This is a genomic window from Streptomyces sp. PR69, from assembly GCF_026420845.1.
Taxonomy (GTDB): domain Bacteria; phylum Actinomycetota; class Actinomycetes; order Streptomycetales; family Streptomycetaceae; genus Streptomyces.
Genome location: NZ_JAOWCB010000007.1, coordinates 56,000 through 264,953, shown reverse-complemented (window position 1 = coordinate 264,953; position 208,954 = coordinate 56,000). Strand labels below are relative to the sequence as shown.

Sequence of the window (208,954 nt, the reverse complement as noted above, 5' to 3'; positions counted from 1 at the left end):
CGCCCGTGGCTACGGGGTGGTCTTGACGACGATCTTGCCGTCGACGATGTTCTGCTTCGCCGTGGCCACGGCCTCGGTGACCTCGGTCATCTTGGTGTACGCCGGGTTGGACTCGGCCAGGCCGACGCCGTCCTTGTCCAGGCCGTAGCGGATCTCGCTGGACTGCGGGTCGCCATCCTTGACCGACTTGATCAGGTTGAAGACCGCGTCGGAGACGTCCTTGGTGACCGACGTCAGGATGTGCTCCTTGTAGGCGGCCAGACCCTTCTGGTTGTACTGGTCCGAGTCGACGCCGATCGCCCACTTGTCGGCCTTGGCGGCGGCCTCGATCGCGCCGGAGCCGGCCAGACCGGCGGCCGCGTAGATCACGTCGGCGCCCTTGTCGAGCTGGCCCTGAGCCGCGGCCTTGCCGAGGTCCGGCTTGGAGAAGCCGTCGAAGTTCGGCGGCTGGGTCAGGTACTGCGACAGCACCTCGACGGACGAGTCGGTGTCCTTGACGCCCTGCTCGAAGCCCGCCTGGAACTTCTTGATCAGCGGGGTCTCGACACCGCCGATGAAGCCGACGGTCTTGGACTTGGAGACCTTGGCGGCGGCGACGCCGGCGAGGTACGAGCCCTCCTCCTCGTTGAAGACCAGGTTGGCGATGTTCTTGCCCTGGACGGAGGAGTCGTCGATGAGACCGAAGGTGGTGTCCGGGAACTGCGGCGCGACCTTCTTGATGGCCGGCGCGTAGGCGAAGCCGACGCCGATCACCGGGTTGTTGCCGGCACGGGCCAGCGAGGTGAGGCGCTGCACCTTGTCGGCGTCCGCCTCGCCGTCGGAGGGCTCGGCCTCCGTGCCCTTGATGTCGAGTTCCTTCTCGGCCTTCGACAGACCGGCGTAGGCGGCGTCGTTGAACGACTGGTCGCCGCGACCGCCGATGTCATACGCGATGGCCGCCTTGATCTCACCCGAGTCGGAGGCGGCGTCCGACGAGGTTTTGCCACATGCGGTGGCGGAGAGTGCGAGTGCCGCGGACGCGATGCCCACGGTGGCGAACCTGGTGATCCGGCGCACTGGGAGGCTCCTTCAACCTGACCGAAAGCGCCTCTTCCGGCGCTGGTTTTGCGGCGATCGTAACGCGCGTAGATGCCGGTTAAAGATGCGTTCATCAGTCGTTATCGGATCGTCGCGAAGCGGGGGCGGAGCGGGCGCAGCGTAGCCGCGGCGCTGCCGTATGTATATGGGTGGGGGGTGGCGAGCGGCCGGGGAGGCCCGGCAGAGCGGTTCTTTTCAGCCAGGTTACTGCGGGGGCGGTCTCCGAAACTGGAGGCTCCGCCCCCAGACCCCCTCCTGGGGCGGCGGAGCCAGGGCCCCGCGCGCCTTGTGGGCCCGAACCGGGGCCCGAAGCCAGGGCCCGAGGTGGCGCCCCCGCCGAGGTGGTGTGGCCGGTCAGCCTTGGCGGCTTCGCGGGTGGCGGCACGTTCGGCCGGGGGCCCAAAGGCCCGGGTGGCCTCCGCCACCCTGACCGGGTCGCGGCGGCGCGGAGCTTTGGCTGGGCCGGCCGACCGCAGGTCTCCGGACCGCCGCGGTCCGGATGGCGACACCAATCGCCGGGGCCCGAACCGGGGCCCGAACCGAGGGCGCGGCAGCTTCGCGCCGCTGCCCCCTGTACGGCCTTCGGCCGTGTCCTCAATCTCCCCCAGCTACCGCTGGGGGAGATTGAGGCGCGGGGGTTCGGGGGCGGAGCCCCCGGAAACAGGGCTAGGCGGGCGGCGTGGGGAGCAGCGCCGTCGCCGTGAAGAGTTCGACGCCGACCTCGATCGCCTTCTCGTCCACGTCGAAGTCCCCCCGGTGCAGATCGCGGCCCACCGGATCGCCCGGGGTGCGAACCCCGAGGCGGGCCATCGCGCCGGGGACGTGCTCCAGGTACCAGGAGAAGTCCTCGCCGCCGAGGCTCTGCTCGGTGTCCTCGACCGCGTACACCCCGCGGCGGGCGATCTGGGCGTCACGCAGCAGCTCGGTGATCGCCGCGTCGTTGATCACCGGCGGCACCCCGCGGACATAGTTGATCTGGGACTTGGCGCGGTGCAGCGCGGCGATCTCGTCGATCGCGGCGTGGACGAGGTCCGGCGCGGAGCGCCAGCCGGCCAGGTCGAGGCAGCGGATGGTGCCGGAGAGCTCGGCGTGCTGCGGGATGACGTTGGGGGCGTGGCCCGCTTCGATGCGGCCCCAGGTCAGTGCGAGGCCGGAGCGGGTGTCGACGCGGCGGGCGAGCAGCGCGGGGACCTCGGTGACGACCTTGGCCGCGGCGGTGACCAGGTCGGTGGTCAGATGCGGGCGGGCGGTGTGGCCGCCGGGCCCGTCGAGCGAGACCTCCAGCCGGTCGCAGGCTGAGGTGATGGGCCCGGTGCGCAGGCCGATCTTTCCGGCGTCGACCTTGGGGTCGCAGTGCACCGCGACGATCCGGCCGACGCCGTCCAGCACCCCGGCCGCCACGGCGTCGGCCGCGCCGCCCGGCAGCACCTCTTCGGCCGGCTGGAACAGCAGCCGCACCGGCTGCGGCAGCAGCCCCTCCCGGTGGAGGCCGGCGAGGACGAGCCCGGCGCCCAGGACCGCCGTGGTGTGCACGTCGTGGCCGCAGGCATGGGCCCGGTCGGGCACGGTGGAGCGGTAGGGGACGCCGACCTTGGTGTCGGGGATCGGCAGCGCGTCGATGTCGGCGCGGATCGCCAGCATGGGCGGTCCCGCCGGGTCGGGGTGGCCGATGTCGCAGATGAGTCCGGTCCCTGCCGGTAGCACACGCGGCTTGAGGCCCGCCTGCTCCAGGCGTGCCTTGATCGCGGCGGTGGTGCGGAACTCCTGATTGCCGAGTTCCGGGTGCATATGCAAGTCCCGGCGGAACGCGATCAGTTCGACGCGCAGGGACTCGGGCAGCGTGCCGGGCAGGGCGGCTTGTCCGGGCAGCAGCCCGGCTTCTTGGGACTCGAGGGACATCAACTGGTTCACCCAGTGAAGCGTAGGCCCTTCGAGGGGCCAACTAACGTACGATCAACAAAACTTCAGCCTCATAGGGGAAAGAAAATCGCCCCCACCAGGCATGCTCAAGGGTTGGAGTGGGTAAGCTCACGCGACCGGTGCGGGCAGGTGCTGCACATCGCGCGCGGTCCCCGTCACACCGGCCAGAAAACCCTGCGCCCGCGGGCTCGCGTTCTCCTTGAGCCACTCCGGTGCGATGTCGCAGACCGCCACCTTGATGCCGGTGCCCGCGAGGGCCAGCGGCAGGGTGTGCACCACCGTCGAGGGAAAGCTGAGGACGGTGCCGCCGATCGGGCCGCGCCGGGCGATCAGCTCCAGCGGGAGATCGGGGCGCACGACCTCAAGGCCCGTCTCCGTGGCCAGCCGGTGCAGCTTGTCGGCGCTTTCACGGCGGTGCGCGAAGTAGCGGGTGGCCCCATAGGCGCTGGCCAGTGCCTGTACGGCCGCCAGATACTGCTCCAGGTCCACCACCCCGGTCTCCACCAGCGAGGTGCCCACGAGGTCCGCGCCGCGGGTGAGCTTCGGCGGGCCGTACCGGAAACGGGTCCAGGCGAAGTCGTTGGACGTGACCGTGAGCCCGGGCCGCGGCTCGACGGGCATCGAGGTGAAGACCTCGACCGAACGGTTCGGGGAGGGGCTCAGCCGGCGGCGGGCCAGCAGGGTCACCGGCGCGAGCACCAGTTCACGCGGGCCCCGGCGGCCGCCGCGCCGGTGCCAGCGCACCAGCCGCTCACCCCGCGCGGTCTGGGCGACGAACTCCATCGTCGCCGTGCCGTCGTCCACGACGGTCAGATTCTTGCGGCCCACCAGCGTCAGCAGCATCTGCACATACCGGGAGAACGGGTCCCCGACGACGACGCGCTCGCTGCACCGCAGCAGCGGCACCAGCTGGCGCACCGTCCGCAGCAGGGCGCCGACGCCCCCGCGCGCCTCCTGCCAGCGGACCGTGATCCCCTCCTCGCGGGCCAGCTCCGCCATCCGGCGCAGCTGGCCCCGTGACATGGGGTCGGTGGGCGACAGCACGACCACCGTCAGCGCGGCGGCCCTGCCCGGGCCCGTGCGGACCGCGGGCTGGGCGGGCATGCCCGGCAGCGGCTCCTGCGGGGCGGCATGGGCCCACTCCAGGACGTTCAGCAGCTGGACGGGACTCTCGACGAAGGCGAGGTTCACCGGGATTCACCTCGGGTTGGTGGTCGCGGGCTGGGCCTGGGGTCCGGGCCTGGGGTCTGGGGTCTGGGGTCTGGGGTCCGGGCCTGGGGTCTGGGGCTGGGGTCGCCCCCGGGAGGGCGCGGGAAGCGGCCGAACCGCTGGACCGGGCGCATGCGCTCGGCGGAGGCGATGCTGTGCGGGGGCCGCCCGTGTGCCGTACGGCCGCTCCGGGCGGCGTGTCCGGAGGACCGGGCCCGCCGCCGGAACGACGGCTCGGGAGGCGTCTCGCAGCGACGGGGGCATCCGGCAAAGGCGCACCCGCCAGGCAGCCGCGGGCCCCGGCGCCCGTGGCTCCGCGGCGGCGGGGCTGCGTGGAGCGGACGCCGCCGCCCGCGGCGGGACAGGGCGTGCGACGCCGCCGCCCGCGCGGGACAGGGCCGTACGGCGCGGCCGTCGCCCGGCCTCGTACCCCGCCCTCGTGCACCGCGTGCTGGAACGGCCGGGCGGGGAGGCAGTGGGCGCGCCGCGGCCGTCCGCCGGGACCGAACCGGACGGGACCAGACCCAGCCGCCCCGCCCGACCGCCCGACCGCACGGTCCGGCAGACGGAACCGGGCGTCGGGCCGGGCGGACGGCGGAGCGGGCTCATACGGCGTCGGCGTCGGTGTCGGCGGACCGGGCGTCAGACCGCGGCCGGCGCGGCCTCTGCCGCGGCCTCCGCTTCGGCGACGACGCCCGCGACGCGGCGGAGCTTCTTCATCGGCGCGAGCTCGCTCTCGTACACCTTCTTCACACCGTCGCCGAGCGCGGCCTCGATCGTGCGGATGTCGCGGACGAGCCGCGACAGGCCCTGCGGCTCGACGGAGGCGGCCTGGTCGGAGCCCCACATCGCACGGTCGAGGGTGATGTGGCGCTCGACGAACGCGGCGCCCAGCGCGACCGCGGCGAGGCTGGTCTGCAGACCGGTCTCGTGGCCGGAGTAGCCGATCGGGACGTTCGGGTACTCCTGCATCAGCGTGTTGATCACGCGCAGGTTGAGCTCCTCGGCCTTGGCCGGGTAGGTGGAGGTGGCGTGGCAGAGCAGGATGTTGTCGCTGCCGAGCACCTCGACGGCGTGGCGGATCTGCTTCGGCGTCGACATGCCGGTGGAGAGGATGACCGTCTTGCCGGTGGCGCGCAGGGCGCGCAGCAGCTCGTCGTCGGTGAGCGACGCGGAGGCCACCTTGTGGGCGGGGACGTCGAACTTCTCCAGGAACGCGACGGCCTCGGTGTCCCACGGGGAGGCGAACCAGTCGATGCCCCGCTTCTTGCAGTGCTCGTCGATCTGGCGGTACTCGTCCTCGCCGAACTCGACCCGGTGACGGTAGTCGATGTACGTCATCCGGCCCCAGGGGGTGTCGCGCTCGATGTCCCACTGGTCGCGCGGGGTGCAGATCTCCGGGGTGCGCTTCTGGAACTTGACCGCGTCGCAGCCGGCCTCGGCGGCCGCGTCGATCAGCTTGAAGGCGTTGTCGAGGTCGCCGTTGTGGTTGATGCCGATCTCACCGGTGACATACACGGGGTGGCCGGGGCCGGCGGTCTTGGCGCCGAGGGTGCGCAGTCGCGACGTGCTCATCGGGGGTTGTTCCTTACTTCTCAGAAGTGGCAGGGGACTTACGGGGCGTGGGTGTGCTGTGGCCGTCAGGGGTGTTGAGAGTCGGGCCGAGGAGCCAGGAGGCGATCTCGCGGATCGCGCCCTCGCCGCCGGGGGCCGTGGTGACGGCGCGCGCCGCGGCGCGTACGGATGCGTGCGCGCTGGCGACGGCCACCGGCCAGCCGACGAGGCTGAAGCAGGGGAGGTCGTTGACGTCGTTGCCGGCGTAGAGCACCCGCTCGGGCGCGATGCCGGTCTGGTCGCACCACTGCTTGAGGGCGAGGTCCTTGCGGTCGACGCCGTGCAGCACGGGGATGCGGAGCTTGCGGGCGCGGGCGGCGACGACGGGGTTCTGCTCGGTGGAGAGGATCAGCAGTTCAAGGCCGGCGCCGCGCAGATGGGCGATGCCCAGCCCGTCACCGCGGTGGACGGCGACGAACTCGCGCCCTTCGGCGTCAATGAGCACCCGGTCGTCGGTCTGGGTGCCGTCGAAGTCGAGGACGACGGCGTCCACGTCGTCGCGGGTGGGCAGTGCGGGCGCGTCGAGCAGCGGGGCGAGCGCCCGGGCGCGGGCGAGGTCGTGCGGGTCGTCGACCTCCAGGACCCGTGCGGGGTCGGTGCGTACGAGGGCGGTGCGGCCGAAGAAACGGTGGCCGGCCTCGCGGAAGCCCGCGGCCTTCATGGCGTATGCGGCGCCGGTCTCCAGGAAGTCCTGGGGCCGGTCCTGCCGCCGCGGCCGGCAGGCGGCGTCGTGATTGACACCCGTGCCGGACTCCCGCGGCGCCCCGGCCGTGCCCTCGCCTGCGGTCTCGCCTTTCCTTTCGCGCGTCTCCTCGCGCCAGACGAAGCCGTGGAAGGGCGCCACCGTCACCGCGCTGTCGGCGCCGTCCTCCAAGACCGCGGCGGCGACGCCCTGGACGTCGTCGCGGGTGAGGAACGGGCTGGTGCACTGTACGAGGAGCACGACGTCCGCCGGTGCGCCGTCGTGCATCGCCTCGTGCGCGTCCATGGCGTGCAGCACGGCGGACTCGCTGGTGGCGGTGTCGCCCGCGATCTCCGCGGGGCGCAGCACCACTTCGGCGCCCGCGGCGCGCGCGGCGGCCGCGATGGCGTCGTCGTCGGTGGAGACGACGACGTCGGTGACGAGGGGCGCGGCGAGGCAGGCGCGCACGGCGCGCGCCACGAGCGGCACGCCCGCGACGGGCGCGAGGTTCTTCGCCGGCACGCCCTTGGAGCCGCCGCGGGCGGGGATCACAGCGAGTACGGTCATCGGGGCTCCAGAGGGTCCGGTCGATCCGGTCGATCCGGTCGGTCCAGTCGGTGTGGCTTCACTGCGGGGAGGGCGCGTCACAGCTCGCCCATCCGGCGGATGACGGGCGCGACGCGCTGCACGCCGTGCCGGTACGCGCCGCGGGCCGCCGCCCGCACGGCGTCGCGCAGGACCCTCCGTACGCCGCTGACCTCGGCCTTGGGGGCCGCTCCGGCCAGCGGTGCGCCGTCGGGGGCCAGGTGGTGGCGGGCCAGCAGTCCGGGGAGATAGCCGGGGGCGGTGGCCGGGGTGTAGTACGGGGCGAGCGGCGGGAGCGCGGGCCGCTGGAGCAGCTCGGCGACGCGCTTGCGGGCGGCGTCGAAGGCCGTGTCGTACGAGCCGTCCGCGGCGACACCCTGGCGGGCCAGCCACTCGGGGTCCGGGGCGGGCCGGTGACCCGCGTCGAGCTGGTCGAAGGAGGCGAGCAGCCCGGAGCCGAGGAAGTGGTGGTTGCCGAGGGCTTCGCGGACGCCGAGGTCGGTGAGGACCGCGGTGGGGATGTTGCGGTGGAGGGATTCCAGGGCGGCGGTCGAGGAGACGGTCACCAGCAGATCGGTGCGGTCCAGGACCTCGCCCATATGCCCGTACACCAGGCGGAAGTTGGCCGGCAGCCCGCCCGGCAGCCTCTCGGCGAGCCGCTGGTACGGGAGCTCCTCGATATGGGTGGTGTGCTCCCCGGGCTTGGAACGCAGCTTGAGCAGCACCTCGCGCCCGGGGTGGAGACGGGCGTGCTCGACGAGGCGGCGCAGCAGATAGGTGCGGTCGGCGCGGGTCGCGGGCACGGAGGGCTGGGTGGCGAAGACGAGCGTGTCGCGGCCTTCGCGCCGCTCGTAAGGCGCGCCGCCGAGGAAGGGCAGCGCGGCCTCGGTGACCGAGGAGGCGTCGGCGCCGACTCCCTCGTACACGGCGCGGAAGCGATCGGCGTCATGGCGGGAGTTGGCGAGGACGACGTCCGCGCCATGGCGCAGCAGCAGTCCGTCGGCGAGCTTTTCGTAGACGACGCCGACATAGCCCGTGACGACGACGGGGCGGTGCGCGAGCTTCAGCGCCGCGAGTCCGTGCAGCATGGCCTGGACGGCGCCGCCGACCAGCGCGAGGACGATGACGTCGTACCGCCGGTCCGTGTCCGCGGCGTCCCCGACCGCGCGCAGAAACTCGTTCCCGGTGACCTCGCGGAGCGCGTCCGCGTCCACTCCGACCTCGGCGAGCTGGCGGGGCGTGGGGGTGGCCCGGCCGCGCAGCAGGAAACCGTCAAGTTCCGGTGCGGCTGCCTCTTCGGCCGCCTCGTCGGCTGCGTCTGCGGCTTCGGCTGCGGCGTGCGGGGCGATGCGACGCGCCGTCAGGGCGCCCCATTTCCACCGGGTGTCGGAGTCGGCGAGCACGGCGATCCGCAGGGCCTCGCCGGCACTCGCCTCGCTGGTACTTGTTGGCACGCCGAGGACGTTAGGAAGGCTTTGGGAGTGACGGCCCAACTCGACCGCAACAACGGGTTAACAGGATGCCTACGAATGGGGAAAACGCTTGAGAACCAAGCGGGTTAACTGTTCCGACATTCTTCGTTCACCTGATATCCGCCCTGAGGTCAGGGCGAATGCCGGAGCGGGATCTAGCCTCGCGCAGGTGGTCAAGCTCTCGGTCATCGTGCCGTTCTACAACGTGCAGGCATTTGCTGCCGACACCCTCAAAAGCCTCCAGGTGAATGCTCGCGAGGACTTCGAGTTCCTGCTGGTCGACGACTGTTCGACAGATGGCACGCCGGAGATCCTCAAGCGGGCGGAGCGTGAGATTCCGGGTGCCCGGCTGATCAGACACGAGCAGAACGCCGGGCTGGCCACCGCGCGCAACACCGGCCTGGACGCGGCGGACGGCGAGTATCTGGCCTTCCTGGACGGCGACGACTGGCTGGCCCCCGGCCACTTCGCCCGGCTGCTGTCCGCCATGGAGGAGCTGGGCTGCGACTTCGTACGCACCGACCATGTGCAGTGCACGGGCCGGAAGCGCACCGTCAACCGGGCGCCGATCGGGCGGCGCGGCGAGGTGCTGCGACCGCGGGACGCAATCCTGCCCGCCGACCGGTCGACGGGCGTCGACTATCCGTACGCCTGGGCCGGGATGTACCACCGGCGGCTTGTGGACCGCGGGCTGCTGCACTTCACCCACGGGCTGCGCACCGCGGAGGACCGCCCCTGGATCTGGCGGCTGCACCGTGAGGCGGAGTCATTCGCCGTGATCAGTCACCTGGGAATCTTCTACCGGCGCGGTGTCGCCTCCTCGCTCACCCAGATCGGCGATATCCGGCAGCTCGATTTCATCCGGGCATTCGACCAGGTGATCGAGGAGACAGCGAAAGATCCGGAGGCGGAACGGCTGCTGCCGAAGGCGGTGCGCACATATTGTGCGGTCATTTCCCATCACTTGGGTTCGATTGAGAGGTTCGAGGCGCCCGTGGCGCGGAAATTGCGTGCGATGAGCGCGGCGGCGCTGCGGCGCATGCCGCAGGACGTGCTGAACGAAGCGCTGGACTCCATGGACGCGGAGCGGGCGACGCGGCTGCGCAGAGCGCGGCGGCGGCCGGCCGTCCTGTCCGCTTCCGCGCCTGCGTCCACGCCTGCGTCTGCATCTGCTTCTGCGGAGGCGGCGGCCTGATGCCCACGACGCCCCAGACCACTCAGATCTTCTTTGCCTCGTCGCTGTACGGTGCGGCGACGCTGGCCGCCGCGATCGACAGCGGGTGCTTCGCGCCCGCGGACCGGCGGATGCTGCTGGTCGCCAACAACGCGACGACGCCGGAGACCACGCCGCCGCTGAACCGGATGGACGGCTTCGAGCGGCTGCGCGGCCGCTTCGACGACGTGCGGTCCTGGAACGAGGCGATCGCGCCGTTCCATCCGGCGGGCTGGTCGCCGCGCCAGGACGACATCCCGATGTGGGAGCGGTATCTGCGGATGCTGTGGGACCTGGGGGACGACCTCATCGAACTGGCCGTGGAGTCCATCCAGGTGGTCCCGGCGCTCGCCGTCGCGCAGCTCTTCCCGGACGCCAAGCTGGATGTGTACGCGGACGGGCTGATGAGCTACGGCCCCACCCGGAACAAGATCGACCCGCTGGTGGGCGAGCGGGTGCGCAGGCTCTTCCACCTGGATCTGGTGCCCGGGCTGCGGCCGCTGCTGCTGGCGGAGTTCGGGGCGGAGCCGCGGCTGGTGCCGACGGAGGCGTTCGTCAAGGTGATCGCCGAGCTGTCGGACGGGGTGTCGGCGGCCGTGCCTGCGTCGACGGCGGCAGCCGGGGACGGCGAGGGGCCTGTGCTGCTGCTCGGCCAGTATCTGGCGGCGCTGGGCATCCTCACCGCCGAGGAGGAAGAGGCGCTGCACCTGCGGATGGTGCGGGGCGCGGTGGCGCTGGGACAGCGGCGCATCGTCTTCAAACCGCATCCGACGGCGCCGGCGTCCTGGACCCGGTCCCTGGAGCGCGAGGCCCAGCGCCTGGACGCGGATCTGACGGTCGACGACCGTCCGCTCCTGGCGGAGGTGCTGTACCGGCAGCTCAAGCCCTCCCTGGTGGTCGGCTGCTTCTCGACGGGCCTGCTGACGGCGAGCACCTTCTTCGGAATCCCCGTGGCACGGGTCGGCACGGAGCCGCTCCTGGACCGGCTGACCCCGTATCAGAACAGCAACCGGGTGCCGCTGACGCTGGTGGACGCACTGGTGCCGGACCTTGAGGCGGGCGAGACGGGCCCGCCGAAGGAGGCGGACGAGACGCTGACGGGGCTGGTCAGCGCGGTGGGCTTCGCGATGCAGCCGCAGATCCGGCCCGATCTGCGAGGCGCGGCGGAGTCGTATCTTGCGGGCAGCCTGAGCGCCTCGACGCAGCGGTACTTCAAGCGACGCCGGCTGACGGTGCTCGGCTTGCCGGGCGGGCTGCCGGTGCCGCGCCACGCGGCCCTGCGGAGGGTAGCGCGCCGGGCCCGCAGCCTGAAGCGCAGGAGGGGCTGAAAATGAAGCCCGCCCGCCGATTGAGGACACGGCCGAAGGCCGTACATGAGGTCAGTTACGGGAAGGGGCGGGTAGGGGAAAGCCCCGCCGGCGCTTGAGACGCGGGGCCCCGGGCGGAGCCCTAGGCGCCGAGGGGGTGGTCCGGGGCGAGCACCGCGGCCAGGCGCTGGGCGACGACGGACGCCGTGTTCCCCGCCGGCGCGTCGGGACCTGCGGTCGTCGCGACGGCGATCGCGACGCCCCGCGACGGCAGATACGACTGCTGCGCCGCAAAGCCGTTGAACACGGGATTCTGTACGACCCAGGAGTTCAGGATCACATTGCCCAGCCCGTAGTGCCGCTCCTCGGTCTGCGCCCGGCACACGGTCTCCGGGCAGCGGTCGGTCGGCCCGCCGAGGCCCACGGTGCCGGGGTTGAGCATCGTCCGGTACGAGGCGGGCGACAGCAGCTCCCCAGAGCCGATCGCCTCGGCCGACCGCGCCAGATCACAGATGTCGGTGGTCATCACGGACCCCCGGGCGATGCTCCAGGAAGGATTCCAGTAGGTGGACTCCTCGTAGATCCCGCGCTCGCCGCTGAAGGCGTGGAGCACCGGCTCGGGGATCGCCGGAGTGGTGTCGCTCCGCGTCTCGCGCAGCCCGAACGGCCCGAGTACGCGCTGGCGCAGCAGGGTGGCGAGATCGGTTCCGGTGATCTTCTCCAGTGCCCGGCCGAGCAGCTGGAAGTTGGCGTGCGAGTAGCTCCAGTTGGTCCCCGGCTCATACCAGAGCGGCTTGGCGGTGGAGATCGCGACGACCTCCCGGCCCGTCCACTGGCGGAACGGGTCGGCGTGCAGGGCGTCGAGGAAGGCGGGGTCGGTGACATAGTCCGCCAGGCCCGAGGTGGTGCTGCCCAGCATCCGCAGCGTGATCTTGTCGCCGTGCGGCAGCTTGGGGAACCAGCGGGAGACCGGGTCGTCCAGCCCGACCCGGCCCTCCTGGACCAGCTGGAGCAGCGTGTGCGTCAGATAGGAGATGGCCACCCCGCCGTTGCGGAAGTGCATCCGGGTGTCCGCGGGGACGCCCGTCATCGAGTGCCCCAGGGCCGCGGTCACCATCTCTTTCCCGCGGACGGTGACGCGGAGGAGTACGGAGTTGAGGTCGAGCTCCCGCTTGACCTGCCTGGCGACGTCCACCAGCCGCCCGCCGCGGCCGTCCTGGCCGGAGGCGGCACAGCCGGAGTGGGCGGAGGCCGGGGAGGGAGCGAGCGGGGAGACGGGGGTGACGCCCGCCAGCAGCAGGGCGGAGACGACTGCCGGCAGAGAGAATCTGCGCATGAGGGGACCCTCGCCCCGCGACCCGGCCGCGCCTGCGGGCCCGCCGGGTGTGTCGCCGCTTCGTCACCCGATGTGGCCCGGCCCGCTAACCGGTATGGCGGCACGCGGTTGGCAGCGCTCAGAGGGGCGCGGCACAGTACGCTGCGGACTGCCGCCAGAGCCGCATAGCAGTCAGAGCCGTCAGAGCTGTCAGAACACCTCCCTCGGCTCATACGTCCCCCACACCTCCCGCAGCGCCCCGCACACCTCCCCCACCGTGGCGCGGGCGGCCAGGGCCTGCTTCATCGGGTAGAGGACGTTGGCGTCGCCGCGGGCGGCGGTGCGCAGGGCGGCGAGGGCCGCGTCGACGGCGGGCCGGTCGCGGGCGGCGCGCAGGCGGGTGAGGCGGGCGGACTGCTGGGCCTCGATCGCGGGGTCCACGCGCAGTGGTTCGTACGGCTCCTCCTCGGCGAGGGCGAAGCGGTTGACGCCCACGACGACGCGCCGGCCGCTGTCCGTCTCCTGGGCGATGCGGTAGGCGTTCCGCTCGATCTCGCCCTTCTGGAAGCCGTGCTCGATCGCGGCCACCGCACCGCCCAGCTCCTCGACCTTCTCCATCAGCTCCAGCGCGGCCCGCTCCACGTCGTCCGTCAGGCTCTCGACCGCGTACGAACCGGCGAAGGGGTCCACGGTCGCCGTCACATCCGTCTCGTACGCCAGGACCTGCTGGGTGCGCAGGGCGAGACGGGCGGACTTGTCCGTCGGGAGGGCGATGGCCTCGTCGAAGGAGTTGGTGTGCAGCGACTGGGTGCCGCCCAGCACCGCGGCGAGGGCCTGGACCGCCACCCGGACCAGGTTCACCTCGGGCTGCTGGGCGGTCAGCTGCACCCCGGCGGTCTGGGTGTGGAAGCGCAGCATCAGCGACTTGGGGTCGCGCGCCCCGAACTTCTCGCGCATCAGCCGTGCCCAGATGCGGCGCGCCGCGCGGAACTTGGCGATCTCCTCCAGCAGCGTCGTGCGCGCCACAAAGAAGAAGGAGAGCCGGGGCGCGAAGTCGTCGACGTCCATGCCCGCGGCGAGGGCGGTGCGGACGTACTCGACGCCGTCCGCGAGGGTGAAGGCGATCTCCTGCGCGGGCGAGGCCCCGGCCTCCGCCATGTGGTAGCCGGAGATCGAGATGGTGTTCCAGCGGGGCATCTCGGCCCGGCAGTAGCGGAAGGTGTCGGCGACCAGCCGCAGGGACGGCTTGGGCGGGAAGATATAGGTGCCGCGGGCGATGTACTCCTTGAGCACATCGTTCTGGATGGTGCCCGTCAGTCTGTCCGCCGGCACGCCCTGCTCCTCGGCCACCAGCTGATACAGCAGGAGCAGCACCGCGGCCGGGGCGTTGATGGTCATCGAGGTGGAGACCCGGTCCAGCGGGATGCCGTCGAACAGCACCCGCATGTCGTCGACCGAGTCGACGGCCACGCCGACCTTGCCCACCTCGCCGTGCGCGATCGGCGCATCCGAGTCATGGCCCATCTGGGTGGGCAGGTCGAAGGCGACGGACAGCCCCGTGGTGCCGTGGGCGATCAGATCGCGATAGCGGGCATTGGACTCCACGGCGGTGCCGAAGCCCGCGTACTGACGCATCGTCCAGGGCCGCCCGGTGTACATCGTCGGGTAGACGCCGCGGGTGAAGGGGTACGCGCCGGGCTCGCCCAGCCGCTGCGCCGGGTCCCAGTCCCGCAGCGCCTCGGGGCCGTACACCGGTTCGATGGGCAGTCCCGATTCGGACTCGATGGCCATGTTCACGCCTCCCGCTCGCGGTCTGACGTCCGAGTGCGCCCTGTCCTCATCATGCGCGGGATTGCGCAACCGAGCAGGCCGGGAAACTGTCTCTTGAAGCACAGGAGATTCAGGGGGGCCACATGCTTCGTTCATCGTCCGCGATACGTACAAGATCCATCCGGGGAGCGGCCGCGGCGGCCGTGGTGCTCGCGGTGACCGCGGGCTGCACGGCCCAGGCGGTGGACCGCGGGGCGGGGGCCGGAAAGCCGGGGGACGCCTCGCCCGGCGAGCTGTCCGCGAGCCCGGTCGCGGTGGGGCAGGGGACGGCTTCCGCCTCGCCGTCGCCGTCGCAGTCGCCGTCGCTGTCCGCCTCGCCGTCGGAGAAGCCGTCACCGTCGGAGAAGCCGTCAGAGAAGCCGTCTAAGTCGCCTTCGCCGTCGGCTTCGGCGGAGTCGAGCGAGAGCGCCTCGCCCTCGCCCTCGCCCGAGATCCTGATGCAGCGGGGCGCCAAGGGGGACCGGGTGCGGGAGCTCCAGGCGCGGCTGGCGCAGATCGGCTGGTTCGACGCCGCGCCGACCGGCGTCTACGGGCCGGTGACGGCCAAGGCCGTCCAGGGCTTCCAGACCAAGCGCGGCCTTCCGGCGACCGGCGCGACTGACGCCGTGACCTGGCAGCGGCTGCTGGGGATGACGACCAAGCCCACGCGCGAGGAACTGCTCGGCAAGGCGGTGCGGAAGCCGGCCGCGAAGCCGGACCCGCGCTGTATGAAGGGGCGGGTGCTGTGCATCAGCAAGACCACCCGCACACTCTCCTGGATGATCGACGGCCGGGTGCTGTCGACGATGGACGTCCGCTTCGGCTCCCAGTACACCCCCACCCGCGAGGGCACATTCGATGTGTACTGGAAGTCCCGCGACCATGTGTCGACGCTCTATGACACCCCGATGCCGTACGCGATGTTCTTCAGCGGCGGCCAGGCCGTGCACTACTCGGCGGATTTCGCGGCCCGCGGCTACAACGGCGCGTCCCACGGCTGTGTCAATGTCCGGGACAAGAAAAAGATCGCCGCGCTCTTCGACCAGGTGCGCAACGGCGACAAGGTCGTCATCTACTGGTGATGGTGAGCGGCCGAGCGCGGCGACAGCTGCGACGGCTGGAAAGGGGCGCGGGCGGGACCGGGGGAACGTGTCCCGCCCGCGCCAAATGCGCTGAGCCGTAGGTACGGGGGGAACCCCGGCTCATGCGCCGCCGATGACCAGTCGGCTCACTCATTACTGCGCCGTGGTGCCGAAAAACGTCACACCTTCAGCCAACTTTTTTGAAAGTGCAGGTCAGAAGGGGTGCACAGGTGGTCTGCCGCAGCTCGGCCGACCGCTGGACGGGGGCGGTGTCCCCGTCCGCCGGGGCCGCGCCCCAGGAGTACGAGGAGCGGCTCGCGCCGCGGCCGTCGTCCTTCCGGCTGTTGTCGCCGTCGCCTGCGCCGCCGCCCGGGCGGCCGTTGCCGTTGCCTTCGCGGTCCCGGTCGCCGGCACCGCTCTTTTCGCCGTCGCCGTCGCCGCCGCCGTCGCCTTCACCGTCAGCGTGGCCGTTCAGCAGCCGGTCACAGAACCGCTTCACCTGCTCAGGGCCCTTGGCCTCGGACTCCAGCCGTCGCCGGGCGTCCGGGGCAAGAGCGTCCCGGCGGTAGTCCTTGCAGGCCGCGAGCGACTTCCGACGCCACTCGTCGAAGCCCTCGCCGTCCTTCCGCCCTTCCGACGCGTCGGGCACGGCGGTCGTGCCGGAGTCCGGCTCTCCGCCGGCGCCGCCGCCCGTGCCGTCGTCCTCGGCGTCCGGGCTGCGGCCCGTGCCGCCGGTCGACGTCGGCAGCCCGGGCGGAGCGGTGGGCACCAGGGGGTTCGGGGACGGCCCGTCTGTGCCGCCCGCGGACGACGGCGACTCGGTGCCCAGCGGCTGCGGGCTGGAGACGGCCGGCGAGGAAGCGGCCGGGGGCCGGGGATCGCCGCCGTGGAAGGGGGTGGGCAGCACGCCCGCACCGGTCGCCACGGCCACCCCGCCCAGCGCGCAGCCGGCGACGGCCGCGGCCACGGCGAGGCGCACCGGGCGGCCGAAGACGGAGCCGTGCCGGGGCCGGTCCGGCCCGGAGAACGGCGGCCGGGACGGCTGGCCCGCCCGTGCCCCTCGCCCGATCCGCACGGGGCCGCGGCCGCCCCTGCCGAAGCGGCCCGGGACGCCGGAAGCGCCCGGCGCGGCCGAGGTTGGCGCGAGGTGCGCGGAGGGGTCCGCGGCCTCGGCCCGCGCCTTGCGGAAGGCCGCCAGCGCGGCCGCTTCACCCGGCAGTTCGCCCTCGTCTTCGGGCAGGTCACAGCGGGCCATGCCATGCAGCAACGTTGTCAGACGGGCAGCCTGGTCACGGGCGTGTTCATCGGGGGCCTCGACCGATTCGCCGCGCAGCAGCCTCTCTGCCGCGCTCTTGTCAAGCCACTCGTACCGCTCGTCGGCCATCACATGTCCTTCTGCGTCCGCAGGCGTGATTGCGTCACACCCGCGGGTGCCGTCGCGCCCGGTCGGGGCCCACGCTGCGGCGGTACGGCGTCGAGATCCGCGCCGTGGTGGTGGGCGGAGCCCGCGCCCGTACTTACCTGGTCGGCGCCGATCAGCTCGGCGAGCCGTTTGAGGCCGCGGTGCGCCGCGGTGCGCACGGCCCCGGGCCGCTTGCCCAGCGTCTGGGCGGCGCTCTTCGCATCGAGGCCGACCACGACGCGGAGGACGACGGCCTCCGCCTGGTCCTGCGGCAGCTGGGCGATCAGGGCCAGGGTGCTGTCGGTGGCGAGCGCCTCCATGGCCTCGTCCGCGGTGTCCGACTCGGCGGGCCTGCCGGTCAGCTCGGTCTCATCGCCGCCGACGGCGGGCCGCCGCCCGCGCATCCGGATGTGGTCGAGGGCGCGGTTGCGGGCGATGCGGGCCGCCCAGCCGCGGAAGCGGTCGGCGTCGCCGCTGAAGCGGTCGAGGTCGCGGGCGATCTGCAGCCATGCCTCAGAGGCCACGTCCTCCGCGTCGGCCTCGCCGACCAGCGTCCGGACATACCCGAGCAGCCGCGGATGCACGGCCCGGTACACCGTACGGAAGGCGGTCTCGTCACCGTCCTGTGCCGCGAGCACAGCGACGGTCAGCTCCGCGTCGTCCCCCAGCACTACCTCAACCTGTCCTGAAACCTGCAGCTGGTCACCACTGCCGTGCTGCCGCGCCGTCCTGCGCGGTTCAGCACGCTACGTCCTGTCCGGCCCTCACGTCCATGCCTCGTACAAATCGCAACAACCCGCCGGCCTGACGCCGGGTGTGACAGAAAACGCACTCCCGGCGCTGAGAGAGATGCGGGGCGGCACTGCGGCCCCGCCGAAAGACGGCCGGGGCCTCTCCTGTGGGGGGTGGCGGCCCCGGTCGTCCTTCGGCTCCCTCTCGGGCGCTGGCAGGATACGCGCCCATGGTGCCGAGCCCTGCGCGTCCCCCGGTTCCACCGCACGGCACACGCGTCAGCGTCCGCGGCGGACGATGCGCCGGCGGCCGATGGGCCGACGCCGCGGCGGAGGGCCGGTCCAGGCGGCCCGATCCGCTGAGCGGGGCCCTCCTCCTGCTCAGCGCCCTGGTCGCGGTCAGCGCGCACGTCTGGACCTTCCACGCGTGGTGGCTGCCGCTGATCGCCGTCGCCGTCGGGGTGCTGCTGTTCGCCATCGGCTACGGGACCAAGGCGGGCGGGCGGCTGCAGCGGCTGGCGCTGGGGACCGGCCGCCGTCTCGGATTGCTGATCGCGGCCGGATGGCTGATCGCGGCGGCGACCGTCACGACCCCCTGGGTGCCCCTGGAGCGCGTCGAGCTGCGCGGCGGGGAGACGCTCCGGGGGTACGTCATGCAGGCCGAACCCGGTTTCCTCAAACTGCTCACCGAACAGCACCGGGAGCTCCGCATTCTGACGGACCAGGAGGTCACCTCACGGAAGGAGATCTCGGGGCACTGAGCGCGCTCACCCCGCGGGCGGGCATTCGGCCCGTCAGTTCCGGACGCGGGCCCTGCGGGACGCCGCGGCGGCGAGGACGCGGCGGCCCTCCGCGGACAGGTCCAGCACCCGGCGCAGGGCGCCCGTGCCCGGGGTGCGGTCCAGGGTCTCCAGGATCTGCTGCTGGCGGCGCAGTTCACCCTTGACGAGAGGACCGAGGCCGTCCGCCTCGGCGTCTTCCGCCGAGGCGCGGCAGCCGGCGAGCCAGTCGGAGTCCGCGGCCGGGTCGACGCCGTCGAGTCCGCGGTGGATCCGGAGCGCGGCGGCCGAACAGCCGTCGGCCCACTCCCGCAGCTGCTCGCCCGTCCAGACGGCGGGCGCGGCGCCCAGCATCCGCCGTACGCCCACGGCCTCGTCGTCCTGGGCGTCGACGCCGTCGAGCGCCGTACGGACCTCGGCGAGGCGTGCGCCCCACGCCTCCTCGCCCTCCGCGACCCCCGCCCACAGCGGACGCAGCGGCTCACCGCCCTCCTCGTCGGGCACGAGCAGCGGCAGACAGCGGTCGAGGCAGGCGAGCCCGCTCGCCGCCAACCCTCGCTCATCCGCCTGTGCGATCAGTTCCGTCAGGCTCTTCGGGGCCATGGGGACGCCTTCCATCGCGGACGCGGTAGTTCCTCTTCCTGGGCCTTACAGCGTCCCGTGGCTTGATTGCGTCACACGCACACCTTTTCGCCACACATCTGTTACATTCTTATCACGCAAACTCGGCCTGCTCAGCGCCCAGTTGAGGCGCACGGCCCTGAGCCGGTGTGAGCCCGCACTCCCCCGGCGGGCTCACACCGTGGCCGGATTATTCGCCACCTGGGGGCCGCAGAGCGCCTTGGAGTGCTGCATGGCGGTGAGCCTGCGGACGAAGAGGATGGCGAGCACGGCGGCGACGATGTCGAGCAGACAGCTCACCGCGGTCAGTCCCGCCGCGTGCCGGATCTCCTCAGCCGTCTCGGCCCGGTCGTACATACGGCTTGCGTACCGGTCGAAGACGAGGTTGACGACCCATGCCGTCCACCAGAGGTTCAGCGACGTATGCGGCTGAGAGCGATCAGAGGCAAGGGCGTCGGGCCGGCTCGCCCTCCACGTCTCGACGGCGACTCCGCGTGGCAGCCAGAGATTGGCGATGGGGATGAACTACGCCCCGATCGCCCAGCCCGGGCCCCGGGTCATCAGGCCGGGCGCGAAGACGCCCGCGTTCTTGCGCACGCGGAAGAACCAGATGATGAACAGCACCACGGTCGCCAGGTAGGCCAGCCCCTGGAAGACGGAGGTGACCGCCATCATCAGATCCGCCAGCTCGGCGTCCTGCTCGCTGAAGACGGCGGCGTCCCCGTCCGTCATGATCCCGGCGAGCCGCCACATATTGACGGAGGCCGCCAGAGCGCAGACGTCCGCGGCGATGACTGCCGACAGCAGCGCCACCACGGCACGCGACAGCCCGATCGGCGAGCGCAGCCCCGCCCACATCGGCGCGGGCGGCTGCGGCGGCGGCACGGGAGCGGCGGGCGCGCATGCGTCGCAGCGCCCGCCCTCCTTCGCCGTCGCGTTCGCCGCATCAGCCGTACTGGCCGTATTCGACTGGCATTCGGGGCAGAGCATGCCGGACAGACCCCCCAGGTGCAGATTCGGTGAAGGCCCGCGGACTCTACGTGGACACGACAGTGATCGTCCATCCACTTCTGATAACGAATCCGCAGCTCAGCCCGCTACTCCGCCACCTTCTCCGCGAGTGCGCGGAAGTCGTTCCAGTCCCGCTCCGGGGTGCGCGGATCCCAGATCTTCTGGGCCGTGGCCGCCAGGGGCAGTGCGATGGCGCGGGCGATCTGGTCCTGAGTCTGGGAGCCGGCCAGATCGCACCAGATCGCGAACCGGCCGCCGAGGATCTGGTCCGCGTACTCCTTCGGCACCGCGTCCGAGCCGCGCAGCACCAGCGGGTTCCACTCCTCGTAGATCCGCTTGCCGGTCGGGTAGGTGAAGTCGTTGGGCTCGCCGAGCACGTAGTAGAGGTACTCGTCGTTGACGTTGACCACCTTGCGGCCCTCGCGCAGATACTCCGCCGGCTGGCGCGCGCCGTACTCCTTGCCCGTCCAGTACTCGACCTCGATGGTCTTGTCGCCGGTGACCGCGCCGTCGCGGAAGAAGCCGTCGTTCCACGCCTTGGGCTGCTTGCCGGCCTCGCGGACGACGGCGGCGCGGTCGTTCAGCCAGCCCGTCGCCAGGTCCTTGACCTTCGCGCCGGAGCCGTACCGCTGCTGGGCGGCCTGCGCGAGCTGCGGGTAGGAGGCCTCGGGGCTGCTGACGGTCAGCGCCTGGTACTCGTCCGCGCCGATGTGGAAGTACCCGCCCGGGAACAGCTCCGCGTACTCGCGCAGCAGATCGTCCACGATCCGCGCCGACTCCGGCTTGGAGATGTCGATCGCCCCCTGCCGCGGGGTGCCGGCCGCGCTGCGCAGCTGGAGCGAGGGGTGTGCCTTGAGCACCGCGCCCAGATGGCCGGGGGAGTCGATCTCCGGGATGACGGTGATGTGCAGGGATTCGGCCAGTGCCAGGATGCGGCGGACCTCGTCCTTGGTCAGATGCTGCGCGGAGACGACCTCGGGGTGGGAGTCTGAGGCGATGCGGAAGCCCTGGTCGTCGGAGAAGTGCAGGCCGAGCTGGTTGAGCTTGAGATCGGCCATCTCGCGCAGCCGGTCCTCGATCCAGTCCGCGGTGAAGTGCTTGCGCGCGATGTCGACCATCAGTCCGCGCTGCGGCCGGTCGGGGCGGTCCCGTATGGTGCCCTCCGGCATGATGCCGCCGCTGCGCACGGCCTGCTTCAGCGTGCGGGTGCCATAGAAGACACCGGCCTCGTCCTGGCCGGTGACGGTGACCTTCCCCTCACGGGTGGCCAGGGTGTACGACTCCGGGCCCGCTCCCTGCTCCGCGCCGGAGGCGAGCGCCAGCTGCACATCGCCGGGCCCGGCGGGCGCGGCGCCCCGGTACGCGATCTTCAGTTCGCCGGCTATCAGCCGCGCCTCGTCGGCGAGCGCCGCCTCGCTGCCCGGGGCGACGACCACGGCGCTGTCCGCGGTCCGGCTCCAGCCGGGCCCGCGGGCGGGCTCGTGCTCGCGCACCGCCGGAATGACATCGGGGGCGGCGGAGAGGGCGTAGGTGGGCGACGGGGCTGGAGGGGACGGGGAGGCGGAAGGGGCGTCAGGAGTCGAAGGGGCCGATGGGCGGGCCTTGGCGTCGGCCTGGCCGCCGGTTCCGTCTTCCGCTCCGTCGCCGTTCGCGCCCTGCCCGGAACAGCCGGTCAGCACCAGCGCGCCCGCGGTGACCGCCGCGGCGGCCGCGCCCGCCGCACGGGCCCCGCGCCGTGCGCGCCGTGCGTGCCGTGCGCTCCGGGAGCCCGGCGGCCGCTCAGCTTGCGTACCGTGCGCATCCCTCGACCGCCACGAGTGCCGTATCACTCGAACACCTCCATACTCTGCCCAAATCCGCCAAACCCCCTAAAGCCGATGAAGCACCCCTCTCCATCGTCCACGACATAACTCGGAACTCTCCCATCCGGGTGAAAATCGCGCATCCGTCGGACAGCTTGCGTTACGCCTGGATAACGTTGCGAACCGCTCCCCCGCTGCCTCCCTCTTCTCTGTCGACCCGCCGCCCCTCCTTTTTCTTCGAGGAGCCCCCGCTGTCCAGCGAAGCCCACGAAGGCCCCCCGAAGCGATCGCCGACCATACCGGGCCAACGCTGCGCCAAAGCCGGCCTGCGGCTTTTCAACGCCGCCTCCGCCGAGGAGGCCGAGGAGCTGCTCCTCTACTGCTGCGGCAGTCTGCGCTGGGCGCAGCGCGTGGCGGCGCACCGGCCCTACCCCGATCTGGACGCCCTGCTCGCCGCGGCCGACGAGGCGAGCTATGACCTGTCCCCCGCCGATGTGGCCGAGGCCCTGGCCTGCGAGTCCTCCGCCGGGCTGCACCCGGACGCGCCGCCCGCCGCCCACACCGCGCTGGCCGCCGCCCATGCCGCGTACGAGAGTAGATTCGGCCACGCCTTTGTGATCTGCCTGGAAGGCCATGCCCCCGAGGATTACCTGAACCTGGTGCTCACGGGCATCCGCCGGCGGCTGGCCAACGACCCGGACGAGGAGCGCGCCGAGGCGGCCGAGGAACTGCGCGGGACCGCCCGCTCCCGGCTGGCGTATGAGCTGACCCACCCGGAGCTGACCGCACCCGCCGACAGCCCGTCCGCCGACAGCGCCTCCCCGGGCGAGGCGACCGCCGACGGCGCGCCCGCCCGGCAGCCCGTCCGCCGATAGCCCGTCCGTGGCTGTTTGATTGCCGGTTTGATCACACCTGCGGACCCCGCGCGAGCGAACCGACAACTCGTCGCTACGATGGCCAGGGCCGGTGGACCGTACCCGGCCGGGCCCGACCGACATCCCAAGCCGGCAGGCCCCAATCCCGCTCCCGGAGGGTTCATCCGTGCCGGCTGGAACGCTGTACCGCGGCCGGGAAGGAATGTGGTCCTGGGTGGCTCACCGAGTCACCGGCGTCCTCATTTTCTTCTTCCTGTTCGTCCATGTGCTCGACACCGCTCTCGTCCGTGTCTCCCCCGAGGCCTACGACCGGGTTGTCGCCACGTACAAGACGCCGATCGTCGCACTGCTCGAATACGGCCTGGTGGCCGCGATTCTCTTCCACGCGCTGAACGGCCTGCGAGTGATCGCCGTGGACTTCTGGTCCAAGGGCCCGCGCTACCAGAAGCAGATGCTGTGGACCGTGATGGGCATCTGGCTCGTCCTGATGGCGGGCGCCCTGTACCCGGTCCTCGGGCACGCCGCACGTGAAGTATTCGGGAGCTGAGGCCGCATATGTCTGCTGACACCTCTACCGCTTCTTCCGCCGTGGGTTCCGTGGAGGGCGTGTCCCTCTACGACGTGGACAACCCCGCGCCCGTCATCGAGGCGCCGCGCAAGCGCACCGCCAAGACCCCGCGCTCCACGCGCGGCAACTTCGAGATGGCCGCCTGGCTGTTTATGCGGCTGTCCGGCATCGTGCTGGTGGTCCTGGTCATCGGCCATCTGGTGATCCAGCTGGTGCTGGACGGCGGCGTGAGCAAGATCGGCTTCGCCTTTGTGGCCGGCCGCTGGGCGTCCCCGTTCTGGCAGGTCTGGGACCTGCTGATGCTGTGGCTGGCGATGCTGCACGGCGCGAACGGCCTCCGCACGGTCATCAACGACTACGCGGAGCGGCCGAACACCCGCCTGTGGCTCAAGGGCCTGCTGTACACCGCCACGGTGTTCACCATCCTTCTGGGCACGCTGGTGATCTTCACCTTCGACCCGAACATCCGCTAGGCACGGGGCTGAGGTAATCCACGTCATGAAGATCCACAAGTACGACACCGTCATCGTCGGCGCGGGCGGCGCCGGGATGCGCGCCGCGATCGAGGCGACGAAGCGCAGCCGCACCGCCGTGCTGACCAAGCTCTACCCCACCCGCTCCCACACGGGCGCCGCGCAGGGCGGCATGGCCGCCGCGCTGGCCAATGTGGAGGAGGACAACTGGGAGTGGCACACCTTCGACACGGTCAAGGGCGGTGACTACCTGGTCGACCAGGACGCCGCCGAGATCCTGGCGAAGGAGGCCATCGACGCCGTCCTCGACCTGGAGAAGATGGGCCTGCCGTTCAACCGCACCCCGAACGGCACCATCGACCAGCGCCGCTTCGGCGGCCACAGCCGCAACCACGGCGAGGCCCCGGTCCGCCGGTCCTGCTACGCCGCGGACCGCACCGGCCATATGATCCTCCAGACGCTGTACCAGAACTGCGTCAAGGAGGGCGTGGAGTTCTTCAACGAGTTCTACGTCCTGGACCAGCTGATCACCGAGGTCGACGGAGTCAAGAGGTCCGCCGGCGTCGTGGCGTACGAGCTGGCCACCGGCGAGATCCATGTCTTCCAGGCGAAGGCGGTCATCTACGCCTCCGGCGGCACCGGCAAGTTCTTCAAGGTGACGTCCAACGCCCACACCCTCACCGGTGACGGCCAGGCCGCCTGCTACCGGCGCGGCCTGCCGCTGGAGGACATGGAGTTCTTCCAGTTCCACCCGACGGGCATCTGGCGCATGGGCATCCTGCTCACCGAGGGCGCCCGCGGCGAGGGCGGCATCCTGCGCAACAAGGACGGCGAGCGCTTCATGGAGAAGTACGCGCCCGTCATGAAGGACCTCGCCTCGCGCGACGTCGTCTCCCGCTCCATCTACACGGAGATCCGCGAGGGCCGCGGCTGCGGCCCCGAGGGCGACCACGTCTATCTGGACCTGACCCATCTGCCGCCGGAGCAGCTGGACGCCAAGCTCCCGGACATCACGGAGTTCGCGCGCACCTACCTGGGCATCGAGCCGTACACGGACCCGATCCCGATCCAGCCGACCGCGCACTACGCGATGGGCGGCATCCCGACCAACGTCGAGGGCGAGGTGCTGGCCGACAACACCACCGTCGTGCCGGGCCTGTACGCCGCCGGCGAGGTCGCCTGTGTCTCGGTGCACGGCGCCAACCGCCTGGGCACCAACTCGCTGCTCGACATCAACGTCTTCGGCCGCCGCGCGGGCATCGCCGCCGCCGAGTACGCGGCGAAGAACGACTACGTCGAGCTGCCCGAGGACCCGGAGTCGCTCGTCGCCGAGCAGGTCGAGCGGCTGCGCACCTCCACCGGCAGTGAGCGGGTCGCGGACATCCGCCGCGAGCTGCAGGAGACCATGGACGCCAACGTCATGGTGTTCCGCACCGAGCAGACGATCAAGACCGCGGTCGAGAAGATCGGCGAGCTGCGCGAGCGGTACAGGAACGTCGCCATCCAGGACAAGGGCAAGCGTTTCAACACGGACCTGCTGGAGGCCATCGAGCTGGGCAACCTGCTCGACCTGGCCGAGGTGATGGCCGTCTCCGCCCTCGCCCGCAAGGAGTCGCGCGGCGGCCATTACCGCGAGGACTACCCGAACCGCGACGACGTCAACTTCATGCGCCACACCATGGCGTACCGCGAGGTCGGCGACGACGGCTCCGAGACCGTCCGTCTCGACTACAAGCCGGTCGTCCAGACCCGCTACCAGCCGATGGAGCGTAAGTACTGATGGCTACCCCGACCCTGGACAAGGTGGAGGCGGAGAGCGCCGCCTCCCCGTACATCACGGCCACCTTCCGGATCCGCCGCTTCAACCCCGAGGAGGGCGAGCACGCGGTCTGGGAGGACTTCAAGGTCGAGATCGACCCGAAGGAGCGGGTGCTTGACGCGCTCCACAAGATCAAGTGGGACCACGACGGCTCGCTGACCTTCCGGCGCTCCTGCGCGCACGGCATCTGCGGCTCCGACGCGATGCGGATCAACGGCAGGAACAGGCTCGCCTGCAAGACGCTGATCAAGGACATCAACCCGGAGAAGCCCATCACGGTCGAGCCCATCAAGGGGCTGACGGTCCTCAAGGACCTGGTCGTGGACATGGAGCCGTTCTTCCAGGCGTACCGCGACGTGATGCCGTTCCTGGTGACGTCCGGCAACGAGCCGACGCGCGAGCGGCTGCAGTCCGCCGAGGACCGCGAGCGCTTCGACGACACCACCAAGTGCATCCTGTGCGCCGCCTGCACCTCCTCGTGCCCGGTGTTCTGGAACGACGGCCAGTACTTCGGCCCGGCGGCGATCGTCAACGCGCACCGCTTCATCTTCGACTCGCGTGACGAGGCCGGGGAGCAGCGTCTTGAGATCCTCAACGACAAGGACGGCGTGTGGCGTTGCCGCACGACCTTCAACTGCACGGACGCCTGCCCGCGCGGCATCGAGGTCACCAAGGCGATCCAGGAGGTCAAGCGCGCGCTGATCACGCGCCGCTACTGACCCGCTGAAGGGTTTCCGGGTTTGCGCCAGGGCCCGCTTCTGTACGCTCAACCGTACGGAAGCGGGCCTTTGGCCATGGTGAGAGGGACGGGGAAGCATGAGTGAGCCGAATCCGTACGCGGGCGGCGGCCAGAGCGGCAGTGAGAGCGGCGGCCAGGGCGACTACCAGTGGGGGCCGACCGAGCCGCCCGGCACCACGCCGTACGGCTATGGCTACCCGGCCGGCGCCGCGCCCGGCTACGGCTATCCCCCGCAGGCGGACGGCTATCCCGCCCCCGCAGGCGGCGCGGGCGCGCCGCTGCTCGCCCTCGGGGACATCACGGTGATGGGCGACTCGATCGTGACTCCCGCCGGGACGATGCCCCTCAAGGGCGCGGTGTGGAACGCGACGGACATGTCCCGCACGGAGGAGAAGATCCCCACGCATGCGATCGTGCTGGCGGTGGTCTTCTTCGTCTTCTGCTTCCTGGGGCTGCTGTTCCTGCTGATGAAGGAGAAGCAGACCACCGGCTTTATCCAGATCACGGTCACCAGCGGCGGAAAGCACCACTCGACGGTGATCCCCGCGCAGGGCCCGCAGACGTTTCCCTGGGTGATGGGCCAGCTCAACTACGCGCGCTCGCTCAGCGCCATGTGAACCCGGGCAGGCACGCCGCTCCCGCAGGCGGTGTTCCCAAGCGTCACCCGGCGGCTCCGAGCCGCCGGGTGACGCTTTTTCATGCCCTTCTTCCTTCCCCCGGGCAGCTCGGCTTGAACATGTTCAAAAAGAGGTCTACAGTCCATGACAACAGCTTTTGAACACGTTCAAAGGAGCGTGGGGCAATGGACCTCACTGTCGTCGCATACGTCGTCTACCTGCTGATCAGCGTGGCGCTCACCATCTGGGTGGCCCGTACGCTCAGCCGCAACGGAAAGATATTCCTCGCGGATGTGCTGCACGGGAACGAGAAGCTCGCCGACGCCGTCAACCACCTTCTGGTGGTCGGCTTCTATCTGGTCAACCTGGGCTTCGTCGCGCTGTATCTGAAGTCGGCGGACGGCGTCGGCGACGCACGGGGGCTGTTCGAGGCGCTGTCGGTGAAGATCGGCGTCGTCCTGCTCGTGCTCGGCGTGATGCACCTCGGCAATGTGTACGTGCTGAACAAGATCCGCCGCCGCGGGGTGATGGAGCGCGAGCAGACGCCGCCGGTGCCGCCCCAGGGCTGGACCGCGCCCGCCATGAGGGCCTGAAGCCAGATGACCGCCGTGGGCAACACCGCCGTGGGCACGACCGCCGTGGGCACGACCGCGGTCCGCAGGCTCACCGTGCTGTACGACGCACAGTGCCCGCTCTGCGTCCATCTGCGGCACTGGCTGCTGCGGCAGCGGCAGCTCGTCCCGCTCGATCTCGTGCCCGCCGCGTCGGAGGAGGCCGTACGGCGCTTCCCGCGGCTCGACCACCGCGGCACGCTCGACGAGATCACCGTGGTCGGGGACGCCGGCCAGGTCTACCGGGGCGCCGCCGCCTGGGTCGTCTGTCTGTGGGCGCTGGCCGAGTACCGGCCCCGGGCCCACTGGCTGGCCACCCCGGCCGGCGCGCCCTTCGCCCGAGCGGCCGTGGTCGCGGCCGCCAAGTACCGCGAGATCACGGCGCCGCCGTGTGCAGGGCGATGCGAGCCTCCCGCGCCGCGCGGTTAGGCTCGGTTGCCGTGACGACGCACGACAAGCCGCCCGCCGCCAAGGCCGCCGCCCAGGCCCCGAAGGCGCCCAAGAGCGAGCAGACCCGCACGCTCATCCTCGAAACCGCGCTCCGGCTCTTCCAGGAGCGCGGTTACGACAAGACGACGATGCGGGCCATCGCCCAGGAGGCGGGCGTCTCCGTCGGCAACGCGTACTACTACTTCTCGTCCAAGGAACACCTGGTCCAGGGGTTCTACGACCGGATCGCCCAGGAACACCAGGCGGCCGTCGCCGGCATCCTGGACGGCCGCGAGAAGGACCTCACGGCCCGCATCCGCGGGGTCCTGCTCGCCTGGCTCGACATCGCCGAGCCCTACCACGAGTTCGCCGCCCAGTTCTTCAAGAACGCGGCCGACCCGGACAGTCCGCTGAGCCCCTTCTCCCCGGAGTCGGAAGGGCCGCGGCAGGCGGCGATCGATGTGCACCGCCGGGTACTGGCCGGGGCCGATGTGAAGGTCGCCGCCGAACTGTCCGAGGCGCTGCCCCAGCTGCTGTGGCTCCAGCAGATGGGGCTGGTGCTGTTCTGGGTGTACGACCGCTCCGAGGGGTGCGCCAACAGCCGCCGGCTGGTCGAGCGGCTGGCCCCCGTCACCGCGCGCGCCATCTCCCTCTCCCGGTTCAGGGTCCTGCGCCCCCTGGTCAAGGAGACGCACGACCTCCTCCAGGACTTTATGCCGACGGCGGCGGGGATGGCCGCGTCCGGCAAACCCCGGCGGTCCCCGTCGACGCCGCCGGCTTCCCCGGACAGCCCGCCCTCTAGGAGCGACGGCTCCTAGAGCCGTCGCTGCCCGAGCGGTGGGTGCCAGGTTCTCGGCCCGGCACAGGGTCCTAACCTGTATGGCATTCCGAAAAGTTGAGCGTGCGATGCGTACGCGGCTTGTGTACAGCAGAAAGAACGGGGGGCGGACGCCGATGGGTGCGCGACGGCGGCTGAGGTCGAGCACGGTGGTGCTCGGCGGGATGGGGGGGCTCGCGGCGACGATCACCTCCTGCGGCTCCGAGCCGGACAAGCGGTGCGTCGATCCGCTGACGCGGGAGAAGCTGCCCGACTACCGGTGCGAGAGCAGCAGGAGCAGTGGCAGCGGGAGCAGTGGGAGCGGCAGCGGATCGAGCGGTTCCGGGGGCGGCTCGTACTACTACGGCGGATCGGTCCGGGACGGCAAGGTCGAAGGCGGCAGCTTCAGCAAGTCCGCCGTCGACCGCGGCGGTTTCGGCTGCTCCCGCAACGGCGGCGGCTGAGGGGGACCGGCCGTGCGACGCCATACGATCACCCCGCGGCCCGGCTGGCAGGAGACCGTCGAGGAGCAGGGATGCGTCTACCCCCTGACCCGCCACCCGGACGGTTCGCTGCGCCCGTACTGGGACGAGAGCGCCTACTACTCCTTCACCCTCGCCGAAGTCGAGGCGCTGGAGGAGGTCGTCGAGGAACTGCACACCATGTGCCTGGCCGCCGCCGCGCACATCGTGGAGCACGACCGCTTCGCCGAGCTGGGCATCACCGACCCGCGGCTCGCCGCGCTGGTCGCCGAGTCCTGGCGGCGGCGCGCCGAACTGCCGTCGGTGTACGGGCGGTTCGACCTGCGGTACGACGGCGACGGGCCCGCCACGATGCTGGAGTACAACGCCGACACCCCGACCTCCCTGGTGGAGGCCGCCAGCCCGCAGTGGTTCTGGATGGAGGAACGCTTCCCCGGCGCCGACCAGTGGAACTCCCTCCACGAACGCCTCGTCGCCGCCTGGAAGCGCCAGTCGGCGCTGCTGCCGCCCGGTCCCGTGCACTTCGTCCACACCGAGGGGGACGAGACAGGCGAGGATCTGATGACCGTCGCCTATCTGCGGGAGACCGCCCAGCAGGCGGGCCTGGAGACGGAGGCCCTGTCCGTCGAACAGATCGGCTGGGACCGGCTGTCGGGCCGCTTCGTCGACGACCGGCTCCGCTTCATCCGCAGCTGCTTCAAGCTGTACCCGTGGGAGTGGCTGGTCGCCGACGACTTCGGCCCGCACGTCCTCGACACCCTCGACAACGGCGGCGGCACGGGCTCCACCTGCTGGATCGAGCCCGCCTGGAAGATGCTCCTGTCCAACAAGGCGCTGCTCGCGATCCTCTGGGAGCTGTTCCCGGGCCACCCCAACCTGCTGCCCGCCTACCTCGACGGCCCCCGCGAACTGGCCTTCGGCCCCGGCTATGTGGCCAAGCCGCTGCTCGGCCGCGAGGGCGAGGGCGTCACGGTCCATGAACCGGGCGGCCCCGCTCCCGCTCCCGCCGCCGTGCGCGACCCGGCCTGCTGCTACCAGGAGCTGGCGCCGCTGCCCGACTTCTCCGGGAACCGGGTGGTGCTCGGGGCGTGGGTGGTGGAGGGCGAGGCGGCGGGGCTGGGGATCCGGGAGTCGGCGGGGCTGGTGACGGACGGGTACGCGCGGTTCCTGCCGCATGTGATCCTCCCGGACCGAACCAGCCCCGCCGGAGATTGAGGCCCGGGGGTCCGGGGGCGGAGCCCCCGGACAACAGGCCCCGGCCCGTCAGCCCTCCGTCAGCACTCCCCGCAGCTGGTCCAGCCCCCAGTCCAGGTCCTCCTTGCTGATCACCAGCGGCGGGGCGATGCGGATCGTCGAGCCGTGCGTGTCCTTCACCAGCACGCCGCGGTCCAGCAGCTTCTCGGAGATCTCGCGGCCCGTGCCGTGTGAGGGCGCGATGTCGACGCCCGCCCACAGCCCGCGCCCGCGGACCGCCTCCACCGCGCCGCCGCCCGCCAGGAGGCCCAGCTCGTGGTGGAGGTGCTCGCCCAGTTCCGCGGCGCGCTGCTGGTACTCGCCGGTGCGGAGCATGGCGATCACCTCCAGCGCGACGGCGCACGCCAGCGGGTTGCCGCCGAAGGTCGAGCCGTGCTCGCCGGGGCGGTGCACACCGAGCACCGCGGCGGAGGAGACCACCGCGGACACCGGCACCACACCGCCGCCCAGCGCCTTGCCCAGCAGATACATGTCCGGCACGACGCCCTCGTGCTCACAGGCGAAGGTGCGGCCGGTGCGCCCCAGGCCGGACTGGATCTCGTCGGCGATGAACAGCACATCGCGCTCGCGGGTCAGCTCCCGCACCCGCCGCAGATAGCCGGGCGGCGGCACCAGCACCCCCGCCTCGCCCTGGATGGGCTCCAGCAGCACGGCCACGGTGTTGTCGGTCAGCGCAGCCTCCATCGCCGCCGTGTCGCCGTACGGGACGATCTCAAAGCCCGGCGTGTACGGGCCGTAGTCGGCGCGCGCCTCGGGGTCCGTGGAGAAACTGATGATCGTCGTGGTGCGGCCGTGGAAGTTGTCCGCCGCGACCACGATCTTCGCCATGTTGTCGGGGACGCCCTTGACCCGGTATCCCCACTTCCGCGCGGTCTTCACGGCGGTCTCCACCGCCTCCGCGCCCGTGTTCATCGGCAGCACCATCTCCATGTCGCACAGCTCGGCCAGCTGCGCGCAGAAGTCGCCGAACCGGTCGTGGTGGAAAGCGCGAGAGGTGAGGGTGACCCTCTCCAGCTGCGCCTTGGCCGCGTCGATCAGCCGGCGGTTCCCGTGGCCGAAGTTGAGCGCCGAGTACCCGGCGAGCATGTCGAGGAAACGGCGGCCCTCCACATCGGTCAGCCACGCGCCGTCCGCCGTGGCGACAACGACGGGCAGCGGATGATAGTTGTGCGCGCTGTGCGCCTCGGCGGCAGCGATGGCACTCTGCGTTGTCTGCGTGGTCTGCGTGGTCGACACGGGTGCTCCGTTCGGTAGTGCAGCTTGAGACAAGCCATACGGCGAGGGGCGGAAGCCGCCCATGTTTCTATCGTCGCTCGCAGTGTGGACGAAGAAACCTTGCCGGCGGCACGCCTGCTAGTGCCGCGCCGGAGAACCTTTGCCCCGCCTCCTGCCGAATCCCGCCCGGCGTGCGGCATCGCGCCCGCCGGTTGCGGAGGCGTCACCAGACGCCGTCGCCCCGGCCGCTGCCCGGCTGCCGGAGCCCTGGCTCCCCGCCGCGGCGGCGCCCGTCGCCGCTTCGGCCGCGCCGCCGCTTCGGCGTCGTCGGCCGGACCGCCTGCCGGGCTTGGCGCCGGTCTTCCGGTCTGTGCGGGCTGCCGCCGGCGCCGCCGGCTGGGGGACCTCGATCGTGACGGCCACGCCGGAAGGCTCGCGGGCGCCGGTGATGGTGGCCAGTTCCGCATCGCTCGACATGACGCGGGCGGTCCGGGGGCGGACGCCGGCGTCCGACATGAGGCGGGTGACGTCCCGTTTCTGGGCGGGCAGGACCAGCGTGACCACACGGCCGAAGCCGCCGGCGCGGGCCGTGCGGCCGCCCCGGTGGAGGTAGTCCTTGTGGTCGGCGGGGGGATCGACGTTGACGACGAGGTCGAGGTCGTCGACGTGTATGCCCCGGGCCGCGACGTTCGTCGCCACCAGGGCGGTGACCCGGCCGTTCTTGAACTGTTCGAGGGTGCGGTTCCGCTGTGGCTGGGAGCGGCCTCCGTGCAGCGCCGCGGCGTGAACGCCGACGGCCAGGAGCCGCTTGGCGAGCCGGTCGGCGGACCTCTTGGTGTCGAGGAAGAAGATGACCCGGCCGTCCCGGGCCGCGATGCGTGTGGTGACGGCCTTCTTCTCGGTCTCGTCCTGGATGTGGAGCACGTGGTGCTCCATGGTGGTCACCGCACCCGCGGTCGGGTCCACGGAGTGCACCACGGGGTCGGTCAGGAACCGCTGCACCAGCTGGTCGATGTTGCGGTCCAGGGTGGCGGAGAAGAGCATGCGCTGTCCGTCGGGCCGGACTTGCCTGATCAGCTTGGTGATCTGCGGCAGGAAGCCCATGTCGGTCATCTGGTCGGCTTCGTCCAGCACGGTGATGCGTACGTCGTCGAGCACGCAGTCCCCGCGTTCCACGAGGTCGTTGAGCCTGCCGGGGCTCGCCACGACGACCTCCGCGCCGCGCCGGAGCGCACCGGCCTGCTTGGCGATGGACAGCCCGCCGACCACGGTGGCCAGCCGGAGGTTCACCGCCGTCGCGTAGGGGGTCAGCGCGTCCGACACCTGCTGGGCGAGTTCACGGGTGGGCACCAGCACAAGGGCGAGGGGCGCCTTGGGCTCCGCACGCAGTCCTGCCGTGCGGGCCAGCATCGCCAGCCCGAACGCCAGGGTCTTGCCGGAGCCGGTGCGTCCCCGCCCCAGCAGATCGCGGCCGGCGAGTGAGTTGGGCAGCGTGGCGGCCTGGATGGGGAAGGGGGTGGTCACGCCCTGCGCGGCGAGGGTCTTCAGCAGTCCCGCGGGCATGTCAAGACCGGCGAAGTCCTCGACGGCGGGAAGTGCGGGTGTCGTGCTTTCCGGCAGCCGGAATTCCTTCGGCGGCGACGCGGACGGTCGGGGCGACGAGGCCCGCCGGTTCGGCTTCTGGGGCCTGCGGGACATGCGGTTGTCTGCCTTCCTGAAAACAGCGCAAACCGGGGTTCGCACCATGACGGTGCAAACCCCGGTCAGTGGATATGCGTCCGGCGATCAGGCGGGGACGATGTTCTCCGCCTGCGGACCCTTCTGGCCCTGCGTGACGTCGAAGGAGACCCGCTGGCCCTCCTGGAGCTCACGGAAGCCCTGGGTCGCAATGTTCGAGTAGTGGGCGAAGACGTCGGCGCCGCCGCCGTCCTGCTCGATGAAGCCGAAACCCTTTTCGGCGTTGAACCACTTAACGGTTCCCTGTGCCATGACATTCTCCTTCTGTAGGCAGAGGCCCCATCCGGAGATGCCGGAAAACAAAACGTGCGCCCGAAGGAGAAACATTCCCGTCAGGCGCACATAGGTTCATGGGTACCACAACTGCAACGCCTAGACCGTAACACATCTCGCGGCCCGTGTGCGGATCGTCCAGGCGCGCGCGGCGTTCCGCAGAGCTTCCGGCGATCGTGACGCCGTGATCGAGGCGGCGTGATCGAGGCGGCGACGTTGCCTGATGTGGCGCTAGGCTGTGCCGCGCGCACGGCGACTGGCGTACGGGGAATCGACCCCGAGGAAACCGCGCGCGGATGAACGAACGAGGTGCCGCCCCGCCTGGGCACCCCGGGACGCGACCGAGCTGTTCGAGCACACGGACCGACCCCGGAGGACACCGACGCCATGGCCCTTCCCCTCGCGCACCCCGCCCTCGCCGCCGCCGACCCGGAGCTCGCGGGCCTCGTCGCCGCTGAGGAGCGGCTCCAGGCCGACACCCTCCGGCTGATCCCCAGCGAGAACTACGTCTCCCGGGCCGTGCTCGAAGCCTCCGGCACAGTGCTGCAGAACAAGTACAGCGAGGGCTATCCGGGCCGCCGCTACTACGAGGGCCAGCAGAACATCGACCAGGTCGAGCGGCTCGCCGTCGCCCGCGCCACGGCGCTCTTCGGCGTCGACCACGCCAACGTCCAGCCCTACTCCGGCTCCCCGGCCAACCTCGCCGTCTATCTCGCCTTCGCCGAGCCCGGCGACGCCGTGATGGGCATGGCCCTGCCGATGGGCGGCCATCTCACCCACGGCTGGGGCGTCTCCGCCACCGGAGCGTGGTTCCGCGGCGTGCAGTACGGCGTACGCCAGGACACCGGGCTGATCGACCTCGACCAGGTGCGCGACCTCGCCCTCAAGGAGCGCCCCAAGCTGATCTTCTGCGGCGGCACCGCGCTGCCCCGCACGATCGACTTCGCCGCCTTCGCCGAGATCGCCCGCGAGGCGGGCGCGGTGCTCGTCGCCGACATCGCCCATATCGCGGGCCTGATCGCGGGCGGCGCCCACCCCTCGCCGGCGCCGCACGCCGACGTCGTCTCCACGACCACCCACAAGACCCTGCGCGGGCCGCGCGGCGCGATGCTCATGTGCCGCGAGGAACACGCCAAGGCCGTGGACAAGGCCGTCTTCCCCGGCCTCCAGGGCGGCCCGCACAACCAGACCACCGCCGCCATCGCCGTCGCCCTCCACGAGGCGGCCCAGCCGTCGTTCCGCGACTACGCCCACGCCGTCGTGGCCAACGCCCGCGCACTGGCCGAGCAGCTCGCCGCCCGCGGCTTCGACCTGGTCTCCGGCGGCACCGACAACCATCTGATCCTGATCGACCTGACCGGGAAGGACGTCCCGGGCAAGGCCGCGGCCAAGGCGCTCGACCGTGCCGGGATCGTCGTCAACTACAACACCGTCCCGTACGACCCCCGCAAGCCCTTCGACCCCTCCGGCATCCGCATCGGCACGCCCTCGCTGACCTCCCGCGGCCTGGGCGTCGCGCAGATGCCCGCGGTCGCCGACTGGATCGGCCGCGGCGTGGCGGCGGCGCGGGCGGGCGACGAGGGCGCGCTGACGGCGATCCGCGCGGAGGTCGCGGAGCTGATGGCGGCGTTCCCGGCCCCGGGGCTGTAACTCCGGGGGCTCCGCGGGCGGACCCCCCGGGGCGGCGGCCCACCGGCGTCCGGGACGCCCCCCGCACCTGAGAGAATGTGCGCATGGCCTCACCCCGACCCCGCGCGCTCTCCGGTATCCAGCCCACCGCAGGCTCGTTCCACCTCGGGAACTACCTCGGAGCGATCCGCCAGTATGTGGCGCTGCAAGAGACGCATGACGCCTTCTACATGGTCGTCGACCTGCATGCGATCACGGTGCCGCAGGACCCCGCCGAGCTGCGGGCGAACACCCGGCTGGCCGCGGCCCAGCTGCTGGCCGCCGGGCTCGACCCCGAGCGCTGCACGCTGTTCATCCAGAGCCATGTCCCCGAGCACGCCCAGCTCGGCTGGATCATGAACTGCCTCACCGGCTTCGGCGAGGCGTCCCGGATGACGCAGTTCAAGGACAAGTCCGCCAGGCAGGGCGCCGACCGCGCCACCGTCGGGCTGTTCACCTATCCGATCCTGCAGGTCGCGGACATTCTGCTGTACCAGGCCAACGCCGTCCCGGTCGGCGAGGACCAGCGCCAGCACATCGAGCTGACCCGTGATCTCGCCGAGCGCTTCAACGCCCGCTTCGGCGAGACGTTCACCGTGCCCGAGCCGCATATCGTCCGCGAGGTCGCCAAGATCTACGACCTCCAGGACCCGACGATCAAGATGAGCAAGTCGGCCTCCACCCCCAAGGGCCTGATCAATCTGCTCGACGAGCCGAAGACCACGGCCAAGAAGGTCAAGAGCGCGGTCACCGACACCGACACCGTGATCCGCTACGACGCCGAGGAGAAGCCGGGCGTCAGCAACCTCCTCACGATCTACTCCACCCTCACCGGCACGGCCGTCGCCGATCTGGAGAAGAAGTACGAGGGCAAGGGCTACGGCGCGCTGAAGACCGACCTCGCGGAGGTCATGGTGGAGTTCGTCACGCCGTTCCGGGCCCGTACGCAGGAGTATCTGGACGACCCGGAGACACTGGACTCCATCCTCGCCAAGGGCGCGGAGAAGGCCAGGGCCGTTGCCGCGGAGACGCTGGCCGCCGCCTACGACAAGGTGGGCTTCCTGCCGGCGAAGCACTGACGAAGCACCGGCAGGGCGCTGACGGTGGCCCGCGGGGCACCGTCAGGACACTGCCCAAGGGCTGCACTGGCCACAGCGGGCGTGCAGCCGCCACACTGGCGGCTGCATGCCGACACGAGTGATGAGGAGATGGACGTGGGGACCGTAACGCTCGGCGTTTCGATCGCGGTCCCGGAGCCGTACGGCAGCCTGCTCCAGGAGCGGCGCGCGGCCTTCGGGGACCCCGCCGCGCACGGCATCCCCACGCATGTCACCCTCCTGCCGCCCACCGAGGCCGACGCCGCCGCGCTGCCCGCGGTCGAGACGCATCTGGCGGCGGTCGCCGCCGCCGTCCGGCCCTTCCCGATGCGGCTGTCCGGCACCGGCACCTTCCGCCCCATCTCTCCCGTCGTCTTCGTCCAGGTCGTCGAGGGCGGGGCGGCCTGCTCCTGGCTGCAGAAGCGGGTGCGGGACCCGGAGGGGCCGCTGGTGCGCGAGCTGCAGTTCCCGTACCACCCGCATGTGACCGTGGCGCACGGCATCTCCGAGGAGGCGATGGACCGGGCGTACGAGGAGCTGGCCGAGTACCGGGCGTCCTGGACGTGCGCCTCCTTCTCGCTGTACGAGCAGGGCGCGGACGGCGTATGGCGCAAGCTCAACACCTACGCCTTCGGCGGCGGGGTCGCCACGGTCCCGGCGCAGGGCTCGCCGGTGGACGAGACGGCCACCACACTCTGACACGCGCCCGTCCCCGGGGTGCCAAGCCCGCCCGTCTGGTACGCGTACACCATGGACTGGCTGACCAAGCTCCCCGTCATCGGCCCCTGGGCCGCCCGGCTGATGCGCACGCACGCCTGGCGCTCGTACGAGACGCTCGACCGGGTGCACTGGACGCGCCTCGCCGCGGCGATCACCTTCCTCAGCTTTCTGGCCCTGTTCCCGCTGATCACGCTTGCCGCGGCAGTCGCCGCAGCGCTGCTCAGCGACGAGACGCTGACCAGGATGGAGAACGAGCTGGCCGACCAGGTGCCCGGCATCTCCGACCAGGTCGACATCGGCTCCCTCGTCGACAACGCGGCTGCGGTCGGTCTGGTCGCCGGCGCGCTGCTGCTGTTCACCGGCATCGGCTGGGTCGGCGCGATGCGGGACTGTCTGCGGGCCGTATGGGGGAGGGACGACGAGGACGAGGGCAATCCCTTCGTACGGAAGGGGAAGGACGTCGGCGTCCTGGCGGGCCTCGGCGGCGCGGCGCTGGTCACGGTCGGCGTCTCCACGGCCGGGGTCACCGCCATCTCCTGGACGGCGGACCGGCTCGGCATCGAGCGGGCCGGCGCCGGGGGCGTACTGCTCCAGATCGCGGCGCTCGCCGTCGCCGTGCTCGCCGGCTTCCTGCTGCTGCTCTATCTGCTGACGCTGCTGCCCGGGGTGCATCCGCCGCGCCGCCGTCTGCTCGTCGCCGCGCTGATCGGCGCGGTCGGCTTCGAGGCGCTCAAGCTGCTGCTCGGCGGCTATATGACGCAGGTCGCGGGGAAGAGCATGTACGGGGCCTTCGGCGTGCCGGTGGCCCTGCTGCTGTGGATCAACTTCAGCGCGAAGCTGCTGCTGTACTGCGCGGCGTGGACGGCGACGGACGGCGAATCGCCGGAGGCGGTCCCGGAGCCGGCCCCAGAGCCCGAGCCGGTCCCGGAGCCGGAGCCCAAGCCGGGCCCCGAGCCGAAGGCGGCGCCCCGCCCCGGCCTCAGGGGCGAGGGTTCCGGCGGCGCACCCGGTCCGGCAGCGGCCAGCGGCGATTGACCAGGAAGACCCCGGCGGCCACCACGACAAGCGCCCCGCCCGTGACGGCGAGCGCGATGCCGATGCCGCTGGATTCCGAGGCCCCCGCGGCGTCGGCCTGCGCGGGCGCGCTGGCCTGGCCGTCCTTGCCGCCGTCCTCGCCCGCGCCGACGGGCTCCGTGCTGGGGCCCGTGTCCGCGGACTTGGGCGGGACCAGCTCGCCGACCGGGGTCACCTTCCCGGCCGAGGCGAAGCCCCAGTCGAACAGCCTGGCGGCCTCCTTGTAGACCGCGGAGCTCTCCCCGGAGTCCGGATTCATGACGGTGACCAGCAGCACCCTGCCGTTCCGCTCGGCCACCCCGGTGAAGGTCGAGCCCGCGTGCGTGGTGGTGCCGTTCTTCACGCCCGCGATGCCCTTGTACGGGGTGACGCCGTACGCCCCCGTCATCAGCCGGTTGGTGTTCTGGATCTCGAACGTCTCCCGCTCCTTGCCCTTCTCCTGCTTGCCGGGGAACTTCGCGGTGACGGTGGAGCAGTACTCGCGGAAGTCCTTCTTCTGCAGGCCGCTGCGGGCGATGAGCGTGAGGTCGTACGCGGACGAGACCTGGCCCTCGGCGTCATACCCGTCCGGGGACACCACGCGGGTGTCCAGTGCCTGGAGCTCCTCGGCGTGCTTCTGCATGTCCTTGACGGTCTTCTCGACGCCGCCGTTCATCGAGGACAGCACATGCACCGCGTCGTTGCCTGAGCGCAGGAACACCCCAAGCCACAGGTCATGGACGGTGTATGTGTGATCCTCCTTGACCCCGACCAGACTGCTGCCCTCGCCGATGCCCTTGAGGTCGTCGGGGGTCACCTTGTGCACGGTGTCCTTCGGCATCCGGGGCAGCAGCGTGTCCGCGAACAGCATCTTCATCGTGGACGCCGGGGGGAGCCGCCAGTGGGCGTTGTGCGAGGCGAGCACATCGCCGCTCTCCGCGTCCGCGACGATCCACGACCGCCCGCTGAGCTTCTTGGGCAGCACCGGCGCGCCGGGGCCGAGGTTCACCTGGGTGCCGGGTTTGCCCAGCAGCGCACCGCCGACCGTGGACATCGAGACGGGCGGCTTGGGCTGCTTCTTCTCGTCTGCCTTGCCGTCGTTCCTGGCCGCGGCGGCGGGACCGGCGGCGAGAAGCGGAACCATTGCGGCGGCGGCGACCGTCAAGACGGTCTTCTTCAAAGCAGACACGGTCGAGAACGTACATGGCTGCGAAATACATATGGACATCGGCATGCGGAATCGGCCCCTCCGACGCCGGGACAGACCACCCCGGAAAACCCGGTCGGACGACGCCCGCGATACTGACCTCATGAAGCTCAGCCGTCCCGTGTCCTGGTTCCTGCTCGCGTTCGGGGTCTGGAGCTGGTTCATCTGGATCACTTTCGTCAAAAACCTGTGGCAGGACGCCAGTGGGCTGGCCTTCGATGACGCGGGCGACCCGACCGGCTACTTCTGGGTCCATCTGGCGCTCGCCGTGACGTCCTTTGCCTTGGGGACGGCGATCGGCGTGATCGGGTTGCGCGGCATCAGGGCACTGCGGCGAACGCCGCAGCAAGTCAAATGACCCATATGAGTCAGGTACGAGTCAGATATGGGTCAGAGATGAGTCAGGCGAGTCGATGAGGGGGAACGGTTCGTGGTCGTGGTCGCCGTGCTCATGGCAGTGACGGTCGTCGCCCTGCTGGCCGGGGTGCACTGGTACGTCTGGCGACGCCTGATCCGCGACACGACCCGCCCCCGCGGGCTCGCGCGCCGCGCGGGCACGGTCGCGGTGTGCGTGCTCCCCCTGCTCTCGCTCGGCGCCCTGCTCTCCCGCCGCGCAGGCGCCCCCTTCTGGCTTGAACAGCTCCTCGCATGGCCGGGCTACCTCTGGCTCGCGGTCCTCCTTTATCTGACTCTTGCCCTCTTGGCGGGGGAGGCGATACGTCCTCTGCTGCACCGATTCCTGCGCGCCCGCACGGCACGCGGTGCGGCCGCGTCTGACGGGGCGACGGAGCGGCCGGTGGCGGCTGCGGTGACGCACGCCGCAGCCGACGGGGCCGCGAACGCGCCGACCTCGCCGGTCACACTGCCACGCGGGCCCCAGTCCGACACCCCGTCAGACGACCCCGCCGCGCGAGGCACGGCCGTTACCCCGCCCGCCGCAGGCGCGCGGGGTGCGGGCGGGACGTCCGCCTCCGGGGCGGCTGCCCCGGCCGCCGGGGGCGGCGCGGAGCCCATGCCGGGGCCCCGGTCCCGCGCCGGAGGCGGGGAGCCTGCCGGTCCCGCTGCCGTGACGGCAGCCCTCGACGGGTCGGGTGCGCACGGCACGCCCGGAGGCGCGGCGCGCCCGGCCACGGGGGCCGGGGAGCCCGCGCAAGGGGCCCCCGACCGCGCCGGAGGCGGCATGTCGCGGCGGGTGTTCGCGGCACGCATCGTCGGCGGCGGTGCGGCCGCCGTGGCGCTCGGGACCGTGGGGTACGGGACGTACGGCGTGCTGCGCGGCCCGCGCGTCAAGCGGGTGACCGTGCCGCTGGCCAAACTCCCGCGGTCCGCCCATGGATTCCGCATCGCCGTCGTCAGCGACGTCCACCTCGGGCCCGTCCTCGGCCGCGCCCACACCCAGCGCATCGTGGACGCCGTCAACGCGGCCTCGCCCGATCTGATCGCGGTCGTCGGCGATCTCGTCGACGGGTCCGTCGAGGACCTCGGCCCCGCGGCCGAGCCGCTCGCCCGGCTTGAGTCGCGGCACGGCGCGTTCTTCGTCACCGGCAATCACGAGTACTTCTCCGGCGCCGACCAGTGGATCGACCATGTGCGCGAACTCGGTCTGCGGCCGCTGCAGAACGAACGCGCCGAGATCACCGGATTCGACCTCGCGGGCGTCAACGACGTCGCGGGGGAGAGCGAGGGCGAAGGCCCCGACTTCGCCAAGGCCCTCGGCGACCGCGACCCCGCCCGCGCCTCCGTGCTCCTCGCCCATCAGCCTGTCGTCATCCACGACGCCGTCGAGCACGGAGTGGACCTCCAGCTCTCCGGCCATACCCACGGCGGCCAGCTGTGGCCCGGCAACTACCTCGCGGAGCTGGCCAACCCCACCCTCGCGGGGCTCGAACGCTACGGCGACACCCAGCTGTACGTGACCCGCGGCGCGGGGGCGTGGGGGCCGCCGGTGCGGGTGGGCGCGGCGTCCGACGTCACGGTCGTCACCCTCGCCTCCCGCCAGGCGTAACCCCGGTCCACCCGAACCAGGGCCTCCGCGCCACCCCCGCTGCGGGGGCTCCGCCCCCGTACCCCCGCGCCTCAAGCGCCGCGGGGCTGGGATGCGAAACCGGTGACCGTGCTCGCGGGCGGCGGCGCGCCGCCTGACGCAGCGGGGCGGGCCGGGGCTCGCGATGAGCCCCGGCCCGCCCCGGTGGGCGCACCCGGCGTCACGCCAGGCGTCGTCTGCCGCGCCTTACTTCGGCAGCCAGGCCTTCCATGTGTCCTCGTTGTCCGCGATCCACTTCTTCGCGGCGTCCTCGCTGGACATCTTGTCCTGGGCGACGTACTTGGCGACCAGGTTCTGGTCCTCGGTGGACCAGTTGAAGTTCTTCAGGAACTTCGCGGCGTCGCCGTCCTCCTTGGCGAAGTCCGCGTTCATCCACTTCTTCAGCGGAACCTCGGGGTAGGCGCATGCGACCTTGTTCTCGTCGGCGTCGCAGCCCTCCTTGTACTCGGGCAGCTTGACCTCGACGAGGTCGATGGTGGCGTTCATCCACTGCGGGGTCCACCAGTAGGTCAGGAACGGCTTCTTCGCCTTGTAGAGCTGCTCCAGCTGCGCCAGGTGCGTGGCCTCCGCGCCCGCCTCGATCGGCTGGTAGTTCAGCTTCAGGTTCTTGATCAGGGCGTTGTCGTGGGAGACGTACGACGGGTCGCCCTTGATGAACTGGCCCTTGTCGCCGCTCTCCGGGGTCTTGAACAGGTCGGCGTACTTGTTCAGGTTCTTGTAGTCGGTGACGTCGGGGTTCTCGTCGGCCACGTACTTGGGCACGAACCAGCCGATGTGGCCGACCACGCCGAGGTCGCCCGCGGCGACGACGGTCTTGTTGCCGTCGACATAGCGCTTGACCTCCTCCGGGTGGCCCCAGTCCTCCAGGATGGCGTCGATCTTGCCCTGGCTCATCGCGTCCCAGGCCGGGGTCTCGTCCATCTGCTTGGTTTCGACCTTGTAGCCGAGCTCGCTCTCCAGCAGCTCCTTGGCCACGGCCGTGTTGACCTCCGCGCCGACCCAGGACGGCGTATGGAGTCTGACGGTCTTGTCGTCCCCGCCCTTGCCGCCGGTCTCGGCGGCGCTGCACGCGCTCAGGGCGACGAGGGAGAGCACACCGGTGGCGGCGACCGCGGTACGGCGGATCAGGCGCTTGTTCATCTTGCTCATGAGGGGAATCCTTTTTCTTGCGGGGTGTAACGGGGGGTGGCGTTACGGGGGCTAGGGGTTGGGGCCAGGGGTTGGGGCTACGTGCCGGACGCTCCGGAGGCGGAGGACGCCGCGGCGCGGGTCGTCGGCTGGGTCAGCTTGTCGAGCATCAGTCCGAGGCAGACGATCGCGACGCCCGCGATCAGGCCGCTGCCCAGTTCGCTGCCCTTCAGTCCTTCGACCACGTCGAAGCCGAGGCCGCCGCCGCCCACGAGGCCGCCGATGACGACCACCGCGAGCACCAGCACCACGCCCTGGTTGACCGCGACCAGCAGCGCGGGGCGCGCCAGCGGCCACTGGACCTGGACGATCTGCTGCCAGGTGCGGGCGCCGAGCGAGCGGGAGGCCTCCAGGGTCGCCGGGGAGGCGGTCTTCAGGCCCTGTGCGGTGATGCGGACCACCGCGGGCAGCGCGTAGATCGCCGCCGCCGCGATGGCCGCGGCCCGGCCGGCGTTGAACAGCTGGACCACCGGGATCAGATAGATGAACTGCGGCATCGTCTGCATGGTGTCCAGCACCGGCCGCAGCAGCCGCTCAACGACCGCGACGCGCGCGGCCAGGATGCCGATCGCGAAGCCCAGCAGCAGGGTGATCGCCAGCGCCACGACGACCTGCGACAGGGTGTGCATCGACTTGTCCCAGACGCCGAGCACGCCGACGAGGCCCAGCGACACACCGGCGGTGACCGCGCCGCGCCAGGTGCCGACCAGCAGTGCGGCGGCCGCGGCCAGCAGCACCATGGCCCACCACGGCACGGCGAGCATGCCCTCGCGCACGGGGTTGAGCACCCAGGTGGTGAAGTTGCCGGCCCACTCGCTGGTGCCGCCGAGGACGGGCACATCGGTGTAGAACGCTCCGACGACCCAGTCCATGAAGCGGTTCAGCGGCTGGGCGAAGTCGACCGTCCACGCCTCGGGCCACTCGCGCTGGAGCAGCTGCCCGGCGACGATCGCGGCGACGGCCCCGCCGCCCGCGATGAGCGCGGTCTTGCGCCCGTCGCCGGGGGCCGGGACCTGCTGGCCGGGCTGCGCTTCGGACCTGATGCCGGCGGCCGCCGTCACCCGGTCCAGCCACACGGCGATCAGCACGATCGCGACGCCCGCGGCCAGGCCCATGCCGAAGTTCTTCCGGGACAGAGCCGTGAAGACGTTCTCGCCCAGACCGCCCGCGCCCACGACGGAGGCGATGACCACCATGGACAGCGCCATCATGATCGTCTGGTTGAGGCCGAGCAGCATCTCCTTGCGGGCCAGCGGCAGCCGCGCGGTGCGCAGCCGCTGGAGCCTGCCCGCGCCCAGCGAGGTGACGGCCTCCATGACCGTCGGGTCCGCGCCGCGCAGGCCCAGCGAGGTGAGCCGCACCATCGGCGGGACCGCGTAGATCACGGTGGTGAGCAGCGCGGACGGCGTGCCGGTGCCGAAGATCAGTACGAACGGCAGCAGATACGCGAACGCGGGCAGCACCTGCATGGTGTCCAGCACCGGCCGCAGCGCCGACTGCACCCGGTCGCTCAGCCCGGCCGCGAGGCCGAGGACCACACCGAGCAGCGCGGACGCGGCGACGGCCACGATCATTAGCGCGAGCGTCTCCATCGCCGGGTCCCACAGGCCCATCAGCCCGATCGCGCCGAGCGAGCCGACGGTGACGCCGACGACGCGCAGGCCCCGGCGGCCGGCCCCGGCCGCGTACCAGGCGCCGACGGCGGCGAGGGGCAGCACCCCTGCCCAGCCGAGCGAGGTCAGCAGCGAGTAGACCCCGTCCACCGAGTCGGTGGCGAAGTTGGAGATATGCAGCAGGAAGTAGAGGAACAGCGGGTGGGAGTCACGGTTGGCGATCACCCAGTCCGCGACCGAGTCGAGCGGTGCGACGAGGTCGACGGTCCAGCCGTCGTGCCAGCCGCCGCCCCAGATCAGCGCGCTGACGGGCAGCACGACCGCCAGGCCGAGCAGCGTCAGCCAGGTGACGGACGACCGGCCGCCGCCCAGGGCGGCGGTGAACCGCGAGAGCACACCCGCGCCCGCCCCCTCGGCGCCGGCGGCTCCGGCAGCCCCCCTGTCCTTGACGAGCTTGTCCTCGACGAGCGTGTCGGTCATGCCGGTACCACGTCTTCCTCGGGGGTGGGCTGCTCGGGCATCTCCGGCAGGTCGACCCCGGCGACGACGGCGAGCAGCGCGGCCTGGTCGACGATGCCGAGCAGCCGTCCGCCGTCCATGACCCGCGCGGGCGCGCCGGTGCGGGCGACGATCTCGACGGCCTCGCACACCTTGGCGTCGGCGGAGACCTCCGCGCCCCGGCCGGCCTCGTCGCCGCGGGCGGGGCGCACCGCCCGGCGCACCTTCATGACCTGCTCGCGCGGCACATCGCGGACGAAGTCGCGTACGTAGTCGTCGGCGGGCGAGCCCACGATCTCCTCGGGGGTGCCGAGCTGCACGATCCGGCCGTCGCGCATCAGCGCGATGCGGTCGCCCAGCTTGAGCGCCTCGCTCAGATCGTGGGTGATGAAGACCATCGTGCGGCCCTCCTCGCGGTGCAGCCGTACGACCTCCTCCTGCATATCGCGGCGGATCAGCGGGTCGAGCGCGCTGAACGGCTCGTCGAAGAGGAGCACCTCGGGGTCGACGGCGAGCGCGCGGGCGAGGCCGACGCGCTGCTGCTGGCCGCCGGAGAGCTGGCCGGGGCGGCGCTGCTCCAGGCCCTCCAGGCCGACCTTGGCGATCACCTCGGCGGCGCGGGCGCGGCGCTCGGCCTTGCCCATGCCCTGGATCTCCAGGCCGTACGCGACGTTGTCGATCACGGTGCGGTGCGGCAGAAGCCCGAAGTGCTGGAAGACCATGGAGGCGCGGTGGCGGCGCAGTTCGCGCAGCCGGGCGGCGTCCATGGACAGCACGTCCTCGCCGTCGATGGACAGTTCGCCGGAGGTCGGCTCGATCAGCCGGGTCAGACAGCGTACGAGCGTGGACTTGCCGGAGCCGGACAGGCCCATGACGACGAAGACCTCGCCCTTGCGGACGTCGAAGGAGACGTCCCGCACGGCGGCGGTGCAGCCGGTGCGCTCGCGCAGCTCGGCCGGGCTCAGCGCGCCCAGGGAGGCGTCGCCGGGCACCCGGTCGGCCTTGGGTCCGAAGACCTTCCACAGGTTGCGCACGGAGAACACGGCGGGCGCGCTCGCAGCGCTCCCCTTCGCGAGGTCCCCCGTGGCGAGGTCCCCCGTGGCCGGGGTGCTGGCGGGGGTGCTGGCGGCGTCGGCCGCAGTCTGGGTGTTCTGGGTCATCGGGTCTCGCCCCTCGTATCGGCGGCATGGGCTTCGGTGAGCAGCTCCGCGCACTTCTCGCCGACCATCAGCACGCCGATCATCGGGTTGACGGCGGTCATGGTCGGGAACACGGACGCGTCGGCGATGCGGATGCCGTCCAGACCCCGGATCTTCAACTCCGGGTCGACGACGGCGAGTTCGTCATCCGAAGCGCCCATCTTGCAGGTACCCGCCGGGTGGTACACGGTGTGCGCCACCTTGCGCGCGTACTCGCTCAGCTCCTCGTCGCCGACGACGTCCGGGCCGGGGCAGACCTCGCGCTTGAGCCAGCCGGCCAGCGGCTCGGTCTTGGCGATCTCACGGGCGATGCGGATGCCGTCGACCAGGGTGCGGCCGTCGTAGTCCTCCTCGTCCGTGAAGTAGCGGAAGTCCAGGGCCGGCTTGACCTCGGGGTCGGCGCTGGTCAGGTAGAGGCGGCCGCGGCTGCGCGGCTTGGGGATGTTCGGCGTCATCGACACGCCGTGCTCGGGCCGTTCGTAGCCCAGGCGCTCGGGGTTGTCGGTGAACGGGATCTGGTAGAAGTGGAACATCAGGTCCGGGCCCCGGGATTCGGGGTCGCGCCGCACGAACAGACCGGCGTCGCTGTCCATCGCCGAGTTCTCGGGGATCGGGCCGTTCGTCTCCCACACGATCACCGACTCGGGGTGGTCGAGCAGGTTCTCGCCGACGCCCTTCAGATCGTGCACCACGGGGATGCCGAGCTTCTGAAGGTCCTCGCGCGGGCCGATGCCGGAGTGCATCAGCAGCCGCGGGGTGTCCACCGCGCCCGCGCAGACGAGCACCTCACGGCGGGCCTCGACGAGCTGCTCCTCGCCGTCCTTGGTGCGGATGTGCACGCCCTTCGCGCGCGTGCCGTCCAGCTCCAGCTTGTACGCCCAGGTCTCCAGCGCGATATGCAGGTTCGGGCGGTCCAGGAACGGGTGCAGATACGCCACCGAGGCGGAGGAGCGCTTGTTGTTCTCCGGGTGGTAGGCGAGGTCGAAGAAGCCGACGCCCTCGTGGAACGGCTTCTTGTTGAAGCCCTCGACGCGCGGCACGTCCAGCGCGGACTGGGCGGCGTCGACGAAGTCGCGGGCGATGGCGTTCCGGTCGGCCTCGTCGACCGCGACGATGTTGTTGCGCAGCTTGCCGAAGTACGGGGCCATCGACGCGGCGTCCCAGCCGTCCGCCCCGGCCTCGGCCCACTCGTCCCAGTCGGACGGCAGCGGCTGGAAGGCGATGAGGGTGTTGTGCGAGGAGCACCCGCCCAGGACGCGCGCGCGGCTGTGCCGGATGTGGGAGTTGCCGCGCGGCTGCTCGGTGGTCGGGTAGTCGTAGTCCAGTTCGCCGCCGAGCAGCCCCATCCAGCGGCGCAGGGTCAGCACGTCGTCGCGGTCGACGTCGCTCGGGCCGCCTTCGATGACGGCGACGGTGACGTCGGGGTCCTCGGTGAGACGGGAGGCGATCACCGAGCCGGCGGTGCCGCCGCCGACGATGACGTAGTCGTACATGGGCATGTGGTGCTCCTGGTGGTGCTCGAAGTCTGCGGGGTCGCTGTGCGGTGCGGGCCGGGCCAGCTGTTTCGGCCGTTGCGGCTGTTGCGGCTGTTGCGGCCGGCCCGGCGGTGCGGTCAGCCGGCGAACCAGCGCACGGGGCGCGGCGCGAGGTTCTGGTAGACGTGCTTGGCCTCGCGGTACTCGTCGAGTCCGGCGGGCCCCAGCTCGCGTCCGATGCCGGACTTGCCGAAGCCGCCCCACTCCGCCTGCGGGAGGTACGGGTGGAAGTCGTTGATCCACACGGTGCCGTGGCGCAGCCGCCCGGCGACGCGGCGGGCGCGTCCGGCGTCGGCGGTCCACACCGCGCCGGCCAGGCCGTACTCGGTGTCGTTGGCGAGGGCGACGGCCTCGTCCTCCGTACGGAAGGTCTCGACGGTCAGCACCGGGCCGAAGATCTCCTCACGGATGACGCGCATGGTGCGGTGGCACTGGTCGAGGACGGTGGGCCGGTAGAAGTAGCCGTCCCCGTACTCCTCGCCCTTGGGCCGCTCGCCGCCCGCGCGCAGCACCGCGCCCTCGGCGAGGGCGGAGGCCACATAGTCCTCGGTCTTGGCGAGCTGCTGGGCGGAGACCAGCGGGCCGCACTCCACGCCGTGGTCGGTGCCGCGGCCGATGCGGATCTTCTCGGCGCGGCGGGCGATCTCGGCGACGAAGCGCTCGCGCAGCGACTCCTCGACGATGAGGCGGGAGCCTGCGGAGCAGACCTGGCCGCTGTGGATGAAGGCGGCGTTCAGCGCCTGGTCGACGGCGGTGTCAAAGCCCTCGTCGGTCTCGCAGGCGTCGGCGAAGACGACGTTGGGGTTCTTGCCGCCGAGTTCGAGGGCGACCTTCTTGACGCTGTCGACGGCGGCGCGCATCACATGCTGGCCGCTGGTCAGCCCGCCGGTGAAGGAGATCAGGTCCACGTCGGGGTGGTCGGCGAGACGTGCGCCGACGGGGTCGCCCGCGCCGGTGACGATGTTGGCGACGCCCGCGGGCAGTCCGGCCTCGACGAGCAGCTCGATCAGCGCGACGGTGCTCAGCGGGGTGATCTCGCTGGGCTTGATCACAAAGGTGTTGCCCGCGGCCAGGGCCGGGGCGATCTTCCAGCTGGCCTGGAGCAGTGGGTAGTTCCAGGGCGTGATCATGCCGCAGACGCCGACGGGTTCGTGCACGACGACGCTGTGGATCTCGTCGGACCCGGCGTCGACGACCCGGCCGCCGCTTTCGTTCATGACGAGGTCGGCGAAGTAGCGGAAGGCGTCGGTCACGCAGTCGACGTCGACACGGCCCTCTTCGAGGGTCTTGCCCGCGTCACGGCTCTCCAGCAGTCCGATCTTCTCGCGGTCGCGCTGCAGCAGCTCGGCGACCCGGCGCAGCAGCGCGGCCCGCTCCGCGACGGGCGTCCGCGGCCACTCGCCCGCGTCGAACGCGGCCCGTGCGGCGGCCACGGCGGCGTCGGCATCCTCTCGTCCGCCTTCCGCCACGACGGCGAAGACGGTCGCGTCAGCGGGATCGAGGATCTCGCGCGTGGCGCCGGAGGCGGCTTCACGCCACTCTCCGGCCACGTGGATGGTCTTTTGTGCTGACACGTCGCGTTTTGCCTTCCAATTCCGATTTGTACCGCGCTGAGACAAGTCCAGCGACTGGCCCGCCTGCCCGGGGGGCCGGAAAGCATGCGCGATTCGCGTTCGAAAGTGTTCGGCGTCACTTATTCGACGCCTACGGGTGACCTAATGTCGCGGACAGTGGCATTCCGCACGCAGAGCGTCCGACGAACACGGCTCCCCCTCCCAGGTCCCCCGGATCAGCCGGGGAGACTTCAGCAGCCACTGCGCGACTTCGAGCAGCGGGAGCGGTCTGCCGGCGAAGTCGGGGTGAGTCGAGGTGCCGAGCGCCGTCAGCTGTCGGACGGGCGCAGGCCCAGGCGCGGGTGAAGGGTGAGGCACAGGCCGGCGACGGACTGGTAGGGGGCGGTGGGCCAGGGTCATGGCGGTGGCGCCGTGCCCGCCCAGGCCGATAAGAGCACCATCTGCGCACGCCGCCAGGTCACCACCGACCCCGAGCCCCGGCGCACGATCCGCAGCAGGCGCCGCCCCTCGTCGTCATCGATCTCCCGTACCCGCACCCGTTCGGCCATCCGCACAGTTTCCCGGAGCTTTCCGCCCCGTGGTCGTGTCCGGAGTGTTCGGCCCCTTCCACTCGCGGAGACGTGGCGCGGGCACTGGCTACTGTTGGGGGCATGTCTGAGACTTCCGGCCAGCTTTCCCTGGGCATCGATGCCATATCCCGACCGCAGCCCTCCGCTGCCGTGCCGGGACTGCAGTACATCGCCGACTGGCTCACCCCCGACGCCTGCCAGGACCTGCTCTCGGACATCGACGCCGCGGAGTGGTCGGCACAGTTGAAGCGGCGCGTGCAGCACTACGGCCACCGGTACGACTACGGCCGCCGCAGCGTGGCAGGCGACCGGCGGGAAGCCGCGCCGCCGCTTCCGGCATGGGCCCACCAGACGGCCGCCCGCCTCGCGCGTGAAGGCCTGATGAACCAGGAGGCGGAGCAGGTGATCGTCAACGAGTACCAGCCGGGTCAGGGGATCAGCGCCCACATCGACTGCCTGCCCTGCTTCGGTCCGGTCATCACCGCAATCTCACTGGGCTCCGGCTGCCTCATGGACTTCACCCATCCCGAGGACGGCACGAAGCTGGCCGTGCCACTCGCCCCCGGCAGCCTGCTGGTCATGACCGGCCCGGCCCGCTACACCTGGCGCCATGCCATCGCCGCACGCAAGAGCGATCCCGGAACCACCGGCCGTGTCCCACGCAGCCGACGCGTGTCAGTGACCTTCCGCACCCTGCTCCATCCCGACCAGTAGCCCCCACCGAACCAGCACCACACCATCTACACCCATGCCCAGCAGGGCGAACGTTGCCTGATGCGGCACTAGCTTGTAGTGCATGACTCATGCTGTGTAAGGTACTGGCTCATGGAAGAGACATCCACCCCCCGCGCCCAGTGGCTGCGAGGGGTGCTGGACATGTGCCTGCTGGCCCTGATGGCGGAGTCCCCGGTCTACGGCTACGAACTGACCGTCAGGCTCGCCGAGGCCGGCCTGGAGGTCGCGGACGGATCGATCTATCCGGCACTGGCGCGCTTGCGCAAGCGCGAGCTGGTCGAGGTCGAGCGCCGCAGCGGGGACGGCGGACCCGCCCGTACCTACTACCGCCCCAGCGAAGCAGGCATGCAGGCGCTTCGGTCGTGGAGCCGCGACTGGAACGAACTCGCCACGAGCATCGGCTCCATCATCAACCAGAACGCAAGGAAAGAACCATGACGCTGACCGCCGAGAACGCGACCCACCAGGCCAGGCAGACCTGGCACCGCCTCGGAGTCGACAAGGCCGCGGCCGAGGAGATGGCGGAGGAGCTGAGCGCGGACCTGGTCGCCGCCGACCTCGACGGACGGTCGGTCGCCGACTACATCGGCGGTGACATCGAGGCGCTGGCCACCTCCTGGGCGATGGAACGCGGTCTGCTGCCCGTGCAGCACCAGCGCCTGAAGGAGACCGCGGCCGCGGCGGCCAAGGGCGCCGCCCTGCCCGCCCTGCTCGCCGTCTTCCTCTGCTGGGTGTCCTGGTCCCATCTCCTGGACCCCTGTACCGGCTCGGGGACAGGGCCCGACGGAGAGGTCCTCGGCTGCCGCGCCACCCTCGACGCCTGGTGGATGTGGGCGGGCTGGGCACTGTGCGCTGCCGCCGCCTACTGGCTGGTCCTGCGCAGTGTGTCACGCCGTCTTGAGCACCACCTGGCGGCCGGACGTGACGCCACCCGGCGGGCGCTCGTCAAGACGCTGCCGCTCATCGTGGTGGCAGCCGCACTGGCCGGGGGCGGCATCGGGCTCCTCGGCGCCGCCGTCCTCGGGGAACTCGGCATCGTCGCCTTCCCCATGGCACTCGCGGCCATGCCCGCCACGGTCGCGGCCGGCACCGCCTGGATCCGGCACCGCACCTGCCCGCCGGCGGACACGCTCAGCTGAACCCACGCCGCGGACGCGGGGCAGGTGACGCCCCGGCCGGGGCGTCACCTGCCCCGCACGTCAGGGGCCTCGGCCCGACGTACGGCTGAGCGCGTTGGACTACCGCTGTACACCCCCGGGAGCTCAGCCTTCCGGGGTGTCGTCAACGCGGCAGATGACGACGTTGGCTTCCTCCGCCAGCTGCTTGGCCAGCTGTTCTTCGAGTTCGTCCAGTTCCGCGCGTCGCGCGGTGATCCGTTCCAGCAGCTCGGGATCCATGGAACAGCACCTGCCGTGGGGCCGCCAGACGGCACCCGGCCGAGGGGCCCGTACGGGCAACGCCGGTGACCGGATCGTCACCGTCGCCGGCCCGCTTCCCTCCCGGAAGGCGGCGGGCTGAGTGCGGCCGGTTATCGTGTCGCCTCGATGACCTGAGGGCGGTAGAGGGGCGCGTTGTGTCGGCGGAAGAGGGGCAGCTGGTCGCCGGGCGGTACCGGCTGCTGGAGCGCATAGGCCGCGGCGGCATGGGCACCGTTTGGCGTGCCGAGGACGAGCTGCTCGGGCGGCAGGTCGCCGTGAAGCGGCTGCACGCCTCGCCGCATCTGGCCGACGACGAGCTGGCCACCCTGTACGAACGCACCCGCCGCGAGGCGCGCAGCGCCGCCCGCATCAGCCACCCCAATGTCGTCGTGGTCCACGACGTGGTCGACGACGACGGACGCCCCTGCGTCGTCATGGAGTATGTGCCGTCGCTCACACTCAGCGATGTGATCAAGGAGCATGGGCCGGTGACGCCCCGGGAGGCGGCACGCATCGGCCGGGGCATGGTCGCGGCCCTGCGGGCGGCCCATGCGGCCGGGGTGCTGCACCGGGACGTCAAACCGGGAAACGTCCTGCTCGGCGACGACGGCCGGGTGGTGCTGACGGACTTCGGCATCGCCGTGGCCACCGGCACCTCCACCCTGACCAAGACGGGCGAGATGGTCGGGTCCATCGACTATGTGGCCCCGGAGCGGGTCAGGGGCGGAAAGCCGGGGCCCGCGTCCGACCTGTGGGCGCTGGGCGCGACGCTCTACCAGGCGGTGGAGGGCACACCGCCGTTCCGCAGGGCCACCCCGCTGGAGACGGCGTACGCGATAGCCGCCGACGAGCTGACGCCGCCGCGGCGGGCCGGGGCGCTCGCCCCGCTGATAGAGGCGCTGCTGGCGAAGGACCCGGAGCAGCGGCCCTCGGCGGAGGCCGCGGAGCGGGCGCTGCGGCAGTCGGCGACGACCACGACGGCGACAGCGGCGGCGACAGCGGCGGCGACGCAGACGGCGACAGGCGGCAGGGCGGGGAACGGACCCGCCGGGGATGCGGGCGATGCCCCCGCCCGCGCCCGCGTCGCCACCGCCGTGCTGCCCGCCGAGGCCGCGGCCGCTCCCCCGGACGACGACGGCCCGCACCGCCGTACACGCCGCCCACACCGCCCCCGCCGCGCGCGCCGCATGGCCGTCTGGGCGGCCGCCCTGGCAGTCCTCGCAGGCGCGGCCCTCGCCGGGACGCTGGCCCTGCGCATCGGCGACGACGGCGACGGCGCGAAGCAGTCGGCCGCCGGAAAGCAGACCGGACAGCCGACAGCCTCCGCGTCACCGAGCGCCACCCCGCCGTCCACCCCCGAGGGCTACCACCTCGTCGAGGAGAAGGAGCTGGGCGTCTCCTTCCCCGTGCCGGACGGCTGGACCCGCACGCTGCCCTCCGGCGCGGAGGAACGGAACGAGATCGCCTACGTCTCCCCCAGCGGACTGGTGGGCATACGGATCTCGGTCCGCGACTTCGCCAGCCCCGACCCCCTCCAGCACTGGAAGGACGACGAGGCCGCGTCCGTGCAGGAAGGCAAGCTGCCCGACTACCGGAAGCTGCGGATGCAGAGCACGAGCTTCCGGAAGCTGCCGGCCGCGATCTGGGAGTTCACCTGGCAGGGCTCGGCACGCGAATGGCGCGCCTGTGCCCTCGCGTTCGGCCGCTCGGGCGGAAAGGAGCACGTCATCTATCTCTCCGCCCCCAAGGCGGAGTGGCAGCGGCACAAGCACGTCTTCGACGACGTCAAGGACGGCTACCGGCTGCCCGGGCAGGACGGCTGACTCAGCGAGCCGCAGCCGCCATCTGTTCGCACATCTCAGCGCACCGCCTGAGCTGCTCCGCGCAGGCTCTCATCTGTGAGTCGTCGCCGAATCGCGCACACGCGTCGGCGGCCGCGCGGCACGCCTCCGCGTTCATCGCGCACATCTGGCCTGCCATGCGTGACTGCCGCATACACATGTCCGCGCACATGGCAGACATGTCCGCGGCGTCCATGAGCGTCATCATCATGGGGCGCTCCACCATGTTCCCGCCCTTGTCCAGGGCGTGTTGCATGGTCTGCCCGCACGCGGTGTGCGCCGCGAGGCACATGTCGATGCACTGCCGCATCTGCTGGGACGTCTCTGCCGTCTGCGTCACGGGGAGCCTCCGATTCCGGTCGTGGGATGGGCACGCCCTCCAGCCGACACGCACACCGCGTTGATCGCCTCTCGGGTGCGGCGGACAGGTGACAGTCCGCCGCACCCGCGATCACTCGCCGCGCGGTCATTCAGGCGGAACCGGACGCCCCCGCCTCGCCTCCTCCGCACGGGCCCTGCGTTCCCGCTGGAGCGACTCACGGCGGGCCATTTCCTGTTTCAGCAGCTCGTGCATCTCCAGCGCCTCCTCGCTCGGCGGCTCCATCTCATGCTCCTCACGCCACTCGCCGGCCTCCTTGAGCTGCTGGACGTGCGGCCCGATCGGCGGGTCGGGGTCCCAGTCGGAGGGGCGGGGCGGCTCGGGGCCGTCCGGGCCGATGCGGACCATGCGTTCGATGCGCACGACGCGGAAGCGACGGCCCGCCGCGACGATGCCCGCACCCCGCTTGGCGTCGAGCCGTTCCGCCGCCTGCCGGTAGACCTCCCGCTCCTCCTCGCTCCACCCCTCCTGTACGGGCCCGAAGACCCTGAAGTACATCGCCAGCGTCTCGCGCGCGTCCTGCGGCGTGCTGCTCGGACCGCTGTGCGGCCGCCACCGGCCGTCGACCTTCTCAGCGATCCCGAAGGCGACCGGCAACAGCACCGCGCCGGGATGCGTGTACCGCGCCCGCTTGGAGTCCTCACACATCTCCTTGGGCACCGGCCCGCCCGCCTTGGTCACGAACTGCGACAGGTCAAACCTCAGCAGCCCCTCCGACACCCCCGTCCCCGTGTACGGGTCGATGACGAAGCCCGTGACCGGATCGGGCAGCCGGTCGGCATCGCCCGGGTCCGCCGGGTCCGGGTCCGAAGGACGCGGCGGCTCCGGCCCGTCCGGCCCCATCCGGACGAACGGCTCCGCCCGCACCACCCGGTAGCGCCGCCCCAGCACCTTCATCTCGTCGAGCCGCACCCAGTCGAGCTTCTCCGCCGCGGCGGTCAGCTTCTTCCGCTGAAGCGACGTCTTGCCGTCCATCGCGGCGATCTGCCGGAAGCGCGCGGCGAGCGAGTCCCGCGCGCCCTGCGGCGTCTCGCCGCCCACCCCGAGGATCTCCCAGCCGCCCATGTCCCGTTCCCGCGTATAGAAGTACGTCGGCAGTCCGGACCCCATGAGCTGCGGATAGTCCTTCCGCGCCCGCCACGCCTCCTCCTCCGCGAACGCCGCGATCGGCCCTGGCCGGCGGACCATCCTGATCGTCCGATAGGCGGGCAGTCCCTCACCGTAGTCGTTCATGTACTGAGTGTGCGCGTCCGGGCCCGCCGCAACTCCTCCTCATGAAAGACCAATGCCCGGCACATCCTCGCCAGCTGCTGCACCCGCCGCTCGGGCCCGATCCCCGCGGTCGGCCCGGCCCGCAGCTTGCGCTGCGCCTCCTCGACGGACGCGAGAGCGAGACACCGCCCCTGCTCCCCCGCGGGCAGACTCCGCGCAAGCTCCTCGACCCGCGGCACGAGCAGCCCCACGTGCACCCGCAGCAGCCGCACCAGCTCGCGGGCCTCGTCCGCGGACAGAGCGTCGCCGTCCAGGGCGCGGCGCGCGGTGTCCAGAATCTCCGTTCTGGGTAAGGGACTTCGTTCGTATGAGGTTTGTGGGATCACACCTCGAATGTGGCCTGCCTGTGGCTAGCCTCGCCAGAGTCACACGGTGTACGGACCTGATGTACGGGTCGTCACCGCTTACGTACGACCCTGCGAGGGAGTGTCGACGTGACCGACCACGACAGCACCGAATACGACGACAACGTGCCCGTAAGCATGCGCATTCTGAGCACCCAGGTGCGCGCGCTCCGCGAAGAAGCCGAGCTCACCCAGCGGGGCCTGGCGGACGCGGCGGGCTTCTCCGAGTCCCAGATCGGGAGCGTGGAGCAGGGGCGGCGCCCGCTGAAGATGGACCTGGCGGTGCAGCTGGAGAAGGTGTTCAAGATCCCGAGGGTGTTCACCTCGGTGGTGGAGGAGCAGCTGAAGGAGCCGCATCCGTCGTGGTTCCAGCCGTTCGCGGACGCTGAAGCGGAAGCGGTGGCGTTGTCCACGTACGGCACTCAGCTCATCCATGGGCTGCTCCAGACCGAGGCGTACGCCCGTGCCGTACACGTCGAGTACCGCCCCGCTCTGGACGATGAAGAGATCGAGCGCCGCCTGGCCGCACGACTTGCGCGGCAGAAGCTCCTCACCCGCACACCTCCGGCTCACCTGAGCTTCGTTCTCGAAGAGGCCGTCCTGCGCCGCCCTATCGGCGGCTACGAGGTCCGGCGCAAGCAGCTCGACCACCTACTGGAGGTCGGGCAGGAGCGCCACATCGAGATTCAGGTGATGCCGATCGAGCGCGTGAACCACGCAGGGCTTGAGGGGCCGTTCACCCTGGTCGAGCCACCGGGCAAGAACATGTGCGTCTACCTGGAAGTGCAGGGCACAGGCCGGTTGATCACCAACTCACAGGCGGTGAATCGGCACTGCAGGCGCTATGGAATCCTCCAGAGCCAGGCCCTTTCCCCCAAGGAATCGGCGGAGTTCATCGAGCAGTTGGCGACGGGAGAGAGATGAACGACCTGACATGGTTCAAGTCGAGCTACAGCGGTGGTGACGGCGGCGAGTGCCTCGAAGTCGCCTACGACTGGCGCAAGTCCAGCTACAGCGGCGGGGGCGGCGGCGAGTGCGTCGAGGTCGCCGCCCACCCCACCACCATCCACATACGCGACTCCAAGCGCAGCCCCGCCACCGGCCCCGTCCTCGACGTCGCCCCCACCCCTTGGGCGGCCTTCGTCGCCTACGCGGCCGCCCAGCCCATATAGCCGACGCCCATCAAGACCACCGGGACGGCACGCGCCCGGCTGCGGACCCTCGCAGCCCGGGCGCGCCGCCCGAGACGCTACGGACTCCGTAGGCATTGACCCGAGGGCCCCCAGGGTTTTCCACGGGCGGGAACCTGGCGGCGAATTCCGAGATCTCCGCAACTGAGATCGCGACCTCGCTCCCACATCCCACCGAACGGAAAACATTCATGGGAAAGCACCGCAAGCCTTCGGATTCGCGCACCGCGCGCCGGATGGGCCTGGGCGTCGCCACCGCGACCCTCGGGATCACCGGCCTCGGCCTGAGCGCCACGACCGCGCAGGCGGCGACCTCCGCCCCTGCCGCCAGTTCCTCCGATCCCACCGTGGACGAATTCTTCCAGAGGTCCTACGAGAAATGCCTCGACGATCAGCGCTCCAGTGGCCTGGCCTTCGAGGAGCAGCTCGACGCGTGCACAGGCAAGCTCCGGGAAGGCCCGGGCGCCCCCCGACGCCGACCACCCCGGCGCGAACTTCGACCGTGCGACGTACGAGGAAACCGCACAGCTGCCCAATGACCAGTTCATCGAGCGCCGGAACAAGGTGCTGGACGCGGCCCCCGATGGGGAATTGCAGCGGAGTTTCTACTCCAACGGCTGCACCGCCATCCCGGCGGACACCATCTCGCAGCAGACCATGGACGCGTGCATTCAGCACGACTTCCGCTACACGGTCGGCCCGAACGTCGACCAGGACGACCCCGAGGCGGCAGACAGGGAAAGGAAGGAAGCCGGCAAGCAGCTCGGCGACAACATCGGAGGCCGAGCAGGGGACCTGTTCAATGCGGGCACCCAAGTGGCGGGCAGTTACTTCTTCCAGCCCACCGACACCGGAGAGCAGAACGCCAGCGAGCTGCTGCCCTGAATAACGCCGGAAAACTCCCGGTAAGAGCATGACTGCCGGCCGTTGCCGCCGGGCACTCCGCCCGCCGCAACGGCCGGCAGCCCCGGGGCAACGCCCGTGTCTATGCCGCTCGCTGATCCGGCCCGCCGCCCGCCGCGTCGATGAGCGCCTGGAACAGCCGCCGGGGGTCCTCGGCCAGCCGGTTGCAGACATAGAGCCACCATTCGGTGCCGAAGACGACGTACTCGCGCGTCGGGTGGCCGCGCTCCGCCATCGCCGCGAGGCGGTCGGGGCCGAGGCCGAGCAGGGTCTCGAACTCCCACGGCGCGTCCTCGCGCCCCGCCCCGCCGAGCAGCGCGTCGATCCGGTGGATCAGCTCCCAGTCGTGGGTGGCGTACGAGCACGCATGGCCCGAGTCGGCAAGCTGCTGCGCGTAGCGCATATACGCGGCGGGGAGCGCGGCGTCCTCGCGGGCCAGGGCCGCTGTCTCCGGTTCCAGGAACGCGCCCTTGACCAGGCGGATGCGGCCCGGCAGGGCGAGCAGCGCCGGGAGGTCGTCGGCCGTGCGGTGCAGTCGCGCCTGGACGGTGATGCCGACGTGGTCGAATCGCTCGCACAGCTTGCGGTGCACGGCCAGCACCGCGTCCGTGCGGTCCGAGCCCTCCGCGGAGATGACCATCTCGCGGCCGGTGCCGGCGGTGGCGCGGGCGATGCGGGTGGCGTTCTCCAGGGCCAGATCCGCATCGACCGCCAGACCGATATGTGAGAGGTCGAGCGAGACCGAGCAGTCGGCGGGCAGCCGATGCGCGGCCTCGACGAAGACGTCCGTCTCCGCGACGGCGCGCTCCGGGTCGCGGCAGCTCTCGCCCATGTATTCCGCGTTCGCGCGGTGTCCTCCGGCGATGACGCCGGCGACGCGGTCCAGCGCGTCGTCCAGGCTCTGCCCTGCCACATAGCGGCGGGCCACCCGCCGGACCACAGGGCCGAGGAGGGGGTCCTCCGGCACCTGCCACTTCAGCTTCTCGTCGAGGGCGAGGGCGCGCAGCACCTGTGCCGCGCCCGCCTCCGCGCCCGCGGCGGCTGCGTCGCCGGAGTGGTGATCGTCAGCGTTCATGGCCGCCAGCGTTGCAGCATCGTCCCTGGCCGGACAGTGGCGGAAACGCCTACCATGCGGAAATTCCTGCCACTCGACCACGAGGTTCCGATGCTCCGCGACATCGCCGTTCTCGCCCTCGACGGCGGGCACGCGTTCGAGCTGGGGGTGTTCTGCGAGGTCTTCGGGACGGACCGCACCGACGACGGGCTCCCCGGCTACGACTTCGCCGTCGTCTCCGCCACGGGGCCGGGCACCGTGCGCACCAGGCACGGCTTCGGCGTCGAGGCGCTGTACGGGCTTGAGCGGCTGGAGTCGGCCGACCTGATCGGCGTACCGGCGGCCGATCCGGGCGTCCGGCACCCGGAGGAGCTGTTCGCCGCACTGCGGGCGGCGGCGGCACGCGGCGCCCGCGTACTGAGCATCTGTACGGGCGCGTTTCTGCTGGGCGAGGCCGGGCTGCTGGACGGCCGCCGGTGCACCACCCACTGGCGCTACACCGAGGAACTCGCCCGCCGCCATCCGCGCGCCCGCGTCGAGTCGGACGTCCTCTATGTGGACGAGGACCCGGTCATCACGGGCGCGGGCACGGCCGCGGGCATCGACGCCTGCCTCCACCTCGTACGCAAGGAACAGGGCAGCGCCGTCGCCGGGGACATCGCCCGGCGTATGGTCACCTCCCCGCACCGCGACGGCGGCCAGGCCCAGTATGTGAAGCGGCCGGAAGGCCGGGTCGGCCACCGGCAGTCGAACGGCGACTCGCTGACACCGCTGCTCGCGTGGCTGGAGGGGCGGCTCCACACCGAGCTGACGGTGGACCAGATGGCCCGCCGGGCCCATATGTCGCCCCGTACCTTCGCCCGCCGCTTCCGGCAGGAGGTCGGGGCTTCTCCTCTCCAGTGGCTCACCGGCCAGCGCGTACTGCTGGCGCAGCACCTGCTGGAGACCACCGACGAACCGGTCACCGCCGTCGCCCAGCGCTCCGGCTTCGGCACGGCGGACACTCTCCGCCACCACTTCACCCGACGGCTCGGCACCACCCCACACGCCTACCGCCGCGCGTTCCGCGGCCCGGGCGCCGCTGGTTGAGGATCATCCCCATGGCTCCCACGCGCTGGTGTCGAACGAGAAGCCGAACGGCTCGGGCAGTGTGACCGTGCCCCCGAACTTCCACTCCTCGACGGCCTCATAGCGCCCCGCCCGGCGGTCCGGACCGGCGTAGAGCGTCACACCGGGGTTCTTCGGATCGCGGTCGATCAGCAGGCAGTGGGGGATGCTCTGCTGCGCGTACGCCGTCTGCGTGGCCTTCTGCCCCGTGTTGTGGGGCGAGGTGACTTCCACGACGAAGTCGAGCTGATGCGAGAACAGATGCCTCGACTTCGCCGCACGCGCCTCGGCCACTATGCCGGCTTCCAAGACGACGAGGTCAGGGGTGCGGCCCTCACCGATCTGGACCAGACTCAGGTCTGCCGTTTCACCCCTCGCCAGGGGAAGGCGGGGTTCCCCGACCTGGCGAGGGTCAGGCCCTCCTGAATGTCGGCCACGATGGCGATGTGATCAAACGAGGGTCCCGGCGACACGATGATCTCTCCCACCCAGCGGCTTCGGCCCGCGCGCCATCCTCCGGCAGCCGCAGGTACGCGTGCAGTTCGTCCCGCACCCACATCGCATACGGCGTATCGGGCAGCGTGTAGTGGAAGACCGCCTCTACGGACATCGAGTCACCACTCCCTCCGTACAGAGCACTGTGGGGCACTACACAGCGTAGTGCTCGACAGTGACAAGCCCAGCCCGCGCTCAGACTCCCGGACACGCAGAACCGCGCCCGGGTACCTTGAAACAGACGACGAAAGGGAATCCGTGACCGCCATGACCACGAACCCCGCCGACTCCGGCCCCCCTCAGCTCCCGCCCATGCGCACCATCGGAGAACTCCGGGCCGCCCTCACCATGGGCTACGGCTTCCCCGGCGACGCCGACGACTTCGAGGCCGAGCTGGCCCGCGCCCTCAACCACGCGGACCCGGCCGACCTCTCGGGCATCGTCCGCCTCGTCGAGGAGTTCCGCGGCCGGATCACGGCCCGCCAGGACCCTGGGTTCGACTCCGCCGTCGCCGCCGCCGTCGCCGAGATCGAGGCGGCGCGGAAGGCCACGCGTTGAGCTCCGAGCCCCCTCGCGTGGTCGCCGAGATCACCAGCGAGGCCCGGAGCCGGTGTGAAGCCATCGGCGGCGGCGCGCTTGAGGCAGTCGAAGCCCTCCGTGCCGAACTGGAGAAGAGTCCCGAACTCGGGCGCCGCGCCACGAGCGCCGCAGGCCGTATGAAGCTGTACACCACCCGCCTCGAAGGGAACGCAGAGCGGTCGGCCCTCACCGTCACCTACGTCTACGACGCCCCACCGCCCGAGCCCGGCATTGTCCGCATCGCCCTCGTCAGCCCGGTGCGGTTCGCCGGCGGAGACGGCGATTTCTGACTCCGTAGCGCACCCGTACCTCCGGTGACTGGAAGGTCAGAGGTTGTTGCGGCGGACCGTCAGATAAGGGTCGTCCGACAGCGCCCGGCGGCCGCCCACCAGTGCGCCCGCGGCCAGGCCCAGGATGGGCAGGATGAGGACGGCCAGGGCCCACCAGGGGGCCGGAATGGTGTCCGCGGCGCGGATGGTCAGGCCCAGTGCGCCGCTGAGCGGGGAGGCCAGCAGGGCCGCCGTCGCACCGCCGGCGACGAGGCCGATCGCGCCCGCCGCCAGGCCCGTGCGCACGGCCTCGCCGACCAGCAGGGAGCGCAGCGAGGCCAGGGACTCGCCGAGGACTCGCAGGACGGCGAACTGGGCGAGTCGGGCGCGCACGCTGTCCATGGCGCGGGTCGCGCCCAGCAGCAGGGAGACGGCCGCGAGCAGGGCGGCGAGCGCCAGGGTGAGCCACTGGACCGCGCCGAAGATGCCGGGGAGATTGCCGATGCGGTCGGAGACCGGGGAGGCGGAGACGCCGAGGTTCTGGAGTTCGGAGGTGACCGCGGCGACGGTGCGCTGGTGCCGCGTCACCACGACGGCGCTCTGTGCGCCTTGTTCGTCCATGAACTGCTGAGGTGACTGGCCGGCGCGCGCGGCCGCGAGGCGCAGGCCGGTGCCGGGCGAGACATAGGCCGCGCCGGGGCCGTCCGGCTGCCAGGAGGGGTCGTAGGCGGCGACGACCGTGAGCCGGATGTCCTCGGTGGTGCCGGTGCTCGGGCCGGTGCCGACGGTGTGCGAGAAGGTGACCGTCTTGCCGACGAAGGGGGCGAGGTCGGTGCCTTCGGCCTTCGCGGGGACGATGATCTGGCCGTCCGCCAGCTGGTCCTTGGGGGCGCTGCCCTTGACCACGGGCATGGTGGAGCCGGGGACATAGCCGTTCGCGCCCAGTACGTATGTGCCGCCGGTCTCCTCTGCTGCGTACACGGAGGCGGCGAAGTCCGGGACGACGGTCACCACGCCGTCGAGCTTCCCTGCCTCGTCGAGGATGTCGGCCGTCAGCGGGCGGGCGGAGGACGCGTCGCCGCCGGAGCCCGGCGCGGAGAGCTCTATCTGGGTCAGTCCGCCGCTGGAGAGGACGTCGCGTTCGACCGCTTCCGACGCGCCGCTGGTGACGCCGACGCAGACGGCGAGCAGCCCGGAAAGGACCGCGACGGCGGGCAGCGCCCGGCGCAGGGAGTTGCCGTCGCGCCGCCAGGTCAGGCCGGACCAGCCGCCGGGGCGGCGCGGGGCCTCGGGCCGGGGGGTGGTCGTGCTCATGCGGTGCCTCCTGCGAGGGGCCTGCCGGTTGCGGCGTCGGATGCGTCAAAGATGTCGGAGAGCCGTCCGCCGTCGAGACGGGAGGTGCGGTCGCAGCGGGCGGCGACGGCCGCGTCATGGGTGACGACGAGCACGCCCGCGCCGTTCGCGGCGCACTGCCTGAGGGCGTCGACCACGAGCGAGGCGTTCTCCTCGTCGAGGCCGGAGGTGGGTTCGTCGGCGAGGAGCAGCGCGGGCTGGTGCACGGCGGCGCGGGCGATCGCGACACGCTGCCGCTGGCCGCCGGAGAGCTCCTGGACCGGGCGGGCGGCCAGGTCGGCCATGCCGAGCCGGGCCAGCGCGTCGCGCGCGGCGCTCTCGTGGCGGGCGAGCTTCGGCCCGAAGGCGGCGGCGACGTTCTCCCAGGTGTTGAGGAACGGCAGCAGGCCGAGGTCCTGAAGGACGGTGCCGATGCGGTGGCGGCGTACGGCGTCGGGGTCGTCGACGGCCTGCCCGGCGACGGTCACCGTGCCGGACGTGGGGGCGAGGATCAGCCCGGCCAGCGCGAGCAGGGTGCTCTTTCCGCAGCCGGAGGGGCCCTGCACGGCATGGGTGAGGCCCGCGGGCAGCGTGAGGCCGAGGTCCGCGACGACGTCCGCGGAGGTGCCGGGATAGCGGTAGGAGACCGCGTCGAGAGCGAGGGCTGCGGGGGGTGCTGACACGGTTGTCACTCCTGGATGGCCTGGGTGGGGACGAGCGGAAGCACCGTGCGAGGCGGCTGTGGGCTGGGGCGAGCGCCGCCGTTCGGCCGCCGCCGGGTGCGGGCAGCGGCAGCCGGGCGGCGGGATCACGGCAGGGACGGGATCACAGCAGAGAGTAGGCGGCGTTCGTGGCCTCGATGTCGGCAGGGCCGCCCGGGGCGCGTGCGTAGAGCGCGGCCGCCCCCTTGGCCTCGTACGTCGTCAGCAGTGCCGGGAAGCGCGCCATGACCGGCTGCGGGATGGGGGCGCCTGCGTGCACGGCGGCCCAGTAGGCGTCGGCGGCGCGCACCACGTCACCGGATTCGAGCGCCTCGACGGCGAGCTGCGGCAGATCGTGCCCGGCGGCGAGCCGCGCGGCCTGCTCGGTGCAGCCCGCCTCGCCGAGGAGCCGCAGGGCCTGGAGCCACTGGGGGTCCAGCGGCCTGCCCTTGGGGGCGGGGGCCAGTTCGGTGGCGGGGCAGTCGAGCTCCAGCTCGATCCTGGCGCGCATCACATCGGCCCAGGCGGCCGGCTTGGCGCTGTCGAAGGCGGCGGGCACGGCGTGGTCGCGCACCGCCGCCTCGCCCTTCGCCGCCTGCGGCCCGCAGGAGAGGGCGAGCCGGTCGCAGACGAGGGCGACCATGACGGCGTCGCCCGCGGGCAGCTCGCGTTCCTCGCTCAGCCGGCGGACTTCGGCGGTCAGCCAGTCCGGGGCGCGGTCCTGCATGCCGGTGATGGCGAGGGCGCGGGCGGCTTCGTAGGTGGCGCGGAGAGTGCCGAGCTGGCTGGGGGTCTCCACGACGAGGCCCTTGGCGTCGAAGTCGGGCCTGGCCTTGCCGGTCGTGGGGGCCGGGGCGTCGGGCAGGGCGCGGTGGGCCAGCCAGCGGGTCTGCGGGTTGGCCGAGCCGAGTCCGGCCCGCAGGCACTTCTCGGCGTGCTCCGGCTGTCCGGGCTGTTCAGGCTGTCCGGGCTGTCCGGGCTGTCCGGGCTGTCCGGGCTGTCCGGGCTTTTCGGCGGAGGGGGCGAGCAGCCGCAGGGCGGCGAGCTGGGCGGCGTCGGTCTCCGAGCAGGATTCGGCGGTCGCCTCCGTGCGCCAGCCGCTGAGCGGGGCCGGGGCCTTGACCGTACGGCCGTACTGGGCGAGGGCGTCCGATGCGTCCAGGACCGGTATCGGGGTGGCCAGCTTCGCCGTGTCGGCCGCGAGGCGGTCCACCGCGGAGGCCGGGACGGAGTCCTTCTCGCCGAGGCAGGACAGGGCGGTGAGGAAGGCGGCGCGGGTCGCCACGGAGGTCTCGGCGTCGTCGCCGGGGCCGCCTTCGGTGACGTACGCACGCGCTTCGCGCAGCGCGTCCGGTCCCCAGCTCAGCCGGTCGAGGATGGTGCGGGCCCCGGGCGAGCGGACCGCGGGCTCAGCGCCGCCGGCGGCCAGGCAGAGGTAGTAGGCGCGCCAGGCGGGCGACTCGGCGGCGTCCGAGGTGAGCAGGGCGGTGAACGCGTCGGTGTCGAGCTCCGGCACACGCGTGTCACCGTCACCGCCGGCGCGCATCTCCTGACGGCCGTACGCGGTGCTGTGCAGGCGCGGGCGGACGCCGTGCGCCTCGCTCCGCGGACGGACGAGGTCGTTGTCGCCGCGCAGCCGGTCGAGGGCCTGGGGCAGGCCCTGCCCCGGGACGTCCGGGGTGTGGTCGTCCTTGCCGGGGAGCAGCTGCCCGATGTGCAGGGGGAGCGTGAGGACGAGGGCGAGCACCAGCGTGCCCGCCCCGGCGATCCACGCGAGTCGCTTCCTCGTCATCGTGTCTCACAGAGGGGTGTGCGGGAGGGGCGGAGAGGGGTGTTGACGGCGTCGGGGCCGCCGCCGCGCGATGGCGACGGCGGCGGCCCCGGCGCATCCTGTCAGGTGCAGGCCGAGGACCAGGCCTTGGACCCGGACTTGAACGCGTACGCGTCCGAGCAGGTGGTGATGGAGGTGTTCAGCGCGCCGCTCGGGTCGGCGATGCCGCTGATGTCAGAGATCCACGTGTTGGTGTTCGTCCACGTGATCTTGGCGGTTTCCTTGCTGGTCTGCGTGGCGCTCGGCGACACGGAGATGGTCGCGCCCCAGCCGTTGGCGGTGACGGTCGCCGTGTTGCGGATGGTGCTGACCTTGTAGCCCTTGCCGCTCTTCAGCGCCTTGGAGGAGGTCGCGAACGAGCACTTGTCGCTGTAGAAGTTGCAGTTCCAGGCGTTCGCCTGAAGGACGGCGCCGGTGCCCGGAATCGACTTCTTGGCGCTGTCGCTGATGGCGTGGGCCTGGCCCGCGCCGCCGAGCAGCAGCAGCGCACCGGCCGCGAGCGCGGTGAACTTGCGCACCTTGCTTCCCTTCGAGTAGACGGGTGGTCTGCCCCGGCGTCCGACGTCCCGGGCCCACTTGCACTGGGCCCGGGGACGGGCGTCGGGGCGCTTCGCCATCTGATCAAGGCGGCCGCGGCCTGCGGCACCCCCGGAACGGGTGGAGGCACTCCCCCCGACCCGGGGGAATGCCGACCATCAAGCCAAAACGGACCCCGATATGACTCCTGGGTATGCTCCTTGCTGACCAGCCAGATAAAGACACACTAAACATCGGGGGATTTGGTGCACGTCGGCATATTTGGTCAGCACGCCCTGGCCGTGCGGCATATTGAGCGCCTGTGCCGCGACGTCCCTGGCGTACTGACCGTGACCTCAGGTGAATTGGACACAGCGGCGATTTCGGCAGCGCATCGCAGGCGTCCGCTCGCGGTCGCGATTGTGGATGTGGGCACTTCCATCGATGTGACCGAGAAGCTGCTTGCTGACTTCGACGCTCCGTCCAGGCCACCGGTGCTGGCTCTGCTGGACGCACAGGCCACAGCCGAGGAATCCCTCCGGCTCGCCGACCGCGGGGCGCGCGGGGTGCTTCTGCACACGGACCTCGACGAGCGTCTCGGGGTGGCGCTGCACGCCGTGCGCCATGGTCTGAGCGTGCAGTCCGAGAGGCTGCGCGGCCGCCGCCCGGCTGCCGCGCCGCCACCCGGCAGGTCCGGCGCCCGCCATGCGCTGGACCGGCTCTCCCCACGCGAACTGGCCGTGCTCGAACGGGCCGCGGACGGGCTGACCAACCAGCAGATCGCCTCGTCGCTCCATGTCAGCTCCGACACGGTGAAGGGCTATATGAGCCAGGTGCTGCGCAAGCTGTCCGCCGAACGGCGCATGCAGGCCGTGGCGGTGTACTGGACCGCCCAGGGCATCGCCAGCTGACGCTGCCCTGACCCTGCCGCCCTGGACAGCGCTGTGGGGCGCTGCTCGATGCAGCGCCCCACAGATGCCCGACGTCGTACGGCTTTCTACGAGTCAGGCTCAGATCAGGCCGAGTCCGCGGACCGCCTCGCGCTCCTCCGTCAGCTCCTGCACCGACGCGTCGATGCGGGTACGGGAGAAGTCGTTGATGTCCAGGCCCTGGACGATCTCGTACTTGCCGTCCTTGCAGATGACCGGGAAGGAGGAGATCAGGCCCTCGGGAACGCCGTACGAGCCGTCCGAGGGGATGCCCATGGAGGTCCAGTCGCCCTCGGCGGTGCCGTTGACCCAGGTGTGGATGTGGTCAATCGCGGCGTTCGCGGCGGAGGCGGCGGAGGACGCGCCGCGGGCCTCGATGATCGCCGCGCCGCGCTTGGCGACGGTCGGGATGAAGGTGTCGGCGAGCCATGCCTCGTCGTTCACGACCTCGGCGGCGTTCTTGCCCGCGATCTCCGCGTGGAAGATGTCCGGGTACTGGGTCGCCGAGTGGTTGCCCCAGATGGTCAGGCGCTTGATGTCGGAGACGGCCGCGCCGGTCTTGGCGGCGAGCTGCGAGATCGCGCGGTTGTGGTCGAGGCGGGTCATCGCGGTGAAGCGCTCGGCCGGCACGTCCGGGGCGGCGGCCTGGGCGATCAGGGCGTTGGTGTTGGCCGGGTTGCCGACGACCAGGACCTTGACGTCGTCCGCGGCGTGGTCGTTGATGGCCTTGCCCTGCGGCTTGAAGATGCCGCCGTTGGCCTCCAGCAGGTCGCCGCGCTCCATGCCCTTGGTGCGCGGGCGGGCGCCGACGAGCAGGGCGACGTTCGTGCCGTCGAAGGCGACGTTCGGGTCGTCGGTGATCTCGATGCCGCGCAGCAGCGGGAACGCGCAGTCGTCGAGCTCCATGGCGGTGCCCTCGGCGGCCTTGAGCGCCGGGGTGATCTCCAGCAGGCGGAGGCTGACCGGCACATCCGGGCCGAGCAGGTGGCCGGAGGCGATGCGGAAGAGCAGCGCGTAGCCGATCTGGCCGGCCGCGCCGGTCACGGTGACGTTGACGGGAGTGCGGGTCATGGCGATCTCCGTAAGACAGCTGGCGGTGGGGGCCGGGTGCCCCTCGTGCTGAACACCCCTCCCGCCGCCGGTCCAGCCGTCGGCCCGCCGCCTTGTGAGCCGCCGCGCGCCCGCGCCTGAATCTTGACGTGAAGAGATATCCAGCGGTCAGGCTATCCGACCCGGGCCCGACCCAATCGGTTGCCCCTTGTGGCGCGGCTCACTGCGCGGCTCACTGCGCGGCTCACTGCGCGGCTCACGGGGAGGGGGCGGCAGAGGGGGCGGCGGGCGGGGAGACGGACGCGGAAACGGGCGGCGTGCAGCCGGATGTGCCGCTCGCGAGCGTGGCGCAGGCGCGTGCCGTGGCGGGGTCGCCCGCGGCGGTCATCAGGGTGTACGTGTCGGTGTCGGGGGCCTGACCGGGGGGCGCTGGTTCGTCCGCCGCGACCCGGCTGCTCTGGGCCGCCGCGCCGTCGATCGCGATCCGTACCGTGTCGCCGGGCGCCGCGCCCGAGATACGGGCCCAGGCAGCCTTGCACGCCGTACTGTAGCGCAGTTCGACGAGCGTCGCCGTGCCCAGAGTCGTACGGGAGACGGTCCTGGCGAACTGGCCGCCGCAGCCCATCGCCTCCGGGTCCTGGCCCGTGCAGTCCGCGCCGCCGCACTTGACGCCCGGCGGGAGCGCGGAGGCGTCGGGGGACGGGGAGGCGGACCCTGTCCCGCCGGGGCCGTCGTCGCCGTAACCGCCGAGGTCGACGAGGAGGACCGCGCCTGCGGTGGCCAGCAGCGCGCCCACCGTCCCGGCGAGGAACAGGCCGACTTTTCGCCTGCCGCTGTGCGCGCCGTAGGTGCTGCCGCCGGCCGCCGGGGCGGGACCGCGGCCGCCGCGCGGCCCGGGGGCGTACGGGGTGCGGGGGCGCGCGCCTCCCCCGGCCGGGCGGGCGGCTCCCCCGGCCGGGCGGGCGGCTCCACGGGGGCCCGGCGGCGGGCTCGTCGGGGGCCCGAACTCCCCGAGCGCCGCCCGCGCCTGCGCGATGCGCATCTGCTCCATCGTCATGTCGTGGCGCATCTCCGCGCGGCTCCACGCCCGCTCGGCGAACTCCCACATGGTGATCAGATGCGCCGGCTCCGCGCCGGTCGCCTCCGCCAGCGCGAGCGCCGCCCCGCGGGGCGCGAGCTGCCGCCCGTCCAGATACTTCTCCCACGACGTCCTGCTGTACCCGGTGCGATCCGCGACGGCGGCGACGCTCAGCCCGCTGCGGTCGACCAGCCTGCGCAGCTGACCGACGAACTCCTGGACCTGCGGGTCGAGATCCCCCGGCAGCTCCCTCCAACGAGGCATGCGCTCCCCCTTGTCGCCCGGGTAGATGCCCGGAAGCGTTTCACCGCACTACCCGGTGGGATGCCCGGTTTCAGGGTGGCAGTTCCGGACATGGGAGTGAACAGGAGCGTACGCCTCAATCCACGCGCCCCTTGTGCGCCCCGAACGGCCCGCGGGGACGCCCCCGCACAACGACGGCGGCCCGCGCCGTGAGTGACACGGCACGGGCCGGGAGACACGAGCGAGTGAGTCACTCCCGGTAGTTCAGACCGTCGCCTACCAGGAACGGGGGATAGCCGAACCGCTCCCCGAGCGCGGCGAACGCGTCGCGGCTCGTCTTGTCGACCTCGACGAAGTACGCCTTCATCGCACGCAGGAACAGCCGGTAGCCGAGATCGGCGCAGGCCTGGGCGACCACCTGCTCCAGCGCGGGGACGAGACCGGCCGCCGGAGTCCCGTACGAGGCGGTCGTCGCCGTACGGCTCAGGTCGTCCGCCACCGGACGGATCACCTGAAGCACAGCCTGCCGCAGCCCCTCGTCCACCACCGGCTGCGGTGACGGGGGCGCAAACGCCGGGTGGTCCTGCCGTACGCGGGCGAGCCACGCTTCCTCAAGCTTCCGCAGCCAGGTACGCGCGTCGAAGCCGTACTCGGCCGGATCGAAGCATCCGCGCGTGGCGCCGAGCCATACCGTACGGATCGTCTCGTCTGGAAGGGGCGACTCCACCAGACGGCGGACGTCCTGCCCGAGCTGCCGGGCCTTCGACCGGTCGAACTCCTCTGCCGCCGCTTCCGGGAGCGTGAGCCACCATGCGGCCGGTCCGCCCTCGGGGAGGTGACGCTCGGCGTCCTCCGGCGAGAGTGCGTCCGGGATGTCCCACTTCGAGGTCACCCAGGTCAGCCCGATGTCCTCCACGTAGATGTCTTCGAGGTATTCGTGCTGCGCTTCGGCTTCTACCTCGTCCTCGCCTGTCACGGTCAGCGGCCCTCCAGGTAGGCGGCGTAGGCAACGAGGTCTGCGCCATCTGCGCGTCGGTCTTGTGTACATGGTCCGCCAGGGTGTGGGCTCCGCTGATGCCCTCGTCGGCGACGATGTTGGTGCAGTTGTGGACGAGGACGTCCTGCGGACGCGCCCCTTCGGTGCTCACGTAGAACGTGTGCAGCTCGTCGACCGTCAGGTCGAACACCTCACGCGGCGACAGCCCGCCCCGGTCCCGCAGGCCCGTCACGGCGTGGAGCGTGCCGTCCGGGGTGCGCAGCCGGTCGCCCACGCGCAGGTCGGCGACCTGGGTCCAGCCCCGGCCTGCCACGAAAAAGCGGTGGCCGACCGTGCTCGTCAGGGAGCCGTCCGCGAGGGTGATGTCCGCCAGCCGCCGGGTCAGGTGCCGGAAGGTGTCCGTCACCGGCTGCGCCCCCGAGCGCCCGGTCTCCAAGTCCGCGGCGAGCAGCAGATCCCCGGTCCGCACATCGCGGATCGCCTTGTGCGAACCGTCCGCCATCAGCACCCGGGTACTGCCCGGGAAGCTGTTGACCTTGCAGGCGGTGACCACGTCCTCGTACGCATTGACCGTGCCCTCGAGCTTGGCGAGGGTTGCCGGGTCGATGTCCAGGGCCTTCAGCGCCTTGAACGAGTCCAGGACGCCGACTCCGGTATGCATCGCCGCGTCCAGCGCGCGGATCGCCTCGGCGACCTTGCCGAACGCCTTGCCGGGGACGAAGTTGCTCGCGGCCCAGGCGCAGCCGCTGGCGCTGCCGTGCCAGCAGTCGACGAAGTCCTGGACCAGGACCGCCTTCAGGACCTTGTAGACGACGGTCTGCTCCACGAGGTCCCACTTGCTGAAGTACTGGGTGACCTCCTTCGTCAGGCCCTTGAAGGTCTCGGTGCCGAGCAGCAGCGTGTCCGAGGAGGGGCAGCCGGAGGTCGTGGCCGGGACGTCGGGGTTGGTGCACAGGTAGAAGTCGACCGTGGCGCTGAACGTCACCTTGAAGGTGACGGTGCAGCCCTGGAAGCCGATCTCCAGGACGCAGTCGTTCAGCTGCTTGGCGTCGGTCACCTCGACGCTGTTCTCGTCGACGACGTAGAACGTGCCGCCGATCCCCGTGCCCGCGCCGCTCGCGACCTGCTGGTTGGCCTTCTTCCGCTCGGCAGCCTCGGCGGCCCGCTGGGCCTCCTCGGCATACCTCTGGGCGTCCTTCGCTGCCTTCTCGGCTTCGGTGGCGGCCGCGTCCGCGCGCTGGGCGGCGGCGCGGGCGTCCTCGGCGGCCTGCTCTGCCGCCGCGGCGGCGTCACGTGCGGCCTGGGCGTCCCTCGAAGGCCGTGCAGAGCTACCTGTACGACTCCTCCGGCCGTCTGCGTCAGGTGTGGAACCCGCAGGTCAGCCCCGCGCTGAAGACGGAGTACGAATACGACACCGCGGGCCGGGTCACCAAGCTGACCCCGTCCGGTGAGCTGGCGTGGACGTTCACGTACGGCAAGGCGGGCAACGCCGCCACCGCCGGTGACGGCATGCTTCTGAAGGCCACCCGGCCCGGACTCAAGCAGGGCACCGCCGGCACCATCGAGGGCGAGGCAGCGACCAGCGTCGTCTACGACGTGCCGCTGACCGGCACCACCGCCCCGTACACGATGGGCGCAGGCGATGTGAAGGCGTGGGGTCAGCTGGATGCGCCGACGGACGCGACGGCGGTCTTCCCCGCTGACGCCGTCCCGGCCTCGCATTCCGGAAGCGCACTCACCGCCGCCGACTATAAGCGCGCCGACGTGCACTACCTCGCTGTCTCCGGCCGCGAGGTCAATACCGCGACACCCGGCGGGCACATCTCCACTACCGAGTACGACCGCTTCGGCAACACCGTCCGCGAGCTCTCAGCCGCCAACAGGGCTGTTGCTCTCGGCCTGACCGCGAGCGACCAGGCAACCCAGGCCGACCTGGGCATCGCCCAGCTCACCACCGCCGAGCGCGCCGACCTTCTCACCACCCGGTCCGTCTACAACAGCACCGGTACGCGCGAGCTGGAAGAGTTCGGCCCGCTGCGCCGGATCGACCTCACCGCAGACCTGAAATCCGGCACCACCACCCTGGTCACGGCCGGCACATCGGTGACCGCCCGCACCTGGACGGTCAACGAGTACGACGCAGGCCGTCCCACCGACGGCACCGCCAAGGTCAAGGACCAGATCACCAAGGTCGCCGCGGGCGCCGAAGTACGTGAGCACCCCGGCATCCTGAGGAAACGCCAACGCCTACGACTACGTCTATGCCGACCCGGTCAATCAGTACGACCTCGACGGACGTATCTGCTGGTCTTGTGGCTTCAAGAAGGCCCGCAAGTGGGCCTGGAGGAACAAGTGGGAAATCGGTCTCACCGCGGCCGGATTCATTCCCGGTGTCGGGGCAGCAGCCTGGGCGTACCGGGCCTACCGGGTCTACAGCGCGGTCAACAAGACGCGGAGTATGCGCGCGGCCTTCTATGTCACGCGGAGCCGTAGGACGGCATATGGAGTGGGCCGGACGTTCCACCGCGGCTCGTTCAAGAATTCCGCACGGTCGTTTGTCTATCACTACGCGAAGCACGGGAGGAAATACGGGTCGGCGCGCAATTACCACCGTTCCGCCTACCGCCACCTACAAACCGTCCGCGGAACCAAGCGAAACCACAGGGGAAGTCCCGGCGGTAAGCTCAACCCGAGGCGGACCCGTTGGCAGACGTTCTGGTAGGGGATGTCATGTGGCGTAGGAAGAAGGGTTCCGCGCTGGAGGACGCCCTCCCGCGCGGATCGTGGTTCGACGGATTCCCTGAGCTCAGGGGGCGTGACGGGCTTGGTGACCTAGTCATCGAGGTCGACCAGCTGGAAGCCGTTCTGACGGGAATCCTCGGGCTCGACGACCGTCAGTTGGCCGTCGCCACGCGCGCTGTTGACACTCAGTTTGCCGAGGTGGACGCCGAACTCCGGAAGGCTGGCTCCGCCGCTGCTGTCGATGAGCTGCGCGCGTACGTGCAACGGCTCAGGGACGCGTATGAGGAGTATGTGGCGGAGCGAACGCCGGGCGACTGAGCTGACAGGCCGAGTGCAAGGGCGGCGCTGCCGCCCTTGCACTCGGTGTGATCTGCGCACAGCGTGCGCGGTCCGGCAGGCGCGGTCCGGATCGTCGTCCTCGACGGCGGCCGGATCGTGGAGTCGGGGACGTTCGACTCGCTGCTACAGCCCGGCCGTAGGATCGTCCGCAGCCACGGTCCGCAGGGGTATCTGCCCCTGCTCGTCGAGCTGGGCGAGTTCGTGCTCGTAGTCGACGGTGATGGACCCGTAGTAGTTGACCCCCGAGCTGCGAGCCGGGGAGATGTGCGCCAGCACCTCGTCGTCGACCTCGCGGCCCGCGCCGCGCAGTTCACCGACGGCCAGGCCCAGATACTCGGTGTGCCAGCAGGTATCCGGAGCAAACGGGTAGAAGGGTGCTTTTTATGCAAGTAGAACGCTTACGGTCGCGTCCGCAAGGGCGTTCAGCAGCGGTTATGACTGGTGATCTATCAATAGTGAGCAACTGCAGAGGTAGCTTGGCCGTCGTGTAGGACATGACCGCACCGACACCTTCCCCCGTCCCGCAGCCACCGGCTCTTCGACGCGGTCCGGGATCCTGCCACCGGTGCGCCCCACTTGGGCGACGCCAAGTTTGAAAACGCGACTTTCACAGACACCGCCCAGTTCACCGGTGCAAGGTTCACACGCTGGGCGCGGTTCGACCAGGCAACCTTCAACGGCGAGATCGCCAGCTTCAGCAAGGCGACCTTCATGGGCGATGCGCTCTTCCGCGGGGCGCGATTCACCAGGTCGGGAAACTGCACCTGGCACTTCGACAGGGCGAAGTTCGAGACCGCCCGAGCTCTGGGTCCGATGGCCTGCAGCGGGCGGCTGAGTCTGGACCACGCCGAGTTCGCCGACCCGGTGACGGTGGAGGCAGCAGCCGAGCGAATGTCCTGGGAACAGCGGGGCGCCGGGACGGGTGTGGTCGTCGTCGAACTGGCCCCACACGTCCTCGATGAACCACCGCAGCGTCCGGTCGGCGCCGTTGATCAGCGGCACCATCCGCTCGCGCGGGCCCGAGCCACGGTCGCCTTTGCCGTGGCGGACGTGGAGCTTGTCGAAGCGGCCCAGGTTTCACTTGATGTCGGACAGGTCGAGCTTGCATGCCTCACTCACCCGCAGGCCGACCTGGGACATCAGCTTGGAGGCGGTGTAGTTCCGGGCGGTCGGGGCGAACTTGCGGCAGGTGGCCAGCTCGCCACCCCAGCCGGTGAACAGCGTCGCGACCTCCGGCTCGGTCGGCGGGATCCGCAGTGCCGCGTCCTTGGCCCCGCGCGGCCGGTTCATCTCGTCGATCGGGCACTCGATGACCCGGCCGGTCATGCGGTGGAGCTCGACCTTGTGCCGCAGTTCCAGGAACATGAAGTACGTGGTCAGCGCCTGCGACCGGGCCAGCCGTGTCCCGCTGGGTGAGTTCCGCAGCACCTTCCCGAAGTACGCGTCGGCGTCGGCGGACTCCACGTCCCACAGCGGTCGGCAGAACCAGGTCCGGATCTGTTCCAGGTGCCCGACGTCGCCGCGGATGGTGCCGTCCGCCAGGCCCGCCGAGGCCCGCGCGAGGACGAACCCGGACAGCACGTCGGTCTCGAACTGCTCCAGCTCTTCCACCGATGCGGGCGCCCAGTGCTCGCGCAGGTCCCGTACGACTGCCAGCACTGCCAACCCGAGCCTCCTCGCCTTCAGCCCGACTGCGGATCGGTCGGACGAGGTCCGAACGCTTCAAGAATCCCGAAGCTACGTCACAGGGCCAGAGAGCACCCGAAGGAGGAAGAGCCCCCCTGGCCATGGGGCCAGATACTCAGCGGGGCTCGGAGGAACTCACGGGATGTCGCACACAAGATCCGTCACGCGCGCGGCGATCACAATAGGCAGAAGGCAACTCGCTGAAGCAAGGGATTACTTGGGAGGCGGCCCGCGGTGTCAGGGGATGCACACCTGCTCCGCGCCGTCCGCCGGATGCAGGCAGGCGCGCGCTCCGTCGGGGGATTCCACCGCTGTCATCGGGGTCACGAGATAGCGCGCCGCGTCCCGCTCGTCCCTGGCGCGCACCTCCTTGGGGGTGGCGCCCGGCACGGTCAGCAGGACCCGGTCTCCCACCTCCAGCCAGGTGGCGCGCACCCACACCGTGCGGCAGTCCAGGGCGAAGCGGAGCTCGATCCGCTGGCCGTCCCTGCCGCGGGCCGTGGCGAGGTTCTCCCGCTTTCCGGGCGCGCCGCACCGCATCGGCAGCGGCGCCTTGCCCTCGCACTCCTCGGCCACACAGCCCGGACCGGCGGGGGCCGCGATGGGCCCCGGGGAGTTCTCCGCCTCCGCGCTGTCGCTGCCTTCCCCGGCCAGGCCGAACGGCACGGCGACGGCGGCGGCCAGCCCCAGTGCCGCGGCCGCCACGGTCAGCCGCACCCGGCCGCGTCGGCGGGGGCGTTCGCCGGCGAGGGAGCCGGCGGTGTCGTCGGAGGCGGCGAGGCCCTGCTGGGACGGACGCTCGGCGGGCGCGGCAGCGGACGGCGCGGGCGACTCGGGGGCGGAGGCTGGGCGGGCGCGGCCGCTCCAGGCGGCGTCGGCCAGCTCCCACAGGGCGAGCAGCCGCCCGGCCGGGACCTTGGCGACCGCGCACAGCGCCTCGACCGCCTGCCGCGGCACCGGCTTTCTGCCGTTGACGTAGCGCTCCCAGGAGGACTTGCTGTACGGGGTGCGCGCGGCCAGTTCGGCAAGGCTCAGCCCCGCCGCCTCCCGCAGCGCCCGCAGTTCGGCGGCGAGCTGTTCGCACTCCGCGGCCGGCGGGAGGTCCCCGCTGCCGCGGCTATCGCGCACGGCGTAGCTCTCCCAGGGTGTCGGGGCCGACGATGCCGTCCTGGACCAGGTTCCGGGCCGCCTGGAAGCGCTTCGCGGCGATCTCGGTACGGGGGCCGAACAGACCGTCGATCTCGCCCGGGTCAAACCCGTGCAGCTTCAGCAGGCACTGGGCCTCGACGACGTCCCATCCGCTGCCGTTGAGGGCGATGTCACTGTTGTGGACCAGGCTGTAGCCCGCGTACAGCTTGCCGTCCTTCTCGCCCTTCTCGCACTCGAACGTCTCCCCCTGGCGGTATACGAACAGCTCCCGCTGTGTGCTTCCCCCCTCGCCGCCTCCGGCCTCCTCCTCACTCGCCGACGCCGTGAGGAGCCCGCCCATGAAGGCGAGGGCCGCCACGGCGACGGCGGCGACAAGAGCGCGCGCCAGGGGGACGGTCCGCCTGCCTCGGGTGTCGCGCCCGCCGCCCGGCTGCGGCGGTCCGGGCTCCCGGAGCTCCACGGAGCCGGTCTCGGCCCTGACTTCCGAGATTCCGGAGAAGCCCGCCGCGTGCGCGGCGGATTCCGCCTCGGGGCCGGCCGCGGAGCCCGTTGCAGAGGCCGTCGCGAAGTCCGCAGAGGAGCCCGTGAAGGAGTCCGTTGCGGAGTCCGTTGCGGAGGGGCGCGGGGCGTCGCGGAGGGGGGCCGGCCGGGGGCCGGTCTCCGGTCCGCCCGCCGCCGGGGGCGTCGTCCTCGACGCCTTCGCCTGCTCCGCCACCTCGTGCAGCACGAGCAGCCTGGTCGGCTCCGTGCCGCAGATCCGCGCCAGCTCCTCGACGGCGCCGCGCGGGACCGGCTTCTTCCCGTTGAGATAGCGCTCCCATGACGAGCGGCTGTAGCTGGTCTTGCCCGCGAGAGCGGCGAGGCTCAGACCGCTGTGATCTTTCAACCTGCGTAACTGGACGATCAACTGCCGCTCACGGTCGTCGAGTGCCGCCGGCAGTTCCTTCCACCGGGCCATATGAGATCCCCCCTCTCTCGCTGTGTCTCCCCTAATCAGATCGCCCTCCGGGTGGGAGGTTCCACCCCCTTCTCGGCCATGGCGAGTTCCGGACAGCCGCCGTCGTCCCACAACAGCCTTCTGAGAGGCCACGTCCCAGCAGGTCAGAGCCTGGGACGTCCCACAGAGGCCCATTCGGCCGACTTCCCTGGACCGTGGAGGAGTTGGCGCAGGAAAGTCGTACCCGAACCGACGCCGGGCACGGGCCCGGCTCATTCGCACGGGGAACAACCAGGGGGAAGAATAGTGATGAACGTACGCAGGCATCTCGCGCTGGCGACGGCCGCCGCCGCTCTCGGCGGCGGTCTCGCCCTCGCCCCGGCAGCACAGGCGACCACGGCACAGGCGACCACGGCACAGGCGGCTCAGGAGAGCGGGGCCGCGGCCTACTCGTGCCACATGAAGAAGAAGAACGGCCGTTGGTACGCGGGCCACTACAGCGGCAACACCGTCGTCCCCGCGGCCAACAAGGTGACCTCGGCGGGCATCGAGGCGCAGTGCATCCTCAAGCACGTCTGGAAGAAGAGCATCGCGGTGGACGGCTACTTCGGCCCCAAGTCGAAGGCGGCGTTCAAGCCCGTGCAGCGGAGCGCGAATTCCGTCTGCAACGCGAAGCTCAAGGTCGACGGGCTGCCCGGACCCAAGTCGTGGCCGTACCTGCGGCACACCGGCTGCCCCTGATCCGCCAGGACGCGGCGGCCCGGCCTCTACGGGGGGAGGTCGGGCCGCCGTCGCCGTTTCAGCCGAGCGAGGCGGCCGTCTTCTTCCGCAGACGCGCGTCGAGCGCGTCCAGGAACTGCTCCGTCGTGAGCCACGGCTGGTCGGGGCCGATCAGGACCGCCAGATCCTTGGTCATCTGCCCGTTCTCGACGGTCTCGACGCACACCTGCTCCAGCGTCCGCGCGAAGTGCGTGACATCCAAAGTGCCGTCCAGCTCTCCCCGGTGGGCGAGGCCGCGGGTCCAGGCGAAGATCGATGCGATGGGGTTGGTCGACGTCGGCTTGCCCTGCTGACGCCTGCGGTAGTGACGGGTGACGGTGCCGTGTGCGGCCTCCGCCTCGACCGTCCTGCCGTCGGGCGACATCAGGACCGACGTCATCAGCCCGAGGGAGCCGAAGCCCTGGGCCACGATGTCGGACTGGACGTCGCCGTCGTAGTTCTTGCACGCCCAGACATAGCCGCCCTCCCACTTGAGCGCGGAGGCCACCATGTCGTCGATCAGCCGGTGCTCGTAGGTCAGCCCCTTGGCGTCGAAATCGGCCTTGAACTCGGTGTCGAAGACCTCCTGGAAGAGATCCTTGAAGCGGCCGTCGTACTTCTTCAGGATCGTGTTCTTGGTGGACATGTACACCGGGTACCCCCGCGCCAGGCCGTAGCGGAACGATGCGCGGGCGAAGTCGCGGATCGACGCGTCGAGGTTGTACATGGACAGCGCGACGCCCGCGCCGGGAAACTCGTACACCTCCAGCTCCACCGGTTCCGAGCCGTCCTTCGGGGTGAAGGTCATGGTGAGGGTGCCCTCTCCGGGGACCTTCAGATCCGTGGCGCGGTACTGGTCGCCGAAGGCATGGCGGCCGACGACGATCGGCTTGGTCCAGCCGGGGACGAGCCGCGGGACGTTCTCCATGATGATCGGCTCGCGGAAGATCACTCCGCCGAGGATATTGCGGATGGTGCCGTTGGGAGAGCGGTACATCGCCTTGAGGCCGAACTCCTCGACCCGCGCCTCGTCCGGTGTGATCGTGGCGCACTTGACCCCGACCCCGTGCTTTCTGATGGCGTGCGCGGCGTCGATCGTCACCTGGTCGTTGGTGGCGTCGCGGTGCTCGATGCCGAGGTCGTAGTACTCCAGCTCGACGTCGAGGTACGGCAGGATCAGCCTGTCCTTGATGAACTGCCAGATGATGCGGGTCATTTCGTCGCCGTCGAGCTCGACGACGGGGTTGGCTACCTTGATCTTGGGCATCAGGCGGTACGTCCCTCTCGCACGACTCGGCGATTTATCTCGTCGTCAAGATACTCGCCGCCGTGATGCCGTGTGGGTACTGCCGCGCCGATGCTGATGCGGCCGGGCGGTGGGGTACCGCGGGGGCGGGCTTCGCGCGGGCTACCGGACCGTGAAGTGGACCGCGTCCTCCAGGAAGGGGACGTCCAGCCAGGGCTTCGGCTGGGTCACCAGGGCGAGCAGCACGATCACCGTGCCCAGCAGGCCGTACGTCACCATGTCGGTGAACCGCGACCGCACGGCCAGCATGCCCACGGAGGGCACGACACGGCGCATGACAGCCCCGGCGAGCAGCGCGACGCCGACCAGGATCGTGCCGATGCGGAACGAGTCGGCGAAGGCGTCAATGCCGACGATCAGCAGTCCGGCCCCGGCGAGCAGCAGCACGGTGAGCAGCGGCCACTGCCGCGCGGGCGCGGGCGCGTCCCCCGGCGCGGCGCGGCCGCCGCCCTCGGGGCGTGCGGTGTCGGTGGTGACGGCGGGGAACCTCCGGGAGCCCTTCTTGACGGGGCCGTCGGCCGCGTCGGACGCGCCCGCGGACGCGCCGCTCGGCGGGTCTCCGTCGGGCTCCGGCCCGTCCGCCGCGGCTGCCGCGCTCCCCTCAGACGGATTGGACGGGGTCGGTCCGTCGCCCTTGCCCCGCGCCGCCTCCCGAGCGGACGCGATCGGACCACCCCCGTTGAGCTGCGCCGCACCCGCGGAGTCCGCCGCGGCTGCCGTGCTCCGCTCGGACGGCCCGCCACCGCCGGGTGACGCATCGGCCGGGCCCGCAGGGCGAGCGGCCGCCCCGGCGGGCGGGGGCGATGTCGGCGATGGGTCGCCGGAAGGCTCCGGCGCGTCGTCGGACGGGTCGCTGTTCGCAGTTACGCCCATGGGCCCGGCCCTCCGTTTCAGCCCGCGGCGGCGACGGCGCGCTCCGCCGCCTCGACGACGTTCACCAGCAGCATGGCGCGGGTCATCGGGCCGACGCCGCCCGGGTTGGGGGCGACCCAGCCGGCCACCTCCGCGACGCCCGGATGGACATCGCCGACGATCTTGCCGCTCTCGTCGCGGCTGACGCCGACGTCGAGGATCGCCGCGCCCGGCTTGACGTCCTCCGGCTTGATCAGATGCGGCACGCCCGCGGCGGCGACGATGATGTCCGCCTGCCGCAGCTGCGCGGCGAGGTCGCGGGTACCCGTGTGGCACTGGGTGACGGTCGCGTTCTCGGACCGGCGTGTCAGCAGCAGCGGCATCGGGCGGCCGATGGTGACGCCGCGGCCCACGACCACCACATGCGCACCGGCGATCTCCACGCCGTGGCGGCGCAGCAGATGCACGATGCCGGCCGGGGTGCACGGCAGCGGACCGGTCTCGTTCAGCACGAGCCGGCCGAGGTTCATCGGGTGCAGCCCGTCCGCGTCCTTGGCCGGGTCCATCAGCTCCAGCACCCGGTTGGCGTTGATGCCCTTGGGGAGCGGGAGTTGCACGATGTAGCCGGTGCAGGCGGGGTCCTCGTTGAGCTCCCGGACGACCGCCTCGATCTCTTCCTGCGTGGCGGTGGCGGGCAGTTCACGCTGGATGGACGCGATGCCCACCTGCGCGCAGTCGCGGTGCTTGCCCGCGACGTACTTCTGGCTGCCGACGTCGTCCCCGACGAGCAGGGTCCCCAGCCCGGGCGTCACACCCTTGGCCTTGAGGGCCGCCACGCGGGCGGTCAGGTCGGACTTGATCGCGGCTGCGGTGGCCTTGCCATCGAGAATCTGGGCGGTCATGGGCCCCATCCTCCCGGATGACCCGGCCTCTGTTCCAATCGCATCCTGTCGCTCCCCATCGCATCCCGTCCGCATCCGATCGCACCGGTTCACGGGATGCGCACACTCCAGCGGCCCCGGTCACGCAGGGTTGCACTTGCACAACACCTGTGCATTCCGACTGGACAAAAAGTCGACGTTACGACCACGATGAGCCGCGCAGTGCCGCGGCAGTGCTGGGGGGCAGATCGCGAAGGTTGTGCACGTTCCTCCGCGCGGACCGCGTCGTCCCCGCACTTTCAACGGAGGAAACCCGCCATGAGTTTCGGCGACCCGAACAACCCCTACGGCCAGCCCCAGCCCCAGGGCCAGCCCGGCTACGGCTACCCGCAGGCCCCGCCGATCCAGCCGGGCTACGGCTACCCGGCCGGCCCGACCGAGATGCCGGGCATCACCAAGGCGGCACGCATCTTCCTGTATGTGATCTTCGCCTGCCAGCTGGTCGTCGCAGCCATGTACGCCTACTACTTGTCGCAGTTCGACAAGGTCGCGGACGAGTCCTTCAGCGGCACCGAGGCCGAAGCGTTCGCGGACTTGGGCAAGGGTGTCATCGGGTTCTTCATGGTGCTCGCCCTGGTGTTCGCCGCGCTGGGGCTCGCGCTGGCACTGAAGTACACCAACGGAGGCAACAGCGTCCGCGTCTGCTCCATTGTGTACGGGGCGTTCGCCGTTATCAGCGGCATCTTCACCATCCCGGTCGGCTTGATCACCCTTGTCGTGGCGATCCTGCTGATCATCTTTGCCTCCAAGAGCGCATCGGCAGAGTGGTTCAAGCGCCCGCGCCACTGACAAGACTCCGGCAAGAGCGAAACCAACACGAGGCCCTTGACTGTCATCGGCGAGATGCCATGGCAGCCAAGGGCCTCGCGCCTGCCTTCTGAGGGGAAGACAGGCCACCACCAGGACACATGCTGGCCGGAATTTACAGTTGATCTTGCATGTATGTCACAGGTAACGTCATCCACGGATTGAGCGTTGACCGTGCTCGGCACACCGGGGTGCCTCTGAAGGGCCGGACGGAAAGCCGACCGTATCCGTTCCGCGTGCATCTGGGGAAGCGATCGAGATCGCATCCCCCAGTGGCGAGATCATGACCATGAAGCTGCCCAGCACCACCAATGTACAGGGCAGCCGCTCTTCCGCCGGCACAGTCATTTACCGGGGTGCCGCGCCGTCGACCGATGTCGCGGTTCAGCACACATCAGACGGGGGCGTTCGCAGTCTTGTGACGCTCCAGAACCAGAGTGCAAGCACAACACAGCGCTTCTCGTTGAAGCTGCCGAACCAGACGGAACTGGTCGAAGCGTTTACCCCAGATGGGGCGCAGGACGGCTACTACATTGTCAGGTCCACCCATTCGGACAAGCTCGAATTCAATGAGCGCCAAGATGCCAACGAGGTGAGTTCTGAGGATCGGCCGGAAGAGCTGACTGAAATACTCGGACGCATCGACGCTCCCTGGGCAAAAGACGCCGAGGGGCATTCCGTGCCGACCGACTACCGATTGAGCGGAAACGAACTCGTACAAGAGATCCACCCCACAGCAAGCACGGCATTCCCAGTGGTTGCAGACCCAAAGATCAGCTTCGGGTGGGGCATCTACGTAAAGTACAACAAGGCAGAGACTAAAGCGGTTGCCAAATACAGCAAGGCTAGCGAACTGACGAGGGCAGCCTGCTTGAAAGTTCCCAAAAAGGTTCGCGGGATTCCCACTCGCACCATTTGCATGGGAACCATGGGGTCGGTGGCGAAGAGCTTCCAGAACACCTTCAAGTCTGCCGCAAAGTCCAACCGCTGCGTGCAGTTCAGGTACACATTCACCGGCGCGTTGACTGAGTGGAAGGGTGTGAGCTGCTAGCTTCTGCCTTGATCGGTCGGCTGACCTGGTCACGGCCGCGCACACCGTGCTCGCCATCCTGATCGCCGTCTTCGTCGGCAAGTCGGACGGCGCCGCCTGGTTCAGCCGCCCGCGCGCCTGAGCGTTTACCGTTCACTGTTCATCCGGGTTTCACCGGGTGTTCCGTGCTCCACGAGGGCCGTGAGCCCGCCTCTCCGGCGGGGTCACGGCCTTCGGCCGTTCTCCTGGCGTATTCACGACGCTTGTGCCGGAACGATGTCGTCGATCTCCGCCCGTCCCTACCCTGGCGCTGACTCCATCGGGGGGGAAGGGACGGGACATGTACAGCATCATCGTCGTGCCCGGCGACCGCGCCCACGACGACCGGCAGATCCGGCTCGCCCCGGGCGAGCAGCTCCGTTTCGGCCGAGCCGAGGGAGCCGGCCGCTCCGAGGGGGAGCGCCGAGCCGAGGGGGCCGGCCAGGCTGAGGGAGCCGACGGGGCAGAGGGAGAGCGCCGGCTGGCCATCAGCCATCCAGGAGTGTCGCGCGCCGCGGGCGAGATCACGGCGTCCGGCGCCTTCTGGTCGCTGAGCAACCTCAGCAGCGCCGCAACCTATGTCGTCGAGAACCCCGAGGGCGCGGGCGAGCACATCAAGATCTCCCCAGGCAGGATCGGCGCGCCCGTGCCGTTCGAGTTCTCCCGCGTCGTCCTGCCGGCCGGCGATGAGCTGCTGAGCTTTGACGTCTGGGCGCCGCGCCATGACTACGCCGACACCGCCGGCGTCCCCGCCTGTGACGGCGAGCCGACGACGCTCCCCTTCCCGCTCGACCGCACCAAGCGCTACTTCCACGTGCTGACGGCCCTGTGCGAACCCCGCCTGCGCGGCGCTCCGCACGCGCCGCTGCCCACCTGCGAACAGCTCGTCGAGCGTCTGCGGCCGCAGTGGCCCGCGGCCAACCGCGCCTCCGTGCAGTGGAACATCGACTACCTCGCGGTCAAACTGCGCCTCAAGCCGGGCCCGGAGACGGCGGACCCCGGCCCGCGCCTCCACGGCAAGCGCGAGTCGATCGTCTCGCTCGCGCTCCGTTTCGATCTGGTCCAGGAGGACGATCTCGGCGCGCTGGCCGGGCGATGAGCGAGGCACAGCCGTATACGGTGCCGGTGCCGAAGGGGTTCCGGGCGGGCTGCTGGGAGGTGCGCGAGCCCCTGGCCTCCGGTGCCTTCGGCAGCGTGTACGGGGCCCGGCGCACCAGCCGGGACGCGCGGCTGCCGCAGACGGCCGCGCTGAAGTTCCTGCCGACGGGCACCCGCACCCCGCGCCAGCTGCGGCATCTGCGGGAGCTGGCGGACCGCGAGGTGGAGCTGTTGCGCAGGCTGCGCAGTCCGCGGCTGATCCGGATGTACGAGGTGCTGACGGCCGACTGCCCGGACCGGCCGGACCTCGACGGCGCCACCGTCCTCGTACTGGAGCGAGCGGAAGGGTCGCTTGAGGCTCTGCTGAACGCGTCCCCGCAGCCGCCGGCCTCCGGTCCGGCCCTGCTGGCCCAGGTGTGCGAGGGACTGCGCCAGCTGCACCACGCCGGCTGGGTGCACGGCGACCTCAAGCCCGCCAATGTCCTGCTGATGAAGGACGGGACGGCCCGGCTCGGCGACTTCAATCTGGCGGCGGAGCTGGAGGGGACGCATGCGTACGCGCCCGCCTTCTCCACCCCCGACTACACCCCGCCCGAGCTGCTGTGGTCGGAGATCGGCGAGCGCGGCCAGCGGATCCGCCCGACCGCCGACGTATGGGCCTTCGGCGTGCTGGCGCATCTGGTGCTGACCGGTTCGCTGCCGCTGCCCGGAGCGACGGTCGCCGCCCGCCGCGACGCGGCCGTACGCTACGCGCGCGGCGAGGAGGAACTGCGGCTGTCACCCGCGCTTCCCGACGCCTGGCGGGACATCGTCGCCGGCTGCCTGGCCCGTACGCACGGGGAGCGCGCGGCAGCCGGGGACACGGCCGCCCTCCTGCAGCGCGTGGAGCGGGCCGCGGGCGCCTCCCGCTCGGCCCGCCTGCCCCGGCTGCCCCGGCTGCGCCCCCGCAGACGGCGGCGGGCCGCCCTGACAGCCGGCCTGGCCGCGGCGGTCGTCGGGGCGGCGGCGACCTATGTGCTGTGGGACGACGGCGTGTCGTACGGCTACCACCGCTGCCCCCGGGGGACGGTGTGCTTCTTCAGCGAGCCCAACGGCATGGGCGAGCTGTGCAGCTGGGCGGACGACGACCCGGACTGGCTGGCGGGCGAGGAGACCTGCCCATGGACGCGGGACCGCCCGGTGAGGTCGGTCTTCAACAACGACCAGGAGTCGAAGGAGCGCCACGACGTGGCGTATTACCGGGGCCGTGACTTCCGGCCCGCCGGCTTCGACCTGACCCGGGAGACCCGCCGCACCGGCTGCACCAGCGTCAACCAACAGGGCAACCTGGCGGGCACATACGCGCCGCTGTCGCACAAGTGGGTTGAGCACTGCTGAGCTGCGGCGGGTGAACCGCCGCCGTCGAACCACGCCTCCGGAGGGAACCTCGGATGTCCGAGGTATCCGCCGCCTCCTCCCGCCACGAAGGTAATGACTGCGCCGCCCGCACCGGCGACGCAGGCCACAGGGGGTAGCACCGCCATGAGGCGATACTTCACTTCTTCGTGCACGACCGCGGCGGTCATCGCACTCGCGACGGTCGGCTGTACCGGCGACAACGTCGAGCGGAACGGTTCTGCGGAACCCCGCAAGGCCGTTGGAGCGGTCCGTGATCAGGGGAGGGAGCTGACCGACGCCGAGCGGGCGCGCCTGGGACACGCGGAGGCCCTCCTCGTCAAACGCTGCATGGAGGGCCAGGGCTTCCGCTACTGGGTGAGAGCGTGGCGCGGCGAAGGGGAGGCCCTCCGCCATGGCTATGTGCTCACCGACGTCACCTGGGCGCGCAAGCACGGCTACGGGGGCCGGATCGAGAAGGAGTTGATGAAGGAGAAACTCTCCAATCCGAACATCGCCTACCGCAATCAGCTGACCGAGGAGGACCGCGCACGCTACGTGACCGCACTCGGCCGCAGCGACGAGCTGGAGATGCACGTCACCCTGCCCGGCGGCCAGACCGTCGGCAGCACCATCGGGGGCTGCCAGGCCGAGGCACAGCGCCGCCTTTACGGCGATCCGCGCACATGGTTCCGCGTCACCAGGGTCACGGACAACCTCACTCCGCTCTATGTACCTGACATCGAGCGCGATCCCCGCTTCCGCTCGGCCCAGCGCGCATGGTCTGCCTGTATGCACGAGGCGGGTCACCGATACGCGTCTCCCGGTGAGCTTCGGTCGGATCTGCCGCGGCTCAGCGAAGGAGTGAGCCCGGAGACCGCGCACACGATCGAAGTGCGCCTCGCGGTCCGCGAGGCGGAGTGCGCTGCTCGCACCTCCCTGGGGAAGACAGCGCGCTCGCTGGAGCGCGAGTACAGCCGCGAGGTCCGACGGCGGTACCGCGACGAGATCGACACGCGCCGCCGCATGGAACTCGCCGCCCTTGCCCGCGCGGCGGAGATCACCTCGTCCTGAGAGCCTTCGCGGCTCTCTCACACCGTTCCATCAGAAACCAGAAGGAGAACACCCATGCGCAAGATCCGCATTGCTGCCGCCGCACTGGCCCTGGCGGGGGCAAGTTCGGTGATCCCTATCAGCGCAGCCCAGGCGTCGCCGTCGGCAACCGCGGCGAACGCGTGCGAGAACATCCGCGACAACAACTGGGGGGACGGCAACTTCCGTGCCTACAGGTATACGTACTGCTCCGGCTGGATGGGCACAACCCCGAGTTGGGACTCCCACTGGGGCAACAACTCCGGCCCGTTCCGCGGCAACGAGGACGATGCGGCGACATCGTTGGTGAACACTGGCGCCGATGACCCGAACGGGCTGGTCGCTGTCAGGTTCTGGTCCAAGAAGGACTACAAAGGCGGTTACCTCTGCATCCGTCAGAACGACTACGTCGACAATCTGGCCCGGGACATCAACGGCAATGTCCAGCGCATGACCAACGGCTCAAAGGCCAACAACAACATCACCTCTCACGAGTGGGTGACGAACGGGGCCTGCCACGGCCACTGGGCCTGGTAGCGGACTCGGCAGCCGAGAGCCGGAGCGCCATCCGCACCCGCCCCGGGCCCGCGGCCTTCACGGTCCGCGGGCCCGGGGCGCGCCTCAGTCGCGTCAGTGGAAGAAGTGGCGCGTCCCCGTGAAGTACATCGTCACGCCCGCCTTCTTCGCCGCCTCCACCACCTGCTCGTCCCGCACCGAGCCGCCCGGCTGGACCACCGCCCTGACGCCCGCCGCGGTGAGGATCTCCAGGCCGTCGGGGAAGGGGAAGAAGGCGTCGGAGGCCGCGTACGAGCCCCGGGCGCGCTCCTCGCCCGCGCGCTCGACCGCGAGCTTCGCGGAGTCGACGCGGTTGACCTGGCCCATGCCGACGCCGACCGACGCGCCGTCCTTGGCGAGCAGGATGGCGTTGGACTTGACCGCGCGGCAGGCGCGCCAGGCGAAGGCCAGCTCCCTCAGCTCGTCGGCCGCGAGCGCCTCGCCCGTCGCGAGCGTCCAGTTCGCCGGGTCGTCGCCGTCCGCCTGGAGGCGGTCGGCGACCTGGAGCAGCGCGCCGCCGTCGATCGCCTTGATCTCGACGGGGTCGGCGGGGGCGTCCGGGCAGCGCAGCACCCGGATGTTCTTCTTGCGGGCCAGCACCTCGACCGCGCCGTCCTCGTAGCCCGGGGCCACGATCACCTCGGTGAAGATCTCGGCGACCTGTTCGGCCATCTCCCTGGAGACCGGGCGGTTGACGGCGATCACGCCGCCGAACGCGGAGAGCGGGTCGCAGGCGTGCGCCTTGCGGTGCGCCTCGGCGACGTCCGCGCCGACCGCGATCCCGCACGGGTTGGCGTGCTTGATGATCGCCACGCACGGTTCGTCGTGGTCGTACGCGGCACGGCGCGCGGCGTCGGTGTCCGTGTAGTTGTTGTACGACATCTCCTTGCCGTGCAGCTGCTCGGCCTGGGCGAGGCCGCCGCCGCGACCGCCACCGCGCCCGCCGGCGTACAGCGCCGCGCCCTGGTGCGGATTCTCGCCGTACCGCAGCACGGCGGAGCGCTCGTACGTCGCGCCGAGGAAGTCGGGGAAGCCGCTGTCGTCGGCGGCCGCGTAGTCGTCGGCAAACCAGCCTGCCACCGCCACGTCGTACGCGGCGGTGTGCTGGAACGCTTCGGCGGCGAGGCGCTTGCGCGCCGCCAGGTCGAAGCCGCCCGACCGCGCGGCCTGCAGAACGTCCGCGTACCGCGCCGGGCTGGTCACCACGGCCACGGACGGGTGGTTCTTGGCCGCGGCGCGGACCATCGAAGGGCCGCCGATGTCGATCTGCTCGACACACTCGTCGGGCGTCGCGCCGGAGGCGACGGTCTCGCGGAACGGATAGAGGTTCACGACCACCAGCTCGAAGGGCACCACGCCCAGCTCGGCGAGCTGCCGCTGATGGTCCTCAAGCCGCAGGTCGGCGAGGATGCCGGCGTGCACGCGCGGGTGGAGGGTCTTGACCCGGCCGTCCAGGCACTCGGGGAAGCCGGTCAGGTCCTCGACCCTGGACACCGGGACGCCGGCCGCGGCGATCTTCGCCGCGGTGGAGCCGGTGGAGACCAGTTCCACGCCGGCTTCGTGCAGCCCGCGCGCAAGCTCCTCAAGACCGGTCTTGTCATAGACGCTGATCAACGCTCGACGGATGGGCTTATTCACCGACATGAACCTTTCGTCCCTCAATGCGGTAGCCGTGCCGGGCCAGACGCCGCACGACATCGACGAGCAGCCTTCGCTCGACTTCCTTGATCCGCTCATGGAGAGCGGCGGCACCGTCCGGGGTGTCCTCTTCCGTCACCTCGACCGCGCCCTGCGCGATGATCGGACCGGTGTCGACGCCGTCGTCGACGAAGTGGACGGTGCACCCGGTGATCTTCGCGCCGTAGGCGAGCGCGTCGCGCACGCCGTGCGCACCGGGGAAGCTGGGCAGCAGGGCGGGGTGCGTATTGATGATCCGCCCGCCGAACCTCGCGAGGAACTCCTTCCCCACGATCTTCATAAAGCCGGCCGACACGACGAGATCGGGGTCGTACGCCGCCGTCGCTTCGGTGAGCGCGTGGTCCCACGCCTCACGCGTGGGGTGGTCCTTGACCTTGCACACGAACGTGGGAAGCCCCGCGCGCTCGGCACGCTCCAGTCCGGCGATGCCGTCGCGGTCGGCGCCGACCGCGACGACGCGTGCGCCGAACCCCTCCGGGTCGGCGTCGACGGCATCCAGCAGGGCCTGCAGATTGCTGCCGGAGCCGGAGACCAGGACGACAAGGCGTACGGGCCGGCCGGGGCGGGCGAGGGGAGGCGGGGAGGCCACGGCGGGTCTCTTTCTCACGGGCTGCTGTTCTGACGGGCGGCGCCGACGGAATGGGCCGGCTTTGTATGGTCGTACGAACGAATCATGCCCTTCGATACGGGGAACCCTACGAAGGAGCCGACCGTCAGCAACGATACCGGCACCGAGAACGGCCCCCACGGCACGGGGGCGTGGCCGGGAGGTAGCGTCTGGGGACAGCACCCGTCCGCTGACGGGCACGACGAGGGGAAGACGTTCACCAGATGCCGGACCGACGCCGCCGTATGGGCCACCTCCTGTTGCCGCGGGAACGCCAGTCCACGGACGACAACAACCCCTTCGCCCCGCCGCCGGAGGGCAGGCCGGACCAGCCCTGGCAGCCGCGCCGCCCCGAGAACGGCAATGGCGGCGAAGGGGACGACCGCGAGGGCGCACAGGGCGAGGGCGCCGACTCCTCCGGCGGGACCGGCGGCTCTGGCAGCTCCAGCGGCTCCTCCTGGGGCGGCCAGTGGAGCAGCCGCCAGCCGGGCCGCTCCTCCGGCGGCGGCTTCGGCGGCCGCCCAGGCGGCCAGCAGGGCCAGGGCCCCGGAGGCCCGGGAGGTCTGCGCTGGGACCCGACGGACCCGGTGCAGCGCCGGGCGCGCTATGCGCTGCTGTCGGGCATGTGGGCGTTCTTCTTCGCGCTCTTCGACTTCCCGGAGATCGCGCTGCTGCTGGGCTCGCTCGCCCTGTACTGGGCGATCAGCTCCCTGCGCGCCAAGCCGCAGTCCCGCACCCCCGCCCCGGCCGCTCCGCAACCGCCCGCCTCCCAGGAGACGCAGTCCGGCGGCGGCCCCGCCAGGCCCTTGATCACCGCGGCGGTCAGCGGCCTGGTCATGGCCTCGATCGCCCTGATGTTCGTCGCCGCGAACTTCACCGCGCAGCTCGTCTACCGCGACTACTACACCTGCGTCTCGGACGCCCTGACCAAGGACGGCCAGCTCGCCTGCAACGAACTCCTCCCGGAGCCTCTGCGCGGTGTGATCGGCGTCAAGGAGTAGCGCGCGCGCAGAGCCCGCGCAGAGCCCGCGCGCAAAGCGCCGGGGGCGCCGCGCAGCTGTGCTGCACGACGCCCCCGGGGAGCCTGGTGAGTCCGGCCGGCGCCGCCCCGCGGCGCCGGCCCGGCCGTCTCAGCTCACGATCTTGCTGTTCCAGTGCTTGACCGGGGCGTCGAAACCGCCGCCCGTGCCGGAGTCCCACAGCGTGCACGGAGCCTTGAAGTCGCCGCCGAGCGGAACATGCTGCCTCTCCCCCGCCTGCGGCGCGGAAATGGCGAGCGGGACAGTGCGACATCGGTGACCAGCTCGGCGAGCCTGGCGATGACCAGGTCACGGTCCGTGCGGGGAATGACCTCGGTGATGGCCACGGTCCGCACGGCGGGCTGGAGAAGGTCCGCGCTGCCGTGGAAGCTGATCCCGCTCTCGCGGCAGGCGTCGCTTACCTGTTGGCGTGGATCTCCAGGAGGACGTGGTCGCGGCCCTGGGGGTCGGCTGCCTCGCCCACCGGCGTCCAGGTGTTCTTGTCGACGTCGAAGGAAACCTCACGCTCGTCGACGCTCATGTCCACGCGGGTCGCGTAGTCGTTGCCCTTGACCCCGTACACCTGATCCAGTTCCAGCTGGAGGTACCCGCCCTTGCCGGTCACCTCGAAGCAGTACTGGCCCTTGGAGCGGCTGTAGACCTCGATCGGGTTGGTCGCGGTCGCGCAGTCGGCGAGCGTGATGCGGCCGTCGCCGCGGACCAGGCGGATTCCGCGCTCTTCGAGGATCTTGTCGGCCTGAGGGTAGGCGAAGTCCTCGACGGCGAAGGGCGGCAGCTCGGCCGCCGCGGCGGGGGCCGCCGGAGCGTGGCCGTCCCGGGAGTCGGCGACGGCGGTTGCGGCGAAGGCGACGGTCCCCAGGACGGCGCCTGTGGCGAGAAGGGCAGAAGTAAGCTTCACAGTCACTCGATTGCTTCCTGTGCGTATGGTCAGTACGGCTGGGAGAAATCGGGTGAGGCCCCGTCACCATCTCGAACAGCGAACATCCCTCGACGGTCGCAGCAGCAGTCTGCGATCCATCCCCCGCTTCCCCCGTTGCAGCTTGAATACTCATATCATCCTCCCGGCTGCCGCCCTCGCGGGAGGTGCGGTGCCAGGCCATGGCCGGGCGGCCAGTTGACGCCGTCCGAACACGGGCAGGCCGGATGGCCGCGGCGACCGGGCGGTGTGCCGGTCGGCCGGGAGCATGTGCCATCGTGCGCGGTTTCGGCATCAGTTGCCGCAGTTGGGCCCCGACCCGGCCCGACAGCCATCGAGGGGATACGACCATCAGCGGAAAGAAAACGAGACGAGCGGTGCGAGCGCGCCCAGGCCGAAGCCGCGGCGGCGAAGGCCAAGGAAGCCGCGCGGCGAGCCGCCGAGGAGAGCGCCGCCCCAAAGACACGACAAGCGGGCTGCGCGGGCGGCAGTCCGTGCCGCTGACGCTGCCAGCGGCGCCGACGACGCGGCCAAGCACGCCGGAAAAGCCGGCGACTGGGCCAAGAAGGCGACCGCGCACGCGGAGGCCGTGCTGAAGGCGGCAGGTGTCGCCACCTCCGCGGCCCAGCAGGCCGACAGCGTGGAGAAGCTCGCGGCGGTACGGGCCGCGCCCGCGACCAGCCGTCGCACCTCCGCCGCATGAAAGCACCGCGTGCACGGCGGATTCGAGGGCGCTTACGGGAACGTCTGGAAGAACGCCGGGCATGTGAATGTCTCACGGGAAGGATATGTGACCCACTGATGTCGTACGGTCCGACCGATGTGGTCGTCCGGGTCAGCTTGAACCCGGCGAGCGCGCGCACCGCTGCCGAAGCGATGCGGGCGACGCTGGATCTGGTGACGGAACTGAAACCGGCTTCGGTGGAGTTCGAGTCCGCGGATCCGGACGGACTGCGCACCGGCTTTCTCGCTGGACTGCTCCTGGTGTGCCCCAGGGCCGAAGAGGCCGATCCCGAGCGGTCACTGCGCACCTCGGTCGGACCGCTCATCAGCCGGCTGGGCTTCGACGAGGCCCGGTTCACCGTCGATGACACACTCCTTTCGGGCTGGGTGGACGTTCCCGACCGGCTGTGGCAGCAGGGACGCACCGTATGCGGTGCGTACGCGCTGTACGCGCGAGTCGGCGCCGACCCGTTCGAGGAGCCGGACGACGAGGACGACGAGGACGACGAGGACGACGAGATCGGCGAGGGCGGCGAGGGCTACCTGGATCTGACTCCCTCAGTGCCGCACTCCCCGCTGTCCGAGGAGGACGTCGCGGACCTGATGGACGAGGGTGCCGACCTGGCGTCGGTCTACGTCGGCGTCGAAGCCCGGCTGGCCGGGCTTGGGCAGCCGGAGGGCAAGCGACGCGTGGCAGATCTGGCGGAGCGTATCCGCGAGGCGTGCCCGGGGGCGCGCGTGACGGTCGAACTGCTCGATCAGCTGCCCGACAGCGACGGTATGACCGTGCTGGGTGCGCTGATCGGTCCTACGGGGCTGGACCCCGACGACCTCGACGACGCCCTGGTGCGGGTCCGCGCGTCATTGCCGGAGTACGACCGGGGCGCCGCGTCCACGGTTGAGGACGGCCCCGGCTCATGCCGGGTGACGACCTGGCTGAGCCCGACCGCCCCCCTCGGCGGCGGCTCGGTTCAGCTGCGGCTGACGGTCGCCACGAAGGCGACGCTGATCCAGCTCACCCACGAGAACCGCACCTGACACAGCGGCCCCCACCGGAGAGGGGTGCGGGGCTTGGCCCCGCACCCCCAAGGACCCCAGGAGCGAAGCCCCGCCGGGCCCTCCCCACACCCCCGCCCTCGAACGGGCCTGTGAAAAGCCCGCACTGGAGGAGAGCTGGGGACCCACCCCCCCCCGGGGGGGCCTGGGGGAGCCCACCCCCAAACGGGCCTGGGCGGAGCCCCACCACCGCGAGGGGCCCGGGGATGGTGTGCCGCCGAGTGGTTTAGCCGGTCAGCCTTGGCGGCTTCGCAGGCGGCGGCAGGTTCGGCCGGGGACCGGGGGACCCGGGCAGCCTCCGCCACCCTGACCGGCTCACGCGGCGGCGCGGAGCTGCGGCCGGGCCAGCCGATCACAGGCCATCCGGACCGGCACGGTCCGGATGGCTACACCACTCGACGGGACACCACCCTGGGGCGGAAGCCCACCCCCCGGAGGGGGTCTGGACGGAAGCCCGGCCCCCCCCGAACGGGACCTGCACGGAAGCCCGGCCACCCCGAACGGGCCTGGGCAGAAGCCCGGCCCCCGAACGGGGTCTGGGGGCGAAGCCCCCAGTTACGGGAAGTGGGGGTCCCCCCACGCCCCAGGGCGTAGGGGGAGGGGTTGGGGAGAGTCGCCCCCTGAAGAGCCCGAGGGCTCCGTGCGCGGTTCGCCCAGGTCCCCCCGGTCCGCCCACGGGTCCGCCGGCAGGAAGTCGTACGTCTCCGAGAGGGCTGCCCCCGAGGGCGCAGAGGCCCCCGAAGGCTCCGCGGACTCGGGGGCCTCAAAGGGCTCGACGGGCTCAACGGGCCCCGAGGGTTCCGCGCGCTGCTCAGCCGTCTCCTCGGGACCCTGCTCCCTGCCCACCGACGCCCCACGCACCCCACTACTCCCCCGGCGTGCCTCCCGCAACGCGCGCCACCGCCGCCACCCCCATACCCCCAGCGCCCCCGCCACCCCGATCCCCCCGCACCACGCCAGCGCCGCCGCGCCCGTCAGCCACCACACGGGGCCGAAGGCCGCCAGTCGGCCGGTACCGAGGGGTCCGCCGGACGCCGCGGCGAGGAAGGCGGTCAGCAGGGCGCAGCCGGCCGCGCCGAGGAGGGCGGTGAGCGCGGTGTCCCGCCACCCGGCGGGGGGCGGCCCGGCGGGCCCCCGGCCCCGTACCGTCAGCCACGCCACCACTCCACCCGCCGCCACCGGCACGACAGTCGCGGCCCACGTCAGCGGCGTCGCCCCGCCGCCCGTCTCCGGCGCCGCCGCGAGCCACGGGAAATACGGGACGGCGACGGAGGCGTCGGCGACGGTCCCGCCCGCGCGGGTCCCGCCCGCGCCAAACGGCGTCACCGCCGCACCGGCGCCCACCCCGAAGCCGGGCCCCAGCCCGTACGCCGCCCCCCACACCGCCGCGTTCGGCGTCAGCGCCAGCATCAGCAGCACTACCGCGGCGCGCCCCGACCACACCTCCGACAGCCGGAACAGCGACTCCTGCGCCATGCCCCAGTGCCACCCCAGTGAGGTGACGGCGAGCACCGCACCGCCGATGACCAGGGTGAGGGCGCCCGCGCAGGCCGCCCGCAGCGCCACGACCGCGCGGGTGCGGGCGAGCGCGACCCGTACCCGCTCCGGCGTCCATCCCGGCAGCGGCCCCAGCGGCCGCCCCCGGGCCGTCCAGATCCCCGCGGCCGCCGACGCCGCTGCGAGCGGCGGCAGATGCAGTACGGCGCTGAGGACGTCGCCGCCCAGCGGCCCGCCCGCCGCGTACGCCGTCGCCGCCGCGCCGACGGTCAGATATCCCGCCGTCACCGCGCACCACACGTCCAGGCCGTTGCGCAGCCCGTCCCGCTGGCCGCGCTCCGCGGAGTCCCGCGCCGCGCGGTGCACCAGCCAGACGGGCAGCGCGACGAGCAGCAGCGGCACGACGCCCACGGGGGCGGGCTGGCCGGAGAGCGTGTCGGTCCGTACGAGCTCCACGCCATGGGCCAGCAGCCAGAGGGACGCGGCGACGTGGAACGCCCCGCCCGGCCCGCTGTCGGGGTACGGGGAGCTGATCCACGCCATCACCACCAGCACGGTCAGGGCCCCGAGGCCCAGCCCCGCCGCCGTCACCCCGCGTACGGACGCCGCGGCCGCCACGACGGCCCGTCCGCCGTACGCCACGCTCTCCGTCTCGGCCGGCTGCGTCACGTCGGACGCGTCGGTCACGTCGGTCACGTCGGTCGCCTGAGTCACGCGGCCATGCTGCCAACGACACGCGCTTTCGCCCTGTAACAGGCGAATGACCGTTGTGTCGCTCAAGATACGTTTATGTACTTTTACTCAGAGTGCAGAGCGGTGGTGTCCTGGCCATGACCCGGAGCAGCACCCTCCTGGCCGCGTCTGCGGAGCCCACCGCGGAAGCAGCGCCAGAAGGTTCACCGGCGCCCGAGACAGAGCCGGAGGAAGAACAGGTACAGGTACAGGTACAGGTACAGGACCAGGTCCAGGATCAGGTCCAGGACCAGAAGCCGGGCCGGGAAGCGGATCCGGCTGACGATCAGGAAGCGGCGCACGGGCGGACACCGCCGCCCACCCCCGCCGAGGCGTTCGACGCGCTCTACGCCGACGCCGCCCCCGCCCTGGTGCGCCAGGCCTATCTGCTCACCGGCCGCCGCAGGCTCTCCCAGGAGGCGGTCGAACGCGCCTTCCACCACGCCTGGCAGCACTGGCCCGAGGTGGCATGCGACCGGGACCCCGCGGGCTGGGTACGGGCCGTCGCGTACGACTACGCCCTCTCCCCCTGGCACCGGCTGCGCCGCGCCCACCGGCACCGCGACACCCCGCCGGTCGAACGCGACCGCCGCGCCCTGCTCGACGCGCTGCTCGCGCTGCCGCCGCCGTACCGCCGGACCCTGCTGCTCTACGACGGCCTGGGCATTGACCTGCCCGAGACGGCCGCCGAGACGGAGGCGTCCACTCCGGCCGCCGCGCACCGGCTGCTGCACGCCCGTGAGGCCGTTGCCGCGCGCCTGCCCGAGCTGGCCGACGCCGGGGTGCTCCAGGAGCGGCTGACGGCCCTCACCGGTTCCGGGCCCGCCATGGTGCTGTCGCCCGCGCGCGCCGTCCGCACCGGCGGCGAACGCCGGGCCAGACTGTGGACACGGGCGGCGGTCGCGGCCATGACGCTGCTGATCGGGGTCACGGCCGCCACAGCGGTCACCGCCCCGAGAGAGTACCGGGCCCCCGTGGCTCCGGGGCATCAGGTCGGCGGGGTGCCTCCGGCCGCCGGCCCAGAGCAGCTGAGCGAGGAGGCCGAGGCACTGCGCGACTGGCTCCGCTCCGGGCCCGCCGCCGGCCCTGACCGTCTGCTTCCGCAGCCCCGCTGAGCGGTGATGCCGGCGATCCTGCGACGCAAGGCGACGCAGGTGACGCACATGACGCACATGACGCGAATGGGCCCGCACCCCCATCCGGAGGGGTGCGGGCCCATTCAGGCATGTTCACACTGACGTACGCGTATCACACTGACGTACGCCTACGTCAGCCGGCGAGGATCTCCCGCGCCAGCTTGGCCGTCTCGGTCGGAGTCTTGCCGACCCTGACGCCCGCGGCCTCAAGGGCCTCCTTCTTCGCCTGGGCGGTGCCGGAGGAGCCGGAGACGATGGCGCCCGCGTGGCCCATGGTCTTGCCCTCCGGCGCGGTGAAGCCCGCGACATAGCCGACGACCGGCTTGGTGACGTTGGCCTTGATGAAGTCCGCCGCACGCTCCTCGGCGTCGCCGCCGATCTCGCCGATCATCACGATCAGGTCGGTGTCGGGGTCCTCCTGGAAGGCCTTCAGCGCGTCGATGTGCGTGGTGCCGATGATCGGGTCGCCGCCGATGCCGACGCAGGACGAGAAGCCGATGTCACGCAGCTCGTACATCATCTGGTAGGTCAGCGTGCCGGACTTGGAGACCAGTCCGATGCGGCCCGGCTTGGTGATGTCCGCCGGGATGATGCCCGCGTTCGACTGACCGGGGGTGATCAGGCCCGGGCAGTTCGGGCCGATGATCCGGGTCTTGTTGCCCTTGGCGCCCGCGTACGCCCAGAACTGCGCGGTGTCGTGGACGGCGACGCCCTCCGTGATGACGACCGCGAGGCCGATCTCGGCGTCGATCGCCTCGATGACCGCGTCCTTGGTGAACTTCTCCGGGACGAAGATGACCGTGACGTCCGCGCCGGTCTGCTCCATCGCCTCCTTGACGGACCCGAAGACCGGGACCTCGGCGCCGTCGAACGCGACCGTCGTGCCCGCCTTGCGCGGGTTGACGCCGCCGACGATGTTGGTGCCGGAAGCCAGCATGCGCTTGGTGTGCTTCTGACCCTCGGAGCCGGTCATGCCCTGGACGATGACCTTGGATTCCTTGGTGAGGAAGATAGCCATGGTTGTGGTGTCCCTCGTCCCTTACTTCGCAGCAGCCAGCTCGGCGGCCTTGTCGGCCGCGCCGTCCATGGTGTCCACACGCTGCACGAGCGGGTGGTTGCGGTCGTCGAGGATCTTGCGACCCAGCTCCGCGTTGTTGCCGTCCAGACGCACGACGAGCGGCTTGGCAACGGCCTCGCCCTTGGACTCCAGGAGCTCCAGGGCCTGCACAATGCCGTTGGCGACCGCGTCGCACGCGGTGATGCCGCCGAAGACGTTGACGAAGACGGACCTGACGTCCGGGTCGCCCAGGATGATCTCCAGACCGTTCGCCATCACCTCGGCCGAGGCGCCGCCGCCGATGTCGAGGAAGTTGGCGGGCTTGACGCCGGAGTGCTTCTCACCGGCGTACGCGACGACGTCGAGGGTCGACATGACCAGACCCGCGCCGTTGCCGATGATGCCGACCTCGCCGTCCAGCTTGACGTAGTTGAGACCCTTGGCCTTGGCGGCAGCCTCGAGCGGGTTGGCTGCGGCCTTGTCCTCGAGCTCCGCGTGCTCCGGCTGGCGGAACTCGGCGTTGGCGTCCAGCGACACCTTGCCGTCCAGCGCCAGGATGTCGCCATTGGCGACCTTGGCGAGCGGGTTGACCTCGACGAGCAGGGCGTCCTCGGCGACGAAGGTCTTCCACAGGGAGACCAGCACCTCGGCGATCTTGTCGGCGACATCGGCCGGGAACTTCGCGGCCGCGACGATCTCGCGGGCCTTCTCCGGGGTCACGCCCTCGTTCGCGTCGACCGGGATCTTGGCCAGGGCCTCGGGCTTGGTGGCCGCGACCTCTTCGATGTCCATGCCGCCCTCGACGGAGGCCATCGCCAGGAAGGTGCGGTTGGTGCGGTCGAGGAGGTAGGAGACGTAGTACTCCTCGGCGATCTCCGGCGCCAGCTCGGCGAGCATCACCTTGTGGACCGTGTGGCCCTTGATGTCCATGCCGAGGATGTCGCCGGCCTTCGCGACCGCGTCGTCCTCGTCGGACGCCACCTTGACGCCGCCGGCCTTGCCCCGGCCGCCGACCTTGACCTGCGCCTTGACGACCGACTTGCCGCCGAGACGCTTGGTCACCTCGCGCGCCGCCTCAGGCGTGTCGATGACTTCACCGGCCAGCACCGGTACACCGTGCTTGGCGAAGAGGTCCCTCGCCTGGTACTCGAACAGGTCCACGCGCGTCCGTCCCTTTTCTGATGATCGCGGTTCGTTGTCTGCGTGGGCGTGCCGCGAAGGGCAACGTGACTCCGCTGTCACATAGGGGGGCGTACACGGTGTCCGTGGACGCGGCATGTCCGTCTCGCAGGTTATCCCCGTGGGAGCTGGCTCCCTAAATCGCAGATCACACCGGCGCGGTGATACCGGTCACAGAATCGCGTGCGGGGACCGCAGCCGGAGAGGCGTTTCGGACGGAGAAGCGTTTCGGACGGAGTCGCCGGGATGGCCGGAGGGTGGCCCCGCCGCCGCGGGGCCACCCTGGATTCGGCTCCGTCCCCAAACGGAGCCGGGCGGAACGGCTCAGACCGCGTAGTGGGCTGTGACCTCGTAGTGACCCGGGACCTCGTAGTGACCCGGGACGTCGTAGTGGCCCGGGACGTCGTACGCGCCGGCCATCGAGGTCAGCCCGTCGGCGAGCTGGTCAGCGTAGGCGGGGGTGACCGCCTCGGCCACGCCCTGGGCGCCGCCGACCGCGTTCTGGGCGAGCGGCTGGGCGCCGTCCGCCACCGTGCCCGCGAAGCCCTGGGCGAAGGACTGAGCCTGGGCGCCCACGCCCTGCGCGAAGCCGCCCGCGCTGCCGCCGACGCCCTGCGCCAGCGGCTGGACCTGGGAGACGGCGGTGTCGACCACCGGCCGCGCGGCGCCGACGACTCCGTTGACGCACGGGACGGCCTCGGATGCGACCCCGCCCGCGAACGGCGTCACACCGCCTGCCATGCCCTGCCCCAGCGCTTCGGCGTCTCCGGCCGCCTGCCCGGCCGTCGGCTCCGCCGCGTCGACGGCCGCCACGACGATCAGCGGCAGCACGGCCTCGGACGTCTCCTCGACCGCCGCGCCCGCGCTGTGCTCCAGCTCGGGCGCGAAAGCGGACAGCGGTCCGAAGAGATAGTCGATCTCACCCTGGGCCGCGCCCTGGGCATCCGCCTGGGCGCCCCGAGCGCCGTCCTGCGCGCCCTCGGCATCCGGGACATGGCTGTGGACGCCGCCGTAGACGTCCCCGGGAACGCCGCCGGGAACGTCGCCCCGGAGGTCTTCCGCGGTGTCGGTGACCTCGTCGGCCGCCTTGGCCGCCTGGGCCGCCTTCCCGGCGGCGTGCGCGGCGGCGCTCTCGGCTTCCTGCGTGACGTTCTGCTCGACGGACACCGTGACGCCGACGGGCGCGTCCGGCGCCGTCACCGGTATGGACACGGGCAGCTCGGCAGCGCCTGCGGACGCCGTGCCGACCGCCCACACACCGGTGGCCGTCGCGGCGACGGCTATGGAGCGGCGAATGTTCTTGTGCATGCTTGCGTCGGTTCCTTCGAATTCGATGAGACTGACCGGCGTCGTACGACCGGTCGGCGGGCAGACCTGTCCCGCCCCCGCGCGGCAGGTCCGTAAGCGGGGGAACGGTCCGCCCTAGCCAGGGAATTCGAGGATGTCGCGCGGCCTCTCGCGGACCGGCCATACGCCGTCCGCCAGGCCCGCGCCGCGCGCGAGGGCCTGCTCCGATGCGGGGACACGGGCCGCGGCGCCGCACGGGTCTCCCGTACGCGGCGAGTGCGGCTCGCCCGACTCCGGCGCCGCGCCGCCCATGCCCTGCGGACCATGAGGCGTCCGCGGCCCTCTCTGGAAGCCCCCAGGCTCCACACGGTGATCGTCAACGGGCCGGCAGACAGCGGAACGGGAAGACGTGCGGAACTCGCCTCGCCGGAGGAGCTGTTCGCCGACGACTCGCGTCCCGGCTCGCGTCCCGGCCCCCGTCCCCGTCTCCGTTCTGGTCGCCCCAGCGGCCGCCGTCTGCCGGTCGGCTGCGGGCTGCGCCGCACGGCCCCGGTCGTCCGCCCCGCCGGAAGCGTGCGCGGACGACGGCGGTACGGGAGGCGCCGGTACGCCGGGCACATCCGGTACGCCCGGCGAGTCCGGCACCTCCGGAGCCGCAGGAAGCGCCGGTGTCTGGATCACCTCGGGTATTCGGAACGCCTCAGGTGAACCTGGCAGTCCGGGCCGGTCGGACGGTCCGGGCGGCCCAGACAGACCAGGCAGTTCAGGCAGTCCAGGCGTCACAAGCGGCTCAACAGGCTCAAGGGGCCCAACAGGCTCAGGCGGCTCGGGTGAGCGAGGTGACTCAGCCGGCATCGGCGCAGCCGTCTCCCGGCCCGCGCCCAGCGGCTCCTCGACCGCCACGGCCCCTGCGGCGGATTCCTCCACCGCGGGCACGGGCGAGGGCGCCGCATGGGCCTTACCGCCCAAGAGAAGGCCGAGCGCCAGCAGTCCGCCGAGGAACAGCGCGGCGCGCAGCAGCCGCACCCCTGTCGCCCCCGGGCGCGATACGCCCGGGGCAGCGGCAGAAGGAGTGACGGCGTCGGTCACGGAGCGGGGAGCCTTCCCATGGTGAGGTGGCGGAAGCAAGCCTTCCGCCGGATCGGGGACGATGCTTGCACGCCCATCCCAGGGGGACGCAAGTCCTCGGTTACCGATGCGGTGCCATGTCCGGTATGGGCAGGGGGCGTTTCTCGATCGCCGCCGCCATCACCTCCGGGAACAGATCCGGCGTACAGGCGAACGCGGGCGCGCCCAGCGCGGCGAGCGCCGCCGCGTGCTCGCGGTCGTATGCCGGCGTGCCTTCGTCGGAGAGTGCGAGCAGCGCGACGAACTGCACCCCCGAGGCCTTCATCGCCGCGACCCGCTTCAGCATCTCGTCCCGAATCCCCCCTTCGTACAGATCGCTGATGAGAACGACGACGGTGTCGGCGGGGCGGGTGATCTGCGACTGGCAGTACGCCAAGGCCCTGTTGATGTCGGTGCCGCCGCCGAGCTGTGTGCCGAAGAGGACGTCGACCGGGTCGTCCAGCTGGTCGGTGAGGTCGACGACGGAGGTGTCGAAGACGACCAGCCGGGTGCTGATGGACCGCATGGAGGAAAGGACCGCGCCGAACACCGAGGCGTAGACGACGGAGGCGGCCATCGACCCGGACTGGTCGATGCAGAGCACCACTTCCTTCTTCACCGACTGCGACGCCCGCCCGTATCCGATGAGGCGCTCCGGCACGACCGTGTGGAACTCGGGCAGATAGTTCTTGAGGTTGGCCCTGATGGTGCGGTGCCAGTCGATGTCCCGGTGCCGGGGCCGGCTGACCCTGGCCGAGCGGTCCAGCGCCCCCGTGAGCGTGGAGCGGGTGCGTGTGGCGAGCTTCTTCTCCAGTTGGTCGACGACCTTGCGCACCACCGCCCTTGCGGTCTCCTTCGTCGTCTCCGGCATGGCCTTGTTGAGGGAGAGCAGCGTGCCGACCAGATACACATCGGCCTCGACGGCCTCCAGCATCTCCGGCTCCAGAAGCAGTGTGGACAGTCCGAGCCGGTCGATCGCGTCCCGCTGCATCACCTGGACGACAGAGCTGGGGAAATAGCTGCGGATGTCCCCCAGCCAGCGGGCCACGGAGGGCGCGGACGCCCCCAGCCCCGCGGAGCGGTCACGCCCACGGCCGCGGCCACGGCTGTCCGCCGCTCCGCCGTAGAGCGCGGTGAGCGCACCGTCCATGGCCGCGTCCCTGCCGGTGAGCGCGCAGTTCGTGCCGTCGGCGCCGCCGCCCCCGAGGACGAGCCGCCAGCGCCGCAGCCGCTCGTCTCCGCCCGCTTCCGCGGCCCCCTCCGCGACCGCCTCCTTGGCTGCTTCCGCGGCTGCTTCCGTTGCTGTCTTGTCCGCTGTGGTCATCGAGTCACCCCCGCAAGGTCGTCAGGTCGTGTTCGTGCGGGCCCTCGGCCCCCGCGGTCCCGAGCAGCAGACGCACCACCGGCAGGACCGCGTCCGCCCGTGTCCCGTCGAGACCGTGGCCGAAGCCGGGCGTGAGGGCCCCGGAGCGCGGCGCGGCCCCTCCCCCGGCCGCGCCAGGGGCGCCGCGCCGCACCAGCTCGCCCAGCGTGCGGCGCACCCCGGGCTCGTATGCCGAGAAGGTGCGGCGCAGCAGCGGAAGCACATCCGTGAACGCCTCCGCGGGCACCCCGGTGAGCCAGGCGTCGACCAGCCCCAGCAGCCGCTCGTCATGGATCAGGAGCATGCCGCCGCCGGAGGCTCCGCCGACGAAGCCCTCGATCCAGGCGGCCGCGTCGGCGGGCGGTGTTCCGGCGGAGAGGGCGAGCGCCATCAGCCGCGCTGCCTCGTCGTCCTCCAGTCGCCGGTCGTCGAGCAGCAGCCGTACGGCGCGGCCGCGGAGGACTCCGGGCGCCGTGTCGCGGTCGGCGAGGCGGCGGAGCACCGAGGTCCAGCGGACGGGCAGCTCCCCGGCGTCCGGCAGCAGCCCGATCGCGCCGTGCACGGCGTCCAGATGGGTGCGCATCGCGGCCGCGCCGTCCGCGTCGAGCCCCGCGCACGCGGGCGGCAGGCCGACGCATATCCGCTCGGCGAGCCCGGTGGCGACCTCCCCGAGCGCGGCGGTGTCCGTGGACCGCACATCCCCGTACCGCAGCGAGCGGACCAGCGCGGGCAGCGCCTGGGCGAGATGGCCGACGTCCGCGTCGAGGGCGGCGCGGTCGGCGAGAGCCCGCATCACCACGGGCAGCGCGTCCGGCAGCCCGGCCAACAGACACTGCTCGGCGAGGGCAGTGACATCGGCGAGCGCGGCCGCCTCCACGGCCTGTGACTCCGCCTTGGCGGTGGCCGCGGAGAGCACGGTGGTGCCCCAGACCCCGGCCTCCGCGACCCGCACGGCCAGCTCCGGATCCCAGCGCAGCCGCCAGGTCTCCCGGAAGGTGCCCGTGCCCTGCCGCCCGGCGGACGGCTCGCCCCAGCGGATGCCGAGCAGTCGCAGCCGGTGCAGCAGCCGGCTCTTGGCGGCGTCGGTCTCCTTGCGCAGATCGAGCTCCGCCTCGCGTTCCAGCGCCTCGGGTTTGAGGCGCAGGCTGCGCTGCTGCCGGGCCAGATCGCGCTGGAGCGGGACGGCGGGGGCTGTGTCAGGGACCTCCCCGAGCACGTCTCCGACGACGAGCCGGTCCCGGACGAGGTCGAGCGGCACATCGGAGCCTTCGCACATCACGGCTCTTATGGCGTCGGTCGTCTCGGTCAGACCGGCGAGGGGGCGTCCGCGCATGGCGGCGAGCGTCCCCGCGAGGCGCACCGCCTCGATGACATGGGCGGAGGAGACCATGTGGTCCTCGTCGCGGAGCAGTCCGGCGACCTTGGTCATCCAGCGTTCGACGGGCAGGTCGGGGGCGTTGAACAGATGCGCGTACCAGCCGGGCGAGTCGATGCCCGCGCCGTAGCCGGTGTGCCGGGAGAGGCGGCGGTGGGTCCAGGGCACCCAGGTCATCTCGGCCTTGACCTTGGGGAGTCCCTTGAGGAGCGCCCGGTCGGCGGCCATCGTGGTCTTCCGGGCGAGCGCGGGCACATGCCAGGCCCCGCAGACCACGGCGACGGCGTCCCCGAACTCCTTGCGCGCCGCCCGGAGTTTGAGCCGCATATGCGCCTCGCGTACGAGGTCGCTCTGCTGCCCGCCGTGGCCGTATGTCTCGCGCAGCGCGGCCATCGCCTCGGCGACGGCGGCGAACGGGGCGTGGGAGTCGTCGTCCTCGCGCGCCGTGCGGTGCTCGACGACGTCCTCCCACCAGCGCTCCGGGTCGTCGTATCCGGCGGCCTGGGCGAGCGCGCCGATGGGGTCCACCCGCATGGCCTGCGCGGCGCCGTGGATGTCCGTCTCCTCTCCGCCGCCTTCAGGTGCGGCGTCCCTCGCGGCGTCCTTCTTCGCGGCGTCCTCCTCCGCGGCCTGCTGCGATTCCTCTGCGGCGCCTTCCTGCTCCCCCGGCTCCTCCGGCTCCCCTGTGGTCTCCTCCTGCCGCATCGCCAGCGAGTGAGCCGCCGGGAGGTCGATGAACCGCACCGGGACGTCGTGCGCCAGCGCCCACCGGATCGCCGTCCACTCCGGCGAGAACTCGGCGAACGGCCAGAACGCCGCCCGCCCCGGGTCGTCGGCCGCATGGGCGAGCAGCGCGACCGGCGGCCGCATGCCGTCGTCGGCGGCCAGCGGCAGCAGTCCGTCCGCCTCGGGCGGGCCCTCGATCAGAACGGCCGTGGGCGAGGCCGTGTCCAGTGCGGCCCGGACCGCCCGCGCCGAGCCGGGCCCGTGGTGGCGGACGCCGAGGAGCAGCGGATGTGTCATGCGCTCACCTCGCGGCAGGCGCGGTAGAAGTCCTTCCAGCCGTCCCGCTCACGCACGACGGTCTCCAGATACTCCTGCCAGATCACCCGGTCCGCGGCCGGGTCGCGCACCACCGCGCCGAGGATGCCCGCGGCCACGTCGGCGGGCCTCAGCACTCCGTCGCCGAAGTGCGCCGCGAGAGCGAGACCGCCGGTGACCACGGAGATCGCCTCGGCCGTGGACAGCGTGCCCGACGGGGACTTGACCTTGGTGCGGCCGTCGGCGGAGACGCCGTCGCGCAGCTCGCGGAAGACGGTGACGACGCGCCGGATCTCCTCAAGCCCCTCGGGCGCGGCCGGCAGGTCGAGCGAACGCCCTATCTGGTCCACGCGCCGTGACACGATGTCGACTTCGTCGTCGACCGTGGCGGGCAGCGGCAGCACGACCGTGTTGAAGCGGCGGCGCAGCGCGCTGGAGAGGTCGTTGACCCCGCGGTCTCGGTCATTGGCGGTGGCGATGAGGTTGAAGCCGCGCACCGCCTGCACTTCCTCTCCCAGCTCCGGCACCGGGAGGGTCTTCTCGGACAGGATCGTGATCAGGGTGTCCTGGACGTCGGCGGGGATGCGGGTGAGCTCCTCGACGCGCGCGGTCATGCCTTCGGCCATGGCGCGCATGACCGGGCTGGGCACGAGGGCGTCGCGGCTGGGGCCGTGCGCGAGCAGCTGCGCATAGTTCCAGCCGTAGCGGATGGCCTCTTCCGGGGTGCCGGCGGTGCCCTGCACAAGCAAGGTCGAGTCGCCGCTGACGGCCGCCGCGAGATGCTCGGACACCCATGTCTTCGCGGTGCCGGGGACGCCGAGCAGCAGCAGGGCCCGGTCGGTGGCGAGTGTCGTGACGGCGACCTCCACGATCCGCCGCGGCCCCACGTACTTGGGCGTGATCACGGTGCCGTCCGGAAGGGCGCCGCCGAGGAGATAGGTGGCGACGGCCCACGGCGACAGCCGCCAGCCGACCGGACGCGGCCGGTCGTCGGCCGCTGCGAGGGCCGCCAGCTCATGTGCGAACGCCTGCTCCGCATGGGGCCGCAGCGCCTCCGCGCCGGACGCGTCCGATGCGCCGGACGCCGCGTCACAAGCACCTTCGGGCGTGGTTTCAGGCATGGTTTCAGACATGGCTTTGGACACAGACATGGATCCCCCTCAAGATCGCTCGGCCCCGTTCGGCCGATGCGTTCTCCACGGTGCACCACGCCACTGACAATCGATCGCTGACGAACCGTCGCCGCAGGTCAGAGCCGATTGTCAGTGGTCGGCCCTACCGTCGTCGACATGAATCAGCAGGGGGTGCGCTGGACGTCGGAACAGGTGCTGGCACTGGCTCCTGACGACGCTTCACGCAGAGCGGGAAACAGGCTGAGCGTGCCGGGCCCGTGGTCGGATGCGGGCTGCAGCGGCTCGGGGGCGGTGTGGGGCCTGTGCAAGGGCAGCGGCAGCAGGCCGTATCAGACCGTCGTGGACACCGCGGGCGGCCCGTCCTACAAGTGCAGTTGTCCGAGCCGTAAGTTCCCGTGCAAGCACGCGCTGGGGCTGCTGCTGCTCTGGGCGTCGGACGACACCGCGGTCCGGGACTCGACCGCGCCGGAGTGGGCCGAGCAGTGGCTGGAGGGCCGCAGACAGCGTGCCGCCGACCGGGACGGCAAGAGTGGGGGCGGCGGCGGGAAGCCAGCCGATCCGGAGGCGTCCCGGCGGCGCGCGGAGCGCCGGGCGGAGCGGATCACGGCGGGCGCGGGCGAGCTGGAGCAGCGGCTCGCGGATCTGCTGCGCTCCGGGCTGGCCACGGCGGAGCAGTCGGGTTACGGGCTGTGGGAGGAGACCGCGGCCCGCATGGTGGACGCCCAGGCGCCCGGGCTGGCGGCGCGGGTCCGGGAGTTGGGGGCGATTCCCGGCTCGGGTGCGGGCTGGCCGGTGCGGCTGCTGGAGGAGTGCGCGCTGCTGCATCTGCTGAATACGGCCTGGCTGGGCCTCGACCGGCTGCCCGAGCCGCTGGCGGCGGTGGTCCGGTCCCGGGTGGGGCTGTCCACGCCCGCTGTGGGCGAGCCGGTGCGGGACCGCTGGCTGATCCTCGCGCAGTACGACTCGGCGGAGGGCAGGATCACCACGCGCCGCATCTGGCTGCACGGCCGGGAGTCGGGCCGGACGGCGCTGCTGCTGTCCTTCGGGGCCGCGGGCCGGGCGCCGCAGCTGGCGCTGCCCGTGGGTCTGACGGTGCAGGCCGTGCTGACTCCGTACGGCGGTGCCGGGCAGCTGCGGGCTGAGCTGACCGAGCTGGCCGGCGCCCCCGTGCAGGACGGCGGACGGCCGCCGGGAGCGCCGGTCGCCGCAGCGGTCGAGGCGTACGGACGGGCGCTGCGGGACGACCCGTGGCTGGAGTCCTGGCCGGTGACGCTGGGCGATGTCATACCGGCCCCCGCGGACGAGGGGTGGCAGCTCGCCGACGCGGACGGCGCGCTGGCGCTGCCGGTCGCCCCCGACGCGCTGTCCCGTCCCGGCCTGCTGCGTCTCGCCGCGGTGTCCGGCGGCCGGCCGGTGACCGTGTTCGGCGAGGCGGGCCATCGGGGCTTCTCCCCGATCGCCGTCTGGTCCGAGGACACATCAGGGACGATTCCGCTGATCTGAAGGCGCGGCGACCCGACCGAAGCAGAAGAGCTGAACGCACAAGAAACGCAGAAGAGCAGAAGAGCAGAAGAAAGGGTGGCAGCATGGCCGACACCTCGCTCTGGGAGGATCTCGTCACCTCGGCCCTCCTCGGCACCGACCGCCGTGCGGTGCCGGCCGCGGCCGTCGAGCCCGCCAAGGACGCGCCGGTCGCGCTGCTGGACGCGGCGGCTCTGCAGACCGTGCGGCGCAGGGCGGGGCTGCTGCCCGCGCCCGCGGCGCCCCTGCCCGAGCGCGCCCCTCATGACCCGCGGCCGCCGTTGCCCGCGGCAGCTCGCCGCCGCCTGGCCCAGCTGCTTGCGGACCGCGCGCCCTCGGGCGGCGGCAGGCGCGGCGTCGCGCCCGATCTCACCGAGCTGCTCCCGCAGTGGCTGACCACCGCCAACGCGCAGGGGTATCAGGCCCCGGCGGAGCTGCTGCCCGCTCTGCTGGACGCGGCGCGGGCGCGCACGGACCTGCGGCCGCAGTCGCTCGCCTTCGCCGGGCCGCGCGCGCTGTGGCTCGCCGGGCTCAACGCGGAGTGGAGATTCGCGCTGCGCAGCGCGGGCAGCGGCTCGGCACTGCTCGATGTGACCGACGCGGATGCGGTGCGAAAGCCGTGGGAGGAGGGCCTGTTCGCCGAGCGGGTCGCTCTGCTCGCGGCGGTCCGGGACCAGGACGCGGGTGCGGCGCGGGAGCTGCTGGCTTCGACGTGGACCACCGAGCGGGCCGAGGACCGGCTGATGTTCCTCGACTCGCTCCGTACGGGGCTGTGTCAGGCGGATGAGCCGTTCCTGGAGCAGGCCCTGTCCGACCGGAGCCGGAACGTCAGGGCCCTGGCCGCCGAGCTGCTGTCCGCACTGCCGGGCTCAGCGCTCGCCGGTCGCATGGCACAGCGGGCGGCCTCCTGCATCAGCCTGTGCCACGACGGCCGGGACGGGCAGGCGGCGATAGCGGTGGAGGCTCCGCACGAGTGTGACGCGGACATGCAGCGCGACGGCATGACCGTGAAGCCGCCCTCGGGGCGCGGCGAGCGCTCCTGGTGGCTGGGGCAGCTCGTGGAAGCCGCGCCGCTGTCGGTCTGGCGGGAGCGGTTGGGCGGGCGTTCGGCCGCGGAGACGGTGGCCCTGCCCGTGGCGGACGGCTGGCGGGACGAGCTGCACGCCGCGTGGTGCCGGGCGGCCGTGCGGCAGGGGGACGCCGAGTGGTCCCGGGCGCTGCTGGGCGCGCCCGGTTCTCCGCCGGCGGACGGCCCCGGCACGATATCCCTGGCCGAGCGGGCGAAGCTGCTGGTGGCGCTGGCGGAAGAGGAGCGGGCGGAGTGGGTCGCGCGGTTCGTGGCGGCGCACGGCCTGTCGGAGGCGTTCCAGCTGCTCGGGGTGTGCGCGGTGCCGTGGGCGGAGCCGCTGGGCCGGGCGGTGGTCGACGCGCTGGACATCGCACGCGACGCCGGGAGCTATCCGTGGAGCTTCAGCGGTGTGATGGGCTTGGCCGAGCGCTGTCTGGACCCCTCCGCGGCCGTCCGCCTGGAGCCGCTGGCGGCCACACCGGACGAACCGGAAGGAGCGTCCCCGGGCGCGGGCGGCTACTGGGCGGAGGCCTTCCAGCGGCTGGTGTCCACCCTGCGCCTGCGGGCGGCCATCCACACCGAACTAACGGGCCCGCCGCCCGGGCCCGCCCCCGCCTGACTGCTGCGTGTGGTCTTTCCCCTGACCTCCCCCTACGCCCTGGGGCGTGTGGACCCCTTCCCGTGACGGGGGCTCCGCCCCAGACCCCGGTACGGCCTTCGGACGTGTCCTCAAGCTCCCGCAGCCACCTCCCGCAGACTTCGTCCGGGGGTACCCCCACGGAGGTGCCCCCAGGGGTGCCCCCGGACGGAGTCTGGGGGAGTTTGAGGAGCGGGGGTCCGGGGGCGGAGCCCCCAAACATGGCCTACGCCTCAGCCGGATGGCGCACGTTCGCGTTGACCCAGTCAACGATGGACGCCGTGGTCGCACCAGGAGTGAAGATCTCCGCCACACCGAGTCGCTTCAGCGGGGGAATGTCCGCCTCGGGGATGATCCCCCCGCCGAAGACCTTGATGTCCTCCGCGTCCCGGTCCTTCAGCAGCTCGATCACCTTCGCGAAGAGCGTGTTGTGCGCGCCGGAGAGGATGGACAGGCCGATCGCGTCCGCGTCCTCCTGGATCGCCGTGTCCACGATCTGCTCGGGCGTCTGGTGCAGCCCGGTGTAGATGACCTCCATGCCCGCGTCGCGCAGCGCCCGCGCGATCACCTTCGCCCCGCGGTCATGGCCGTCGAGGCCCGGCTTGGCCACCACCACGCGGATCGGACCGCTCACACCCATCACTGCCTCCACAAACCCGGCTGCCGTGCCCCCTCAAGGGGCGCCGAAGTGAACGAACGTTTATCTCCAGCATCCCGCAACCCGCAGTTTCGCGGTGAACGGGGAGGGGGAAATCACACGTGGGACATGTTCGCTATGCGTCGTACCCGCACCAGAGGGCTCACAAGCCGTCGCGGGCACGACTGCGAGGGGAGCCGCTACAGGGTCGTCGCGCCACCGCGCCGTCAGCCGCCCGGCACGGCGGCGCGACCCGACCCACCTCGGTTTGCGCACCGTCACCGCCCCGGCGCCGCCCGCCGTCCAGGCCGCACAGGACGGCGGGCGGCGCCGGGGACCAGGCAGCGCATCCGCCGGCCATGAGTGGCAGCACCCCATGAGGGGCGCACGGGGGAAGGAGCCTGCTCTCGCGTGCCGTAGGGGAGGTAGGCCATGAGGGTCCCCACCAGGGTCCTGCCCTTGCTGCCGCCGATGCCACGGTGTCTGCATCCTGTACGGCATCTGCGGCTGTCGGCCGCACTGCTCCGCGCCACCGCCTTGGAGCTGACCGTCCTCGCCGGCCATCTGCTGCTCTATCCCACGGGCCTGACGCCGGAGCGCCCCGGCCCGGAGCCTGCCTCCGGGCCTGCGGGTCCGACGGGTCCCACGGGCCGACGCCCCGAGGGCACGGCCGCTCTGCCCGTCGACGCGGGGCAGCGCCCGCCTGTCGTTCTGCTCCATGGCTTCGTGGACAACCGCTCGGTGTTCGTGCTGCTGCGCCGCTTTCTGGCCCGCGACGGCGGCCGCCGGGTCAGCTGTTTCACCTACTCCCCGCTCACCTGCGACATCCGGACCGCCGCCGCGTCGCTCGGCCGCCATATAGAGGACATATGCGCCCGCACGGGCCACCGTGAGGTCGATGTCGTGGGGCACAGCCTCGGCGGCCTCGTCGCCCGCTACTACGTGCAGCGGCTGGCCGGCGACAGCCGCGTACGCACGCTCGTCACCCTCGGCACCCCGCATGCGGGTACACCTGTCGCCCTGCTCGCGGGCGCACACCCCCTTGCGCGTCAGATGCGCCCCGGATCGCCGGTGATCGAGGAGCTGCGGCAGCCCGCTCCGGGCTGCCGCACCAGATGTGTGAGCTTCTGGAGCGATCTCGACCAGCTGATGATGCCGATGGAGACGGCCTGCATCGACCACCCCGACCTGATCGCGGAGAACGTGCCCGTGAGCGGAATCGGCCATCTTGCGCTGCCGGTGCACCCCGCCGTCGCCGCCGGCGTCCGCCAGGCGCTGGAGACGAGCGAACCAGCGGTGATCAGCGCATCCGGCGCGGTCTCCGTGGCCTGACGCCGCGGAGCACATCCAGAGCCTCAGGTCGAACGAATTTCGAACGTACCGCCAAAGCTGCGTCCACTGACTGCCGAAAGGCCGCCGAATGCCCGTTTCCTGATTCCCTTGAAGCAGCCGGAGATTGTCGCCGTCGCATACCGCCGGGTACAGTCGCGGCCACCGCGTCGCCTCCGGGACCGTCGTTCACTGGCCCCGGACCCAGGCGCCCCAGGTCCTGCTGCCGAGGCGAGAGAGAAGTTGGTGAACGACCAGCACGCCCACGCCGGGTACGTCGGATACGACGGCCACGCTGCCGGCAGCTTTGACGCCGACCCGCTCTTCGGCTCCCTGCCCGGCAGCTACGAGGCCGGCCAGAGCGGCCAGTACGACGCCTCGCAGTGGAACGCCGGAACGGCCGACTACGGTTACGGCTACGACGCGGGCTACGCCGGAGCACAGGGCGAGCAGCACCAGCAGCAGTACGAGACCGCCGCCTATCCGGCGCCCGCCACCGCCTCTTACGACACGGCCGGTTACGACACCACCGGCCAGTGGGACGCCACCGCCTGGAACCAGGCCTCGAGCCAGACGGGCCAGTACGAGAACGTCGCCGCATCGTTCGGATACGGCGGATACGACGGGTACGAGGCGACGGCCACGGGTCAGTGGGTGACGCCGCCGTACGACACCACCGGCCAGTGGGATGCGACCGCCTGGAACGCGGACGGGACCGCCGCGGAGCCTTTCGTACCGCAGCAGTTCACGCCGGAGCAGGAGTTCGGGCAGGAGCAGGAGTCCGGGGAGCGGGACTTCACTCAGCCGTTCACCCAGGATTACGCCTACGAGACGCCGTCCGGCGACCAAGGCAACGGCGGGCACGGCTTCGACGGCGACAGCGAGGACGGCGGTGTGGCGGCCGGGAGCGGCGCCGACGCCGATGGCGATGGTCCGGACGGCGAGCCTGAGACGCTCACCCCCGCCGCTCCGGTCACCCCGCGCCCCGTCCGCCGCTCCGGCGGGGGCGGCAGAGGCCGCCGCCGCACCCCCGCGAAACGCTCCGCCCTGCTCACCGTGGCCGTCCCCTCGGCCTGTGTGATGGGCGTCGCCGGCATCGCGGCCGCATCCGTCAACAGCCTCGGCTCGGGCGGCGACGGGGACGGCAAGGACAGCACGTCCAATGTCGCGGCCGCCGCCGAAGAGGCCGCGGCCAAGTCCATCGCGGCCAACAGCAAGATTGATACGCAGCTCGCGGCCCTCAGCGCCGACGCCCGCGACTTCGGCGACCGCGCCTCCCGCACCCAGGAGCGCATCGACCTCAAGGCACGCCAGGAGGCGGAGCGCAAGAAGCGCGAGGAAGAGGCCAAGCGGCGGGAGGCGCTGCGCCCCAAGTTCATGCTGCCGGTCAAACAGCACGGCCTCAGCGCCTACTACGGCCAGGCGGGCATCAACTGGATGTCCGTGCACACCGGCATCGACTTCCCGGTGGCCTACGGCACGCCTGTCATGGCCGCTACCGACGGCACCGTGCGCACCCAGTGGAACAGCGCCTACGGCAACATGGCCATCGTCACCGCTCCCGACGGCACCGAGACCTGGTACTGCCACCTCAGCAGCACCAAGATCCGCTCCGGCTCGGTCAAGGCCGGCGATGTCATTGCGTACGCGGGCAACTCGGGCAACTCGACCGGGCCGCACCTCCACTTCGAGGTCCGGCCCGGAGGCGGCTCCGCCGTCGACCCGCTGACCTGGCTGCGCGGCAAGGGCCTTGACCCGACGTAGACCTCAACGACCAAGGTCCCCTCCGGTCACGGAGGGGACCTTTTCTCACACTTGTCACAGCTTCACGACGTCACAGCTTCACGACGTCACAGCTTCACGACGTCACAGCTTCTCGACCGGTGCGTACCTCAGCAGCAGCCGCTTCGGCTTGGCGTCGCCGAAGTCGATCGTCGCCTGTGCGTCGCCGCCGGAGCCCTTCACCTCGATCACCGTACCCAGACCGAACTGGTCATGGGTGACCCGGTCGCCCACCGACAGCGCGATCACCGGCTTCTCGCCTGCGCGCCGCGTGGCAAAGCCCGGCGCTCCGCGGCCCCCACGCGAGCCTGAAGCGGCGCTCAGCGAGGAAGCGATCCCCGCGGTCGGGCCCGCGGGAGCGGCCGCGGGGCCGGTCCGCTTCCACTCCAGATGCTGCCCGGGGATCTCCTCAAGGAATCGGGAGGGCGGGTTGTACGACGGCTGGCCCCAGGCGCTGCGCATCGTCGAACGGGTCAGATACAGGCGCTCACGGGCGCGGGTGATGCCCACATAGGCCAGCCGCCGCTCCTCCTCCAGTTCCTTGGTCTGCCCAAGCGCCCGCATATGCGGGAAGACGCCGTCCTCCAGGCCCGTGAGGAAGACGACCGGAAACTCCAGACCCTTGGCCGTGTGCAGCGTCATCAGCGTGATGACGCCGGAGCCCTCCGTGTCCTCGTCGGGGATCTGGTCGGAGTCCGCGACCAGCGCCACCTGCTCCAGGAACTCGGCGAGGGTCCCGGCTCCCTCCGCCTCACCCCGCTCCTGCTCGAACTCCAGGGCCACGGCGGCCAGTTCCTGGAGGTTCTCGACCCGGGTCTCGTCCTGCGGGTCGGTGGAGGCCTGGAGCTCGGCGAGATAGCCCGTGCGCTCCAGGACGGCCTCCAGGATGGTGGCGGGGCCCGCGCCGGACTCCACGACGGTGCGCAGCTCGTCCATGAGGGCGTTGAAGCGCTTGACGGCGTTGGCGGAGCGGGCCGCCATGCCGTACGCCTCGTCCACGCGGCGCAGCGCCTGCGGGAAGCTGGTCTTCTCGCGCAGCGCCAGCGCCTCGATCATCGCCTCGGCGCGCTCGCCGATGCCCCGCTTGGGAACGTTGAGGATGCGGCGCAGCGGGACGCTGTCCTCGGGGTTGGCCAGGACGCGCAGATACGCGAGGACGTCCCGGACCTCCTTGCGCTCGTAGAAGCGCACTCCGCCGACGACCTTGTAGGGCAGGCCGACACGGATGAAAACCTCTTCGAAGACACGGGACTGGGCGTTGGTGCGGTAGAAGACGGCGACGTCGCCGGCCTTCGCCTCGCCCGCGTCCGTCAGCCGGTCGATCTCGTCGGCGACGAACTGCGCCTCGTCGTGCTCGGTGTCGGCGACATAACCGGTGATCTGCGCGCCGGCGCCCGCGTTGGTCCACAGGTTCTTCGGGCGGCGGCTCTCGTTGCGCTCGATGACGGCGTTGGCGGCGGAGAGGATGGTCTGCGTCGAGCGGTAGTTCTGCTCCAGCAGGATGGTGGTGGCGTCCGGGTAGTCCTCCTCGAACTGGAGGATGTTGCGGATGGTCGCGCCGCGGAAGGCGTAGATCGACTGGTCGGCGTCGCCCACCACGCACAGCTCGGCGGGCGGCAGGTCCTCGTACCCCTCCCCCACCAGTTCGCGCACGAGCGTGTACTGGGCGTGATTGGTGTCCTGGTACTCGTCGACCAGGACATGGCGGAAGCGCCGGCGGTAGTGCTCGGCGACATCCGGGAACGCCTGGAGGAGATGGACGGCGGTCATGATGATGTCGTCGAAGTCCAGGGCGTTGGCCTCGCGCAGCCGCGCCTGGTACATCCGGTACGCCTCGGCCAGGGTCTTCTCGAACCTGTCAGCAGCCTGATCGGCGAAGGTCTCCTCGTCGATCAGCTCGTTCTTCAGATTCGAGATCTTGGCGCTGAAGGACTTGGGCGGGAACCTCTTGGGGTCGAGGTCCAGGTCCCGGCAGACCAGCGCCATGAGCCGCTTGGAGTCCGCGGCGTCGTAGATCGAGAACGACGAGGTGAAGCCGAGTTTCTTGGACTCGCGGCGCAGGATGCGCACGCATGCGCTGTGGAAGGTGGAGACCCACATCGCGCCCGCCCGCGGGCCGACGAGCTGCTCGACGCGCTCCTTCATCTCCCCGGCGGCCTTGTTGGTGAAGGTGATCGCCAGGATCTGCCCGGGGTGCACATGCCGGGTGGCCAGCAGATGCGCGATGCGGTGGGTGAGCACCCGCGTCTTGCCGGAGCCCGCGCCGGCCACGATGAGCAGCGGCGAGCCGGAGTGCACCACGGCGGCGCGCTGCTGCTCGTTGAGCCCCTCCAGCAGGGCGGCGGGGTCCACGACAGGGCGGGGCGCGCCGTCGCGGTAGTACGCGTCCCGCGCGGGGGGCACGTCGTAGGCGCCCTGGAAGAGGTCGTCCGGAACCGGCTCCGGGGCCCTGTCCTCGGGCGGCGGCGGGTGCTCGTCCTCGGGGGGCCGGAGGTCCGCCAGGAAGCTGTCGTCAAAGAGGCTGCTCATCGCTCTCAAAGTCTAGGCGTCCGCTCTGACACTCCGGGGCCGCATTGAGTCAGACCCCGGGCGGGCCGGAGCCAGCCGTGGGCGGCGGGCTTGCGCGTACCGTGCGCGACGGAACGACGACATCCGGTCAGTGACCGGCGGCGACGCCGTCAGCCCTACCGGCGGTAAACGGCCAGATCTCGCTGAGGTCACGAAAATGTATCGGACATTTCGAACATCAACCTTCACAGCAACCACACGGGTTGGCTAGCGTGCTCGACCAAGCGAGCCCGCACCGCCATGGCGAACCACGCCAACCGGGTCGCCCACGCCGAATCCGGGCTTTCCGCAGGGAAGTTCGGAACCGGGGAACCACCCAGCACAATCGGGGTGAATCGGACTCTCGCCGGTCCGTAGGGCAGCCTTCCGTCCCCGCCCGAACCCGTCAGCTAACCCGGTAGGCGGTTCACGGAAGAAGGAGATGTCGGCCTTGGCGTCGCATCGCAAGCCCCGCGGCCGTACCGCGATATCCACCCCCGCCGTCGGGTTCACCACCGCAGCCCTCGCCGGCGTCACCCTGCTGTCCTCCCAGAACGCGAGCGCCTCACCCGCCGCGCCCGCCGAGCCGAAGCCGTCCATAGAGGACGTGCAGAAGAAGGTCGACGACCTGTACCGGCAGGCCGGGACCGCCACTCAGAAGTACAACCGGGCCAAGGAGGCCACCGCCGAGCAACGGCGGGAGGTCGGCAAGCTGCTCGACGAAGCGGCGGAGCGCACCGAGGCGCTGAACGAGTCACGGCGCGCGCTGGGCGGCTACGCCGCCGCGCAGTACCGCTCGGGGGCGGTCGCTCCGACCGCCGCGCTGGTCTTCGCTGACAGCCCGCAGTCGTACTTCGACCAGACGCAGCTGATGGAGCGGCTGAGCGACCGGCAGCGCAGCGCGGTCTCCGCCTATGAGACCGAGCGTGCCGCGGCCGCGAAGCAGCGCGCCGAGGCGGCGAAGAGCCTGGAGGCGCTCACCGCGTCACAGGAGACGCTGCGCGCCGGGAAGCAGGAGGTCCAGGCGAAGCTGCGCGAGGCGCGCGAGCTGCTGTCGAAGCTGACGGCTGAGGAGAAGGCGCGACTCGCGGAGATCGAGCGCAGGAAGGCGGAGGAGGCGCGCCGCAAGGCCGAGGCGCAGGCCAGGGCGGAAGCGGAGGCGGCAGCCGCCGCGGAGGCCGACAGGGAGCGCAGGCGCGCGCAGGAGCAGCAGGCACAACAGGAGCAGCAGGGACAGCAGGGACAGCAGGGGCAGAGCCAGGGCTCCGGGACGGGAAGCGGAACTGAGTCCGGGTCGGGCACGGCGTCCGGCGGCGACACGGACGCGGGCTACGCGGCCAAGGCCGGCAAAGTCCTGGACTTCGCCCGCGCCCAGCTCGGCAAGCCATACGTCTGGGGCGCGAGCGGCCCGTCGTCCTATGACTGCTCAGGGCTGACCCAGGCCGCCTGGCGGGCCGCCGGGGTCTCCCTTCCGCGCACCACCTGGGACCAGGTGAAGGCCGGCAAGAGGGTCGCGACGGAAGATCTGCTCCCGGGCGACCTGGTCTTCTTCTACGACGACATCAGCCATGTCGGCATCTACATCGGCGACGGCATGATGATCCACGCGCCCAAGCCCGGTGCGAACGTGCGCGAGGAGTCGATCTACTACATGCCCATCTACGGCAGCGTGCGCCCCGCGTGACGGAGACCGGGCGCCCGCGTGACAGACGCCAGGCGCCCCGTGTGACAGAGGTCAGGTCCAGAGCGTGGCGATGAAGACATTGGCCGTCGTCAGCGCGCCCACCGCGCCGAACAGCGGCTTGTCGATCCTCTCCTCGTCCCGCTTGACGTACACCAGGCCCAGGATGACGACCAGGACCGCCAGCTTGATGCCGACCTTGAGGTTGTTCACCGTCTGATCGTCGGCCTGATTGAGACCGACCAGCGCCACCCCGGTGATCAGCATGGTCAGCGCGCCGTGCAGCATCGCCGGGGTGAAGCGCGCCGTGCCCGCGCTCATCGCCTTCATCTGGGTCAGAAAGCCGCCGAGCAGTGAGGCGATGCCGATGATGTGCAGGGCGACGAAGACATTGATGAGTACGTCCATGAAGCGGAGCCTAGCCCGGCCCATACCACCACTCTCCGGGCGGGTCGAGCGCTTTCCCGGGCATTGGTCAGCCCACAGCGGCAAAGGGCCCCGCCCCACGATCCACCCGATCCCAATGCGCACGCCCCTGTCCACCTTCGGGCAATAGCGGTCCATACGCTGCTCGGCCGTGACCGCCAGGTCTAGCGTCCTGCGGCAGGTGGCCGACTCCCACCACCCGCCGGGCCGCCCCGGCGGACGTCGGCCGCCCCGCCGAAGACCCGGCGGCGGCCCGCTCCCCCTGTGCGGACCCGCCGCCGGGTCCGCAGGGAAAACGGAAGGACGTGGACGCCGTCGTGGCAGCGCACCGGAAACCCAAGCAGAACCCCCTGGCCTGGCCCGCCGCCCGTACCGCCGCCACACTCGCCCTCGCCTCGGCGGCGACGGCGACCGCTTTCGAGGGCGGCGCCCACGCCGAGCAGGCCCTCACGCCCGCGCAGATCAAGGCCAAGGTCGACCAGCTCTACCAGGAGGCGGAGGCTGCGGCCGAGAAGCACAACGGCGCGAAGGAAGCGACCGCCAAAGCGCGCAGGGAGCTGGATCAGCTGCGCGACGAGGCGGCGCGGAAAACCGAGAAGCTCAATGCCTCGCGCAACAGGCTGGGGTCGTTCGCCACCGCCCAGTACCGCGCGGCCGGCATGGACCCGGGCATGCAGCTCGCGCTCACCTCGGACCCCGACGAGTATCTGGAGCGCGCCGAACTCGCGGGCCGCGTCGGCGAGCTGCAGGCCGGGGCGATCGCCGGGGTGCACCGGCAGCTCATGGAGATCGGGCAGCTCAAGGCGCGCGCGGAAGAGCGGGTGGAGACACTCAAGGCCCGGCAGTCGGACCTCGCCCGCCACAAGGCGACCGCCCAGGAGAAGCTCACGGCCGCCCAGCGGCTGATGGACCGGCTGACCGCCCGCCAGCGCGCCGCGTACGAAGGCACAGCGGCCGGCGAGAGCAGCGGCGACGCCCGGGCTGCGACGCCGCGCGCCTCCGGGGCGCGCGCCGCCGAGCAGACCGGGCCGGCTGCCGCGCCGGCGCCCGCGCGGACATCCGCCCAGACACCGGCCGCCGCCCCCGCGAAGGCCGCCGACTCCCGTGCCGCACAGGCCGTCTCCTTCGCCTACGGGGCGCTCGGCAAGCCGTATGTGTGGGGCGCGACCGGACCGGCGTCGTTCGACTGCTCAGGGCTCACCCAGGCGGCATGGCGCTCCGCCGGGGTCTCTCTGCCCCGCACCACCTACACCCAGATCAATGCGGGCCGGCGGGTCACCCGCTCCCAACTCGCCCCGGGCGACCTGGTCTTCTTCTACTCCGGCGTCAGCCATGTCGGCATCTACATCGGCAACGGCCAGATGATCCATGCGCCCAAGCCGGGCGACACGGTGCGGATCGCGCCGATCGACCAGATGCCCTTCGCGGGCGCGACGCGGCCCGCGTAGCCGGCCCGCGTAGCTGGCCGGCGCAGCCGGGCCCGTGCAGCCCGCCCTGCGGCCGGATGCCCAGATCGTCAGACCAGCCGGCGGGCGGTCGCCCAGCGCGTCAGCTCATGGCGGTTCGACAGCTGGAGCTTGCGCAATACCGCGGAGACATGCGACTCGACCGTCTTCACCGAGATGAACAGCTGCTTGGCGATCTCCTTGTAGGCATAGCCGCGTGCGATCAGCCGCAGTACCTCGCGCTCTCGCTGGGTCAGCCGGTCCAGATCCTCGTCCACGGGCGGCGCGTCCGTGGAGGCGAACGCGTCCAGGACGAACCCGGCGAGCCGCGGCGAGAACACGGCATCGCCCTCCTGCACCCGGAAGATCGAATCGACCAGGTCCGTGCCTGTGATCGTCTTGGTGACATAGCCGCGGGCGCCGCCGCGGATCACGCCGATGACGTCCTCCGCGGCATCGGAGACGGACAGCGCGAGAAAGCGCACCGGATTCCCGGCGGCCGCCATCAGCGGGGCACAGCGGCGCAGCACCTCGACCCCGCCGCCGCCCGGCAGATGGACGTCGAGCAGCACGACCTCGGGGCGGGTCGCCGTGATGACGGTGACCGCCTGGTCGACGTCGGCGGCCTCGCCGACCACCTCCACTCCGGTGCGCTCCGTCTGACCGATCTCGGCCTGCACTCCGGTGCGGAACATCCGGTGGTCGTCGACGAGCACCACCCGCACCCGCCGCTCGACGGCCGTCTCCTCGGCAGTGGTCTCCTCGGTCATTCCTCGCTCGCCGCCCTCTCCATCTCAAGCTCCACTTCCGTGCCCTCCCCGGGCGCGGAACGCAGCCGCGCCGTGCCGCCGTTGCGCTGCATCCGGCCGATGATCGATTCTCGGACGCCCATGCGGTCGCCGGGCACCGCGTCAAGGTCGAAGCCCGGACCCCGGTCCCGTACGGACACAAAGACCGTACGCCCCTCGACCTCCGCGTAGACCTGGACGGGGCCGCCTCCGCCACCGTACTTGGCGGCGTTCACCATCGCCTCGCGCGCGGCCTGCATCTGGGCGCCGAGTCCCTCGTCGAGGGGGCAGTCGCCGACCACGACGACCTCAAGCGGAACGCCGTGCTTGTCCTCGACCTCGGCGGCGGACTTTCTGACGGCCTCGGCGACGGAGTCCGGCTCTTCGTCCTCCTCCTTGCCGGTGCCCTCCGGCTTGTAGAGCCAGTTGCGCAGCTCGCGCTCCTGGGCGCGGGCGAGCCTGCGGACCTCCGAGCCGTCATGGGCGTTGCGCTGTATGAGAGTGAGGGTGTGCAGCACGGAGTCATGGACATGGGCCGCGACCTCGGCGCGCTCCTGGGCGCGGATGCGCATCGTGCGCTCCTCGGAGAGGTCCTGGGTCATCCGCACCAGCCAGGGCCCGGCGAGCAGGGCGACTCCGGCGATGACGGCTATGGCGCCGGTGAGCACATTGCCCAGCTGTGCGGCGGAGCCGCGGACCACGACGAAAACGGTCAGCCCCAGGCCGACGAGGGCGACTCCGGCGACCGCCCGGCCGATCTGGAGCAGCCCGCGGCGGCGGCTGTCCGTGGGCAGATCGGCCCAGCGGGCGCGGCGGGCGTTGTCCACCTGCCGCCAGACCAGCACGACGCCCGCGCCGACGAGCAGGATCGGCCAGATATAGCGGCCGGTGCTGCCGCCCATGTCGACGCTGCCGACGAAGATCGCGGAACCGATGAGCAGAGCGACCAGCGCCACGATCTGACCCTTGTCAGGCTTGCGCAGTCTGCGGCGGCCGCCGGGGGTGATCTCGAAGACGGAGCGGGGCTCGGCGGTCCTGCCGCCGACGCCGAGCGGCACGACGATCCAGAAGACCGCGTACAGCAGCACTCCGAGGCCGTCGGCGAGGAAGAGCGCGAGGAAGACGAGCCGCACCCAGACGACGGGGAGGCCCAGATGCCCGGCCAGACCGCGGGCCACGCCGCCGAGCATCCGCCCGTCAGCGCTGCGGTACAGCTTGCGCGCCGGCTGCTCCTCCGGGGCAGGGGCGCGGGAGGCAGCGGCGGCTCGGGGCGTGACGGCGGGCATGCTCCGATGGTCACACGTCCGGGCGGGCGCCGGTATCAGGGGCGTCCCCTGACCCGACCCTGAAACCGCCCCGGCGGACCCCGGCGCGGACCCCCGATGCGGGCCAGGGGCCGATATCAGGGATCGGCCAGGGTCGGGCCCGGTGCCGCCCGGCTGGGCGGCCCGTCACCATGGACGTATGAACCAGCCGACCATGCCGCCCCACGGCCACCGTGCCTCCCGCCCGCACGGGGCAGCCGCAGGCCCGGATGCCCATGCGGACTCCGCGGAGGACGCGGCGGCCTCGGCGCTTCCCGCAGCGGGGCCGCTGCGGCGGTCCGCGGAGCACAAGGCGCTCGCGGGGGTGTGCGGCGGCCTCGGCCGGTACTGCGACATCGATCCGGTGATATTCCGCATCGTCGTCGGGGTGCTCTCCGTCACCGGCGGCATCGGCCTCGTCTTCTACGGCTTCGCCTGGCTGCTGATCCCGTTGGAGGGAGAAGAGGAGAACGAGGCGCGCCGGCTGCTGTCGGGCCGGGTCACCGGAGCATCGCTGGCCGCGGTGCTGCTCGCGCTCGTCGGCTGCGGGCTGCTGCTGTCGATGCTGCACAACGACAACATGCTGTCGTTCGCCGTGCTGCTGTCCATCGCCGTCGGCTGGGCCGCCTACTGGTCCCACCGCCGCAGAGTCAGCGCGCCGGACGGCGTGCCGCTCGACCCCGCCGCCGCGCAGGCCGCGGCCGAGGCCCCGCCCGAGGCCACGGCGCCGCCGGTCCCCGAGAGCCCCTCCTGGTGGCGTGACCCGATCGTGAAGGACGGCAGCACGGGCCCGGTTCCCACCGGCTATCTGTGGGGCCCGGAGAGCGTGGCCGCCGCCGACGGCGGCCCTCCGCTCTTCCGCAGCGGCCGCGATGTGTGGGCAGCGCCCCGCCCACCGCGTGGCCCGCGCGGCATCGGCGGCGTCACCTTCCTGCTCGCGCTGGTCGCGGGCGGGCTGGGCACAGGGCTGTCCTGGGACGGGAATCCGCTCGGCACCAGTCTGCAGATCGGTCTCGTCTGCGCGCTCGCGGTGTTCGGGCTCGGGCTGCTCGTCAGCGCGCTGATAGGCCGCACAGGCTTTGGCACCGTCCTGCTCACCATGGTCACGGCGGTGCTGCTGGCGGGTGCGGCTGCCCTGCCCAAGGAGATCAGCACGCACTGGGTCCGCACCGAGTGGCGGCCGGACACGGTCTCCGCCGTGCAGTCGCAGTATGAGCTGGGCACCGGCGTCGGCACGCTCGATCTTTCCGCCCTCTCCATCCCGGCGGGCCGCACGGTCTCGACGTCGGCGGAGGTCGGGGCGGGGCAGCTGAGAGTTGTGCTGCCCGAGGACGCTCCGGTGACGCTGGACGTCGAGGCGGGCCTCGGCGATGTTCAACTGCCGGGGGACGCGGCGGACGACATAGACGTCGAGCCCGGGCTGGAGCGGGAGCACCGGCTCCCCGCCCCGGACGGGGCAGAGCCGTCCGGGACGCTGGAGCTGCGCCTCGACGTGGGCATCGGACAGGTGGAGGTCACCCGTGCAGCACGCTGATTCACATCCCGAGCCGATGCCGGTCCCGCAGGGGTACGACCGCGACAGCGGCGGCCGGTTCCGGCATCCGCTCCGGCCCGCCAGGCTGATCGCGGGGCTCGCCGCGCTCACCGCCGCGCTGCTGTACGCGGGCGATGCGGCGGACGCATGGCACACCCCCTGGTTCGCGGTGTTCCCCATCGTCTTCGGCGGACTGTTCCTGGCTGGGGCTGCGGCCTGGGTGCACTACCGCATACGTCGCCGTTCCGCCCAGAGCGCGTCCACCGAGAACATGGGCGCCCCGGCGAGCACCAGCGGCAGCCAGGCCATCAGATAGGCGAGATCGTTGCCGTAGTAGTACGGATCGGTCGCCCAGCTGACGGTCAGCCACAGGCTCAGCGAGATCAGCGCGCCGCCGACGGCGGCCAGACGGGCGATGATCCCGAAGAGCGTGCCGATGCCCACCATGAGTTCCCCGCAGGCGATGGCATAGCCGAAGCCCACAGGGCTCTCCAGGGCGATGTCCACCAGCCACGGCACGGCGGAGGTATCGCGCACGGAGCGCATGATCTCCCCGATCGAGCCGGTGCCGCTGGCCGACATAAAGCTGCTGTCGGTGATTTTGTCGAGCCCGGCGTAGATGAAGGTCACGCCGAGGAAGACGCGCAGGGGCAGCAGGGCGTACCGGCTGGCCAGCGCCTTCCAGCCGCCCTGTCTGCCCCCGTCCGCCATGCCGTATGTCGTAGTCATCCGCTGCATTGGTGTCATCGTCAGTCCCACCTGTCCACCTTGTCCCACCTGCCACGCCTACGGTTGACCTATCAACTGACCATACGTATGCGGGCCCATGGCGGCTCACCGCACATACCGCCGAATGCCACAGGATGCCGCCCCATACCGCCGGAAACCGCCCACAGCCGTGCTCAGGGAGGTCGCAACACTCGGAGTCGCCGCTTCACCGGGCGGCGGCCTCGCCGAACGGCGGCCGCACCGGACGGCGACCTCGCCGAATGCGCCGCCTCAGTCGGCGTGCCGGCTCAGCAGATCGGGCTCTTCCCTGCTGACCTGCCGCCACAGGGGCTGATAACTGATCCAGGCGACCAGATCGCTCCCCAGCCGCTCACGGGTTGCCGCAGCGTCACGGGCTCCGATGAGGACGGGCTTGCCCGCCGCCCGTGCCAGCAGCTGGATGCGGCAGCAGCGCTCCATGGAGATAAACCACCAGGCCGCCGCGTCGACCGAGTCGCCGACGGTGAGCAGGCCGTGATTGCGCAGGATGACGGCCTTGCGTGGGCCGAGGGCGGCGGCGATCCGGCGTCCCTCAGCCTCGTCGACGGCCACCCCGGTGTAGGAGTCGACCAGGGCATGGTCTTCATAGAAGGCGCATGCCTCCTGACTGATCGGGTCGATCAGCTCGCCGAGCGCGGCCAGCGCCCGCCCGTACATCGAATGGGTGTGCGCCACGGCCACGACGTCGGGGCGGGCGAGATGGACCGCCGCGTGGACGGCGAAGGCGGCCTGGTTGACATGGTGACGCCCGGCGACGACCTGCCCCGCGCTGTTGACCAGCAGCAGCTCTCCCGCGGTGATCTGCGCGAACGGCACCCCGAAGGGGTTGACCCAGAAGCAGTCGGCGAACTCCGGGTCCCGTGCGGTGATATGGCCCGAGACCCCCTCCTCGTATCCAAAGCGGCCGAAGAGCCGCAGGGCGGCCGCGAGCCGCTCCTTGCGACCGGCACGCTCGTCGTCCGGAGAGTCATGCTCAGGCGGCATCGCGAAGTCGAGCTGCTCGACGGGAACGGGCGGGGGCGGGGACGGAGGGGGCGGGGACGGAGGGGGCGGCGACGGGGGCAGCGGTGGGGGCAGCGGTGGGGGCGTCTCGCTCATGGGCCGGAAGGTAGCTCCGGCTGGGGCAACTGGCCATAGACAGCGCGACGCCGCCGTCCCCATACGGAGGACGGCGGCGTCGGTGTGCCCGTCGTGTCTGCCGCGTCTGTGGCGCCCGTCAGGGCACCACAGGGCTCACTCCCACTCGATGGTGCCCGGCGGCTTGCTCGTCACATCCAGGACGACGCGGTTGACGTCCGCGACCTCGTTGGTGATGCGGGTGGAGATCCGCGCCAGGACGTCGTACGGCATCCGCGTCCAGTCGGCGGTCATCGCGTCCTCGGACGAGACGGGCCGGAGCACGACCGGGTGACCGTAGGTACGGCCGTCGCCCTGGACGCCCACACTGCGCACATCGGCGAGCAGCACGACCGGGCACTGCCAGATCTCCCGGTCGAGTCCGGCGGCGGTGAGCTCCTCACGGGCGATGGCGTCGGCCTCCCGCAGCAGGTCCAGCCGCTCGCGCGTGACCTCGCCGACGATGCGGATGCCCAGCCCCGGCCCCGGGAAGGGCTGGCGCTGCACGATCTCCTCCGGCAGACCGAGCTCCTGCCCGACCATGCGAACCTCGTCCTTGAACAGCTTGCGCAGCGGCTCGACCAGCTCAAACTCCAGGTCCTCGGGCAGGCCGCCCACATTGTGATGGGACTTGATGTTGGCGGTGCCGGTGCCGCCGCCGGACTCGACCACGTCGGGGTACAGGGTGCCCTGGACGAGGAAGGCGACGTCCTCGCCGGCCTGGGCTTCCGCGACGATCTCGGCCTGCGCCTGCTCGAAGACCCGGATGAACTCCCGGCCGATGATCTTCCGCTTCTCCTCCGGGTCGGAGACCCCGGCGAGCGCCTTGAGGAAACGCTCCTGCGCGTCGACGACCTTGAGCTGTACGCCCGTCGCGGCGACGAAGTCCTTCTCGACCTGCTCGGTCTCGCCCTTGCGCATCAGCCCGTGATCGACGTACACGCAGGTCAGCTGGGAGCCGATGGCCTTCTGGACGAGCGCGGCGGCGACGGCCGAGTCGACGCCTCCGGACAGTCCGCAGATCGCCCGTTTGTCACCGACCTGCTCGCGGATCGCCGCGATCTGCTCCTCGATGACATTGCCGGTGGTCCAGGTCGGCTTGATGCCCGCGCCCCGGTAGAGGAAGTGCTCCAGCACCTGCTGACCGTAGGTGGAGTGCATCACCTCGGGGTGGTGCTGGACGCCGTACAGCCGCTTCTCGTCGTTCTCGAAGGCCGCGACCGGCACGACGTCCGTGGAAGCGGTGACGGTGAAGCCCTCGGGCGCCGCGGAGCAGGCGTCGCCGTGGGACATCCACACCGACTGCTCGTCCGGGGTGCCCTCGAAGAGCGTGGAACCGGAGTGGCTGACGTACAGCGGGGTGCGGCCGTACTCACGCGCTCCCGTGTTGTCGACGGTGCCGCCGAGCGTGGTGGCCATCAGCTGGAAGCCGTAGCACATGCCGAAAACCGGGATGCCGGCCTCGAAGAGCTCCCGGTCCAGCCGGGGCGCACCCTCCGCGTACACGGACGAGGGCCCGCCGGAGAGGATGATCGCCCTGGGTTTCCTGGCCAGCATCTCCGCCACGGGCATCGTGGACGGGACGATCTCGCTGTAGACCCGTGCCTCACGGACACGACGGGCGATGAGCTGGGCGTACTGCGCGCCGAAGTCCACGACGAGGACGACGTCCGGGCTGGGTGCGGGCGCGGCAGCAGGGGGCGCTGAGGACACTACGGCGGCCTTCCGGCGGTGGTGGGAGAAGGGGTTCTGGAGGGGTTCTCTTTGTCGATTCTACCGGCGCGGCCGGTCCTCTCTTCGTCTCACCATCCGAACCCGGCTTGCCCGGCGCACGCCCGCAGGAGCCATACTGTCCGCATGCGCACGCAGCAGACCTTCCTCTTTACCTATGGCAACCGGCCCGCCGGCTGCCATGGTCGTGTCTGCTTGAGCAACTGACAAGCGACTTCCCAGGCGCCCCGGGCCGACAAGGCCCGGGGCGCCTGCCGTTTCCGGGCCGTGTGGCTCCGGGGCCCCGGCACAGCAGAGCACTGCAGACAGGAGCCCCGATCATGACCCCGATCACAGCCGATGCGACGACCGCCGCAGTCGCAGCCGCCGCCACAGTCGCAGCGACCGCCACAGCTGCCGCGACCGACACCGGCGCGCGCACCGACGAAGCCGCGACCGTGATCACCGGTGCGCGGGAGCGCATCGACGCGCTCGACGACCGGATCATCGGCCTGATCCAGGAACGCATGGCCGTCTCAGCCGTCATCCAGGACGCCCGCATCTCCTCCGGCGGCCGGCGGGTGAACCTGGCGCGGGAGATGGAGGTCCTCGCCCACTACCGCGACGCCCTGGGCAAGCCGGGCACCTCGCTGGCGATGACCCTGCTGGAGCTGTGCCGGGGCCGCATCTGAGTTCGGGCACATCCTCACTCGTCCGAAGCGTGACCGCGGGCCGCGGGCCGTCGTTGTCCGGTTGTCCGTGCCAGCCAGGGGCGGGCCTCGAAGGAAACCACGCGTGGCTCCGCTGGAGCGTGTGACGTGTCGCAGGCACGTCGTGGGACCTCGCCCCAGCGCGCGTGACCGGTCGGCAGGGGACAGCAGCCCGGTCACTCCAAAGAGCGGTCGGCTCCGGGGACGCCCGGAGCCGACCGCGACGACCCGGAAATGCAGCGTCACTCATCCGTCGGCACGTCTCCTGCCGCGCCCGCCGCACGCCTCGCACCTCCTTCTCGAACCCCTCCTCGAACCTCCTCCAGACTCTTGAGGCCGAGCCCGCCCGCACACCGTCCGTGCTCCGGCGGCCGCCTCTCCCCCACGCGGCGCAACCCCCCGGCGTCGCATCTCGGCACCCGCGCTGCCCTGACGCCGGTGCCGACCGCCAAGGGCCCCGCGGAAGAATCCGCGGGGCCCTTGCCGTGTGTGCAGCCGCCTCGTCAAGCGGTCTTCCCTGAGTTACGCGGTCTGCCCTGAGTTACGCGGCCTGCCCGGCCTTGCGGCGACGGGCCGCCAGGAACAGCACCACGCCCGCGGCGAGCACGGCCGGTGAAAGTGATCCAGAACACATAAAGATTCTGTGAGTTCCCTGCAACCAACCCCACCCGCCACAGGTCATGCATGCGGAACCAAGAGCCTCGCCCGTGACATCACCGGGGGAGGCCCACCACCTCGTGCCTCCCGATGGGCGGCACGCCGGACTTCACCGAGGTCACATTGAAGCTTCGCCGCGCTATGGCTGTCGCCGCCGCGACCGCTGTCATAGCCCCTGCCGCGTTCCTGGCTGCTCCGGCCGCATACGCGACTGACGGCAACAACGGCACCACCACCTCCGATTCGACGTCCAAGACGCCGGCGGAGGGGACCAACCCGTCCACGGAGAACGACACGGAGACCCCGGCCGAGACCGAGAAGTCCGAGAAGTCCGAAGAGTCCTCCGAGGGCGACGCGAAGACGGAAACGGGTACGGAGACGGGCGGCGAGTCCCAGAACGACACGCCCGCCTCCGAGGCCGAGGGCGAGAAGAAGCCCGAGGGTGAGGGCGAGGGCGAGAAGAAGGAGGACGACAAGACCTCCGAGACGTCCGAGGGCGAGGGCGACGCCAAGCCCGAGGACGAGGAGGGCGAAGAGGAGCCCCCGCCCTACTGCTGGGAGCTGGACGAGAACTTCGAGCAGGACGCTCTGAGCGCCGATGTGTCCGGGCTGCCCGGGAAGATCGTCGCAGGCAGCGGCTGGCACAACTTCAGCCTCACCATCACGAACCAGTCGAAGGTCACCCTCCGCGAGGTCGCCTTCTACGCCGAGGTCGACAACTGGGAGGTCGACGACGAGGCGAAGTCGCTTCGCAAGTTCGTCGACCTGGAGTTCCGCGACCCCGCCACCAACGAGTGGATCAACATCGACGAGGCCGTCGAGTACAGCTTCTACTTCTGGGGCGTCGAGGGCATGAAGGCCGGCGAGTTCGTCAAGGCCGATCTGCGGGTGAAGATCACCAAGGACGCACCGCTGGGTGACGGCTACTCCTTCGGCGCAGGCGGCTACCTGGGCGATGTGAACGGCCAGGACTGCATCGCCGAGGACCACGAAGGCGACTCCGCCTTCTTCGAGGTCCTGAAGCCGGGCAGCAGCAACGAGAACCCGGGCGAGGCCAAGCCGGGCACGGACAACGGCAAGCCGAACCCGAAGCCGGGTCCGGACACCAAGCCGCAGGGTGAGGTCAAGCAGTACCCGGTCACCGGCAGCCTCGCGGAGACCGGTTCGAACTCCATGCTGCCGACCATCGGCATCGCCGGTGGCATCGCCGTCGTCGCCGGCGCGGGCGTCGTCTTCGCGCTGAAGCGTCGCGGCAACGGCGCGACCGCGTAAGCAGGCAGCCGCGTAGGCGGCTGAGGCACACCGCCGCATAGACGGGGAAGGCGCTGCACTCGGAGGGGGGTGCAGCGCCTTTCCGTTGCCACAACGCCCGTTCTGCTACGGCTTCGGCGGGACCGCCGGCACCCCCAGGAACGGCAGCTTCAGCGCGCCGAACGCCCCCGCCGGGACCGTGGGCGACACCGGGGCCACGGGCGCGAGCCGCCGGTACGGCTCGCCCTGCGCCGGACGCGGGTCCGGTTCGCCCTTGTTGGGCCAGAAGGACATGGCGCGCTCGGCCTGCGCCGTGATCGTCAGGGACGGGTTGACGCCCAGGTTCGCCGAGACGGCCGCGCCGTCGACCACGGAAACGCCGGGATGGCCGTACAGCCGGTGGTAGGGATCGATCACCCCGTCCTCAGCCGACGCGCCGATGACACAGCCGCCGAGGAAGTGCGCGGTCAGCGGGGTGCCCATCAGCTCCCCGACGTTCGAGCCGGCGAAGCCGTTGATCTCCTGGGCGAGCAGAGTGGCCGCGCGGGTGCCCTCGGCGATCTGCTTGGGGTTGGGGGCGCCATGGCCCTGGCGGGCGGTCAGCAGACCCTTTCCGGGGCCGCGCGGCCTGCGGTAGGTGGTCAGGGAGTTGTCCACGGACTGCATCACCAGACCGATGATCGACCGCTCCGACCAGCGCCTGTTGGACAGGGAGCGGGCCATCAGCCAGGGATGCCGGACCGCGTTGCGCAGCCAGCCCCGCACCCGGCGCTCCGCGTACGGCACCTGGAGGATGGACAGCAGGCCCATCGCGTTGGAGCCCTTGCCGTAGCGGACCGGTTCGATGTGGGTGTCGGCGTCCGGGTGGATGGACGAGGTGATCGCCACGCCCCGGGTGAAGTCCGCCTTCCGTGCGCCGTGCCTCGCCCGGTAGCGGCGGTCGGTGGTCTGGGAGCCGACCAGCGCCTCGGAGTTGGTGCGGGTCAGCTCGCCAAGCCGGGCCGGGATACGCGGCAGCAGCCCGCGGTCGCGCATCGTGTGGAGCAGGGTCTGGGTGCCGTACGTCCCCGCCGCCACGACCACGTACCGCGCCCGCAGCACGCTGCGCCGTCCCTTGCGCCGTGCGTCCGTGGGCACTGTGGTGACCTTGTGGCCGCCCTGCCCGTCCTCGGCGATCGCGACGACCGTCGTCATGGGGTGGATGACCGCGCCGGCCTGTTCGGCGAGGTGGAGATAGTTCTCGTTGAGGGTGTTCTTCGCGCCGTGGCGGCAGCCGGTCATGCACTCGCCGCACTCGGTGCACGCCCTGCGGGCCGGTCCCGCACCGCCGAAGTACGGATCGTCCACGGCCCCGCCCGGCCGCGTCTTCGCCGTGCCGTCCGCGTCCTCGCCATCGCCGAAAAAGACGCCGACCGGGGCCATATGGAAGGTGTCGCCGACGCCCATCGCCTGTGCGGTCGCCTTGAGATGCACATCCGAGGGGGTCATGGTCGGGTTGAGCCGCACCCCCAGCATCCGCTTCGCCTGGTCGTAGTACGGGGCGAGTTCGTCCTGCCAGTCGGTGATGGACGCCCACTGGCGGTCCTGGAAGAAGGCCGGGGGCGGCACATACAGGGTGTTGGCGTAGTTGAGGGAGCCGCCGCCGACGCCCGCGCCCGCCAGCACCATCACATTGCCCAGCAGATGGACGCGCTGGATGCCGAACAGCCCGAGCGCCGGGGCCCAGAGGTAGTTCCGCAGGTCCCAGGAGTTCCTGGGGAGGGTCTCCCGGGTGAAGCGGCGGCCGGCCTCCAGGACGCCGACCCGGTATCCCTTCTCCGTCAGCCGCAGCGCCGAGACAGAGCCGCCGAAGCCCGAGCCGACGACGATGACGTCGTAGTCGTATGCGTCGTTCACCTTGTGCACCGGACTCCTCTCAACGCGGCCTCAACGCGGCCTCAGCGCAGTCTCAGCGCCTTCATGACCTTCAGGGAGGCGCTCATGAACGCCGCGTACTTCTCGTCGTCCATGCCGAAGGACGGCGCCAGCGGCAGCAGCCGCTGCTGGGCGACGGTCTGGGCCTCGGTGTACTTCAGGATGCCCTCGGAGCCATGACGCCGGCTCAGTCCGGAGTCCTTCATGCCGCCCATCGGCGACTGCACACTGCCGTACGCGGGCGCATAGCCCTCGTTGATGTTGACGGTGCCGGTGCGCAGCCTGGCGGCGATTGCGTGGCCGCGCCTGCCGTCCCGGGTCCACACGCTGGAGTTCAGCCCGTACGGGGTGGCGTTGGCGAGCCGGACGGCCTCGTCCTCGTCGGTGAAGCGGTAGACGGAGACGACCGGGCCGAAGGTCTCCTCGGTGCAGACGGCCATCGGGGCCTCGACTCCGTCGAGGATCGTCGGTTCGTAGAAGAGCGGGCCGATGTCGGGCCGGGCGCGGCCGCCTGCGATGAGCCGGGCGCCCTTGGCGACGGCCTCCTCGACATGGCGGGTGACCGTCTCCAGCTGCCGCTCGCTGACCAGGGAGCCCATGTCGGCTCCGTAGGCGAGGGCGCTGCCGAGGCGCATCGCCTTCGTACGGGCCGCGAACCGTTCGATGAAGTCGTCGGCGATCGACTCGTGGACGTAGAGCCGTTCGATGGAGATGCACAGCTGGCCGGCGGAGGAGAAGCAGGCGCGCACCGCGCCGGCCGCGGCCTTCTCCACATCCGCGTCGTGCAGGACCAGCATCGCGTTCTTGCCGCCCAGTTCGAGGGAGACGCCGATGAGCCGGGCGGCGGCGCCCTGGGCGACCTCGCGGCCGGTGCGGGTGGAGCCGGTGAAGGAGACGTAGTCGGCGTGCCGGACGACTTCGGGGCCGACGACCGGTCCGTCTCCGAGCACCACCTGGAAGACCTCGGCGGGCAGTCCGGCCTCGATGAGCAGATCGCGCGCCCACAGCGCGGTGAGGGCGGTCTCGGTGTCCGGCTTCATCACCACCGCGTTGCCGGCGGCGAAGGCGGGCAGCGCATCGCCGACGGACAGCTCCAGCGGGTAGTTCCAGGGGGCGATCTGGCCGACGACGCCGCGCGGATGGCGCAGTTCCGCGGTCTTGGTCAGGACGGGGACGACGCCCGTGTGCCGCTTGCGCCGCAGATACGCGGGGGCCGTACGGCCGTAGTGGCGGGCCGCCACGGCGACGGCCTGGACCTCCTCATGGGCGTGCAGGCGGGCCTTGCCCGTCTCCAGCTGTATCAGGTCGAGCACCTCGGCCTGCCGCTGGAGCACCAGATCGTGGAAACGGAGCAGCACCGCGGCGCGGGCGCGCACGGAGGTCGCCGCCCAGACCGGCTGGGCGGCGCGGGCCCGTTCGAAGGCGGCGGCGACGTCCTCGGGTGTCGACTCGGGCAGCTCGGCCAGCTGCTCGCCGGTGAAGGGCGTGTGGTTGGCGGTGCGGCCGGAGCCGACGACGCCTCGGGTCAGCTGGGCGACCACCTCCGGGGTGACGACATCGGCCGCGGTGCGCACACCGGCCGGAGCTGCGGCTGTCGGATTGCCGCCAGAAGAAGAGGGGGAGGGGGAGGAGGCGGCGGCGAGTGCCTGCGAGTCCGTCATGGGGCCGAGAGTATGCGCCATCCGGAACTTTGGGTACCCGCCGGTAACACCTTTTCACACCCTGCTCACCAGGCCGCTGCGACCACGCCAGCGATCGCTGGCACAAATGCCCTGATCAGCGGCTTGTCATGGGGTTGCGGCCGACTGGAGCGGTCACAGCCCCTGAATGTCCAGATGCTTCACGACCCGGTCGAACAGCAGATCGCCCTCCGCGGCCGCCCAGCCCTCCGCGGGGCCCGACACCCGCAGCCGCCAGTAGACCTGGTCGGCCCCCTTGCCGGTGGCGACCACGCGCTCCTGCCAGCGGTAGCGGATCGGATCATCGCTTGAGGACCTGGAGGGCACATAGTCGACGACGGTGTCGAACGCCTTCTTGCCCTGCTGCGTCGAGGCGGTCGAGGTGACCTCCTGGTCCTTGATCTCGTCGCCGTCCTTGCCGCCCTTCTCGTAATGCTCCTTCCACACATCGGCCTCCGGCGGCAGCTCGTCCTCCTCCTCAGCGGTCTCGACGCGCTCCAGATAGACGGTGAACACCCCGCTGGGGTCCCAGTAGGTGACGCTGCGTCCGTTGTCGCCCTCGACCCTCTCGTATTCGGACGGCACGGCGATATTCGCCTCGACCACTTCCCGGTCCGTGCGCGCCTCCCAGCCCTGCGGCAGTTCGTCGCCGCCGAACGGATCCAGAAGTACGAAGAGGAGCGCGAGCGCCACGGCCGCCGCCCCGCCCAGCAGCCCGAACTGCGCCGGGCGGTTCTTGTGCAGCACCGGGGGCACCCAGCGGCTGCCGCCCGAGGCCGCGCTCGCGCCGCCCGCGTGCGAGGCCAGCGCCGTCATATCGAGGGCGGGGTGCGCTGGGCGCACGATCGACTCCAGCGTCTGCCGGACCTCGGCCGCGTCCGGCCGCATCGCCGGGTCCTTGCGCAGCAGCCGTATCACCAGCGAACCGAACGCCCCACTGCCGCGGGCGGGCATCTGCGGCTCGGCGGAGATCACGGCCTGCAGCGTCGCGGGGGTGTTGGAGCGGCGGTACGGGGACATGCCCTCGACGGCCGCATACAGCACGACGCCCAGCGACCACAGGTCCGACTCTGGCCCGGGGTGCTGGCCCAGCACCCGCTCGGGCGCGATGAATTCCGGGGAGCCGACGAACGCGCCGGTCTCCGTCAGCCCCTGCTCGCCCTCCACCTGGGCGATCCCGAAGTCGGTGAGCACCACCCGGTCGCCGCGGCCCAGCAGGACGTTGTCCGGTTTGACGTCGCGGTGCAGCACGCCGACCTCGTGCGCGGCGGTGAGCGCGCCGAGGACGGCGAGGCCTATGCGGGCGGCCTCGCGGACGTCAAGGGTGCCGTCGCGCAGCCGGTCGGCCAGCGACTGGCCCTGCACAAGCTCCATGACGATCCACGGCTTGTCGTCCTCGATCACCACGTCGTGCATGGTGACGACCGAGGGGTGTTCGATCCGGGCGGCGGCGCGCGCCTCACGCTGCATCCGCTGGTAGACGTTGTCCCGGTGGCTCTCGCTCAAGTGCTCGGGAACCCGGGGCTCCTTGACCGCCACGGCACGGTCCACGACCTCGTCATGGGCCCGCCACACCGTGCCCATGCCGCCGTGGCCGAGGCGGGAGACAAGCCGGTAGCGGCCGCCGATCAGCCGGCCCTGGCCGGGTTCGCCGCCCGTGGGGGCTGCTGCGGGGGTTCCCGCGGGGGCCTGGGCCGTCCGGGTGGGCTGGTACACGGGGCTCTGCTGTCCCTGGGCCTGTCCCTGGGCCTGTCCCTGGGCCTGCGCGTGCCCCTGACTCTGTCCCTGTCCGTGTCCCTGTCCCTGTCCCTGAACCTGGTACGGCGGCTGCCCGGCGTGCGGCGGCCTGAGTCCGTAACTGGTGGGCTCGTTCACCCGTCCCCCATCGTTCGTCATGTTCACATCGTCGGCCGGGGCCGGCAGCGGATGCTACCGCCTCACTCAGCCGCCGCCTCCGGCGGTCGCCAGCTCTGCACCATGACGTCGAACTGCCGTCGGGTGGTTTCCCAGTCGTCGGCGGGCCCCGACATATACAGCGCGTACTCCGTGCCGTCGTCCCCGTAGTACATCTGGTCGATCGCGCGGCGCGGACCGGGGTGGTTCTGCTTCTCCGTCCAAGTGAACTCCCAGATGGCGGAGAGCGTCTGGTCGCGGAAGGTGTTCTGGTCCAGCTGCATCCGCCGGTAGTCGGGCAGCCGCTTCCGCAGGCCCTTCTCCATGCTGAGCATGTGCATATAGGGGTTCTCGAAGTCGGGCGTGGGGTCGATGCTGATGCGGATGCGGTGGCGGCCGTTGTCGGGGGTGTAGTCGATCTGGTCGCCGTCGAGCTGCCGCTGCCAGCCCTGGGGCACCAGCAGGCTGAAGCCCTCGGGGTCCTGGACGCGCCGCCACTCCGCGGGGTTCACGGCCTCCTCAGGTCCCGCGGCGCTCTGGGAGCCCTGGGGGTCCTGCGAGTCCGCCGAGTTGCCGGCTGTCTGCCGTCCGCCGCTTTCGCCGCCGGCGTCGTTTCCGCCGAAGCCGTCCGCGTACTTCATCACCGCAAGGCCCGCGCCGCCCCCGACGAGCGCCGCGAGGACCACGATGAGCGCCACGCCGCGCAGCCCTCCGAAACGGCGCGGGCGGTGCGTCGCCGGGTACGGAGCCACGACGGGCGTATGGGCGGGAGCCGCGGGCGGGTGCATTCCCTGGAACGGCGTGCTGTGGAGGGGCGTTCCGGCGTCCGGGGCCGGGGCCGGGGTGGCGGCATCCGGGGGCGGGGTGGCCGGGGCCTGGGCCGGGAGGCGCGTGGTGAAGTGCTGTGTCGCGGGCAGGGACGTCACCGCCGTCGTACGCCCCTCCAGCGCCTCCTCCAGCATCCGCTCCGCTTCCGCCGCCGACGGTCTGGCGGCCGGGTCCTTGCGCAGCAGCGCCATGATGACGGGGGCGAGCAGCCCGGCGTGCTGCGGGGGCGGCGCCTCCTCGTCCACCACGGCCTGCATGGTGCCCAGCGGCGAGGAGCGGCGGAACGGCGACTCGCCCTCCACCGCCGTATAGAGCGTCGCCCCCAGCGACCACAGATCGGACGCGGGGCCGGGGTCGTGTCCCCGTACCCGCTCCGGGGCCAGATAGTCGATGGAACCGACGATCTCACCGGTCCGGGTGATCGTGGCATCTCCCTCGATCGCCGCGATCCCGAAGTCCGTGATCAGCACCCGGCCGTCCCGCCCCAACAGGATGTTGCCGGGTTTCACATCGCGGTGGAGCACTCCGACCGCATGGGCCGCGCCGAGCGCGCGCAGCACCTGCAGCCCTACACGCGCCGCCTCGGCCGACGCTATCCGCCCGGTCTCCTTGGCCGCGTCGGCGAGTGAAGGTCCGTCGACATACTGCATGACGATCCACGGGCGGTCGTCGTGGTCCAGCACATCGTGGACGGTGACGACGCCGGGGTCGCTGATCCGCGCGGCGGCCCTGGCCTCCTTCTTGGTGCGGGCGTGCAGCACGGCGCGGTCGGCCTCGGAGGCGTACCGTCCGGCTGTCAGCTCCTTCACCGCGACGACGCGGCCCAGGACTTCGTCATCCGCGCGCCAGACCTTGCCCATGCCGCCGCGGCCGATCGACTCGCGCAGCCGGTAGCGCCCGGCGAGCAGCAGCCCCGCCTCCGTCGTGCCCTGAGAGTGTTCCACGTTCCCCGCCCCGATCCTTGGGTTCACAGGTTACGGAGAGAAAGCACCGGTAAGGAACCGGGGCTGCCCAAGTGACCACACCGTGACGAAGAAAAGCGGCCGGAATCCCGGCGAAAGCGGTGCGGAAGCCGCGATTGGCCCTGTGCCCAGGGGAGTTGACACCCTGCCACCGCGGTGACAGCGGGTGATCAACGCGCTGTCAGCGGGTGACCCGGTAGGAGGCGGCGGCCTGTTCGTGGTACTCGGTCACCTCGTCGCGCTGCGCCTCCGGCCCGATCACCTGGATCACGTGATAGCGGCCGTCGACGATCAGCGCGAGATTGCGCACGTACACCTCGCGGCCGCTGCTGTCCCGCCAGGTGAACTGGCCTTCCGCCATGGACTGCCGCCCGACGTCGATCCGCCGCAGGCCCGTCGCGCTGGCCCAGGAGGAGTCCCGGAACGGCTGGAGTTCACGCTCCTTGTCGCGCTGGTAGGCGAGCGGGTCATCGCCGTGGTCGGCCACGCTGTCGCGGCCGGGGACGACGATGAGGGTGAAGTCTCCGTCCGAGTAGCGGACTTGACCGGCGTCGTTGACCGGGCTGCGCCGCCAGTCCTTGTCGACGGCGATCCGGAAGCCCTCGGGGTCCTTGCGCAGGGCATAGCCGTCGGGGAGGCTTCCCGCCGGGGCCGAGGTCTGCGGCTGCTGAGCGCCGGGCGACTGCTCCGCGCCGTCCGTGGCGGTGTCGCCGGGGGCGGTGTGGTCGGGGCTCGGACCGGCCGGGGAGGGGCGGCCGCCGACTCCATCTGCCCCGGTTTCCCCCTGCTGTTGGCCGCTGCTCTGCGTCGGCTCCCGGCCCTGCGACGGGCGGTCCGCATCCGCCTTGGGCAGGAACAGCGCGGCGTAGGCGATGCCGGCCGCCGTCAGCAGCAGGATCAGCAGCAGCAGGGTGCGGCCGAGCGCCCGCGGGCCCCGCTCCCGACCGCCGCCGTGCGGGTCTCTGCGATGGCGGTGACGGCCGTAGACGACGTCCGGAACGCCCGCGCGCCGTCTGCGCATGCGCACCAGCTCACCGCGCCGCCGTACGACCGGGAGGCGGGCGGCGTCCACGGGCCCCGAGGGAACGGAGACGATGTTCATCCCCGCGTCCGGCTCCGGCGCGGACCGCACCAGGGAGCGCAGCCAGCCGCGCAGCTCCTCGAAGTCGGGGCGTTCAGTCGGGTCCTGGCGCAGCAGCGATTCGACGACGGGGCGCAGCGGGCCGCACTCCTCGGCGAAGGCGGGCGGCTCCGCGCAGACGAGCTGCACCAGCTCCACGGCGTTCTCTTCGGGGTACGGGGCGTGGCCCTGCACGGCCCGGAACAGCAGCGCGCCGAGCGCCCAGAGGTCGGTCGCGGGCCCGACGGGGGCGGCGAGCTGCCAGTTCTCGTGCACCGGGCCCGCCTGCTCGGGGGCCCAGCGCTCGGTGACCGCGCCGACGACCGCGATCCGCGCCTGCCGGGCCCGCTCGGCCGCCAGCGGCGTTGCGGGGCCCTGGTAACGGGCTCCGTCCTCTGCGACGACCTCATCCCAGCGCCCGGCCGAGCCTGCCTTGGCCGGGGCCTTTGCAGGGGCCTTCGCCGGAGACGGCAGCGCGGGCGGACGCTGAGCACCGTCGTACGTGCGGGGCTGGGGCAGCGCCGGGCGCGCGCCGCCTGCGGGCGCGGGGCCGGGGCCGCCGTCACGCCCCTGCCCCGGACCGTCATGCCAGGAGCCCGCCAGCTGTACGCGGTTGCCGCCGCCGGGCTCGCCAGGGCCAACGGGACCACGGGGACCGCCGGGACCGGCCTCCGGGCCGCCGCCGGGGCCGCCGGACTGACCGGGAACGCCGGACTGACCGGGAACGCGGTCTGAGCCGCTCCCGGTCCGCGGCTGGGCCCACCAGTCGGGGTCGCCCGTCTGCTGTCGTGCCTCATTGGCCCGGGCGGCGGCCTGGGCCCCGGCCCGATACGCGGCGATCGCTCCTGCCCTGGCGGCGCGGACGTCGGGCGCCGCGGCGGACTCCGGCGCCGGGTGCGGCTGGGGCTGGGGCTGGGGCTCCGGGGCGTACGCCTGTGCCTGTGCCCGCTCCTGTTGCGCTTCGCCGTGCTCCCGGGGCTGCCCCTGGTCGGGCGCCGGAACGGGCGCATAGCCGCACAGGGCCTCCTCCGCCGCGCCCGCGGCGAGCCCGGTCAGCACCACCCGGCCGTCGTCGCAGACGAGGACCGTACGGACGGTGATATTCCGGTGGGTCCAGCCGTGCGCGTGGAGAGCGCGCAGCGCGGTGAGCACATCCGAGGCGATCTCGGCGGCGCGATAGGGGCTGAGGGGCCTCTCGGCGAGCAGCGCCGCGAGCGGGCGCGCCTCCACACGCTCACTCACGATCCATAGGGAGCCCGCCTCCGCGAAGACGTCGAAGACCTGGTCGAGACGCGGGTGATCGGGGATCTGCGCGGCGGCCTGCGCGGCTTCGACCGCCCTGCGCACCGCCGGGTCTGCGGGACGGCGCGTCGTACGCCCCTGGCCTGTCCGCCATGCGGCCGCTCCGGCCGGCGGGCCGCCTGCCTCATGGCCGCCGCCGTCGCCTTCCACGACCTCCGCTTCGACCACTTCGGGCAGCGGCACCTGCCGCACCAGCACTTCATGTCCGCTGTAGGTGTCAAACGCCGGGGTCTCACCCAGCTCATAGGCCTCGGCGGGCAGCAGCGGCAGGCGGTAGCGGTCGGCGAGTACCCGTCCCGCGTAGTCGTCCACAAGGCCTCCCCACCAGCCCGCTGTTCCCCGGCCGGTCACCCAGCTTGTGCGAAACCGTCCGCCGCGGTGTCCATACCGGTGTCAATTCCGGTCGGACAACGCCTTCTTACGGCTGCGTACCGTCCGCGAGCTCTCACGATACGTGTCCTCGCCCGGTCGTGCTCAGTCCTTGGGGCTGAACGTGGCGAACGCCGTCTCGCGCAGCGTCGTGCACTCCTCGTCCTGCCATTCACTCGCCTTGCAGCTGATCATGATCGAGTAGCCGCGCCGGGCGTCCACCTTGAAGCCCCTGTTGAGAACCCGTACCCGCTCGCCGCCCTGATTGCGCTCGAACTGCCAGTCGGCCACGGTCGGATAGCCGTTGTACGCGACTTTGTCGATGCCGAGGTGCCGATAGCCGCTGCTGCTTGCCCTGACTCCGGCCACGGCCTGCTGCCAGGCCCATGCGGCGTCGTCCCCGGGGCTGGAGGTGAAATCGATCTGCAGCCGGGGGAATCCGCCGCTCTCGCTGAATATCGCGCCGGAGTTCCGGCCCGCTATGCCCGTCTGCCTGAAGTTCTCGGGCATGGCGACGCTGAAGTGGAACTGGTCGTTGGGGACCGTCTTATAGCCCTCGGGCAGCGCGGCCCCGCCCGGCTTGTCGCCGTTCTTCCCGCCGTCGTCGCCCTGTTCGCCGTCCGGCTCGTCTCCGTTGTCGCCCCTGGCGCCGTCCTTGGCGCCCTCCGCGGCCCCGCCGTCCTGGCCACCGGGACCGCCGCCCGAGTCCGTGTCCTTGGCGTTGCCGCCCTTGGCGGCGTCCTTGCCCGCCGCGGCCGCTCCGCCGTCCGCCCCGCCGCTCGCCGCGCCGGCCGAGGCGGTCCTGTCGCCCTGAGCGCCCTTGCCGCCCTCCTCGCCGCCGCCCAGCGTGAGCAGCAGCACGACGGACAGCACGGCCAGCACGACCACCACCGCAATGATCACCAGGGTGCGGCGGGACACCACATCGGTGATGGGAGCAGGCACCGGCGCGGGCCGTCCGGCGGGCTCCTGGGGCCGCGGCTTCGGCTCCGCCGCGGCCGCTGCGGCGTTCCGTACGGAACGGAGCGCGCCGCGCAGCCGGTCGGCGGCGGGGTCCTTCCCGGCCGGCTGCGCCGGAGGCCGGGCGGCCGGGCCCCGGTGCGGAGCGGGCGGAGGCGGCATCGCTATGACCCGTGTGGCATCGGACTCCGCCTCCGGGCCGGCGGGCTGCTCGGGCGCTTCAGGCGCATGGACCACGGCGGTCAGCAGCTTGCGGGCGCCGGCGTCGTCCAGCCGCTGCTCCGGGTCCTTGGCCAGCAGCCCGTAGATGACCTCCTCCAGCGGACCCGCGTTCTTCGGCGGGTCCAGCGGCTCGGTCATCACGGCCGTCAGCGTCGCGATCGCCGACCCCTTGTCGTACGGCGGCGCTCCCTCGACGCTCGCGTACAGCAGCCCGCCCAGCGACCAGAGGTCGGCTGCCGGGCCCGGCCTGTGGCCGCGGGCCCGCTCTGGGGATATATAGGAGGGCGCGCCGACGAGCATGCCGGTGGAGGTAATCGAGGGGTCGCCCTCGACCTGGGCGATGCCGAAGTCGGTGAGCACCACCCGTCCGTCCTCGGCGATCAGCACATTGGACGGCTTCACATCGCGGTGCAGGATGCCCTGCCGGTGGGCCGAGCGCAGCACGTCGAGAATCGCGAGTCCGACCTCGGCGGCGCGGCGGGGCGTCAGGGTGCCGTCCTCGCGGATGACTTCGGCGAGGGACTTGCCCTCGACGAGTTCCATCACGATCCAGGGGCGGTCGTCCTCGTCGACGACGTCGTAGACGGTCACCGCGCTGTTGTTGCGGATCCTGGCGATCGCCTTGGCCTCGCGCAGGGTGCGGGTGATGAGCCGTCGCTTCTCGTCCTCGTCGATGCTGTTGGGGAAGCGCAGTTCTTTGACGGCCACCGTGCGGCCGAGGGTCTCGTCGACCGCCCGCCACACCGTGCCCATGCCGCCGCGTCCGAGGACCCCGCCGAGCCGGTACCGCCCGGCGAGGAGCTGCCCGTCGGCCCCGGTGGCCCCGCGCCCCGCCGCACTTGCGGACGCCGCGCTCCGCCCGCCGCCCGTACCGCCCCTGGCCGGCTCCGCCTTCCCCGAGCCCGCCGCGCCGGCACCGCCCTTGCCCGCGCCGGCTGAGCCCGCATCGGACCTGCCCGCATCGGACCTGCCCGCTTCAGACTTGGCCACATCGGACTTGGCCACATCGGACTTGCCCGCATCGGGCTTGCCCGGACGCCCGCTTTCGGGTCGGGTGCTGTCAGGCGTCCCGGCTGCCTGAACTGCCGCCGATGGGGAGGTCCCAGCCCGCCCGGGCCCCGCCTGTGCCGGCTTCTCCCGTTCCGGCTTCTTCTCGGCCTTCTTGCCGCCCGTGCCCGCGCTCCGGCCGGGCTCACTCTCCGCCGCGCCCTCGGCCTCGGGGGCGTCAGCTTCGAGGGCGTCGGCTTTCGGGGCGGAGGCTTTCGCAGGGCCTCTGCCGGCCGCGGATCCGGTCGACTGGTGCGGCACCCCGGCACGCGCCGCCGTGGGCGAGGCACCCGAACCGCCGTCGCTCCCGGGCGGTATACGCGCCGCGGACGGCGCGTCTGACGACTTGCCGGACGCCGCTTCTGGCTGCTTCCCGGACTCCTGGGAATCCTCCCGGGGCTCCGTACCGGAAACCTGCCCGGCCGCCCGCTGGGGCTCCCGTGACTGCTCCGCCTCCGACATGCGTCCCCTCTGCGATCCCTGATCTTCGCCCGCGCCCGCCGTTGGCCGCGCGTACGGTAACCCGCCCTGGCAGAGCCCTCATTGTCCCTCACTCCGGGACCCGTTCTTCTCCCGGGTCCGCCGATGCCCCGGACAGGCCCGAAAGGGGTGGGATTACCACAATGCCATGAGATGCTCAGAGTCGTTCAGACCAAGGCTGACTCGATCAAGGCCGTTTAGGCCGGAACCCCACATCGGTGGAGGACTCAGAGCGGAACGATGTCGGGCGCTCCGAGTCTGGCCGCATCGGCCGTCAGGTCGTCCGGCTGACGCTGCGATTCGCGTTCCGCCTCCACCCGCTTCGCGTAGTGCGCCACCTCCTTCTCGATCTGTCTCTCGTCCCAGCCCAGGACCGGCGCCATCAGATCCGCGCACTCACGTGCACAGCGCGTCCCCCGGTCGAAGGTCTCGATGGAGATCCTGGTCCGGCGGGTGAGCACATCGTCCAGATGCCGCGCCCCTTCATGCGAGGCCGCATAGACCACCTCCGCCCGCAGATAGTCCTCCGCGCCCTCCAGCGGATCACCGAGGCCGGGCTCGTCGGCGATCAGCGCGAGCAGTTCCTCGGTCAGCGAGCCGTACCGGTTCAACAGATGCTCCACGCGCACCACATGAAGCCCCGTCCGGGCCGCGATCCTCGCCCGCGCGTTCCACAGTGCGCGGTAGCCCTCCGCGCCGAGCAGCGGCACATCCTCGGTGACGCAGTCCGCGACCCGCTGGTCGAGCCCGTGCACCGCCTCGTCCACCGCGTCCTTCGCCATCACGCGGTAGGTCGTGTACTTGCCGCCCGCGACGACCACCAGACCCGGGACGGGGTGCGCCACAGTGTGCTCGCGTGACAGCTTGCTCGTGGCGTCCGACTCACCGGCCAGCAGGGGCCGCAGCCCCGCGTACACCCCCTGGACGTCGTCCCGGGTCAGGGGCACGGCCAGCACCTCGTTCACATGCTCAAGCAGATAGTCGATGTCGGCACTGGAGGCGGCAGGATGCGCCTTGTCGAGATCCCAGTCGGTGTCGGTCGTGCCCACGATCCAGTGCCGCCCCCAGGGGATGACGAACAGAACCGACTTCTCCGTGCGGAGAATAAGCCCGCTCGTCGAGTGGATGCGGTCCTTGGGCACGACCAGATGGATCCCCTTGGACGCCCGCACATGGAACTGGCCGCGCTCCCCGATCAGCGCCTGCGTGTCGTCCGTCCACACCCCGGTGGCATTGACGATCTGCTTGGCCCGGACCTCGTAATCCCCGCCGGCCTCGACGTCCTGCACCCGGGCCCCGACGACCCGCTCCCCCTCGCGCAGAAAGCCGACCACCCGTGCCCGGCTGGCGACCTGGGCCCCATAACTCGACGCCGTCCGCACCAGGGTGGCCACATAGCGGGCGTCGTCCATCTGCGCGTCGTAGTACTGCAGGGCGCCGACCAGGGCGTCCTTCCTCAGTGCGGGGGCGACACGCAGGGCCCGGCGGCGCGACAGATGGCGATGCAGGGGCAGCCCTCGCCCGTGCCCGGAGGAGACGGACATGGCGTCGTACAGCGCGACGCCGGAGCCGGCGTACAGGCGCTCCCATCCCTTGTGCTGGAGCGGATAGAGGAACGGCACGGGTTTGACGAGATGCGGGGCGAGCCGCTCCAGCAGCAGCCCCCGCTCCTTGAGGGCCTCTCTCACCAGGGCGAAGTCCAGCATCTCCAGATATCGCAGCCCGCCGTGGATGAGCTTGCTCGACCGGCTCGATGTGCCCGAGGCCCAGTCACGGGCCTCGACAAGCCCCGTCGACAGCCCTCGGGTGACGGCGTCCAGCGCGGTGCCGGCTCCCACCACACCGCCGCCCACCACCAGAATGTCCAGCTCTCGCTCGGCCATCCCGGCGAGCGCCGCGGCGCGCTCAGCGGGTCCCAGTGTCGCTGTCCTCACTGCTGCCTCCCGTCCGCCCGCGGGCGGGCGTTTGTCGGCGTGTCCGGTGCGGTCATGCGGTGATGCGGTCCTGCGGCCGTGCAGCCACACGGCCGGTGGCCCTTGACGCCGTATGCGGCCGGGCTCACCACGTCGATTCTGGCCGCACTCCGGCACTTCAGCCACCGCCTGTGGATAACACTCGGACGGCCACAAGCCCGCAATACAACATATCGGTCATATTTACGCCTAGTCTGACATTGCGCCTGCTCATTCTGTCCACTGGGCTTGCGCCCTCTGCTCCTTTTGGCTACGGGAAGGACGGCCACCGCCATGCCCGCAGATTTCGCCGTGATCGGACTCGGCTGCCTCGGACTGCCGCTCGCCCAGGCCGCAGTGGCCGCCGGCATCGGAACCATCGGCTATGAAACCGACCCGAACCCGCGCCGTCTGGCGGAACCGGCGGCAGGCCGCACCCCGGCGGACATCCGCCGGATGGTCTCCGGCGGCTTCCGATCGGTCACCGATCCGGCGGAACTCGGCCGGGTGCGCACGGCGGCGATCTGCGCGCCCACACCGCTGGGGGCGGATGGCACACCCGACCTCAGCGCGGTCGCGGACGCCGCCCGCGCCCTGGCCCCACGGCTGCGTCCGCACACCACGGTGCTGCTCGAGTCGGCCGTACTTCCCGGCGCCACCGACGAGTTCCTGCGCCCCCTCCTCGAACAGGGGTCCGGACTGCGGGCGGGCCGGGACTTCCATCTGGCGTACTCCCCCGGCCGCCTGGATCCGGGCAGCCGGACCCACGGCTACGCCAACACCCCGAAGGTGATCGGGGGGCTCACGCCGGCCTGCACCGAAGCGGCCGCCGCCTTCTACGGCAGGCTGACCGACAAGGTCGTCCGGGCGCGCGGGCTGCGCGAGGCCGAGACCGTCAAGGTCCTCGAAACCAACTACCGGCAGGTCAATATCGCGCTGGTCAACGAGATGGCGGTGCTCTGTCACGAGCTCGGCGTCGACTTCTGGGACGTCGTCCGCTGCGCCGAGACCAAGCCGTTCGGCTTCCAGGCGTTCCGCCCCGGCCCCGGTGTGGGCGGCCACGGCGTGCCGATGGACCCGCGCCGGCTGTCCCCCGACGGGGCCCCGGCAGGCGGGACCCTGCGTATGGTCGGCCTCGCCCAGGAGATCAACGCACGGATGCCGCAGTACGCAGTCCAGCGCTGCGCCACCCTGCTGAACGAGCACGGCAAATCGGCGCGCGGCGCACGGGTGCTGCTCCTCGGCGTCACCTACAAACCGGACCTCGCCGATCTGCAGTGCTCACCCGCCGTCGAAATCGCCCGCCGGCTGATGGACCTGGGGGCGTCGGTGAGCTACCACGACCCGTATGTGCCGCACTGGAGGGTGCGGGACGTGCCGGTCCCGCGGGCGGACTCGCTCTACGAGGCCGCGGCGGGAGCGGATCTGACGGTGCTTCTCCAGCACCACCGGACGTATGACCTTCAGGGCCTGGCGGTCAAGGCCCAGCTGCTGCTCGACACCCGCGGCGCGACCCCTGCGGGCGCGGCACACCGCCTGTGAGGGTCCTGAGGCGTCTTCCCCATCCCTCCACTGCGCCCTGGGGGCGATGCCGTTTCCCTGCCTAGCGGTCCTGTGCCGGTGACCTGCGGAAAGCTGCCCGGCGGAGACCGAGAGGAACTGTCAGTGCACGTGGGGGCTCCGCGCCCAGCCCTCTTCGGGAGGAGGAAATGCGGGGCTGCCGCCCCGCGCCCTTGTGCGGCCCTCGGGCGTGTCCTCAAGCTCCCCCGGCTACCTCCCCCAGCCCCGTCTGGGGGTACCCCGGCCGGGGTCTGGGGCGCAGCCCCGGTTGTGGGGGGCCTTGCGTCGTGCCCCGGGGCGCGGCGCGAGGCCCCCCACAGCCAGCGGAGAAAGTCGGTCAGCGGCGGTGCTGGGAGTCCGCGACCGTCACCTCGACCCGCTGGAACTCCTTGAGCTCGCTGTAGCCGGTCGTCGCCATCGCCCGCTTGAGCGCGCCGAAGAAGTTCATCGACCCGTCCGGCTTGTGCGAGGGCCCGGTGAGGATCTCCTCCGTGGTGCCGACGACGCCCAGGTCCACCAGCTTGCCGCGCGGCACGTCCTCGTGGACCGCCTCCATGCCCCAGTGGCGGCCCTTGCCCGGCGCCTCGGTGGCGCGGGCCAGCGGGGAGCCCATCATCACGGCGTCCGCGCCGCAGGCGATGGCCTTCGGCAGATCGCCCGACCAGCCCACTCCGCCGTCGGCGATGACATGCACATACCGGCCGCCGGACTCGTCCATGTAGTCGCGGCGGGCCGCGGCCACATCGGCGACCGCCGTCGCCATCGGCACCTGGATGCCCAGGACGTTGCGCGTGGTGTGCGCGGCGCCGCCGCCGAAGCCGACGAGCACGCCCGCCGCGCCGGTGCGCATCAGGTGCAGCGCGGCCGTATAGGTGGCGCAGCCGCCGACGATGACCGGCACGTCCAGCTCGTAGATGAACTGCTTCAGGTTCAGCGGCTCGGCCGCGCCCGAGACATGCTCGGCGGAGACGGTGGTGCCGCGGATGACGAAGAGGTCCACGCCCGCGTCCACGACGGCCTTGGAGAACTGCGCGGTGCGCTGCGGCGAGAGCGCGGCGGCGGTGACCACGCCGGAGTCGCGCACCTCCTTGATGCGCTGCCCGATCAGCTCTTCCTTGATCGGCTCGGCGTAGATCTCCTGCAGCCGGCGGGTCGCCTCATCCGCCTCAAGACCGGCGATCTCGTCGAGCAGCGGCTGCGGGTCCTCGTACCGGGTCCACAGTCCCTCAAGGTTCAACACGCCGAGCCCGCCCAGCTCACCGATGCGGATCGCGGTCTGCGGCGAGACGACGGAGTCCATGGGGGCGGCGAGGAACGGCAGCTCAAAGCGGTAGGCGTCGATCTGCCAGGCGATCGAGACCTCTTTGGGGTCCCGGGTGCGCCGGCTCGGTACGACGGCGATGTCATCGAACGCGTACGCCCGGCGGCCGCGCTTGCCGCGCCCGATCTCGATCTCAGTCACGTTGTGTGGGCCTTTCCCTCTACGTCTGCCGGGTCCAGTATCCCCGACAACCCCCGTGCACACGTCTGGGGCGGTCCCGGATGCTCCGGGACCGCCCCCTCACGCGCGCGTGCCGCTACTTCCTGCTGTAGTTCGGCGCCTCGACCGTCATCTGGATGTCGTGCGGGTGGCTCTCCTTGAGCCCCGCGGAGGTGATCCGGACGAACCGGCCGCGCTCCTGCAGCTCGGGGACGGTGCGCCCGCCGACGTAGAACATCGACTGGCGCAGACCGCCGACCAGCTGGTGGACGACCGCGGAGAGCGGGCCGCGGTAGGGCACCTGGCCCTCGATGCCCTCGGGCACCAGCTTCTCGTCGGAGGCGACGCCCTCCTGGAAGTACCGGTCCTTGGAGAAGGAGCGCTGCTCGCCACGGGACTGCATCGCGCCCAGGGAACCCATGCCGCGGTACGACTTGAACTGCTTGCCGTTGATGAACATCAGCTCGCCCGGCGACTCCTCACAGCCCGCGAGCAGCGAGCCGAGCATCACCGTGTCCGCGCCGGCGACCAGCGCCTTGGCGATGTCGCCCGAATACTGCAGACCGCCGTCGCCGATCACCGGAACGCCGGCCTCCTTCGCGGCGAGCGAGGCTTCGTAGATGGCCGTGACCTGGGGGACGCCGATGCCGGCCACCACGCGGGTGGTGCAGATCGACCCCGGTCCCACGCCGACCTTGATGCCGTCGACGCCGGCGTCGATCAGGGACTGCGCGCCGTCGCGGGTGGCCACGTTGCCGCCGATGACATCGACGCCCGACGCATTGGACTTGATCTTGGCGACCATATCGCCGACCAGCCTTGAGTGGCCGTGGGCGGTGTCGACGACGATGAAGTCGACGCCTGCCTCGATCAGCGCCTGGGCACGCTCGAAGGCGTCGCCCGCGACGCCCACCGCGGCGCCGACGAGCAGCCGGCCGTCCGCGTCCTTGGCGGCGTTCGGGTACTGCTCGGCCTTGACGAAGTCCTTGACCGTGATCAGACCCTTGAGGATGCCCGCGTCATCGACCAGCGGCAGCTTCTCGATCTTGTGGCGGCGCAGCAGCTGCATGGCGTCCACACCGGAGATCCCGACCTTGCCGGTGACCAGCGGCATCGGGGTCATGACTTCGCGGACCTGGCGGCTGCGGTCGGACTCGAAGGCCATGTCGCGGTTGGTGACGATGCCGAGCAGCTTGCCCGCGGCGTCGGTGACCGGGACGCCGCTGATGCGGAACTTGGCGCACAGTCGGTCGGCGTCGGCGAGCGTGGCGTCCGGATGGACCGTGATGGGGTCGGTGACCATGCCCGATTCGGAGCGCTTGACCAGATCGACCTGGTTGGCCTGGTCGGCGATGGAGAGATTGCGGTGCAGCACGCCCGCGCCGCCCTGCCGGGCCATGGCGATGGCCATCCGCGCCTCGGTCACCTTGTCCATGGCGGCGGACAGCAGCGGGATGTTCACTCGTACGTTCTTCGAGAGGTGCGAGGCGGTGTCGATCTGGTCCGGAGCCATGTCGGACGCGCCCGGCAGCAGCAGCACATCGTCGTAGGTCAGCCCGAGTGTCGCGAATTTCTCGGGCACTCCGTCGACGTTGGCAGTCATGACACCTTCCCCAATGGCCTTGATCGGTGCGGATGTCCATGCTAACGGGCTCAGCGGGTGTCTCATTCCACGAGCAAGATCACCCAGCAGCTTTGTAGGTTCACACGGACGGAGTAACGGCCGAGTCGATGAGCCGGGACCTCTAAGGCGAGGGCGGGGGCGGCGAGCCATGCGAGATGCGGCCTGCCGCCTGCCGCCTACTGCTCGGCGAGGGCACGCAGCCGGCTCAGCGCCCGGTGCTGGGCGACCCGGACCGCGCCGGGCGACATCCCCAGCATCTGCCCGGTCTCCTCGGCGGTCAGCCCCACGGCAACCCGCAGCACCAGCAGCTCGCGCTGGTTCTCCGGCAGATTGGCCAGCAGCTTCTTGGCCCATTCGGCGTCGCTGCTGAGCAGCGCGCGCTCCTCGGGCCCCAGGGAGTCGTCGGGCCGCTCGGGCATCTCGTCGGAGGGCACCGCCGTCGATCCCGGGTGGCGCATCGCCGCGCGCTGCAGATCGGCGACCTTGTGGGAGGCAATGGCGAAGACGAACGCCTCGAAGGGTCTGCCTGTGTCCTTGTAGCGCGGCAGCGCCATCAGAACGGCGACGCAGACCTCCTGGGCGAGGTCCTCCACAAAGTGGCGCGCGTCACCGGGCAGCCGGCTGAGCCGGGTGCGGCAGTAGCGCAGCGCCAGCGGGTGGACATGGGCCAGCAGGTCGTGTGTCGCCTGCTCGTCGCCGTCGACCGCGCGGTGGACGAGTGCGCCGATGGCCCCCTGGGCAGTCGCCGCCTCGTCGTCACGCATCGGTCCATGGTGCCTTGACGGCTTCTGGTCCATGGCACCGCGTCCGTAGTTATGCACCGAAGCGTTATGAGCGGGCGCGCCCGACCTCATACTGTGCGCCCTCCCCTCCCGCTCGACCGACTCGTCCCCGAGGAACTCCACCCCTCAAGGATGCGGCATCGCGCGGGAAACGGATGCCCACCGCCGCCGCCGGCCCCGCCCACCCGGCGGCGGGCGGGGCCGGCAGCGCCCCCGCTTACGGCTTGTCCTCGGCCCACTCGGCCGACCCTGATCGAGATCCCGATCCGCTGCCCGCTGCCTAGCGAACGAGTCCCCAGCGGAATCCGAGCGCCACCGCGTGCGCCCGGTCAGAGGCGCCGAGCTTCTTGAAGAGCCGCCTGGCGTGCGTCTTCACCGTGTCCTCTGAGAGGAAGAGCTCCCGGCCGATCTCGGCGTTGGACCGGCCGTGGCTCATGCCTTCGAGCACCTGGATCTCGCGCGCGGTGAGCGTGGGCGCGGCGCCCATCTCGGCGGAGCGCAGCCGACGCGGGGCGAGTCGCCAGGTGGGGTCGGCGAGCGCCTGGGTGACGGTCGCGCGCAGTTCGGCGCGCGAGGCGTCCTTGTGCAGATAGCCGCGCGCCCCGGCGGCGACGGCCAGCGCCACGCCGTCCAGGTCCTCGGCCACGGTCAGCATGATGATCCGAGCGCCGGGGTCGGCGGAGAGCAGCCGGCGGACGGTCTCGACGCCGCCCAGTCCGGGCATGCGTACGTCCATCAGAATCAGATCCGAGCGATCGGCGCCCCAGCGGCGGAGGACTTCCTCGCCGTTGGCCGCGGTCGTCACGCGCTCGACGCCGGGCACGGTCGCTACCGCGCGGCGCAGCGCCTCTCGGGCAAGCGGGGAGTCGTCGCAGACGAGGACGGAAGTCATGGCCGTCCTCCGCAGCTGATGCGCGTCACCTTGAGCCTCCAGGCTGGGTACGTTTCGTCACCTGTGCGGTTGACGCTCTCAGACATGTGCCCGAGGGCTTCTTCCTTCAACCGCCTCCGCACTCTCAACGACGGTCACCCGAAAGAGTTACGGGTCGGCCGGCCGCCTTCAACACTCCACGTGAGGGGTCGAGCGCGGAGAAGAGCGCCACAGCTCACACGCCCTTCCGTCCAGCGACTATGCCCCATTCAGCGGCTTTTCTTCCCTTTTGCCAGTGTCTGTGGCTAGATTCGCAATGAGTCATATTTACATCTACTTAGACAGTAGATGTACGGTCGTTGGGCATGGACGGATGCCGCATCCGACTCGCATCCGGCCGTTTCCGACCTGTCCTGCAATCCACCTGTATCCACTCAGCACGGTTTCAAGGGGACACGCCATGGCAGATTTCTCCCGTCTTCCGGGGCCCAACGCCGATCTGTGGGACTGGCAGCTCCTCGCGGCATGCCGTGGGGTCGACAGCTCGCTCTTCTTCCACCCCGAGGGCGAGCGTGGCGCAGCGCGGAGTGCGCGCGAGAACTCGGCGAAGGAGGTCTGCATGAGGTGCCCGGTCCGCGCCGAGTGCGCGGCCCATGCGCTGGCGGTGCGGGAGCCGTACGGCGTGTGGGGCGGGCTGACCGAGGACGAACGCGAGGAACTGATGGGGCGCGCCCGGCACCGGCTGGTTCCGGCCGCGAGCAGCACGGGCGCGGGACGGAGCTGAGCCCCGGCCTGCGGACACGGGCGGTGGCCCCGATCCCAGCCCTGAGTCACCGCAGCCTGATCAGCCCGACCTGATCACCGCAGCCTGATCAGGTCGGGCTGGTCAGGTCGGCCTGGTCAGCTGAGCCTGCCGGGTCGGCTGAGCCAGGTCACCGGGGGCCCGCGGCGGCGGTGAGCTGGTCGAGGGTGGCCGCGACGGCCGGCACCTGCGCCAGGTCGGGGAGCGTGAGGGCGACGATCTCGCGGTGGACGGCGGGTTCCACGGAGACGGTGCACGCCCCCTTGGGACGCACCGATTCCAGCGCCAGCTCGGGCAGCACCGCCACGCCGAGTCCCGCGCCGACCAGTCCGATCACCGCCGGGTAGTCGTCGGTGGCGAAATCGATGCGCGGGGTGAAACCCGCGTCCTCGCAGACCCGGACCAGCTGGCGGCGACAGCGCGGGCAGCCCGCGATCCAGGGTTCGCCGGCCAGCTCCGCGATGGCGACCTGCCCCGAGGCGGCGAGACGGTGCCCTTCGGGGACCAGTCCGACGAGCCGGTCGGTGAGCAGCGGTCGCACCACGAGATCCGCCCACTCCGCCTCCGCGCCCGAGGCGTAGTAGCGGAAGGCGAGAGCCACATCGCAGTCGCCTTCGCGCAGCATCTCCACCGAGCGCGGCGGCTCGGCCTCGACGAGGGAGACGCGGGTGCCCGGATGCGCCGCACGCAGGGCGGCCAGGGCGGTCGGCACCAGTGTGGAGCTGCCGCTGGAGAAGGACACCAGCCGCACCCGGCCCGCGCGCAGCCCAGCGATGGCGGCGACCTCCTCCTCGGCGGCGGTGAGCCCGGCGAGGATGCCCGCGGCGTGGCGCACCAGCGCCTCACCCGCCTGCGTCAGACGCATTTCCCGGCCCGTCCGGATCAGCAGCGGTGTGCCGGCGGACGCTTCGAGCGCCTTCATCTGCTGGCTAACGGCCGGCTGGGTGCAGCCCAGCTCGCGGGCTGCCGCGGAGAAGGACCCGGTGGCGGCCACGGCACGCAGGACGCGGAGATGACGGGCTTCGATCACCTCTTAAATATAAGGGACCCTTGGGTGTTGGTGAGGATATCGATTGGTTGTCTTGGGGCGTGAGGGTTAGCGTGTCCGTTATGAAGCCCAGGCAGCTGCTGACCGTGAACGTGGGACGTCCCAAGGCCGTCGCCTACGCCGACATCGGCGTGACAGGGATCGACAAGCGGCCCGTGGAAGGCCCCGTCCGGGTGACGGAACCGGGGCCCAAGGGGCAGGGCGGCAGCGGCCTCGCCGGGGACTCCATCTGCGATCTGCGCCACCACGGCGGTTCGGACCAGGCGGTCTACGCCTTCGCCCGCGAGGATCTCGACCGCTGGGAGCGCGAGCTCGGCCGGCCGCTTCCCAATGGCGCGTTCGGCGAGAACCTCACCGTCAGCGGGGTGGACGTGACCGGTGCGAAGATCGGCGAGCGCTGGCGGATCGGCGGGGATCTGGTGCTGGAGGTGACCAGCGGCCGCGTCCCCTGCCGTACGTTCGCGGCCTGGCTGGGAGAGAAGGGCTGGGTGAAACGATTCACCCAGGACTCCGCGCCGGGGGCATATCTGCGGGTCGTCGAGTCCGGCGAGATCCGCGCGGGCGACCCGATCGAGATCGTGCACCGTCCGGACCACGACGTGACCGTTCAGAAGGCGTTCCGCGCCGAGACGCTGGAGCGGAGGCTGCTGCCTGAGGTGCTCGCCGCGGGGGACGCGCTCCACGCCGGCCTGCGCAGGGACGCGCTCGCCTATGTCGAGAAGTACGGCGACGGCGACTCGTAGGGGAAATCCCCGACGGGTCCGGGGAGTTGTTTCGGGGATCGCTCGGGGGCCGTCCCCGATGTGCGCGCGAGCGCGGGCCGGGAGTCTGGAGCCATGTCCCGACTCAAGCGCGTCATCATTCTCGTCACGACGGTCGCCGTCGTCGCCGGCCTGGCGCTCGGCGGCGGGGCCGTGTGGCTGTACTCCGACGCCAAGGTGTCCACCGCCGGCTCAACCACGTTCCGCAACGAGCTGGCCGTTCCGCCACTCGCGAAGTCGCGGGTGAAAGCGGACGGGACACGCGTCTTCGATCTGACGATGCAGTCCGGGCACAAGGAGTTCATACGGGGGAAGAAGACGCCGACCTGGGGCTTCAACGGCGACTATCTCGGTCCGACGCTGCGGGCGGCACGCGGGGAGAAGGTCGAGGTGAAGGTCGCCAACCGGCTCGGCGAGGCGTCCACCGTGCACTGGCACGGGATGCATCTGCCCGCGGCCATGGACGGGGGCCCGCACCAGATGGTCGCCCCCGGCCGGACGTGGACGCCGCACTGGACGGTGGATCAGCCCGCCGCCTCCCTCTGGTACCACCCGCATCCGCACGGCAAGACGGAGAAGCATGTGCAGCGCGGGCTGGCCGGGATGCTCCTGCTGGACGACGAGCGGTCCTCGGGCCTTGCGCTGCCGAAGACCTACGGAGTCGACGATCTGCCGGTCATCGTCCAGGATGTGCGGTTCGACGGAGCGGAGTTCGATCACGGGCACCGGCTGATGAGCGACACCGGCTTCCTCGGTGACCGCACGATGGTCAACGGCACGCTCGACCCCTATAGGGAGGTCCGGGACGAGCGGGTGCGGCTGCGGCTGCTCAACGCCTCGACCGCGCGTGTCTACGCCTTCGGATTCTCCGACGGCCGGGAGTTCTCACTGATCGGCACGGACGGCGGGCTGCTGGAGCAGGCCGTGCCCATGGACCGGATACGGCTCTCGCCCGGCGAGCGCGCCGAGATCGTCGTACGGATGGAGCCGGGCGAGAAGACAGTGCTGCGCAGCTTCCCGCCGCAGGATCTGGGAGAAGGCTGGCAGAAGCGCTTCAACGGCGGCGACGACACCTTCGACATACTCCAGCTGAGGGCCGGCCAGAAGCTGCGTCCCTCACCCGAGATCCCGGACCGGCTGGGCGAACTGGAGCTGCCGAAGGCCTCCGACACGGTCCGGGGGCGGTTCTTCGGGCTGCGGACGTCGGGCATCAACGGCAAGAAGATGGACATGGGCCGGATCGACGAGACGGTCACGCGCGGCACCGCGGAGACCTGGACGGTGCGCAATGAGCACGGCACTCCGCACAACTTCCATGTGCACGACGTGCAGTTCCGGGTGCTGGAGGTGGACGGCAAGCGGCCGCCGGCGGAGCTGCGCGGCGCGAAGGACACGATATTCGTCCCCGGACGCACGACCGTGAAACTGGCGATGCGGTTCGACGGACCCCCAGATCCGGACGTTCCGTATATGTACCACTGCCATCTGCTGTACCACGAGGACCTGGGGATGATGGGCCAGTTCGTGGTGGTCGACCAGGGGCAGAAGGCCGGCCGGGTCCATGTCCCGGAGGGTCACGAGGGGCACTAACGTGCCGCCTATGACGACTGCACTGATTACGGGAGCGACCGCGGGGATCGGCGCCGCGTTCGCCCGGCGGCTCGGGTCTCAGGGCCACAACCTGGTGCTGGTGGCCCGTGACACCGAGCGCCTTCAGCGACAGGCCACGGAGCTGCACGACCGGCATGGCATCGAGGCGGAGGTGCTGACGGCCGATCTGGCGACGGAGGAGGGAATCACGGCGGTCGAGCGCAGGCTCGTCGACCGCAGGGAGCCGGTCGATCTGCTCGTCAACAACGCGGGCTTCGGCAACAAGGGGCGCTTTCTGGAGGTGCCCATGGCCGATGAGCTGACGATGCTGAAGGTGCACTGCGAGGCAGTGCTGCGGCTGACCTCGGCCGCGGCCGAGTCGATGCGGGAGCGCGGTCGGGGCGGGGTGGTCAATGTGGCCTCGGTCGCCGCGTTCGTGCCGCGCGGCACCTATGGCGCGTCCAAGGCGTGGGTGGTGCAGTTCACCCAGGGCGCGGCGCGGGACATGGCCGGTTCCGGGGTGCGGCTGATGGCGCTCTGCCCGGGCTTTGTGCGGACCGAGTTCCACCAGCGGGCCGGGATGGGGACAGACAACATCCCGGGGTGGATGTGGCTGGACGCGGACAAGCTGGTCGCGGAGGCGCTGGCGGACCTGGCGCGCGGCAAGACCCTGTCGGTTCCGGACCCGCGCTACAAGGCGCTGATGGGGGTGGTGAAGCTGACGCCGCGTGCCCTGCTCGGCGGGATCACCTCCAGGACAGGCCGCAAGTACGGGCCCCAGTAGCGCTGTCGGCGGCGTCGCCGTCCAGGGCACGGCGGTCAGCGACGGCCCAGAGGAAAGCGGGGCGGAAAGCCGTGAGGCCCGGCGCCCCGTGAGCGGGGTGCCGGGCCTCATCGGCGTGCGGCGCGACGTGCGTCAGAGACGGGCGTCAACAGCGCGCCGGAGGCGCGTCAGTGGGCGTGGCCGTGACCGTGGCCGTGGCCCGCGTCGGCCTCCTCCTCTTCCTTCTTCTCGACGACCAGGGTCTCGGTCGTGAGCAGCAGGGAGGCGATGGAGGCGGCGTTCTCCAGGGCGGAGCGGGTGACCTTGACCGGGTCGATGACGCCGGCCTTGACCAGGTCGCCGTACTCGCCGGTGGCGGCGTTGAAGCCCTGGCCCTTGTCCAGCTCGGCCACCTTGGAGGTGATCACGTAGCCCTCCAGGCCGGCGTTCTCGGCGATCCAGCGCAGCGGCTCGACGACCGCGCGGCGGACGACGGCGACACCGGTGGCCTCGTCGCCCTCCTTGCCGAGGCTGTCCTCAAGCACCTTGGCCGCGTGGACCAGCGCGGAGCCGCCACCGGAGACGATGCCCTCCTCGACCGCTGCGCGGGTCGCGGAGATGGCGTCCTCCAGACGGTGCTTCTTCTCCTTCAGCTCCACTTCGGTGGCGGCGCCGACCCGGATCACGCACACACCGCCGGCCAGCTTGGCGAGGCGCTCCTGGAGCTTCTCGCGGTCCCAGTCGGAGTCGGTGGTCTCGATCTCGGCCTTGATCTGGTTGACGCGGCCCTTGACGTCCTCGGCGTTTCCGCCGCCGTCGACGATCGTCGTGTCGTCCTTGGTGACGGTCACACGGCGGGCGCTGCCCAGCACGTCGAGACCGGCCTGGTCCAGCTTGAGGCCGACCTCCTCGGCGATGACGGTGGCGCCGGTGAGGGTGGCCATGTCGCCGAGCATCGCCTTGCGGCGGTCGCCGAAGCCGGGGGCCTTGACGGCCACCGCGTTGAAGGTGCCGCGGATCTTGTTGACGACGAGGGTGGACAGTGCCTCGCCCTCGACGTCCTCGGCGATGATCAGCAGCGGCTTGCTGGAGCCGGCCTGGATGATCTTCTCAAGCAGCGGCAGCAGGTCCTGGATCGCGGAGATCTTGCCCTGGTGGATCAGGATGTACGGGTCGTCGAGGACGGCCTCCATACGCTCCTGGTCGGTGACCATGTACGGGGAGAGGTAGCCCTTGTCGAAGGCCATGCCCTCGGTGAAGTCCAGCTCAAGACCGAAGGTGTTGGACTCCTCGACGGTGATCACACCGTCCTTGCCGACCTTGTCCATCGCCTCGGCGATCAGCTCGCCGACCTGCTGGTCCTGCGCGGAGAGCGCGGCGACCGCAGCGATGTCGGTCTTCTCCTCAATCGGGCGGGCGGTGGCGATCAGCTCGTCGGAGACGGCCTTGACCGCGGCGTCGATGCCCCGCTTCAGAGCGGCCGGGGAGGCGCCGGCGGCCACGTTGCGCAGACCCTCGCGGACCAGCGCCTGGGCCAGCACGGTGGCGGTGGTGGTGCCGTCGCCCGCGATGTCGTTGGTCTTGGTCGCCACCTCCTTGACGAGCTGCGCGCCGAGGTTCTCGTACGCGTCCTCGACCTCCACCTCACGGGCGATGGTCACACCGTCGTTGGTGATGGTGGGCGCGCCGAACTTCTTGTCGATGACAACGTTGCGACCGCGGGGGCCGATGGTCACCTTGACGGTGTCGGCCAGCTTGTTGACGCCGCGCTCAAGGGCGCGACGCGCGTCCTCGTCGAACTTCAGGATCTTCGCCATGGGAGCTTCTCAGTCCTCTCAATGGAACTGCGCCCCCGGCGCCCGGCTTACATAGGTACGCGGGGGGCCAGGGGCGCAGATCACGGCAATGCCGGGTGAATTACTTCTCGATGATCGCGAGCACGTCGCGAGCGGAGAGGACGAGGTACTCGTCGCCGTTGTACTTCACCTCGGTGCCGCCGTACTTGCTGTAGAGCACGACGTCGCCGACCTTGACGTCGAGCGGCAGGCGCTCGCCGTTCTCGAAACGGCCCGGGCCCACGGCCAGGACAGCGCCCTCCTGGGGCTTCTCCTTGGCGGTGTCCGGAATGACCAGGCCAGAGGCCGTGGTCTGCTCGGCGTCGAGCGGCTGGACCACGATACGGTCCTCAAGCGGCTTGATGGCAACCTTGGAGCTGGTGGTCGTCACGATCCGACCTCCCCCTTCGGAGATCTCACGGGGTTAACTGATCTGAGGTGGCGACCAGGTGGATCCGTCGTCGCGGGTGCCGGACCTGCCCGTCGCTGTGTCTGGCACTCTCCGGTGGGGAGTGCCAGAGCCGAGACTATGACTGCGATTAGCACTCGGTCAAGCGGAGTGCCAGTAGAGCACCCGTTTCGGCCGTGCGGTGTCCGAAGGCCGCCGCCCGCGCGGCCCGCCCGGCAGCCGCGTCCAGCCGCGTTCCCGCTTCTCAGACCGCAGCTCAGGCACGCCACGGAGGCGCGGCTTAGACGCAGCTCAGACGTAGTCCTCCAGCCTGGCGACGGCGTAACCCTTCGCCGTCACCGTGTTCATCACCCGACGGATCATGTCCGGCATCGTGCCCTTCCAGTCCCCCCGCCCCCTGAAGTGCGTGAGGATGATGTCGCCCGGGTGCAGATCCCGGTCCCACTCCCGCCACTCCATCCGGTCGGGGAACCCCTCGGCCGCCCACAGCGGCACCGCCTTGATCCCGCACGACTGTGCGGCGCGCAGCGTGTCCTTGTTGTAGTTGCCGTACGGCGGCCGGAACAGCCGGGGCCGGGTGCCGTAACGCTTCTCCAGCTTGTCCTGCTGGCCGCAGATCTCCCGCTTCTGCTCGGCGTACGACAGCGCGGGCAGATAGCGGTGGTTCAGCGTGTGGTTGTGCAGGGCGACGCCGCGGTCCTGCATCCGCTTGAAGTAGCCGTAGTCGTCGTCGATCACATAGTCGCTGAGGAAGGCGCTGTACGGGATCCGCAGCTCGGACATCATCCGCAGCAGGTCCGGGTCCTTCTCCGCACCGTCGTCGATCGTCAGGAAGACGACTTTCTCCTTCACCGGCACCGTGGTGAAGACCGGCGGCAGCGAGGCTCCGCCCGCGACCTCGAAGCCCTTGCGCGTGGTGATCTCCGGCTTGACCGGGGGCGGCGAAGGGGCGGTCAGCGGCGTCTGCTTCAGGCCCCATGTGCGGGCCGCGGCGACGCGGGCGGCGTGCTCCTTCTTCACCCGCTCGACATACGCGGTGAGCGCGCCGGCCGCGCCCTGCTGCGCCTCCTGGCCGGCGGCGGGCCGGGAGGCGTCGTCGCCCGCGACGCCACAGCCGGAGCCAAGGGCGGCGGCCAGCAGGAGGGCGAGCGCCACGCCGGACCGCGACGCGCTTCCCGTTCGTCGATACGACCTACTTCTTACCTTTTGTCTGACCAGCTGCATGGCGTCGCATCCTGACAGCACGGCGCGCCGCGCCCGGTGCGACACCCCGCCGGAGCCGCCGCCGCGAGCGGACCATCCCCCGCCTGGCCGACAATGTCCCGGTGAACGCCGCCGAAGCCCCCGACTCCCCCGACTCCCCCGATGCCTCCGGCGCTGCTGGCGCCTCCTCCGGCGCCCTCGCCTCCTTCGCCGCGCTGCGCACCGAGGAAGGCGCGGCGCTGCTGGCGGGACTGGCCTCCTACGACCCGGTGCAGGAGCTGGCCGTCGCCACCCGGCTGCGCCGCGACCACCCGGCGGAGCTCGTCTCCGCCGCCCTGGGGCAGGCGCGGCTGCGGCAGCGGGCCGCGGCCAAGTTCGGCGCGGACGACGCACAGCGGATGTTCTTCACCCCGAACGGCGTCGAGCAGGCGACCCGCCGCTCCGTCGCCGCTTACCGCGCCGGTCGCCTCGCCGCCCTCGGCGTGCGCAGCGTCGCCGATCTGTGCAGCGGCATCGGCGGCGACGCGATCGCTTTCGCCCGCGCGGGCATCCGCGTCCTCGCCGTGGACCGGGACCCGCTGACCGCGGAGGCCGTACGGGCCAACGCCGAGGCACTGGGGCTCGCCGGCCTGATCGAGGTCCGGTGCGCGGATGTGACGGACGTCGACGTCTCGGCGTACGACGCGGTCTTCGTCGACCCCGCGCGGCGCGGCAAGTCGGGGCCGACGGCCCGCGGCGGGCGCAGCGGGCCCGGCGCGGGCAGCGGGCGGATCTTTGACCCGGAGGCGTACTCCCCGCCCCTGTCGTGGGCGGTCGGCGCGGCCCGCTCCCGTCCCCACGCCGCACTGAAGGTCGCCCCCGGCATCCCCCACGAGGCGGTCCCCGACGACGCCGAAGCGGAGTGGATCTCCGACGGAGGCGATGTGAAGGAGGCCGTGCTCTGGTTCGGCACCCGTCCGGGCACGGTGACGGCGACCCTGCTGCCCGGCCCCCGCTCCCTGACCGGCCGGGGACTGCCCGACCCGCCCGTACGGAAGGTGGGCCGCTATCTGTACGAGCCCGACGGCGCGGTCATCCGCGCGCATCTGGTCGCCGAGGCGGCCGAGGAACTCGACGGCGGGCTGATCGACGGGACGATCGCGTACATCACCGCCGACGAACTGCGTCCCACGCCGTATGCGACGGCGTACGAGATCACCGACGAGCTTCCCTTCAACGTCAAGCGCCTCAAGGCGCTGCTGCGTGAGCGCGGGGCGGGGGTGCTGACGGTGAAGAAGCGCGGCTCGGCGGTGGAGCCGGAGGAGTTGCGCCGCAAGGTGAAGTCCGCGCTGGGGCATGGTCCGCACGCGGTGACGGTGTTTCTGACGAGGGTGGCGGGGGCGCCGACGATGCTGCTGGGGCGGCCGGCTGGCTCTCCCCTGCGGCCCTGCCCGTAACTGGGGCTCCGCCCCAGACCCCGTACGGCCTGAAGGCCGTGTCCTCACACTCCCCCAGATGCCTCCCCCCCCAGACTCCGTCCGGGGGTACCCCCACGGAAGTGCCCCCAGCGGCAGCTGGGGGAGATTGAGGCGCGGGGGTCCGGGGGCGGAGCCCCCGGTTACGGAAGGGCGGCGGCTTTTGTTCGCAGCAGTTCCCACAGAAAACGCGGCATGGTGACTCCTCGGGCCGTATGGGGGCGGGGCCGTTCCCCGCCTCGCACCCCATGCGTCGAACGGGACGGCCCCGGATCGACACCCCGGGAGGAATTCTTCTCAGAATTTCCTCTCAGTGAGTCTCCGCCCCGGCGGCCTCGACCGACTCGAAGCGCCAGCGGTGCACCGGACGGGTGATCAGATCCGCGTCCGGCTCCGGCAGCTCAGGCGGCTCGGGCGACTGCGCTCCCCCGTCGTCGGTCTCCCACCAGGTGATGACCAGCACCCGGTCCCCGGCCGCCCGGAATGTCTCACGGCGCAGCGGATCGCGCGCGAGGCGCTGCGTCCGGGCCCACTCCAGCAGCTCCGCGCCGCGCCCCTGGACGGCCCGGGCCTCCCACATCAGCGCCAGCCTCACGAGTAGAGGTTCTCCTTGCTGATCTCATGCACATGATCATGATCGTGATCATGTGCAGGGGACGGCACATGCGGGTCGGTCACCGGAAGCGACGAGTCCGCGGAGAGTTCGAAGTCGGAGACCGGCCGGTTGCGGGCCACCATCTCCGCTCCGAGCGCCGCCACCATCGCGCCGTTGTCCGTGCACAGCCCGGGCCGGGGCACGCGCAGCCGGATGCCCGCCCGTTCGCACCGCTCCTCGGCGAGCGCCCGCAGCCGCGAGTTGGCCGCGACGCCGCCGCCGATCATCAGATGGTCGACGCCCTCGTCCTTGCAGGCGCGTACGGCCTTGCGGGTCAGCACATCGACCACGGCCTCCTGGAAGGACGCGGCCACATCCCGTACGGGCACCTCCTCGCCCGCCGCGCGCTTGGCCTCGATCCAGCGGGCCACGGCGGTCTTCAGCCCGGAGAAGGAGAAGTCGTACGCGGGGTCCCGCGGCCCGCTCAGCCCGCGCGGGAAGGCGATCGCCTCCGGGTCGCCCTCCCTGGCCAGCCGGTCGATCACCGGACCGCCCGGGAAGCCCAGGTCGAGCACGCGCGCGATCTTGTCGAACGCCTCGCCCGCCGCGTCGTCGATCGTCGCGCCCATCGGGCGCACATCGCTGGTGATGTCCGGCGCGAGCAGCAGCGAGGAGTGGCCGCCGGAGACCAGCAGCGCCATCGTCGGCTCGGGCAGCGGGCCGTGCTCCAGCTGATCGACGCAGATGTGCGAGGCGAGGTGGTTCACCCCGTAGAGCGGCTTGTTCAGCGCGTACGCGTACGCCTTGGCCGCGGACACGCCGACGAGCAGCGCGCCCGCCAGACCGGGGCCGGCGGTCACGGCGATGCCGTCGAGGTCCCGGGCGCTGACGCCCGCCTGCTTCAGTGCGCGCTCGATCGTCGGGACCATCGCCTCCAGATGCGCGCGCGAGGCGATCTCCGGGACCACTCCGCCGTAGCGGGCGTGGGTGTCCACGCTGGAGGCGACGGCGTCGGCGAGCAGCGTCGTGCCGCGGACGATGCCGACACCGGTCTCGTCGCAGGAGGTCTCGATGCCGAGTACGAGAGGTTCGTCAGCCATCTTGTCGATTCTCAGTTCCTTGTACGGTCAGGCGCATGACGAGGGCGTCGACATTGCCTGGCTGGTAGTAGCCGCGGCGGAAGCCGATTGGTTCAAACCCGAAGCGCTCGTACAGCTTCTGGGCCCTGGTGTTGTCCACCCGCACTTCGAGGAGCACCTCGTCGCACTCGAAGGCGGTGGCGTGGCGGAGCAGTTCGGTCAGCAGCAGGGAGCCGAGGCCGCCGCCCTGCTCCTCCGGGGCGACGGCGATGGTGAGCACATCGCCGAGGCCGCCGGCGGCCCCCAGCCCCGCATAGCCGACGATACGGCCGTCGGCCGGCCGCTCGGCCACGATGTAGCGGCGGGTGGCCCGCGGGCCGCGCGCATGGGCCAGCTCGGACCAGAACATGCCCGGCGACCAGGCGTCCTCGGGGAACAGCGCCTGTTCCAGAGCCAGCACCTGCTCCAGGTCCCACCAGCGCATCTCGCGCAGCACGGGGGCGGTCACTTGGGGGTGACCACCTTGTAGTTCTTGGGCACCTGCGCGTCGGGGCGGCGCAGATACAGCGGCAGCGGCGGCAGGAACTCCTCGCCCGCGGCCAGCTTCCGCGCGGCCAGATCCGCCAGCGCGGCGGCCGACACATGCTCCGGTCCGCGGGCGTCGGTGAACACCTCGGGGTACAGCGCCGCTCCGGCGCCCACCGCCGGGAGTCCGGCGACCTGCCCGTCGATCTCCGCGGGACGGTCGACCGCGGGCCCCGTGACCCGTCTGCCCGCCGCGTCGTACCGCGCCCAGTAGACCTCCTTGCGGCGGGCGTCCGTCACCACCGTGCACGGCTCGTCCAGCCCGGCGGCATGGGCGAGGCCGTCCAGCGTGCACAGGCCATGCACCGGCACCCCGAGCGCGGAGCCGAAGGTCACGGCCGTCGCGAGGCCGACGCGGAGCCCGGTGTACGGGCCCGGGCCGACGCCGACGACCACACCGGTGACGGCGTCGAGTTTCACCCCCGCCTCGGCGAGAACGCGGTCGACGGCGGGCAGCAGCAGTTCCCCGTGCCGGCGGGCGTCGACGCGAGAGGACTCGGCGACGACGGAGCCGCCGTCGTGCAGAGCGGCGGTGACGGCGGGGGTGGCGGTATCAACGGCGAGCAAGAGCACGCAAACAGCCTACGGCCACGGCGGGGGGTGCACGGCGTCCCGTGGACGGCGACGGCGGCTGCTACCGTCACCACGGACGACGGGTACGCACGGATGCGCGGGTGCGTGCGGCGCGCGGGTACGCGTGGTACGCAGGTGCGCGCGGCGCACACGGTGCGCGGGTGCAAGCAGGTGCGTACGGGTACGCGGGTGTGCGCGTGCGCGGGTGTGCATACGGATGCGCGGGTGGCGCGGTGAAAGGTGGGCAGACGGTGGCACGGAGCAGCTCGGGGATGGTGGCCGGGCTCACGGCGGCCGCGCTGGCGGCGGTCGGTTTCCTCGCCTACCAGGCTTCGGCGAGCGCCCCTGACGATCTCGGCAGGGCCCGTACGCCGAGCGTCTCCCCCTCCCCCGGCGCATCCGGCGCGCCCGGCGGCTCCGGCGCACCCGCCGCGAAGAAGCCCGACCCCACGGTGCTGCCCGCCGACTCCGGGACGGGTGTACGCCTGGTCTACGCGCTCAAAGACCGGCGGGTCTGGCTTGTGGACGACAAGAACAAGGCCATCCGGACCTTCGAGGTCATGCCGTCCACCGTCAGCCCGCAGCCGGGCACCTACTCCGTCACCTCCCGCTCGGGCAGCGTCACCGGATCGGACGGCGTCCCCATCGAGCACGTCGTGCGCTTCGCCAGCGTCGACGATGTGACCATCGGCTTCAGCGCCGCCGTCGACGGGTCGATGGCGTCGCCGGACCCGTCCAGGAAAACGGGCGGCGTACGGATGGGGCGGGCGGACGGCGACGCGGTGTGGCGCTTCGCGACGATCGGCTCCAAGGTGGTCGTGCTGCCCTGACGGGGTCCCCTGCGGGGGCCCGGGCGGGGGGTGCGGGTCGCCCGTGGCCCGGGCGGGTGCCTTTCCGGCGCGGGATGCGGGGTGCTCTCCGGGGCGCGGCTGCCCGCCTGTGGGGGCTTCCCGTGGCCCGGGCAGGTGCTTGTCCCTCCCTCCCGCCCGTTTCCAGCACCCCGCCGGGCGCGGGGCCAAGGTGCTCCGGGGTGCGGCTGCCCGGCCGCCCAGGTCGCCCCTGGCCCGGGCCGGTGCCTTTCCCACCCTCCCGCCCGTTTCCAGTGCTCCGCCGGGTGCGGGCGGGTGGGTGGGGGTCCGGCACGCCGCCGGGCGCGGGTGAAGGGGAACCCGCACCCTGCCGGGTGCGGGGACGCCGGGGCAGCCGACCCGTCTTGGGCGGAGGGGCCGTGCAGGGTCGCCCCCGCAGAGGACCGGCGGCAAGACCGGGGTCACCCGAAGCAAGGGCGGTCACGCCGCCGGCCTTGAGGAGGTGAGCCCGGAGGGGCCCCGACCACCCGAGGCGGGACAAGACCCCACACCCCAAGAAACCCAAGAAACAAGCAACCCGCACCCGGCAAGGACCCGCGCCCCGCGAAGACGGGCACGCCCGGGAAACCCCCACGGCGCGCAGCGCCGACGGGGGTGTGCGGGGCGAAGCCCCCACACCCACACAGGGCGGGTGGGCGGGAAAAGAACCCGCACCCGCGGAGACCGGCACGCCCGGGAAACCCCCACGGCGCGCAGCGCCGCACAGGGGTGCGCGGGGCGAAGCCCCCGCACCCGAGAGGGCGGGAGGGTGGGAAAGAGACCCGCACCCCGCGGGGACGGCAACCGGGCCGGAGGCCGCTACGCGGCGCGCCGCACTTCCTCCGCCCCTTCCTCCGGGCCCCGCCCGTCCCCCGGCGGCGTCGAGACCGCATTCGCTGCGGCGCAGGACGCCAGAAGGTCGCTCATCGGGACGCCCGACGGCGACGGCGACACCGAAGCCGAATCCGACGCCGTCGTCGACGGCGGCGACGACGCTTGCGTCCGCGGCGCTTCGCGCTCGGATGCCGGCATGGAAGCCTCCCGGGGGCTTAGTTAGGCACACCTAACCAGGACTGACTACCATGTCACCACGCCCGCCGACCCCGACGCAAGAATTTGCCGACAGCTTGTCGGCACCTTCGTCGGAACGTACAGCTCCGAACGGCTCCCCGGCCGGCCCCAGCCGCAGCCCGCCGGCCGCGCCTCAGCCCGCCGCCGCCCCCAGATCCACGCTCGTCCACCGCTCCCCGTATCCGGTCAGCGTCACCTCGCGCCGGTCGTCGTCCGTGCTGCCCACGACCCGGTGGATCCGTACCTGCAGACGGTCGTCGGACAGGTCCTCGACCTTCCCCTCGCCCCACTCCACGACCACCACCGACTCCGGCAGCGACACATCGAGGTCGAGGTCCTCCATCTCGTCCAGGCCGCCGCCCAGCCGGTAGGCGTCCACGTGGACGAGCGCCGGTCCGCCGGTCAGCGACGGGTGGACGCGCGCGATGACGAACGTCGGGGAGGTGACGGCCCCCCGTACGCCGAGGCCCTCGCCGAGCCCCCGCGTCAGCGTGGTTTTGCCTGCGCCCAGCTCGCCGCTGAGCATGACCAGATCCCCGGGGCGCACCAGTTTCGCGAGTCTGCGCCCCAGTTCCTGCATCTGCTCGGGGGAGTCGACCGGGAGCTGGAGGGATGATTCAGCCGCCGGATGTGCCGGGCTGCTGTGCGGTGCTTCCATACGGCTCAACGTTAGCGGTTCGCGGCACCGCGCCGACCCGCGCCAGCAGGTCCGCCAGCCGGTCGGTGACGGCTTCCGGGTGCTCCAGCATGACCAGATGCCCGGCGTCCGGCACCAGGACCAGCTCCGCGTCCGGCAGCCGGTCGGCGATCGCCTCGCTGTGCGAGCTGGGCGTGACCAGGTCCCGCTCCCCCGCCAGCACCAGCACCGGCACCTCCAGGAAGACCTCCAGCGCCGCGGACTTGTCGTGTTCGGCGAAGGCCGGATAGAACTCGGCGACCACATCGATCGGCGTGGATTCGATCAGCCGCTCCGCGAACCGCGTGACCGCCGGGTCCACGTCCTTCGACGAGAACGAGTACCGCTTGATCAGCCCGGCGAAGAGATCCGCCGTCGCCCGCCGCCCGCGCTCCACCAGATCGGCCTGTGTGCCGAGCGCCCTGAGCACGCCGGGCAGCACCCGCCGCACCGCGTTCACCCCGGCCACCGGCAGCCCGTAGCTGACCTCGTCGAGCCGGCCTCCCGACGTGCCCACGAACGCCGCGCCGACGACGCGCTCACGCACCAGCTCGGGGCAGTGCGCGGCGAGGGCCATCATCGTCATGCCGCCCATGGAGTGGCCGACCAGCACCAGCGGCCCCTCGGGGGCGGCCGCGTCGATGACCGCCTTGAGGTCGCGGCCGAGCTGGTCGATGGAGACCGGCACGCCGTCCTGGCCCGCCTGCGCCCGGCCGCGCGCCGAACGGCCGTGGCTGCGCTGGTCCCAGTACACCGTGCGCACCAGACCGCGCAGCGCGGCGCGCTGGAAGTGCCAGGAGTCCTGGCTGAGGCAGTAGCCGTGGCTGAAGACGACCGTCACCGGCGCGGGCGATCTGCGCCCGAACAGCCTGCGGCGGCGCGGCCCCGCCTGGCCGCCAGCCGTCTCCGGGTCCACCTCGTCGACCTCGTACCACAGCTCGGTGCCGTCGTCGGCGATCGCCTTGCCGGGGGTGCCGCGCAGCGATCCGTACGGCGCCGAGGCGTCGAGGGCGAGGCGTGCCTTCCTGCGCATGCCGCGGCCGACGGTGAGCCGCTCGACCGCGACGCCCGCGGCGGCACCGGCCGCGAGCACCCCTATGGCGGCGCCGGCGATGCCCGCCCGGCGCCAGACGCCCGCCGCGGCCGTCGCAGCCGTCGCAGCCGCTGCCGCCGCCGATGCGGCCGCGGCAGCGCCGTCCTCCGTGCTGGTCTCGCTCACCCTCCGCTCCTACTCCTCGCGGGCCTCGTGCCCTTCGCGATCCTGATCCTCGTGATCCTCGTTCAGATAGACGCGCGGAACCCGCTTGCCGATGCGTGTGACGATCTCGTACGCGATGGTGCCGGCCGCCTCCGCCCAGTCCTCGGCCGTCGGCTCACCCCGGTCTCCCGGCCCGAACAGCACCGCCTCCGCGCCCTGGGCGACACGCTGCCCACCGGGCTCGTCCGGCCCGAGGTCCACCACGAACTGGTCCATCGCGACCCGGCCGGCCACCCGCCGCCGCTTCCCGCCCACGAGGACCGGGCCGCGCCCGGACGCATGGCGCGGAATGCCGTCGGCGTAACCGAGGGGGACGAGGCCGAGGGTCGTCTCGCCGTCCGTCACATAGTGGTGCCCATAGCTGACGCCGTGGCCCCCGGGAACCTGCTTGACCAGCGCGACAGAGGCGGCCAGCGTCATCACGGGCCGCAGCCCGAAGTCGGCGGGCGTGCCTATATCGGGGCTCGGCGAGACCCCGTAGACGGCGATGCCGGTCCGTACGAGGTCGAAGTGGGACTCGGGGAGGGTCAGCGTCGCCGGGGAGTTGGCGATGTGCCGCACCTCCGGCTCCAGCCCCTCCTTCTCCGCGTAGGCCACCAGATGGCGGAAGGAGTCGAGCTGGGCGGCGATCGAGGGGTGGCCGGGCTCGTCGGCGCAGGCGAAGTGGGACCACAGGCCGGTGACTTTGACCGCGCCCTCGGCCTCGGCGGCGCGCGCGGCCTCGACCAGCTCGGGCCAGTCGGCCGGCTGAGCGCCGTTGCGCCCAAGACCGGAGTCGGCCTTGAGCTGGATCCGGGCCGTCCGGCCCACGGCGCGAGCCGCCGCCACGGCCTCGTCCAGCGCCCACAGGCCGCTCACCGACACATCGACGCCGGCTTCGACGGCTTCGCGCCAGGGGCCGCCGGGGGTCCACAGCCAGCACAGCACCGGCGCGGTGATCCCGGCCTCGCGCAGCGCGAGCGCCTCCTGCGGGAGGGCGGCGCCGAGCCATGTCGCCCCGCCCTGGAGGGCGGCCCGGGCGCAGGGCACCATGCCGTGCCCGTACGCATCGGCCTTCACCACGGCCATCAGCGCGGCCCCCGGGGCGTGGGCGCGCAGCGCGCGGACATTGGCGCGCAGGGCCGAGAGGTCGATCTCGGCCCTGGCCCGGAGCGCGGGTTGCTGTGTCTGGTGCGTCTGGTGGCTCATCGCGCCCAGTGTCTCAGAGCGCTATGACACACCAGGTGCGGCGTACTGCGTGTGCTGCGTGTGCTGCGTGTGCCGGGTGCTCTCAGTGTGCCGGGCGCCCTTGGTGTTCCGGACGTCCCGGCAGGCGGACGGCAGCGCGTCCGCAACCTCCTGGGCGGTGACCGGCGTGCCGCCCCGGGCCGCGGCGAGGCGTGCCGCCAGTCCGTGGAGATACGCCCCGACCGACCCCGCGTCGCGCGCGTCGAGGCCCGCCGCGAGGAGCGAGCCGGTCAGGCCGGACAGAACGTCGCCGCTGCCCGCGGTGGCGAGCCAGGGCGTGCCCATGGGGTTGGCCCGCACCGGTACGGCCTCCCCCGGGGCGGCCACCAGAGTCGTCGAGCCCTTGAGCAGCACGGTCGCCCCGTAGCGGGCGGCCAGCTCCCGTACGGAGGCGAGGCGCGCCGACTCCACCTCCTCGCGGGAGACGCCGAGCAGGGCGGCGGCCTCGCCCGCGTGCGGGGTGAGCAGCGTCGGGGCGGCGCGGTCCCGCACGGTCCGCGGGTCCAGCAGCCGCAGGCCGTCCGCGTCGACCAGCACCGGGACGTCGGAGTCCAGCACATCGCGGACGGCCTCCGCGGCGTCCTCGCCGAGGCCGGGGCCGACCGCCCAGGCCTGGACGCGGCCGGCCTTCGACGGGGGGCCGCCCTGGACCAGGGTCTCCGGGAAGCGGGCGATCACCGCGTCGGCGCCGGGGCCCACATACCGCACGGCTCCCGCGCCGCCGCGCAGCGCGCCCGCGACCGCGAGCACGGCCGCGCCCGGATAGCGCGCGGAGCCGGCCACGACGCCGACGACGCCCCTGCGGTACTTGTCGCTCTCCGCGGCGGGGTGCGGCAGCAGCCGTGCGACATCCGCGTGCTGGAGCGCCTCCAGATCGGGCACGGACGGCAGATGCGCGTCCAGGCCGATGGGCACAAGGCGGACCGGCCCGGCGTGCTCATGGGCCGGGTCGATGAGCAGCCCCGGCTTGTAGGTGCCGAAGGTGACCGTCGCATCGGCGCGCAGGACCTCGCCGCGGACCTCGCCCGTGTCCGCCTCGATCCCGCTGGGGAGGTCGACGGCGACGACGACGGCGTTCGAACCGCGGGCCGCGCGGGCCACGGGGACGGCGTCCGGGCGCAGGCCGCCCTTGCCGCCGATCCCGGTGATGCCGTCCAGGACCAGGTTCGCGGCGGACAGCGCCGCGAACGGGTCGTCGGCGACGCAGCCGCCGGCGGCGAGCAGGTCGGCGAGGCCGCCGGGGTGGGCGCGGTCCGGCGCGAGAAGGACGGCGGCGACGCCGGCTCCGCGGCGGGCGAGGCGGGCGCCGGCGTACAGGGCGTCGCCGCCGTTGTCTCCGCTGCCGGCGAGGATCACCACCCTCGACCCGTACACGCGGCCCAGCAGGCCCGCGCATGCCGCGGCGAGGCCGGCGGCGGCGCGGTGCATCAGGGTGCCCTTGGGGAGCCGGGCCATCAGGGCGGCCTCGGCGGCTCGGACGGTCTCGACGCGGTAGGCGGTACGCATGGTCCTGAGTGTGCCTCAGTGGGTGCGGTGGTGCGGCGACTTGCTCCCGCGGGTGGCGGGTCTCTTGCCCACCCACCCGCCCTCTCGGGTGCGGGTCCTTGCCCACCCGCCCGCCCGCACCCGGCGAGGTGCTGGAAACGTGGGGGTCCCCCCACGCCCCCAGGGCGTAGGGGGAGGGAGGGAGGGACAAGCACTCGCCCGGGCCACAGGCGACCCGCACGAACCGCCGGGCCCGCCCCACTACCCCTCCGCGATCACCACCGCCGACGCCACCCCCGCGTCATGGCTCAGCGAGACATGCCACGCCCGCACCCCCAGCTCCGAGGCTCTCGCCGCCACCGTGCCGGTGACGCGGAGGCGGGGCTGGCCGGAGTCCTCGACGTAGACCTCGGCGTCGGTCCAGTGGAGGCCGGCGGGGGCCCCGAGGGCCTTGGCGACGGCCTCTTTCGCGGCGAAGCGGGCCGCGAGGGAGGCGAAGCCCCGCCGTTCCCCGCTGGGCAGCAGCAGTTCTTGTCGGAGGAAGAGCCGCTCCGCCATCCCCGGCGTGCGCCGCATGGACGCGGTGAAGCGGTCGATCTCGGCGACGTCGATCCCCACCCCGATGATCATTCGACCGTGACCGACTTCGCGAGGTTGCGCGGCTGGTCGACCTCGTTGCCGCGGGCGGTGGCCAGTTCGCAGGCGAAGACCTGGAGCGGCACGGTCGCCACGAGGGGCTGGAGCAGGGTGGGCGTCGCGGGGATGCGGATGAGGTGGTCGGCGTACGGGACGACCGTGTCGTCGCCGTCCTCCGCGATGACGATCGTCCGGGCGCCCCGCGCCCGGATCTCCTGGATATTGGAGACGATCTTGTCGTGGAGCACGGAGCGGCCACGGGGCGACGGCACGACCACCACGACCGGGAGGTCGTTCTCGATGAGCGCGATGGGCCCGTGCTTCAGCTCGCCCGCGGCGAAGCCCTCGGCGTGCATATAGGCGAGTTCCTTGAGCTTCAGCGCGCCCTCCAGGGCGACGGGATAGCCGACGTGCCGCCCCAGGAAGAGCACGGTGTTCTTGTCGGCGAGGGAGCGCGCGAGTTCGCGAACCGGCTCCATGGTGTCGAGGACCTTCTCGACCTGGTGCGAGATGCGCGCCAGGTCGCGGATGACGGCGAGGATCTCGTCGCCCCACTTGGTGCCGCGCACCTGCCCCAGATAGAGGGCGACCAGATAGCAGGCCACGAGCTGGGTGAGAAACGCCTTGGTCGAGGCGACGGCGACCTCCGGTCCGGCGTGTGTGTAGAGCACGGCGTCGGATTCGCGGGGGATCGTGGAGCCGTTGGTGTTGCAGATGGCGAGCACCCTCGCGCCCTGCTCGCGGGCGTGCCGCAGCACCATGAGGGTGTCCATGGTCTCCCCGGACTGGGAGATCGCGATCACCAGGGTGCGCTGGCCGAGGATGGGGTCCCGGTAGCGGAACTCGCTCGCCAGCTCCACTTCGCACGGGACGCGGGTCCAGTGCTCGATGGCGTACTTGGCGATGAGCCCGGCGTGGAAGGCGGTGCCGCAGGCCACGATGACGACCTTGTCGGCCTCCCGGAGCACGGAGACGGGGATGCGGATCTCGTCGAGGGTGAGGGACCCGGCCGCGTCGATGCGGCCCAGCAGCGTGTCGGCGACGGCCTTGGGCTGCTCGGCGATCTCCTTGAGCATGAAGTAGTCGTAACCGCCCTTCTCGGCGGCAGAGGCGTCCCAGTCGACGTGGTACGAGCGGACGTCCGCGGGTGCGCCGTCGAAGTCGGTGATCTCGACCCCGTCGCGGCGCAGTTCCACGACCTGGTCCTGGCCGAGTTCGATCGCCGAGCGGGTGTGGGCGATAAACGCGGCCACATCGGAGGCGAGGAAGGACTCGCCCTCTCCGACGCCCACCACCAGCGGGGAGTTGCGGCGCGCGCCCACGACGACGTCGGGCTCGTCGGCGTGCACGGCGACGAGGGTGAATGCCCCTTCGAGCTGCCGGCACACCTGGCGCATCGACTCGGCCAGGTCGCCGCAGGAGGAGAAGGACTCGGCGAGGAGGTGTGCCACCACCTCGGTGTCCGTCTCGGACGCCAGGGTGTGGCCGCGCTCGGCCAACTCCTCGCGCAGGACGGCGAAGTTCTCGATGATGCCGTTGTGGACGACGGCGACGCGCCCGGCGTTGTCGAGGTGGGGGTGGGCGTTGCGGTCGTTGGGTGCGCCGTGGGTGGCCCACCGGGTGTGCCCGATGCCGGTGGAGCCGCTGGGCAGCGGCCGGTCGACGAGCTCCTTCTCCAGGTTGGCGAGTTTGCCCGCCTTCTTGGCCGCGGCCAGCCCGCCGTCGGCGAGGACGGCGACCCCGCCGGAGTCATATCCGCGGTACTCCAGCCGCTTGAGACCCGCCATGACCACATCGAGCGCCGACTGTCCGCCGACGTAACCCACGATTCCGCACATGGCGGCAGCCTACGACGCACCCCGGCCCGTGGGACGCGGTCAGCCGAGCTTGGCGACCTGCGCGTCGATCACGGCGGTCGGCAGCGGGAAGTCCTTGCCCTCCATAAGGCCGCCGAAGTTGACGGCGACGAAACGGGCCAGCGTGCCGTCCTTGCGGACGACCGCCAGCTTGGTCGGCATGGTGTCGCCCTCCTCCAGGTCGGCGGTGAGCGACCAGCCCACAACCTCCTGACCGCCTGGGACCTTGATCTCCTCCACCTTGGTGATCTTCGTCTTCTCACCCTGGGCGGCGACGGTGAACCCGCCGGAGCAGGTCTTGGCCGCGCTGCGCAGCGAGGCGACGGCCTCCTCGGCGCCCTTCCCCTCGTACGAGGCGAGGCCGACCAGCGTGGAGGTGAGGTTGAAGTTCTGGGCGAGCTGCTCCTGGAGCTCCTCCTCGGTCATGTCCTCGATGGAGAGGTCCTTCTGCTGCTCGGCGGGCTCCTGGGTCGCCTGACGGCTGACGGCCGCGGCGGGCTCGCCCAGTTTCGCTCCGGTCATGGCGTGGGCCAGCGGCTCGCACTCGGACTTGTCGACCGTGATCTGATCGGCGGTGAGGGTGTCGGCGACCGAGGCCTTCTCGATCTTGTGGCCCTTGACGTCACCCTGTGCCAGGACGGCCTTCTCCAGCTCGGCGGCGGTCAGCGTCTTGGCCCCGCCTTCCGCGGCGGCGGGCTTCTCGCTCCGGGCGGCCTCCTTGCCGGAGGACTTGTTCTCCTCATCGGAGGATCCGCTGCAGGCGGTGGCCAGCAGACCCAGGCAGACCGCGGATGCGGCGACGGCGGTACGGCGGACGACGGTGACGCGCATGCGATGGCTCTCCCCGTGTTCAGACGAATGTCGTGAACACGGTAAAGCACGCCCGATCGCAATGATCATCACAGGCCCCGCCGGAACAAGACCGTAATACCCATGTGACCGAACGCCCCTGACGCAGCGTCCTGTCACGCCTTCGCCCGATACGCCCGCATCGCCAGCGGATAGAAAACCAGGGCTATGCCCGCGGCCCAGACCAGCGACCAGAGCACCGGACCGGCGACCGGCCCGCCCAGCAGCAGTCCGCGGAAGGCGTCCGAGAGATGCGACACCGGGTTGACGTTGCTCCATGCCTGGAGCCATCCGGGCATCGTCTCGACCAGCACGAAGGCGCTGCTGGTGAAGGTGATCGGGAAGATCAGAGTGAAGGCGAACGCCTGCACCTTCTCCGCGTCGCCGGCCAGCATCCCGATCAGGACGGCCGACCAGGACACCGCGGCGGCGAAGACGATCACCAGTGCGCCGCCCAGCAGCAGCCCGTCGAACCCGCCAGTGATCCGGAAGCCCAGCGCCAGGCCCAGGCCGATCATCAGCAGCATCGCCCACACATGCTTGGCGAGATCCGCGGTGATCCGCCCGATGAGCGGCGCGGAGCGGGCTATCGGCAGGCTCCGCAGCCGGTCGAAGACGCCCTTGGTCAGGTCGGTGTTGAGCGCCATGGCCGTGTACATCGTCATGAAGAGCGTGTTCTGCACGATGATCCCGGGCAGCGCGTACTTCAGATATGCCTCGGGCGACCCCGCCATCTGCCCGCCCAGCACATAGGTGAACAGAAACACGAACATGATCGGCGTGATGCTGTAGTCCACCAGCTCCAAGGGATTGTGCTTGACCGCCACCAGGCTCCGCCACGCCATCGTGAACGTCTGCTGAAGCCCGGCCAGGGGATGCACCCGCCCGCTCTTGGACAGCGGAGCGGCGACCGTCGTGGCAGCCATGGCTAACGCACCGCCCTCTCGACGTCGTCGCGCCCTTCGCCGGGGGCGTCGCCCGCGACGGCGGCCGCCTCAGCGGCCGTCTCAGCAGCCGCCTCAGCGGCCTCGGAGGGCTGCTCCGACCGGCCGGGCCCGGCCCGGTGCCCGGTCAGCGCGAGGAACACCTCGTCGAGGGAGGAGCGGCGCAGGGTCAGTTCCCCCACGGCTATGCCCTCGCCGTCCAGCCTGCGCACCACGGCGGGCATCAGCGCCGGATCCTTCACCGGGGCGGTGATCGAGTCGCCCTCGATCTGCGTCTGCGGGCCCGCGGCCTCCATCACCAGCACATGGGCGGTCATCAGATCCGCCCGGTGCACCGGCCTGACCTGGAGCACCTGTCCTCCGACCTGCGCCTTCAGCTCGTTCGGCGTGCCTTCGGCGATGACCCGGCCCTTGTCGATCACCACGATCCGGTCGGCGAGCTGATCGGCCTCGTTCAGATACTGGGTGGTGAGCAGCGCGGTCACCCCGTCGGCCACCAGGCCGCGCAGCATGTCCCACAGCTCGCCCCTGCTGTGCGGATCGAGCCCCGTCGTCGGCTCGTCAAGGAACAGAATCCTCGGCCGTCCGACCAGGCTGGCCGCCAGGTCGAGCCGTCGCCGCATACCGCCGGAGAACGTCTTCACGGCCCGCCCCGCGGCCTCCGAGAGCTGAAAGCGCTCCAGCAGCTCCTTGGCCCGCGCCCTGGAGTCGCGCCGCGGCATGCCCAGCAGCCGGCCGATCAGCAGCAGATTCTCGGTGCCGGTGAGATTCTCGTCCACTGCCGCGTACTGCCCGGTCAGGCCGACCGCCGCGCGCACCGCGCTCGCTTCCCGCACCACGTCGTGACCGGCGACCTCGGCTCTGCCGCCGTCTGGCTGCAGCAGTGTGGCGAAGATCCGGACGGCCGTGGTCTTCCCCGCGCCATTGGGCCCGAGCATCCCGAGCACCGAGCCGGTGCGTGCCGCCAGGTCCACCCCGGCGAGCGCCTGGGTCTCCTTGAAGCGTTTGGCCAGGCCCTCCGCCTGGATCGCGTACGTCATGGGATTCCCCTCGGATCGGCGGACACCGGCTGCGAGCGCCGGGGTCAGCGCTCACTTCTCTGACAACTGTGACGCACGCCACTGACATTCCTCATCGGTCAGCAGGTCATAAATGGGCAAAACAGTCGCAACCCACGTGACCGAACCCACGACCCACAGCCGCCGTACAGCCGTGACAATGGCTGAGTGATCTCTTCGCCGCCACGAAGCGCCCACCGTCGCTCCGAGCCCGCCCCCACCCCGTATGTCGATCTGACCCGCGCCGAGTGGAGCGCGCTGCGTGACAAGACCCCGCTCCCCCTCACCGCCGAGGAGGTCGAGCGGCTGCGCGGTCTCGGCGACGTCATCGATCTGGACGAGGTCCGGGACGTCTATCTCCCGCTGTCCCGGCTGCTCAATCTGTATGTGCAGGCCACAGCCGGTCTGCGGGGTGCGCTCAACACATTCCTGGGCGACGCGGGAGACGGCCACGGCGCACAGCGCGGCACGCCCTTCGTCATAGGGGTCGCGGGCAGCGTCGCCGTCGGCAAGTCGACCGTCGCCCGGCTGCTGCAGGCGCTGCTGGCCCGCTGGCCCGAGCACCCGCGCGTGGAGCGGGTCACCACCGACGGCTTTCTGCTGCCCATGAAGGAGCTCCAGTCCCGCGGGCTGATGTCGCGGAAAGGTTTCCCCGAGTCCTACGACCGGCGGGCGCTGACCCGCTTCGTCGCCGATATCAAGGCGGGAAAAGACGAGGTCACCGCCCCCGTCTACTCCCATCTGATCTATGACAGAGTGCCGGGCGAGGTGCTGACCGTGCGCCGTCCGGACATCCTGATCGTCGAGGGGCTGAACGTTCTGCAGCCCGCCCTGCCCGGCAAGGACGGCCGCACCCGGGTCGGTCTGGCCGACTACTTCGACTTCAGCGTGTATGTGGACGCCCGCCCCGAGGACATCGAGACCTGGTACCTCAACCGCTTCCGCAAGCTGCGCGAGACGGCCTTCCAGAACCCGTTCTCGTACTTCCGCAAGTACACCCAGGTCTCCGAGGAGGAGGCGCTGGACTACGCGCGCACCACCTGGCGCACCGTCAACAAGGTGAACCTGCTGGAGAATGTGGCCCCCACCCGCGGCCGCGCCACGCTGGTGCTGCGCAAGGGCCCGGACCACAAGGTCCAGCGCCTGTCGCTGCGCAAGCTCTGACCGACCGCACAACGGCCCGACACGGCGAAGGGCCGCCCCCCGCGGGGGCGGCCCTTCGCGTACAGCCAGCGGCCCTTGACGCTTCGTCAGCCGGGTCAGCCCAGCGCCGACTTCACCACATCGGCGAGACGGCTCGCGACCGACCGCGCCTGCTCCAGGTCCGCGGCCTCGACCATGACGCGCACCAGCGGCTCGGTCCCGGAGGGACGCAGCAGGACCCGGCCCGTCTCGCCCAGCTCACGCTCCGCCTCCGCCACGGCGCTCGCCAGCTCGGCCGAGGTCTTCACCCGCGACTTGTCCACGTCCTTGACGTTGATCAGCACCTGCGGCAGCCGCTCCATCACCGCCGCCAGCTCCGCCAGCGGACGGCCGGTCGCCGCGACACGCGCGGCCAGCAGCAGCCCGGTGAGCGTGCCGTCGCCCGTCGTGGCGTGGTCCAGCACGATCACATGCCCGGACTGCTCGCCGCCGAGCGCGTAGCCGTGCTCCTTCATCGCCTCCAGGACGTACCGGTCGCCGACCGCGGTCTGCACCAGCGTTACGCCCTCCCGCTCCATGGCCAGCTTGAAGCCGAGGTTCGACATAACGGTGGCGACGACCGTGTCGCCGCGCAGCGCACCGGCCTCGCGCAGGGCGAGCGCGAGCACCGCCAGGATCTGGTCGCCGTCGATCTCGTTGCCCGCCGCGTCCACGGCGAGGCAGCGGTCGGCGTCTCCGTCGTGCGCGATGCCGAAGTCCGCGCCGTGCTCGACGACGGCCGCCTTCAGCTGGTCCAGATGGGTGGAGCCGCAGCCGTCGTTGATGTTGAGGCCGTCCGGGGAGGCGCCGATGGTCACCACTTCGGCCCCGGCCCGGGCGAACGCCTCGGGGGAGACCCGGGCGGCCGCGCCGTGCGCCTCGTCGAGGACGACCTTCAGCCCGTCGAGACGGTTGGGCAGCACGCCGATGAGATGGGCGACGTACTTGTCGAAGCCCTCGTCGTAGTCCCGCACCCGGCCCACGCCGGCTCCGGTCGGCCGGTCCCACGGCGCGCCGGTCCTGTGCTCCGCGTAGACGGCCTCGATACGGTCCTCCAGCTCGTCGGCCAGCTTATGGCCGCCGCGCGCGAAGAACTTGATGCCGTTGTCGGGCATCGCGTTGTGGCTCGCGGAGAGCATCACACCGAGGTCAGCGCCGAGCGCGCCGGTCAGATACGCGACGGCGGGCGTCGGCAGCACACCGACGCGCAGCACGTCGACACCGGCGCTGGCGAGCCCGGCGACGACGGCAGCTTCCAGGAACTCTCCTGAGGCACGGGGATCGCGTCCGACCACGGCGGTCGGCCGATGCCCTTCAAACGTCCCCGCCTCGGCCAGCACATGCGCCGCCGCGACCGACAGGCCGAGCGCCAGCTCCGCCGTCAGATCCGCATTGGCGACACCGCGCACACCGTCCGTGCCGAAGAGTCGTCCCACAGCTGTCCTCCGAGAGTTGCTCCGTACTGCGAAAATCCGGGCCCCTGGGCGTGTCCTCGCTCGTTATACGCCCCGGGCCGGTCAATGACGAACGCCCCGGCAGCACGGAGTGCCGCCGGGGCGTTCCAGTAGCCGTTGCAGGCCAGCGCGCGATTAGCGCTTGCTGTACTGCGGGGCCTTGCGGGCCTTCTTCAGACCGGCCTTCTTGCGCTCGACCGCACGGTCGTCGCGGCGGAGGAAGCCGGCCTTCTTCAGGGCGCCGCGGTTGTTCTCCACGTCCGCCTCGTTCAGCGCGCGGGCCACGCCGAGGCGCAGCGCGCCGGCCTGGCCGGAGACGCCGCCGCCCGCGATGCGGGCGATGACGTCATAGCGGCCCTCAAGCTCAAGCACCTTGAAGGGCTCGTTGACTTCCTGCTGGTGCACCTTGTTGGGGAAGTAGTCCTCAAGGGTGCGACCGTTGATCTTCCACTTGCCGGAGCCGGGGACGATCCGGACACGGGCGATCGCGTTCTTGCGACGGCCCAGGCCGGCGGCCGGCTGCGGCTCGCCGAAGCGGGACGCCATGGACTCAGTGGTGTACTCGCCCTCGAGCGGCGTCTCGGACTCGGTGGTGTAGTGCTCGATGTCGACGTTCTCGACGTTCTCGTCGAGAGGCTGCTCAGCGGTGGTCTCGGCCACGATTCTCCTCAGATTCTCTTCGTCTTAGGGGTGGCCGGACTTACTGCGCGACCTGGGTGATCTCGTACGGGACCGGCTGCTGAGCGCCGTGCGGGTGCTGGTCGCCCGCGTAGACCTTCAGCTTCGAGAGCATCTGACGGCCCAGGCTGTTCTTGGGGAGCATGCCCTTGACGGCCTTCTCGACGGCCTTCTCGGGGTTCTTCTCAAGCAGCTCGTCGTAGCGGACGGAGCGCAGACCACCCGGGTAGCCGGAGTGGCGGTACGCCATCTTCTGGGTCCGCTTGTTGCCGGAGAGGTGCACCTTATCGGCGTTGATGATGATGACGAAGTCACCAGCGTCAACGTGCGGAGCATAGATCGGCTTGTGCTTGCCCCGCAGAAGGGTTGCGGCGGTGGTCGCCAGACGGCCCAGGACAACGTCCTGCGCGTCGATGATGTGCCACTGGCGCGTCACATCGCCGGGCTTGGGGCTGTACGTACGCACGGTCGTAGCCTTCGCTTCTTCAGTGAATGGGGTCCTGACAAGGCCACCCGGACGATCACGACAGCCTTGGCAGCACTGCGGTGACGCAAACCGCGTGCCTGCCGCTGGTCATCGGCCCGGTGGACCGGCGTAAGGGCCCGTCACGTGAGATAGAGCAAGCCAATACGCATAACGAACCAGAAGAATAGCCGGACGGCCGCCTCGCGGTCAAAACGACGGCAGCGCCTCCGGCGGGGTGCGAGTGCGCCTCCCGGCCCCGGGCGCCCCGTGCGGCGCGGGGCCCCCGGGGCCGGGGCCCGGGGCCCGGGCCCCCCGGGAGGCTCACCGCGCTCGCTGGACCCTCCGCTCATCCCAGACCGGACCCTCCGTCTCCCGGACCCGCCCATCCGCGCCGAAGACCAGAAAGCGGTCGAACGAGCGAGCGAACCACCGGTCGTGCGTCACCGCCAGCACCGTCCCCTCGTACGCCTCCAGCCCCTCCTGCAGCGCCTCAGCACTCTCCAGGTCCAGGTTGTCCGTCGGCTCGTCGAGGAGCAGGGCCGTCGTGCCGGCGAGCTCCAGCAGCAGGATCTGGAAGCGGGCCTGCTGTCCGCCGGACAGCTTCTCGAACACCTGGTCGCCCTGGCGCTCCAGCTCATACCGCCGCAGCGCGCTCATCGCCCTGCCCCGGTCCTTGGCATGCTCAGTCCACAGGATGTCGACGAGCGTCCGCCCGAGCAGCTCCGGATGCGCATGGGTCTGGGCGAAGTGTCCCGGCACCACGCGCGCGCCCAGCTTCCACTCGCCCTCGTGCGCCACCGGCTCCCCCGCCAGCAGCCGCAGGAAGTGGGACTTCCCGGAGCCGTTCGAACCGAGCACCGCGACCCGCTCCCCGTAGAAGACCTCCAGGTCGAACGGTTTCATCAGCCCGGTCAGCGCCAGCCGGGCGCAGGTCAGCGCCCGCACCCCGGTCCGCCCGCCCCGCAGCCGCATACGGATGTCCTGCTCCCTCGGCGGCTCCGGCGGCGGCCCGGCGTCCTCGAACCTCTTCAGCCGGGTCTGCATCGCGCGGTAGCGGGAGGCCATGTCGGGACTGTTCGCCGCCTGCTGCCGCAGCCGCAGCACCAGCGCCTTCAGCCGTGCGTGCTCCTCGTCCCAGCGCCGCTTCAGCTCCTCGAACCGCGCGAACCTCTCCCGCCGCGCCTCGTGGAACGTCCCGAAGCCCCCGCCGTGCACCCAGACGTCCGACCCCGCCGGCCCCGGCTCCACCGCCACGATCTTCTGGGCCGACCGTGCCAGCAGCTCCCGGTCATGCGAGACGAACAGCACCGTCTTACGGGTCTCGGCCAGCCGCTCCTCCAGCCACCGCTTGCCGGGAACGTCCAGATAGTTGTCCGGCTCATCCAGCAGCAGCACCTCGTCCGGGCCGCGCAGCAGCGCCTCCAGCACCAGCCGCTTCTGCTCACCCCCGCTGAGCGTCCGCACCTGACGCCACTGGGCCTTCTCATACGGGACGCCCAGCGCCGCCGTCGTGCAGATGTCCCAGACCGTCTCGGCCTCGTACCCCCGCGCCTCCGCCCAGTCGCTCAGCGCCTGCGCATACCGCAGCTGCGCCGCCTCATCGTCCACCGTCATGATCAATTGTTCGGCCGCGTCGACCGCCCGCGCCGCCTGGCGGATACGCGGCTGGGCCACTGACACCAGCAGATCGCGCACCGTGCGCTCGTCCCTCCCCCGTAGCCCTCCGGGCACGGGAGGTGCCCCCATCGAGCCAATGAATTGAGGCATCACCCCCAGCCCGCCGCTCGCGGACACCGACCCTCCGTGCGGCTGCAGCTCCCCCGCCAGCAGCCGCAGCAGCGTCGTCTTGCCCGCGCCGTTCGCCCCCACCAGCGCGGCCACCGCACCCTCGCCCACCCGGAACGAGGCATCGGCCAGCAGCGCCCGCCCATCCGGCAGGTAGTACTCCAGATGCGCGGCTTCCAGATGTCCCATGCGCCGATTCTGACCGGGCGGAGCGGTCTCCCCCAACAGGTTTAGGATGCGCGGCATGAGCTTTGGGCAGGGGGGACCTCAGTGGAGCCCCGGAGGATCACAGCAGCAGCCGCAGCACCAGTTCAATCCGCACAACCCCTACGGGCAGCCGTCGTCCGACCCCCTGGGGGGCGGGTCCCAGAGTCCTGACTGGGCCGCTCTCGCCGACGCCTCCGCCACCCGTGCGCGCCGCAAGCGCTGGCTGCTGATCGGCGGGGGCGCGCTCGCCGCCGCGGCGGTCGCCGGCATCGTCGCAACCGCGATCGTCACCGCCAACGGCTCCGGCGACGACCGGCGCGCGGGCGGCACGGGCGCCAGCCAGCTCCCCGGGCCCCCGGATCTGTCGTCCGACACCGCGCGGCCCGAGCCGTCCTTCTCCTCCGTCGCCCCGCTGCCGCCGCCCGACCCCAAGGAGTTCATCTCCAGCGCCGACAAGGACACGGCCCCGCTGAGCGCCGGCTCGCTGTTCCCCGGCAAGCGGCTCACCATGGGCGACCGCGGCTATCTGAAGGGCGCGACCGGCGACACCGAGAACTGCGCCGCCGTCGCCAAGGGCGGACTCGGCGCGGTCCTGACCGCCAACGGCTGCGACCGGGTGCTGCGCGCCACGTACACGCGGGACGGCATCGCCGTCACCGTCGGCGTCGCCGTCTTCGAGACAGAGGCCAAGGCGAAGAAGACCGTGGAGCAGTCGGCCGGCAGCATCGCCCCGCTGCCCGGCGCGGGCGTCCCCGCCTTCTGCAAAGGCGGCCCGGTGTGCCGCTTCACCGCCAACCACTACGGGCGCTACGCCTACTTCACCGCCACCGGCTACACCACGCCCAAGTCCGTCACCAAGGACGACTCCAAGGCCTTCCAGAGCGGGGACGACGTGGCGGAGTTCACCTTCCGGCAGATCGTGCGCCGCGGCGAGGCACAGGCCTCAGCAGCAGCCACCGCCCCCGCCGGGAGCGCCGGCGGGCAGTGACCGCCTGTTGCGGGCCTCGCGGTTGCGGGCGGCCAGCAGCTCGTCCGCCGGATAGCCGACCTCTTCGAGGGTCAGGCCATGCGGCCGTACGACATGCACGGCGGAGTCCCGTACGCCCGCGGCCAGCACCTTCGCCGGCCAGTCCGGCGGCCGGTGGCCGTCGCCCACGAACAGCAGCGCGCCGACGAGCGAGCGCACCATGTTGTGGCAGAAGGCGTCGGCGCGCACGGTCGCGGTGAGAATCCCGGACGCCGGGTCCCGCTCCCAGAAGAGCTGCTGGAGGGTCCTGATGGTGGTCGCGCCGTCGCGCTTCTTGCAGTACGCGGCGAAGTCATGCTCGCCGACCAGACCGCGGGCCGCCTCGTTCATGGCGTCGGCGTCCAGCGGCCAGTCGTGCCAGAGGACGTGGCCGCGCAGCAGCGGGTCGACGCCGCCGGGATTGTCGGTCACACGGTAGGCGTAGCGCCGCCAGATCGCCGAGAAGCGGGCGTTGAAACCGGCGGGGGCCTCGGTGACCCGCCATACGCGGACATCGTGCGACAGCCGTCCGGCCAGCCGCCGCAGCAGCTTGTCCCGGTGCCCGGCCCAGACCTCCTCGGGCAGATCCACGTGCGCGACCTGTCCGCGGGCGTGCACGCCCGCGTCGGTGCGGCCCGCGACCGTCAGCTCGTACGTCTGCGAGGAGCGGGTCACCGTGCGCAGGGCGTCCTCGATCTCCCCCTGGACGGTCCGCTGACCGCGGGCCTGCTTGGCCCAGCCGGAGAAGTCCCTGCCGTCGTACGACAGATCCAGCCGCACCCGTACGAAGCCGGGCTCCACCTCATCGCTCACGCGATCGATCCTCTCAAACCGCTGCACACACGGAACGGGCCCGCCCCCGAGGGGTGCGGGCCCGTCCGCCGGCCAGAGCCCCGCCGGGCCCGGCCTTCACCCCCGCTCACACGGGAGCTGGAGGCTCACGCCTCCTTGGACTCCTCGGCCGGAGCCTCGGCGGCCTGCTCGGCCTCCTTCACCGCGCGCTTGGTCGCGGCCTCGGCCTCGGCGACGGTCGCCTTCTTGGCGATCTCGCCCTCGACCAGCTCGATCACAGCCATCGGGGCGTTGTCGCCACGACGGTTGCCGATCTTGGTGATACGGGTGTAGCCACCCGGGCGCTCGGCGTAGCGCGGAGCGATCTCGGTGAAGAGCGTGTGGACGATGCCCTTGTCCGTGATCGTCTGCAGCACCTGGCGACGGTTGTGGATGTCGCCCTTCTTCGCCTTGGTGATCAGACGCTCCGCGACCGGACGCAGGCGGCGGGCCTTGGCCTCGGTCGTGGTGATGCGGCCGTGCTCGAAGAGCGACTTCGCGAGGTTCGCGAGAAGCAGCTTCTCGTGCGCGGCGCTGCCGCCCAGACGGGCGCCCTTGGCGGGCTTCGGCATGGTTCTTCTCCTTGTGATCTGCACCGGCCGTATCAGGTACCGATGTCAGCCTGTGCGAGGGGCTTGCGGCCCCTCGCGCACCCCCGGTCGGTGACCGGGGAAACCTTGTCCGCCCGGGCTGCCGCCCGGGCCCTGCACTTCCGGCCTGCGGCCGGCCCGCCCCGCGACGCGGAGCGCTGCGCACCTGGCCGGTGCGCCCTTCTCGCGGCCCAGCATGCCTGGCCCGGTGCGCTTCCGCGCCTCGCAGGGCCAAGATGCCACCCACACCACGGCGAATGCATCGCTTCCCGGCCCCGACCCGGAGGACCGACGGAGCCGACAACGCCAGGCCAAGGCCGACGCCTCCCCCGGCCTTGAGGACCAAGACCCTTCCCACACCCGGGCCGGTGCGTGCCTCCCCGCCCCGAGCGACCGGAGAGCCACCCGACGGAGCCGGGCCACTCCTCACGGCCCGGAGGGCCGGAGAAAGAAACCGTACCGGCGGAGCCGGGTACAGCGCTCCGGGGGCGAAGCCCCGGAGAGGCAAGCCGACCCGCAGGGTCGCAGAACGGCCACGCGAACCAGGCAACCTCCCCCGGCCCGAAAGGACCGCAGAACCACCCGGCCGCAGCCGGTCAGACGCCCCACGGCCATGCCGGACGGCAAACCGCCCCCGGCCCGGAGCGCCGCGGAACCGCCCGGCCGGAGCCGGGCAACCCCATACGGCCCGGAGGGCCGGAGAAACCACACCGGTGCCGGGGCGGAGCCCCGGGGAAGGTGCGCCGCGGCCCGCAGGGCGAGGGGCCCACGCCGTGGGCCCCGTAACCCTGCGGGAGGCACTCAGTACTGCTCGGTCTCGACGAAGCCCGCGTCCGCGTCGTCGTCCGCCCCGAAGGCGTCCGCCGCGGCGGTCGGGTCGAATCCGGGCGGGCTGTCCTTGAGGGCCAGGCCCATGCCGGCCAGCTTCGCCTTGACCTCGTCGATCGACTTCGCGCCGAAGTTGCGGATGTCGAGCAGGTCGGCCTCGGAGCGCGCGACGAGCTCGCCCACGGAGTGGATGCCCTCACGCTTGAGGCAGTTGTACGAGCGGACCGTGAGCTCCAGCTCCTCGATCGGCAGCGCCAGGTCCGCGGCGAGGGCGGCGTCCGTCGGGGACGGGCCCATGTCGATGCCCTCGGCGTCGATGTTGAGCTCGCGCGCCAGACCGAACAGCTCGACCAGCGTCTTGCCGGCCGACGCCATGGCGTCACGCGGACGCATGGCCTGCTTGGTCTCGACGTCGACGATCAGCTTGTCGAAGTCGGTGCGCTGCTCGACACGCGTGGCCTCGACCTTGTACGTGACCTTGAGCACCGGCGAGTAGATGGAGTCGACCGGGATACGGCCGATCTCCTGGCCCACCTGCTTGTTCTGCACGGCGGAGACATAGCCGCGACCGCGCTCGACGGTCAGCTCCATCTCCAGCTTGCCCTTGCCGTTCAGCGTGGCGAGCACCAGGTCGGGGTTGTGCACCTCGACACCGGCCGGCGGCGCGATGTCGGCGGCGGTGACCAGGCCCGGACCCTGCTTGCGCAGGTACATCACGACCGGCTCGTCGTGCTCGCTGCTCACGACCAGCTGCTTGATGTTGAGGATGAGGTCGGTGACGTCCTCCTTGACGCCCGGCACGGTGGTGAACTCGTGCAGAACTCCGTCGATGCGGATGGACGTGACCGCCGCACCCGGGATCGAGGAGAGGAGCGTACGGCGGAGGGAGTTGCCGAGGGTGTAGCCGAAGCCCGGCTCCAGCGGCTCGATGACGAACCGGGAGCGGTACTCGTCGACGACCTCTTCGGTCAACGAGGGACGCTGAGCGATCAGCATGTGTGGATCAGATCCTTCAGTCGTGGGCGCCCGCTATTTGACGCCCGACGGGTACTGCGTACTGCAAGGGTACGGGCGGCACGGCCCTTTCGAGCCGTACCGCCCGGAACACCCAGGTGAAGCGACGCGCATCAGACGCGACGGCGTGCGTGCGCGCGCGGTTCACCTCCGCTCGCGCGGAGAGCGCACCGCGTCAGACGCGGCGGCGCTTCGGCGGGCGGCAGCCGTTGTGCGGGGTCGGGGTGACGTCCTGGATCGAGCCGACCTCAAGGCCGGTGGCCTGGAGGGAGCGGATCGCGGTCTCACGGCCGGAGCCGGGACCCTTCACAAAGACGTCGACCTTGCGCATGCCGTGCTCCTGCGCGCGGCGCGCGGCCGACTCGGCGGCCATCTGCGCGGCGAACGGGGTGGACTTGCGCGAGCCCTTGAAGCCGACGTGGCCGGCGGAGGCCCAGGAGATCACGTTGCCGGTCGGGTCCGTGATCGACACGATCGTGTTGTTGAACGTGCTCTTGATGTGCGCGTGGCCGTGAGCGACGTTCTTCTTTTCCTTGCGGCGCACCTTCTTGGCTGCGCCCTGACGTCCCTTGGGGGGCATCCTTTTACTCCTACGGGGAGGTGGTCGGTCCTACAGCGAAGACCGCTGATGAGCGTCCTGGCTGCGGACTACTTCTTGCCCGGCTTCTTCTTGCCGGCGATGGCGCGACGCGGGCCCTTGCGGGTACGGGCGTTCGTGCTGGTGCGCTGACCGCGGACCGGCAGGCCACGGCGGTGACGCAGACCCTGGTAGCAGCCGATCTCGACCTTGCGGCGGATGTTGGCCTGGATGTCGCGGCGGAGGTCACCTTCGGTCTGGAAGTTGACGTCCACGTACTCGCGGATCTTGACCAGGTCCTCTTCGGCCAGGTCACGAACACGGGTGTTGGGGTCGACACCGGTGGCGGCGAGGGTCTCCTGGGACCGGGTGCGCCCGATGCCGAACACGTAAGTGAGGGCGACCTCGATGCGCTTGTCGCGCGGGAGGTCAACGCCTTCAAGGCGTGCCATTCATGGCTCCTGTTGCTATGCGGAGGTCTTCAGCAGAGCCGCTCCACGGCCGCCGACCCTCCCCGTGAGGAGAGTGGTACGGCCTGGTCCCCGGCCTCCGCCGGAGGTGTCGCCGGCCGTTGTGCGGTGCACTGGCCAGGCGGGCCCTGCGTATGTACATGTGGTGCGTCGCGCGAAGAACTGCGATCTCGCGTGCGAGGCGGTGATGGTCGTGCGTCAGCCCTGGCGCTGCTTGTGGCGCAGGTTGTCACAGATGACCATGACCCGGCCGTGGCGGCGGATCACCTTGCACTTGTCGCAGATCTTCTTGACGCTCGGCTTGACCTTCATGGGATGTGAGGTTCTCCGGGTCAGTGTCCACGCCCCGTAGGACAGGGCGCCGACAAGATCTACTTGTAGCGGTAGACGATCCGTCCACGCGTCAGGTCGTACGGGGAAAGCTCCACGACGACCCGGTCGTCCGGAAGGATACGGATGTAGTGCATCCGCATCTTGCCGGAAATGTGCGCGAGGACCTTGTGACCGTTTTGGAGCTCCACCTTGAACATGGCGTTCGGGAGGGACTCGATCACGGTGCCCTCGATCTCGATGGCACCTTGCTTCTTGGCCACGCTTCGCCCTTCGGATCGGCTACCTTGATCAGCTCCCGCGGGACCGCTTCCCATGTGAGGGCATGCGGATACACGAGAGCCGACGCATCAGTCTACGTGAGGCTCCCGGAAAAGACGAATCCGGGGAGTCTGCCCAACGTACAAGATTCTTAAGCTGTGGGTGTACGGAGCACGGGGGGCCTTAAGCCAAAAGAGGCACAGGCTCGGCCCGAGGGGTGTACCGGCGCTCAGCCCAGGGGGTCCGGCGCCGCGGTCACGCCCAGTTCCGCGAGCTTCGCCTTGCCTCCGTCGACCGCCGTCAGCACCAGCGGACCGTCCTCCGTCAGCGCCACCGAGTGCTCCCAGTGCGAGGACCAGGTGCCGTCCGTCGTGATGACCGTCCAGTCGTCCTCAAGGACCTCGGTGTGCGGGGTGCCCAGCGAGACCATCGGCTCGATGGCCAGGCAGAAGCCGGGGACCAGCTTCGGACCGCGCCCGCGCTTCCGGGTGACGTAGTTCAGCAGATGCGGGTCCATGTGCATCTCGCTGCCGATGCCGTGGCCCCCGTACTCCTCGATGATCCCGTACTTGCCCGTAGCCGGCCGCGGCTGGCGGCGGATGTACGTCTCAATGGCGCGCGAGATGTCGACCAGCCGGTTGCCGTTCTTCATCGCGGCGATGCCCGCCCACATCGACTCCTGGGTCACCCGGGAGAGCTCGATCAGCTCCGGGGCGTGCCCGGAGCCCACGAAGGCGGTGTACGCGGCGTCGCCGTGCCAGCCGTCGACGATGGCGCCCGCGTCGATGGAAATGATGTCGCCGTCCTTGAGGACGACGTCCTCACTGGGGATGCCGTGGACGACGACCTCGTTGACCGAGGTGCAGATGGTCGCGGGGAACCCGCCGTACCCGAGGAAGTTCGACTTCGCCCCATGGTCGGCGATCACCTTGCGGGCGACCTCGTCCAGATCCCTGGTCGTGGCGCCGGGGACCGCCGCCTCGCGGGTCGCGGCGTGGATGGCGGCGACGACCAGCCCCGCCTCGCGCATTTTCGCGATCTGCTCCGGGGTCTTGATCTGCACCATGCCTCTGCTGCCTTCCGCCATCGTCGTGTCTGCTCAAGCCTCGCCGGGCTCCGTGCTCATGTGCTCAACAGTACGGCCGCGGCGTCCAGCGGACACCGCGGCCGTACCGGGAAAGACTCGCCTCAGTCCTGGCCGGACTTCTTCAGCGCCTCCATCGCCCGCTGCGTCACCTCGGTGACCTTGCCCAGCGCGGAGATGGTGACCACCAGGCCCTGGGCCTTGTAGTAGTCGATGATCGGCTCGGTCTGCGTGTGGTAGACCTCAAGCCGCTTGCGGACGGTCTCCTCGGAGTCGTCGTCCCGCTGGTAGAGCTCGCCGCCGCAGACGTCGCAGACGCCCTCGGTCTTCGCCGGGGAGTACGTCACATGGAAGACATGGCTGGAGTCATTGCGGCAGATCCGGCGGCCGGCGATCCGCTTGACCACCTCGTCCTCCGGGACCTCCAGGTCCAGCACCGCGTCCAGCGTCATGCCCTCGGACTTCAGCGTCGCGTCGAGCGCCTCGGCCTGCGAGACATTGCGCGGGAAGCCGTCCAGCAGGAAGCCCTGCTCGGCGTCCGGCTCCTCCATGCGGTCCTTGGCCATGCCGATGGTGACCTCGTCCGGCACCAGATCGCCCGCGTCCATGTACGCCTTGGCCTTGAGCCCCAGCTCCGTGCCCTGGCTGATGTTGGCGCGGAAGAGGTCGCCCGTGGAGATGTGCGGGATCGACAGGTTCTCGGCAAGGTACGCGGCCTGCGTTCCCTTGCCGGCGCCCGGAGGCCCGACGAGGACGATTCGCATCAGCGGAGGAACCCTTCGTAGTTGCGCTGCTGGAGCTGGCTCTCGATCTGCTTCACGGTCTCCAGACCCACACCCACGATGATGAGGATGCTTGTCCCGCCGAAGGGGAAGTTCTGGTTTGCGCCGCCGAAGCCTGCCAACGCCATCGTCGGCACAAGAGCGATCAGGCCCAGGTACAGCGAGCCCGGCCAGGTGATCCGGTTGAGCACATAGCTCAGATACTCAGCGGTCGGTCGGCCAGCCCGGATGCCCGGGATGAAGCCACCATACTTCTTCATGTTGTCCGCGACGTCCTCGGGGTTGAACGAGATCGCCACATAGAAGAAGGCGAAGAACACGATGAGGACGAAGTACGTGGCGATGTAATACGGGTGGTCACCCCGTACGAAGTGCGCCTCGATCCACCGCTTCCAGGCCGAGTCCGAGTTGGAGAACTGTGCGACGAGCGCCGGGATGTAGAGCAGCGACGAGGCGAAGATGACGGGAATCACACCCGCCTGGTTCACCTTCAGCGGGATGTAGGTGGAGGTTCCGCCGTACGAACGGCGGCCGATCATGCGCTTCGCGTACTGGACGGGGATACGGCGCTGGGCCTGTTCGACGAAGACGACGAGCCCCACCATCACAAAGCCGATCAGGATGACCGTGCCGAACTCGATCCAGCCCTGGGCGAGGCTGCCGCTCTTCTTGATGGCCCACAGCGCGCCGGGGAAGCCGGCGGCGATGGAGATGAACATCAGGATGGACATGCCGTTGCCGATGCCGCGGTCGGTGATCAGCTCGCCGAGCCACATCACGGCGGCGGTGCCCGCGGTCATGGTGATCACCATGACGACGGTGGTGAAGATCGACTGGTCCGGGACGATCTGGTCGCGCACCGGGCAGCTCGGGAAGAGCGCGCCGCTGCGGGCGGTGGCCACCAGGCCGGTGCCCTGGAGCACGGCCAGGGCGACGGTGAGATAACGCGTGTACTGCGTGATCTTCGCGGTGCCGGCCTGGCCCTCCTTCTTCAGGGCCTCCAGGCGCGGGATCACCACGGTCAGCAGCTGCAGGATAATGCTCGCCGTGATGTACGGCATGATGCCGAGCGCGAAGATGGTGATCTGCAGCAGCGCTCCACCGCTGAACATGTTCACCAGGCCGAACAGGCTGTTGTTGCCTCGCGAGGCCGCGTCGACACAGATCTGCACATTCTGATAGCTGACGCCGGGGATCGGGATGTGGGACCCCAGCCGGTACAGCACGATGATGGCGAGCGTGAAGAGCAGCTTCTTGCGCAGGTCGGGCGTCTGGAACGCCCGGGCGAACGCGGTGAGCACGGTGCCTCCTGCGACCCCCGCGCTACTGCGTCAGAGGTGACGGTCTTGAGGATCGACGAATATTTGTCAGTTAGCGGTCAATGACGGCCCCGTGGCCCAAGTGGGCACACAGGGCTGAAGTTAACAGTGCACGCCACCTTACCGGCGACCGTGCCCCCCTAGGAACGACCAACCGGGGATGCCCCTTTTGCGAGGCATCCCCGGTAAGTGTTCACGCCATCGAGTCGGCTCGGATCAGACGAGCTCGGTGACGGAGCCGCCGGCGGCGGCAATCTTCTCCTTGGCGGAGCCGGAGACGGCGTCAACCGTCACCTGCAGCGCCACGGAGATCTCGCCCTGGCCAAGGACCTTGACGAGGCTGTTCTTGCGCACCGCACCCTTGGCGACCAGGTCGGCCACGGTGACCTCGCCACCCTCGGGGTAGAGGGCCGCGAGCTTGTCCAGGTTCACGACCTGGTACTCGGTGCGGAACGGGTTCTTGAAGCCCTTGAGCTTCGGGAGGCGCATGTGGAGGGGCATCTGCCCACCCTCGAAGCGCTCCGGAACCTGGTAGCGGGCCTTGGTGCCCTTGGTGCCACGACCGGCCGTCTTACCCTTCGACGCCTCACCACGACCGACACGGGTCTTGGCGGTCTTGGCGCCCGGGGCGGGACGGAGGTTGTGGATCTTGAGCGGGTTCTGCTCCGCCATGATCAGTCGACCTCCTCGACCGTCACGAGGTGGCGGACGGTGTGCACCATGCCGCGGAACTCAGGACGGTCCTCCTTGACGACCACGTCGTTGACCTTCTTCAGGCCAAGCGAACGCAGCGTGTCACGGTGGTTCTGCTTGCTGCCGATGTACGACTTCGTCTGCGTGATCTTGAGGCGGGCCATTACGCACCCGCCCCGGCACGCGCACGCAGCAGAGCCGCGGGGGCGACGTCCTCAAGCGGCAGACCGCGGCGGGCCGCGATCTCCTCGGGACGCTGCAGGCCCTTCAGGGCCGCCACGGTCGCGTGCACGATGTTGATCGCGTTGTCGGAGCCAAGCGACTTCGACAGCACATCGTGGATGCCGGCGCACTCAAGCACCGCACGCACCGGGCCGCCGGCGATAACGCCGGTACCCGGGGAAGCCGGGCGCAGCAGCACCTGACCGGCAGCGCAGCGCTCCTCGATCGGGTGCGGGATGGTGCCCTGGATACGGGGGACCTTGAAGAAGTGCTTCTTGGCCTCCTCAACGCCCTTGGCGATGGCGGCCGGCACCTCCTTGGCCTTGCCGTAGCCGACACCCACGGTGCCGTCACCGTCGCCCACCACGACCAGCGCGGTGAAGCTGAAGCGACGACCACCCTTCACAACCTTGGCGACGCGGTTGATCGCGACGACGCGCTCAACGTACGCGGTCTTCTCGGCGGCAGCTGCGCCGCCGTCACGGCCCTTCCGGTCCCGCCGCTCGCCGCCACCGGCACCGCTTCCGCGGCGCTGGGGTCCAGCCATTGGATTTACCTCTCTCTTTTCCGCTAGCTACGACAAGCGGCTCAGAACTTGAGCCCGGCTTCGCGGGCGGCGTCCGCCAGGGCGGCGATGCGCCCGGCGTACTTGTTGCCACCGCGGTCGAACACGACGGCCTCGACACCCGCGGCCTTGGCACGCTCGGCGACCAGGGCGCCGACCTGCTTGGCCTTCTCGGACTTGTCGCCCTCGCCACCGCGGATGGACGCGTCCAGGTGCGACGCCGACGCCAGGGTGTGGCCCTTGCTGTCGTCGATGACCTGAGCGGTGATACCGCGGTTGGAGCGCGTGACGACCAGGCGAGGACGCTCGGCCGTGCCCGACACCTGCTTGCGGATGCGGATGTGGCGGCGCTTCTTGGCAGCGCGCTTGTACGCGTCACCCTTAGCGATCTTCACACCGTATGCCATGGCTTACTTACCCGCCTTTCCGACCTTGCGGCGGATGACCTCGCCCGCGTACTTGACGCCCTTGGCCTTGTACGGGTCGGGCTTGCGCAGCTTGCGGATGTTCGCGGCGACCTCGCCGACCTTCTGCTTGTCGATGCCCTCGACCGAGAACTTGGTCGGCGACTCGACCTTGAAGGAGATGCCCTCGGGGGCCTCCACCAGGATCGGGTGGCTGTAGCCGAGCTGGAACTCCAGGTTGGAGCCCTTCGCGGCAACGCGGTAACCGACACCGCTGATCTCGAGCGCCTTGGTGTAACCCTGGGTCACGCCGGTGATCATGTTCGCCACCAGCGTGCGGGACAGGCCGTGCAGGGCCTTGTTCTGACGCTCGTCGTTGGGGCGGGTCACCTGGAGGGTGCCGTCCTCGCCCTTAACAATCTCGATCGGCGCAGCGACGGTGTGGCTCAGGGTGCCCTTGGAACCCTTCACCGTGACCGTGCGGCCCTCGATGGTGACGTCCACACCGGCGGGAACCTGGATGGGGAGCTTGCCGATTCGCGACATGAGCTTTTCCTCCGTTCCCGACTACCAGACGTAGGCGAGGACTTCCCCACCCACGCCCTTCTTCTGCGCCTGCTGGCCGGTCAGGAGGCCGTGGGACGTGGAGATGATCGCCACGCCCAGGCCGCCGAGCACCTTCGGCAGGTTGTTGGACTTCGCGTACACGCGCAGACCCGGCTTGGAGATGCGCTTGATGCCGGCGATCGAACGCTCCCGGTTGGGGCCGAACTTCAGCTCCAGGACGAGGTTCTTGCCGACCTCGGCGTCCTCGACCCGCCAGCCGGTGATGAAGCCCTCCTGCTGGAGGATCTCCGCGATGTGCGACTTGATCTTGCTGTGCGGCATCACGACGGTGTCGTGGTATGCCGAGTTCGCGTTCCGCAGACGCGTGAGCATGTCTGCGATCGGATCAGTCATGGTCATGAATTGGCCTTCGGCCTCTCTCGCCGGGGTTTCCTGTCTGTGCCATCCCTCTCCCCGATCCGAGACGGGACGGGTGCGGCACGGGGACCTACGGCGTAGTAAGTCGGTAGGGGCGGCGGACGCCCAACCCCGCAAGCCTACGGCATGCGGGGCGGGGCTCCGCCGACCCAGTTGCTTACCGAGAGCGTCTGGTCATCCCTGTACTGCCTTGCGGCGTACGGGATTACCAGGAGCTCTTGGTCACGCCCGGCAGCTCGCCGCGGTGAGCCATCTCACGGAGGCACACACGGCAGAGGCCGAACTTGCGGTACACGGAGTGCGGACGACCGCAGCGCTGGCAGCGGGTGTACGCACGCACGCCGAACTTGGGCTTGCGAGCAGCCTTCGCGATCAGAGCCTTCTTCGCCATCTCGCTTACGCCTCCTTGAACGGGAAGCCGAGGTGACGGAGGAGCGCGCGGCCCTCAGCGTCGTTGGTCGCCGTGGTCACCACGGTGATGTCCATACCCCGGACGCGGTCGATCTTGTCCTGGTCGATCTCGTGGAACATGACCTGCTCGGTGAGACCGAAGGTGTAGTTGCCACGGCCGTCGAACTGCTTGGGGGACAGACCGCGGAAGTCGCGGATGCGCGGCAGCGCGAGCGACAGGGTGCGGTCCAGGAACTCCCACATGCGGTCGCCACGGAGCGTGACGTGGGCGCCGATCGGCTGGCCCTCGCGCAGCTTGAACTGCGCGATGGACTTGCGGGCCTTGGTCACGGCGGGCTTCTGGCCGGTGATCGTGGCGAGGTCCTTGATGGCGCCCTCGATCAGCTTGGAGTCGCGGGCGGCGTCGCCCACACCCATGTTGACCACGATCTTGACGAGGCCGGGGACCTGCATGACGTTCTCGTACTTGAACTCGTCACGCAGCTTGTCCACGATCTCGCCGCGGTACTTCGCCTTGAGGCGCGGCGTGGTGGTGGTCGTCATCAGATGTCCTCACCCGTCCGCTTGGCAACGCGGATCTTGTTGCCGTTCTCGTCGAAGCGGTAACCGACACGGGTCACGACCTTCTTGCCGTCCTTCTCCACGACGAGCGATACGTTGCTCACGTGGATCGGGGCCTCGACCGTGATGATGCCGCCGGCCTGGGAGGCGCGGCCCGGCTGGTTCGCCTTGGTGTGCTTCTTGACCCGGTTGACACCCTCGACCAGGACGCGGTCCTCGCGGGGGAAGGCCGCGATGACCTTGCCCTGCTTGCCCTTGTCCTTGCCGGTGATGACCTGAACCAGGTCGCCCTTCTTGATCTTCATGCTTACAGCACCTCCGGCGCGAGCGAGATGATCTTCATGAACTTCTTCTCGCGCAGCTCACGGCCCACGGGGCCGAAGATACGGGTGCCGCGAGGGTCGCCGTCGTTCTTCAGAATGACGGCGGCGTTCTCGTCGAAGCGGATGTACGAGCCGTCCTGACGGCGGCGCTCCTTGACGGTGCGAACGATGACCGCCTTGACGACGTCACCCTTCTTCACGTTGCCACCGGGGATCGCGTCCTTGACGGTGGCGACGATGACGTCACCGATGCCCGCGTAGCGGCGACCGGAGCCGCCGAGCACACGGATGCAAAGGATTTCCTTCGCACCAGTGTTGTCGGCGACGCGCAGTCGCGACTCCTGCTGGATCACGTCTATCTCCTGATTGTCTGCCGGTTCCCGACAGGGGCCCTCTGTCGAGGCGGCCCCTGCCGAGCCTGGCGGAACGAACTCGAAGGGTTACCCCTTCAAGCGATTACTTGGCCTTCTCGAGGATCTCGACGACGCGCCAGCGCTTGGTCGCGGACAGCGGCCGGGTCTCCATGAGGAGGACGCGGTCGCCGACGCCCGCGGCGTTCTGCTCGTCGTGCGCCTTGAGCTTGTTGGTACGGCGGATGACCTTGCCGTACAGCGCGTGCTTGACGCGGTCCTCGACGGCGACGACGACGGTCTTGTCCATCTTGTCGCTGACGACCAGACCCTCACGGGTCTTGCGGAATCCGCGCTGCGTCTTCTCTTCAGTCACGTTGCTCTCGCTCATCAGGCGTTCTCCACCGTCTCGATGCCCAGCTCGCGCTCACGCATCAGGGTGTAGATCCGGGCGATGTCCTTGCGGACGGCCTTCAGCCGGCCGTGGTTCTCGAGCTGGCCCGTCGCCGCCTGGAAGCGGAGGTTGAACAGCTCTTCCTTGGCCTCGCGAAGCTTGGCAACAAGCTCCTCGTTGCCCAGCTCGCGCAGCTCGGACGCCTTGGTACCGGCCGACATCACGCTTCACCTGCCTCGCGCTTGACGATCTTGCACTTCATCGGCAGCTTGTGAGCCGCACGGGTGAGCGCCTCACGCGCGATCTTCTCGTTCGGGTAGGACAGCTCGAACATCACCCGACCGGGCTTCACGTTCGCGACCCACCACTCGGGGGAACCCTTACCGGAACCCATGCGGGTCTCGGCGGGCTTCTTGGTCAGCGGGCGGTCCGGGTAGATGTTGATCCAGACCTTGCCGCCACGCTTGATGTGACGGGTCATGGCGATACGAGCCGCCTCGATCTGGCGGTTCGTCACATACGCCGGGGTCACCGCCTGGATGCCGTACTCACCGAACGCAACCGTGGTGCCACCCTTGGCCATACCACTGCGCTTCGGGTGGTGCTGCTTGCGGTGCTTGACCCTACGGGGGATCAGCATTTCGGTCAGGCCTCCGTTCCGGTGCTCTCAGCCGGAGCGGCAGCGGTGGCGGGAGCCTCAGCCTTGGGGGCCTCGGCAGGCTGCTGACCGCTCTGGGCCCCCTGCTGCTGCGGCTTGCGGCCGCGACGCTCGCCGCGGCCACCGCGGGCCGGGCGGTCGGCGCCGCCGCGGGCCGGGCGGTTGCCGGCGCGGGCAGCGGCGTTCTCTGCGCGGACCTCGGCGATGTTCTTGACGTCGCCCTTGTAGATCCAGACCTTCACGCCGATGCGGCCGAAGGTGGTCTTGGCCTCGAAGAAGCCGTACTCGACGTTCGCGCGGAGCGTGTGCAGCGGCACACGGCCCTCGCGGTAGAACTCCGAGCGGGACATCTCGGCGCCGCCGAGACGGCCACCACACTGGATCTTGATGCCCTTGGCGCCCGCCTTCATGGCCGACTGCATGCTCTTACGCATGGCGCGGCGGAAGGAGACGCGGGAGGACAGCTGCTCGGCGACGGCCTGGGCCACCAGCTGAGCGTCCACCTCGGGGTTCTTGACCTCGAGGATGTTCAGCTGGACCTGCTTGCCGGTCAGCTTCTCCAGCCGGCCGCGGATCTTGTCGGCCTCCGCGCCGCGGCGGCCGATGACGATGCCCGGGCGAGCGGTGTGGATGTCGACGCGGACGCGGTCACGGGTGCGCTCGATCTCCACCTTGGAGATGCCGGCGCGCTCCATGCCGGACGTCAGCATCCGGCGGATGGCGACGTCTTCCTTGACGTAGTCCTTGTACAGCTTGTCGGCGTACCACCGGGACTTGAAGTCGGTGGTGATACCGAGCCGGAACCCGTGCGGGTTTACCTTCTGGCCCATTACCGGGTTCCTTCCTTGCTGCTGACGACCACGGTGATGTGGCTGGTCCGCTTGCGGATCCGGTAGGCACGGCCCTGGGCGCGCGGACGGAACCGCTTCAGGGTCGGGCCCTCGTCGACGTACGCCTCGCTGATGTACAGCGTGGAGGCGTCCGTGTGGTCGTAGTTGTGCGCGGCGTTGGCGATGGCGCTGTCCAGCACCTTGCCGACCGGCACGCTCGCGGCCTGCGGGGCGAAACGCAGGACCGCCTGAGCCTCCGTGGCGTCCATGCCACGGATGAGGTCCACCACGCGGCGGGCCTTCATGGGCGTGACGCGGATGTACCGCGCCTGGGCCCTGGCTTCCATGGTTGTCCCTTCAGTGTCTGACACGTTCGTCATAGTCGGTTTCACCCCGCACTTAGCGGCGCTTCGACTTCCGGTCTTCCTTGACGTGGCCTCGGAAGGTGCGGGTCGGCGCAAACTCGCCGAGCTTGTGGCCGACCATCGACTCGGTGACGAACACCGGGACGTGGGTCTTGCCGTTGTGCACCGCGATCGTGTGGCCCAGCATGGCCGGGACGATCATCGAGCGACGGGACCAGGTCTTGATGACGTTCTTGGTGCCGGCTTCGTTCTGGACATCCACCTTCTTGATCAGGTGGTCGTCGACGAAGGGCCCCTTCTTGAGACTGCGCGGCATCTAAACCCGCTCCTAGCGCTTCTTGTTCGTCTTGCGGCGGCGGACGATGTACTTGTTGCTCGCCTTCTTGGGAGAACGAGTACGACCCTCCTTCTGACCCCAGGGGCTGACCGGGTGGCGACCACCGGAGGTCTTGCCCTCACCACCACCGTGCGGGTGGTCGACCGGGTTCATGGCGACACCGCGGACGGTCGGGCGGACGCCCAGCCAGCGCTTGCGGCCTGCCTTGCCCCAGTTGATGTTCGACTGCTCGGCGTTGCCGACCTCGCCGATGGTGGCGCGGCAGCGGACGTCGACCAGACGGATCTCGCCGGACGGCATGCGCAGGTGGGCCATGGAGCCCTCCTTCGCCAGCAGCTGCACGGAGGCGCCGGCCGAGCGGGCGAACTTCGCGCCGCCGCCGGGCCGCAGCTCGATGGCGTGGATGGTCGTACCGACCGGGATGTTGCGCAGCGCCAGGTTGTTGCCCGGCTTGATGTCCGCGCCCGGACCGTTCTCGACGCGGTCGCCCTGGCTCAGGCCGCGGGGCGCGATGATGTAGCGCTTCTCGCCGTCCGCGTAGTGCAGCAGCGCGATGCGCGCGGTGCGGTTGGGGTCGTACTCGATGTGAGCGACCTTGGCCGGCACGCCGTCCTTGTCGTGACGACGGAAGTCGATCACGCGGTAGGCGCGCTTGTGGCCGCCGCCCTGGTGACGGACGGTCACACGACCGGTGTTGTTACGGCCGCCCTTGCTGTGCAGCGGGCGGACCAGCGACTTCTCCGGCGTGGACCGCGTGATCTCGACGAAGTCGGCGACGCTGGCGCCACGACGGCCAGGAGTCGTCGGCTTGTACTTGCGGATACCCATTTCTCAGTCCTCGTCCGATATTCGGACGATCCAGACCGCCCTTTAGGCGGTCGGACCGCCGAAGATGTCGATACGGTCGCCCTCGGCGAGGGTCACGATGGCGCGCTTGGTGTTGGCGCGCTTGCCGTAACCGGTGCGGGTGCGCTTGCGCTTGCCCTGACGGTTGATCGTGTTGACCCCGGTGACCTTGACCGAGAAGACCGCCTCGACGGCCTGCTTGATCTGGGTCTTGTTGGCACGCGGGTCGACGACGAACGTGTACTTGTTCTCGTCCAGCAGCGCGTAGCTCTTCTCGGAGACGACCGGCTTGACGAGGATGTCACGCGGGTCCGAGAAGGTCTTGCTGGTGATCGTGGCCTCAGACATCAGGCCTCGCTCCCTTCAGTCTCGGCCTTGGGGCCAGCGACGAAGGTGTCGAAGGCGGCCTTGGTGAAGACCACGTCGTCGGAGACGAGCACGTCGTACGTGTTCAGCTGGCCCGGCTCCAGGATGTGCACCTGGGGCAGGTTGCGAGCGGACAGCCAGGCGGCCTCGTCCGAGCGCTCGGCGACCAGGAGCAGGTTCTTGCGCTCCGAGATCTTGCCGAACAGCGTCTTCGCGGCCTTGGTGGAGATCTCGCCCTCGATCACGCCGGAGACGACGTGGATGCGAGCGTTGCGGGCCCGGTCGGTGAGGGCGCCACGCAGGGCGGCGGCCTTCATCTTCTTCGGGGTCCGCTGCGAGTAGTCACGCGGCACGGGGCCGTGGACGACGCCACCGCCGGCGAACTGCGGCGCACGGGTCGAACCCTGGCGGGCGCGGCCGGTGCCCTTCTGGCGGTACGGCTTCTTGCCGCCGCCACGGACCTCGCCGCGGGTCTTGGTCTTGTGCGTGCCCTGACGGGCAGCGGCCAGCTGCGCGACAACGACCTGGTGGATCAGCGGAACGCTGACCTTGGCGTCGAAGATCTCCGCGGGGAGCTCGACGGTCCCGGCCTTGTCGCCTGCCGGCGAAAGGATGTCAATGGTGCTCATCGGTTACCTCAGGCCCCCTTGGCCGCGGTACGGACCAGGACGAGGCCGCCGTTCGGACCAGGAACCGCGCCCTTGATCAGGAGCAGGCCCTTCTCCGCGTCAACGGCGTGAACGGTCAGGTTCTGGGTGGTGACCCGCTCATTGCCCATGCGGCCAGCCATGCGGAGGCCCTTGAACACACGGCCCGGGGTGGCGCAGCCACCGATGGAACCGGGAGAGCGGTGCTTGCGCTGAGTGCCGTGTCCGGCGCCGAGGCCACCGAAGTTGTGGCGCTTCATGACACCGGCGAAGCCCTTGCCCTTGCTCTTGCCGGTCACGTCCACCTTGACGCCGGCCTCGAAGGCCTCGGCGGTGATCTCCTGGCCGAGGGTGTACTCGCTGGCGTCAGCGGTACGGATCTCGACGAGGTGACGACGGGGGGTGACATCGGCCTTGGCGAAGTGACCCTTGAGGGGCTTGTTCACCTTGCGCGGGTCGATCTCGCCGAAGGCGATCTGGACCGACTCGTAGCCGTCGGTGTCATTCGTACGGACCTGGGTAACGACGCAGGGCCCGGCCTTGACGACGGTCACCGGGACGACACGGTTGTTCTCGTCCCAGACCTGGGTCATGCCGAGCTTCTCGCCCAGGACGCCCTTGATCTGCTTAGCCATCTCTTCCGCGCCTCTCAGAGCTTGATCTCGATGTCAACGCCGGCCGGAAGGTCCAGGCGCATCAGCGAGTCAACGGTCTTGGGCGTCGGGTCGAGAATGTCGATCAGGCGCTTGTGCGTGCGCATCTCGAAGTGCTCGCGCGAGTCCTTGTACTTGTGCGGCGACTTGATGACGCAGTACACGTTCTTCTCAGTGGGCAGCGGCACCGGGCCCGCGACCGACGCACCAGTGCGGGTCACCGTCTCGACGATCTTCTTCGCCGAGGAGTCGATGACCTCGTGGTCGTAGGCCTTGAGCCGGATGCGGATCTTCTGTCCCGCCATGGCTACTTCGTAGTCCTGTCTCTCGAAACGCTCTGGAACCCGTGGGTTTCCTTGTCCTGCTCCGACCCACGCGGTCGGGCGTGTCGCAGCCCCTCTGTGAAAATGTCCCGAAGGAATTCCCAGCGAAGGGGGTGCGGGCCCGCCTGGGACCGCGGAACCGGGGGCAAGACACCCACCGGGCGCCTGGCTGGCGCCCCGCTGACACTTCCCGGAAGATTCCCGTACGTCCGCCCCAGCGCTGCCGTGCGGCGTCCAAGCCGTGTGGCAGATAAAGCGACGAGTACTGTGGGACTCGCTTCCAGTCCTCCCGGCGGGAGGCGCGCAGCATCGGCACTCAACCGAGCAACCCGGACAGTCTGCCATACGGGGCGGGGTGGCGGCCAATCGAGCCGAGGATCGTACCCCGAGGGCGGGATCGATCAAACCGGACGCGCGGGGGCGCGCGCCCCTTGTCACCGAGTGCGACCGACCACTCGCCGATCACTCCGGCTACAGCTACGCCCCGGCACCGCCGCCCTTGCCGTACTCATCGTGCCAGTTCCACCACTCGTACGGCGGAGTCTGTGGATAACCCTCGGGCGAGTCCTCCCATGTCTCCTGCCGCCCGAGCGCGGTCATGTCGAGATAGCTCCAGGTGCTGCCCAGCGCCTCGTCGCCGCGGACGTTGATGAAGTAGGTGCGGAACACACTGTCGCCCTCGCGGATGAACGCGTTCGTGCCGTGCCACTCGTCCACACCGAAGTCGGCGTCGAAGTCGTCGGTGATCGTGTACCAGGGCATCGTCCAGCCCATCCGCGCCTTCACCCGCTCGATGTCTTGCTGCGGCGCGCGCGAGGCGAAGACGAGGGTGGTGCCGCGGGCGTTCAGATGCGCGAGGTGCCCGACATGGTCGGCGACCATGGAGCAGCCCACGCACGCGTGGTCGGGCCAGCCGGAGACGCCGGGCTCATGAAAGGCGCGGTAGACGATCAGCTGCCGACGCCCGTGGAACAGGTCGAGCAGACCGACCCTGCCCTCAGGCCCCTCGAACGCGTATTCCTTCTCCACCGCCTGCCACGGCATCCGCCGCCGCTTGGCGGCGAGCGCGTCACGGGCGCGGGTCAGCGCCTTCTCTTCTGCCAGCAGCCGCTGGCGTGCGGCCTCCCACTCCTGGGGTGAGACGACAGGGGGCGTCTTCATGGCGACGTTCACCTTCCCGTCCGATCCGTGCGAGGACCCCCTGCGTCCAGGGTCGACCGCGACGGGAACGGGCGCACGCCGAGCCGGAGACCGCGCTCAGCGCCCGGAGGCGTACCGCACGAAGCCGACCCAGGCGAGCGGCGTAACCGCCAGGCGGGGGCCGTCTGTGTTCTTGGAGTCGCGGACGTGGACGGCGCGGGGGGTGGTGGCGACCTCGACGCAGTCGTTTCCGTCGCTGCTGTCGCTGAAGCTGCTCTTGAACCAGACGAGCGCCTCCGCTTCCCCGGCAGAGTTCTTGCGGATCATGTTTCTCCCAGCACTTCCTCGATGAGGGCAAGCGACTCTCTTGGCGTAAGAGCCTGCGCCCGGATGATGCCATAGCGCAGCTCAAGCACCCTGATCTGCTTCGGGCTCGAAACGGGGAGCCCCCCGAAGCCTGCGTCGGCACGTCCCGCTGCCGACCCGTCCCCGAACTTGAGGATCTGGATCCTGCCGCCCGTTCCAGGGTGCTCCCAGCAGTCGGTCGGCATGATCTGGATGTCTACGTTCGACAACCGCCCCACCTCCAACAAGTGTTCGAGCTGTCGACGCTGAACCATTCTGCCCCCGATGGGGCGGCGCAGGGTCACCTCTTCCAGGACAAAGCTGAGGTCCGGCGCGGGCGTTCGGTTGAAGATGGCCTGTCGGGCCATCCTGGCTCCCAACATCCGGTCCAGCTCGTCCAGGGAGTAGGCAGGTCGCTGCGTCCCCAGGAGCGCCCGCGCGTGCTCCTCTGTCTGCAACAGGCCGTGCAGGTTGTGGTTGCCGTACGAGAGCAGCTCCACCGCCCGGGCTTCCAGCTTCGCCAGCTCCCGGATCTTCTTCGGGTAGCGGACCTCCTCCACGTCCTTCTTCATCGCGGCGATCAGGCCGCCCGCCTTCAGGACCTGGTCCGCCTTGTCCAGATACTCCGGCCTGGGGATCCGGCGGCCCGACTCCACCTTGTAGACCAGATCCTCGCCGTACCCGATCGCGCTCCCGAACTCCGCCGCGCGCAGGCCCGCCGCCTCGCGGTGCAGCTTGAGCTGGCGGCCCACGGTCGCCACGACCGCCGCGCCCGACTCATCGGCCGGGTCCACCTCCCAGCCCGGCTCGTCCACCTCAGTCGTGGGCTGTTCCGAGCTGCTGACTTCCGTCGCCACCATGCCACCTCCGACGTAACGCCACCTGTGCTCACCTCCTTGTCCGCACACCCTCCCGGACAGTCCGGACACCACTGGACAAGGCCCGGACAGTGACTGTACGCAACATCCCGATCACTGGAAGCCGGATGGCGGCCCCGGCCAGGATCAGTGAAATGACGCACCGAACCGCTCAATTCACGGCACCGGAACGTGATTTCACGATCCAGCTCGCGCCCACCCGCTACTCAGCCCGACTCTCGCGGGAGTTCGCCGCCATGTGGCTGCGCACCTGGGACGCGCCTCGCGAGGTGGCCGAAACCGTCACCCAGCTCGTGGGCGAGCTCGCGGCGAACGCGGCGGTGCACGGGCGGGTGCCGGGGCGGGACTTCCTGATCACCCTCCACCTCACGGACGACGACCGCGTCCTGCGGATCGAGGCGACCGACACCCGCGCCGAGCGTCTGCCGACGCCTCCGGGGCAGGCGCCCGCACCCGATGAGGAGTCGGGACGCGGGCTGCTCATCGTCGACACGCTCGCCGACCGGTGGGGCGTGACGGACGGGCCGGTACCACGCAAGACAGTGTGGGCCGAGCTTGATCTCGCACACCAGTCCACCGGGTGAATACACCCAACTTGGCTGCTATTTACCCGCCTTGGCCTGCATACGCTTCTGGCATATCTGCGCACTGCATGTTCATCCGACGAGGAGACCTATGGTCAGCTCACCCCACGAAGCCATGCACCGAATCTTCCAGGAGTACCCAAAACTCTTCTCTCGCGTGGCAGAGATGCTGGGCGTCAAGTTCCCGCCGTTCGCCTCGGTCAGCATCTTGTCCACCGATCTCACCGAGGTCCGCCCCATCGAGCGGCGCGTCGACACGCTGCTGCACTTCGAGTCCGAGAAGGACGGCGGATTACTCCTCGCCATCGAGGCGCAGGGCAAGAAGGACCTGGCGAAACCCGCGAGCTGGGCCTACTACGCCACGTACCTGTACGCGAAGTATCAGCTTCCGCCCCTGCTGCTCGTGGTCTGCCAGGACCGTGCGACTGCGGAGTGGGCAGAGCGACCAGTACTCATCGGCCCCGCCCAGTGGGCCACACTCACACTCCGCCCCCTTGTGGCAGGGCCGCACAACATGCCCGTGATCACCAAGGAAGCAGAGGCGCGCAAGGACCTCGCGCTCGCCACACTGGCCGCAATCACACACGCAGCCAATCCGTCGGTCGATGCGATACTGAAGGCGCTGTCCAACGCGCTGCGGGGCGAGCCCGAAGACATCGTCAATCCCGTCATCGAATTCACCGCACAGGGCCTGGGCGACCGCCCAGCCGCCGAGATCTGGAGGAACCTGGTGGCCGTGGACCTCTCCTTCTACAAGTCCCCCCTCTCAGAAGAACTCCGCGACGAAGGCCGAGAACAAGGCGAAGTCAAGCGGGCCGCTGAAGACGTCCTGCTCGTCTTGGAGCAGCGCGGTCTCACCGCATCGGATCAGATCCGCGAGCGCATCACGGGGTGTGCCGATCCCGAGCTGCTGAGCCGCTGGCTCATCCGCGCCGTCACCGCCACCTCCGCCGAAGGCATCTTCGAGGAGGAGTAGCAACCGCTGTCGGTGCCTGGTCCGTTCACACCCGGACCGGGCACCGGTCTATTTCGGTGGCCGGCCCCCTCGCCTCGCCCCTACATTGGCGTGCCGTCGCACAACGGGGGGAGTCGGTCATGCGGACGTCGTATCCGCGTACTCCGCATCTGCCGTGGTCGCCGGGGGCGGCTTCGGACGACGTACGGGCGGTGGATCTCAGCGGTTTCGAAGGCCGGGAGGTCGTGGTCACCGAGAAGCTCGACGGGGAGAACACCACGCTGTACGCGGACGGGCTGCACGCCCGTTCGGTGGACTCCGCGCACCATCCGTCGCGGGCCTGGGTGAAGGCATTGCAGGGCCGGATCGGGCACGGCGTTCCAGCCGGGTGGCGGGTCTGCGGGGAGAACATGTACGCCCGTCACTCGCTCGCGTACGAGGAGCTGGACGGCTACTTCTACGGCTTCTCGGTGTGGGACGCCGACGGCCGGTGTCTGGACTGGGACCGGACCGTGGACTTCCTGCGGGGGCTCGGGGTGCCCGCAGTCCCCGTTCTGTGGCGGGGGATCTTCGACGCACGGGCCGAGCGGGCGCTGCGGCGGATGACCGTCGACACCGGGCGGCAGGAGGGTTACGTCGTACGGACGGTCGAGGGCTTCGCCGCGGAGGATTTTCCGCGGCGGGTGGCCAAATGGGTGAGGCCCGGGCATGTGCAGACCGATACGCACTGGATGCACGCGCAGGTCGTGCCAAACGGGCTGGGGCCGAAGGCGGCGCTGTGGGCCGTGCGGTCGGGGGCCGCGCCCGATGCGGCCGGGTTGTCCGCCGCCATCGGGGTGGACGAGGTCGACGCGGAGGCGGCGTACGAGGTCGCGGGACGTCTCGACAGCACGGGGGACACCCGGCTCGCGGGCGTGCTGGCCGCGCTGCTGCACCGGAGCAGGCGCGGCACGCTGGCCGGCCGGCTCGCGGGAGCGTTGGGCCTCCCGCTGGCGCGGCGCGTCGCGGACCTGGTCGGACTGCACTCCGCCCTGCACCGGCCCTACCCGGACGAGGAGCGCAGGGCAGGGCTCGTACGGATGTCCTGGGCCGTGGACCTCGACGCCCTGCACGCGGTGGCCGCCGCGGTCGCGGGCTGCGACGAGGCGCGGGAGCAGGTCGAGTGGTCGGCGCTGTACGCGCAGGAGGCGGGTCCGCTCCACGGGCTGCGCCAGGTCTTCGCGGATCTGCCGGACCCCGCCGCGGCCGACCGCTGCCTGGCGGAGGCCCGCCAGGCGTACGCCGAGGGCCGTGTCCACTCCGCCGAGGAGGCGACCGCGGCCACCTGGCGCTGGCGGGAGGGGGACTTCCCCCGGCTGATCCAGCTGGTCGGCCCGGCGGGCAGCGGCAAGAGCGGCTTCGCGCGCCGGATGGACGGGGTCGATGCGTACGTCTGCCTCGACGAGCTGCGTGAGGCACGCGGCTCGCGGACGGACCAGAGCGACAACGGCGCGGTCCTGCGCGAGGGCCTCGGCCGGCTCGACACGGCCCTGGCGCACGGCAGCGGCGGCACCGTGGTGTGGGACGCCACCTCGCTCAACCCGCACCAGCGGTCCCTGGTGCACGGCGTCGCCCGCCGCCGCGGCGCCCTGGTCACCCACGCGGTCGTCCTGGTCGGCGAGGACGAACTGGCCCGGCGCAACGCGGCGCGCGAGCACCCCGTGCCGCCCGGCGTCCTGGAGGACCAGCTGCGCCGGTTCGTCCCCCCGTACCCGGGCCAGGCGCACCGCACCTGGTACATCGGGGCCGGCGGGACCATTGAGGAGGAGGCGTAGGCGATGCGTACCAGCGAGGAGATCTACCACCGCGTCCGCTGGGACGCGCGCTTCGACCCGGCCCGGTTCGTCATCGGCGTCGCCCAGCGCGCCGCCCCGCCCAAGCGGATACCGCTGACCGCGTTCACACCGGGCGGGGACATCCCGTGGCACCGGGTGCTGTTCTTCGAGGCGGACGGCGAGCTGGTGTGGGACCGCCCCTCGGGCGTGGACCGGATCGACGCCACGGACGCGGGACGGGTACGGGACCCCAGGCGGCTGCGGTCCCCCTTCTTCGAGGCGCGGGCCGTGTACGCGTGGAACGGCACGGCGTGGGCCCCCGCCGAGACCCCGCGCGGCACACCGGCGACCGCGGGGCTGCGCGTGCTGACCTGGAACACCCTGTGGGACCGGTACGACCCCGACCGCGTCGACACCGCGCGGCGGCGGCCGCTGCTGCTGGCCGCGCTGCGCGACGCCGACGCCGACGTCATCGCCCTGGAGGAGGTCGAGGACGAGCTGCTGGCGATGCTGCTGCGGGAGAGCTGGGTGCGCGAGGCGTACACGCTGGGCACGGACCCGTACGGCCCCGAGGTGGACGACTGCGGGCTGCTGCTGCTCAGCCGGCTGCCGGTCCGGGAGGCGGGGCTGCATGTGCTGGGCCCGCACAAGGCCCTGACCGCCCTGGCGGTGGAGACGGCCGCGGGCCCGCTGGTCATCGCCGCCACCCATCTGACCAGCGACCACTCCGAGCACGGCGCGGCGCGCCGGGAGTCGGAGCTGGTGCGGATCGCGGAGGGGCTGGCGGGCGTCGAGGGCGATCTGGTGGTGCTGGGCGACTTCAACGACGGCGGGGACGCCGTGGAGACGACGCTCGGCATGCGGGACGCCTGGAGCGAGGTGCACGGCCCGGACGACCGGACGCCGACGTTCGACCCGGCGGCCAATCCGCTGGCCGCCGTCTCCTCGCTGTCCGGCGTGGCCTCCCGGCTGGACCGGGTGCTGGTGCGGGCGGGCGGGGAGATCCGGGTGGACGGGGCGGCGCTGCTGGGCGACCGCCCGTCCGAATCCGGTCTCTTCATCTCCGACCACTACGGCGTGGAGGCGGATCTGAGCCTGGACGGCGAGGGGCCCGCGGGCGTTCTCGACGCGGCGCCGACGGCCAGGACGGCGGTGGCGTGGCTGCCGCCGGACGGGCTGTGGCCCCCCGTCCAGGCGGTCCGCCGGGACCACGACCCGCAGATCGGACGGTGGCCGCCGCATGTGAATCTGCTGTTCGGCTTTGTCCCGGAGGCGGACTTCGAGGCGGCGGTTCCGCTGCTCGCCGCGGCCGCCTCCGCCGTCGACCCCTTCGACTGCGTCCTGGACGGCGTCCACAGCTTCGGCCAGCGCGACTACGCCACGGTCTGGCTGGACCCGGCGGCCGCGGGCGGGGAACCGTGGGCGGCTCTGCGCCGGGCGCTGGAGCAGCGCTTTCCGCGCTGCCGGGGCCGCCGCAGGGGCTTCACCCCGCATCTGAGCCTGGGCCGTACGCGCGAGCCGCATGCGCTGATCGAGGAGTGCGCCTCCCGGCTGGGCCGGATGACCGCGCGGGTCGGCGAGGTGGTGCTGCTGTCGCGGCGGGGCGCGGAGCCGATGGAGGTACGGGCCAGGGTGCGGCTGGGCACGGGAGAGGCCGTCTGGGAGAGGGCCGCGGCAGCACCCTCTGGCGGGCCGTTCCCGCACGCCGCCGACACCGCACGGCGGATCGGCGACGCCCTTCCGGAAGGCCGCGTCCATATGGCGGGCTCCCGCCGGATGGACTGCGCACTGCCGGACGCGGATCTGGACCTGGTGGCCGCGCTGCCGGACGCCCCCTCTGTCGACGCCGTACGGGCCCGGCTGACGGCCGCTCTGCCGGAAGCGGCCGACGTCCGCGAGGTCGTCGGCGCACGCGTGCCCGGTCTGCGGCTGCGGGTGGACGGCCTCGGGGTGGACCTGGCAATCGTGGCGACGGGCGCGCTGCCGCCGCGGGAAGCGGTGTCCCGGCGCGCGGAGCTCGGCGAGGCGGCGGCGGTCGCGCTGAGCGCGGTGAGCGACGCGGACGCGGTGCTGGAGCTGGCCGGGCCGCACAGGACCCCGTTCACCGGGCTGGCGCGCGAGGTGAAGTCCTGGGCGCGCGCCCGCGGGCTGGACACGGCATCCTTCGGGGGTCTGCCGGGCCTTGTGTGGTCGCTGCTGGCGGCCCGCACGGTGCGGGAGTCCGGGGACCGTCCGGCCCTCGAACTGCTCCGCGACTTCTTCGCCGCCTGGGCGGTCCGGGACTGGCGCGAGCACCCGGTGACCACCCCGACGGCCCCGGTGCGTTCCTGCACGGACCAGCTCACCGCGTCCCTGCGGGATCTGCTGGCCCAGGAGCTGTACCGCGCATGGGAGCTGGTGGACACGGCGCTCGCGGACGGCTCCGATCCGCGCCCCGAGCTGCTCTCCCCTCCCCCGCTGCACCGCCGCCACGCAGCGTGGGCGGTGCTGACGGCGCCGGCAGGCCCGGAGGAGGGCCGCGTCCGCGGTCGTCTGCGCGCGCTGCTGACCGCTCTGGAGGACGCGGGCGTGACCGACGCCCACGCCTGGCCCCGCCCCTTCGCCGTGACCGCGGAAGGACATCAGTACGCGATCGGCCTCGGCGCCGCTCCCCCGGACGAGGCCACGCTGTCCCGGCTCGCCGCGCCCTGGCTCAGGGGCCTGACCGGCACGACGCTGACCTGGGCGGCAGGGGGCGAGGTCCCGACGCTCCGCTGAAACCGAAACGCCTCGTCCAGGGCAACCCCGGCCCCCCGATCCCCGTCTAGCTGATCGCGGAACGCTGCGCTGACCAGCCCGTTCCACGTGCCATGAGGAGAGCAGAGCACGCAGCCGGGGGCGGCACGCCCGTCCGCTGCGGGGGAAGCGGACGGAGCACACGACAGGTGAACGACAGAGCTGCCCGCACGCCTGCCTCCGGGCGCGTACCAGAGGGGCGCATACCAGCCGGGCGCGAACCCGAGAGGCGCATACCGGCTGGCCGCACCGGCCCCCGGCGGCGGGCCTTCATCGCGGGGGCCGCCGCCGTCGCCGCAGCCGCGGCAGGGTGTTCGGTGCCGCGGCCGCGGCGGACCGGGCCGGCCGCGGACCCCGCGCCCGGGATGCCCGTAGCCCACGCCCGGCGGGCGCAGCTGATGCAGATCCTGGCCCACCCGGACGACGATCTGTACTTCATGAACCCGGACACCCGGCAGCTGCTCGACGCCGGGGTCCCCCTCGTCAGCGTCTATGTCACCGCGGGCGAGCACAACGGCAAGAACCACATCCCCGGCCGCGACGACGTGCCCGCCGACCGGGCCGCGTACTCCTCCGCCCGGCACCAGGGGCTGCGCCAGGCCTACGCCGAACTGCTCGGTCTCGACCGGTTCACCGACTGGGCCAAGAGCGTGACCTCCCTGCGCGGCGGCCACCGCGCGGAGATCAACATGCTGACGAACGGCCCCCGCCGGGTCGAGCTGGTGTTCCTCAATCTGTCGATGCACACGCTCCGCCGCCGTATGGCGCTGCCCGCCCTGTGGAACGACCGCGCGGCCGGCGGACTGAGCACCTTCGCCGCCGCCGACTCCCCGCTGCGCCGGACGGGAACCTACGACTACGACCAGCTGATCGACGTGCTCGTCGGGCTGATGGCGCGCTACCGGCCGACCGTGATCCAGACGCTGGACCCCGACCCGGACATCCAGCACAGCGACGAGACCACCCGTAAGAGGGACAGCGAGCAGCGCGGCTACTCCGACCACGGCGACCACACCGCGGCCGCCTGTTTCAGCTGGGCGGCGATGGTGCGCTGGGTGGCGGAGGAGACGCGGGACGGCGGCGAGGTGCCCGCGTTCACCGCGACCGCGTTCCGCGGCTACTACAACCGGCACTGGCCGAAGAACCTGCCGGAGAGCGTGCTGAAGGAGAAGGCGTCGCATCTGGTGCCGTACGGCGGTTCGCCCGACTGGGAGTGCGGGAACGCAAGCGGCTGCGGCGACTACAACGTGGGCGGCGACCGGCCGCTGACGAACTGGAAGGGCTGGGTGCGCTCCACCCGCCACCGCTACCCGGGACCGCGAATCCGCCTCGCGGCCGACCCGGACGGGCGGCTCTCGGCGTACGGGGTGCTGGGCCTGCGCGTCGTACGGTGGCGGGAGCGCGAGCCCGGCGGCGGCCGGTGGGAGGCCCCCCGGGATCTGGGCGGCGGGCCGCTCGCCCCCGCTCTCGGCTCCGCGACCCTGGCGGACGGCCGGCAGCTGCTGTTCGGGCTGCGCTTCTCCGCGGTCAACGGGCACAGCGGGCCCAACCGGCGGGAGATCGTGCTGCTGGAGCAGCGCTCCCCCGGCGGGCCGTTCCTCGCCTGGCGGGGCCTCGGCAATCCGGAGCACGGCGACGACCGCGGACGGCGCATCGGCGTGCCGGCCGCGGTGACGGCCCCGGA

The 208,954-nt window shown here is 71.1% G+C and carries 194 protein-coding genes, 4 pseudogenes and 1 riboswitch (1 of these 199 only partly in view); of the genes and pseudogenes, 69 read left to right on the top strand and 129 right to left on the bottom strand.

Annotated elements, in window-relative coordinates:
* Window positions 1-9 precede the first annotated feature (9 nt).
* From OF819_RS10020 to OF819_RS09995, 6 genes are all read right to left on the bottom strand, one after another.
* Complete coding sequence (locus OF819_RS10020) at window positions 10-1,056, bottom strand: BMP family lipoprotein (RefSeq protein WP_267243046.1); 1,047 nt, start codon at window positions 1,054-1,056, stop codon at window positions 10-12.
* A gap of 687 nt (window positions 1,057-1,743) precedes the next feature.
* Entirely contained in the window at window positions 1,744-2,976 is a 1,233-nt protein-coding gene (locus OF819_RS10015; protein ID WP_267243059.1) for an amidohydrolase, read from the bottom strand.
* A 129-nt stretch (window positions 2,977-3,105) separates the two neighbouring features.
* On the bottom strand, window positions 3,106-4,188 hold the full coding sequence (locus tag OF819_RS10010) for a hypothetical protein (protein WP_267243045.1): 1,083 nt from the start codon (window positions 4,186-4,188) through the stop codon (window positions 3,106-3,108).
* 660 nt (window positions 4,189-4,848) lie between these two features.
* Window positions 4,849-5,781: an N-acetylneuraminate synthase family protein gene (locus OF819_RS10005; protein WP_267243044.1), complete on the bottom strand. Its 933-nt coding sequence runs from the start codon at window positions 5,779-5,781 to the stop codon at window positions 4,849-4,851.
* A gap of 13 nt (window positions 5,782-5,794) precedes the next feature.
* Entirely contained in the window at window positions 5,795-7,069 is a 1,275-nt protein-coding gene (locus OF819_RS10000) for an acylneuraminate cytidylyltransferase (RefSeq protein WP_267243043.1), read from the bottom strand.
* A 77-nt stretch (window positions 7,070-7,146) separates the two neighbouring features.
* Window positions 7,147-8,541, bottom strand: a complete 1,395-nt coding sequence (locus OF819_RS09995) for a DUF6716 putative glycosyltransferase (RefSeq protein WP_267243042.1) — start codon at window positions 8,539-8,541, stop codon at window positions 7,147-7,149.
* 187 nt (window positions 8,542-8,728) lie between these two features.
* On the opposite strand from OF819_RS09995, the gene OF819_RS09990 reads away from it, so the two are divergent.
* Window positions 8,729-9,754, top strand: a complete 1,026-nt coding sequence (locus OF819_RS09990; RefSeq protein ID WP_267243041.1) for a glycosyltransferase family 2 protein — start codon at window positions 8,729-8,731, stop codon at window positions 9,752-9,754.
* Window positions 9,754-11,100, top strand: coding sequence for an alpha-2,8-polysialyltransferase family protein (locus tag OF819_RS09985; protein ID WP_267243040.1), 1,347 nt, complete (start codon window positions 9,754-9,756; stop codon window positions 11,098-11,100). Before OF819_RS09990 ends, OF819_RS09985 begins: the two co-directional genes overlap by 1 nt.
* Window positions 11,101-11,221: 121 nt before the next feature.
* Here the strand turns inward: OF819_RS09985 and OF819_RS09980 are convergent, their stop codons facing one another.
* The 3 genes from OF819_RS09980 to OF819_RS29245 all read right to left on the bottom strand — a co-directional run bounded on the left by OF819_RS09980 (window position 11,222) and on the right by OF819_RS29245 (window position 14,678).
* Window positions 11,222-12,415, bottom strand: a complete 1,194-nt coding sequence (locus OF819_RS09980) for a serine hydrolase domain-containing protein (RefSeq protein WP_267243039.1) — start codon at window positions 12,413-12,415, stop codon at window positions 11,222-11,224.
* A 189-nt stretch (window positions 12,416-12,604) separates the two neighbouring features.
* Window positions 12,605-14,185 (bottom strand): acyl-CoA mutase large subunit family protein, encoded by a 1,581-nt coding sequence (locus tag OF819_RS09975; RefSeq protein WP_267243038.1) that lies wholly within the window; start codon window positions 14,183-14,185, stop codon window positions 12,605-12,607.
* 109 nt (window positions 14,186-14,294) lie between these two features.
* Window positions 14,295-14,678 (bottom strand): hypothetical protein, encoded by a 384-nt coding sequence (locus tag OF819_RS29245; protein WP_416370498.1) that lies wholly within the window; start codon window positions 14,676-14,678, stop codon window positions 14,295-14,297.
* 10 nt (window positions 14,679-14,688) lie between these two features.
* On the opposite strand from OF819_RS29245, the gene OF819_RS29240 reads away from it, so the two are divergent.
* The gene (locus OF819_RS29240; RefSeq protein ID WP_416370497.1) at window positions 14,689-15,285 is read left to right on the top strand and encodes a L,D-transpeptidase family protein; all 597 of its coding nucleotides are present in this window, start codon (window positions 14,689-14,691) and stop codon (window positions 15,283-15,285) included.
* Window positions 15,286-15,472: 187 nt separating this feature from the next.
* On the opposite strand, the gene OF819_RS09965 is transcribed toward OF819_RS29240, so the two are convergent.
* Both OF819_RS09965 and OF819_RS09960 read right to left on the bottom strand, forming a co-directional pair.
* The gene (locus tag OF819_RS09965) at window positions 15,473-16,669 is read right to left on the bottom strand and encodes a hypothetical protein (RefSeq protein WP_267243036.1); all 1,197 of its coding nucleotides are present in this window, start codon (window positions 16,667-16,669) and stop codon (window positions 15,473-15,475) included.
* Window positions 16,669-17,358 (bottom strand): RNA polymerase sigma factor, encoded by a 690-nt coding sequence (locus OF819_RS09960; RefSeq protein WP_267243035.1) that lies wholly within the window; start codon window positions 17,356-17,358, stop codon window positions 16,669-16,671. Before OF819_RS09960 ends, OF819_RS09965 begins: the two co-directional genes overlap by 1 nt.
* A 290-nt stretch (window positions 17,359-17,648) precedes the next feature.
* Here OF819_RS09960 and OF819_RS09955 point away from each other — a divergent pair, with 290 nt between their 5' ends.
* Window positions 17,649-18,179, top strand: coding sequence for a hypothetical protein (locus OF819_RS09955; protein ID WP_267243034.1), 531 nt, complete (start codon window positions 17,649-17,651; stop codon window positions 18,177-18,179).
* Window positions 18,180-18,212: 33 nt separating this feature from the next.
* Here the strand turns inward: OF819_RS09955 and OF819_RS09950 are convergent, their stop codons facing one another.
* From OF819_RS09950 to OF819_RS09940, 3 genes and pseudogenes are all read right to left on the bottom strand, one after another.
* Entirely contained in the window at window positions 18,213-18,800 is a 588-nt protein-coding gene (locus OF819_RS09950) for a hypothetical protein (protein WP_267243033.1), read from the bottom strand.
* A gap of 192 nt (window positions 18,801-18,992) precedes the next feature.
* Window positions 18,993-19,571: pseudogene (locus OF819_RS09945) on the bottom strand (DUF4328 domain-containing protein).
* A 344-nt stretch (window positions 19,572-19,915) separates the two neighbouring features.
* The gene (locus tag OF819_RS09940) at window positions 19,916-21,658 is read right to left on the bottom strand and encodes a family 20 glycosylhydrolase (protein ID WP_416370496.1); all 1,743 of its coding nucleotides are present in this window, start codon (window positions 21,656-21,658) and stop codon (window positions 19,916-19,918) included.
* Between the two features lie 269 nt (window positions 21,659-21,927).
* Here OF819_RS09940 and OF819_RS09935 point away from each other — a divergent pair, with 269 nt between their 5' ends.
* From OF819_RS09935 to OF819_RS09885, 11 genes are all read left to right on the top strand, one after another.
* On the top strand, window positions 21,928-22,506 hold the full coding sequence (locus OF819_RS09935; RefSeq protein WP_416370499.1) for a 2-oxo-4-hydroxy-4-carboxy-5-ureidoimidazoline decarboxylase: 579 nt from the start codon (window positions 21,928-21,930) through the stop codon (window positions 22,504-22,506).
* Window positions 22,507-22,672: 166 nt separating this feature from the next.
* Window positions 22,673-23,053, top strand: coding sequence for a succinate dehydrogenase, cytochrome b556 subunit (gene sdhC, locus OF819_RS09930; RefSeq protein WP_267243032.1), 381 nt, complete (start codon window positions 22,673-22,675; stop codon window positions 23,051-23,053).
* An 8-nt stretch (window positions 23,054-23,061) separates the two neighbouring features.
* On the top strand, window positions 23,062-23,547 hold the full coding sequence (locus OF819_RS09925) for a succinate dehydrogenase hydrophobic membrane anchor subunit (RefSeq protein WP_267243031.1): 486 nt from the start codon (window positions 23,062-23,064) through the stop codon (window positions 23,545-23,547).
* Window positions 23,548-23,572: 25 nt separating this feature from the next.
* Window positions 23,573-25,327, top strand: a complete 1,755-nt coding sequence (sdhA, locus tag OF819_RS09920; RefSeq protein ID WP_267243030.1) for a succinate dehydrogenase flavoprotein subunit — start codon at window positions 23,573-23,575, stop codon at window positions 25,325-25,327.
* On the top strand, window positions 25,327-26,085 hold the full coding sequence (locus OF819_RS09915) for a succinate dehydrogenase iron-sulfur subunit (protein WP_267243029.1): 759 nt from the start codon (window positions 25,327-25,329) through the stop codon (window positions 26,083-26,085). The genes sdhA and OF819_RS09915 overlap by 1 nt, the downstream gene beginning before the upstream one ends.
* Window positions 26,086-26,182: 97 nt before the next feature.
* Complete coding sequence (locus OF819_RS09910) at window positions 26,183-26,722, top strand: hypothetical protein (RefSeq protein ID WP_267243028.1); 540 nt, start codon at window positions 26,183-26,185, stop codon at window positions 26,720-26,722.
* 185 nt (window positions 26,723-26,907) lie between these two features.
* Window positions 26,908-27,315 carry a hypothetical protein gene (locus OF819_RS09905; RefSeq protein ID WP_267243027.1) on the top strand — a complete coding sequence of 136 codons (408 nt, stop codon included), beginning with the start codon at window positions 26,908-26,910 and terminating at the stop codon, window positions 27,313-27,315.
* 6 nt (window positions 27,316-27,321) lie between these two features.
* Window positions 27,322-27,762 carry a thiol-disulfide oxidoreductase DCC family protein gene (locus OF819_RS09900; RefSeq protein WP_267243026.1) on the top strand — a complete coding sequence of 147 codons (441 nt, stop codon included), beginning with the start codon at window positions 27,322-27,324 and terminating at the stop codon, window positions 27,760-27,762.
* On the top strand, window positions 27,735-28,580 hold the full coding sequence (locus tag OF819_RS09895) for a TetR/AcrR family transcriptional regulator (protein WP_267243025.1): 846 nt from the start codon (window positions 27,735-27,737) through the stop codon (window positions 28,578-28,580). The genes OF819_RS09900 and OF819_RS09895 overlap by 28 nt, the downstream gene beginning before the upstream one ends.
* 136 nt (window positions 28,581-28,716) lie before the next feature.
* Window positions 28,717-29,043, top strand: coding sequence for a hypothetical protein (locus OF819_RS09890; protein WP_267243024.1), 327 nt, complete (start codon window positions 28,717-28,719; stop codon window positions 29,041-29,043).
* 12 nt (window positions 29,044-29,055) lie between these two features.
* Window positions 29,056-30,276, top strand: a complete 1,221-nt coding sequence (locus OF819_RS09885) for a glutathionylspermidine synthase family protein (RefSeq protein ID WP_267243023.1) — start codon at window positions 29,056-29,058, stop codon at window positions 30,274-30,276.
* 48 nt (window positions 30,277-30,324) lie between these two features.
* Here OF819_RS09885 and rocD read toward each other — a convergent pair whose 3' ends face one another.
* From rocD to OF819_RS09870, 3 genes are all read right to left on the bottom strand, one after another.
* The gene (gene rocD, locus OF819_RS09880; RefSeq protein WP_416370495.1) at window positions 30,325-31,551 is read right to left on the bottom strand and encodes an ornithine--oxo-acid transaminase; all 1,227 of its coding nucleotides are present in this window, start codon (window positions 31,549-31,551) and stop codon (window positions 30,325-30,327) included.
* 117 nt (window positions 31,552-31,668) lie between these two features.
* Window positions 31,669-33,228, bottom strand: coding sequence for a DEAD/DEAH box helicase (locus OF819_RS09875; protein ID WP_267243021.1), 1,560 nt, complete (start codon window positions 33,226-33,228; stop codon window positions 31,669-31,671).
* An 87-nt stretch (window positions 33,229-33,315) separates the two neighbouring features.
* Entirely contained in the window at window positions 33,316-33,519 is a 204-nt protein-coding gene (locus tag OF819_RS09870; protein WP_267243020.1) for a cold-shock protein, read from the bottom strand.
* A gap of 408 nt (window positions 33,520-33,927) precedes the next feature.
* Here OF819_RS09870 and glyA point away from each other — a divergent pair, with 408 nt between their 5' ends.
* The 4 genes from glyA to OF819_RS09850 all read left to right on the top strand — a co-directional run bounded on the left by glyA (window position 33,928) and on the right by OF819_RS09850 (window position 38,060).
* On the top strand, window positions 33,928-35,190 hold the full coding sequence (glyA, locus tag OF819_RS09865) for a serine hydroxymethyltransferase (RefSeq protein WP_267243019.1): 1,263 nt from the start codon (window positions 33,928-33,930) through the stop codon (window positions 35,188-35,190).
* Window positions 35,191-35,273: 83 nt separating this feature from the next.
* Complete coding sequence (gene trpS, locus OF819_RS09860; protein WP_267243018.1) at window positions 35,274-36,287, top strand: tryptophan--tRNA ligase; 1,014 nt, start codon at window positions 35,274-35,276, stop codon at window positions 36,285-36,287.
* Between the two features lie 135 nt (window positions 36,288-36,422).
* Window positions 36,423-37,004 carry a 2'-5' RNA ligase family protein gene (locus OF819_RS09855; RefSeq protein WP_267243017.1) on the top strand — a complete coding sequence of 194 codons (582 nt, stop codon included), beginning with the start codon at window positions 36,423-36,425 and terminating at the stop codon, window positions 37,002-37,004.
* 51 nt (window positions 37,005-37,055) lie between these two features.
* Window positions 37,056-38,060 (top strand): YihY/virulence factor BrkB family protein, encoded by a 1,005-nt coding sequence (locus tag OF819_RS09850; RefSeq protein WP_267243016.1) that lies wholly within the window; start codon window positions 37,056-37,058, stop codon window positions 38,058-38,060.
* Here the strand turns inward: OF819_RS09850 and OF819_RS09845 are convergent.
* The gene (locus OF819_RS09845) at window positions 38,005-39,267 is read right to left on the bottom strand and encodes a D-alanyl-D-alanine carboxypeptidase family protein (protein ID WP_267243015.1); all 1,263 of its coding nucleotides are present in this window, start codon (window positions 39,265-39,267) and stop codon (window positions 38,005-38,007) included. The genes OF819_RS09850 and OF819_RS09845 overlap by 56 nt on opposite strands.
* Before the next feature lie 121 nt (window positions 39,268-39,388).
* Between OF819_RS09845 and OF819_RS09840 the strand changes: the two genes are divergently transcribed.
* Window positions 39,389-39,643 (top strand): SCO4848 family membrane protein, encoded by a 255-nt coding sequence (locus tag OF819_RS09840; protein ID WP_267243014.1) that lies wholly within the window; start codon window positions 39,389-39,391, stop codon window positions 39,641-39,643.
* A 72-nt stretch (window positions 39,644-39,715) separates the two neighbouring features.
* Window positions 39,716-41,290 carry a metallophosphoesterase gene (locus OF819_RS09835; protein ID WP_267243013.1) on the top strand — a complete coding sequence of 525 codons (1,575 nt, stop codon included), beginning with the start codon at window positions 39,716-39,718 and terminating at the stop codon, window positions 41,288-41,290.
* Window positions 41,291-41,515: 225 nt separating this feature from the next.
* On the opposite strand, the gene OF819_RS09830 is transcribed toward OF819_RS09835, so the two are convergent.
* The 6 genes and pseudogenes from OF819_RS09830 to OF819_RS09805 all read right to left on the bottom strand — a co-directional run.
* Complete coding sequence (locus OF819_RS09830) at window positions 41,516-42,469, bottom strand: ABC transporter substrate-binding protein (protein ID WP_267243056.1); 954 nt, start codon at window positions 42,467-42,469, stop codon at window positions 41,516-41,518.
* Window positions 42,470-42,555: 86 nt separating this feature from the next.
* Window positions 42,556-44,610 carry an ABC transporter permease subunit gene (locus tag OF819_RS09825; RefSeq protein ID WP_267243012.1) on the bottom strand — a complete coding sequence of 685 codons (2,055 nt, stop codon included), beginning with the start codon at window positions 44,608-44,610 and terminating at the stop codon, window positions 42,556-42,558.
* Window positions 44,607-45,788 carry a quaternary amine ABC transporter ATP-binding protein gene (locus OF819_RS09820; RefSeq protein WP_267243011.1) on the bottom strand — a complete coding sequence of 394 codons (1,182 nt, stop codon included), beginning with the start codon at window positions 45,786-45,788 and terminating at the stop codon, window positions 44,607-44,609. The genes OF819_RS09825 and OF819_RS09820 overlap by 4 nt, the downstream gene beginning before the upstream one ends.
* Window positions 45,785-47,326: a GMC family oxidoreductase gene (locus tag OF819_RS09815; RefSeq protein ID WP_267243010.1), complete on the bottom strand. Its 1,542-nt coding sequence runs from the start codon at window positions 47,324-47,326 to the stop codon at window positions 45,785-45,787. Before OF819_RS09815 ends, OF819_RS09820 begins: the two co-directional genes overlap by 4 nt.
* Window positions 47,327-47,439: 113 nt before the next feature.
* On the bottom strand, window positions 47,440-48,936 hold the full coding sequence (locus OF819_RS09810) for an aldehyde dehydrogenase family protein (protein ID WP_267243009.1): 1,497 nt from the start codon (window positions 48,934-48,936) through the stop codon (window positions 47,440-47,442).
* Window positions 48,937-49,358: 422 nt separating this feature from the next.
* Window positions 49,359-49,484 (bottom strand): annotated as a pseudogene (locus OF819_RS09805) (IS630 family transposase); the annotation flags it as partial.
* 102 nt (window positions 49,485-49,586) lie between these two features.
* On the opposite strand from OF819_RS09805, the gene OF819_RS09800 reads away from it, so the two are divergent.
* The 3 genes from OF819_RS09800 (at window position 49,587) to OF819_RS09790 (ending at window position 51,379) form a co-directional block, all read left to right on the top strand.
* Window positions 49,587-50,219, top strand: a complete 633-nt coding sequence (locus OF819_RS09800; protein ID WP_267243008.1) for an alpha-ketoglutarate-dependent dioxygenase AlkB — start codon at window positions 49,587-49,589, stop codon at window positions 50,217-50,219.
* 111 nt (window positions 50,220-50,330) lie between these two features.
* Window positions 50,331-50,678: a PadR family transcriptional regulator gene (locus OF819_RS09795; protein WP_267243007.1), complete on the top strand. Its 348-nt coding sequence runs from the start codon at window positions 50,331-50,333 to the stop codon at window positions 50,676-50,678.
* Window positions 50,675-51,379, top strand: a complete 705-nt coding sequence (locus OF819_RS09790; protein WP_267243006.1) for a hypothetical protein — start codon at window positions 50,675-50,677, stop codon at window positions 51,377-51,379. Before OF819_RS09795 ends, OF819_RS09790 begins: the two co-directional genes overlap by 4 nt.
* A 123-nt stretch (window positions 51,380-51,502) precedes the next feature.
* On the opposite strand, the gene OF819_RS09785 is transcribed toward OF819_RS09790, so the two are convergent.
* A complete protein-coding gene (locus OF819_RS09785) occupies window positions 51,503-51,637 on the bottom strand; it encodes a hypothetical protein (protein WP_267243005.1) in 135 nt (44 codons plus the stop codon).
* A 176-nt stretch (window positions 51,638-51,813) separates the two neighbouring features.
* Between OF819_RS09785 and OF819_RS09780 the strand changes: the two genes are divergently transcribed.
* Window positions 51,814-53,481, top strand: a complete 1,668-nt coding sequence (locus tag OF819_RS09780; RefSeq protein ID WP_267243004.1) for a serine/threonine-protein kinase — start codon at window positions 51,814-51,816, stop codon at window positions 53,479-53,481.
* A gap of 1 nt (window position 53,482) precedes the next feature.
* On the opposite strand, the gene OF819_RS09775 is transcribed toward OF819_RS09780, so the two are convergent.
* From OF819_RS09775 to OF819_RS09765, 3 genes are all read right to left on the bottom strand, one after another.
* Entirely contained in the window at window positions 53,483-53,839 is a 357-nt protein-coding gene (locus OF819_RS09775; RefSeq protein WP_267243003.1) for a four-helix bundle copper-binding protein, read from the bottom strand.
* A gap of 126 nt (window positions 53,840-53,965) precedes the next feature.
* Complete coding sequence (locus OF819_RS09770; RefSeq protein ID WP_267243002.1) at window positions 53,966-55,111, bottom strand: DUF5954 family protein; 1,146 nt, start codon at window positions 55,109-55,111, stop codon at window positions 53,966-53,968.
* Window positions 55,108-55,476 (bottom strand): DUF6415 family natural product biosynthesis protein, encoded by a 369-nt coding sequence (locus tag OF819_RS09765; protein ID WP_267243001.1) that lies wholly within the window; start codon window positions 55,474-55,476, stop codon window positions 55,108-55,110. The genes OF819_RS09770 and OF819_RS09765 overlap by 4 nt, the downstream gene beginning before the upstream one ends.
* Before the next feature lie 108 nt (window positions 55,477-55,584).
* On the opposite strand from OF819_RS09765, the gene OF819_RS09760 reads away from it, so the two are divergent.
* The 3 genes from OF819_RS09760 to OF819_RS09750 all read left to right on the top strand — a co-directional run bounded on the left by OF819_RS09760 (window position 55,585) and on the right by OF819_RS09750 (window position 57,569).
* Entirely contained in the window at window positions 55,585-56,418 is an 834-nt protein-coding gene (locus OF819_RS09760; RefSeq protein WP_267243000.1) for a helix-turn-helix domain-containing protein, read from the top strand.
* Window positions 56,415-56,666 carry a DUF397 domain-containing protein gene (locus tag OF819_RS09755; protein WP_267242999.1) on the top strand — a complete coding sequence of 84 codons (252 nt, stop codon included), beginning with the start codon at window positions 56,415-56,417 and terminating at the stop codon, window positions 56,664-56,666. Before OF819_RS09760 ends, OF819_RS09755 begins: the two co-directional genes overlap by 4 nt.
* A 420-nt stretch (window positions 56,667-57,086) precedes the next feature.
* Window positions 57,087-57,569, top strand: a complete 483-nt coding sequence (locus OF819_RS09750; protein WP_267242998.1) for a hypothetical protein — start codon at window positions 57,087-57,089, stop codon at window positions 57,567-57,569.
* A 100-nt stretch (window positions 57,570-57,669) separates the two neighbouring features.
* On the opposite strand, the gene OF819_RS09745 is transcribed toward OF819_RS09750, so the two are convergent.
* Window positions 57,670-58,662, bottom strand: coding sequence for a proline dehydrogenase family protein (locus OF819_RS09745; protein ID WP_267242997.1), 993 nt, complete (start codon window positions 58,660-58,662; stop codon window positions 57,670-57,672).
* A 90-nt stretch (window positions 58,663-58,752) separates the two neighbouring features.
* Here OF819_RS09745 and OF819_RS09740 point away from each other — a divergent pair, with 90 nt between their 5' ends.
* Window positions 58,753-59,730: a GlxA family transcriptional regulator gene (locus tag OF819_RS09740; RefSeq protein ID WP_267243055.1), complete on the top strand. Its 978-nt coding sequence runs from the start codon at window positions 58,753-58,755 to the stop codon at window positions 59,728-59,730.
* Window positions 59,731-59,733: 3 nt separating this feature from the next.
* On the opposite strand, the gene OF819_RS09735 is transcribed toward OF819_RS09740, so the two are convergent.
* Entirely contained in the window at window positions 59,734-60,090 is a 357-nt protein-coding gene (locus OF819_RS09735; RefSeq protein WP_267243054.1) for a Uma2 family endonuclease, read from the bottom strand.
* A 420-nt stretch (window positions 60,091-60,510) separates the two neighbouring features.
* Here OF819_RS09735 and OF819_RS09730 point away from each other — a divergent pair, with 420 nt between their 5' ends.
* Together OF819_RS09730 and OF819_RS09725 are read left to right on the top strand one after the other, a co-directional pair.
* Window positions 60,511-60,801, top strand: coding sequence for a DUF6247 family protein (locus tag OF819_RS09730; RefSeq protein ID WP_267242996.1), 291 nt, complete (start codon window positions 60,511-60,513; stop codon window positions 60,799-60,801).
* Complete coding sequence (locus OF819_RS09725; protein WP_267242995.1) at window positions 60,798-61,112, top strand: hypothetical protein; 315 nt, start codon at window positions 60,798-60,800, stop codon at window positions 61,110-61,112. The genes OF819_RS09730 and OF819_RS09725 overlap by 4 nt, the downstream gene beginning before the upstream one ends.
* Window positions 61,113-61,148: 36 nt before the next feature.
* On the opposite strand, the gene OF819_RS09720 is transcribed toward OF819_RS09725, so the two are convergent.
* From OF819_RS09720 to OF819_RS09705, 4 genes are all read right to left on the bottom strand, one after another.
* Entirely contained in the window at window positions 61,149-62,405 is a 1,257-nt protein-coding gene (locus tag OF819_RS09720) for an FtsX-like permease family protein (RefSeq protein WP_267242994.1), read from the bottom strand.
* On the bottom strand, window positions 62,402-63,106 hold the full coding sequence (locus OF819_RS09715; protein WP_267242993.1) for an ABC transporter ATP-binding protein: 705 nt from the start codon (window positions 63,104-63,106) through the stop codon (window positions 62,402-62,404). Before OF819_RS09715 ends, OF819_RS09720 begins: the two co-directional genes overlap by 4 nt.
* A 142-nt stretch (window positions 63,107-63,248) precedes the next feature.
* Entirely contained in the window at window positions 63,249-64,916 is a 1,668-nt protein-coding gene (locus OF819_RS09710) for a hypothetical protein (protein ID WP_267242992.1), read from the bottom strand.
* Between the two features lie 101 nt (window positions 64,917-65,017).
* Window positions 65,018-65,473 (bottom strand): hypothetical protein, encoded by a 456-nt coding sequence (locus OF819_RS09705; RefSeq protein WP_267242991.1) that lies wholly within the window; start codon window positions 65,471-65,473, stop codon window positions 65,018-65,020.
* Window positions 65,474-65,899: 426 nt separating this feature from the next.
* Here OF819_RS09705 and OF819_RS09700 point away from each other — a divergent pair, with 426 nt between their 5' ends.
* A complete protein-coding gene (locus OF819_RS09700) occupies window positions 65,900-66,382 on the top strand; it encodes a response regulator transcription factor (protein ID WP_267242990.1) in 483 nt (160 codons plus the stop codon).
* A gap of 99 nt (window positions 66,383-66,481) precedes the next feature.
* Here the strand turns inward: OF819_RS09700 and OF819_RS09695 are convergent, their stop codons facing one another.
* The 4 genes from OF819_RS09695 to OF819_RS09680 form a co-directional block, all read right to left on the bottom strand.
* A complete protein-coding gene (locus tag OF819_RS09695) occupies window positions 66,482-67,471 on the bottom strand; it encodes a malate dehydrogenase (RefSeq protein ID WP_267242989.1) in 990 nt (329 codons plus the stop codon).
* Window positions 67,472-67,706: 235 nt separating this feature from the next.
* Window positions 67,707-68,792 (bottom strand): helix-turn-helix domain-containing protein, encoded by a 1,086-nt coding sequence (locus tag OF819_RS09690; RefSeq protein ID WP_267242988.1) that lies wholly within the window; start codon window positions 68,790-68,792, stop codon window positions 67,707-67,709.
* 229 nt (window positions 68,793-69,021) lie between these two features.
* Window positions 69,022-69,270: a hypothetical protein gene (locus OF819_RS09685; RefSeq protein ID WP_267242987.1), complete on the bottom strand. Its 249-nt coding sequence runs from the start codon at window positions 69,268-69,270 to the stop codon at window positions 69,022-69,024.
* A 112-nt stretch (window positions 69,271-69,382) separates the two neighbouring features.
* Window positions 69,383-70,825 (bottom strand): polymorphic toxin-type HINT domain-containing protein, encoded by a 1,443-nt coding sequence (locus tag OF819_RS09680; protein WP_267242986.1) that lies wholly within the window; start codon window positions 70,823-70,825, stop codon window positions 69,383-69,385.
* Window positions 70,826-71,079: 254 nt separating this feature from the next.
* Here OF819_RS09680 and OF819_RS09675 point away from each other — a divergent pair.
* Both OF819_RS09675 and OF819_RS09670 read left to right on the top strand, forming a co-directional pair.
* Window positions 71,080-71,997: pseudogene (locus tag OF819_RS09675) on the top strand (sugar-binding protein); the annotation flags it as partial.
* Between the two features lie 474 nt (window positions 71,998-72,471).
* Window positions 72,472-72,828 carry a hypothetical protein gene (locus OF819_RS09670; protein WP_267242985.1) on the top strand — a complete coding sequence of 119 codons (357 nt, stop codon included), beginning with the start codon at window positions 72,472-72,474 and terminating at the stop codon, window positions 72,826-72,828.
* A 144-nt stretch (window positions 72,829-72,972) separates the two neighbouring features.
* Here OF819_RS09670 and OF819_RS09665 read toward each other — a convergent pair whose 3' ends face one another.
* Window positions 72,973-73,125, bottom strand: coding sequence for a hypothetical protein (locus tag OF819_RS09665; RefSeq protein ID WP_267242984.1), 153 nt, complete (start codon window positions 73,123-73,125; stop codon window positions 72,973-72,975).
* 300 nt (window positions 73,126-73,425) lie between these two features.
* Between OF819_RS09665 and OF819_RS29235 the strand changes: the two are divergent.
* A pseudogene (locus OF819_RS29235) lies at window positions 73,426-73,545 on the top strand (pentapeptide repeat-containing protein); the annotation flags it as partial.
* Between the two features lie 381 nt (window positions 73,546-73,926).
* On the opposite strand, the gene OF819_RS09660 reads toward OF819_RS29235, so the two are convergent.
* The 3 genes from OF819_RS09660 to OF819_RS09650 all read right to left on the bottom strand — a co-directional run bounded on the left by OF819_RS09660 (window position 73,927) and on the right by OF819_RS09650 (window position 76,642).
* Window positions 73,927-74,514 carry a hypothetical protein gene (locus OF819_RS09660; protein WP_267242983.1) on the bottom strand — a complete coding sequence of 196 codons (588 nt, stop codon included), beginning with the start codon at window positions 74,512-74,514 and terminating at the stop codon, window positions 73,927-73,929.
* Window positions 74,515-74,772: 258 nt separating this feature from the next.
* Window positions 74,773-75,663 carry a helix-turn-helix domain-containing protein gene (locus tag OF819_RS09655; protein WP_267242982.1) on the bottom strand — a complete coding sequence of 297 codons (891 nt, stop codon included), beginning with the start codon at window positions 75,661-75,663 and terminating at the stop codon, window positions 74,773-74,775.
* Window positions 75,653-76,642: a helix-turn-helix domain-containing protein gene (locus OF819_RS09650; RefSeq protein WP_267242981.1), complete on the bottom strand. Its 990-nt coding sequence runs from the start codon at window positions 76,640-76,642 to the stop codon at window positions 75,653-75,655. The genes OF819_RS09655 and OF819_RS09650 overlap by 11 nt, the downstream gene beginning before the upstream one ends.
* A 288-nt stretch (window positions 76,643-76,930) precedes the next feature.
* On the opposite strand from OF819_RS09650, the gene OF819_RS09645 reads away from it, so the two are divergent.
* The gene (locus tag OF819_RS09645) at window positions 76,931-77,362 is read left to right on the top strand and encodes a peptidoglycan-binding domain-containing protein (protein WP_267242980.1); all 432 of its coding nucleotides are present in this window, start codon (window positions 76,931-76,933) and stop codon (window positions 77,360-77,362) included.
* Window positions 77,363-77,420: 58 nt separating this feature from the next.
* Here OF819_RS09645 and OF819_RS09640 read toward each other — a convergent pair whose 3' ends face one another.
* The 3 genes from OF819_RS09640 to OF819_RS09630 form a co-directional block, all read right to left on the bottom strand.
* Entirely contained in the window at window positions 77,421-78,647 is a 1,227-nt protein-coding gene (locus OF819_RS09640; RefSeq protein WP_267242979.1) for an NADP-dependent isocitrate dehydrogenase, read from the bottom strand.
* 141 nt (window positions 78,648-78,788) lie between these two features.
* The gene (locus tag OF819_RS09635) at window positions 78,789-79,559 is read right to left on the bottom strand and encodes a DUF3017 domain-containing protein (RefSeq protein ID WP_267242978.1); all 771 of its coding nucleotides are present in this window, start codon (window positions 79,557-79,559) and stop codon (window positions 78,789-78,791) included.
* 17 nt (window positions 79,560-79,576) lie between these two features.
* Window positions 79,577-80,440 carry a bifunctional methylenetetrahydrofolate dehydrogenase/methenyltetrahydrofolate cyclohydrolase gene (locus tag OF819_RS09630; RefSeq protein WP_267242977.1) on the bottom strand — a complete coding sequence of 288 codons (864 nt, stop codon included), beginning with the start codon at window positions 80,438-80,440 and terminating at the stop codon, window positions 79,577-79,579.
* A gap of 297 nt (window positions 80,441-80,737) precedes the next feature.
* Here OF819_RS09630 and OF819_RS09625 point away from each other — a divergent pair, with 297 nt between their 5' ends.
* The 6 genes from OF819_RS09625 (at window position 80,738) to OF819_RS09600 (ending at window position 86,456) form a co-directional block, all read left to right on the top strand.
* Window positions 80,738-81,268, top strand: a complete 531-nt coding sequence (locus tag OF819_RS09625; protein WP_267242976.1) for a hypothetical protein — start codon at window positions 80,738-80,740, stop codon at window positions 81,266-81,268.
* 301 nt (window positions 81,269-81,569) lie between these two features.
* Entirely contained in the window at window positions 81,570-82,337 is a 768-nt protein-coding gene (locus OF819_RS09620) for a hypothetical protein (RefSeq protein WP_267242975.1), read from the top strand.
* 319 nt (window positions 82,338-82,656) lie between these two features.
* On the top strand, window positions 82,657-83,454 hold the full coding sequence (locus OF819_RS09615) for an FHA domain-containing protein (RefSeq protein ID WP_267242974.1): 798 nt from the start codon (window positions 82,657-82,659) through the stop codon (window positions 83,452-83,454).
* A complete protein-coding gene (locus tag OF819_RS09610; RefSeq protein WP_267242973.1) occupies window positions 83,451-84,830 on the top strand; it encodes a protein kinase domain-containing protein in 1,380 nt (459 codons plus the stop codon). Before OF819_RS09615 ends, OF819_RS09610 begins: the two co-directional genes overlap by 4 nt.
* 144 nt (window positions 84,831-84,974) lie before the next feature.
* On the top strand, window positions 84,975-85,901 hold the full coding sequence (locus OF819_RS09605; RefSeq protein ID WP_267242972.1) for a hypothetical protein: 927 nt from the start codon (window positions 84,975-84,977) through the stop codon (window positions 85,899-85,901).
* Window positions 85,902-85,955: 54 nt separating this feature from the next.
* A complete protein-coding gene (locus OF819_RS09600) occupies window positions 85,956-86,456 on the top strand; it encodes a hypothetical protein (protein WP_267242971.1) in 501 nt (166 codons plus the stop codon).
* Window positions 86,457-86,549: 93 nt separating this feature from the next.
* On the opposite strand, the gene purH is transcribed toward OF819_RS09600, so the two are convergent.
* Window positions 86,550-88,118 carry a bifunctional phosphoribosylaminoimidazolecarboxamide formyltransferase/IMP cyclohydrolase gene (gene purH / locus OF819_RS09595; protein WP_267242970.1) on the bottom strand — a complete coding sequence of 523 codons (1,569 nt, stop codon included), beginning with the start codon at window positions 88,116-88,118 and terminating at the stop codon, window positions 86,550-86,552.
* Window positions 88,105-88,761, bottom strand: coding sequence for a phosphoribosylglycinamide formyltransferase (gene purN, locus OF819_RS09590; protein ID WP_267242969.1), 657 nt, complete (start codon window positions 88,759-88,761; stop codon window positions 88,105-88,107). The genes purH and purN overlap by 14 nt, the downstream gene beginning before the upstream one ends.
* A gap of 242 nt (window positions 88,762-89,003) precedes the next feature.
* Between purN and OF819_RS09585 the strand changes: the two genes are divergently transcribed.
* Window positions 89,004-89,780 (top strand): hypothetical protein, encoded by a 777-nt coding sequence (locus tag OF819_RS09585; RefSeq protein ID WP_267242968.1) that lies wholly within the window; start codon window positions 89,004-89,006, stop codon window positions 89,778-89,780.
* 436 nt (window positions 89,781-90,216) lie between these two features.
* Here OF819_RS09585 and OF819_RS09580 read toward each other — a convergent pair whose 3' ends face one another.
* A complete protein-coding gene (locus OF819_RS09580; RefSeq protein WP_267242967.1) occupies window positions 90,217-90,723 on the bottom strand; it encodes a hypothetical protein in 507 nt (168 codons plus the stop codon).
* 813 nt (window positions 90,724-91,536) lie between these two features.
* Here OF819_RS09580 and OF819_RS09575 point away from each other — a divergent pair.
* Complete coding sequence (locus OF819_RS09575; RefSeq protein ID WP_267242966.1) at window positions 91,537-92,496, top strand: hypothetical protein; 960 nt, start codon at window positions 91,537-91,539, stop codon at window positions 92,494-92,496.
* 573 nt (window positions 92,497-93,069) lie between these two features.
* Here OF819_RS09575 and OF819_RS09570 read toward each other — a convergent pair.
* On the bottom strand, window positions 93,070-94,725 hold the full coding sequence (locus OF819_RS09570) for a DUF6350 family protein (RefSeq protein WP_267242965.1): 1,656 nt from the start codon (window positions 94,723-94,725) through the stop codon (window positions 93,070-93,072).
* Window positions 94,726-94,841: 116 nt separating this feature from the next.
* On the opposite strand from OF819_RS09570, the gene OF819_RS09565 reads away from it, so the two are divergent.
* On the top strand, window positions 94,842-95,858 hold the full coding sequence (locus tag OF819_RS09565; RefSeq protein WP_267242964.1) for a sigma factor-like helix-turn-helix DNA-binding protein: 1,017 nt from the start codon (window positions 94,842-94,844) through the stop codon (window positions 95,856-95,858).
* Window positions 95,859-96,012: 154 nt separating this feature from the next.
* Here OF819_RS09565 and sucD read toward each other — a convergent pair whose 3' ends face one another.
* The 6 genes from sucD to OF819_RS09535 all read right to left on the bottom strand — a co-directional run bounded on the left by sucD (window position 96,013) and on the right by OF819_RS09535 (window position 105,409).
* Window positions 96,013-96,897: a succinate--CoA ligase subunit alpha gene (gene sucD / locus OF819_RS09560; RefSeq protein WP_267242963.1), complete on the bottom strand. Its 885-nt coding sequence runs from the start codon at window positions 96,895-96,897 to the stop codon at window positions 96,013-96,015.
* 21 nt (window positions 96,898-96,918) lie between these two features.
* On the bottom strand, window positions 96,919-98,097 hold the full coding sequence (sucC, locus tag OF819_RS09555; protein ID WP_267242962.1) for an ADP-forming succinate--CoA ligase subunit beta: 1,179 nt from the start codon (window positions 98,095-98,097) through the stop codon (window positions 96,919-96,921).
* Between the two features lie 342 nt (window positions 98,098-98,439).
* Complete coding sequence (locus OF819_RS09550; RefSeq protein WP_267242961.1) at window positions 98,440-99,423, bottom strand: hypothetical protein; 984 nt, start codon at window positions 99,421-99,423, stop codon at window positions 98,440-98,442.
* 1,168 nt (window positions 99,424-100,591) lie between these two features.
* Entirely contained in the window at window positions 100,592-101,833 is a 1,242-nt protein-coding gene (locus tag OF819_RS09545; protein ID WP_267242960.1) for a VWA domain-containing protein, read from the bottom strand.
* Window positions 101,834-101,837: 4 nt separating this feature from the next.
* Window positions 101,838-104,270, bottom strand: coding sequence for a DUF5682 family protein (locus tag OF819_RS09540; protein WP_267242959.1), 2,433 nt, complete (start codon window positions 104,268-104,270; stop codon window positions 101,838-101,840).
* On the bottom strand, window positions 104,267-105,409 hold the full coding sequence (locus OF819_RS09535) for an ATP-binding protein (RefSeq protein ID WP_267242958.1): 1,143 nt from the start codon (window positions 105,407-105,409) through the stop codon (window positions 104,267-104,269). The genes OF819_RS09540 and OF819_RS09535 overlap by 4 nt, the downstream gene beginning before the upstream one ends.
* A gap of 168 nt (window positions 105,410-105,577) precedes the next feature.
* Between OF819_RS09535 and OF819_RS09530 the strand changes: the two genes are divergently transcribed.
* Both OF819_RS09530 and OF819_RS09525 read left to right on the top strand, forming a co-directional pair.
* Complete coding sequence (locus OF819_RS09530; RefSeq protein ID WP_267242957.1) at window positions 105,578-106,924, top strand: SWIM zinc finger family protein; 1,347 nt, start codon at window positions 105,578-105,580, stop codon at window positions 106,922-106,924.
* An 83-nt stretch (window positions 106,925-107,007) separates the two neighbouring features.
* Window positions 107,008-108,630 (top strand): DUF5691 domain-containing protein, encoded by a 1,623-nt coding sequence (locus OF819_RS09525; RefSeq protein WP_267242956.1) that lies wholly within the window; start codon window positions 107,008-107,010, stop codon window positions 108,628-108,630.
* Window positions 108,631-108,874: 244 nt separating this feature from the next.
* On the opposite strand, the gene OF819_RS09520 is transcribed toward OF819_RS09525, so the two are convergent.
* On the bottom strand, window positions 108,875-109,288 hold the full coding sequence (locus OF819_RS09520) for a cobalamin B12-binding domain-containing protein (RefSeq protein ID WP_267242955.1): 414 nt from the start codon (window positions 109,286-109,288) through the stop codon (window positions 108,875-108,877).
* Between the two features lie 429 nt (window positions 109,289-109,717).
* Here OF819_RS09520 and OF819_RS09515 point away from each other — a divergent pair, with 429 nt between their 5' ends.
* Together OF819_RS09515 and OF819_RS09510 are read left to right on the top strand one after the other, a co-directional pair.
* Window positions 109,718-110,617: an esterase/lipase family protein gene (locus tag OF819_RS09515; RefSeq protein ID WP_267242954.1), complete on the top strand. Its 900-nt coding sequence runs from the start codon at window positions 109,718-109,720 to the stop codon at window positions 110,615-110,617.
* Between the two features lie 243 nt (window positions 110,618-110,860).
* A complete protein-coding gene (locus OF819_RS09510) occupies window positions 110,861-112,378 on the top strand; it encodes a M23 family metallopeptidase (RefSeq protein ID WP_267242953.1) in 1,518 nt (505 codons plus the stop codon).
* A gap of 102 nt (window positions 112,379-112,480) precedes the next feature.
* Here the strand turns inward: OF819_RS09510 and pcrA are convergent, their stop codons facing one another.
* Window positions 112,481-114,925, bottom strand: coding sequence for a DNA helicase PcrA (gene pcrA, locus OF819_RS09505; RefSeq protein WP_267242952.1), 2,445 nt, complete (start codon window positions 114,923-114,925; stop codon window positions 112,481-112,483).
* A 298-nt stretch (window positions 114,926-115,223) separates the two neighbouring features.
* Window positions 115,224-115,383, top strand: a riboswitch (cyclic di-AMP (ydaO/yuaA leader).
* Window positions 115,384-115,385: 2 nt separating this feature from the next.
* On the opposite strand from pcrA, the gene OF819_RS09500 reads away from it, so the two are divergent.
* A complete protein-coding gene (locus tag OF819_RS09500) occupies window positions 115,386-116,627 on the top strand; it encodes a C40 family peptidase (RefSeq protein ID WP_267242951.1) in 1,242 nt (413 codons plus the stop codon).
* Between the two features lie 51 nt (window positions 116,628-116,678).
* Here OF819_RS09500 and OF819_RS09495 read toward each other — a convergent pair whose 3' ends face one another.
* Complete coding sequence (locus OF819_RS09495) at window positions 116,679-117,032, bottom strand: hypothetical protein (protein WP_267242950.1); 354 nt, start codon at window positions 117,030-117,032, stop codon at window positions 116,679-116,681.
* Between the two features lie 335 nt (window positions 117,033-117,367).
* Between OF819_RS09495 and OF819_RS09490 the strand changes: the two genes are divergently transcribed.
* Window positions 117,368-118,498 carry a C40 family peptidase gene (locus tag OF819_RS09490; protein WP_267243053.1) on the top strand — a complete coding sequence of 377 codons (1,131 nt, stop codon included), beginning with the start codon at window positions 117,368-117,370 and terminating at the stop codon, window positions 118,496-118,498.
* Between the two features lie 68 nt (window positions 118,499-118,566).
* Here OF819_RS09490 and OF819_RS09485 read toward each other — a convergent pair whose 3' ends face one another.
* The gene (locus OF819_RS09485) at window positions 118,567-119,265 is read right to left on the bottom strand and encodes a LuxR C-terminal-related transcriptional regulator (protein WP_267242949.1); all 699 of its coding nucleotides are present in this window, start codon (window positions 119,263-119,265) and stop codon (window positions 118,567-118,569) included.
* Window positions 119,262-120,569, bottom strand: a complete 1,308-nt coding sequence (locus OF819_RS09480; protein WP_267242948.1) for an ATP-binding protein — start codon at window positions 120,567-120,569, stop codon at window positions 119,262-119,264. The genes OF819_RS09485 and OF819_RS09480 overlap by 4 nt, the downstream gene beginning before the upstream one ends.
* A 178-nt stretch (window positions 120,570-120,747) precedes the next feature.
* On the opposite strand from OF819_RS09480, the gene OF819_RS09475 reads away from it, so the two are divergent.
* Together OF819_RS09475 and OF819_RS09470 are read left to right on the top strand one after the other, a co-directional pair.
* Window positions 120,748-122,121 carry a PspC domain-containing protein gene (locus tag OF819_RS09475; RefSeq protein WP_267242947.1) on the top strand — a complete coding sequence of 458 codons (1,374 nt, stop codon included), beginning with the start codon at window positions 120,748-120,750 and terminating at the stop codon, window positions 122,119-122,121.
* A complete protein-coding gene (locus tag OF819_RS09470; RefSeq protein ID WP_323748911.1) occupies window positions 122,108-122,437 on the top strand; it encodes a hypothetical protein in 330 nt (109 codons plus the stop codon). Before OF819_RS09475 ends, OF819_RS09470 begins: the two co-directional genes overlap by 14 nt.
* Here the strand turns inward: OF819_RS09470 and OF819_RS09465 are convergent.
* The 3 genes from OF819_RS09465 to guaA form a co-directional block, all read right to left on the bottom strand.
* Window positions 122,347-122,850, bottom strand: a complete 504-nt coding sequence (locus OF819_RS09465) for a DoxX family protein (protein ID WP_267242946.1) — start codon at window positions 122,848-122,850, stop codon at window positions 122,347-122,349. The two genes, OF819_RS09470 and OF819_RS09465, sit on opposite strands and share 91 nt — an antisense overlap.
* Before the next feature lie 270 nt (window positions 122,851-123,120).
* Window positions 123,121-123,987 (bottom strand): class II aldolase/adducin family protein, encoded by an 867-nt coding sequence (locus OF819_RS09460; protein WP_267242945.1) that lies wholly within the window; start codon window positions 123,985-123,987, stop codon window positions 123,121-123,123.
* A gap of 135 nt (window positions 123,988-124,122) precedes the next feature.
* A complete protein-coding gene (gene guaA, locus OF819_RS09455) occupies window positions 124,123-125,718 on the bottom strand; it encodes a glutamine-hydrolyzing GMP synthase (RefSeq protein ID WP_267242944.1) in 1,596 nt (531 codons plus the stop codon).
* A 338-nt stretch (window positions 125,719-126,056) separates the two neighbouring features.
* Between guaA and OF819_RS09450 the strand changes: the two genes are divergently transcribed.
* Window positions 126,057-126,407: a chorismate mutase gene (locus OF819_RS09450; RefSeq protein ID WP_267242943.1), complete on the top strand. Its 351-nt coding sequence runs from the start codon at window positions 126,057-126,059 to the stop codon at window positions 126,405-126,407.
* Between the two features lie 816 nt (window positions 126,408-127,223).
* On the top strand, window positions 127,224-128,354 hold the full coding sequence (locus tag OF819_RS09445) for an LPXTG cell wall anchor domain-containing protein (RefSeq protein ID WP_267242942.1): 1,131 nt from the start codon (window positions 127,224-127,226) through the stop codon (window positions 128,352-128,354).
* Window positions 128,355-128,459: 105 nt separating this feature from the next.
* Here the strand turns inward: OF819_RS09445 and OF819_RS09440 are convergent, their stop codons facing one another.
* From OF819_RS09440 to OF819_RS09410, 7 genes are all read right to left on the bottom strand, one after another.
* Window positions 128,460-130,238, bottom strand: a complete 1,779-nt coding sequence (locus tag OF819_RS09440) for a GMC family oxidoreductase N-terminal domain-containing protein (protein WP_267242941.1) — start codon at window positions 130,236-130,238, stop codon at window positions 128,460-128,462.
* A gap of 32 nt (window positions 130,239-130,270) precedes the next feature.
* Complete coding sequence (locus OF819_RS09435; protein WP_267242940.1) at window positions 130,271-131,908, bottom strand: succinic semialdehyde dehydrogenase; 1,638 nt, start codon at window positions 131,906-131,908, stop codon at window positions 130,271-130,273.
* 153 nt (window positions 131,909-132,061) lie between these two features.
* A complete protein-coding gene (locus OF819_RS09430) occupies window positions 132,062-133,822 on the bottom strand; it encodes a serine/threonine-protein kinase (RefSeq protein WP_267242939.1) in 1,761 nt (586 codons plus the stop codon).
* A gap of 41 nt (window positions 133,823-133,863) precedes the next feature.
* Window positions 133,864-135,591 carry a serine/threonine-protein kinase gene (locus tag OF819_RS09425; protein ID WP_267242938.1) on the bottom strand — a complete coding sequence of 576 codons (1,728 nt, stop codon included), beginning with the start codon at window positions 135,589-135,591 and terminating at the stop codon, window positions 133,864-133,866.
* A gap of 199 nt (window positions 135,592-135,790) precedes the next feature.
* On the bottom strand, window positions 135,791-138,343 hold the full coding sequence (locus OF819_RS09420) for a protein kinase (protein WP_267242937.1): 2,553 nt from the start codon (window positions 138,341-138,343) through the stop codon (window positions 135,791-135,793).
* Window positions 138,344-138,505: 162 nt separating this feature from the next.
* The gene (locus tag OF819_RS09415) at window positions 138,506-141,091 is read right to left on the bottom strand and encodes a serine/threonine-protein kinase (RefSeq protein WP_267242936.1); all 2,586 of its coding nucleotides are present in this window, start codon (window positions 141,089-141,091) and stop codon (window positions 138,506-138,508) included.
* Window positions 141,092-141,336: 245 nt separating this feature from the next.
* Window positions 141,337-143,043 carry a glycerol-3-phosphate dehydrogenase/oxidase gene (locus tag OF819_RS09410; protein ID WP_267242935.1) on the bottom strand — a complete coding sequence of 569 codons (1,707 nt, stop codon included), beginning with the start codon at window positions 143,041-143,043 and terminating at the stop codon, window positions 141,337-141,339.
* Window positions 143,044-143,355: 312 nt separating this feature from the next.
* Here OF819_RS09410 and OF819_RS09405 point away from each other — a divergent pair, with 312 nt between their 5' ends.
* A complete protein-coding gene (locus tag OF819_RS09405) occupies window positions 143,356-144,603 on the top strand; it encodes a nucleotide sugar dehydrogenase (RefSeq protein ID WP_267242934.1) in 1,248 nt (415 codons plus the stop codon).
* 355 nt (window positions 144,604-144,958) lie between these two features.
* Here OF819_RS09405 and OF819_RS09400 read toward each other — a convergent pair whose 3' ends face one another.
* The 4 genes from OF819_RS09400 to OF819_RS09385 all read right to left on the bottom strand — a co-directional run bounded on the left by OF819_RS09400 (window position 144,959) and on the right by OF819_RS09385 (window position 149,399).
* Window positions 144,959-146,083, bottom strand: a complete 1,125-nt coding sequence (locus OF819_RS09400) for a GuaB3 family IMP dehydrogenase-related protein (protein WP_267242933.1) — start codon at window positions 146,081-146,083, stop codon at window positions 144,959-144,961.
* Between the two features lie 115 nt (window positions 146,084-146,198).
* Entirely contained in the window at window positions 146,199-147,704 is a 1,506-nt protein-coding gene (gene guaB, locus OF819_RS09395) for an IMP dehydrogenase (RefSeq protein WP_267242932.1), read from the bottom strand.
* 197 nt (window positions 147,705-147,901) lie between these two features.
* On the bottom strand, window positions 147,902-148,489 hold the full coding sequence (locus OF819_RS09390; protein WP_267242931.1) for a sigma-70 family RNA polymerase sigma factor: 588 nt from the start codon (window positions 148,487-148,489) through the stop codon (window positions 147,902-147,904).
* A gap of 298 nt (window positions 148,490-148,787) precedes the next feature.
* Complete coding sequence (locus OF819_RS09385) at window positions 148,788-149,399, bottom strand: response regulator transcription factor (RefSeq protein ID WP_003948568.1); 612 nt, start codon at window positions 149,397-149,399, stop codon at window positions 148,788-148,790.
* A 439-nt stretch (window positions 149,400-149,838) separates the two neighbouring features.
* Between OF819_RS09385 and OF819_RS09380 the strand changes: the two genes are divergently transcribed.
* Window positions 149,839-150,162, top strand: a complete 324-nt coding sequence (locus tag OF819_RS09380; protein WP_267242930.1) for a WhiB family transcriptional regulator — start codon at window positions 149,839-149,841, stop codon at window positions 150,160-150,162.
* Window positions 150,163-150,310: 148 nt separating this feature from the next.
* Here OF819_RS09380 and OF819_RS09375 read toward each other — a convergent pair whose 3' ends face one another.
* Window positions 150,311-151,210, bottom strand: coding sequence for a LysR family transcriptional regulator (locus OF819_RS09375; protein WP_267242929.1), 900 nt, complete (start codon window positions 151,208-151,210; stop codon window positions 150,311-150,313).
* 80 nt (window positions 151,211-151,290) lie between these two features.
* On the opposite strand from OF819_RS09375, the gene OF819_RS09370 reads away from it, so the two are divergent.
* The 3 genes from OF819_RS09370 to OF819_RS09360 all read left to right on the top strand — a co-directional run bounded on the left by OF819_RS09370 (window position 151,291) and on the right by OF819_RS09360 (window position 154,363).
* Window positions 151,291-151,971, top strand: a complete 681-nt coding sequence (locus OF819_RS09370) for an MOSC domain-containing protein (protein WP_267242928.1) — start codon at window positions 151,291-151,293, stop codon at window positions 151,969-151,971.
* 93 nt (window positions 151,972-152,064) lie between these two features.
* Window positions 152,065-153,579, top strand: a complete 1,515-nt coding sequence (locus tag OF819_RS09365) for a multicopper oxidase family protein (RefSeq protein ID WP_267242927.1) — start codon at window positions 152,065-152,067, stop codon at window positions 153,577-153,579.
* A gap of 10 nt (window positions 153,580-153,589) precedes the next feature.
* The gene (locus tag OF819_RS09360) at window positions 153,590-154,363 is read left to right on the top strand and encodes an SDR family NAD(P)-dependent oxidoreductase (protein ID WP_267242926.1); all 774 of its coding nucleotides are present in this window, start codon (window positions 153,590-153,592) and stop codon (window positions 154,361-154,363) included.
* 167 nt (window positions 154,364-154,530) lie between these two features.
* On the opposite strand, the gene groL is transcribed toward OF819_RS09360, so the two are convergent.
* The 3 genes from groL to OF819_RS09345 form a co-directional block, all read right to left on the bottom strand.
* Window positions 154,531-156,159: a chaperonin GroEL gene (gene groL / locus OF819_RS09355; RefSeq protein WP_267242925.1), complete on the bottom strand. Its 1,629-nt coding sequence runs from the start codon at window positions 156,157-156,159 to the stop codon at window positions 154,531-154,533.
* Window positions 156,160-156,259: 100 nt separating this feature from the next.
* Window positions 156,260-156,568 carry a co-chaperone GroES gene (gene groES / locus OF819_RS09350; protein WP_066995800.1) on the bottom strand — a complete coding sequence of 103 codons (309 nt, stop codon included), beginning with the start codon at window positions 156,566-156,568 and terminating at the stop codon, window positions 156,260-156,262.
* Between the two features lie 309 nt (window positions 156,569-156,877).
* Complete coding sequence (locus OF819_RS09345; RefSeq protein ID WP_267242924.1) at window positions 156,878-157,810, bottom strand: polysaccharide deacetylase family protein; 933 nt, start codon at window positions 157,808-157,810, stop codon at window positions 156,878-156,880.
* 101 nt (window positions 157,811-157,911) lie between these two features.
* Between OF819_RS09345 and OF819_RS09340 the strand changes: the two genes are divergently transcribed.
* Window positions 157,912-159,225 (top strand): THUMP-like domain-containing protein, encoded by a 1,314-nt coding sequence (locus OF819_RS09340; RefSeq protein WP_416370494.1) that lies wholly within the window; start codon window positions 157,912-157,914, stop codon window positions 159,223-159,225.
* 328 nt (window positions 159,226-159,553) lie between these two features.
* Here the strand turns inward: OF819_RS09340 and OF819_RS09335 are convergent, their stop codons facing one another.
* The 4 genes from OF819_RS09335 to tsaB are packed head-to-tail and all read right to left on the bottom strand — an operon-like array spanning window position 159,554 to window position 162,075.
* Window positions 159,554-159,838 (bottom strand): hypothetical protein, encoded by a 285-nt coding sequence (locus tag OF819_RS09335; protein ID WP_267242923.1) that lies wholly within the window; start codon window positions 159,836-159,838, stop codon window positions 159,554-159,556.
* Window positions 159,835-160,938: a tRNA (adenosine(37)-N6)-threonylcarbamoyltransferase complex transferase subunit TsaD gene (gene tsaD, locus OF819_RS09330; RefSeq protein WP_267242922.1), complete on the bottom strand. Its 1,104-nt coding sequence runs from the start codon at window positions 160,936-160,938 to the stop codon at window positions 159,835-159,837. Before tsaD ends, OF819_RS09335 begins: the two co-directional genes overlap by 4 nt.
* On the bottom strand, window positions 160,931-161,425 hold the full coding sequence (gene rimI / locus OF819_RS09325) for a ribosomal protein S18-alanine N-acetyltransferase (protein WP_267242921.1): 495 nt from the start codon (window positions 161,423-161,425) through the stop codon (window positions 160,931-160,933). The genes tsaD and rimI overlap by 8 nt, the downstream gene beginning before the upstream one ends.
* Window positions 161,422-162,075, bottom strand: coding sequence for a tRNA (adenosine(37)-N6)-threonylcarbamoyltransferase complex dimerization subunit type 1 TsaB (tsaB, locus tag OF819_RS09320; protein WP_267242920.1), 654 nt, complete (start codon window positions 162,073-162,075; stop codon window positions 161,422-161,424). The genes rimI and tsaB overlap by 4 nt, the downstream gene beginning before the upstream one ends.
* Before the next feature lie 275 nt (window positions 162,076-162,350).
* Between tsaB and OF819_RS09315 the strand changes: the two genes are divergently transcribed.
* Window positions 162,351-162,905 (top strand): hypothetical protein, encoded by a 555-nt coding sequence (locus OF819_RS09315; protein WP_267243050.1) that lies wholly within the window; start codon window positions 162,351-162,353, stop codon window positions 162,903-162,905.
* 1,222 nt (window positions 162,906-164,127) lie between these two features.
* Here OF819_RS09315 and tsaE read toward each other — a convergent pair.
* From tsaE to OF819_RS09265, 9 genes are all read right to left on the bottom strand, one after another.
* Entirely contained in the window at window positions 164,128-164,652 is a 525-nt protein-coding gene (gene tsaE, locus OF819_RS09305; protein ID WP_267242918.1) for a tRNA (adenosine(37)-N6)-threonylcarbamoyltransferase complex ATPase subunit type 1 TsaE, read from the bottom strand.
* Complete coding sequence (locus OF819_RS09300) at window positions 164,612-165,889, bottom strand: alpha/beta fold hydrolase (RefSeq protein ID WP_267242917.1); 1,278 nt, start codon at window positions 165,887-165,889, stop codon at window positions 164,612-164,614. The genes tsaE and OF819_RS09300 overlap by 41 nt, the downstream gene beginning before the upstream one ends.
* Window positions 165,890-165,898: 9 nt before the next feature.
* A complete protein-coding gene (gene alr / locus OF819_RS09295) occupies window positions 165,899-167,116 on the bottom strand; it encodes an alanine racemase (protein ID WP_267242916.1) in 1,218 nt (405 codons plus the stop codon).
* A gap of 21 nt (window positions 167,117-167,137) precedes the next feature.
* Entirely contained in the window at window positions 167,138-168,661 is a 1,524-nt protein-coding gene (locus OF819_RS09290) for an NAD(P)H-hydrate dehydratase (RefSeq protein WP_267242915.1), read from the bottom strand.
* A gap of 240 nt (window positions 168,662-168,901) precedes the next feature.
* Window positions 168,902-169,270 (bottom strand): holo-ACP synthase, encoded by a 369-nt coding sequence (locus OF819_RS09285; RefSeq protein WP_267242914.1) that lies wholly within the window; start codon window positions 169,268-169,270, stop codon window positions 168,902-168,904.
* Complete coding sequence (gene glmS / locus OF819_RS09280) at window positions 169,267-171,114, bottom strand: glutamine--fructose-6-phosphate transaminase (isomerizing) (protein ID WP_267242913.1); 1,848 nt, start codon at window positions 171,112-171,114, stop codon at window positions 169,267-169,269. The genes OF819_RS09285 and glmS overlap by 4 nt, the downstream gene beginning before the upstream one ends.
* A 39-nt stretch (window positions 171,115-171,153) precedes the next feature.
* Entirely contained in the window at window positions 171,154-171,963 is an 810-nt protein-coding gene (locus OF819_RS09275; protein ID WP_267242912.1) for a hypothetical protein, read from the bottom strand.
* 134 nt (window positions 171,964-172,097) lie between these two features.
* On the bottom strand, window positions 172,098-172,907 hold the full coding sequence (locus tag OF819_RS09270) for an ABC transporter permease (protein WP_267242911.1): 810 nt from the start codon (window positions 172,905-172,907) through the stop codon (window positions 172,098-172,100).
* Between the two features lie 2 nt (window positions 172,908-172,909).
* Window positions 172,910-173,965, bottom strand: coding sequence for an ATP-binding cassette domain-containing protein (locus tag OF819_RS09265; protein WP_267242910.1), 1,056 nt, complete (start codon window positions 173,963-173,965; stop codon window positions 172,910-172,912).
* Between the two features lie 186 nt (window positions 173,966-174,151).
* On the opposite strand from OF819_RS09265, the gene coaA reads away from it, so the two are divergent.
* Window positions 174,152-175,147 carry a type I pantothenate kinase gene (gene coaA / locus OF819_RS09260; RefSeq protein WP_267242909.1) on the top strand — a complete coding sequence of 332 codons (996 nt, stop codon included), beginning with the start codon at window positions 174,152-174,154 and terminating at the stop codon, window positions 175,145-175,147.
* Between the two features lie 95 nt (window positions 175,148-175,242).
* Here the strand turns inward: coaA and glmM are convergent, their stop codons facing one another.
* The 4 genes from glmM to OF819_RS09240 form a co-directional block, all read right to left on the bottom strand.
* Entirely contained in the window at window positions 175,243-176,601 is a 1,359-nt protein-coding gene (gene glmM, locus OF819_RS09255; protein ID WP_267242908.1) for a phosphoglucosamine mutase, read from the bottom strand.
* 153 nt (window positions 176,602-176,754) lie between these two features.
* Complete coding sequence (gene rpsI / locus OF819_RS09250; RefSeq protein ID WP_267242907.1) at window positions 176,755-177,279, bottom strand: 30S ribosomal protein S9; 525 nt, start codon at window positions 177,277-177,279, stop codon at window positions 176,755-176,757.
* Window positions 177,280-177,319: 40 nt separating this feature from the next.
* Window positions 177,320-177,763, bottom strand: coding sequence for a 50S ribosomal protein L13 (gene rplM / locus OF819_RS09245; RefSeq protein WP_267242906.1), 444 nt, complete (start codon window positions 177,761-177,763; stop codon window positions 177,320-177,322).
* Between the two features lie 321 nt (window positions 177,764-178,084).
* Window positions 178,085-179,737, bottom strand: coding sequence for an ABC-F family ATP-binding cassette domain-containing protein (locus OF819_RS09240; RefSeq protein WP_267242905.1), 1,653 nt, complete (start codon window positions 179,735-179,737; stop codon window positions 178,085-178,087).
* Window positions 179,738-179,792: 55 nt separating this feature from the next.
* On the opposite strand from OF819_RS09240, the gene OF819_RS09235 reads away from it, so the two are divergent.
* Window positions 179,793-180,743 carry a hypothetical protein gene (locus OF819_RS09235; RefSeq protein WP_267242904.1) on the top strand — a complete coding sequence of 317 codons (951 nt, stop codon included), beginning with the start codon at window positions 179,793-179,795 and terminating at the stop codon, window positions 180,741-180,743.
* Here the strand turns inward: OF819_RS09235 and truA are convergent.
* The 34 genes from truA to OF819_RS09065 all read right to left on the bottom strand — a co-directional run bounded on the left by truA (window position 180,699) and on the right by OF819_RS09065 (window position 201,124).
* Window positions 180,699-181,574 carry a tRNA pseudouridine(38-40) synthase TruA gene (gene truA / locus OF819_RS09230; protein WP_267242903.1) on the bottom strand — a complete coding sequence of 292 codons (876 nt, stop codon included), beginning with the start codon at window positions 181,572-181,574 and terminating at the stop codon, window positions 180,699-180,701. The genes OF819_RS09235 and truA overlap by 45 nt on opposite strands.
* Window positions 181,575-181,699: 125 nt before the next feature.
* Window positions 181,700-182,164, bottom strand: coding sequence for a 50S ribosomal protein L17 (gene rplQ / locus OF819_RS09225; RefSeq protein WP_267242902.1), 465 nt, complete (start codon window positions 182,162-182,164; stop codon window positions 181,700-181,702).
* An 819-nt stretch (window positions 182,165-182,983) separates the two neighbouring features.
* The gene (locus tag OF819_RS09220) at window positions 182,984-184,006 is read right to left on the bottom strand and encodes a DNA-directed RNA polymerase subunit alpha (RefSeq protein ID WP_003956430.1); all 1,023 of its coding nucleotides are present in this window, start codon (window positions 184,004-184,006) and stop codon (window positions 182,984-182,986) included.
* A gap of 193 nt (window positions 184,007-184,199) precedes the next feature.
* The gene (rpsK, locus tag OF819_RS09215) at window positions 184,200-184,604 is read right to left on the bottom strand and encodes a 30S ribosomal protein S11 (RefSeq protein ID WP_003948617.1); all 405 of its coding nucleotides are present in this window, start codon (window positions 184,602-184,604) and stop codon (window positions 184,200-184,202) included.
* A 68-nt stretch (window positions 184,605-184,672) separates the two neighbouring features.
* Window positions 184,673-185,053 carry a 30S ribosomal protein S13 gene (rpsM, locus tag OF819_RS09210; protein WP_240135336.1) on the bottom strand — a complete coding sequence of 127 codons (381 nt, stop codon included), beginning with the start codon at window positions 185,051-185,053 and terminating at the stop codon, window positions 184,673-184,675.
* A 216-nt stretch (window positions 185,054-185,269) separates the two neighbouring features.
* Entirely contained in the window at window positions 185,270-185,383 is a 114-nt protein-coding gene (gene rpmJ, locus OF819_RS09205) for a 50S ribosomal protein L36 (protein WP_003956441.1), read from the bottom strand.
* A gap of 59 nt (window positions 185,384-185,442) precedes the next feature.
* Window positions 185,443-185,664, bottom strand: coding sequence for a translation initiation factor IF-1 (infA, locus tag OF819_RS09200; protein ID WP_003956442.1), 222 nt, complete (start codon window positions 185,662-185,664; stop codon window positions 185,443-185,445).
* A 227-nt stretch (window positions 185,665-185,891) separates the two neighbouring features.
* A complete protein-coding gene (gene map, locus OF819_RS09195) occupies window positions 185,892-186,728 on the bottom strand; it encodes a type I methionyl aminopeptidase (RefSeq protein ID WP_267242901.1) in 837 nt (278 codons plus the stop codon).
* Window positions 186,729-186,850: 122 nt separating this feature from the next.
* Window positions 186,851-187,510: an adenylate kinase gene (locus OF819_RS09190; protein WP_267242900.1), complete on the bottom strand. Its 660-nt coding sequence runs from the start codon at window positions 187,508-187,510 to the stop codon at window positions 186,851-186,853.
* Window positions 187,510-188,829 carry a preprotein translocase subunit SecY gene (secY, locus tag OF819_RS09185; protein WP_267242899.1) on the bottom strand — a complete coding sequence of 440 codons (1,320 nt, stop codon included), beginning with the start codon at window positions 188,827-188,829 and terminating at the stop codon, window positions 187,510-187,512. Before secY ends, OF819_RS09190 begins: the two co-directional genes overlap by 1 nt.
* 234 nt (window positions 188,830-189,063) lie before the next feature.
* On the bottom strand, window positions 189,064-189,519 hold the full coding sequence (gene rplO, locus OF819_RS09180; RefSeq protein ID WP_267242898.1) for a 50S ribosomal protein L15: 456 nt from the start codon (window positions 189,517-189,519) through the stop codon (window positions 189,064-189,066).
* A gap of 2 nt (window positions 189,520-189,521) precedes the next feature.
* Window positions 189,522-189,704: a 50S ribosomal protein L30 gene (rpmD, locus tag OF819_RS09175; RefSeq protein ID WP_017949649.1), complete on the bottom strand. Its 183-nt coding sequence runs from the start codon at window positions 189,702-189,704 to the stop codon at window positions 189,522-189,524.
* The gene (gene rpsE / locus OF819_RS09170) at window positions 189,704-190,309 is read right to left on the bottom strand and encodes a 30S ribosomal protein S5 (RefSeq protein ID WP_267242897.1); all 606 of its coding nucleotides are present in this window, start codon (window positions 190,307-190,309) and stop codon (window positions 189,704-189,706) included. The genes rpmD and rpsE overlap by 1 nt, the downstream gene beginning before the upstream one ends.
* Before the next feature lie 41 nt (window positions 190,310-190,350).
* Complete coding sequence (gene rplR / locus OF819_RS09165; RefSeq protein ID WP_267242896.1) at window positions 190,351-190,734, bottom strand: 50S ribosomal protein L18; 384 nt, start codon at window positions 190,732-190,734, stop codon at window positions 190,351-190,353.
* 3 nt (window positions 190,735-190,737) lie between these two features.
* Window positions 190,738-191,277 carry a 50S ribosomal protein L6 gene (gene rplF / locus OF819_RS09160; protein ID WP_267242895.1) on the bottom strand — a complete coding sequence of 180 codons (540 nt, stop codon included), beginning with the start codon at window positions 191,275-191,277 and terminating at the stop codon, window positions 190,738-190,740.
* 21 nt (window positions 191,278-191,298) lie between these two features.
* Window positions 191,299-191,697 carry a 30S ribosomal protein S8 gene (gene rpsH / locus OF819_RS09155; RefSeq protein ID WP_267242894.1) on the bottom strand — a complete coding sequence of 133 codons (399 nt, stop codon included), beginning with the start codon at window positions 191,695-191,697 and terminating at the stop codon, window positions 191,299-191,301.
* 223 nt (window positions 191,698-191,920) lie between these two features.
* Window positions 191,921-192,106: a type Z 30S ribosomal protein S14 gene (locus OF819_RS09150; protein WP_003956452.1), complete on the bottom strand. Its 186-nt coding sequence runs from the start codon at window positions 192,104-192,106 to the stop codon at window positions 191,921-191,923.
* A gap of 5 nt (window positions 192,107-192,111) precedes the next feature.
* Complete coding sequence (gene rplE / locus OF819_RS09145) at window positions 192,112-192,669, bottom strand: 50S ribosomal protein L5 (protein ID WP_240135344.1); 558 nt, start codon at window positions 192,667-192,669, stop codon at window positions 192,112-192,114.
* Window positions 192,669-192,992 (bottom strand): 50S ribosomal protein L24, encoded by a 324-nt coding sequence (gene rplX / locus OF819_RS09140; protein WP_267242893.1) that lies wholly within the window; start codon window positions 192,990-192,992, stop codon window positions 192,669-192,671. Before rplX ends, rplE begins: the two co-directional genes overlap by 1 nt.
* A gap of 2 nt (window positions 192,993-192,994) precedes the next feature.
* Window positions 192,995-193,363, bottom strand: a complete 369-nt coding sequence (rplN, locus tag OF819_RS09135) for a 50S ribosomal protein L14 (protein ID WP_003956455.1) — start codon at window positions 193,361-193,363, stop codon at window positions 192,995-192,997.
* A gap of 103 nt (window positions 193,364-193,466) precedes the next feature.
* On the bottom strand, window positions 193,467-193,751 hold the full coding sequence (rpsQ, locus tag OF819_RS09130) for a 30S ribosomal protein S17 (RefSeq protein ID WP_240135346.1): 285 nt from the start codon (window positions 193,749-193,751) through the stop codon (window positions 193,467-193,469).
* Window positions 193,751-193,975, bottom strand: coding sequence for a 50S ribosomal protein L29 (rpmC, locus tag OF819_RS09125; RefSeq protein WP_030759371.1), 225 nt, complete (start codon window positions 193,973-193,975; stop codon window positions 193,751-193,753). Before rpmC ends, rpsQ begins: the two co-directional genes overlap by 1 nt.
* On the bottom strand, window positions 193,975-194,394 hold the full coding sequence (gene rplP / locus OF819_RS09120) for a 50S ribosomal protein L16 (protein ID WP_267242892.1): 420 nt from the start codon (window positions 194,392-194,394) through the stop codon (window positions 193,975-193,977). Before rplP ends, rpmC begins: the two co-directional genes overlap by 1 nt.
* A 5-nt stretch (window positions 194,395-194,399) precedes the next feature.
* Window positions 194,400-195,242, bottom strand: a complete 843-nt coding sequence (gene rpsC / locus OF819_RS09115; RefSeq protein WP_267242891.1) for a 30S ribosomal protein S3 — start codon at window positions 195,240-195,242, stop codon at window positions 194,400-194,402.
* A complete protein-coding gene (gene rplV / locus OF819_RS09110) occupies window positions 195,242-195,589 on the bottom strand; it encodes a 50S ribosomal protein L22 (RefSeq protein ID WP_197991940.1) in 348 nt (115 codons plus the stop codon). The genes rpsC and rplV overlap by 1 nt, the downstream gene beginning before the upstream one ends.
* A 52-nt stretch (window positions 195,590-195,641) precedes the next feature.
* A complete protein-coding gene (rpsS, locus tag OF819_RS09105; RefSeq protein WP_240135349.1) occupies window positions 195,642-195,923 on the bottom strand; it encodes a 30S ribosomal protein S19 in 282 nt (93 codons plus the stop codon).
* 12 nt (window positions 195,924-195,935) lie between these two features.
* Window positions 195,936-196,772: a 50S ribosomal protein L2 gene (gene rplB / locus OF819_RS09100; RefSeq protein ID WP_267242890.1), complete on the bottom strand. Its 837-nt coding sequence runs from the start codon at window positions 196,770-196,772 to the stop codon at window positions 195,936-195,938.
* A 42-nt stretch (window positions 196,773-196,814) separates the two neighbouring features.
* The gene (rplW, locus tag OF819_RS09095) at window positions 196,815-197,138 is read right to left on the bottom strand and encodes a 50S ribosomal protein L23 (RefSeq protein WP_240135351.1); all 324 of its coding nucleotides are present in this window, start codon (window positions 197,136-197,138) and stop codon (window positions 196,815-196,817) included.
* The gene (gene rplD / locus OF819_RS09090; protein WP_267242889.1) at window positions 197,138-197,785 is read right to left on the bottom strand and encodes a 50S ribosomal protein L4; all 648 of its coding nucleotides are present in this window, start codon (window positions 197,783-197,785) and stop codon (window positions 197,138-197,140) included. The genes rplW and rplD overlap by 1 nt, the downstream gene beginning before the upstream one ends.
* Before the next feature lie 8 nt (window positions 197,786-197,793).
* A complete protein-coding gene (rplC, locus tag OF819_RS09085; protein WP_240135353.1) occupies window positions 197,794-198,438 on the bottom strand; it encodes a 50S ribosomal protein L3 in 645 nt (214 codons plus the stop codon).
* Between the two features lie 14 nt (window positions 198,439-198,452).
* Complete coding sequence (rpsJ, locus tag OF819_RS09080) at window positions 198,453-198,761, bottom strand: 30S ribosomal protein S10 (RefSeq protein WP_003948644.1); 309 nt, start codon at window positions 198,759-198,761, stop codon at window positions 198,453-198,455.
* A gap of 495 nt (window positions 198,762-199,256) precedes the next feature.
* Window positions 199,257-199,940 carry a DUF899 domain-containing protein gene (locus OF819_RS09075; protein WP_267242888.1) on the bottom strand — a complete coding sequence of 228 codons (684 nt, stop codon included), beginning with the start codon at window positions 199,938-199,940 and terminating at the stop codon, window positions 199,257-199,259.
* A 96-nt stretch (window positions 199,941-200,036) separates the two neighbouring features.
* Complete coding sequence (locus OF819_RS09070) at window positions 200,037-200,246, bottom strand: DUF397 domain-containing protein (RefSeq protein ID WP_267242887.1); 210 nt, start codon at window positions 200,244-200,246, stop codon at window positions 200,037-200,039.
* A complete protein-coding gene (locus OF819_RS09065) occupies window positions 200,243-201,124 on the bottom strand; it encodes a helix-turn-helix domain-containing protein (protein WP_267242886.1) in 882 nt (293 codons plus the stop codon). The genes OF819_RS09070 and OF819_RS09065 overlap by 4 nt, the downstream gene beginning before the upstream one ends.
* Before the next feature lie 152 nt (window positions 201,125-201,276).
* Here OF819_RS09065 and OF819_RS09060 point away from each other — a divergent pair, with 152 nt between their 5' ends.
* The 5 genes from OF819_RS09060 to OF819_RS09040 form a co-directional block, all read left to right on the top strand.
* Entirely contained in the window at window positions 201,277-201,726 is a 450-nt protein-coding gene (locus OF819_RS09060) for an ATP-binding protein (protein WP_267242885.1), read from the top strand.
* Between the two features lie 91 nt (window positions 201,727-201,817).
* The gene (locus OF819_RS09055; RefSeq protein ID WP_267242884.1) at window positions 201,818-202,702 is read left to right on the top strand and encodes a hypothetical protein; all 885 of its coding nucleotides are present in this window, start codon (window positions 201,818-201,820) and stop codon (window positions 202,700-202,702) included.
* 119 nt (window positions 202,703-202,821) lie between these two features.
* On the top strand, window positions 202,822-204,495 hold the full coding sequence (locus tag OF819_RS09050) for an RNA ligase family protein (RefSeq protein ID WP_267242883.1): 1,674 nt from the start codon (window positions 202,822-202,824) through the stop codon (window positions 204,493-204,495).
* Between the two features lie 3 nt (window positions 204,496-204,498).
* Window positions 204,499-207,252 carry an RNA repair domain-containing protein gene (locus tag OF819_RS09045; protein WP_267242882.1) on the top strand — a complete coding sequence of 918 codons (2,754 nt, stop codon included), beginning with the start codon at window positions 204,499-204,501 and terminating at the stop codon, window positions 207,250-207,252.
* 383 nt (window positions 207,253-207,635) lie between these two features.
* A protein-coding gene (locus OF819_RS09040; RefSeq protein ID WP_267242881.1) for a PIG-L family deacetylase crosses the window boundary here: on the top strand, window positions 207,636-208,954 show its 5' portion. Its footprint extends 640 nt past the window's final position; 1,319 of the gene's 1,959 nt are visible here — the first part of the coding sequence; its start codon is at window positions 207,636-207,638; its stop codon lies beyond the right edge, outside the window.

Coding starts and splice junctions, on each gene's coding strand:
- OF819_RS09415 (WP_267242936.1), bottom strand. CDS start 141,091: ATGTCGGAGGCGGAGCAGTCACGGGAGCCCCAGCGGGCGGCCGGGCAG.
- OF819_RS09575 (WP_267242966.1), top strand. CDS start 91,537: ATGTCGTACGGTCCGACCGATGTGGTCGTCCGGGTCAGCTTGAACCCG.
- OF819_RS09060 (WP_267242885.1), top strand. CDS start 201,277: ATGACGCACCGAACCGCTCAATTCACGGCACCGGAACGTGATTTCACG.
- OF819_RS09065 (WP_267242886.1), bottom strand. CDS start 201,124: ATGGTGGCGACGGAAGTCAGCAGCTCGGAACAGCCCACGACTGAGGTG.
- OF819_RS09545 (WP_267242960.1), bottom strand. CDS start 101,833: ATGACCACAGCGGACAAGACAGCAACGGAAGCAGCCGCGGAAGCAGCC.
- OF819_RS09345 (WP_267242924.1), bottom strand. CDS start 157,810: ATGCAGCTGGTCAGACAAAAGGTAAGAAGTAGGTCGTATCGACGAACG.
- rplB (WP_267242890.1), bottom strand. CDS start 196,772: ATGGGTATCCGCAAGTACAAGCCGACGACTCCTGGCCGTCGTGGCGCC.
- sdhA (WP_267243030.1), top strand. CDS start 23,573: ATGAAGATCCACAAGTACGACACCGTCATCGTCGGCGCGGGCGGCGCC.
- OF819_RS09070 (WP_267242887.1), bottom strand. CDS start 200,246: ATGATCCGCAAGAACTCTGCCGGGGAAGCGGAGGCGCTCGTCTGGTTC.
- OF819_RS09360 (WP_267242926.1), top strand. CDS start 153,590: ATGACGACTGCACTGATTACGGGAGCGACCGCGGGGATCGGCGCCGCG.
- OF819_RS09585 (WP_267242968.1), top strand. CDS start 89,004: ATGCCGGACCGACGCCGCCGTATGGGCCACCTCCTGTTGCCGCGGGAA.
- OF819_RS09870 (WP_267243020.1), bottom strand. CDS start 33,519: ATGGCACAGGGAACCGTTAAGTGGTTCAACGCCGAAAAGGGTTTCGGC.
- OF819_RS09290 (WP_267242915.1), bottom strand. CDS start 168,661: ATGCGTACCGCCTACCGCGTCGAGACCGTCCGAGCCGCCGAGGCCGCC.
- OF819_RS09910 (WP_267243028.1), top strand. CDS start 26,183: ATGAGTGAGCCGAATCCGTACGCGGGCGGCGGCCAGAGCGGCAGTGAG.
- OF819_RS09500 (WP_267242951.1), top strand. CDS start 115,386: ATGTCGGCCTTGGCGTCGCATCGCAAGCCCCGCGGCCGTACCGCGATA.
- OF819_RS09745 (WP_267242997.1), bottom strand. CDS start 58,662: ATGAACGCTGACGATCACCACTCCGGCGACGCAGCCGCCGCGGGCGCG.
- purH (WP_267242970.1), bottom strand. CDS start 88,118: ATGTCGGTGAATAAGCCCATCCGTCGAGCGTTGATCAGCGTCTATGAC.
- OF819_RS09695 (WP_267242989.1), bottom strand. CDS start 67,471: ATGACCCGCACTCCCGTCAACGTCACCGTGACCGGCGCGGCCGGCCAG.
- OF819_RS09975 (WP_267243038.1), bottom strand. CDS start 14,185: ATGGCCATCGAGTCCGAATCGGGACTGCCCATCGAACCGGTGTACGGC.
- OF819_RS09630 (WP_267242977.1), bottom strand. CDS start 80,440: ATGACCGCCCAGATTCTCGATGGCAAGGCCACCGCAGCCGCGATCAAG.
- OF819_RS10005 (WP_267243044.1), bottom strand. CDS start 5,781: ATGAGCACGTCGCGACTGCGCACCCTCGGCGCCAAGACCGCCGGCCCC.
- OF819_RS09790 (WP_267243006.1), top strand. CDS start 50,675: ATGACGCTGACCGCCGAGAACGCGACCCACCAGGCCAGGCAGACCTGG.
- OF819_RS09815 (WP_267243010.1), bottom strand. CDS start 47,326: ATGCCCATGTACGACTACGTCATCGTCGGCGGCGGCACCGCCGGCTCG.
- OF819_RS09640 (WP_267242979.1), bottom strand. CDS start 78,647: ATGCCCAAGATCAAGGTAGCCAACCCCGTCGTCGAGCTCGACGGCGAC.
- OF819_RS09635 (WP_267242978.1), bottom strand. CDS start 79,559: ATGGGCGTAACTGCGAACAGCGACCCGTCCGACGACGCGCCGGAGCCT.
- OF819_RS09390 (WP_267242931.1), bottom strand. CDS start 148,489: ATGCGTGACGACGAGGCGGCGACTGCCCAGGGGGCCATCGGCGCACTC.
- OF819_RS10000 (WP_267243043.1), bottom strand. CDS start 7,069: ATGACCGTACTCGCTGTGATCCCCGCCCGCGGCGGCTCCAAGGGCGTG.
- OF819_RS09515 (WP_267242954.1), top strand. CDS start 109,718: ATGAGGGTCCCCACCAGGGTCCTGCCCTTGCTGCCGCCGATGCCACGG.
- rplQ (WP_267242902.1), bottom strand. CDS start 182,164: ATGCCGAAGCCCGCCAAGGGCGCCCGTCTGGGCGGCAGCGCCGCGCAC.
- OF819_RS09770 (WP_267243002.1), bottom strand. CDS start 55,111: ATGAACGACTACGGTGAGGGACTGCCCGCCTATCGGACGATCAGGATG.
- OF819_RS09450 (WP_267242943.1), top strand. CDS start 126,057: ATGACCCCGATCACAGCCGATGCGACGACCGCCGCAGTCGCAGCCGCC.
- sucD (WP_267242963.1), bottom strand. CDS start 96,897: ATGGCTATCTTCCTCACCAAGGAATCCAAGGTCATCGTCCAGGGCATG.
- OF819_RS09380 (WP_267242930.1), top strand. CDS start 149,839: ATGGCAGATTTCTCCCGTCTTCCGGGGCCCAACGCCGATCTGTGGGAC.
- OF819_RS09540 (WP_267242959.1), bottom strand. CDS start 104,270: ATGACACATCCGCTGCTCCTCGGCGTCCGCCACCACGGGCCCGGCTCG.
- OF819_RS09895 (WP_267243025.1), top strand. CDS start 27,735: ATGCGAGCCTCCCGCGCCGCGCGGTTAGGCTCGGTTGCCGTGACGACG.
- OF819_RS09430 (WP_267242939.1), bottom strand. CDS start 133,822: ATGACGAACGATGGGGGACGGGTGAACGAGCCCACCAGTTACGGACTC.
- OF819_RS09285 (WP_267242914.1), bottom strand. CDS start 169,270: ATGATCATCGGGGTGGGGATCGACGTCGCCGAGATCGACCGCTTCACC.
- rpsM (WP_240135336.1), bottom strand. CDS start 185,053: ATGGCACGCCTTGAAGGCGTTGACCTCCCGCGCGACAAGCGCATCGAG.
- OF819_RS09475 (WP_267242947.1), top strand. CDS start 120,748: ATGAACCAGCCGACCATGCCGCCCCACGGCCACCGTGCCTCCCGCCCG.
- OF819_RS09445 (WP_267242942.1), top strand. CDS start 127,224: ATGGCTGTCGCCGCCGCGACCGCTGTCATAGCCCCTGCCGCGTTCCTG.
- OF819_RS09625 (WP_267242976.1), top strand. CDS start 80,738: ATGAGTTTCGGCGACCCGAACAACCCCTACGGCCAGCCCCAGCCCCAG.
- rplF (WP_267242895.1), bottom strand. CDS start 191,277: ATGTCGCGAATCGGCAAGCTCCCCATCCAGGTTCCCGCCGGTGTGGAC.
- OF819_RS09965 (WP_267243036.1), bottom strand. CDS start 16,669: ATGGCCGACGAGCGGTACGAGTGGCTTGACAAGAGCGCGGCAGAGAGG.
- OF819_RS09850 (WP_267243016.1), top strand. CDS start 37,056: ATGGACTGGCTGACCAAGCTCCCCGTCATCGGCCCCTGGGCCGCCCGG.
- OF819_RS09265 (WP_267242910.1), bottom strand. CDS start 173,965: ATGACGTACGCGATCCAGGCGGAGGGCCTGGCCAAACGCTTCAAGGAG.
- OF819_RS09460 (WP_267242945.1), bottom strand. CDS start 123,987: ATGAGCGAGACGCCCCCACCGCTGCCCCCACCGCTGCCCCCGTCGCCG.
- OF819_RS09985 (WP_267243040.1), top strand. CDS start 9,754: ATGCCCACGACGCCCCAGACCACTCAGATCTTCTTTGCCTCGTCGCTG.
- OF819_RS09520 (WP_267242955.1), bottom strand. CDS start 109,288: ATGGGTGTGAGCGGTCCGATCCGCGTGGTGGTGGCCAAGCCGGGCCTC.
- OF819_RS09690 (WP_267242988.1), bottom strand. CDS start 68,792: ATGCCTCGTTGGAGGGAGCTGCCGGGGGATCTCGACCCGCAGGTCCAG.
- OF819_RS09900 (WP_267243026.1), top strand. CDS start 27,322: ATGACCGCCGTGGGCAACACCGCCGTGGGCACGACCGCCGTGGGCACG.
- OF819_RS09535 (WP_267242958.1), bottom strand. CDS start 105,409: ATGCCTGAAACCACGCCCGAAGGTGCTTGTGACGCGGCGTCCGGCGCA.
- tsaD (WP_267242922.1), bottom strand. CDS start 160,938: ATGGCTGACGAACCTCTCGTACTCGGCATCGAGACCTCCTGCGACGAG.
- OF819_RS09720 (WP_267242994.1), bottom strand. CDS start 62,405: ATGAGCACGACCACCCCCCGGCCCGAGGCCCCGCGCCGCCCCGGCGGC.
- rplW (WP_240135351.1), bottom strand. CDS start 197,138: ATGTCTGAGGCCACGATCACCAGCAAGACCTTCTCGGACCCGCGTGAC.
- OF819_RS09220 (WP_003956430.1), bottom strand. CDS start 184,006: ATGCTGATCGCTCAGCGTCCCTCGTTGACCGAAGAGGTCGTCGACGAG.
- rplX (WP_267242893.1), bottom strand. CDS start 192,992: ATGAAGATCAAGAAGGGCGACCTGGTTCAGGTCATCACCGGCAAGGAC.
- OF819_RS09950 (WP_267243033.1), bottom strand. CDS start 18,800: ATGGCCCCGAAGAGCCTGACGGAACTGATCGCACAGGCGGATGAGCGA.
- OF819_RS09800 (WP_267243008.1), top strand. CDS start 49,587: ATGTCTGAGACTTCCGGCCAGCTTTCCCTGGGCATCGATGCCATATCC.
- rpsH (WP_267242894.1), bottom strand. CDS start 191,697: ATGACCATGACTGATCCGATCGCAGACATGCTCACGCGTCTGCGGAAC.
- OF819_RS09740 (WP_267243055.1), top strand. CDS start 58,753: ATGCTCCGCGACATCGCCGTTCTCGCCCTCGACGGCGGGCACGCGTTC.
- glyA (WP_267243019.1), top strand. CDS start 33,928: ATGGCCCTTCCCCTCGCGCACCCCGCCCTCGCCGCCGCCGACCCGGAG.
- rplV (WP_197991940.1), bottom strand. CDS start 195,589: ATGGAAGCCAGGGCCCAGGCGCGGTACATCCGCGTCACGCCCATGAAG.
- OF819_RS09055 (WP_267242884.1), top strand. CDS start 201,818: ATGGTCAGCTCACCCCACGAAGCCATGCACCGAATCTTCCAGGAGTAC.
- OF819_RS09465 (WP_267242946.1), bottom strand. CDS start 122,850: ATGACTACGACATACGGCATGGCGGACGGGGGCAGACAGGGCGGCTGG.
- OF819_RS09270 (WP_267242911.1), bottom strand. CDS start 172,907: ATGGCTGCCACGACGGTCGCCGCTCCGCTGTCCAAGAGCGGGCGGGTG.
- rpmJ (WP_003956441.1), bottom strand. CDS start 185,383: ATGAAGGTCAAGCCGAGCGTCAAGAAGATCTGCGACAAGTGCAAGGTG.
- OF819_RS09530 (WP_267242957.1), top strand. CDS start 105,578: ATGAATCAGCAGGGGGTGCGCTGGACGTCGGAACAGGTGCTGGCACTG.
- OF819_RS09840 (WP_267243014.1), top strand. CDS start 39,389: ATGAAGCTCAGCCGTCCCGTGTCCTGGTTCCTGCTCGCGTTCGGGGTC.
- OF819_RS09645 (WP_267242980.1), top strand. CDS start 76,931: ATGAACGTACGCAGGCATCTCGCGCTGGCGACGGCCGCCGCCGCTCTC.
- OF819_RS09755 (WP_267242999.1), top strand. CDS start 56,415: ATGAACGACCTGACATGGTTCAAGTCGAGCTACAGCGGTGGTGACGGC.
- guaB (WP_267242932.1), bottom strand. CDS start 147,704: ATGACTGCCAACGTCGACGGAGTGCCCGAGAAATTCGCGACACTCGGG.
- OF819_RS09730 (WP_267242996.1), top strand. CDS start 60,511: ATGACCACGAACCCCGCCGACTCCGGCCCCCCTCAGCTCCCGCCCATG.
- rpmC (WP_030759371.1), bottom strand. CDS start 193,975: ATGTCGGCCGGTACCAAGGCGTCCGAGCTGCGCGAGCTGGGCAACGAG.
- OF819_RS09405 (WP_267242934.1), top strand. CDS start 143,356: ATGCCCGCAGATTTCGCCGTGATCGGACTCGGCTGCCTCGGACTGCCG.
- rpsE (WP_267242897.1), bottom strand. CDS start 190,309: ATGGCTGGACCCCAGCGCCGCGGAAGCGGTGCCGGTGGCGGCGAGCGG.
- OF819_RS09045 (WP_267242882.1), top strand. CDS start 204,499: ATGCGTACCAGCGAGGAGATCTACCACCGCGTCCGCTGGGACGCGCGC.
- OF819_RS09820 (WP_267243011.1), bottom strand. CDS start 45,788: ATGACCCAGAACACCCAGACTGCGGCCGACGCCGCCAGCACCCCCGCC.
- OF819_RS09980 (WP_267243039.1), bottom strand. CDS start 12,415: ATGCGCAGATTCTCTCTGCCGGCAGTCGTCTCCGCCCTGCTGCTGGCG.
- OF819_RS10015 (WP_267243059.1), bottom strand. CDS start 2,976: ATGTCCCTCGAGTCCCAAGAAGCCGGGCTGCTGCCCGGACAAGCCGCC.
- OF819_RS09915 (WP_267243029.1), top strand. CDS start 25,327: ATGGCTACCCCGACCCTGGACAAGGTGGAGGCGGAGAGCGCCGCCTCC.
- OF819_RS09620 (WP_267242975.1), top strand. CDS start 81,570: ATGACCATGAAGCTGCCCAGCACCACCAATGTACAGGGCAGCCGCTCT.
- OF819_RS09370 (WP_267242928.1), top strand. CDS start 151,291: ATGAAGCCCAGGCAGCTGCTGACCGTGAACGTGGGACGTCCCAAGGCC.
- OF819_RS09480 (WP_267242948.1), bottom strand. CDS start 120,569: ATGCCCGCCGTCACGCCCCGAGCCGCCGCTGCCTCCCGCGCCCCTGCC.
- OF819_RS09485 (WP_267242949.1), bottom strand. CDS start 119,265: ATGACCGAGGAGACCACTGCCGAGGAGACGGCCGTCGAGCGGCGGGTG.
- OF819_RS09235 (WP_267242904.1), top strand. CDS start 179,793: ATGAGCTTTGGGCAGGGGGGACCTCAGTGGAGCCCCGGAGGATCACAG.
- OF819_RS09615 (WP_267242974.1), top strand. CDS start 82,657: ATGTACAGCATCATCGTCGTGCCCGGCGACCGCGCCCACGACGACCGG.
- rpsQ (WP_240135346.1), bottom strand. CDS start 193,751: ATGAGCGAGAGCAACGTGACTGAAGAGAAGACGCAGCGCGGATTCCGC.
- OF819_RS09385 (WP_003948568.1), bottom strand. CDS start 149,399: ATGACTTCCGTCCTCGTCTGCGACGACTCCCCGCTTGCCCGAGAGGCG.
- OF819_RS09240 (WP_267242905.1), bottom strand. CDS start 179,737: ATGGGACATCTGGAAGCCGCGCATCTGGAGTACTACCTGCCGGATGGG.
- map (WP_267242901.1), bottom strand. CDS start 186,728: ATGGTGCAGATCAAGACCCCGGAGCAGATCGCGAAAATGCGCGAGGCG.
- OF819_RS09435 (WP_267242940.1), bottom strand. CDS start 131,908: ATGACGGACTCGCAGGCACTCGCCGCCGCCTCCTCCCCCTCCCCCTCT.
- pcrA (WP_267242952.1), bottom strand. CDS start 114,925: ATGAGCAGCCTCTTTGACGACAGCTTCCTGGCGGACCTCCGGCCCCCC.
- OF819_RS09150 (WP_003956452.1), bottom strand. CDS start 192,106: ATGGCGAAGAAGGCTCTGATCGCGAAGGCTGCTCGCAAGCCCAAGTTC.
- OF819_RS09925 (WP_267243031.1), top strand. CDS start 23,062: ATGTCTGCTGACACCTCTACCGCTTCTTCCGCCGTGGGTTCCGTGGAG.
- OF819_RS09190 (WP_267242900.1), bottom strand. CDS start 187,510: ATGCGAATCGTCCTCGTCGGGCCTCCGGGCGCCGGCAAGGGAACGCAG.
- OF819_RS09785 (WP_267243005.1), bottom strand. CDS start 51,637: ATGGATCCCGAGCTGCTGGAACGGATCACCGCGCGACGCGCGGAACTG.
- OF819_RS09600 (WP_267242971.1), top strand. CDS start 85,956: ATGCGCAAGATCCGCATTGCTGCCGCCGCACTGGCCCTGGCGGGGGCA.
- groL (WP_267242925.1), bottom strand. CDS start 156,159: ATGGCGAAGATCCTGAAGTTCGACGAGGACGCGCGTCGCGCCCTTGAG.
- rpsS (WP_240135349.1), bottom strand. CDS start 195,923: ATGCCGCGCAGTCTCAAGAAGGGGCCCTTCGTCGACGACCACCTGATC.
- OF819_RS09875 (WP_267243021.1), bottom strand. CDS start 33,228: ATGTCCCGCAGGCCCCAGAAGCCGAACCGGCGGGCCTCGTCGCCCCGA.
- trpS (WP_267243018.1), top strand. CDS start 35,274: ATGGCCTCACCCCGACCCCGCGCGCTCTCCGGTATCCAGCCCACCGCA.
- rplC (WP_240135353.1), bottom strand. CDS start 198,438: ATGGCTAAGCAGATCAAGGGCGTCCTGGGCGAGAAGCTCGGCATGACC.
- glmS (WP_267242913.1), bottom strand. CDS start 171,114: ATGTGCGGAATCGTGGGTTACGTCGGCGGACAGTCGGCGCTCGATGTG.
- rpmD (WP_017949649.1), bottom strand. CDS start 189,704: ATGGCCCGCCTCAAGATCACGCAGACGAAGTCGTACATCGGCAGCAAG.
- OF819_RS09565 (WP_267242964.1), top strand. CDS start 94,842: ATGACCCGGAGCAGCACCCTCCTGGCCGCGTCTGCGGAGCCCACCGCG.
- OF819_RS09830 (WP_267243056.1), bottom strand. CDS start 42,469: ATGAACAAGCGCCTGATCCGCCGTACCGCGGTCGCCGCCACCGGTGTG.
- OF819_RS09610 (WP_267242973.1), top strand. CDS start 83,451: ATGAGCGAGGCACAGCCGTATACGGTGCCGGTGCCGAAGGGGTTCCGG.
- OF819_RS09495 (WP_267242950.1), bottom strand. CDS start 117,032: ATGGACGTACTCATCAATGTCTTCGTCGCCCTGCACATCATCGGCATC.
- OF819_RS09050 (WP_267242883.1), top strand. CDS start 202,822: ATGCGGACGTCGTATCCGCGTACTCCGCATCTGCCGTGGTCGCCGGGG.
- OF819_RS09650 (WP_267242981.1), bottom strand. CDS start 76,642: ATGGCCCGGTGGAAGGAACTGCCGGCGGCACTCGACGACCGTGAGCGG.
- OF819_RS09605 (WP_267242972.1), top strand. CDS start 84,975: ATGAGGCGATACTTCACTTCTTCGTGCACGACCGCGGCGGTCATCGCA.
- rplR (WP_267242896.1), bottom strand. CDS start 190,734: ATGGCATACGGTGTGAAGATCGCTAAGGGTGACGCGTACAAGCGCGCT.
- OF819_RS09525 (WP_267242956.1), top strand. CDS start 107,008: ATGGCCGACACCTCGCTCTGGGAGGATCTCGTCACCTCGGCCCTCCTC.
- OF819_RS09075 (WP_267242888.1), bottom strand. CDS start 199,940: ATGAAGACGCCCCCTGTCGTCTCACCCCAGGAGTGGGAGGCCGCACGC.
- OF819_RS09890 (WP_267243024.1), top strand. CDS start 28,717: ATGGGTGCGCGACGGCGGCTGAGGTCGAGCACGGTGGTGCTCGGCGGG.
- OF819_RS09275 (WP_267242912.1), bottom strand. CDS start 171,963: ATGCGCGTCACCGTCGTCCGCCGTACCGCCGTCGCCGCATCCGCGGTC.
- OF819_RS09365 (WP_267242927.1), top strand. CDS start 152,065: ATGTCCCGACTCAAGCGCGTCATCATTCTCGTCACGACGGTCGCCGTC.
- OF819_RS09955 (WP_267243034.1), top strand. CDS start 17,649: ATGGTGCCGAGCCCTGCGCGTCCCCCGGTTCCACCGCACGGCACACGC.
- OF819_RS09550 (WP_267242961.1), bottom strand. CDS start 99,423: ATGCACAAGAACATTCGCCGCTCCATAGCCGTCGCCGCGACGGCCACC.
- OF819_RS09825 (WP_267243012.1), bottom strand. CDS start 44,610: ATGACCGACACGCTCGTCGAGGACAAGCTCGTCAAGGACAGGGGGGCT.
- rplD (WP_267242889.1), bottom strand. CDS start 197,785: ATGAGCACCATTGACATCCTTTCGCCGGCAGGCGACAAGGCCGGGACC.
- rpsC (WP_267242891.1), bottom strand. CDS start 195,242: ATGGGCCAGAAGGTAAACCCGCACGGGTTCCGGCTCGGTATCACCACC.
- rpsJ (WP_003948644.1), bottom strand. CDS start 198,761: ATGGCGGGACAGAAGATCCGCATCCGGCTCAAGGCCTACGACCACGAG.
- OF819_RS09795 (WP_267243007.1), top strand. CDS start 50,331: ATGGAAGAGACATCCACCCCCCGCGCCCAGTGGCTGCGAGGGGTGCTG.
- rplP (WP_267242892.1), bottom strand. CDS start 194,394: ATGCTGATCCCCCGTAGGGTCAAGCACCGCAAGCAGCACCACCCGAAG.
- rpsK (WP_003948617.1), bottom strand. CDS start 184,604: ATGCCCCCCAAGGGACGTCAGGGCGCAGCCAAGAAGGTGCGCCGCAAG.
- rplE (WP_240135344.1), bottom strand. CDS start 192,669: ATGACGACCACCACCACGCCGCGCCTCAAGGCGAAGTACCGCGGCGAG.
- rplO (WP_267242898.1), bottom strand. CDS start 189,519: ATGGCGGAGCAGAACCCGCTCAAGATCCACAACCTCCGTCCCGCCCCG.
- alr (WP_267242916.1), bottom strand. CDS start 167,116: ATGAGCCACCAGACGCACCAGACACAGCAACCCGCGCTCCGGGCCAGG.
- OF819_RS09710 (WP_267242992.1), bottom strand. CDS start 64,916: ATGACGAGGAAGCGACTCGCGTGGATCGCCGGGGCGGGCACGCTGGTG.
- OF819_RS09905 (WP_267243027.1), top strand. CDS start 26,908: ATGGACCTCACTGTCGTCGCATACGTCGTCTACCTGCTGATCAGCGTG.
- tsaE (WP_267242918.1), bottom strand. CDS start 164,652: ATGGAAGCACCGCACAGCAGCCCGGCACATCCGGCGGCTGAATCATCC.